The sequence below is a fragment of the Pseudorhizobium marinum genome (assembly GCF_000705355.1).
GTDB lineage: Bacteria > Pseudomonadota > Alphaproteobacteria > Rhizobiales > Rhizobiaceae > Neorhizobium > Neorhizobium pelagicum.
In genome coordinates this window covers 166,429-372,624 of the sequence record NZ_JMQK01000005.1, presented here as the reverse complement: position 1 = coordinate 372,624, position 206,196 = coordinate 166,429, and the positions used below count along the sequence as shown (strand labels likewise).

Below are 206,196 nucleotides of genomic sequence, written 5' to 3'. Positions count from 1 at the left end.
CCGGAGGGAGACCATTTTCCGCGGACCCCGATGATGAAGACTTACGTCGTTTCTCCACCACCAGCGCCGGCTCCACCTCGCCGGCACGCCTGCCGGTGTATCCGAGAGCGGAACGGGGGGATTATGCGGCGGGTTGGGAGGGCGGGGATGTGGAGGGGGGTAAGTGGTTGATTTTTGGTGGGGGAGGGTGCGGTTTTGGGGGGAGCGCATTCAGGCCTGTTGGCCAAAATATAGAAATCTTTTGGGCTACTGTGCAGCCTCAATACGTGTGGCCGTAAATCCCTTCTTGTTAGGGATCGCTGAAAACTTAACTCGAATTCCCTTTGCGGGAGCTAAATCGTTCGAAATTCCAAAAACGTCCCGGCGGAAATACACGTCTTGCCCTCCTTGATCCGGTCGGATGAAGCCAAATCCTTTGCGATCATCGTAGAACGTGATGGCACCGCTCTGATCTAGCTTGCTAAACGAGGCGACCCTTCCGTACTTGGCATTGAGAATGTCACATGAAGGCAGTTATTGAGCCAAGGTTGAACGCTATACCTTCTAGAGTAGCGGGAGCTATTTTTCCCTCTGCCACCCGGAGAGCGAACCCTAAGCGTTTCTCAATAACGACGTCTGCCGGAGGAGGCGAGATGCTAAACACCCTGTTTTGGTATCCAGACAAAGCACCCTTCAGTTTTGACTCATGGAAGGTGCTTGGGCGCAGTGCCACAAAAACCAAGGCGCCGACATCTTTAGCAATTTCTTGCGCTATCAAAAATGCCTGCTGCTGAACGGAGAAATCACGCTGGTCTGCATTGTCGAAGACGAGTATTATGTCGCGATTCCATGTCTTTATCAGATGGTTCAAGCAGCGCTTGAGATTCTCTCCTCTTTTCTCGACAAGAGAGCTGAGATGATCAGCCTGCTTTTTTGCGTATTCTCCGGGATTGTCTTCCTTTAGGAACCCATAGATTGAATCCTCAAAATCCAATAGCTCCTTGGTGTAGACACGGTTGAGATAGTCTCTCGAATTGACGTCAATTTGGTATTTGTTTTTAAGAACTGATGGAATCTCATCTATTACATGATCAATAATGGAGTTTGTTAGGCTCGCACTCTCGCCTAGGTTTATATGAATAAAAAGAAACTTAGACGATGCTTCCTCGATCATGGTGAGTTCAAGATTTTCGAAGAAGGATGTCTTTCCGACGCCTACGTCGCCGACCACTACGATGGGCCGTGAGCCAAAAGCTTCCGCGACTATCTTGTCGTCAATGTAAACGGTCCTATCGTTCTTTTTGAAAGAACGCTCGACTATAGATACAGGGCCCCTGTTATCCCCAGAAACGCGCCGGTAGCGAGCCGAAATGATGTTTTTACTCAGGAGTAGGTGGCGATTGTTCGCTTCAATCGGAACGTAGCACTCATTGTAGAACGTTTTCTTTACATCAGGATGGGTTTCAATGTCTTCCAAAAGTAGAGAAGACAAAGTCTTTAAGCTCTCTTGAAAGGAGCTACGGTACCTATATTTGCGAGGATCGGTAAACGAGATGGAAGCTTTACTGGGGATTCGTACGTTCTGATTGAGCTCTAAATCGTGGAAGGCGGCCTCTTCGTAGAGACCTTCGGGGCTAAGGTATTTCCAAAGTCGAGTGAATCCGTCCAGATACTCTGAAAAGCCATTGAATACGAAGCACAGTCCGTCGAGAGGGGATGCCCCAATTTGAATACCTTTGAATATAATTAACTGCGGCCCATTGCAGATGATCGCGGTCTGAATTCCTGTAATCCCACAGTAGGATATTACCTGATCGACTGTCAGCTTGAGTTGTTTGCAGTGATTGTATAAATCGCGAAGCTTGCGGGACTTTGAAGAGCTCCTGGGTGGCAGAATGTCGAACTGATGCGCTTCACGCTTCGCCTCTAGGACGGCTTTTGTAGGATTCCCGAGCAGGTAGTCCGTATAGCCACGCTCATTATGATCCTCGACGCTGATGAACAGCTTTTCCCAGCCGAGGCACTCCGTCAAAAGACGATCTATAAACTGGAAGCGGTTCTGAGCCTCATTCCAGTGTGGAGAGTCGCTTGGGAACTCTTCCAGAATTTTTTTTAGGCGAGCGTGGCCTTCAGTCAGGTCTAGCGTGGCTTGCATGTTTTCTGCCGAATGCTTTTAGATCCTCATGACATGAAGTTAGCGGGCACAACTAGCGTTTGCAAACGACCTTATCGAAATTCTTCCGTTTTGATGAATTAAGGGGAGTACGCCGATTGTCGCCTCTCGCCCCCGCCACGAACGGCCACTTCCGGTTTTCCCCTCCCCAACCCTCCCCACAAGGGGGAGGGAGTCCGGCTGCGGTTTGCCGCGCCGGCTCGTCCGGCATGGGGCTACCGAGCATCCAGCCGCGCCCGTCTGCCCCTGATCCGGCTGCCGCCATCGTCTCCCCGCGGGCGGGGAGACTGGACACGCGCTCACCGTCCCGGCCGGCCCGTCTTACCCTTGGTGCGGCTCTTGCGCTTCTGCTCGCCGGGGTCCTCGTAGGAGCCGATGCCGGTCTTGCCGCGGGCGAGGGGACGCGGGTCGTCTTTGCCCCCCTCTGCCCTGCCGGGCATCTCCCCCTCAAGGGGGGAGATCGACTCGCGGTTAGGGGAGCCGCGTTCCGGCTGGCCTTCCAGCAGCGGCGAGACGCGCTGGGCCGGGTCGGCGGGCTTGTCCGGCAGTCTGCCGGTAACCGGCTTTTCGGTGCGGCCGACGGTCATTTCGTCGAGCGTGTTCTTGCGGAACAGGGGGCGGACCATGTCGGTGCCGGGGCCCATGTCGTCGAGGGTGGGTTTGGCGAAGTAGGAGGTTTGTTCTGACGCGCCGTCTCCCGGCCCTTCGCTTTCGCTCCGGGCGTTCGTCGCTGCAATCGATTCACCGGATCGATTGCTCCGCTGCGCGGACCGCTCCTCACCCCCCTCTGTCCTGCCGGACATCTCCCCCTCAAGGGGGGAGATCGACTCGGAGGGGGCGCTCGATCCCTTTGCCTTCTTCCCGCCGCCCGAGGGCAGCGAATCGCGGGTCGCCTGGGCGTTGCGCTTGACGCCCTCCATGGCCCTGGATTCCTGGCGGGCGATGGGGTCGTCCATGGCGGCGAGTTCGACGGCCTTGAGGCGCTTGATCTCGTCGCGCAGGCGGGCGGCCTTCTCGAAGTCGAGGTCGGCGGCGGCGTTGCGCATGTCCTTTTCCAGCGCATTGAGATGCGCCTGGAGGTTGTTGCCGACGAGGTGGCCGCCATCGGCAAAACCCTTGCCGCCGGCACCGGAGATGTCGGCGCGGACGTGGTCGCGCTCGTAGACGCTGTCGAGGATGTCGGCGATGTTGCGCTTCACCGATTCCGGCGTGATGCCGTGGGCGGTGTTGTATTCCATCTGCTTCTCGCGGCGGCGCGCCGTCTCGTCCATGGCCCGCTGCATCGAGCCGGTGACCTTGTCGGCATAGAGGATGACCTTGCCGTCGACGTTGCGGGCGGCGCGGCCGATGGTCTGGATCAGTGAGGTTTCCGAGCGCAGGAAACCCTCCTTGTCGGCGTCGAGGATGGCGACGAAGCCGCATTCGGGGATGTCGAGGCCCTCGCGCAGGAGGTTGATGCCGACCAGCACGTCGAAGGCGCCGAGGCGCAGGTCGCGCAGGATCTCGATGCGCTCCAGCGTGTCGATGTCGGAGTGCATATAGCGGACGCGCACGCCCTGTTCGTGCAGGTATTCGGTGAGGTCTTCCGCCATGCGCTTGGTGAGCACGGTGCAGAGGGTGCGGTAGCCCTTCTGCGCGGTCTCGCGGATCTCGCCGAGCACGTCGTCCACCTGGCTCTTGGCGGGGCGCACCTCGACGGGCGGGTCGATGAGGCCGGTCGGGCGGATCACCTGTTCGGCGAAGACGCCGCCGGCGGCCTCCATCTCCCAGTTGGCGGGGGTGGCGGAGACGGCGACGGTGAGCGGTCGCATGGCGTCCCACTCCTCGAAGCGCAGCGGCCGGTTGTCCATGCACGACGGCAGGCGGAAGCCGTATTCGGCCAGCGTCGCCTTGCGGCGGAAGTCGCCGCGGTACATGCCGCCGATCTGCGGGATGGTGACATGGCTTTCGTCGATGAAGATCAGCGCATTGTCGGGGATGTATTCAAACAGCGTCGGCGGCGGCTCGCCGGGGCGGCGGCCGGTGAGATAGCGCGAATAGTTCTCGATGCCGTTGCAGGCGCCGGTCGCCTCCATCATCTCGATGTCGTAGCGGGTGCGCTGCTCCAGCCGCTGCGCCTCGAGCAGGCGGCCGGCGGCCTCGAGCTCGGCGAGGCGGTGCTTCAGCTCTTCCTTGATCGACTTGATGGCGGCGTTCAGCGTCGGGCGCGGCGTGACATAGTGGGAGTTGGCGTAGATCTTGACGCTTTTCAGGTCGCCGGTCTTCTGGCCGGTCAGCGGGTCGAATTCGGTGATCGAATCGATCTCGTCGCCGAACATCGAGATGCGCCAGGCGGCATCCTCCAGGTGGGCGGGGAAGATCTCGATGCTGTCGCCGCGCACCCGGAACGAGCCGCGCTGAAAGTCCATCTCGCGGCGCTTGTACTGCTGGGCGACGAGGTCGGCGAGCAGCTGGCGCTGGTCGAGGCGGTCGCCGACGGCCATCTGGAAGGTCATCGCCGTATAGGTCTCCACCGAGCCGATACCGTAGATGCAGGAGACCGAGGCGATGATGATGCAGTCGTCGCGCTCGAGGATGGCGCGGGTGGCGGCATGGCGCATGCGGTCGATCTGCTCGTTGATCGACGATTCCTTCTCGATGAAGGTATCGGAGCGCGGCACATAGGCTTCCGGCTGGTAGTAGTCGTAGTAGGAGACGAAATATTCCACCGCATTGTCGGGGAAGAAGCTCTTGAACTCGGAATAGAGCTGCGCCGCGAGGGTCTTGTTGGGGGCGAGGATCACGGCCGGGCGCTGCGTCGCCTCGATCACCTTGGCCATGGTGAAGGTCTTGCCCGAGCCGGTGACGCCGAGCAGCACCTGGCTGCGCTCGCCGGAATCGATGCCCTCGACGAGGTCGCGGATGGCGGTCGGCTGGTCGCCGGCGGGCTCGTAGTCGGAGACCATGCGGATGGCGATGCCGCCCTCGGACTTCTCCGGGCGATGCGGCCGGTGCGGCGTCCACATCTTGCCGTCCTTGAACAGCGGATTGCCGGATTCGATCAGCTTCGACAGCGCATCGACCGTGGCGGTGACGGCGCCGGGGGCGAGGCTGCCGGCATCCTCCAGCGAGATGTCCATGCCGGCGACCGGATTGAGGCCGGCGGCGGCGCGGGTGGCCGGATCCGACGAGGCGCCGATCGACACGCCGCGGGAGGTTTTCTGCGAGGTGGTGTGCTTGGCCGTCGCCGGCCCGCCCTTGCGGGCCGGCTTCGGCGCGGATTTGGCGGCTTCCGCGGCGGCCTCGCGGATGGCCTCCTCGCGGGCGGCGATCTCGATCTTCTTGCGGTGCTTGCCCGCCTTGGAGGCGATCTCGCGCTGCGTCTCGACGCCCGACGCCTCCGCCTCGGCCTCCAGCTGCCGCACCCAGTCGGACACGGAGCCCTCCAGCGGCGCGCCCTCGAGGGGCGTCTGCGGCGCTTCGTCGAAGCCGCGCGGGGAGCCAGAGGGGGAGCCTGGGCGGGAGGAGGAGGGGGCGGAGGTGCGGGGGGATCTGGCCATGCCGGGAATATGGAGGCGAACAGCGCGAAAGTGAAGAGGCAGCCGGTACAAAAGGGCAACAGCCGGCCTGCGGCGGCCCCCTCCATTACATCTTGTCCATGTCGCCAAATCGCCATGGTTTGAGGCGCTTTCGACCACATTCCTCCGGGATTCTCAGGCCTTGCGAATCTGGAGACGATGATGAGCATATCCGTTCCGACTTTGGCGGCGATCCGCTACGGCTTCGGCCTGCGCCCCGGCGAACCGCCGCCGCAGGATGCGCAGGCGCTGCTGGCGCAGCTGCCGCCCGCCGCCAGGGCCGAGCTGCGGTTTCCGCGCGAGGGAATCACCGGTCGCCGCGAGACGGCGGAGAAGATCATCGCGCTGCGCCGCGCCGAGGCGAAGGCGACCCAGAACGGCAAGCCCAACGCGCGATTGCGCCAGACCACCCAGCAGCAGGCGAACCGGCTCTACCGCGGCGATGCGGTGGCCCGTATCGCCCAGGCGGTGACCTCGCCCTATGGCTTCCACGAGCGGCTGGCGAGCTTCTGGACCGATCATTTCGCCGTCAATGCTGACAAGAACCTGCAGATGTTCATGCTGGCGGCGCTGCACGAGGCGGAGGCGATCCGGCCGAACCTCGCCGGCCCCTTCCGCGACCTCCTGAAGGCCGCCGTGCTGCATCCGGCCATGTTCTTCTACCTCGACCAGAACCGCTCCGTCGGCCCCGGCTCGGTGGCCGGGCTGCGCAACGGCCGCGGCCTCAACGAAAACCTCGGCCGCGAGCTGATCGAGCTGCACACGCTGGGCGCCGGCAGCGGCTATGGCCAGGCGGACGTGCGCGCCGCCGCGCTGATCCTGACCGGCGTCGGCATCGACGCGCCTCGTCTCGACATCGGCTACCGGCCGCAGCGGGCCGAACCCGGCGCCTTCACGCTGCTCGGGAAGAGCTACGGCGGCGAGGGCCGCAGCGAGGCCGATCATCGGGCGATGATCGACGATCTCGCCGACCATCCCGCCACCGCCCGCCACATCTGCGCGAAACTGGCCGGCCATTTCCTGGCCGACGTGCCGCCGCCCGAGGTGGTGGCGCCCATGGTGGCCGCCTGGACGGCAAGCGACGGCAATCTGACGGAAGTCTACCGCGCCATGCTGGAACACCCGCGCGCCTGGCAGGAGGGCGGCGCCAAGATCAAGCGGCCCTTCGAATTCGTGGTCTCGGGCCTGCGCGCCCTCGACATGCCGGAGAAGCAGTTCGAGGCGATGGTGGCGGCGGCCATGCCGCAGCCGGACGACGAGGACGATGCGCCGCGGCGGCCGAAGAAGAACGCGCCGCGCCACCGCAACCCGGGCTTTGCCCGCGCCATGACGATCTGGGCGCTGCAGCGCATGGGCCAGCCGGTCTGGCGGCCGACGAGCCCGGCGGGCTTTGCCGATGACGCCGCCAACTGGCTGACGCCGAGCCAGCTTGCCGAACGGATCGCCTGGGCGCGCATGGCGGCGCAGTGGCTGGCCGCCGACCGCGAGCCGGCCGATCTGCTCGCCGACGCGCTGGGCGACGCCGCCCGTGAAGACACCATCCGAATCGTCGGCCAGGCGCCGAACCGCGTCCATGGGCTGGCGATGGTGCTGGCCGCGCCGGAGTTCAACAGGAGATGAGCATGGCCTTCCCGAACGCTTCGATGTCGCGCCGCGGCTTCCTGGTCTCCGCCTGCTGCGCCGCAGCCTCCCCGATACTGACGCCGGCAAGCTTTGCCGCCGTGCCGGGCGACAACCGCTTCGTGACCATCATCCTGCGCGGCGCCATGGACGGGCTCGACCTGGTGCAGCCCTATGCCGACCCGCTGTTTGCAAAGCTTCGGCCGCGCCTGGCGCTGACGACCGACCAGGGCCTGATCGACCTCGACGGCCGCTTCGGCCTGCATCCGGCGGCAAGTTCCCTGATGCCGCTCTGGACGGCGGGCGAGCTCTCCTTCGTGCATGCGGTCTCGACGCCCTACCGCGACGAGCGCAGCCATTTCAGCGGCCAGGACGCGCTGGAGACCGGCACGCTGCAGCGCAACGAGCGCAGCGGCTGGCTGAACCGCGCATTGGCGCATATGCCGCGCCAGACCGACCGCAAGGCGATCGACATCAACACCTCCATGGACCTGATCCTCGCCGGGCCCAACCGGGCGGAAGCCTGGGCGCCGCAATCGGACCTCTCCATGGCCGAGGACGAGATCCGCTTCCTGGAACGCCTCTATGCCGGCGACGAAGGCTTTGCCAGGGTGATGGCGGAGGCGCGCAACACCGACCTGCTGGCCGACGCCGTGCAGGGCCCGGAAAAGCGCGGCGAGGGCATCGCCGACATGGCGCGGCTGGCCGCCGGCCTGCTCACGCAGGAATACCGGATCGCCAGTTTTTCCATCAACGGCTGGGACACCCATGTGGACCAGCGGCCGCAGTTTGCCCGCGCCGTCACCGACCTGTCGCTGGCGATCAACACCCTGAAGGAGGGTCTGGGGCCGCAGGCCTGGGGCAAGACCGTGGTGCTGGTGATTACCGAATTCGGCCGCACGGCGCGCGAGAACGGCTCCGGCGGCACCGACCACGGCACCGGCGGCGCGGCACTGCTCGCCGGCGGCGGCATCCCCGGCGGCCGCATTCTCGGCCGCTGGCCGGGGCTTTCCGACGACCAGCTGCTGGACGGCCGCGACCTCATGCCCACCGGCGACGTCCGCGAACTTGCCGCCGCCATGCTCTACCGCCAGTTCGACATTCCGCCGGACCGGCTGACGACGGATGTCTTTCCGGGGCTCAGTTTTGATAAGGGCTCTGGGTATCTGCGGGGGTAGGGGTGTTTAGGTCTAGCGAGGAATAGAAAGCCAATTTTCTCTCACGAGGCGGTCGTCGCTTAGCCGTGAGACTGCGGCTGCTTTGAGACTTCGTGCCGGTAGTCCAAATCACCTGATTAGGTTTTGAAAGCCGCAGCTTTGTTTTCAAGGTTGGTACCCTCGGGCGCGTGGAGGACTCGACCCGCCGCGCGTTGAGGGGTAGTTCACATATTCTTGCTGCATGTGCGATGAACGTGTAGCCTGCTGGATTAACGTGTCCCATGCGAGGCTTGATGGACTCCTACCTGGATATAGCTCAACGGGTCCTTAGAGCGTCCCGGCGCCCTATGACCGCCGCCGGCATCCTAGAGGCGGCGTACGCGGCCGCAATTGTTCCAAAGCACCTCTACGGGAAGACGCAAGTGAAGACCCTCCGAGCTCGTCTGAGCGAAGACGTGCTCCGGAGTCAGCATTCCGCGTTCTTCCGTACCGAACCCGGCTACTTCTTCCTCAACGAACTGGTGAGTGATCCAACCGTCCCGGTAAAGTACAAGGAAAAATTCGAAGCCCGGCGTCGGACGCGCGACTTGCATGTCGCACCATTTCTGGCCGTCGACGGGAATTATGTCGCTGGACACGGAAATCTGCTGCTGTCCGATTGGCGTAGTTTTGTTAAGGCCGCCGAGTCCTGTAATGCCCTTCATTACATTCAATCGCGGAAAGAGACCGACAGAGCGCTCATTGTTTGGACCTTCTCCGTGGTTCGGCGCGGCACGGAAGTTCTTTCTTATCGAACGGGGCGCTATCGCAGCGACGCAGACACATTTGCGAATAAGCGTACCATCGGCTTTCCCGGCGTAGTAAGCTTCTTTGACTGCACGCTTTTTTCGGACGGGGACTATGGAGCAACTGAGAACGCGCTAGGCGCTATCTTGTCCGACCTAGACATTTCCGCCGTAGCTGTCCATGGCGAGAAGCTTCCGGACCCGGAGCCACGTTTCGCGATGCGCGCGCGCGGTGATGACGGGCAGGAGGTGCTCTTAGTCGTCATGGAATGGACGTGCCCGGCTTGGTTCGAGCCGACGACGCGGCGCCTGTCCCTCAACGATCCCCGCTGGCTCGACGTAACGGTTCCTCAGAACGACATTAATGACTTCGAGCCGTGGACGAAAGCGACGCTAGAAGCACTGGAAGAGGTCCGAGCACCCTAGTGGCGATCATTTCTCCGGGCCAGACTGCCTTTCTCAAGTTCGAGATCGAAAACGGCGACGCGAGGCGAAGGAAGGTTGCCCTGCAGGACCTTTCGCGCAGATATCGCAACGGCGACAAGCTGAACGCTGAGGGCAGGAACTCGTTTGAAAAAACTATTAACGGAATCGTTCTCAGCGACAGTGATCGCAAGGTTGTGCGGTGGTGCCTGAATGCGCTCGCAAGACTCGGGACCCGTCAGGGTAGCAGCAAGTATGTCGTCGCTGCCATGAGGCAGTACGAAGAGGAGCCCGAAATTGTCGCGGCAGCAATCGCGGCTCTTTCTCACATGTACCATGGCACCCTCGACGCTGTGCCGGAACTGGCGGTCCTTGATCCATCCATTCGGATCCTCGCTGCGATGCAAACTACAAACGTCAATAAATTGAACATCTCGAATCTTACGATCGATATCGAGAAGGCTGACAAGGAAGTACTGAAGCTTGCTCTGCTGGTTGTTGGGCTGAATAGGGATATACAGAATCTGCTCCATCCGCGTCATTCAAACGGGGCCATCGTCAGGCAGCTCGGGCAGCACGACGACCCTATTGTGCGACAATATAGCGTTTGGTCGGTAATGGAGAACCGACGCCTAACTTTGGCCGACTTGGGTATTCCATTCGACACGATTGGAACCCAGCCGGCCAACGTCCAGGCAAAACTTCTGCAACTCGCAGCAGAGCGCGAAACCGATCCAAGGGTACGTCACCAGATCATACATGAAGGTACGTTCAACGACTTTCCCGAGGCGAGGCTCGGTTTGGCGAAAGGCCTCGTCCACAGCTACTACGAAGGCCTCGAGGACCTGACGATCAGATGGTACGACGTAGAGGAAAATCTTGACGTCCTTGGTCTGGTCGCAGAGCATTTCGCCCGCTTCTCTGATGACTGCGGCCCTTACTTCGAAAAGGCCTTAGAGATTATCGAGGCAAGTCCCAAGCTCACCGACCGAATCCTTCTGGGTGCAGAGGGAAAGGAGCTTTATGGAAAGATAAAGGGTTTAGATCGCTCAAACGGGACGGGCGATCTGTTTGGTACTCCGTCCGACCTCGCCGCCATGTTCCAGAAATCGACCGAAATATTGAGAAAGGCGCCGCTTATGAAAGTCTTGTTCCTTGCAGCCAACCCTTTGGACGAGGGGCGCTTGAAGATCGACCAAGAAGCGAGCGATCTCAAGGAACAGCTTGCATTAGTGCGGGACACTAAGATTGCAGTAGATGTAGAGCATGCATGGGCGATCCGTACCGACCAACTGCAGCGTGAGGTACTAAACGCCAAGCCGGATGTATTACACTTTAGTGGACACGGCGACACTGGGATGCTGATTTTTGAGGATGCAACGGGGAACGGCGTGGAAGTGTCGGGTGAAGCACTTGCAGGTCTCATCGAATTGATGCCAACAATCAAATGCGTGGTACTCAACGCCTGCTTTTCGGACTCTGTGTCTAAGCTGGTCGCGCCATATGTGGAGGCGGTGATTGGCTGCGACGTCTCAATCGGGGACACCGCCGCGATCCTCTTTACTCGTGCGTTCTACCGGGCGCTCGCACACGGCAATTCCTTCCAACGATCCTTTGATCTGGCCAAGAACGACCTCAACCTGAATGGTCAGGGAAAGGAAGCCGGCAAATACACAATCTCCTGTCGAAGTTGATGCGCCGGGCGGGCCAAATCAAACTGTGGTGTTTGATTGTAGTTTGTCCGCTTTGATGGTGTTTAGTCCCGAAGACGACAGTCGTTTGCGCCCCGAATCCACCGTCTGCCGAGCGAGGGAGAAGTCCGCTGTTGGTGTAACGCAATCGGATCCGGTTCACCCCACCCACGCCTTGCACTCCCTCCCGCACCCCGCCGCAACGAGAGCCCCACCCATGTCCCATCCCGTCGAAACCCTGGTCCTCCGGCAGAAGCAGAGTGCCGTCGGGCGGCGGGGGGCGTTCGGGTTGGAGGAGCGGCGCAGTGCCCTGGCGCATCTGCGGCAGACCATCGAGCGGCGCGAGCGCGATATCGTCGCCGCCCTGATGCGCGATTTCGGCAAGCCGGAGCCGGAGGCGATCCTGACCGAGATCCTGCCGGTTCTGCAGGAGATCCGCCACACCATGCGCCATCTGAAGGGCTGGATGCGCGAGCGGCGGGTGGCGCCGACGCTTTCGACGCTCGGCACATCGGCGCGTATCCGTCCCGAGCCGCGCGGCGTCTGCCTGATCATCGCGCCCTGGAACTATCCCTTCAACCTGGCGCTTTCGCCGCTCGTTTCGGCGCTGGCGGCCGGCAATAGCGCGGTGGTGAAGCCGTCCGAGATGACGCCGGCGACCTCGCGGGTGATCGCCGAGATCATCGAGCAGACCTTTCCGGCCGATCTCGTGGCGGTCGTCGAGGGCGGGCGCGAGGTTTCGCAGCGGCTGCTTGAGCAGCCCTTCGACCATATCTTCTTCACCGGCAGCCCGGAGGTCGGCAAGATTGTCATGGCGGCGGCGGCGAAACATCTCGCGTCGGTGACGCTGGAGCTCGGCGGCAAGTCGCCGACCATCGTCGGGCCGGGCGCGGACGTCGAGAAGGCGGCGCGCTGGATCGCCTTCGGCAAGTTCGTCAACGCCGGGCAGACCTGCATCGCCCCCGACCACGTCTTCGTCCACAGAAGCGTCGAGGCCGCCTTCACCGCCGCCTTGCGCAAGACGATCCTGCGCGCCTATGGCGACAACCCGCGCGACAGCCGCGATTACGCCCGCATCGTCAACGCCCATCACGCCGGGCGGCTGGGTTCGCTGCTGGCCGACGCGGTGGAGAAGGGGGCGCGGGTGAGTTTCGGCGGGGAGGCGGAGGGCACTTTTCTGGCGCCGACGCTGATCGAGGCGATCACGCCGCAGATGCGCATCGACGAGGAGGAGATTTTTGGGCCGATCCTGCCGCTGATCCCCTACGACGGGGTGGACACGGTGATCGCCCGCATCAACGAGAGGCCGAAGCCGCTGGCGCTCTATGTCTTCGACCGGGAGCCGGGGTTTGCGCAGGATGTGATCGCGCGCACCTCCTCGGGCGGCGTCGGCGTCAACCTCACCACGCTGCACTACAGCCACCCGGCGCTGCCCTTCGGCGGCGTCAACCATTCGGGCATGGGGGCGGCGCACGGGCACTACGGCTTTCGCGCCTTCAGCCACGAGAAGCCGATTTTGACAGAGCGCTGGTCGCCGGTGCCTTGGGTGTTTGCGCCGTATACGCCACGGGTCATGCGGCTGATCCGCATGGCGCGGCGTTTTTTAGGGTAGGGTTAGCGCGAAAACCGCTTGGCGCCGGCCACGCAGGCGATCACCGCGAGCGTCACGGCGAGCATGGCGGGGCTCACCGTCTCGCCGAGCAGGCTGGCGGCCAGCGTCAGGCCGAGGAAGGGCTGCAACAGCTGCAGCTGTCCGACGCCGGCGATGCCGCCCTGGGCAAGCCCCTTGTACCAGAAGACGAAGCCGATCAGCATGCTGAAGACGGAGACATAGGCAAGGCCGAGCCAGGCCGGCTGGCCGGCGGCGGCGAGCGTCTGCGGAAAGGTCACGAGCATCACGAGGGCCATGGCCGGCAGCGACAGCACCAGCGCCCAGGAGATCACCTGCCAGCCGCCGAGCCGGCGCGACAGCCGCGCGCCTTCCGCGTAGCCCAGCCCGCAGACGAGGATGGCGGCGAGCATCAGCATGTCACCGGTAGGGGATGCGGTCAGCCCGTCCTTCAGCGCAAAGCCCGCCACCAGCGCGCTGCCGAGACCGGAGAACAGCCAGAAGGCGGGCTTCGGGCGCTCGGCCCCGCGCAGCACGCCGAAGAGGGCGGTCGAGAGCGGCAGCAGGCCGATGAAGACGATCGAATGGGCCGCCGTGACATGTTTGAGCGCCAGCGCCGTCAGGAGCGGAAAGCCGACGACGACGCCGAGCGCGACGACGGCAAGCGGCAGGAGATCGGCGCGCTGCGGCCGCCTTTCGCGGAAGGCGAGGAGCAGCAGGCCGGCCAGCAGGGCGGCGATCACGGCCCGCGACCCCGTCAAAAACAGGGGGTTAAAATCGATGACCGCCGCCCGCGTCGCCGGCAGCGAGCCGCTGAAGATCAGCACGCCGAGAAACCCGTTGATCCATCCGCGCGTCACCTGGTCCATGTGGTCATCATCCTTTTCCTGTCGGCGCGGACCCTAGGCGAGGGAGGCTGGATTTCAAAGCGACAGTACAGTACGGTTTTGCCGAACTGTCATGGTGCGGGGAGCAGTACGGATGGATATCTCGACGACCTCTGCCGGCGGCCAGCCGGGCCAGCTGGAGCGGGTGATGGCCGCCATGCGCCGGCGCATATCCGCCCGCGCCCTGCCGCCGGGTGCCAAACTGCCCTCCATCCGGGGCTGCGCGAAAACCATGGGCGTCTCGACCTCGACGGTGGCGGAGGCCTACGGGCGGCTGGTGGCCGAGGGCGCCGTCCAGGCGCGGCCGGGCTCCGGCTTCTACGTGACGCGCGCGCCGCAGCCGCTGGCGCTGGCCGAGATCGGCCCGCGGCTGGAGCGCGCCGTCGATCCCTTCTGGGTGTCGCGGCAATCGCTGGAGGCGGGGCGCGAGGCGCTGAAGCCCGGCTGCGGCTGGCTGCCGGCCGACTGGATGCCGGAGGCGGACCTGCGGCGGGCGCTGCGCGAGGTCGCCCGCGCCGAGACAGCGGTGCTCACCGACTACGGCACGCCGCTCGGCCATGCGCCGCTGCGCCAGCTCCTGTCGCGGCGCATGGAGGCGCAGGGGGTGGTGGCGCCGCCGGCGCAGATCCTGCTGACGGAGAGCGGCACCCAGGCGATCGACATGCTGCTGCGCCTGCTGGTGGAGCCCGGCGACACGGTGATGGTGGACGACCCCTGCTACTTCAACTTCCTGGCGCTCTTGCGCGCCCATCGGGTCGAGATCGTCGGCGTGCCGATGACGCCCGCTGGGCCGGATGTCGAGGCCTTTGCCGCGGCCGTCGCCAGCCACCGGCCGCGGCTCTACATCACCAATGCGGCGATCCACAATCCGACCGGCGCGGTGCTGTCGCCGGCGATCGCCCACCGGCTGCTGGCGCTCTGCGAGGCGGCCGGGGTCACGGTGATCGAGGACGACATCTTCGGCGACTTCGAGGAGGAGGCGGCGCCAAGGCTTGCCGCCCTCGACGGGCTCTCGCGGGTGATCCGCATCGGCAGCTTTTCCAAGACGCTGACGGCGGCGGCGCGCTGCGGCTATGTCGTCGCGCGGCCCGAGTGGATCGCGGCGCTCGTCGACCTGAAGATCGCCACCAGCTTCGGCGGCAGCCCGGTGGCGGCCGAACTGACCCATGCGCTGCTGCGCGACGGCAGCTACCGTCGGCACCTGAACGGCCTGCGCGAACGGCTGGCGCGGACGACGGCCGACGTCCGGGCGCGGCTTGGGGCCCTCGGCATCCACCCGTGGATCGAGCCGCGCGGCGGCCTCTTCCTCTGGTGCGCGCTGCCGGACGGGATCGACGCGGCGGCGGTGGCGCGCCGCGCGATGGCGCAGGATGTGGTGCTGGCGCCGGGCAATGTCTTCAGCGTCTCGCAATCGGCCGGAGGCATGATGCGCTTCAACGTCGCCCAATGCGGCGATCCGCGGGTGTTGTCGGTGCTGGCGCGGGCGATGGAGGGGGCGGCGGCGGAAGGGTGAGCGGCCGGCTCAGGCCGACAGGAGGGGAGAGGCCGCGAACGAGGGGCCCGGACGGTAGAGCGAGATCCAGCTTTCCAGCGTCTCCACCGGCATCGGCTGGCCGTAGAGATAGCCCTGCGCGAAACGGCAGCCGAGCATGCGCAGCACCTCGGCGTCGGCGGCGGTCTCGACGCCCTCGACGACAATGTCCATGGACAGCGCCCGTCCCATGCCGATCAGGGCGGCGACCAGCGCCTGGTTCTGGCGACTGCCGGCAATGCCGTTGACGAAGCTGCGGTCGATCTTCAGGCGGTCCACCTTCAGGCCGATGAGATAGGCGAGCGACGAATGTCCGACGCCGAAATCGTCCACCGCAAGCCCGAAGCCGGCTTCTTCCAGGCGCGCCAGCTCGACGCCGGCGGTGGCCTGGTCGAGGGTTGCCTCCTCGGTGATCTCGACTTCCAGCTGCGCCGGCCTGATCCCGGCAGCCTCGACCACCTCTTCCAGCATGCGCGACACGGAATAGGCCGAAAACTCGTTCGGCGAGACATTGATGGCGACGCGCAGGTCCGGGAGGCCGAGCGCCGGCAGGCGCCGGACGAGGGCGGCGGCTGCGGTCGCCACATGGCGGGTCAGCTTCTCCGAGGCATGGATGGTCTTGGCCGCGACGACGATCTCCGGCGGCCGCACGGCTCCGAGCTCGGGATGCGTCCAGCGGATCAGCGCCTCGCAGCCGATCACGGAGCCGTCGTTCAGATCGACCTGCGGCTGGAAGTAGACCCGGATGTCGCCGGCCTCGATGGCCGCCTCGAGCGCGATCTCGATCTGCTTCTGGCGGTCGAGCTTCTGCTTGATCTGCGGATTGAAAACGCAGATGCGGCGGCGGCCTTCCTCCTTGGCGGCATAGAGGGCGATGTCGGCGAAGGCGAACAGGTCTTCGGCAGAGGTCGCATGTTCGGGCAGCAGGGCCAGGCCGATGCTGGCCCCTGTCACGACAGGCCTGTCGCCGACCATCACCGGCCGGGCGCTGAAGACGAGGATCTCCGCGGCGATCCGCTCGGCTCGCGTCCGGGCATCGGTGCCGTGGACGAGGATGGCGAATTCGTCGCCGCCCAGCCGCACGGCGAGATCGCCCGGGGCAATCACCGTCGAAAGGCGGGAGGCAAATGCGGACAGGACGACGTCGCCCACCGCATGGCCCATGGTATCGTTGACCGACTTGAAGCGGTCGAGGTCGATGATCAGCAGGGCCGCCGGTTGCCCCTTCGCGGAGCACTCGTCCAGATGCTGTGAAAGACCGAGGTTGAAGGCGGAGCGGTTGCCGAGGCCGGTCAGCGGATCGCGGTTTGCCAGAAGCTCCAGCTGCCGGTTCGACGTCTGGATCGCGGCATTGGCTTTCGAGAGCGAATCGGCGAGCGAAACGGCTCTCAACCGGTCGCTGTGGCTGCTGATGAAATTGGCCTCGCTGGTGCGGCAGCTGCGAAACATCATCACCATCAGCAGGGCGAGGTCGAAGGCGACGATGACCTCGATGAGCGACCCCGCCATCAGCAGCGAGACGATGCCGGTCGCCATCTGCGGCGCGCCGAAGGCGGTGGCGACCTTTGAAAACGCGGGGCTCTGGATCACGGAGCCGGCGCAGATGCCGGCGATGATGAAGATCACGTAGGCCTTTGCGGCATAGCTGTCGCGTGATGCATCGAGGAAGGGGATCACGGCCCAGAGGCAGCCGCTGATGAAAGCAAATCCCGTCAGGATGCGCAGTGTCAGCCGGGTATGGCGCCTGGCAGCGTCGTAGTGCTGGAGCCCGGCAAGAACGCCGAGGCGGACCGCGTTCAACGCAAACACGGCGGCAAGCCAGTAAAGGGCGTCCGCGTAAGGCGTGTGGATCCAGAGAATGGCAACCGTCGTCAGCGCGATGAAGCAATTGGCCACGAGGGATATGGTGAGGGCCGAGACAACCGAAACCGCCTGCGCCGTCCTGACCTCAGCGGCGATCGTGTCTGTATCTTCGAGGCGAATGTCCGCCATTGATCCCACCTGAAGACGCTTCCTGCTGCGCGTCTCCCGGCAGTATATAGCCGCCCGCTCATAAGATAGGTTTAACGCGGTTCCTTCGATTCAAAGGAATCAATCTTCCTCGGGCGGTACCGGCATGGAGTGGCCGTCGTCATCGAGCGCCACCATGATGAAGGTCGCTGCGGTCACCATTTCGAGGGTGCGGTAGCGGGCGCGCTGCGCCCAGGCCTCCACCTGGAGTGCGATGGAGCTGCGGCCGACACGGGTGATCTCGGTGTAGACGTTCAGCGTGTCGCCGATCTTCACCGGCAGCCGGAAGGCCATTTCCTTGACGGCGGCCGTGACCACCCGGCCACGCGCCCGCTCGGCGGCACGGATGCCGCTGGCAAGGTCCATCTGCGACATCACCCAGCCGCCGAAGATGTCGCCCGCCGGATTGGCGTCGGAGGGCATGGCGAGGGTGCGAAGGGTAAGTTCGCCGGTCGGACACGGATGTTCGGTCATGGCCAAACCTTTCTAGCGAGCGAAGACCTTCAGATCGGACAGGTGGAGCGCCGTCGAGAGGGGCGAGATGATCGTCACGTAGCGGGCCTTCGTCGGCGGCAGTTCCACCTCGCTCTGCAGAAGCTCGCCTGTGGCAAAGGCGTCTCCGGTGGCAAGCTGGAAGATGTCGCCCTTCGTGTGATCCTCTCCGGTGGACAGGATGCAGTACAGCAGCCCGGCGCGATCCTGGTAGCCGTCGAGGCGGTTGCCGATCCCGATGCGGCTGACGGTCAGCGCTTCCCCGAGATCCACCTTGATGAACTGGTTGAAGCCGAAGGCGGTGTGGAAGAAGAACGGATTGCCGGGTGCGACCTGTCCCTTGCGGCTCATGCCCGGGTAGGCGCTGCTGAGCACGTAGGTCTTGCCGGCGGCCACTTCCCTCTCGTCGGCTGCACCTGCGCCATCCGCCTGAAGCATGGCCGCAAGCAGGCGCTGCATGGTGGCGACGCTGCGGGTGAGAAACTCCTGCCGGTTGAGGATCGCCGGCTCGTTGGGAAATTCGCCGACCATTTCGAGGGTATCCTCGATGATCTTCACCTTCGATTCCAGGGAGCGCGGTCCGTCGAGCCATTCCTCGCCTAGGAACATCGGCGGCTTGCCGGAGACATTGCGGCTGACGTCCTGCGGATGCGGCAACTGCGGCGGGAAGGGCGCCTCCACAGCACGGTCCTTGCGAAGGTAGGTCAGTTCCAGCACGTTCGGAATGCTGATCTCGGTTCCCGGGATCACGAACTCGCCGCAACAGTTGTTCGGATGCGCATGAACGGGGATGAAGATCTCCGACAGCTTGCGGAAGAACGGCGCCAGAACTTCCCTGCAGATGGCCGAATCCTGGATGGCCCAGAGCGAATGCACTTCAATGACGATGATCCGGAAGCGCGACAGGGTTTCGGCCGAAGCCGAGAGCAGGTTGCGGTATTCGGCGCCTTCGATGTCGATCTGCAGAAGCAGGTCGCCTTCGGGGGCCTCCCTGCCGATCCAGTCCGCCAGCTCGATGTTGTCTTCGCCCGGATCCGGGGAAAGCCATTTCTTCGCGAAGGTCTGGCGACCCTCGATCAGCGGCGTCTTCAGCTTTTCGACATCACTCGAATAGTCGCACATATGGCAGTCGATGCCATAGGTCTCGACAACCTTGTCTTCGAAATACTTGAAGTTGTCGACACCCGGCGAAAAGCAGGCGGCCATGTTCTCGAGATCATCGGGAAGCAGGTAGGACCCGTCCCGGTTGCTGCCGATCCGGATCAGCGGCTTCGGCGACGCTTTGGGCTTCAGATACTCAAAGACTTCAAGCATCTCCGCCAGCGACGAGGCGTCGTTTCCGTCTTCGAACTGATACCCGAAAAAACTCTTCATGCGCCGACCCCGATTCAAGCAGCCAGTTGCGCCGACGACTCAGCGCACATGCTGGAAAGCCAACATACACAGCTTCGAATGCGCCGCAATCTGAGGCGCGGCGCGATGCGGCGAGGGGGCTTTTGGGTCGAAAACCGTGGCAGCGAGCGGTGTCGCTGCAACTTTAGTCTGGTCTAACTCGCGTCATTGGCGCGTTCGGCCTCTTTCACCACCCAGTAACTTTCATGGGTTAGAAGTAGTTACAAACTGTCACAATGTCGGGGGGATATCGATGCAACGTCTAACTATATCTGCGAGAATGTATTGCCTGATCGGGTTTGCCCTGATCATCCTGGCCGGCGCCATGACGTTCAGCCTGTTTCAGAGCTATGCGTCGTCCGAGCAGGAGCGCAAGGCGGGGCTCGACTTCATGGACGATATCGCCATGAGCGTGCTCAAGCAGTACCACGACATGGAAGTGGCGGGGACCATGACGCGCGAGCAGGCGCAGGCCGAGGCAATGAAGGCGATCGGCGCCATGCGCTACGCCGGCGGCAGCGGCTATTTCTGGATCAACGACATGCGTCCCTTCATGGTGATGCATCCGATCAAGCCGGAACTGAATGGGACGGACCTGTCGCAGAACAAGGACCCGAACGGCAAGTTCCTGTTCGTGGAGTTCGTCAACACGGTCAAGGCGTCGGGGGAAGGCTTTGTCGACTACTACTGGCCGAAGCCCGGTGCCGAGCAGCCGGTCGAGAAATATTCGCACGTCATCGGCTTCGAGCCCTGGGGCTGGGTCGTCGGCACCGGCGTCTATACGGACGATCTGCATGCCATGTTCAGCGACAACCTCAAGACCTATGCCGCCATGTTCGGTGCCGGTGCCATCGTGCTTCTCGGGGGCGCCTTCTTCGTAATCCGCAGCGTCACCGTGCCGCTCGGCAACGTCAAGGATGTCTTGCAGAAGATCGCCGACGGTGAGGCGAACGTCACCGTGCCGCATACGCAGCAGAAGAACGAGATGGGCGAGATGGCCCGCGGGCTTCTGGTGCTGCGCGACGCGGTGGAAGAGCGGCTGACACTGCAGGCGCGCGAAAGCGAACAGCAGCGGGCACTTTCGGAGGAGCGGTCGACCAACGAGCGCGCACTTGCCGCTGCCACGGACCGCCAGGGGCGCGCCATGGCGGAACTGGGCCGGGCGCTGGCGGCGCTGGCGCAGGGCGATCTTTCGATCAACGTCGGCGATCTCGGCGGCGACTACGCGACCATCCGCGACGACTTCAACAACGCCGTGAACTCGCTGCGCCAGACGATCGTCGCGATCAGCGAGACGAGCCATGTGGTTCGCGACAGCGCCGCCGACATCAGCGGCGCAACCTCCAACCTGTCGCGCCGGACGGAGCAGCAGGCGGCCTCCCTGGAGGAGACGGCTGCGGCGCTCGACGAGATCACCGCAACGGTGAAGACGGCATCCGAGCGGGCCAACGAGGCGCGCACCATGGTGGCCGAGACCAAGGACAGTGCCGGTCGCTCCGGCGACATCGTCCGCAATGCCGTCGACGCCATGGGCCGGATCGAGGATTCGTCCAGCAAGATCAGCCAGATCATCTCGGTGATCGACGAGATCGCCTTCCAGACCAACCTGCTGGCGCTGAATGCCGGCGTCGAGGCGGCGCGTGCCGGCGAGGCGGGCCGCGGCTTTGCGGTCGTTGCCCAGGAAGTCCGCGAGCTGGCGCAGCGTTCGGCCAATGCGGCCAAGGAGATCAAGACGCTGATCAGCAATTCCGGCCGGGAAGTGGAGAGCGGCGTGGCGCTCGTTCGCTCCACGGGCGAGGCGCTGGTGGAGATCGCCCAGCTCGTCGAGCGGGTCAACGCCCACGTCGAGACCATCGCCACCGCGTCCAGGGAACAGGCGACGGCGCTGCAGGAAATCAATTCGTCGGTCAACCAGATGGACCAGATGACCCAGCAGAATGCGGCCATGGTGGAGGAGACCACGGCGGCCAGCCAGACGCTGGCCGAGCAGAGCCTGCAGCTGCAGCATCTGCTCTCCGCCTTCCGGATGGACGGCCATGCGACATCGGGATCCTACGGATCCGCGGGTGCCCGCGCGGCCTGAGCCACATCGTCAAGAGAGACAGGCCCGTCGGCAGCGATGCCGGCGGGCCTTTTGATTCCGGTCAACGAGAAGGGTGATCGCCGCTGCTATCGTGCCGCCAGGGCACAGGGGAGCGGGCAATGCGGAAGATCGTGATCATCCAGGGGCATCCGGACAGCAGCGAGCGGCATCTCTGTCATGCCCTGGCCGACGCCTATGCCGCCGGCGCAGGGCGGGCTGGCCACGCGGTCGAGCGGATCGATCTCGCGACGATGACCATTCCGTTCCTGCACTCGCAGCAGGAGCAGGAGGAGGGCGTCGTCGGCCCGGCGATCGCGCAGGCGCAGACGGCGATCGCGGCAGCCGATCATCTCGTCTTCGTCTATCCGCTTTGGCTGGGCGAGATGCCGGCGCTCATGAAGGCCTTCCTGGAGCAGGTGGCGCGTCCGGGCTTTGCCTACGACATCGACGGGCCGCCGTTGCGCAACGGGCTGCTGGCCGGTAAGTCGGCCCGCGTGATCATCACCATGGGCATGCCCGCCTGGTTCTATCGCTTTTACTACGGCAGCCACAGCCTGAAGGCGTTCAAGATCGGCATCCTGCGCTTCGTCGGCATCAAGCCGGTGAGGGCGACCCTGATCGGCGGCGTCGGCGGCGCCAGGTTCCGAGGCGAGCCTTGGCTGGAGCGGATGAAAAGGCTCGGTGCGGCCGGCACCTGAGCCGGGGCTGACAGGCCGGTCGACCGGCCCGTGCCACGAACATACCTTGATGTCGTCACCTTTGCGAAAGCCTTCATTTACCTCGTTCGCATACCCTTGCCGAATGTGCCATTTCGGCACCGAGAGCGGCAACTGGTATGGCGTATGCTTCCCTTTCGCGGCAGGCCCTGGCCTCGCTGATGATCACGACGATGCTGGTGAGCTGCACCGCCGAAGGGCTGGTGCCGCAAGCCGGCATCGACGGTGAGACGCGGGTCAGCGCCATCGGCCCGATGTCGCAGCCGATCGCCTCGCAGCAGAGCTACCTGGCACCGGCGGCCCCCGTGTCGCAGGCCGGCGCTGCCGACTACAGCCAGCCTTACCCCGGGATGAATGCGCCGATGCAGCCGGCTCCGGTGCAGTCGGGCGCGCTGCCGATGATCGACAGCGACGAGGCGCTCGCGCAGCCCGCATCCGGCGGCAATTTCCTGCGCGTCCCCGACGAGGGCGTCAACATGGACGCGCAGTTCGGTTTCGCCGATGCCTCCGCCGGCAGCGAAGTGGTCGGGCTGGCGCAGGAGCAGGACCTGATGATCGCCGAGGGTGCGACCAGCCAGCCGGTGGTCGACGGCATCGGCACCGACAGCCCCATGGCGCTTGGCTCTTCCACGGCCGCCGCGCCCGCCCAGGACGACCAGATGATCATGATCCCGCCGAAGCGTCAGGGCGAGGGCGTGCAGCCCGCCGGCGTCGGCAATCCGACGATGGTCTGGGGCGACCAGACGCCGGTGGTGGCGCCGACGCGCCTGCCGCCGGAGGAGCCGCAGCAGGTGGCCATGCTGGCACCAAGCAATCCCATGACCGAGCGTGCGCCGATTCAGCCGCGCGCGGTGATGCCGCAGTCGGAGGTCAGCTGCCGCGCCGAACTGCGCCGTCTCGGCGTCGAGTTCCGCGACATCCAGCGGATCGCCGACGGCCCGAGCTGCGGCATCGACTATCCGGTGCTGCTCAGCGGCTTTTCCGGCAACATCGACCTGAAGCCGGCAACCAAGCTCAACTGCCAGACGACGCTGGCGCTGGCGAAATGGGTCAAGTTCGAACTCGCGCCATCCTCGCGCTACCGCTACCTCTCCGGCGTCAAGACGATCGAATCCATGGGCGGCTATTCCTGCCGGCGCATGAACAACAGCCGCCAGAAGCGCAACCCGATGTCGGAGCATGCCCGCGGCAATGCCATCGACCTGGGCAAGTTCGTGCTGAAGAACGGCAAGCGCATCGATGTGCGCAAGAAGAGCATCTTCGCCTTCCGCGAGCGCGGCCTGCTCAACACGGTGCGCGACGACAGCTGCAAGTACTTCCACACGGTGCTCGGCCCCGGCAGCAACAAGGAGCACTGGAACCACTTCCACTTCGACCTGCGCTCGCGCAAGTCCGGCTCCCGGTTCTGCGACTAGCGCGACGGCTGCAGGCCGTCGTACCGGGATGCGGCAGGGCCGACTTGTCTGACAAGTGACTTGGTGCCACAAGTCGTGCTTCCGCAGTCCATGCGCGGCCGTTCGGCCGCTTCGAGCGAGCCGCCATGCCCCCGATTTCCGAAATCCTTCCCTTCGTCCTCGCACTTGCTGCCGCGGGTGTCGTCGCCGGCCTGCTGGCCGGCATGTTCGGCATCGGCGGCGGGGCGATCCTCGTGCCGATCTTCTTCCACGTCTTCGGCCTGCTCGGCGTGCCGGAGGAGGTGCGCATGCATCTGGCGCTCGGCACCTCGCTGGCGATCATCGTGCCGACCTCGATCCGCTCCTTCATGGCGCACCGGCAGCGCGGCGCCGTCGACATGCAGCTGCTGAAGGGCTGGGCGATCGCCGTACCGCTCGGCACGCTGCTCGCGGCGGCCGTCGCGGCCAAGGCCTCGAGCACGGAACTGCGGCTGATCTTTGCGGTGATCGCGCTGGTGCTTGCCTTCCGGATGATCTTCAACCGCGCCAGCTGGCAGCTCGGAAAGGACCTGCCGCGCAATCCGTTCAAGTTCCTCGTCGGCGTTGCGATCGGCATCCTGTCGGGCCTGATGGGAATCGGCGGCGGCGTGCTCAACAACACCTTCATGACCCTCTACGGGCGGCCGATCCACCAGGCGGTGGCGACCTCGTCCGGCGTCGGCGTGCTGATCTCGCTGCCCGGGCTGTTCGGCTATCTCTGGGCCGGCTGGGGCGAGGTGGGCCTGCCACCCTTTTCCACCGGCTACATCAACTGGCTGGCGGTCGCGCTGCTGATCCCGATCACGCTGCTGATGGCGCCCTATGGCGCGCGGCTGGCGCATGCCATGAGCAAGCGGCAGTTGGAGATGGGTTTCGGGATCTTCCTGATCGTCGTCTCGGCGCAGTTCTTCCTCAGCGTCTACAGCTGACCGGCAGAGGCATTGGCGAACCCGAGGGCGAAACAACCCGGGACGAAACACAGTGTTTTGATTACGGGGATGGTTTCGCCGCCCGCCGCGCCTATATTGGCGACCTCACCCCCTAAGTCCTTGAAGGTCCCCCCTTGGCGCCCATCGTTTCCATTCGCAATCTCACCAAAGTCTACGGCAACGGCTTCCAGGCGCTCAAAGGCGTCCACCTCGAGATCGAGGAGGGCGAGATCCTCGCGTTGCTCGGCCCGAACGGCGCCGGCAAGACGACGCTGATCTCGATCGTCTGCGGCCTCGTCAATCCGAGCGGTGGCCAGGTGCTGGTCGGCGGCAATGACGTGGTCAAGGATTTCCGCAAGACGCGGGCCATGATCGGCCTCGTGCCGCAGGAGCTGACGACCGACCAGTTCGAAACGGTCTGGAACACGGTCACCTTCTCGCGCGGCGTGCACGGCAAGAAGGCCGACCCGGCCCGCATCGAGGCGGTTCTGAAGGATCTGTCGCTGTGGGAGAAGCGCAACAACACGCTGCGCGAACTCTCCGGCGGCATGAAACGGCGGGTGCTGATCGCCAAGGCTCTGGCGCACGACCCGCGCATCCTCTTCCTCGACGAGCCGACGGCCGGCGTCGACGTGACGCTCAGGCGTGAGATGTGGCAGGTGGTCGAGAAGCTGCGCCAGGACGGCGTGACGATCATCCTCACCACCCACTATATCGAGGAGGCCGAGGAGATCGCCGACCGCGTCGGCGTCATCAGCGGCGGTGAGCTGCTGCTCGTCGAGGCGAAGGCGGCGCTGATGAAGAAGCTCGGCCGCAAGGAACTGCGCCTCGAACTCACCGAACCCATGACCGCCCTGCCGGAGGCGCTGGGCGCCTACAACGTCTCGCTTGCCGAGAACGGCGGGGCGCTGATCTACGAATACCAGGGCGAGGGGGAGCAGGGGCGCATTGCCATGCTGCTCGGCGCGCTCACCGCACAGGGCATCGAATTCCGTGATCTGTCGACGCGGCAGAGCTCGCTCGAGGACATCTTCGTCGAACTGGTGGAGAAAAAGGCATGAACTTCGAAGCCGTAAAAGCAATCTACCTTTTCGAAATGGCGCGCATGCGCCGCACGCTCCTGCAGAGCGTCGTTTCGCCGGTGCTCACCACCTCGCTGTACTTCATCGTTTTCGGCACCGCGATCGGGTCGCGGATCGAGCAGATCGACGGAATTTCCTACGGCGCCTTCATCACGCCGGGACTGATCATGCTGACGCTGCTGACGCAGTGCATCGCCAACGGCTCGATCGGGATCTATTTCCCGAAGTTCACCGGGACGATCTACGAGATTCTCTCGGCGCCGGTCGCGATGACGGAAATCCTGCTCGGCTACGTCGGCGCGGCGGCGAGCAAGGGGCTGATCATCGGCCTGATCATCCTGGGCACCGCGTCCTTCTTCGTCGACATATCGATTGCCCATCCGGTGATGATGGTGGTCTTCCTGGTGCTGACGGCCATCACCTTCAGTCTGGCCGGCTTCATCATCGGAATCTGGGCGAAGAACTTCGAGCAGCTCAACATCATGCCGATGCTGGTGGTGCCGCCGCTCACCTTCCTCGGCGGCAGCTTCTACTCGATCGACATGCTGCCGCCCTTCTGGCAGACGGTCAGCCACTTCAACCCGGTGCTCTACCTGGTGAGCGGCTTCCGCTGGAGCTTCTACGAGATCGCCGATGTGAACCCGGTGATCAGCCTCGCCATGATCGGGCTTTTCCTGGTGATCTGCCTGTCGCTGGTTGCCTGGATCTTCCGCACCGGCTACCGGCTGCGCAACTAGCCCAGAAGTCGCCCGGTGGATTTGTCGGCTAACGTACAGTCGGCCTCTTTCCCGTTACATGCTGCTAAATTATAGTTTCGTTAAACATTCCGGTTGCCGGTTCGCCGCGACGATGGATGAAGGAAAAGCACGTGCAGCCAAACTTCCAGGCGTTCCGGACCTCGATCTTCACGCCCCAGGACGTGAGCGCCATGCGCGACGCATTTCTGCTGGTGGTCACGGAGCGCGCACCGCAGGAAGTCTCCTCGGACGACGCGCCTTTGGGGCGGGCCATCATCCGTCTGTACCGCATGGGGTTGGTCGACCCTATGAAGCTTGCTGCCGCGGCGGCTCTGCTGAGCACGTCCAAGACCTTTTCCAACCCGGATCTGTTCCAGCTATCGTGATTGAGGGAGCAGTGGCATGACGGTCGAGACCAGACGGCGGATTGTGGAGCGGGTGCTTGCACGGCTGGAATCGCATGGCGCCGAATTCGAGACGGAACCGCAGTTCCTGTCCCATGTGGAAGACTGGATCGAGGGCAGGATCGACATGCCGGAGCTGAGGGCGCGGTATGTCGATTTCCTCCATTCCCGCCGCAACGGCGACGGCCGCGGAGCATCGCAATCCCTAGTCGCTGAGCCGCAGTTCGTCGGTCTGGATCTGCAGGGAGCTGAGCGTCGAGAGGAAGCTCATGCCGAGCAGGCTCTGGTCGAGCCTTCCCTCCTCGGTGACCATGGCCCGGATGTCGCGGCGGACGATCGGACCGATTGAGATGTCCGACAGGCGCACCGGCGCGGCACTGGCGCGGCCGTTCGCCGTCTGCACGACCACCGTATAGGACAGCTGCCGCGGGTTGAGCCCGATGCGCTCCGCGTCGGCGTAGGAGAGAACGACGGCGCTGGCGCCGGTATCGACGAGCATGTCGACCGACTGGCCGTTGACGTCCACCGGCGCCTGGAAATGCCCGCTCATTCCTCGATGGATGATGACTTCGCGGGCGCCGCCGCTGGTGCTGATCTCGACGGCGCTGCCGGGCATCAGCCCGGCCGACAGACGCGCGCCCACCTGCTGCAGGTCGAAGCGATAGAGATAGGCCGCCACGAGCGCCATGATGATCACCAGCCAGATGGCGATGTAGCGCAGGATCTGGGAGAGGTTTCCGCGCTGGCCGGCGAGGATGCCGACCGAGAGCAGGCCGGCGATCGGCAGCAGGTAGAGCAACTGGCCGAAATCCTCGTTGGCCATGCCGAAGGTCTGGCCGCTGTCGTGGTTGAAGACCAGCAGCACGAGCCCGGCGCCGAGGACCAGCAGGACGAAGGTGAGGCCGTTCATTGCAAAGCCCGTTCTCGCGCCAGCCGCTGGCGCTTCGTTTCGCGCCGCGGCTTGTGCTCGATCGTTTCAAGGCGCGCGGGCAGGGTGTCCATCAGGGACTGGCGTTCCGCGTCGCTGAAGGCCATCCAGCCGGCAATCTCATCGCGCGTGCGTCCGCAGCCGAAGCAGAAACCGGTCGTGTCGTCGATGGCGCAGAGAAGGACGCAGGGCGAAAGCATAGGGGTCATATCGGCGGTTCAGGCGGCGAGCGCAAGGGCGATGAGAAACACGATTTCGCCAGCCTGCTGGGCCGCTCCGATGGTGTCGCCGGTATGGCCGCCGATCCTGCCGCGGGCGTAGCGGGTGAAGCCGTAGACGGCAAGTGCGGCGAGCGCCAGGGCGGAGAGAATGGGAAGGAGACCGATGGCGGGAAGCAGCAGGATCAGGCAGACGAGTGCCGCGCTGGCGAGCGCGACATTGCGGGCCTCGGTTTGCGGGCTGCCGGCGCCGGCCGCCACGCCCCCCGGACGCGCCGGCGGCAGGGCATGCCAGTGGAAGACCATCAGGGCGCGACTGAGCGTCGCGGCCGAGAGAACCGCCAGGGCCGGCAGGGCAAGCGAACCATGGGCGAGGGCGGCGAGCGCCGTCGCCCGCAGGCCGAAGGACAGGATGAGGGCGATCACGCCGTAGCTGCCGATGCGGCTGTCCTTCATGATCGACAGGACGTTCTCCGTGTCGCGTCCACCGCCAAAGCCGTCGGCGGTGTCCGCCAGGCCGTCCTCGTGAAGCGCGCCGGAGAGCAGCGTCATCACCGAAAGCGCAATCAATGCGGCAAGGAGAGGCTCCGCCTCCCATTCGAGAAGCAGCCAGAGCAGCAGCCCCGCGGGCAGGGCCAGCACCAGACCGGCGAGCGGAAAGGCACGCACGGCACGGCTGACGGTGCCGTCGTGGCCCTCGAAAAACCGGGACGGGATCGGCAGGCGGCTCAAGAAACCGAGCGAGCGGGCCAGGTCGCCCACGAAGTCCATCACGTTTGGCAGTTGTCCCTCCCGGAATGCGCGACTAAGAGAGCATCAGCAAATCTTGATTTGCCGGTAAACACAAGCGCCGGCAGCAGACGAGAGAGAAGATGTCCATGAGCGTGAGCGGCCTGCCCTTTGACGATTTCCGAGCCCTGCTGCAGAATCTGCCGGGCCCCGACCCGCGGTCGCTGGTGGCGGCGCGCGAGCGCGACGCGCAGCTGACCAAGCCGCCGGGCTCGCTCGGGCGGCTGGAGGAAATCGCCATGTGGCTGGCGGCCTGGACCGGGCGTCCCCCGGCGGTGACACGGCCGCTGGTGGCGATCTTTGCCGGCAACCACGGCGTGACGAAGCATGGCATCACGCCGTTCCCGTCCTCCGTGACCCAGCAGATGGTGGAGAATTTTGCGGCCGGTGGTGCGGCGATCAACCAGATCTGCGTCACCCATGACCTCGGCCTGAAGATCTTCGACCTGGCGCTCGACTATCCGACGGGCGACATCACCTGCGAACCGGCGCTCTCGGAGCGCGACTGCGCCGCGACCATGGCGTTCGGCATGGAGGCAATTGCCGGCGGCACGGATCTTCTCTGCATCGGCGAAATGGGCATCGGCAACACGACGATTGCTGCCGCCATCAACCTGGCGCTCTATGGCGGCGAGGCGGAGGACTGGGTCGGCCCGGGCACCGGTTCGCACGGCGAGCTGCTGGAGCGGAAGATTGCCGCGGTGAAGACGGCGGTGGAATTCCACAAGGACCACCTGAAGGATCCGTTCGAGGTGCTGCGCCGGCTCGGCGGCCGCGAGATCGCGGCGATCGCCGGCGCGATTCTGGCGGCGCGCGTGGAGAAGATCCCGGTGCTGCTCGATGGCTACGTGGTGACGGCCGCCGCATCCATTCTGAAGGCCGCCAATCCCGCCGCGCTCGATCACTGCCTGCTCGGCCATGTCTCGGGCGAGCCCGGCCACCTGAAGGCGATCGAGATGCTCGGCAAGACGCCGCTCCTGGCGCTCGGCATGCGGCTGGGCGAGGGGACTGGCGCGGCCCTTGCTGCCGGCATCGTCAAGGCCGCCGCCGCCTGCCATTCGGGCATGGCGACCTTCGAGCAGGCGGGTGTCAGCGCAGGGACGTGAGCGTGGAACGAGCGCCCCGGGACCGGGAGAGTGACATCAGGAAGGCGAGCGGCCCGCGACGGCTGCTGGCCGCAACGCGCTATTCGATGCAGGGCCTGCGCCGCTGCTGGCAGGAGGAGGCCTTCCGCACGGAGGTGGTGGCCTTCCTGCTGGGGCTCGTGCTGTTTGCCGTGATCGGCGCCGAGCCCGCGGATTATCTCGTCTTCGTCGTGCTGATGCTGGTGCTGTTTGCCGTGGAGGCGCTCAACACGGCGATCGAGGAACTGGTCGACCGGATCTCCCCGGAGATCTCCACCGTCGGCCGGCACGCCAAGGACCTCGGCTCGTTTGCGGTCTTCTGCCTGTTGTGCGCCAACGGGCTGTTTGTGCTGTGGTGTGTGTGGAAGGCCCTGCTCGCCTCAGGTCCGTCTGCGTTCTAAAACGAGCGGGTTGACTTTTTGACCCCTTATGGTTGTATTGCTTAATGAGCGCAACCGGAGGGGTCGGCATGTTGCAGTCATTGGCGGGGCTGAGGGCGGTCAGTCCGGAATCGCGCGAGCGAGATCAGCGTGCGGCCTTTCTGGGGCTTGTGGGACTGATCGGCGCGGCAACGACGGCCATCTGCTTGGTCCTCTCCCAATTCGGCGGCGTCGCCAGTGCTATCGGTTTGGGCGGGCTCATTCTCTTTGCGTCCGCAGCGGCCGGCGCCGCGTTGGGCTTCCTGTTTTCGGTCCCGCGCGTGTTGTCGACCGGCGAAGATCCCACCGTCACAGCCGGTGGCAAGCGGGGCAGCGCAAACAACCGGTTGATGAGCACCAATACGAATATGGAGCGGATTTCGGAATGGCTGACCACGATGATCGTCGGGGTGGGGCTGAGCCAGATCACCTCAGTCGGCGGCTATATCCAGTCGTTCACGGGCTTTCTCCAAGTGCGCAGCGGCGCCACGCTCGCGGCAGCCGGCCCCTTCATCCTGGTGGTGGGACTGGTGTCCGGTTTCGTGTTTCTCTACCTCTACACGCGGTTGTATCTGTCCTCGCTGTTCCTGCATGTCGAACAGCTGATGAGCCGGGTTGGACTTCAGGACCTGCCGAAGGCGATCGACCAGATCCGCGTGATCGCGAAGGAGCTTGCCGAGCGCGACAACGCGTCGATGATGAAATACATCGCCAACGTCGACCAGCCTTCTTTCGATCACACCATGTATGTCCTGAACGCGCTCCTCTATGAGGATCGAGGCTACGAGAAGGTCCTGGAGATCGGTGACGAACTGGAGGATACGGCGGCCACCGAGATGGCCCGCTACTGGCTGATCATGGCAGCGGCCAATGGCCAGCGGCACCATAATCTGGCAAGCCTGGGGGCGAGCGACGAAGAACGGGCGGAGGCGCGCAAGGCGGCGCTGCGGGCAAGTCGCAAGGCCGTACTGCTGGACAATACCTACAAGCGGCGCTTGAAGGAGCTTTCAAACCCGAAGGCCGGCGACAATGACCTGCAGGACTTCGTCAAGGACCCGGAGTTCATGAAGATCGTCGGCCAATAGCCCGGCGACGGTTCAGGCAAACGTCTTGCGACGCCGCTGCACCGGCGCGGCGTCGTCGAAGGCCGGCAGGCTCTGGAGGACGCGGGTGGCGGGCAGGATGGCGATCGCCTCTGTGCCCTCGCGCAGCTTGGAGCGCAGGATGAACTGGCCGTCGTGCTTGGCAAGGATCGCCTGGACGATCGGCAGGCCGAGGCCGGTGCCCTGTTCGGCGCTCTTGATGGCGATCGAGCCCTGGCCGAAGGCCGACAGCACGATCGGGATTTCCTCCTCCGGAATGCCCGGGCCATTGTCCTTGATGGCCACATATTGCCCGCCGCCGGCCGTCCAGCCGACCTTGACGGTGACCTCGCCGCCCTGCGGCGTGAACTTCACGGCATTCGACAGCAGATTGAGCACCACCTGGCGGATCGCCTTCTCGTCGGCCCATATCTGCGGCAGGGTGGGCTCGAACTGCTGGTGGAAGCTGATGCTCTTGCCGGCGGCGCGCAGCTGCACCATGCCGATGCAGTCCTCGGCGATCTCCAGCAGCGACAGGGCATCCTCGTTCAACTCGTAGCGGCCGGCCTCGATGCGCGACAGGTCGAGGATCTCGTTGATCAGGTCGAGCAGGTGCTGGCCGGAGCGATGGATGTCGCCGGCATATTCGCGGTAGGTGGGGTTGGACAGCGGACCGAGCACCTCCGAGTGCATCACCTCCGAAAAGCCGAGGATGGCGTTGAGCGGCGTGCGCAGCTCGTGCGACATCGAGGCGAGGAAGCGGGATTTCGCAAGGTTTGCCTCCTCGGCGCGCCGGCGGGCCTCGTCGGACATGGATTTCGCCACTTCGAGCTCGGCGATCAGCTCGTCCTTCTCCGACTGGTAGGACATCAGGGTGAGGTTCGACCGGTACTGGCGATCGGCGATATAGTGGAAGAAGACCACCGCGATCGAGCACATCGCCGTCATGCCGATGTCGAGCATGTGGCGCGACAGGACCGCCGAGACGAGCAGCGTCAGGATCAGCGGCACGAAGCCGAACAGCACGCCCTGGCGCAGCATGACGCCGTTCATGGCGCTGATGGAGATGGCGACCAGCAGCACCGCGCCTTTGTAGAAGTAGAAGCTGTCGCCGGAACAGGTCTCGCAGCCCTGCAGCGAGAACAAGGCCCAGCTGCAGCCGACCAGGATCTGGCCGCAGAGCAGGCGCATGCGCCAGGACGCGGTGTTGAGCGTGGTGATCTCGATGCGGCTGGCGCGGCGCGCCGCCAGCACGTTGATGGCATGGGTGCTCAGCGCGAGCAGGGCCCAGGCGATCAGGTTGGAGGCAGGGTTGATGTAGAGGCCGATCGCCGTGACGACGGCAACGAAGATCGGCGTCACCAGCGCGCTCTGGAGCATGGCGTTGACATGCAGCGCCAGCGCGTCGCGATCGAAGAACTTCGTGCTGTTGCCGGTGGTCTGGAGACGCTCACGGGTCGCGCGAACCGTCTTCGAGACCGCTCTGTTGCGGTTGCTCCGTGACAGGTCGACGATGTTCTTATCGGTCGAGGTGCTGACGCCGTTACTCATAACCACTGGATCGATATCCCCAATGGTTGTGAGACTAGGCGGGAAATCTTAAGAAGATGCTGCCAGGCAAGGATTTGTTTGCCATTTCCCTGAAGCTTCTGTTCTTGATTAAGGCGGGATCGTGACATCACTCATCCGGAAACTGCGCGGTTCGGGCCTGCTGCTGGCCCTGGTCTTCCTCGGCGCGCTGCTCGCCGCCAAGCTCGACGATGTCGCCTCCCTGCGTCTGAACGGCCCCTTTGTCGCCATCGACGGCGACACGCTGGCGGCGGGCGCCGAGCGGCTGCGGCTCTTGGGGCTCGACGCACCGGAGGCAAGCCAGGTCTGCCAGGATGCGGCCGGCGACGACTGGTCCTGCGGCGAAGAGGCGCGGGCGGCCCTCGAAGGCCTTAGTTCTGCCGCCTCGGTGGTGTGCAGCGGATCGGACCGGGACCGCTACGAGAGGCTGCTGGTGACCTGCCGCGACGGCGCGCTCGACATCAATGCCGAACTGGTGCGCCTCGGCCTGGCCGTCGCCTCCGGCGATTATTCGTCGCAGGAGCGGGAGGCGCGCACGGCCGGGCATGGGCTTTGGGCCGGCACCTTCGAGAGACCGAGAGACTGGCGGATACGGCACGGGATGATGGACGACCCGGCCGCTGCGGAAGGGTTGATGGCTTGGCTGAAAGGACTGTTTGGCGGGTGACCGAGATAGAGGCCGCAGCGAGATCGGATGACGGGCTCGACGCCCTGCGCGCGGCGATCTCCGACTGTCGGCTTTGCGTCGACGGCCCCGCGCGCGGGCCGCAGGATCGCCTGCCGCATCTGCCGCGGCCCGTCGCCATCCTGTCGCGCAAGGCAAGAATCCTGATTGCCGGGCAGGCGCCGGGGCTTCGGGTCCACGAGAGCGGACTTCCCTTCGATGATGCCTCCGGAGACCGGCTGCGCGGCTGGCTCGGCGTGACGCGCGAGGCCTTCTACGACCGCGACCGCTTTGCGATCGTGCCGATGGGCTTCTGCTTTCCGGGCTATGATGCCAAGGGCAGCGACCTGCCGCCGCGCCGCGAATGCGCGCCGCTCTGGCGCCGGCCGGTGATCGACGCCATGCCGCAGGTTGAACTGGTGCTGGCGATCGGCCAGTATGCGCAGGCTTGGCACCTCGGCGCCCGACGGCGCAGACGCATGACGGAGACCGTTGCGAACTGGCGGGAGTATGCCTTCGCCAACGAGGGGCCGCGGATTTTGCCGCTGCCGCATCCGAGCTGGCGCAACAGCGGCTGGCTGAAGCGCCACCCCTGGTTCGAGCAGGAGGTTCTTCCATTCCTCAAACAGCATGTGGATAGACTGTCGCGTTAAAACAAAATGCGCCTATCTGTGCTAAACAGGGCTATGCAGGAGAAAATCATTTCGAAAGACCGTGTGATGGATCGTCTCGACCGCAAAATCCTCCGTATCCTCCAGGAAGACTCGACGCTTGCCGTGGCCGACCTCGCCAAGAAGGTGGGACTGTCGACCACGCCGTGCTGGCGCCGTATCCAGCGCATGGAGGAGGACGGCGTCATCCGCCGCCGGGTGGCGCTGCTCGATCCGGTCAAGGTCAACACCAAGGTCACCGTGTTCGTCTCGATCCGCACCGCCAGCCATTCGGTCGAATGGCTGAAGCGCTTCTCGGAAGTGGTGGTGGATTTCCCGGAGGTCGTCGAATTCTACCGGATGAGCGGCGACGTCGACTACCTGCTGCGCGTCGTGGTGCCGGATATCGCCGCCTATGACGCCTTCTACAAGCGGCTGATCGCCAAGATCGAGATCCGCGACGTCTCCTCCGTCTTCGCCATGGAGCAGATCAAATACACCACCGAACTGCCGCTCGACTACATGACGCTCGACAACCAGAAGGCCGGCGAGGACTGAGTGCGGGTGGATGGGCGGCCCAGAAGATGATATGATTGCCTATCTGTTCGAGCCGGAATTCGGAGAAGATCATGTCGATTTTAGACACCTTGAACGACCGGAAATCTGCCATTGCCAAGGCCGCCGCGGCTGCAATCGTGGAGGCGAAGTCGGCGGGTGTCTCCGTCTATTACGATGATCCTTCGATAGGGGAGGGGATTGTCGAAGAGCGGCCGGATGGCACGAAGAAATTGATCACGAACAGGTCCGAACGCGCGGCGTAGGCAGCACCGGATGGACAAGCCGCAATGTGTCGTCTTGGCGGGTCCCAATGGTGGCGGAAAATCGACGCTCTATACGGCGCTTCCGCCGACGGGGCCGTTCATCAATGCCGATCTGATTGCCAGGAGGATTGATCGCGACAATCCCGAAAATGCCTCGCTGCGCGCAGGTCGTGCGGCTATTGTTGCCATCGATCGCCAGATCGCGGAGCGTTCCGACTTCACATTCGAGACCACGTTGAGCAGCAGTCAGTCGCTGTCGGTCCTTCGGAAAGCCGGTGCGGCGGGTTTTGATGTCTCATTGCTGTTTGTAGCACTTAGCAGCGCCGATCTGCATGTCATGCGTGTGCGGCAGCGCGTTTCGCAGGGCGGCCACCGCATCGCAGACCATGTGATCCGCCGGCGATATGCGCGGTCCATCGATAACCTGTCCCGCGCCATTCCACTTGCCGCCGTCACGGTATTTTTTGACAACAGTCGATCCCTTGGCCTGCAGCAGAAGCTGGTGATCGAGGGCGTGGACATTGTCTTCAATGCGCTTGACCGGACATCGGCGTTTCATCGCCAGATTGCGGTGAGTGTCGCAGCCGGGTTGCAGATGGCCACGGACATGGTGATGTCCGCCGGCCGGCACTGACCTCAGCCCTTCAGCCGTGCCAAAAGCTTGTCGCTCGTCAGTTCGCGCACCGCGTCCTTGCCGATCCAGCGGGCCGTCCTGTCGGACGAGGCGGCGAGGTTTTCGGCGAGCGCCAGGGCCGGGGCATGGCAGAAGCGGTTGCGCTTGCCGATATTGCGCAGCGCCCAGTTCACGGCCTTCCTGACGAAGTTTCGCGGGTCGCCGGCGTGCGTTTCGATCAGCGGCAGGTAGGCGATGAAGGTCTCGTCCGGTTCCTGCTTGTTGTGCACGGTTGCTCCAGCGATCATGGCGAACGCAGTGCGGCGAACAAATTCCCGATCGTCCGCGGCAAACTCCGCCACCAGATCCTGCCAGAAAGGCGTTTGGGTAAAGAGGTCGGCGGCGGTATCGACGACCTCCCACGAGTTGAACTCGCCGGACCAGGTGCGGACCTGTTGCTTCGTCAGTTGCCGAGGGTCGGCGGTGAGGATCGCCGCCATGCGCGCGTCCCGCAGTCCCGTCGACCAGAGATCGAGCGCGCGCTCGTGGCTGCGTCCGACCTGTCGGGCGATCGCCTGCATCTGCGGCGTCGTGATGCCGAGCGCCGTGGACGTGTCGATGCCGAAGCGTGCCATTCCGGCAATATTGCCTTCGTTGCGCAGCGTGTTCAGATGCGCAACGATGTCGTCTGCAGAGGCTGCAGGCGTGAGGGTCATTTCTGCAGGCGCGCCAGCAGCGAGGACGTGTCCCAGCGGTTGCCGCCCATCGACTGGACGTCGCCGTAGAACTGGTCGACGAGGGCGGTGACCGGCAGCTTGGCTCCGTTGCGGCGGGCCTCGGCGAGGACGATGCCGAGATCCTTGCGCATCCAGTCGACCGCGAAGCCGAAGTCGTATTTCTCCTGGTTCATGGTCTTGTGGCGGTTTTCCATCTGCCAGGAGCCGGCCGCCCCCTTGGAGATGACTTCGACCACCTTCTCGATGTCGAGGCCGGCCTGCTTGCCGAAATGGATGCCCTCGGCCAGTCCCTGGACGAGGCCGGCGATGCAGATCTGGTTGATCATCTTCGTCAGCTGTCCGGCGCCGACGGGGCCCATAAGGCCGACCATGCGGGCATAGGCGTCGATGACCGGCTTTGCCCGGTCGAACACCTGCTGGTCGCCGCCGCACATGACGGTGAGAACACCGTTTTCCGCGCCCGCCTGTCCGCCGGAGACGGGCGCATCGATGAAGTCGACGCCCTTCGCGCGGGCCGCCTCGTAGAGTTCGCGGGCGACTTCGGCGCTGGCGGTGGTGTTGTCGATCAGGACGGCGCCCGCCTTCATGCCGGCAAGCGCGCCGGTCTCGCCGATCGTGACGGAGCGCAGGTCGTCGTCATTGCCGACGCAGGTGAAGACGAAATCGGCGTCCCTTGCCGCTTCGGCGGGGGTGGGGGCGGACGTGCCGCCGTACGTCTTCACCCATTCCTCGGCCTTGGCCGCAGTGCGGTTGTAGACGGTCACGTCGTGGCCGCCCTTTTTCCGCAGATGCCCGGCCATCGGAAACCCCATCACGCCCAGACCGATGAATGCCACTTTCGCCATGTTCTTTCCTCCTCGATTGATAAGACAGACCTACCGGAAAGGCCGCAGGGCCTCAATGGCCGAAGCCTAGAACGGCTTGACGACGGCCAGCAGCACGACGACGACGACCGAGACGAGTACGATCGGCATTGCGACGCGCACGAAGGCTGGCGGGTCGAGGTGCGGGTCGGCTTCCATGCGGCGCAGCCATGCGCTCTGCATGCCGTGCAGCGCCGACAGCATGACGACGATCAGAAGCTTCAGGTGCAGCCAGCCGCCGGAGAAGCCGACATAGCCGAACGCAAGGATCAGGCCGAAGATCCAGGCGCCGGCAAGGCCCGCTGTGGTGACGCGGCGGTCATAGGGACGAAGCGCGGTGATGACGCCGGTGCGGATCGTCGGAGGCACCATGGCGATGACGAAGGCATTGATCAGCATGCCGCCGACCCAGACGATGTCGGATATGATGTGCAGGGACTTCAGGACGTTATAAAGCATTGTCAGCTCCAGATGAGGGCTTCGGAGAAGCCGAGTTCGGCGAAATCAGCGCGGCGCAGCGCCTGTTCGGAGGGATCGGCGGGAAAGAATTCGTCCAGCTGCGGCGGCGCCACCGAGGTGCCGGCGAGCATGGCATGCACCTGGCCCCGGTGATGGATCTGATGCTGGAAGAGATGCAGCAGGATGCGATCCGCGCTCTCGACCTGGACATGGGTGTCGCGCGGGATCTCGACCCGGGCTTCCAGCATCTCGCGGTCGAGCAGTCGACAGTGATCGATGAGGCGCCGGTCGGCGGCGCGCTGCTCCCGCTCGAGATCGACGATCAGCGTGAAGGGAATCTCGGGCTCGAAGGCCTGGGCGCCGAGACAGTGTCCTTCAAGCGCGCTGATGTAGAGCCAGTCCACCGTCAGGATGTGGTTGAGCGTATGGATGATGGAGGGAAAGAAGCTCGTGCGTGGCGCTGAAAGCTCCTCGCGGTGCAGCCGCTTGCAGGCCTTCAGCAGCCGGTGGTTGGCCCAGGCATTGTTATAGGCCTGGGCAAGAAAATAGCGCTGTGGCGTCATGGGATACCTCCTGGCGGGAGACCCTAGCCTTTGAACTTCGCAATGACCAGATGCCCGGGCGTCGGATGGCCGTCCTGCATGCGCACGTTGATCTCGCCGATCTCCAGCACCTCGAAACCGGTCGCGGCAAGGCGCTCGCGCACATAGGTTTCGGAATGGGCGAAGCGCTGGTGCGGGCCGACGATATAGGCACGGCCGGCCATGGCGTCCTCGGGCAAGGTCTCAGACGAGAAGACGAAGATGCCGTCCTTCAGCATGTTCTCCGAAGCGCCGAAGAACAGCGGCTCGAGCGCGCCGAGATAGGGCAGCACGTCGGTTGCGGTGATCAGGTCGAAGGGCTCGTCGTCGTTGTCCTCGAGGAAATCCTCGACTTCCGCCACGTAGAGCGTCTCGTAGAGGTCCTTCTCGTGGGCGATCTCGATCATGTTTTCCGAGATGTCGAGACCGGTGATGTCGTCGACCATGTCGCGCAGGGTGCCGCCGGTGAGGCCGGTGCCGCAGCCGAGATCGAGCATGCGCTTGAACGGCCCGAGGCCAAGCTCCTGCAGGCGCTGGCGCACCATCACGGGGACCGCATAGCCGAGCTGCTCGACGAGAATGTCCTCGAAGCTTTCGGCATGCTGGTCGAACAGCGTCTCGACATAGGCGTCCGGTGCCCTGGGTGGCGCTTCGCCGCGGCCAAGCGAGGCAATCCGCACGGCGGCACCGCCGTGGTCTTCCGGATCGATCTCCAGAACCTCGCGGTAGGCGGCGACGGCGGCATCGATGTCGCCGGCCTTCTCGAGCCCGAGCGCGCGGTTGTAAGCCTCGGCCAGCGCTTCCTCGTCGATCTTCTTCATGGTGCATCTCCGTGTATGCCAGCCGTTTAGGCGTCTTGCCCCGGTTTGGCAACGTCGGAGGCGGAACACGAGGATGTGCCATCTCGTTTGACCTGCGCGATCAGCCGGCGATCCGGCACGTGGGAGAAGAGATCATGTCCGCAAGCCAAGCCCCGACGGCCCTGGAGGAGAACATCGAACGGCGGGCGCCGTCGCTGCCGATCACCTCGGCCGAAAAATCCAACATGATCATCCACTACTACCGCGGCGAGATCGGCCGGATGACGAGTTGGCGCGACCGCATCGACCGCACCACCAACTGGGCGATCACGGTCGTGGCGGCGCTGCTCTCGGTCTCGCTGTCGACGTCGTCGTCGCACCACGGGGTGGTGCTGTTTGCCATGCTGCTGGTCTCGCTGCTGCTGCTGATCGAGGCGCGGCGCTATCGCTTCTTCGACGTCTACCGCGCCAGGGTGCGCAAGCTGGAGCGCTACTACTTTGCGCAGGCGCTCTATCCGGAGAGCGATCTGGAGCCGAACTGGGCGGAAGCGATCGCCAAGAGCCTGCGTCATCCGAGCTTCCTCATGAGCTATCGGGAGGCTCTGTATAGGCGGGTGCGTCGCAATTATTCCTGGATGTATCTGATCCTGCTGCTGGCCTGGGGCCTGAAGATCTCGACGCCGAAACTCCTGCCCGACGGCGAGCAGGCGGACGTGGTCTTCTCCTGGCGCGAGGCGGTGGCAAATGCGGCCTTCGGTCCGCTGCCGGGATGGACTGTCCTTGCAGGGGTGGGGGTCTTCTACGGCTTCGTCTTCTTCGCCTCGCTGCACCAGGCCTCTGACGAGGGCGAGCTTGCCCACGGCGAGGTGCATGTGTGACGCTACCACGTTTCAGTGGAGGATGAATTCGCCCTTCAGTGCGCGCCATTCGCTGGCGGAGATCATCTTGTGGTGAACGTAGCGGACGGAATGCAGCGGCCCGTCCAGCTTCTCCTGCCAGAACTTCAGAAAGCCCTTCATCTGGGGGAAGTCCGGGGCGAGGTCATACTCCTGCCAGAGGTAGCTCTGCAGCAGGATGGGGTGGTCGGGCAGGCGGTAGAGGATCTGGGCGGTGGTCAGCCCGTAGCCCTTCAGCATCATTTCCATCTCAGTGTTCATGGTCGTTCCCGCTCTTCTTGTCGTGACGACGCAAGTTGCGTCATCCACAGGAGAACACCGGAGGATTAACGATTTCTTTAAGGGCTGGCCGCTAGAAGCTTTGCCCCCGCCGTTTTCAGGGCAGCGTCAGCGCTTCAGGTGGCGGGTCAGCCGGGCCTCCAAGAGCGCCCAGACCTGGCGCAGCGTCTCGACGATGGCGAGGTAGAAGATCGCCGCCCAGAGATAGGTCTGGTAGTCGAAGGTGCGCGAGAAGGCATAGCGGGTCTCGCCCATCAGGTCGTAGACGGTGACGACGGCAACGACGGCGGAGCCCTTGATCAGCAGCACGATCTCGTTGCCATAGGGGCGCAGCGCCACGATCAACGCCTGCGGCAGGACGATCTTGCGGAAGGCGACCGACTTCGAGATGCCGAGTGCCGCGGCACCCTCGTGCTGGCCGCGCGGCACGCTCTCGATGGCGCCGCGCAGGATTTCCGCCTGATAGGCGGCGGTGTTGAGGGTCAGCGACAGCAGCCCGCAATACCAGGCTTCCCGGAAGAACCACCAGAGCCCGACCGATTCCAGCTGCGGCCGGAAACCGCCGAGACCGTAGTAGATCAGGAAGAGCTGGGCGAGCAGCGGCGTGCCACGGAAGACGTAGACGTAGGAATAGGCGATGGCGCCGATCACCCGGTTCTGCGACATGCGCGCAAACGACAGCGGCAGCGACAGGATGGCGCCGAGGATGACGGCGATCCCGACGAGAGAGACCGTCGTCCAGAGACCCGAAAGGTAGCGCGGACCGTAGCGCAGGAACTTGGCGTCATCCCAGCCGGTGATCACCAGCCAGACCATGGCGACCGCGAGCGCCGCCCAGATCGCCAGGATGGCGAGCGCGGTGACGCGGGAGGCGTTCAACGGTTTGGACGGGACGGGCGGCGCGGGACGCGGTTCAATCAGCTCGCGGGAATAACTCATCGGCGCACCTCGCCGCGCCGCGCCCAGCGCTCGATGAAGCCGAGGCCAAAGGAGGAGATGATCGCCAGCACCAGATAGAGGAGACAGGCGAGGAAGTAGAAGAAGAAGGCTTCCTTGCTGACGCGCGCGGAGATGCCGGTCTGCCGCACGATGTCGGAAAGTCCGACGATCGAGACATAGGCGGTGTCCTTCAGCAGGATCATCCAGAGATTGCCGAGGCCGGGCAGGGCGATGCGGATCAGCTGCGGCAGGACGACGAGCATCATGGTCTGCCCGCGGCCGAGCCCGAGCGCGTCGCCGGCCTCGTACTGGCCCTTGGGAATGGCCCGGAAGGCGGAGAGCAGCACTTCCGAGGAATAGGAGGAGAAGACGACGGCAAGCGCGATCATGCCCGCCACGAAGGCGTTGATCTCGACGCGCTGCTCGAAGCCGGCCCAGGCAAATACCGACTGGATGAGGATCTGCAGGCCATAGTAGACGATGAACAGCGTCAGCAGTTCGGGCAGCCCGCGAAAGATCGTCGTGTAGATGCCGACGGCCACGCGCAGCAGCCTGTCCTGCGACTGCGCCGCAAGCGCGATCAGGAAGCCGAGAGCCAGGCCGATCGGCAGGGTGGCGACGGCAAGCGTGACGGTGACCTTGACGCCGAAGGCGATTTCATCGCCCCAGCCCGCATCGCCGCAGGCAACCACGGTCCCCTGTCCCAACAGCGAGAAGATGCCGACAGGTCCGCAAAGCGGATCGAGCGCCGTGGCGAGGGCGGAGAACCATCCGCTCATCAAACTGCTTTCCCCTTGCGGCTATGCCGCTTGTTATCGTTGACCTGTTGTAGAAAGAAAATTGGCGGAAGGGCAAGCCTTCCGCCAACAAAGGCGTTTGCAGTCCCGGGCCTTATTCGCCGTAGACGTCGAAGTCGAAGTACTTGTCGTTGATTTCCTTGTACTTGCCGTTCTCGCGGATGGCGAGGATGGCAGCGGAGAAGCGGTCAGCGAGTTCCGTTTCGCCCTTGCGCACGGCAATGCCGGCGCCTTCGCCGTTGATCTCGACGTCGACCGGCAGCGCGCCGAGGACCTTGCAGCAGGCGCCGGCGTCGGACTTCACCCACTCGGAGAGAACGACGATGTCGTCGATGACGGCGTCGACGCGGCCGTTTTCGATGTCGAGCTTGTACTCGTCAGCGGTCGGATAGAGCTTCAGGTCCGATTCCGCCATGTGCTTTTCGGCATAGTTGGCGTGGGTCGTGGAGCCCTGGGCGCCGAGCGCCTTGCCGGCCAGCGCTTCCGGGGTGGCTTCGGTGATGTCGCTGTCCTTCGGCACGGCGATCGCCGGCGGCGTGTTGTAGTACTTCTTGGAGAAGTCGACCTGCTCGAGGCGTTCCGGCGTGATCGACATGGAGGCGATGATGGCGTCGAACTTCTTGGACTGCAGCGCGGGGATGATGCCGTCCCAGTCGTTGGTGACGAAGTCGCAGGTGACCTTCATCTCGTCGCAAAGGGCCCGGGCGATCTCGACGTCGAAGCCGGTGAGCGTGCCGTCGGATTCCAGGCTGTTGAAGGGCGGGTAGGCGCCTTCCGTGCCGATGACGATCTTTTCCTGTGCCGATGCGGAGCCGGCGAACAGGGCAACTGCGGCAATCGATGCGGCGGCGAAAAAGTGAGTGGCGATACGCATGATGATCCTCTCTGTTGGTGGCCGGCGTGCTGTTGATCTTGTCTTCTCACGCCTGGCGGGCTCGGAGCGGGCTCCGTCCGTGGGTTTTTTAGATACCGGCGCGGTGGAAAATGCAACGGCATTTTACGTCCACTGCGCGGCCGATCCGCAGTCTGGATGAGGAGCCGGTGTCGGAGTCTCGCGGGACCTGGCCCCGCTCATGGCCATTCAGACGCGGTTCAGACGCGGGGGTCCATCTTACGGGAACAAAAGCAGGGGCCTCCCGTTGTGGCTCCGCGCTAGATGCGCCGACGTCCGGTCAACAAGGACGCGGGAAGAAGGGATGACATCCCAAGTCGAGGAGATATCGATGTCAATGAAATCCAGACTGTTCGCCAGTGTTGCAGCGCCGCTCGTGTCGCTGCCGCTGATGATGCAGCCGGCATTCGCCGTACCACCGAAGATCGCGATCCCGGCCGCAAGCGCAGGCGACGTCATTCGCGTCCAGGGCACCGTGATCCTGCCGCCGGGTGCTGTGCCGGAAGAGGAACAGGCGCCGGAAGAAGCACCAGCCGAAGAAGCGCCTGCGGAAGAGGCGCCGGCAGAAGAGGCGCCCGCCGAGGCCACCCCTGAACCCGCTCCGGAAGTGATCCAGGAAGCACCGGCGGAAGTGCAGCCCGAGGCACCGGCGCCCGAACCCGAGCCCGAGCCCGAGGCAGCCCCGGCACCCGAGCCAGAGCCAGAGGCCGCTCCCGAGGTAGCCCCCGAGCCCGCACCGGAGCCGGAAGTGACGCCAGAGGAAGCGCCCGCCGAGGCCGCTCCGGAAGCCGCGCCCGCCGAGGAGGCTCCTGCAGCCGAGACCGCCCCTGAGGCCGAGCAGGCTCCAGCGGAAGAACAGGCACCGGCTGCGGCCGCTGAGCAGCCTGCCGAAGAGACGGCACCGGCCAGCGAGGAAACCGCCCCGGCGGCTGAAACCACGGAACAGCCATCTGAGCAGCCTGCCGAGGCTCCCGCCGATGGCGAACAGGATGCGGCCGACGCTCCAGTCGTTCTGCCTGAAGGCGAAGCTCCGGCCGCCGCAACGGAGGGCGCTGCCGAGACGGCTCCGGCCGAAGGTGCGACCGACGCTCCGGCAGCGGAGACGACGACAGAGGGTGCTGCCGCAACAGGCGAAGCCGCCCCGGCCGGCGAGCCGCCGGTCGCGACGACCACCGAAGATGTTCAGCGTGCCCAGGAGATTGCGGACGATCCGTCTGCGGCCCAGGACGGCGAGACCGCGGTCCTGCCGATCGAGAATGGCGCTGCCGTCCTCGACAGCCAGAAGGAAGCCGCACCGGTTGAAACCGCGCCGGCCGGCACGACAGCCGCACCGGCTGACGGTACCGCAGCCCCGGCGCCCGCTCAGGCACCCGCACAGGCGACTGCACCCGTCGCCGCACCGACCTCCGATGCCGAGGCGCAAGCCCCGATGCAGGCACGGCAGCGGTCCGAGTTCCGTGCCGCCACCGCCGAGGAAGGCGAGCGTATCGAAGGTCGTCCGGAGTACCGCCGCACCGAAGGCTGGGGTTATCGTGACGGCGACCGCGACTGGCGTGACGGCGACCGGCGTGACGGACGCCGCGACCGGGACGGTCGCAATGATCGCGACGGCGAAGCCCGCATCATCATCTCGATCGGCGAACGGCCGGTGGTCTACCACGACGATACATCGCGCTTCTACGGTGACGATGGCGGCGTCTACTACGAGCGTCTGCCGGGTGACCGCTATCGCGAGGTCGTGGAACGTCCGGGCGGCGTGCAGGTGGTGACCATCCGCAACAGCTCCGGCTCGGTGGTCCAGCGTTCGCGCATCGTGGACGGCGAGGAATACGTCCTCTACTACGCACCGGAACTTTACGAAGATGCCGACTATGTCTGGCGCGATCCGGCTCTCGACCTGCCGCCGATGCGGCTGAGCGTGCCGCTCGACCAGTACATCATCGACACGTCCAGCGATCCGGACCGGGACTACTACGAGTTCCTGGATCAGCCGCCAGTCGAACAGGTCGAACGCGTCTATTCCCTGGATGAGGTCCGCTACTCGGCCCGTATCCGCGACAAGGCGCGCCGCATCGATCTCGACACGGTGAAATTCGCCACCGGCAGTGCCGAAATCCCGATGAACGAGGCAAGCTCGCTGCGCAAGGTCGCCGAAGCGATGAACCAGATTCTGAAGGAAAACCCGGCGGAAACCTTCCTGATCGAAGGCCATACCGACGCGGTCGGCTCTGACGAAAGCAACCTGATCCTCTCGGACGAGCGGGCGGAATCGGTTGCCGTGGTCCTCACGGATGCCTTCGGCATTCCGCCGGAGAACCTCGCGACCCAGGGCTATGGCGAGCGCTTCCTGAAGATCCGGACCCAAGGTGCGGAACAGGACAACCGCCGCGTCACCATCCGGCGCATCACGCCGCTGGTGAAGCCGGTCGCTTCCAACCAGTAAGCAATGCCACATGACGAAGAGAGGCCGCCGGAGCGATCCGGCGGCTTCTTCTATTTCGGGGGAAGCGCTGTCGCCACGGCGATGAAGTCGGCGATGGCTACGGTGTCGTCGAGGTCGAAGACCGGCAGAGTGGCGTCCGCGACCGGATGATCGGCGGCAACGGCGACGATATGCGGATCCGAAGGCGCCAGCGGCTCCCGGTTCTTCGCCTCAAGCCGGCGCGCCTCGATTTTCGGCACCGGCTCGCGCTTGTAGCCCTCGATCAGCACGAGATCGCAGGGCGCCAGCCGGGCGAGGATCTCCTCGAAAGCCGGCTCCGGTTCACCCCGCAGTTCGTGCATGATCGCAAACCGCGTCCCGGAAACGAGCGCCACCTCATGGGCACCCGCCTGACGATGGCGGTAGCTGTCGGCGCCGACCTTGTCGATGTCGAAGTCGTGGTGGGCGTGCTTGATCGTCGAAATGCGGTAACCGCGGCGGGTGAACTCCTCGACCAGCCGGACCGCCAGGCCCGTCTTGCCGGAATTCTTCCAGCCGGCGATGCCAAAGACGCGGGGGCCTGTCACGGTTCAACCTCCAGGAAGCGGCGCGCCTCATCGATATCGGCCGGCGTGTTGACGTTCATGAAGGGATCAAGCATGCCGACCGGCGTCTCCACAAGATCCCAGGGGACCGCGACGGTCGGGTGGCGTGCGAGGAAGGCCGACATCCGCCGGTTCTGCGGCTCCCGGATCCAGTCCTCCAGATCGTCGGCCAGCGCTACCGGCCAGAGGCCGAAGACGGGATGCGTGCGGCCATCGGAGGCGGCGATGGTGATGCCTTTGGGATCCAGGGCCGGTTCCTGCAGGCGCGCCACCAGATCGGATGGGAAGAACGGGACGTCGGAGGGAACCGTCAGCAGATGGGTTTCTCCCGTGGCGCGCTCGGCCAGGTCGCGCAATCCGGCCAGCACACCGGCCAACGGCCCGGGCTGTCCGGGAACCGTGTCGGGTACGAGGCGGATGTCCTGAGCCGGCGTAAGATCGGGGCTCGGGTTCAACGCGATGTCCGAGACCTGCGGCGTGAGGCGGGCAAGGATATGCGCGAGCAACGTGCCCTTGCCAAAAGGCAGCAGGAGCTTGTCGGAGCCCATCCGGCTCGACCGGCCGCCGGCAAGGATCAGGGCTGGCGGGCGAGGGGCGGTCACGGCCTGCCCCCATCGTCGACCGCGCCTTCGCGGCGGTCGATCCAGCGGACGTATTCGGTCGAGAGGAGCGCGAAGATGACCGTCACCAGCATGACCAGGAGGAGAGGCAGGGTGCCGGTCTGCGGCGTCAGCACCGAGCCTGCAAGTACCGAAAGCGCCGCACCCCCGCCCAGCGTGATGGCGCCGCCGAGGCCGGAGGCGGAGCCGGCGAGATGCGGCCTTACGCTGACCATGCCGGCATTGGCGCTCGGCAGCGTCAGGCCGTTGCCGACACCGATCAGCGACAGGGGACCGAAGAAGGCGAAGGGGTGGCCGGTATCGACGGTGAGGAAGAGGAAGGTTGCGGCGATCCCGATCAGGCTGACCACATTGCCCGACAGCATCATCGGACCGATCCCGACGCGGCGCGCGTATCGGCCGGACAGGAAGTTTCCCAGCATGTAGCCGGCAGCCATGGTGAAGAAATAAAGGCCGAGCGTCGAGGGCGACAGCTTGAAGATGACGCTGCCGACAAAGGGCGCGCCACCGAGGAAGCTGAAGAAGATGCCGGAGGAGAACATCGCGGTCAGCGTGTAGCCCCAGAAGCGGCGGGAGCGCAGAAGCTGCGGCCAGCTGCGGAACTGCGCGCCGAAGCTCGCCGATTGCGCGGTGTTGGTTTCGCCAAGATCGCGCCAGACGAGAAGCAGCACGAAAATGCCGGCGAGGAAGAGGACGAAGAAGCTGGCCTGCCAGCCGAACAGGTCGTTCAAGACGCCGCCGAGCGTCGGCGCGATCATCGGCACGACCGACATGCCCATCGTCACATAGCCGATCATCGAGGCGGCCTCGTCCATCGGCACCATGTCGCGGACGACGGCGCGCGACAGGACGATGCCGGCGATCACGCCGGTCTGCAGGATCCGCCCGATCATGAAGACGGTGACGTTGGGAGCCAGAAGGCAGATGACGGTGCCCAGAAGAAGCAGCACGACGCCGCCGAGCATCACCGGCCGGCGGCCGAAAAGATCCGACAGCGGGCCGATGGCGATCTGGATGACGGCGGTTCCGGCCAGATAGCCCGAGACGGCAAGCTGCATGACGGCGTAGCTGGTGCCGAAATGTTCGGCCATCGTCGCCAGCGACGGCAGGAAGATGTTCATCGACATCGCCGCAAGGCCGGCCACCAGGACCAGCGTGGCGATATGCGGCGGGGTGGCCCGGTCCAGAAAGCGGGTTTCATTCATGGGCGTCGCTCCTGTGCGGACACGTGCAGCATGATCATGGTGCTGCCGGCGGCACGGGGCCCGCCTCCGCGGCGATCCGGTGCCGGCGCTTGCCTTCGCGGTAGAAGCTGTAGAGGCCGGAACCGATGATGATCGCGGCACCGCCGTAGACGAAGGCGTCCGGGCGCTCGCCGAAGAAGAGGACGCTGAGCACCAGTCCCCAGATCAGGCCGGTATAACGGAAGGGCGCGACGAAGGAGATCTCTCCCGTCCGCATCGACATGATCACGGCCTGATAGCCGGCGAAGACCAGCAGGGCCGCAATCACCAGCGGCAGGAAGTTCTCCGCGTTCATCGGCTGCCAGCCGCCCATCGGCACGATCAGCAGGGCGCCGACCACCGTATTGGCCAGTGCGGTGAACAGGGTGATCGTCAGGGACGGCACGTCGGCGACGATGCGTCGGGTGACGAGATCGCGGCCCGAGGTGAAGAAGACGGCGGCGAGAACCAGCAGCGATTCTGGAGCAAAGCCACCGGTGGTGGGCCTCAGGATGATCAGCACGCCGATAAAGCCGACGATGATCGCCGTCCAGCGGCGCCAGCCGACGGGCTCTGCGAGAAAGAGTGCCGCCCCCAGCGTCACGGCAAGCGGCAGCGACTGCATGATCGACGAGATGTTGGCGAAATCGATTCGTCCCAGCGCACTGATGAAGGTCAGCGTCGCGCCGATCTCGAAGAAGGTCCTGAGCAGGATCAGAGGCTGCAGGACGACGGAAAGCGGACGCAGTGCGCCGAGGCGTCGGGCGACGAAGTAGACGAGCACGGTGGTCATTACGCCTCGGACGGTGATGATCTGCGCGACGCTGAGCGAGGCGGTCACGGACTTCACCAGGGCGTCGTTGCAGGTGAAGGAGGCCATGGCGAGCGACATGTAGATCGCGCCCCTGGAATTGTCGGAGGATGCCATGCGTGATTCCTTGCCGCTGCAGCAGCAGAAGTCACTAATGCATTCCGCCCGAGGCGGCCAGACCAGTTGTGGCGCAGGCGGTACTCACAGAGCGTCTTGAACGGGCTGTCTGACCAATTTGCAGGCACCTTATTCTGTTGCCGCCGGATTAACCGTTGTTAAATCGAATTCCCTGATGGTGCAGCGACTCCCGCATGATGCAGGATGATGCACGCAGCCACCTGCAGATGCTTTGGCATGGTCGGCGAGGTTTCCCAGCGGAGCACGCATGTCCTTCATCGACCGTCTTCTTCAGAGCCGCAGGATCGTCACCAAGGTCCTGCTTTTCGTCATTCCCCTCGTGCTCCTGATCGCCGGTGTCGGCCTGGCCGGCTACTATACCTCCAACATGCTGAACGGCCACATGACCGTGACGCGCGCGACGATCGAGAACATCGGCGATTTCGAGCGCCTGCAGACCGTGCTCCAGGACTTCAGTGAGCAGCCGGACGAGGCGACGCTCACGGCCCTGAACGACGGGATCGACCGGCAGGAGAAGGGTGTCCAGGTGCTCGAGGGCCTGCTGGTCAGCGAGGCGGACCGGCAGCGCATCGACGCGGTCGCGACGCTGGCGCCGGCGATGCGACGGCACTCCGAGACGCTCTGGGCGATCAAGCAGCAGCGGGACGCCAACCGCGCCGAGATCACTGCGCAGCTCGCTGCCGTCCAGGAGACGACTGCCGGCATCGACCAGCGGCTCGGCAACCTGCGCAAGAAATTCGACGGCCAGGAGCGGTTCGCCAAGAGCGCGCTGTTTGAATCCTTTGCCTACAAGTCGATTGCCGACAGGCTCGATACCATGCGCAACGCAGTCCGCAATGCGGGCTCCGACGAGGGCACGGCCAAGGCCGCCGAGGTGCAGGCCCAGGCGGTACTGGACGAGTTCGAGGCCATCAAATCGGTCGCGACCGACAAGGTCCTGGAGGCCATGGCGCCCATCCGCGAGGGTGCCGAGCGCCTGCTTGCCGTCGCGACCGCCGGTCCATCGGGCCCTGAAAAGGCCCAGGCCCTGCGCATCGGCGCCAGCGGCTTCACCCGTTTCCAGAGCGAGTTGCAGCAGAACGTGCTGACGAAATCCGGCGACGCGGCGGAGCGGTTTGCCAATCTCGAAGGCGAAGTGACGACGCTGAAGAACCTGCTTGCGGAGGTGGAGACATCGCTGACGGTGGGCGACGCGCTGCAACTGCACATGGAGCGCCTGCGCAGCGAACTGACGGACGAGGCCCGCCAGGTGGTGCTGGCCGATATTGCAGCCATGCGGTCGTCGGCCGCCCGGGTCTCCGAACTGGGTAATGCCAATGCGGCGATGAGCGCCTTCGCGAGTGGCCTCGAGACGCCGCTTGCCGCGCTGGACGCGGCTTCGGCGGCCATGCTGGCGATCGAGACCCAGTGGCGCGAGGCGCGTGCTGCGGCATCGCAGACGCTGTCGGACGCCATGGCCGGCCTGAAGGCCTTCGTGGCCGAAGCGCAGGAAGTCGGCAAGGAAGACAGCGAACGCTCCGCCAACCTTTCGATGATCGCCATGATCGTCGGCACGCTGCTGGCGATCGCCGGCGGACTGATGCTGGTCGAGACGCTGCGCGGGCCGCTCCGGCGCGTCACCGACGTGATGAAGCGGCTGGCCGACGGCGACCTGGAGGTCAGCATCGAAGGTCGCGAGCGGGGCGACGAGATCGGCGACATGGTGCGCTCCGTCACCGTGTTCCGCGATGCGGCGGTCGAGAACGTCCGGCTGGAGCAGGAGGCGGCGGCAGCCCGCGAACAGTCCGGCGCCGAATCGGCGCGGCGGGCCGAAGAGCGTGCGCGCATCGCCGCCGAGCAGCATGCAGCACTCGAGGCTCTCTCCCACGCGCTTACACAGCTTGCCGAGGGGGACCTGCAGCAGACCATGAACGAGAACCTCGCCCAGGATTTCGTGCCGATGGCAAAGACCTACAATACCGCCGTGGAGGCCCTGCGAACGACGCTCGCCGACGTGCGGGCGACCACTGGCGAGATCAATGGCGGCACCGGCAACCTGGCCGCCTCCGCCGACGACCTGGCGCGACGCACCGAACAGCAGGCGGCAGCGCTGGAGCAGAGCTCGCGGGCGCTTCGCCAGCTGAGCGAGATCGTCGGATCGACCGCCGAAAGCGCCCGCAGGACGGCTTCCTCCATCAACGAGACGGAGGAATTCGCCGTGCGTTCGGGTGAAATCGTTTCCCGCGCGGTCGGCGCCATGGGCGAGATCAGCCGCTCCTCCGACAAGATTGCCACGATCATCTCGGTGATCGACGAGATCGCCTTCCAGACCAATCTGCTGGCGCTGAATGCGGGCGTCGAGGCGGCCCGCGCCGGCGAGGCAGGGCGGGGCTTTGCGGTCGTCGCCCAGGAGGTTCGCGAACTGGCGCAGCGTTGTGCCGGTGCGGCCCGCGAGATCAAGGGCCTGATCTCCGCAAGCTCGACGCAGGTCAACGACGGCGTGCAGCTGGTCGAGCAGACGGGTGAGGCGCTGAGCCAGATCATCACCCACGTCAGTGACGTGCGCAAACTGGTCGCCGCGATCTCGGCGGCCACGGCCGAGCAGTCGACCGGCATCAACGAGGTGACGCACGCGGTGCACGAGGTGGAGCTGATCACGCAGCAGAACGCCGCGATGGTCGAGGAGAACAACGCCGAGATCCACGGGTTGCGCCAGCGCGTCGAGATCCTGACCGACAAGATCGACCGGTTCAAGACCGACGACGATGTCCAGTATCGTGCCCCGAGGGCGGGCCGGGCCGCTTAGAGCCAGCCAAATCGACCTATCAGATCAGGCCGTCGCGATGCCTTGCTCGCGGCGGCCTTCGTCGTTCTGCACCGTATTCGGTTCGACCTTGAACACCGCGTCGCCGACGAAGACGATGACATAGCCACCGGAGGCTTCGGCCTGCGCGGCGAGATGGCGAAGCTGGGACGCATGGGGCTCGTTCTTCCAGGCATCCGGGTAGGCGGGGTCGACGAGCACCGTCGTCTGCGGGCCCTGGGCGTAGACCATCATGTGGGCCGTCGACGGCGTCCATTCGGGACCCAGCGATCTGGAGGTCATCCAAAGACAGAGGAAATCCCGGCAAAGCGCCGGACGGGTTGCGTAAATGGCGCAGCCCCGTCCGGGCAGGCAATGGCTGCACCAGGCGTTGGCGGGCTTTGCGAGCGCCTCGATGTCGGGAAGCCGGCAGCACAGCGTGCAGGTGCCGCAGGCGCGGCCGGGCAGGGCGGATGACAAGGCTATCTTCTTCCGTTCAGCCGCCGGTGACGCTCATGTGGCGGGCAACGGCCGGGCGCTGGCGATCGCGGTCGATGATGAAATCATGGCCCTTGGGCTTGCGCGAGATCGCCTCGTCGATGGCAGCCGCCAGATAGGCGTCGTCTTCGGAGGCCCGCAACGCGGTGCGCAGGTCGGCGGCATCGTTCTGGCCGAGACACATGTAGAGGGTGCCGGTGCAGGTGAGGCGGACGCGGTTGCAGCTCTCGCAGAAGTTATGCGTCATCGGCGTGATGAAGCCGAGCCGACCGCCGGTCTCCGCAACCTCGACATAGCGCGCGGGACCCCCCGTTTTATAGGGGATATCGGTGAGGGTGAACTGCTGTTCGAGATCCGCCTTGAGCTTGGAGAGCGGCAGGTAGCGGTCGGTGCGGTCTTCCTCGATCTCGCCCATCGGCATGGTCTCGATCACCGTCATGTCCATGCCGCGGCCATGGGCGAAGCGCAGCATGTTGGCGATCTCGTGCTCGTTGAAGTCCTTCAGCGCCACCGCGTTGAGCTTGATCTTCAGGCCTGCCTTCTGGGCGGCGTCGATCCCCTCCATGACCTTGGAGAAGTCGCCCCAGCGGGTGATTTCCTTGAACTTGATCGGGTCAAGCGTGTCGAGCGAGACATTGATGCGGCGCACGCCGCTGTCGTAAAGTTCGTCAGCATAGCGCGCCAACTGCGAACCGTTGGTCGTCAGCGTCAGTTCGTCGAGATGACCGGCCTCGATCTGGCGGCCCAGCGCGCGCACGAGATGCATGATGTTCTTGCGCACCAGCGGTTCGCCGCCCGTCAGGCGCAGCTTGCGCACGCCCTTGGCGATGAAGGCGGAACAGAGCCGTTCGAGCTCCTCGAGCGTCAGCAGGTCCTTCTTCGGCAGGAATGTCATGTTCTCCGCCATGCAGTAGGTGCAGCGGAAATCGCAGCGATCGGTCACCGACACGCGCAGATAGGTGACCGCCCGTTGAAACGGATCGATCATCGGCGTCTTCTGGGTCGTGAAAGGGCGTGCGTTGCCCAGTGGTCCTGCCAGAGTGTTCAAAGCGCATTCTCCTGAATGCTGAAAGTGGGCGGGATCGGTCGCTTCGTCAAGGGTGGAAGCGGGTTGCGACGCGGACAGCAAGCTTCTAATCGTGGGGCGCAATCAATACGGAGCGGAAGCGACATGACCGATATATGGCCGACGGAGTTGCGGGTCTCCAAGGACCGGCGGGTGCTCAACGTCACCTTCAACGACGGGCGCGCCTTCCCGCTGCCGGCGGAGATGATGCGTGTCCTGTCGCCGTCCGCAGAGGTTCAGGGGCATGGGCCGGGCCAGAAGGTGACGGTGCCGGGCAAGAGGAACGTCGGGATCGGCAGTGTGACACCGGCCGGAAACTACGCCGTGCGGATCGGCTTCGACGACGGTCACAACAGCGGCATCTTCACCTGGCGCTACCTTCGCGAGCTCGGCGAGGACGGCGAACGCCTCTTTGCCGACTACGAGCGGGAGCTGGCGGAAAAAGGCCTCAGCCGCGATCCGCGGCGCTGAGTTCGGTTTCGAGGTTCATGCCTCGTCGTTCTCAGCCTGCAGCGCCAGGATGATGCGTTCCATGGCCTCAGCGATCCCCAGGCACTGCTCGAGCGAGGTTGCCGACAGCGAGCGCTCGATCACGGCGGTCTGGATCTGCATCGCGCGTTCGGCAAGCTGCCGTCCGTCGGCTGTCAGGTGGAGCCGTAGCACGCGCTTGTCACGGCTGTCGCCGCGCCGTTCGATCAGCCCGCGCCGCTCCATCTGCGGCAGCGTCATGCTGATGTTGGAGCGGCCGACGAGGAGCTTGCGCGCCAGCTCCTGCTGCGACAGGCCTTCGTAGCGGTAGAGGTTGGCGAGAATGTCGAGATGCGGCGGCTTGATGTCGAGCGGCGCCAGTTCCCGCGTCAGCGTGGCCTGCATCAGCTGGCAGGCGCGGGCGACGCTGACCCAGCTCTTGAAGCGCGGATGATCCCACGGCAGGGATTGATTTTTGTTCATCGCTGTACTTTATTGTTCAATATTGAACATTATCGGGATGTCCCACCATGCCATCATTTGCGTTGAAGGTCATCCGTCCCATTCTGGCGTTGGGCGGAAAACTTGCCCCGCGCGCCACCAGCCGGCTGGCGTTCGCGCTCTTTTGCGCAACGCCCTCACGACGCCCGGCGGGCGACAAGGCGCGCCAGGTGCACGCCGAGGGCCGCAAGCGCCTGTCGCTCGCGCAAGCCACGCCCTTTCCCGTCGGCAAGTCGAACGTGATGGCCTACCGCTTCCACGGGAGGGGTGCAGAGCCGCGCCGCCGCTTCCTGATCGTGCATGGCTGGGGGTCTGCGGCCGCCTATATCTCGGCCCTGGCGCAGGGGCTTGCGGCCGACGGCGCGGAGGTGATCGTCCTCGACTTTCCCGGACATGGGCAATCGAGCGGCCGGGGACTGCACATGCGCATGGCGGTCGATGCGATGGTGGAGGCGGAGCGTCGGTTCGGACCCTTCGACGGAGCCGTCGGCCATTCCTTCGGCGGCGCCAGCCTGATGCTGGCGGCCGGCGGGGTGATGCGGCAAGCCGGCATGATTTCGCCCCGGCGCCTGGTGGTGATCGGTGCGCCGACCCGCATCGAATGGCTCTTCGACGCATTCGCGCGGCAGCTCGGGCTGAGCGCCGCCATCAAGCACGGACTGATACGGCACGCCGAGGAGGTCGCCGGCGCCAGCCTTGCGGACTTCGACACGGTGAGGGTGGCAGACCGGCTCGGCACGCCGCTTCTCGTGGTGCATGCCGAAGACGACAAGGAGGTCGATGCCGACCATGCCCGGCGCTATGCCGCGGTGTCCTCGGCCCGGATTCACTGGGCCAACGGCTTCGGCCATCGCCGCATCATCAGCGCGCCGGAGGTCATCGCGACGATCCGCGGCTTTCTGACGGACGAGCCGGCGGAAGGGAGCCGCAGCTCGGCCGCGTGAGGCGTTGTTCCGCACTTCTTGTCATTCTAGTGTCGCACGGCGCGAGCAAAGAGACCGCGACGAGGGCACAATGACAATCATCCAGACCATCGAACAGTTGCAGCAGATCTACACGGACGTGTCGGAGGCATCGGTGGCCAAGGTCACCAGGGCGCTGACGCCGGAATACAGGCGCATGATCGAAGCCTCGCCCTTCATGGCGTTGGCGACGGTCGGTCCGGAGGGGCTCGATTGCTCGCCGCGCGGCGACGCCGGCAGCTGCGTCCGGGTCCAGGACACGACGACGCTGCTGTTGCCGGACTGGCGGGGCAACAACCGGATCGATTCGCTCCTCAACATCGTCCGCGACCCCCGCGTGGCGCTGATGTTCCTCATTCCCGGCTCCGCAACGGCCATGCGCGTCAACGGCCGCGCCGTGATCTCGGTGGAGCCCGGCCTGCTGGAAAGCTTCGAGATGGACGGGCGCCATCCGCGCAGCGTCGCCGTGATCACCATCGGGGAGGTCTACTTCCAGTGCGCCCGCGCCATCATGCGCGCCGGGCTGTGGGACCCGGAGCGATTCGTGGAGGTCTCAAGCCTGCCCACGCCCGGACAGCTTCTGAAGGCGGCGAAGGCCGGCTTCGATCAGGAAAGCTACGACCGGGAATGGGCGGGGCGCGCCGCCGCCACGATGTGGTAGGGGTCAGCCCCGGTAGATCAGCCAGTTCTTGCCGGCATAATCGTTGCGCATCGCTTCATCGAAGAAGACGCTCCGGTTCCGGCCCGCATGCTTGGCATGGTAAAGGGCGATATCGGCGTTGGCATAGAGCCCGCTGGGATCATCCGCCTGCGACCCCATCGAATAGCCGAGCGAAATGGTGATCGGGCCATATTGCACGCCTGAGCGTGAATTGCGGAAGCTGCGGGTCTCGAGCGCGCAGCGAATGCGTTCGCAGATCACCATGACCTCGTCGGGGGTGTTGCCCTCGACGATGATGGCGAACTCCTCGCCTCCGGTGCGGGCCACGAAGAGATCCTTGCGGACGTTTGCGCGGATGACCGATGCGACGGTGGCGAGGATCTTGTCGCCCACCGGATGACCAAAGCTGTCGTTGATCTTCTTGAAATTGTCGATGTCGGCGAGGATCAGTGCGGCCACCGGAAGATTGCCGGCGGCGTCGTAGAGACCTGCGAGCTTCTCGTCGAAGGCACGGCGGTTCGAAAGCCTGGTCAGAGAATCGGTGTTGGCGATCCGCTTGTACTCGTCGAGTTCGCGGCGCACCTCGTCCATCTCCTGCGAATGCTCGGTCATCGTCTCCACCGTCCGCTCCCCATGGGCCATCTGGCCGCCTGTTGCGTCCGTGAGAAGATTGATGGCGCTGCGAACGATGTCGGACGAAATGCTGGCCTTGGAGTTGATGCGGGTGGCGGTCTCACCCAGCAGCTTCGTATAGCTTTCCATCGAACGCTGCTCCTGTCGAAGCAGGGTCAGAAGGGCTTCGAGCTCCCCGATCAGCTTGCCATGCACCCGTTCGATGACCTCGACCTGATGCGTCCCCAGAAACTCCGACGCCAGGGCGTCCAGTTCCTCCTGGCTGGCATAGCTTCCGAGAGCAGCCAACTTCTGGGTCAGCGCGCCATTGGCTCCGATGTAGGCTTCGTAGAACAGCTGGTAGTTCCGGGGGATCGGGGCGACACCCATCGCCCTTAGAGCATAGACGATCTGACTGACGACATCTGTCGCTTGCGCCTTCGGCGCGCTAGCCGCGGTCATCGACTCCTCCATAGATTCTCATGATCTGCTTTAGCGCAAAATTATATGAGAAATATTGGAAAAGAATTAAGGGCGGAGGGTGCCTCCGAAGCAGGGAAATCCCGATCCCACGGGCGCCCTGCCGCGTATTGTGTCGAAAAATACAGTGAAATCAACGAGATGAAGACAAGGGCACGCCACGCGCGCAAGGCTTGAGGCGTGAGCGGCGGCAACCACAGGATGAAAAATTCTCTGCGCCGGCCGCCGCGGTGAGTCGACTGTGAAAATCCGGTTAACGAGGGCCGATCATGTTTTCCGGGCGTACGTAGTGGTCGAACTCCTCGTTCGTGAGGTAGCCCCCGCCAACGGCCTCTTCACGAAGCGTGGTGCCGTTCTTGTGTGCCGTCTTGGCGATCTTGGCGCAGGTGTCGTAGCCGAGCTTGCTGTTGAGGGCCGTCACCAGCATCAGCGAGTTCTCGACGCCCTTGCGGATGTTGTCTTCGCGGGCCTCGATGCCGACGACGCAGTTGTCGGTGAAGGAGACGGCGGCGTCGCCGAGCAGCTGCACCGACTGCAGGAAGTTGTAGGCCATCATCGGATTGTAGACGTTGAGCTCGAAGTGGCCCTGGCTGCCGGCGAAGGTAATGGCGGCATTGTTGCCGAAGATGTGGGCGCAGACCTGCGTCAGGGCTTCCGACTGGGTCGGATTGACCTTGCCCGGCATGATCGACGAGCCCGGCTCGTTTTCCGGCAAGGCCAGTTCGCCGAGGCCGGCGCGCGGGCCTGAGCCGAGGAAGCGGATGTCGTTGGCGATCTTGAAGAGGGCCGCCGCCGCGGCATTGATAGCGCCATGGGCAAAGACCATGGCGTCATGGGCGGCCAGCGCCTCGAACTTGTTCGGCGCCGTGATGAAGGGCAGGCCGGTGATCTTGGCGATCTCCTCGGCGACCTTCTTGTCGAAGCCGACCGGCGCATTCAGGCCGGTGCCGACGGCGGTGCCGCCCTGGGCGAGCTCGTAGAGGCCGGGAAGCGTGAGTTCGATGCGCTTGATCGCCGAGGCGACCTGGGCGGCATAGCCGGAGAACTCCTGGCCGAGCGTCAGGGGCGTGGCGTCCTGCGTGTGCGTGCGGCCGATCTTGATGATATGGGCGAAGGCCTTCGCCTTGGCGTCGAGGGCCGCGTGCAGATGCGTCAGCGACGGGACGAGATGGCGGACGATCTCCTCGGCGCAGGCAATATGCATCGCCGTCGGATAGGTGTCGTTCGACGACTGGCTCATGTTGACGTGGTCGTTCGGATGCACGGGCTTCTTGGAGCCCATGGTGCCGCCGAGCGCCTCGATGGCGCGGTTCGAGATCACCTCGTTGGCATTCATGTTCGACTGCGTGCCCGAGCCCGTCTGCCACACGACCAGTGGAAAATGTTCGTTGAGCTTGCCGTCGATGACGTCCTGCGCGGCTTCCACGATCGCCTGGCCGAGGTCCTTGTCCAGACCGCCCAGATCCATGTTGGCGCGGGCAGCTGCCTGCTTGACGATCCCGAGCGCGCGGATCACGGCAACCGGCTGCTTCTCCCACCCGATCTTGAAGTTGCCGAGCGAGCGCTGGGCTTGGGCTCCCCAGTAACGGTCGCTGGCGACCTCGATGGGGCCGAAGGTGTCGGATTCGGAGCGGGTCGATGCCATGTCTTTGCCTCTGTTGCGCGCAATGATCGTGCCGGAGTTATTCAACAAATCGCCGGGGCGCAAGGCCGCAGGCGGGATTTCTATACCTTTGTCTGATGGCGGCAAAGGTCGATTCGAAGACCCCTCGGAAGGGGCAGCAGAGGCGACGTGGCTTTTATGGCACGCGGGCTGCTTTCCGGACCTGACCGGAGGCAGGTCATGGGCCGAAATTGCAGATGATGAGCAAAAATTTAACGAATAGTTTCTTAACCTTGTGCATGCGCGGGTCGGGCCTTGCCTGAGGCGACGGGCGCCGTCGCCTTGAGAAGGGCCTCTTCCTTTTCATCCACCAGGCGATCCGCTAAAGCGTGGAGCCAGACCGGTGAATGGCCAATTCAGTCGACGGGGATTATATTCAACATGACATTCAAACGAACTTCGATTGCACTGGCTCTCGTGTCCGCGGTTTCCACGATCGCAGCCGGCACGGCGCCGGCCCATGCCATTACCCTGATGGACATCATTCGCGGCGGTCCCGGCCGGGAACCGGCCCGCGACGGCTTGTCGGGCGTGCGCACCTACCAGCAGGCGGCCGAGCCGCGCGACATCGATCCGCAGCCGCTGCCGAAGGTCGCCGGTCCGAAGTACAACGTCTACAAGCCGGATGCGGCGCGGGCGGTGAAGACGGCCGGCTTTGCTGCCGCCGGCGCCACCGGGCCTGAGCGGTTCCTCGTCGACGCGGAGGTTTCCGCGCCCGCCGATATCGCGACCGCCCTCGAAGCCTTCTATGGCAAGAATTCGACGCTCCTCTGGGTTGCCGCCGGCGACATGAGCGACAAGGCGCGCGACGTGCTGGCGCTCTTCGAGCGGGCCGGCGACTATGGCCTCGATCCCGCCGACTACCGTGTCGCGGCGCCGGAGCTGATGACGGCCAGTGTCCAGCCCGTCTCGGCGACGGCAAGCGACGCCACGCCCACGGGTGCTGACGCACAGGAACGGGCGCTGATGCAGTTCGAGCTGGCGCTGTCGGCAAAGGCGCTAACCTTTGCGCAGGACATGGTGCGCGGCCGGATCGACCCGAACCGGATCTCCGGCTACCACGATTTCAAGCGCAAGGACGTCAAGCTCTCCTTCGTCCTGCCCTTCGTCAGGTCGGACGACAATGCCTCCGCATATCTTGAAGGCCTTGCGCCGCAGGGTGCGCATTTCACTGCCCTGAAGGCGGAGCTTGCCAAGCTCAGGGCAGAGCAGGGCGAGGAGCGTCAGCGCATCTCGCTTCCGGAGAACCTGCTGCTGAAGCCGGGCAAGAGCAGCCCGGAGGTGGCAAACCTCGTGGCGGCGATCCGCAAGAACGGATCGGAAGCCTTGAGGGAGACCCATTCCGTCACCTTCGCCACCTACCAGCAGGGCACCGACTACACGCCCGAGCTCGTTGAGCTGGTGAGGGCGTTCCAGGAAGAGGCCGGGCTGAAATCGGATGGCGTCGTCGGCCCTGCCACCGTGCGCGCCATCGTCGGCGACAGCCTCGAGGGCAAGATCGACAAGCTCGTCGTTGCCATGGAGCAGGCGCGCTGGCTGCCGGCGGACCTGGGCGACCGCTATGTCTTCATCAATCAGCCGGCCTACCGGGCCTCCTACCACGACAAGGGCGCCGAGCAGTTCTCGATGCGCGTCGTCGTCGGTTCGAAGGCCAACCAGACCTATTTCTTCCAGGACCAGATCGAGACGGTCGAGTTCAATCCCTACTGGGGCGTGCCGCAGTCGATCATCATCAACGAGATGCTGCCGCATCTGCGCCAGGATCCGTCCTATCTCGACCGGATGGGCTATCAGGTCGAGGTGAACGGCCGACCGGTGTCGTCGTCGAGCGTCAACTGGTACGGTTCGACCCAGTCGATCGCCGTCCGGCAGCCGCCGTCGAGCGACAATGCACTGGGCGAGCTGAAGATCCTGTTCCCCAATGAGCATGCAATCTACATGCACGACACGCCCTCGAAGAGCTTCTTCCAGCGCGACAATCGCGCCCTCAGCCATGGCTGCGTCCGCCTGGCCGAGCCGCGCAAGATGGCGGCGGCCGTGCTCGGCATCACCGAGCAGGAGGTTGGCTCCCGGATCGCGCAGGGCAAGAATGCCGGCGAGAAGGTTTCGGCGAAGATCCCCGTCTATGTGGCCTATTTCACGGCCTGGCCGAACAAGGACGGCGTGGTCGAGTATTTCGGCGACGTCTACGACCGCGATGCCGCGACGCTGAAGGCGCTGGCGGCGACCAGCCAGGCCCGCGCCTCCTGATCATTGCACCTTGAACGGCGAAAAAGGCGGCTTACGGGCCGCCTTTTTCTATTGCCGTTTGCTATCGCTGCGACGGCACGGCGCTGGCAACCGGGTTGCGTCCGATCAGGCTCTGCACCAGGTCCACCGTCAGGTCGGAGAAGCGATCGATGACATGGCCAGGGTCGAGGGTGGCGACCGGCACGTCGGAATAGCCGAAGGTCACCGCGATCGAGGGGACGCCGGCGTTGCGGGCCGCCAGAATGTCGTTGATGCTGTCGCCGATCATGACGCTGTTGGACGGGTCGCCGCCGGCGCGTTCGATCGTGCCGAGAATGTGCCGGGCATCGGGCTTGCGGACCGGGAAGGTGTCGCCGCAGGTCATCACGCGGAAGCGTTCGGCAAGGCCCAGCGTGTCCATCAGGGGCACAGCCAGCTCCTCCAGCTTGTTGGTGCAGACGGCGATCGTCATCCCGGCGGCGGAAAGGCGGTCGAGAGCCTCGATGACGCCCGGATAGGGCCTGCTGGCGCCGGGCATTTCCCGCTTGTAGTGGGCGAGGAAGCGCGCCAGCAGCGGCTCGACCTCGGCTTCCTCGATCGTCGCGCCCCGCAGCTGGTACGCACGGCGGATCATCACGCGCGCGCCCTGGCCCACCAGATGCGTCAGATCCTCATAGGTCACCGGCGCCAGGTCGGCGGCGGCGATCGTGTAGTTCAGGCTGGCAACGAGGTCGGGCGCCGTATCGATGAGCGTGCCGTCCAGATCGAAGATTACCAGGGGAGCCGTCATGAATGCCTCTTGGTATGAATTGCTGGTAGCGGCGGCTTAGGACGGCGGACCGGTAAATGCAAATCGTAGGGACTTTCCCTCCTCCGGACAGGCGTGTAAACAGCTTCGGCGAAACAGCGGGGAGCTTCTGGCGCATGGACGCCCGGGAAATGAAGATAAAGGCTGCGGAAGCAGCCCTGGCCTATGTCGAGAATGGCATGCGGCTCGGTATCGGTACCGGGTCCACGGCGGAGGAATTCGTTCGGCTGCTGGCGGAAAAGGTGGCTGACGGCCTGCAGGTGCAGGGCGTGCCGACCTCCGAGCGGACGGCGCGGCTGTGCCTCGAGCTCGGCGTGCCGTTGAAGTCTCTGGACGAGCTGCCGGAACTCGACCTGACGGTCGACGGCGCCGACGAGCTGGACCTGCAGCTGCGGCTGATCAAGGGCGGCGGCGGCGCATTGCTGCGCGAGAAGATCGTCGCGGCGGCATCGCAGCGCATGATCGTGATTGCGGACGAGACGAAGCTGGTCGACACGCTTGGCGCCTTTCCGCTGCCGATCGAGGTGAATGCCTTCGGGTTGACGGCGACGCGCATTGCGGTGGAACGGGCGGCAGATCGGCTGGGTCTGAGCGGCGATCTGAAGCTCCGCAGGTCTGGCGAGGCCGTCTTCACGACCGATGGCGGCCACCATATTCTGGACGCATCTTTTGGCCGTATTCCTGATGCAGAGGCACTCGCGAACCGACTGAATTCCATACCGGGTGTCGTCGAGCACGGGCTGTTTATCAATCTGGCGTCCTTTGCCATCATCGCCGGTGAGGCCGGTGCGCGGACGCTGAAGGCACAATGAAAGACAGGAGCACTATTTCCATGATCAATTTCGCGGTTCTCGGGCGCGCTACCGCTCTTGCCGTCCTCGTCGCAGGCAGCCTTTCGATGCCGGCCCGCGCACAGGAGATCTCCGAAGATCATCTGAACGCCGCCCGCCAGGCGATCGCCGCCATCAACGCGACCAATCGCTACGACAACATCCTGCCGGGCCTCGCCGAGCGCCTCAAGGCCCAGTACATCCAGGGTTCTCCGAACTTCCAGGAAGACATCGCACGGGTCGTCGACGAGGAAGCGCTGGCGCTTGCCGTCCGCCGCGCCGATCTGGAACGGGAAGCCGCGACGATCTACGCCAAGGCCTTCACCCAGGAAGAACTGCAGGCGATCTCCGCCTTCTACGCCACCGAACCCGGCAAGAAGCTTCTCTCGACCGGCCCGCTGGTCGCGCGCGAGCTGACGAAGGCCGCGGAAATCTGGGCAAACGGCATATCGCGCGATCTGACCAACCAGACCGCGGAAAAGCTGCGCACGATCATCGATGCCAATCCGATCGAAGCGCCGACCGCCGAGATCGAGGCGCCGGCAGAAGTCGCACCGGCACAGCAATAACAGCGCGGCAATTTGCCTTTCAGCAAGCCCGGAGCAATCCGGGCTTTTGCTTTTTCAGCAGTCTCCTTATATGGCGGAGACCCATCGTCCCGATAAGGAGCCTCCCATGACCGCATTCGACTACGACCTTTTCGTGATCGGTGGAGGCTCCGGCGGCGTGCGCGCGGCGCGGCTGGCCGGTTCGCTTGGAAAGCGCGTCGCCATCGCCGAGGAGTATCGCTTCGGCGGCACCTGCGTCATCCGCGGCTGCGTGCCGAAGAAGCTCTTCGTCTACGCCTCGCAGTTTCCCGAGCACTTCGAGGATGCCGCCGGCTTCGGCTGGCAGGTGGGGGAAGCAAGCTTCGACTGGAAGAAACTGGTCGCGGCCAAGGACCGGGAGATCTCCCGCCTGGAAGGGCTCTATCGCCGCGGGCTGGAGAACGCCGGCACCGAAATCCTGGAGAGCCGCGCCGAACTCGTCGATGCCCATACGATCCGGCTGGTGAAGACGGGCCAGACGGTGACGGCCGAGCGGATCCTGATCGCAACGGGCGGTTCCGCCAATCCGCATGCGGCTCTGCCCGGACACGAACTCTGCATCACCTCCAACGAGGCCTTCGACCTGCCGGAACTGCCGCGGTCGATCCTGATCGCGGGCGGCGGCTATATCGCGGTCGAGTTCGCCAACATCTTCCATGGCCTCGGCGTCGACACGACGCTGATCTATCGCGGCAAGGAGATCCTATCGCGCTTCGACAGCGACATGCGCCAGGGCCTGCACAAGGCCATGGAGGAGAAGGGCATCCGCATCATCTTAACCGATGTGATCCAGGAGGTGCAGAAGGCGCCGGCCGGCGGGCTGATCGCGCGGACGCTGGAAGGACAGAGGCTGGCAGTCGACGCCGTGATGTTGGCCCTTGGCCGTGATCCGAACACGCAAGGTCTGGGGCTGGAAGCCGCCGGCGTCGCGGTGGACGAAAAGGGCGCCATCGTCGTCGACGATTATTCGCGCACCAGCGTCGCCCACATCCATGCGCTTGGCGACGTCACCGACCGGGTACAGCTGACGCCGGTCGCCATCCACGAGGCGATGTGCTTCATCGAGACCGAGTTTCGCAACAACCCCACCAAGCCCGACCACGATCTGATCGCCACCGCAGTCTTCTCGCAGCCGGAGATCGGCACCGTCGGACTGTCGGAGGAGGCGGCCTGCAGGAAATATCCGGAAATCGAGGTCTACCGCGCCGAATTCCGGCCGATGAAGGCGACCCTGTCCGGCCGCAGCGAGAAGATGATCATGAAGCTGATCGTCGATGCGGCAAGCCGCAAGGTGGTCGGCGCCCATATCCTCGGCCACGACGCCGGCGAGATGGCGCAGCTGCTGGGCATCACGCTGAAGGCCGGCTGCACCAAGGACGATTTCGACCGCACCATGGCGGTGCATCCGACCGCCGCCGAAGAGCTGGTGACCATGTACCAGCCCTCCTACCGGGTGCGCGACGGCGAGCGGATCTAGTCGCCAGAGGGAATGTCAGGTCGGCGCAAGCCAGGGCCGCTTGCGTCGCCAGATACTAGGCAAGCCCGGCCAGAAGGTTTATAAGCCGCCGCAAAATGAAGAACGGAAGCCCGGGAAGTGACGCCGGGACGAGAACAGGTGAGCGAAATGGTACAGAACTGGACCCCGAGCACGTGGCGGCAGAAACCGATTCAGCAGGTTCCGGATTATCCGGATGCGGCTGCACTGGCTGCAACCGAGGCCCAGCTGGCAACCTTTCCGCCGCTGGTGTTTGCCGGTGAGGCCCGCCGCCTGAAGAAGCACCTCGCCAATGTGGCCGAGGGCAACGGCTTCCTGATGCAGGGCGGCGACTGCGCCGAGAGCTTCATGGAGCATGGCGCCGACAACATCCGCGACTTCTTCCGCGCCTTCCTGCAGATGGCCGTGGTCCTGACTTTCGGGGCGCAGCAACCGGTGGTGAAGGTCGGCCGCATTGCCGGCCAGTTCGCCAAGCCGCGCTCCTCCAACATTGAGAAGATCGGCGACGTCGAGCTTCCGAGCTACCGCGGCGACATCATCAACGGCATCGAGTTCAATGCGGAGTCCCGCATCCCGAACCCCGAGCGGCAGATGATGGCCTACCGCCAGTCGGCCGCGACGCTGAACCTCCTGCGCGCCTTTGCGATGGGCGGCTATGCCAACCTCGAGAACGTCCACCAGTGGATGCTCGGTTTCGTCAAGGATAGCCCCCAGGGCGAGCGCTACAAGAAGCTCGCCGACCGCATCAGCGAGACGATGGACTTCATGAAGGCCGTCGGCATCAACGCCGAGAACAACCCAAGCCTGCGTGAGACCGATTTCTTCACCAGCCATGAAGCCCTGCTTCTTGGCTACGAGGAGGCGCTGACGCGCGTCGATTCCACCTCCGGCGACTGGTACGCCACCTCCGGCCACATGATCTGGATCGGTGACCGCACCCGCCAGCTCGACCACGCCCATGTAGAATACTGCCGCGGCATCAAGAACCCGATCGGCCTGAAGTGCGGTCCCTCGCTGCAGCCGGACGACCTGCTGCAACTGATCGATACGCTGAACCCGGCAAACGAAGCCGGCCGCCTGACGCTGATCTGCCGTTTCGGCCACGAGAAGGTCGCAGACCATCTGCCGAAGCTGATCCGCGCCGTCGAGCGGGAAGGCCGCAAGGTCGTCTGGTCCTGCGATCCGATGCATGGCAATACGATCACGCTCAACAACTACAAGACCCGGCCCTTCGACCGGATCCTGTCGGAGGTCGAAAGCTTCTTCCAGATCCACCGCGCCGAGGGTACGCATCCGGGCGGCATCCACATCGAGATGACCGGCAAGGACGTGACGGAATGCACCGGCGGCGCCCGCGCCGTCTCTGCCGGCGATCTGCAGGACCGCTACCACACCCATTGCGACCCGCGCCTCAACGCCGACCAGGCGCTGGAGCTGGCCTTCCTTTTGGCCGAGCGGATGAAGAGCGGACGCGACGAGAAGCGGATGGTCGCTGTCGGCTGATTGCCGCAGCTTGGAGCAAACGAAAATGGGTCGGCCTTGCCGGCCCATTTTCGTTTGGATGGACCAAATTTCGTTCAAGCTTAGCGTCAGCCGAATGCGTTTGACGGGAGACGCATCGGCTCTAGGTTCGGGCGCAGACCAGGTCAGGAGACGGACGATGGATCGGCACAATTTCGGGGGCTGCCTGTGCGGCGCCGTGCGCTTCGAGACGCACGGGGAACTGCGCGAGGTGATCGGCTGCCACTGCTCGCAGTGCCGCCGCCAGACCGGGCTCTACTATGCCGCGACCGATGTCCCGCTGGAGAGGTTCCAGCTTCTGGAGGAGGCAACACTCGCCTGGTACCGCGCCAGCGCCAGCGCGCGCCGCGGCTTCTGCTCCACATGCGGATCGGCGCTCTTCTGGCAGGCGGAGGGCAGCGACAAGATCTCGATCCTTGCCGGTGCCTTCGACCAGCCGAGCGGACTGAAGATGGGCTACCACATCTATTGCAACGACAAGCCGGACTTCTACGATCTGCCGAACGACGGTTTGCCACGCCACCCGCAAGGGCGGCCCTAACTGAGGGAAGCAGATACCCCATGCCACGCAGCTCCATTGAGATCTTTGACCTCCGCACGCGCGAAAGCCAGGTGGTCTGGCAGACGGAGGCCCTGTTCGAGGCGCCGAACTGGTCGCCCTGTGGCAGCTATCTGTTGCTCAACAGCGACGGCCGGATGTATCGGCTGGCACTCGAGGGGCAGCCTCTGCCGGAGCCGCTGGAGACCGGCTTTGCCACCCGCTGCAACAACGACCACGGCATCTCGCCGGACGGGGAATGGATGGCGGTGTCCGACAAGGTGGAATTCGGCAAGTCCGCCATCTACATCCTGCCGGCTGCCGGTGGCGACCCGCGGCTCGTCACCCGGAACCTGCCATCCTACTGGCACGGCTGGTCGCCCGACGGCCAACACTTCGCCTACTGCGGCATCCGCGACGACCTCTTCGACATCTACACCATCGGTGTCGGGGGCGGTGAGGAACTGCGGCTGACCTTCGGCGAGGGCCGCAACGACGGCCCGGACTATTCCGCCGACGGTCGCTGGATCTATTTCAACTCCAGCCGCAGCGGCCGCATGCAGATCTGGCGGGTCCCGGCGGAGGGTGGGGAGGCCGAGCGGATCACCGACAGCCCCTACGGTGACTGGTTTCCGCATCCGTCACCCCTTGGTGACAAGGTCGTCTTCCTCTCCTACGACGGCGACGTCTTCGACCATCCGCGCGACCAGTCGGTACGGATCCAGCTGATGGACATGGACGGCGGCAATGCCGAGACGCTGTTCGAGCTCTTCGGCGGGCAGGGGACGATGAACTCGCCGAACTGGGCGCCCGACGGCCACCGGTTTGCCTATGTCCGCTATTTGCCGATCGCCTGATCGGGCTTGCCCCGCCGGCGATGCTGAGGCATGGGTGGGGCACGAGGTGCCGACCGGTCGCGCCTGCCATTGTTGGGGATTGACGATGCGACCTGATCCTGTTGCTGAACCGCAAGGCCCGGTGGCGGCCTCGCCGTTTTCCGCAAACGAGCGCGACGCCGTCTACAAGGCGATCGAGACGCGCCGCGACGTGCGCGACCAGTTCCTGCCCGATCCTCTTCCGGACGATCTGGTCGGGCGCCTGCTGGGGGCTGCCCATGCGGCGCCCTCGGTCGGCTTCATGCAGCCCTGGAACTTCCTGCTGATCCGCGACCGCGATGTCCTGCAGGAGGCGTGGGAGGCGTTTGCACGGGCCAATGAGGAGGCCGCCGCCCTGTTTGCGGACGAGCGGCAGGCACTCTACCGCAGTCTCAAGCTGGAGGGCATCCGCAAGGCGCCGCTCAGCATCTGTGTCACCTGCGATCCGGACCGCGCCGGCCCCGTCGTGCTGGGGCGCACGCACAACCCGCGGATGGACGTCTACTCCACCGTCTGCGCCGTTCAGAACCTCTGGCTGGCAGCACGGGCGGAAGGCGTCGGGGTCGGCTGGGTCAGCATCTTCCACGACCGCGACGTGCGCGCACTGCTGGGGATACCCGAGCGGGTCGAGATCGTCGCATGGCTCTGCCTCGGCTATGTCAGCGAGCTCTATGACCAGCCGGAACTGGCGGCCAAGGGCTGGCGGCAACGCCTGCCGCTCGAGGACCTCGTCTTCCGCGACCGCTGGGGCAATCGCTGAGCGTTACTGTCGGGTCTGGGCACCGCCGGCCGCCGGATTGGCAAGATCGATCGAACTGTCGTCGGGTAGGAAGGTGGGGCCGACGCTGCGGACGTTTGTCGAGGGATCATAGGGCCGTTCGGGTGGCGGTGGCGGCGCGGCCGCGGTCTTCGCAGGTGGCGGATCCTTCGGCGAAATGCTCGTGATGCTCGACCCGGACTGCGGCAGGACATCCGGCACGGTGACGGCCGGAATGTCTGCCTGCGGTTCGACGGCAGACGAAAGCGGCATGGTGGCGATGTCGCGACACTGGTTGGCCTCGATGGCGGCGATGATGGCATTGCGCTCGCCATCCGGCCGCACGAGCGAGCGGGACCCCTGTCGGGACCGGATCGTTTCGCGCGCCGCCTGTGCCCGGCGCAGCTCATCCGTGATCTGGAAGCAGACGTCGTCCGATTGGCCATAGCTGACGATGCTGCCGGAACCGCAGCCGGCGCGGCGCATCTCGGTGCGGAGATAGCGGATGTCGTCGTCAATCTGGCGCAAGGCATCGGCCTGGCGGCGAACCTCCGCGGTGCTGCCGATGATCGTCGGAATGGCCGCGAGCCGCCGATAGAGCGACTGGCAGATTGCCGTCTGATCGGCTGCAGCGGCACCGGGAAGCACCACGAGCAGGGCGGCAGCGACAAGGCGCGTGTTCATGAACGTCTCCGGGTGGATCGACCTGCAGGCCCGACATCATCGGACCCACCCGTTGAGAATATCATAATTTCCAAGCCCTCAGGGGTTGGAAGCCTCCACGACGGCAAGGGCCGCCATGTTGACCACGCCGCGGGAGGTGACGGACGGCGACAGGATGTGGGCGGGCAGGGCGGTGCCGAGCAGGATCGGGCCAACATGCAGCGCATCCAGCATGTTGCGCACGACGCCGAGCGAGATGTTTGCCGCATCCAGGTTGGGGAACACCAGCAGGTTCGCCTCGCCAGTCAGCGTGCTGTCGGGCATTGCCCGCTTGCGCAGCGGTTCGGACAGCGCCGAACCGCCCTGCATCTCGCCGTCGACCTCCAGATCCGGCGCCCGCTGGCGCACCAGGGCGAGGGCCTCGCGCATCTTGCGGGCGCTTTCGGAATCGCGCGAACCGAAGTTCGAGTGACTGACGAGCGCGGCCTTGGGGACGATGCCGAAGCGCTGGATGGCCTCCGCCGCGAGGATCGTCATCTCGGCGATCTCGGCGGCCGTCGGATTGTAGCTGACGAAGGTATCGGTGAAGAAGATCGCGCCGCGCTGCGAGATCAAGAGGCTCATGCCGGAGAAGGCGCAGACGCCTTCGCGCTTGCCGATGATCTGGTTGACGTCGCGCAGATGGCGGTCGTAGCGTCCTTCGACGCCGCAGACCAGCGCATCGGCCTCGCCACGCCTGACGGCGAGCGCGCCGATCACGGTGGTATTGGTGCGCACGATCGTGCGGGCCGCCTCCGGGTTGACGCCGGCGCGGCCGACGAGCGCGAAATAGTCGTCGACGTAATCGCGGTAGCGCGGATCGTCCTCCGGATTGATCACCTCGAAATCGACGTTCGGGCGGATGCGGATGCCGAAGCGCTTCAGCCGCGCCTCGATGACGCTGGGGCGACCGATCAGGATCGGCCGCGCCGTCTGGTCTTCGAGCAGGACCTGGGCGGCGCGCAGCACGCGCTCGTCCTCGCCCTCGGCAAAGATGACGCGGTTCTTCTCGGCATTCTTCGCAGCGTTGAAGATCGGCTTCATGATGAAGCCGGACCGCCAGACGAATCGGTTCAGCTGGTCCATGTAGGCGTCGTAGTCCTGGATCGGACGTCCGGCGACGCCACTTTCGGCGGCAGCCCGGGCAACGGCCGGCGCGATGCGCAGGATCAGCCGCGGGTCGAAGGGCGAGGGGATCAGGTAGTCGGGGCCGAAGATCGGCGTTTCGCCGGAATAGGCGCGGGCGGCGACATCGGAGACCTCCTCGCGGGCGAGCGCCGCGATGGCCTTGACCGCCGCCATCTTCATTTCTTCGTTGATGGTGCGGGCGCCGCAGTCCAGGGCACCCCTGAAAATATAGGGGAAGCAGAGAACGTTGTTGACCTGGTTCGGGAAGTCGGAGCGGCCGGTGCAGATCATGGCGTCAGGGCGTGCAGCGCGCGCCAGCTCCGGCATGATCTCCGGCGTCGGATTGGCGAGCGCCATGATCAGGGGCTTGTCGGCCATCTTGGCCAGCAGTTCCGGCTTCAGGACGCCGGCGGCCGAAAGGCCGAGGAAGACGTCCGCACCGTCGATGCTCTCGGCCAGGGTGCGCTTCTCGCTGTCCTGGCAGTAGATCGACTTCCACTGGTCCATCAGCGTCTCGCGGCCGAGGTAGACGAGGCCCTCGATGTCGTGGACCCAGATGTTTTCCTTGCGCGCGCCGAGCAGGACCAGGAGGTTGAGGCAGGCGAGTGCCGCGGCGCCGGCACCGGACGCGACGATCTTGACGTCCGAAAGCGTCTTGCCGGCAAGCTCCAGGCCGTTGAGGATTGCCGCCGCGACGATGATCGCCGTGCCGTGCTGGTCGTCGTGGAAGACCGGGATGTTCATTTTCTCGCGCAGCTGGCGCTCGACCTCGAAGCATTCCGGGGCCTTGATGTCTTCGAGGTTGATGCCGCCGAACGTCGGCTCCAGCGCCGAAATGGTCGAGACCATCGAATCGATGTCGTTGGCGTCGATCTCGATGTCGAAGACATCAATGGCGGCGAACTTCTTGAAGAGCACCGCCTTGCCCTCCATCACCGGCTTGGAGGCGAGCGGTCCGATGTTGCCGAGGCCGAGCACGGCCGTGCCGTTGGAGATCACCGCAACGAGGTTAGCGCGCCCGGTATAGTCGGCAGCGGTGTTGGGATCGTCGCGAATCGCAAGGCAGGGCGCGGCGACGCCCGGCGAATAGGCGAGCGCCAGGTCGCGCTGGTTGCCGAGCGGCTTGGTCGGCTGGATCTCCAGCTTGCCGGGGCGCGGATAGCGGTGGAAGAACAGGGCCTGCTCGTCGAGATCGCCGGACTTGTTGTTGCCGTCTTCGTTCGCCTTGTCCTGCATGCCCTGAGCGCCTCCGATTATTCGTCTTTAGTCGAGTGTCTGTGTGAGTGTCTTCCTTACAACAATCGGCGCCCGGGAACAGCAGAATTTCCGAGCGGAGACATGGCGGCGCCAGGTCACGATCTGTCCGAAGCCCCCGGTTGTCATGCTCCTGAAACACGAGTCTGATTTTGGAAGGGCTGCGGCAGCGTTAGGCAACAGGGGACCAGTGACCGTGATGGCGAACAGCAGGCATTTCCGGACGATCTTCATCTCCGACGTGCATCTCGGCTCCAAGGCCGCGCAGACAGATCTTCTGCTTGATTTCCTGCGCCACCATGAGGCTGACACCATCATCCTCGTCGGCGACATCGTCGACGGTTGGCGGCTGAAGCGGAGCTGGCACTGGCCGCAAGGCTGCAATGATGTCGTGCAGAAGCTGCTGCGCAAGGCGCGCAAGGGCTGCCGCATCGTCTATATTCCCGGCAACCACGACGAATTCCTGCGCGATTTCCCGGGCATGCATTTCGGCGGCATCGAAGTGGCCGACCGCATCATTCACGAGGCCGCCGACGGCAAGAAGTACCTCGTCCTGCATGGCGACGAATTCGATGTGGTGGTGCGCAACGCGCGCCTGCTCGCCTACCTGGGCGACTGGGCCTATGACGCTGCCATCGCGCTCAACGTGGTGCTCGCCGCCATCCGCCGCCGGCTCGGCATGCCCTACTGGTCGTTTTCGGCCTGGGCCAAGCTGCAGGTGAAGCAGGCGGTGAACTTCATCGGCGAATTTCAGCATGTGGTGGCCGAAGAAGCCCGCAAGAGCGGCGTCGACGGCGTCATCTGCGGCCATATCCACCACGCGGTCATCGAAGACATCGACGGCATCCGCTACATCAACACCGGCGACTGGGTCGAGAGCTGCACGGCAGTTGTCGAACGCCAGGACGGCACGATGGAGATGATCACCTGGCAGAAGCCTGCCGCCGTACCGGCGCTGCAGCAGCTCGAGGACGAGGTTCTCGAGGATATGCAGGCCGCCTGAGTGCGGCGATTGTGCCGCCCCATGGCAAATGTGCCATAGGCTGCGGGCAGGGCGCGTGCTAGATCCGGAGGACCCCTTCGGATCCAGTTGCTCCCGTGACACCAGCCAATCCCCATGAACTGCCGCCGCCTCGACACTTTCAACTGCGGTGCGCCTTGGCCTATGCCGCCCCGATCGGGGTGAATGGCATCATCCTTCCGTATTTTCCGGTCTGGCTGGATTCGCTGCGGTTCAGCGACGTGGAGATCGGCGTCATTCTCGCCCTGCCGATGATCGTCAGGATCATTGCGGCCCCCGTGGTCGGCGCCATTGCCGACCGGCTGCAGGAGCGCGCCAATGTTCTCTACTGGTCCGGCGGACTGTCGCTGCTGACCGCCATCGCGCTCTTCGTCGCGACCGGCTTCTGGCCGGTGCTGATCATCTACAGCCTGCAGGCGGCCGTCTTCGCCGCCTATGTGCCGGTTGTCGATTCCATGGCGGTCAGCGGGGTCCGGCGCTGGGGCTTCCAGTACGGTGCGCTGCGGGTCTGGGGCTCCGTCGGCTTCGTCGTCATGAGCCTGCTGATGGGGCAGCTGATCGGGCTCTGGGGCGGCGGGATCCTGCCGCTCGTGGCAGCCATCGCCTTTGCCTTCACGCTGGTGGCAGCCTATGTCGCGCCGCGGCTGGGGCGAAAGCGGCCGCGGCCGGAAACAGCAGCGCAGGGAAGGCGGCTCGCCTGGGGTGCATGGGGGCGGCTCGACCTGCACCTGCTGATGATCGGTGCCTCGATCGCCCAAGCCGGCCACGCCATGTTCTACGCCTTCGGTGCCATCCACTGGCAGGAGCAGGGCTTTTCGGGAACCGAAATCGGCATCCTGTGGAGCACGGCGGTGATCGCCGAAATCATGGTCTTCTTCGCCTCCGGCATCATTGCCCGGCGGTTGACGCCCTGGACGATGATGCGGCTCGGCTGCGCGGTCGGCGTACTCCGCTGGATGCTCTTTCCCATGCCGCTCGGTTTTGCCGGCTATCTGGCGCTACAGTCGATGCACGCCTTCACCTTCACCTTCCTGCACATAGGAGTGCAGCACAAGCTGGTGGAGATGGTGCAGGAGGAGCAGGAGTCGTCGATGCAGGGTATCTACTTCTTCTACAACGGCGCCTTTCTGGCGCTGGCGACGCTCCTGTCCGGCGTCCTCTACAAGTACTATGGCGCCGCGAGCTTCCCCGCCATGGCGATCGCTGCGGTCGCGGGCCTTGCCACGATCGCCCTGGCTGCGAGGCTTCAGCCCCAGAGGTCGGCAGCCGGCGGAAAGACCGTGGAGCCTTCGTAGCGCAGCCCCGGCTGGCGGTCGCGGGCCAGGAGCAGCGGTCCGTCGAGATCGGCATATTCCACATCCTGGGCCAGCAGCACGGCCGGTGCCATCGCCAGAGAGGTGCCGACCATGCAGCCGACCATCACCTGGAAGCCGAGCCGCTTCGCCTCCGCCTTCATGCGCAGGCCCTCGGTCAGTCCGCCGGTCTTGTCGAGCTTGATGTTGACGGCGTCGTAGCGGTCCCGCAGCGCCTCCAGATCTTCCGTCGCGTGAACGCTTTCGTCGGCGCAGACGGGAACGACCCGATGCACCCGCGCAAGAGCCTCGTCGCTGCCTGCCGGAAGCGGCTGCTCGATCAGGGCAATCCGGAGCTCTTCCGCAATCTGCAGGTGGCGCTCGAGGTTGTCCTCGGTCCACCCCTCGTTGGCGTCGATGATGATGGCAGACTGCGGCGCCGCCAGCCGGACGGCACGCATGCGGGCCTCGTCGTCGGCCGTCCCGAGCTTCACCTTGAGCAGCGGCCTGTGCGCGTTTTTGCCCGCCTCGGCAGCCATCGCTTCCGGTTCGCCCAGCGACAGCGTGAAGGCGGTGGTGAGCGGGCGGGGCGTGATGCCGAGCAGCGCCGACACGGACTGGCCGGCCTGCTTTGCCTCGAGATCCCAGAGCGCGCAATCGACAGCATTGCGGGCGGCGCCGGGCTTCAGGATCCGTTGCAGCCCGGCCCGGTCGGCACCCTCGAAGATCGCTTCGGAAACCGAACGGACGTCCTCCAGCACGCCTTCGATCGTCTCGCCGTAGCGCCTGTAGGGCACGCATTCGCCGCGGCCGATCAGGCCGCCTGCTCGGATCGTGCAGGTCACGACCTCTGCCTCCGTCTTCGATCCGCGGGAGATGGTGAAAACCCCGGCAATCGGAAATCTCTCGATTGTGGCTTCAAGGTTACGGCGCATGCTTTTGAGCGTCCTGTCGTGGTATTTCCTGAGGAGCCGACTATATTGCCGGTTGATAGCCGCGATCAATCGAGCGGCGTCGCCAATTCGCCCAGTTCACGAAAGATACCAGTGCCATCATTGACCGCCGACACCCGGGCCGCCGAAATGGCTGCCGAGCAGACCTCCGGGGGCGATGGCGAGCGATTCGTCGCGCGTGGCGATTGGCGCAACCACAGCATCACAAGCGTCCTGCCGACGCTGGAGGGGCTGGAGACGAGCACCGGGCGCGGCCGGATTGAGATCGATCTCTCCGGCGTCGATGCCATGGACACCGCCGGTGCCTGGTTGATCCGGCGCCTGATCACCGCAAAACAGACGCAGGGACGCGATGTGGCGCTGGTCGGGGCAACCAGCAATATCGACGAGCTGATCGCCGTTCTTCCGGAACGGGCGCCCGCACCCGCTGCTCCAACCGGCCCACGGCCCTCGCTGTTCGAGCGGACATTCACGCCGGTCGGGCGGATCGTCACCGATGTCGCCGGCGATCTGGTCGCTGCCATGCACATCCTGGGCTCGGCCGTCCGGGGCGCGCAGATGAAGTTCGGCAAGGGCGGCGGCATCTCGCCGGCCTCCGTGGTCAACCAGATCGACCACATGGGCGTCCGGGCCGTCCCGATCATCGCGTTGATGTCCTTCCTGATCGGGGCGATCATCGCCCAGCAGGGCGCCTTCCAGCTTCGCTATTTCGGCGCCGAGATCTTCGTCGTCGACCTCGTCGGCATCCTGCAGCTGCGCGAGGTCGGCGTGCTTCTGACGGCGATCATGATCGCCGGCCGCTCCGGCAGCGCGATCACCGCCGAGATCGGCTCGATGAAGATGCGCGAGGAGATCGACGCGCTGACGGTGATCGGGCTGAACCCGGTGGGCGTGCTGATCTTTCCGAGGCTGGTGGCATTGACCATCATTCTGCCACTCCTGACGATTATCGCAAACTTTGCAGCGCTTTACGGTGCCGCCGTCGTCACCTGGACCTATTCCGGCATTACCTTCGAAACCTTCCTGGCGCGCCTTCATCAAGCGGTCGACCATACCTCGGTGGCATCCGGCATGATCAAGGCGCCGTTCATGGCGCTCGCCATCGGCATCGTTGCTGCGGTCGAGGGTATGAAGGTCGGCGGCAGTGCGGAATCGCTCGGCAAGCACGTGACGGCCTCGGTGGTGAAGTCGATCTTCGCCGTGATCGTCATGGATTCCTTCTTCGCCATCTTCTACTCAGCGATCGATTTCTAGGAGCGACCGCGTGGCGGGAACACAAAAAGATGCGGCCCAGAAAGAAAGGCAGGTTGTCCTGTCGGTGCACGACCTGACGGTGGGCTTCGGCTCCACCATCGTGCTCGACAACCTCAACCTCGATATCTATCGCGGCGAGATCCTGGGTTTTGTCGGCGCTTCGGGCACGGGCAAATCGGTTCTGATGCGCACGGTGCTGCGTCTCCTGCCGCGGCGCGGTGGAAGCATCAAGATCCTTGGGACGGACTACGACGAGGCGACCGACGAGCAAAGAGTTGCTCTCGACACGCGGCTCGGGGTGCTCTTCCAGCATGGTGCGCTGTTTTCCTCGCTGACGGTCAAGGAGAACATCCAGCTGCCCATGCGGGAATACCTGGACCTGCCGCAGTCGCTGATGGACGAGCTTGCGTTTCTGAAGATCGAGATGGTCGGGCTCGCACCGGAAGCGGCCGACAAATATCCGTCGGAACTGTCCGGGGGCATGATCAAGCGTGCGGCGCTCGCAAGGGCGCTGGCGCTCGATCCGGACCTCGTCTTCCTCGACGAGCCGACCTCGGGTCTCGACCCGATCGGCGCGGCCGAATTCGACATGCTGATCGCCCGGCTGCGAGACACCCTCGGGCTGACGGTCTACATGGTAACCCACGACCTCGACAGCCTTTTTTCAGTTTGCGACCGTATTGCCGTGCTCGGACAGAAGCGGGTATTGGTGGAAGGCACGCTGGAGGATATGTTCGCGTTCGACGACCCTTGGGTTCAATCCTACTTCCGCGGCAAGCGGGCCCGTTCCGTGGTGACCACGGAACAGGCCGCGACGCCAACTGCACAGAGTGACTGAGGCCATGGAAACCAAAGCAAATTACGCAATCGTCGGGTTCTTCACCTTGCTGGTGATCGCCGCCGCATTCGGTTTCGTCTACTGGATGGCCCAGTCGGGGCGGGGTGGTCCGGTGGCCGAGCTGGCGATCCGCATCCCCGGGTCCGCAAACGGTCTGTCGGTGGGCTCGCCGGTGCGCTTCAACGGCATTCCGGTGGGCTCCGTGCGCAACCTCTCCATTGACCCGGACGATCCGCAATATTCGATCGCCTTCACCGAAGTGCGCGCCGACGCGCCCGTCTTTCCCTCGACCAAGGCGGTGCTGGAAGTGCAGGGCCTGACGGGGGCTGCCTATATCGAGCTCTCCGGCGGCAACAAGGGCGAAGAGAGCATCCTTCGGCAGGCAATAGATACCGGCCGTCCGGCGGTGCTGATCGCCGATCAGTCGAGCGTGACCAACCTTTTGGCAACCGCCGACAAGATCCTGGAGCGCGCCAATGACGCGATCGGCGATCTGCAGGGCTTTGTCGCGGATGCACGCGGTCCTCTGACGCAGACGATCCGTAACGCCGAGGTCTTCTCGGCATCGCTCAGCAGCAATGCGGGTGCGATCGACGATTTCCTGGAAAGCATGTCGGCGCTGTCGGTGACCTTCAACGGCGTTTCGCAGCGCGTTGACTCCACGCTTGCCGCAGCCGAGGAACTGGTGCGTGCGGTCGATGCAGAAAAGATCAACGCGGTGGTCACCAATGCCGAACGCGTCAGCCTCAATGTCGCCAATGCCTCCGACAATCTCGACGAGATCGCCCAGAACATCCGGTCGGCTTCTTCCAGCTTCCAGCAGGTAACGACGGATGCGCGGTCTGTGGTCCAACGGGCCGACACCTTGATGGCGGCGATTAACCCGCAGAACGTCGGAACCGCGGTCAACAACCTGACGGCAGCCAGCGAAGACGCACGCAGTGCGCTATCATCGGCACGTGAGGTCGTCGACGGGGTGGCCAACCAGCGCGACGACATCAATCGGGCGATCAACGACTTCACGGAGCTGGCGCAGAAGCTCAACAACGCGTCGAACCGCGTCGACGGCATCCTCGCCAAGGTCGACACCATGCTGTCGGGCGACGATTCCGAGTCGCTGTTTGCGGAAGCCAGCAGAACGCTGCAGTCCTTCCGCACGGTTGCCGACAACATCAATGGCCGCGTGGGGCCGATTGCAGACAGCCTGCAGCGCTTCTCGGCCTCCGGCCTGCGCGACATCCAGACGCTGGTGGAAGACACCCGGCGCACGGTTCGCAGCCTCGACAGCACGATCACCAATTTCGACGAGAACCCGCAGCGCCTGATCTTTGGTGGCGAGACGGTAAAACAGTATGACGGCAGAACGCGGCGATAGGGACTGAGTACTCATGACAGGTTTGACGTTCTTCAACACGGGTCCGCTTCGCCCCGGCGCGCTGATGGTGCTGCCGATGATCGCCGCCCTGGCGGCGGGCTGCGGCACGAAGGCCAACAATGACACCTTCGACCTTTCCATCACCCCCTCCAGCACGGGGCCTTCCGCGCGCGGGCGGCAGATCCTGGTACCGGAGCCGACGGCACTGAAGTCGATTGCGAGCGACCAGGTCGTGATCCGGGTCTCGCCGTCGGAAATCCAGTATCTGGCGGAATCGCAGTGGGGCGATACTCTGCCGCGCATGGTTCAGGCCAAGCTCGTGGCGGCTTTCGAAAACAGCGGTCGTCTCGGCGGCGTCGGCCAGCCGGGGCAGGGCTTGGCGATCGACTATCAGGTGGTGGCCGAAATTCGTGCGTTCGAAGTCGACACCAGCGGTGCCGATGTCGCCAATGTCGAGATCTTCGTGAAGATCCTCAACGACCGCAACGGCACCGTCCGCGCCCAGCGCGCCTTCCGGGCGACCGTGCCGGTCTCCGGGACGGAGAACCGGGACTTCGTCGCGGCGCTCAACAACGCCTTCGCCGCCGTCGGCGCCGAGATCGTCGACTGGTCGCTGCAGTCCATGTAGCCGCCTCGGGTCTGACGGCACGACGCACCTACATCCCGAACGAAAATGGCCGCCCTCGGGGCGGCCATTTTCGTTTGCTCTATCAGCAGTCGGGATCGCTTCAGTTGAAGCGCCCGGCCGCATGCGCCAGCATGGTATAGACCTTGCCGGTATCGGAGGTCAGGTAGCTCTGGGTGACCGACTTGTCGCGGTCGGTGCGGGCCACGTCGCTGAGCAGCTTCTCGAAATCGGCGATGTAGCGATCCACCGCGGTGCGGAACTCCGGCTCGCGTTCGTACTTGCGCTTGATCTCGTCGAAGGTCTGCTGGCCCTTCAGCGTGTAGAGGCGGCGGGTGAAGACATCCCGCTCGCCGCGCTGATAGCGGCGCCAGAGGTCCACCGAGGCGTCATGATCGATGGCGCGCGCGATATCCACCGACAGCGAGTTCAGCGATTCCACCATGTGCCGCGGATTGCGGTTGTCGCCATTGCCGCGCGGAGCCGGCTGTTCGGGCTGGCGCGGTGCCTGACGGGCCGGTGCCTCTGCCCCTTCCGACGCACCGCGCAGGAGGTCGCTGATCCAGCCACCCTCATCCCGTCGCCCAGTCGAGGGCTCGGAAGGACGCGGCTGCAACGGTTGTGCCGGACGATCGACATTGATCGAACCGCGCAGGCCCGATGACAGCAGGTCGCTGCGCGGAGCCGCTACCGGCTGCTGCGGCAGGGCTGCGACCGGCTGCGGCCGTGGTGCCGGCGCGGGCGCCGGTGCCGGTGCACGCGCCGGAGCAGGCTGCGAGACCTCAAGCTGCTGCGTCGAGCGACCGACGAGCTGCGAGAGGTCCTGGAGCGCCTTGATCTGCTCGGAGACCGCGCGCCGCATCGCAGCCGCGCTTTCCTTGGCTTCTTCCGGAAGGTCGAACGCGCCGCGCTTCAGCTCGGAGCGGGTGCTGTCGAGCTCTTCGCGGATCTCGTTGGCCGAGCGACGGATTTCGTCCGTTGCGCCCGCGAAGCGTCCGACGGCCTCTTCCACCGACTGGCGCAATGTCTCGCGCAGGTGGGAGGCAGCGGTGTCGGACCGGTTGGCGGCTGCGCCGAGCATCCGCTCGACATCGCCGAACGAGCTTTCGACACTGCCGCGGATGCGCTCGGACAGACCCTTGGCGCGGTTCTCGGCATTCGACAAGGTCTGGTCGATGGCACGATTGGCTTCTTCGCCGGCGCCCGTCAGTGCCTCGCGCATCGCCTGTGCCGTGATGTCGACCCGCTGCTGCGTTTCGCCGAGCGTGCGGCCGATGTCTGCAAAGGCGCCGTGCAGGCTTTCGCGCAGATGGGAGGCAACCTGCGAAGACCGCTCGCCGGCGCGCTCGAACGAGCCCTCCACCAGCGTCGTCAGGTTGCGCATCGTCGCTTCGATCTCTTCCGACTGCTTGACCAGTCCGATCGACAGGCTGCGGAGCGCGTTCTGGCGCTCGCCCAGCGTGTTGGCGAGGTTCGACTGGGCTGCACCCAGCAGTTCCGACGCCTGGGCAAGCACCTTGGAGTGCTCATCAAAGCGCCCGACGATACCGCCGACCTGATTGAGCGTCTGTCCGGAGATGCTGGCCAGCCGATCGATGTTGTTTTCCAGGAGCCGGCTCGAGCCGGACACCATGTCTGCTGCATGGCTTGCCGATTCCTGGAAGCGGTTGGCCGTGGCATCGAGCTTTTCATCGACGCCGGCAAGACGGGCCGATGCCTGGTCGGCAGCAGAGGTAATGTTGCGGGTCGCCCGCTCGACGATGTCGGTGATCCCGGAATTGCTTTCCGCGAGCCGGTCGATCAGGGCGTTGACGTTGCCGGTGAGGCCGCGCTCTACGGCCAGGATCGCACCGGCGGTATTCTCCGCCCGCTGCGTGAGGGCCGACAGCGCCTCGTTGGTCCGCGATGCGATCGCATCGACGAGCGCATTGTTCTCGTTGCGGATCCGGCCGGCGCTCTCGTTGACGGCGGCAGCGAGGCGATCGGTGCCTTCCTGGGTGGCAACGGCAATCTGGTCGGCGGCGGACTGGCTGGCGACCGCATATTCCTCGACGACCGGCTTGGCCTGTTCCTCGATGATGCGCGACAGTTCCGTGGTGCGGCTGGCCAGCATCGAATTGAGGTCGCGAGCGCGGCTGTCGAGTGCCGAGCGGATCGCATCGCCACGGGCGGCAAGCGCCTTGTCGACATTGTCCATGGCCGCCTGCAGTTCGGCGGCGGTGTTGGACAGCGTGCCGCGCAATGCGCCGCCGCGGGCTTCCAGAGCCTGCTCTGCTTCGCCCAGCGCCTGCGAGATCGCGTTCACCTGTCGTTTGACGAGAGAATCGGCCTCGGCCACCTTGTTGACGATGGAATTGCCGGCCTCGGAGAAGGCTTGCGCCACCGTGGCGGCCTGGCCTGCAAGGCGGCTCTGGGTTTCGGAAATCCGTGTGACGATCTCGTTCGAGCGCTCCTCGATCGATTTGGTGAACTCCGCATTGCGGTTCGAGAGCTCGTCCGTGAACTCGGCGCCGGCGCGTGTCAGCATCTCTGCGGAGCGCATTGCTTCGCTGTCCATGCCCTCTGCGGCAGCGGTCACGGCTTCCCGCAGCGTCGCGGCAAGGCCTGCAGCCTTGCCCTCGATGGTCCGCGAGACATTGTCGAGGCCGATCGTCAGGGCGCGATCCATGGTCGAAAGGCGTTCGTCGAGACGTGCTGTGCCGCTGTCCATCGTGCCGGCGATCCGGTCGTGTGCATCGGTGCTGACGCGCTCGAGATCGGCGGTGCGCTGGGCGAGGGTGTCGCCGAGATTGCGGCCGGCACCGTCGACCAGCTCCGTGACGCCCGCCAGTTCGTCGCGGATCCGGCCTTCGAGACCGCCGAACGTGGTTTCGATCTTGCTGCCGCTGTCGTTGAGGGCGGCGGCAACGCTGCCGACCGTATGTTCGATGCGGCCGGAAAACTCGTCGGCAGAGCGGGTAATTTCCTGTGCGGCGTCGTTCAGCTTGGCGGCGATGGTGCCGGCGGTGGAGCTGAGACGCTGCTCCAGGTCGGTGCCGGCGCCGTCGATGGCGGCCCGGAACTCTTCCTGCTGCAGCTCCAGCGACATTTCCAGCAGGCCGGCGCTGGTGGCGATCGTCGTGCCGATGGTCGTCACCTGATCGGACATCAGGTCGACGATCTGGTCGTGGGCCTGGGTGAGGGCGACCGAGATCATGTCGCCACGCTTCTCGAGCGTGGAGCGCAGGCGATCGTAGTTGGAGCCGAGGGTCTCTTCCAACTGCTGGTTCGCAGCGGTGACCGTGCCGGCAAATTGATCATGCATCGTCGACAGCGTCTCGGCGACACGCTCGTGTCCGCTGCCGAGCGTCGTCCCGAGCCGGTCCGTTCCGGCCGCAAGATTGCTCTCCAGCCGGCTGGCGCCTTCGCCGAGCACCGTTTCGATCCGTTCCGACACCTGGCCGACCGATGCCTCGATCCGGCTGCCTGCGTCGGAAGCGCTGGCGACGAGCTTGTCGGTCCGCTCGTCGAGCATGCCGGCCAGCCGGTCTTCGCCAAGGGCAAAGGCGGTGCTGAGTTCGAGGGCCTTGTCGTCAAGCAGCTCGCCAATCCGCTCGCCGTTCGACGACACGGTCTGCGCGAAGCCGGCAACGCGCTGATCGAGGCTTTCGCCGAGGCGCTGCTCGCCATCCTCGATGTGCCGAAGGATTGCCGCTGCTCTTTCGTCGAGAACCGCAGACAGGCGCTCCGGCGTATCGGCGACGCTGCTCAGGATTCCGGAGATGCGGTGTTCGCCCAGCGCAAAGGCAGTGCTGAGTTCCATCGTCTTGTCGTCGAGCATTTCGCCGATCTTGTCGCCATTGGCGGCGACGATCTCGGCAAATCCGGCAACCCGCTGGTCCAGCGTCTTGCCGAGGCGGGCTTCGCCCTGCTCGATATGCTGCGCGATGGCGCTGGCGCGCTCGTCGAGCACGCTGGAGAGGCGCTCTGGCGTATCGGCAAGATTGCTGAGAATGCCGGCGATCCGGTCTTCCCCGAGCGCAAAGGCGGTGCTGATCTCCATCGTCTTGTCGTCGAGGAGCTCGCCGAGACGGTCACCATTGGCAGAGAGTGCCTCGGTGAGACCCGCAACCCGCCGATCGACGCTGTCACCGAGGCGCTGCTCGCCTTCCTCGATGTGACGCGCGATGACTGCGGCGCGTTCGTCGAGGACGCTCGAAACACGCTCCGGCGTGTCGGCAAGATTGCCGAGGATACCGGCGATGCGGTCTTCGCCAAGGGCAAATGCGGTGCTGATCTCCATCGTCTTGTCGTCGAGAAGCTCGCCGAGGCGTTCACCGTTCGTCGAGAGCGTCTCGGCAATCACGGCGGCCCGTTCGTCGAGCACGGTCGCAACACGTTCCGGCGTCTCGGCAAGCGTGCCGAGGATGCTCGAGATCCGGTCTTCGCCGAGCGCGAAGGTGGTGCTGATGTCCATCGTCTTGTCGTCGAAGAGTTCGCCGAGACGGTCGCCGTTGGACGACAGGGTCTGGGCAATGGCGGCGACGCGACGGTCGAGGTCTTCGCCGATCCGCTGTTCGCCATCCTCGATGTGACGGGCAAAGACGGCCGCGCGTTCGTCGAGCACGGTGGTGATGCGCTCCGGTGTCTCGGCAAGGCCGGTCAGGATGCCGGCGATGCGATCTTCGCCGAGCGCAAGGGCCGTGCTGATGTCCATGGTCTTGTCGTCGAGGAGTTCGCCGATCCTGTCGCCGTTCGACGACAGCGTCTGGCCCAGGGTGGCGACGCGTTGGTCGAAGCTGTCGGCAATGCGCTGCTCGCCATCCTCAAGGTGGCGGGCAATGGTGGATGCCCGCTCGTCGAGCAGCTGGGCAAGCCGTTCCGGCGCGTCGGAGACGGCGCCCTCGATGGCGGCGGTCCGCTGGTCGAGAGCCTCGACGAAGCGCTGCTGCCCGCCTTCCAGCGCGCTGATGACGGCGCCCGAGCGCTCGCCCAGCGTCTGGTCGAACTGCTTCTGGCTCTCCGTCAGCGCGCCGATCAGCACGCTGCTGCGGCCGGCCAGGACCGCATCGATGTTCTCGTGGGTGTTGCCGAAGGCGCTGGTGATTTCGCTGGTGCGGGCGGCAAGCGCATCGCCGAGCTCGCGCGTGCGGCTCTCCAGCATCGAATCCAGCACTTCCTGACCCGTGCCGAGCGTGGTGGCCAGCGACAGCGACTGGTCGGTCAGCGCCGCGCCGATCCGCGCGATGCTGGTGCTGAGAATGCCTTCGATGGACTCCGAGCCGCCGGCGACCGTTTCGTTGATGCGCGCAAGGCTGTCCATGAGCTTGCTGTCGAGATTGCCCGCGCGCTGGTCGAAGGCGGTGGCAAACTGCGTCAGCCCCTCGTCGAACGTGGCGCTGAGCTGGCCGACTGTCGCCTGCAGCCGCTCTTCGAAGAGGCCGGTGCGCAGGTCGAGGTCCATGACCGCATCGTCTGCGGCGGACTGGAGATTGCGGCGGAACGAGGTGCCCTTGTCGTCCAGCGACTGGTTCAGCGACGCCAGCACGGCATCGAGCGAACCGGTGATGCTGCGTTCGCCTTCGGCCAGACCTTCGGTAATTTCCCGCGTGCGGGCCACCAGGGTCTCGTTCAGCTGCCGGGTGCGGTCCGCAAGCGCTGCATTCAACCGTTCGGTACTGGCGTCGAGCGTCGAGGCACGCGTCTCGAATTCTCCGAGAAGGGCTTCGCCGCGTTCGGCAAGCGTGGACGTCAGCGTCTGGAGGCGCTCGTCGAACTCGCTCGCCAGCGCAAAGCCGGACGAGCTGAGAGTGTCGACGAGGTCCTGGGCCTTGGCCGACAGCAGTGAGCCGAGGGCCTCGCCGGCGGCATTGGTCTTGTCGGTGAGGGCGGCCGCGCGCGTGTCGATCATCGACGCGAAGGCTTCTCCGGACGTCGCCAGGCGAATCGAGATCTCTTCGGTGGCCAGCGAAAGCTCTTCCTTGAGCTGTTCGTGGGCGCCGACGATCGACGACCGGATGCGTTCGGCATGGTTGACGATCGCGTCGCGCTCCGAGCCGAGTTCGTGGACGAGACCGCGAACCCGCAGTTCGTTATCCGTATAGCTGCGCTCCAGCGCGTTGACTTCGGAATGAACCAGCGTCTCAAGCTCGGTCGCCCGCGCGATCGTCCGTTCGATGCCTTCGTTCATGGCCGAGACTTCGCGGCGAACGGCCTGGCCGACGGTCATGATGCGCTCGGCGGCAACCGTCTCCGGTTCGGAGAGGCGAAGCGCCACTTCTGCCATGGAGCGCGCGGCATTGCGCAGGTCCTGCGCACGGGCCATCATGATCGCGAAGGCGAAGAACAGCAGGATCGGGACGATGATGCCCACGACGATCGCAACGATCCCGGGAGCTGAAATCAGACCGGCGACGGATCCCATCTGCCACAGCGCGCTGCCGTAGAGCAACTGGGCAAGGCCGAGGCCGCCGATTGCCCAGAACGCGGAAACGATGGCGGCGTTGCGCAGCGATGCGCGCATCGAGCCGCCTTCCAGCGATTTCAGCATGTTCAGCGTATTGCGTCGGCTGCCGTCGTTTGCCGGCTCGAAGGCGGGTGCCCGCGCCACGGGCTCGCCCGATGTCTGGGAGCGGGGCGGCTGGGCAGGATTGTCTTGCCGTGCGGTTGAGGAACGCTGCTTGGGTGTGTCAGACACTCTGGTCTCCGAGGCGTGGGGCGCGGACCTGCGACGGGCGTCTTGCTCGTCATTGAAATCGATCTTCAGAGCGTCTTCCAAAGCCTGGAAGGCCGTTTCGTCGACCGTTTCACTCGTGGTGTTCTTTGCCATGCGGTTACGCCTCGTTACGGACTCGCCCGGCTATTTCCCTGCTGATCAACCGCCCATTGATCTACCCGGAAATCATGCCTGCCGGATTCCTTGTGTCGTCATGACATTTGGAATCCAATTACAATCAGTTGGATGGCGTTCTTGCAAACGGATGATAAGGAAAGCTTACCAGCGCGCCATCGGGGATGACAGGAGCGGACTCCTGCCCATCCAATCGTATTGTAGTGGCACATCTGTCGTGCCTTAACAATTCGCGGGCCCTTTCAGCGCGCGCAGAGCAAACCCTTGTTAACAGAATTTAAACCATAAAACCGTCCGAAACGCCTGTAAATCGGGAGGCTTAGGTGAAATTAACCATAGCCGAAGATTCCAGCCGCGTTTGTGCCGGAATTTAACGGGATAGAGCGGGCCTTCCGTCACCATCGTGACAGTTCAAGTTCAAAGGAATGGCACCTCTCATGGCTGCTCTCAGCATCGCGTTCGAAGCCCCCGTCACCCTCCGCGGCCTGTCTCCCTCGCAGTCTCGGCCCATCGACCTCGTCCACCTGGCGGCGCAGACCCTGGGCGACAAGGGCCGCGAGATCGATGCCCTGCAGGCCTTCGTCCGGCAGGCGCGCCAGGCGCTGCGGGACGTCGCGAACGGCGACGCAGCCGGCATCACTGCCGCCGCCCACCGGTTGCAGGGTGCCGCAGCCGGGGTCGGCGCCTTCAAGGTTGCCGATGCTGCCGCACGCCTGGAAGAGAATGGCGCCGACGCGGCCGCGATGGCCAAGCTCGGCGCGGCGGTCCTGGAAACCGAGAACTTCGTCCTGAAGCTCTGCCGCTGACAAACGCACCGCGGACAATCCCGTGGCGGCATTGCCGCCCGGGCAGGTGCACCCTATGTTTGGCGGGCTCCGGGATTTGTCGGCTGACAAATCCTCCCTCGCATCAGACTGACCGGATCTCCACACCATGACGAAAATCACCATCGTCGCCTTCGACGGAACGCGCTTTGACCTGGATGCTGCCAACGGATCGACCGTGATGGAGAATGCCGTGCGCAACTCCGTGCCGGGCATCGAAGCCGAATGCGGCGGCGCCTGCGCCTGTGCGACCTGTCACGTCTATGTCGATGACGCCTGGTCCGAGCGGGTCGGACCGCCGTCGCCCATGGAAGAGGACATGCTCGACTTTGCCTATGAAGTGAAGCCGACCTCGCGACTGTCCTGTCAGATCAAGATGACCGATGCGCTCGATGGGCTCGTCGTGAACGTTCCCGAGCGGCAGGCCTAGCCGGCGGGCGACCGTTTCCGGGCCGCCCTCAGCCGCCGTTCTGCTGCTGACGGTATTTCAGGAGGCGCATCATCCGGCTGTCGAAATTCGTCGATTCCACCCGATCGAAGCGGACCTGTTCCCGGTCGTGCGATTCCAGCACGCGCCGGGTCGTGGCGCCGACCTGCCTTTCCAGTTGCTCGCAGTTGGATGCAGGGCGGAGGTTCTGAAGCTCCTGTTCCAAAGTGCGTGCATAATTGCGTGCGATCTCGGCATGGCGCTCCTCGTGCCGCTTGATGTCGGCGGACAAGGTATCCCAGATGAAGCGTAGGTCCTGTTCCGCGCGGCGGCGGTTGCTCCAGCGCGGCAGGATGATATGCGTCTTGAGAGTGACCTTGGCAGCCCCGACCGAGCAGCGGCCGCTGCGTTCCACATAGGTGACTTCGCCGCCGAAGCTGATCTCCGTCGCGCCGGGGTGGCGATGGCCGGTCGCCTGGGTGAGGGGACCGCGTCGTTCCAGTTCGCTGTCCAGGTCTTCGGCCGTGCGGCCGCCGATGCTGAAGTAACCGTATGTCTTGCTGATCAGGGGATCGGCGTTGGCCGCAGTCACCGTCAGGCACAAAGCGACTGTTCCGCCGAGCAGGCAGCGGAATCTTGTAATCAGGGGCATTCTTCAGCCTGCAGACGTTGAACTTTGGAGGAGCTTGCGGCATAGGCGTCGGCAGCGCAACAAGAAGGCACAAAAATTTGCGTTACTCCTGGACAAAGGCCGCCTCGGCCGCGCCGGACCACACCATCCTGTGGCAGGTCCGCACGCGCAACCTTGAACTGGGCAACCACGGCCATATCATGGCCATCGTCAATGTTACGCCTGATTCCTTCTCCGATGGGGGCCGCTTCGTCGACAGCGCCCAGGCGATCGACTTTGCTCTGTCCTGCGTGAAGAAGGGGGCGTCGATCCTGGATATCGGCGGCGAATCAACCCGCCCGGGCGCCGACGAGGTGAGTGCGGCACAGGAGCAGGACCGGGTCCTTCCGGTGATCGAAAGGCTCTCGCGCGAAACCGAAGCCTTGATTTCCATCGACACCTACCGGGCGGAGACGGCGCGGCTGGCGGTGGCGGCGGGCGCCCATATCATCAACGACGTTCATGGACTGCAGCGGGAGCCGGAGATCGCCCAGGTGGCGGCGCAGACGGGCGCCGGGCTCTGCATCATGCACACGGGGCGCGGCCGTGATGGACACAGAAACGCCGACCTGATCGCCGACCAGCTGGAATTCTTCGGACAATCTCTCGCCATCGCCCGTGACGCCGGGGTCGGGCACGACAGTCTCGTCCTCGATCCGGGATTCGGCTTTGCCAAGAATGCCGAGGACAATCTTGAACTCATGGCCCGCTTCGAAGAGCTGGACGTGCTGGGCCTACCCTGGCTGGTGGGCACGTCGCGAAAACGGTTCCTCGGGTCGGTAACCGGCCATGACGTGGCCGCCGATCGCGATATCGCCACGGCAGCCACCACGGCCATGCTGCGGCTTGCCGGTGCCTCGATCTTTCGTGTCCACGATGTGGCGGCCAGCCGGGATGCGCTGGCCATGGCCGATGCCGTCATCGCGGCAGCCTCCAGAAACGGCGGGAACGCAACATGACGACCTATACGATCACCCTCAAGAACTGCGCCTTCTTCGCGCGCCACGGCGTCCTGGACCAGGAGAACACGCTCGGCCAGCGCTTCTTCGTGGATGCCGCCATGGAGGTGGAAGCCGGCGATGCACTGGAAACGGACCTTGTGGAGCAGACCGTCGACTACGGGCTGGCGTTCGCCCTGATCGAGCGGGTCGTGACGGGGCAGCAGCGCAAGCTGATCGAGACGCTGGCCTTCGACATCGCCAAGGCGCTGTGCGCCCGGTTCGCGCAGATCCGCCACGTCGAGATCACCGTGCGCAAGCCAAGCGCGCCGGTACAGGGTGTTCTCGATCATGCCGAGGTGCGGGTTGAATACCGTCCAGCCTGAAATGCGCTTCACCGCAGCCCTCGGCCTTGGCGGCAATATCGGTGATCCGCCGGCGGCGATGGGATTTGCATTGCGGCAACTCGACCAGCATCCGGACTGCCGGGTGCTGGCGGTATCGCGCCTCTACAAGACGCCGCCCTGGGGCAAGACCGACCAGGCCGACTTCTTCAACTGCTGTGCTTTGATCCGCACCGCGCTGGCGCCCGAAGCACTGCTCGACCTCTGCCTCGACATCGAGCGCGACATGAAGCGCGAGCGCGTCGAGCGCTGGGGGCCGCGCACCATCGATATCGATATCCTGACCTATGGGAAGTTGGCGCAGGAGACGGAGCGCCTGCAACTGCCCCATCCGCGCATGACGGAGCGGGCCTTCGTGCTGATGCCGCTCAGCGAGATCGCGCCGGACCTGGTGGTCGACGATCATACGGTAGCGGAATGGCTGGACAAGGCCGACCAGGCCGGGATCCGCCTGGCGCGGGAAAATCGTGACTGGTGGCGAGAGACCTAGCTCCCGCCACGCTTTGATCAGTCGATCGAACCGACGGCCAGCGAATCGAGGTCGCGGTCCAGGGTCAGGCCAATGACGGGGACCATCTGTTCTTCCACCTTCACGGAGATCGTGATGTTCATGGTGTTGGCACCGCGCAGGCTGGCAACCATGGCGCCGTTCAACTGGGCGCGATTGATGCCGACGACGACCTTGTCGCCGTTGACCGCACCGGAAATGATGTCGAGGCCCTTGCCCTCGGCACCGTCGAGGAACTGGCCCTGATAGCCGCGGCCGTTCTGCGTGATCACGGCCGACATCGGCTGCTTGAAGACGCCGACGCGGCAGGTGCCGTCGAGCTTGATGCCCGTCTCGCCGCTCGGCGTCGGTTCGCCGATCAGGTTGCAGTTGAACTTGGTGCCCTTGTATTTCCCGGCGACGATCTCGCCCGGACCCTTCCAGGTGCCGGCGACCTGCTGGAAGAAGGCCTTGTCTCGAGGAGCAGCGGTTGCTTCGGGAGCAGTGGCGGAGGTGGCGCCAAGGGCGACGGCGATCACGCCGAACAGGGAGAATATGCGCAGGTTCATCGATGATTCCTTGGCCAATCAAGAGCCGTTTCGAGCCGCAAGGGTACGGTGAAACTGGTTAATGACTGGTAACCATGGTCCCGGAACTATCGGTCCGGGCGCGAGAAATCATTCGCTCCTGCCGCCGCCGACGGCGGCGATATCCGACAGGAAATCGCCGATCCCGGGCCGCCTGACGGCGCGGAAGGGCAGCGGCCGGCAGAGATCCATGGCCGCAATTCCGATGCGGGCGGTCAAAAGACCGTTGATGACGCCTTCGCCGAGACGCTTGGAGAGCTTGGCTGCCAGTCCATGCCCCAGAACCTGCTGCGCCAGCCCGTCTCCGACGGCGATCGAACCGGTGACGGCGAGATGACCGATGACGTCGCGCATCAGGCGCAGCAGGCCGAGACGGCCTGGCCTGCCGCCGTAGAGTTCGGCCATCGCGCGGATGAGGCGGGCGACTTCGAAGACGACATAGGCGAGATCGACGATCGCCCGCGGGCTGATGGCCGTCACCACGGAGACCCGCTTCGAGGCATTGAGGATCAGCGCCCGGGCCTGGCGGTCGAGCGGAGACAGGAGTTCCTTCTCCGCAAGGTCGAGCAGCTGCGGCCCGTCGATGATCTCGTCCTTGGTGGCGTCGAGGACGGCACGCCCCTTGGCCGTTTCGGCGCGGTGCGACAGCAGCGTCGTCAGGGTCGCCACCACGGCCCGGGCACTGCCCGGCAGCGGTGCCGCCGCGGCCGCCTCGGCTTCGGCCTTGAGGCTCTGCACGGCAGAGAGGCGCAGCAGACCGGCCACCTCCCGCGCGACGACGATCAGAACGGCAAGAAGTCCGACGGCCAGCGCGGTCAGCGCCGCATAGCCGAGCCAGTCGTTGCGGGAAAACAGGTCACGTACGACACCGTCGGCCCAGAGGCCGAAGGCGAGCGACAGGAAGGTGCCGAAGGCCGCAAGGGCCAGATTGGCGAAGGAGAACCCCTTGCGCCGCCGCGGCGCGGCCACCGGCAGGGCATCGGACGCGAGCTCCGTCGGCGAGAGGAAGGGATCCTGCTCCTGTGGGGTCAGCATCACGCCGTCGTCGAAGCTGCGCGGCGGGCGGGCAGCCGTCGGCGCGGTGTCCGGCCGGCGGTCGTCGCCGACGTCGAAGGCACCGGGCCGGCGCGGCCCGCGGCCGGGGGGGAAGTCGGAGGAGGTCATGCGAGGCGATCTCCAAAAAGAAACTGCATGGCGCGGTCGAGGCGAATATGGGGAACCGAGAGCCGGATGCCGCCGCCCGACTCCTCAACCGCTGGCGGCCGGAAGCGGACGAAATTGATCTCCGGCAATTCGCCCATCCCTTCGCCAAGCTGCTTGAAGAACAGCTCGGGGTCCTTGGGCAGGTCGCCGGGGAAAATGGCCGTCTTGCGGTTGCCGTCGAATGTCTCCGTACCGATCCGCTCGCCGGACATCGGCGTGCCGACGATGACGGGAAGGGCCTGGCCTCCCTCGTTCACCGTCGCCTCGCGGGTCGCCCTGACGGAGGCGATGGCCATGACGTCGATCCCGGCCCCGGACATGCCGATGCGGTGCATGGCGCGGTCGACGAGCCGGGCCGTCACCTTTTCCAGCGCCTCATGGCTTTCGTGGTGGATATGGTCGGCCTTGGTCGCGGCCACGAGCACCTTGTCGATGCGGCGTCCGAGGAGCGACGACAGCAGGCTATTGTTGCCCGGGCGGAAGCAGGCCAGCACATCCGCCAGTGCCCGCTCAAGATCCTGCACCGCCTCCCGGCCCCTGTTGATCGCCTGCAGGGCGTCGATCAGGACGATCTGCCGGTCGAGGCGGGCGAAATGATCCCGGAAGAAAGGCTTCACGACGACGGATTTATACGCCTCGTAGCGGCGCTCCATCATCGCCCGCAGAGAGCCTTTCGGAGCCCGCTCGGCCGACAGGTTCGGAAGAGGTGCGAAGGTGAGGGCGGGGGACCCGTCCAGATCGCCCGGCATCAGGAAACGGCCGGGCGGGAGCGTCGACAGCGATCGCTCGTCCGACTTGCAGGCCTTGAGGTAGGCCGCGAAGGCCTCCGAAAGCCGCCGCGCCGTCATCTCGTCGGCGGGGCCATCCGGATCGATGCTGGCGCAGAGGGCCATCCACTCCCGCGCCAGTTCCGCGCGGATGCCGGTTCGCGCCAGCGTCACGGTATTTTCGCTGAAGGTCCGGTAGTCTTGCCCGAGGAGAGGAAGATCCAGCAGCCATTCACCCGGATAATCGACGATGTCGATCGACAGCCGTCCCGCCGAAAACATGCGGCTCCAGCCGCTGGCGCTCTGGTAGTCCAGGGTGATGCGCAGTTCGGAGATGGCGCGTGTCGAATCGGGCCAGACCCGGTCGCGCACCAGCGCCTGGATATGGTCCTCGTACTGGAAGCGGGGGATGGCATCGTCCGGCTGGGGCTCGAGCCGGATCGCCGAGACCCGTCCCGACCGCACCGGCTCGAACAGCGGCAGGCGTCCGCCGTTCAGGAGATTGTGGACGAGGGAGGAAATGAACACCGTCTTGCCGGCGCGCGACAGGCCTGTAACGCCAAGCCGCACCGTCGGGTGAACCAGGCCCGCCGCGCGGTCGGCAAGGTTGTCGATGGCAATGCGGGCATCGTCCGTGAAGCTCGTGAGGGAGGGCGGCAAGGCTGGATCCTTCTTTTCGGCCTATATAGGTTCGCCGGGGGAGGCTGAAAAGAAGTGGTTTCTCAGAGGGCGCTCCGGCAGCCTCCGAAGGCGGCAACCCTCATGCCGTGAGGAAATCAATGAGACGCCAGTGAGGACCCGTGGGTTCGCCGGGCCGGTCGAGAACTGCAAGGCCGGCCGTCGGATACCCCATGGGAATGGCGCCGGCGGCCTCGTCGGCGCCGATCAGCCGCTCCATGGCCTCTTCGATGGTCGGATTGTGCCCGATCAGCATCAGCGATCCCGCGCTTCCATTGGACGACAGGAGCTCGAGATAGACGTCGACCGGGGCATTGTAGAGATCGTCGACGAAAGCCAGCTCCAGATCTTCGTCGATGGCGCGGCGGACGGCCTCGGCCGTCTGGCGGCAGCGCACGGCGGTGGAGCTGATCACCCGTTCGGGGCGATAGCCGCGGTCGGCTGCTTTCTCGGCGACGAGCTCTGCTTCCGCAAAGCCTTCGCCGTCGAGCGGGCGATCGAAATCGCGCTCCCCAGGCTGTGCCCAGCCGGATTTCGCATGACGGAGCAGATAGATTCGGGAAGGAAAGCTGGAGGTCATCGTTCTGCTGCCGAAGGAATGCGCTGGCCGGATGCGTAGCTCTTTGCCGGCCGGTCCGTCAACCATGACCATCGTCACAGGCGAACGGGTTCCCATGGGCTATCGCGCCAGTGCCGATATCGGCACAAGCCTAGAATAAAGATGAATTTATAGCCGTTTAGCCTAATATTGTGACAGGTTTAAAAATGGTTTTCTCGTGTCTAACAGGCTTGAACCGGCGTGGATGAATGGGATATAGAGCGCGCCTTGAGATGTTCTTCGGGAGAATCGCGTTGAGTGAGAAGATCGATCTTAGCAATTATGTTCTGTCGGAAACCGACGAGTTCATGAATGCGAACCAGAAGGCGTATTTCCGGGCCAAGCTTGTAGCGTGGCGGAACGACATCCTGCGGGAGGCGCGCGAGACGCTTGGTCATCTCGCCGAGGAAAGCGCAAACCATCCCGACCTCGCCGACAGGGCGTCCTCCGAAACGGACCGGGCCATCGAGCTGCGTGCTCGCGACCGGCAGCGGAAGCTGATCGGGAAAATCGATTCGGCCCTGCAGCGGATTGAGGACGGCACCTACGGTTATTGTGAAGAGACGGGAGAACCGATCGGGCTGAAGCGTCTTGACGCCCGCCCCATCGCGACCCTCTCGATCGAGGCGCAGGAGCGTCACGAGCGCCGGGAAAAAGTCTACCGCGACGAATAGGCGGGAAGCCGGGCCGTCGATGTTTGAGGCGCGGCACTGCCGCGCCATTTTTTTGATCCTTGGTGCGCCCGGACGCTGAGCCGCGCCGCTATTTGTCGCGCGTGACGGACATCTCCCCGAAGATACGAGCCATTTCGTCCTGCAGCGACGGCTCGGGCCTGGCGCCCGTGACGCGCGGCTTTTCCCCGGCGGGGGCGGCGAAAGCCTGAGGCGCGGTCTCCCCGGCCGCAAGATTGCTGGCCATTTCCTCCTCGAGAATACGTTCGAAATCGCTGCCAAATGACTTCGGCGGCGCCGCGTCCGACACGGTGGGATTGGCCGGCACGGCGCGCACCGGCTGCGTCGGTCCCTGGAACACGCGGCCTCGGGCTGCGTCCAGAATGTCGGCTGCCTCCGTCAGAGCGGGCTCGCGACGGATATCGATCGGCTCGACAGGTGGCGGGGTTTTTGTCGCTGCGGCAAGCGACGATTCGCTCGGAGGCGTCCGGGAGACGGGTGGAGCCGCTGATCTCGGTGCGGCAGGTATGGGCACGGTCGGCTGCGGGGATGGGGCCTGGGCCTCAAATGCCGGGTCCGCAGGCTTCGTCTTCTGCCGTCCCTGGTCTTCTGCAGGCGTCGCGGGTGGTGGGGCGTGGGCGGCATCCCGTTGCGCACGTGGTCGGGCCTTTGCCGCGATAGCCGCTTCGGCCGATATATCTGCGGGCACGGAGATGCCGCTTTCGATGACAATGTCGGTCGGCCCCCCGATCATGATCAGATGCTCGACGTCATCGCGGCGAACCAGCACCAGGCGCCGGCGCGCATCCACGGCCGCCGCATCGAGCACCTGAAGGCGTGGCTGGCGGTTGCGGCCGCCGCGGATGAAGGGGGAAGGACCTCGTCGCCCGCGCAGGAGCCAGAGGACGCCGATCAGGCAGACAAACCCGACGCCGACGCCGAGGACTGCGATCACCAGCCGAAGGCCATATTCGCTAATCACCTGATCGATCATCGTCCTGCGCTCCTGCGAGATTGTGCCGAGTAGAAGTGCGCTTTTTTTTTGCCGCGGCAAGATGCAGACCCGGCTCCCGGGAGCTTAGGCGTCGCTATCCCGGGTTTTCTGCACTTCTGCGCTTTTTGCATCAACCGCAACTTGCTAAGAAAGAATCGCGGCGGTTTGCCGAGAGTTTCCAGAGTTGCGCCTTCTTCGGGCGGCCGAATAGTGAGGACTTGATGACGAGGTTGCAGCAGGGCGGCAACTACGAGGAGCCCCTGGTCGACCGCGGAGCGCGGGGTGGAACCGTGATCCGGATCCTCCTGCTAGCCCTGGTGCTGATCGGCGTGGCGATCGCCTTCGTCTTTTTCCAGCAGGCTTTGGACAACGAGATCGTGCTCGGACTGCTCGGCGTTCTGGCCATGGTCGGCATCTTCTTCATGGTGTCGTCGATCATCGGCTTCGTCGAGGTCATGCCGCAGTCCCGTTCGGATGAACTGGCGCGCGGTTACCTCGGAACGCACCCGGACGGGATACTCGTCACCGATTCCCGCGGTCGGATCGTCTATGCCAATGCCGCCTACGGCCGCCTGACGGGCGCCAGCAAGGGCAGCAATGTCCAGGCACTGGAACCGCTTCTGTCGCGCAACCGGGAATCGAGCGAGGCGCTCTACCGCCTGACCAACGGGCTTCGCGAGGGGCGCGAGGGCCACGAGGAGTTCCGCCTCGCCCAGCCGCTCGGCCGCGGCACGACCAACGGTTCGGGGGCGCACTGGTACCGGCTGAAGGCCCGTCACCTGCGGCCCGGAAAGAGCTCGAGCAATCAGCTGGACATCTGGCAGCTGACCGACATCACCTCGGAGCGGGACGACCAGGAGCGCTTCTTCCGGGAACTTCAGAATGCCATCGACTACCTCGACCACGCGCCGGCCGGCTTCTTCTCGGCAGGCCGCAAGGGCGAGGTCTTCTATATCAATGCGACTCTGGCCGAATGGCTTGGTCTCGATCTCACGAAATTCGTGCCGCGGTCGATGACGATCGCCGATTTCGTCGCCGGCGAAGGCATGGCGCTGATCCAGTCGGTACAGGCGGCGCCGGGATTGAAGCGAACGGAAACGCTGGACCTCGATCTTCGCCGCACCAACGGCCAGAGCCTGCCGGTGCGGCTGGTCCACTCCGTGACCTCGATGCGCGACGGCGCGCCGGGCGAGAGCCGCACCATCGTGCTGAACCGGCCCAAGGGCGGCGAGGGCGACCAGTCGGCGTCCGCCATGCGCTTCACGCGCTTCTTCAACAACACGCCGATGGCGATTGCTTCGGTGGATGGCGAAGGCAAGATCCTGCGCATCAATGCGCCCTTCCTGCGCCTGTTTGCCGGTGTCGTGTCGCGCGACGAGGTTGATGCGGGCGCCCATCTCGAAGCGATCGTCCACGAGACGGCGCGGCCACAGCTGATGCAGGCGCTGGCGGCGGCGACCGATCGCCAGGGCGACATCGCCCCGATCGACTGCCGCCATCCGGGCGACGACAGCCGCTACGTCCGCTTCTACGTCAATGCCGTGATCGACGAGAGCGACGAGGCGCCGGAGGAAGCGGCGATCGTCTATGCAGTCGAGACGACCGAGCAGAAGGCGCTCGAGACGCAGATGGCGCAGACGCAGAAGATGAACGCGGTCGGCACGCTGGCGGGCGGTATCGCCCACGATTTCAACAACGTCCTGACGGCGATCCTGCTGTCGTCCGATCACCTGCTCCTTCAGGCGCGGCCCTCGGATGCGAGCTTCGCGGACCTGATGGAGATCAAGCGCAACGCCAACCGCGCCGCGGTGCTGGTGCGCCAGCTCCTGGCGTTCTCGCGCAAGCAGACGATGCGGCCGGTGGTGCTCAACCTGACCGACGTGGTCGGCGACCTGCGCATGCTGGTGGACCGGCTGATCTCCGGAACCAATGTGAAGCTGGAGGTGGATTACGGCCGCGACCTGTGGACCGTTCGCACCGACCTGTCGCAGTTCGAGCAGGTGCTGATCAACCTCTGCGTCAATGCGCGCGATGCCATGCCGCAGGGCGGCACGCTGGTGATCAAGACGCGCAACGTCGATGCGGGCGACACGGCCAATTTCCCGCAGGCCGATCTGCCGGCGGAGGATTTCGTCATGGTGGAAGTGTCCGACAGCGGCACCGGCATCCCGCCGGAGATCATGGACAAGATCTTCGAGCCCTTCTTCACCACCAAGGAAGTCGGCAAGGGAACCGGCCTCGGCCTCTCGATGGTCTATGGCATCGTCAAGCAGTCGGGCGGCCACATCTACCCCGAATCGGAAGTCGGCCGCGGAACCACCTTCCGCCTGTTCCTGCCGCGCCACATCCCGGAGGCCCAGGTGCTGCAGGAAATGCAGCCGACTCCGGACGCTGCACCGCCGGCCGAAGCGATCGCCTCCAAGGAGCCGGTCGACCTCACCGGCAATTCCGCCGTCGTGCTGCTCGTCGAGGACGAGGAAGCGGTGCGCCGGGGCGGCAAGCGGATGCTGGAAACCCGCGGCTACACCGTCCACGAGGCCGGCTCCGGGGTCGAGGCGCTGGAGATCATGGCAGAGCTCGAGGGCAAGGTCGACATCGTCGTCTCCGACGTCGTCATGCCGGAAATGGATGGCCCGACGCTGCTGGGCGAACTGCGCAAGACCTATCCGGACCTGAAGTTCATCTTCGTCTCCGGTTATGCGGAAGATGCCTTTGCCCGCAACCTGCCGGCGGATGCCAAGTTCGGCTTCCTGCCAAAACCCTTCTCGCTGAAGCAGCTGGCGGTCGCCGTGCGGGAAATGCTGGACAACTGAGACAATCCTGCCGCCTTCTTCGGCGGTGGGACTGGCACCGATCGCTAGCCGCGGCGGGCGACGAGAATGCCGGCAAGCACGATGGCACCGCCGATGGCCTGCAGCGGGCCGATCGCTTCGGCCAGAATGAGCCAGGCGAGGATTGCCGCCACCACCGGCTGAAGCAGAAGCGTCAGTGACGAGAAGGCCGCCGGCAGGAAGGCCAGCGCATAGGTGATCGCCACCTGCCCGCCGGCATGGCTGATGAAGGCGAGGCCGAAGAGGATCGCCCAGCCGTAGAGGCTGGGGGGTAAGATGTTCCCCTCGAAATAGAGCGCGAAGGGCAGGATCGCGGCGGCGGCGGTGGCCGTCGACCAGATCATGATCCGCACGGTGTCGAAGCGGCTGCGCAGCCGCCCGATCGCCAGGATGTAGCAGGCGTAGAAGACGGCCGCGAGCGTGGCGTTGGCATCGCCGGCAAGATTGCCGTCCCCCAGTGCGGCGGGTCCGCCCTTCAGCGTGATGACGCCGGCGATCGCAAGCCCGAGACCGAGGAGGAAGATGCGCGTCACCGCGGTCCGGAACAGCAGGAAGCCGATCAGCGTCACGAAGACCGGCGCCAGATTGGCCAGCAGAGTGGCATTGGCGACCGATGTCATGTGCAGCGACAGGTGCCAGGCGACGAGATCGATCGCGAGCGCCAGGCCCGGCAGAACCAGCAGCGGCCAGTCGCGACGGGTAATCGTCACCTTCGGTCCGGCCTGGGGCCGCAGCAGGCTCCACAGCGACAGCGGGATCAGGGCAAGTGCCAGGCGCCAGAAGCCGGTGGAGATCGGTCCGACCTCCGACAGCCGCACGAAGATCGGCGAGGCGCCGATGGCAATGCCGCCGAGCACAAGCGCGGCAAGAGCCGCACGATGCTCCGGAGCCCGGACGATGTGCTGAATTGCAGGCAAGATCTTACTCCGGAAATGGTGGCGGCGTGGCTGCGCGCGCGTCAGCGCGCGAGCGCGACGGCGATGCCGGCTGCCAGCCGGGCATTGTTTTCGACGAGCGCGATATTGGTCTTCAGGCTGCGCCCGCCGGTCTGGTGGAAGATGTGGTCGAGCAGGAAGGGCGTGACGGCCTTGGCCGCCACATGCTGCTCGGCCGCCGCCTGGAGCGCGATCTGGATATAGCCTTCCATCTCCTCGCGGGAAATCTCGTCTTCCGCCGGCACGGGGTTGGCCACGAGGATGCCGCCGCGCACGCCGAGCGCCTGGCGGGCCGCCTCGAACCTGGCGATGTCGTCGGCAGTCTCGACGGAGAGGGGGCTCGGCAGGCCGGACACGCGCGACCAGAAGGCTGGGAAATCCGTCGAGCCACAGGTCACCACCGGCACGCCGCGGGTTTCCAGGACCTCCAGCGTCTTGGGGATGTCGAGGATCGCCTTGGCGCCGGCGCAGACGACGATGACATCCGTCTTGGCCAGTTCCTCCAGGTCGGCGGAAATGTCGAAGCTTTCTTCGGCGCCCCGGTGAACGCCGCCGATGCCGCCCGTCGCGAAGACACGGATGCCTGCGAGGGCCGCGGCAATCATCGTGGCGGCAACCGTGGTGGCGCCGGTGCGGCCGGTGGCAAGGGCAAAGGCGAAGTCCGCCCGGGACAGCTTCATCACGTCCTTGGCCTGGGCAAGCTGCTCGAGCTGGTCCTCCTCCAGGCCGACATGCAGCACGCCGTTCAGCACCGCGATCGTTGCCGGCACGGCGCCGCCATCGCGAATGATCGTCTCGACGCTGCGGGCCATCTCGATGTTGCCGGGATAGGGCATGCCATGGGTGATGATGGTCGATTCGAGCGCCACGAGCGGCAGGCCTGCGGCGCGGGCCGCCGCGACCTCGCGCGAGAAAACGATGGGCAGGGCGGGGGTCGCGGTCTGGGTCATGTCTGTCTCCGGAATGGTTGCCTCTCAGAACACCTTTTGAGGCGCGCCGACAAGGGTCGTTTCGTAGTCCATGGCATCGGGCGTGAGGTCGGGCGCCACCGCATGCGGCGAGCGCAGCGTGATCCGCGACGCGGCAATGCCGCAGCGGATCGCCTCCGGCAGTCCCTTGTGGCGCAGCAGCGCGTCGAGGGTGCCGGCGGCAAGCGCATCGCCGGCACCGGTGACATCGGCGGTATAGGTGAGCGGTGGCGGCGCCATGGTCAGGCTCTCGGTGGCGTCAAAGGCTGCAAGCTTGTGGCCGCCATCCGTCACCACGCCCGCCCGCAGGCCCTTGCGCCGCAGATGCACCGGCCAGGTTGCGGCCGTGGCCGCCTGGGTGCCGCAAAGGGCGGCAGCCTCGGCCGCGTTCATGAACAGATAGGCGAGGGCCGGAAGGGCCGCGGAAAAGCGAACGACCTTGGCGGGCGAAATGGCGATTCCGGCAACCGGAACGCCGGCCAGGCTGGCTGCCGCGCAAAGGGCCGTCAGCGTCTCTGCCGGAAGGTTGGCGTCGCAGACGATCAGTTCCGCCTCCTCGATGGACTGCCGCAGCGCACGCACCTGCAGGCGCCGCGGGCCGAACAGGCGGTAGAGATCCATATCGGCGAGCGCCACGACGAGATTGCCGTCGTGTTCGAGGATGGCGGTGTAGCTCGGCGTTGCCCTGTCGAGAAAGACGAAGGGACGATCGATGACGCCGGCGGCCTCCGCGGCGGCGGCGATCTTGTCGGCCGTCATGTCGCCGCCGCGCGGCGAGACCATGGTGACCTGATGACCGAGGAGCGCGAGGTTGCGGGCGACATTGAAGGCGCCGCCGCCGATCTCCTCCATCCAGGCGCCCGGATTGCTGGCGCCCATGGCGGTGTCTCCGGAAATCCGGCCGCGGCGATCGAGATGGGCGCCACCGAGGACGAGAACGCGCCGGCTCATAGGGTTGCCTTTGCGGGCGTCATAGCGGGTCCGATTCGATGCTTCTCGCGGAATGCGAGGGGGACGTGTTCACTGCCTTGTCCACACCGGCTGATGCGTGAACGGAATGCGAACTTGTCAGGAAAAACGACGGTAATTCAAGCGCTGCGACGCTACTTGCATAATGAGAACAAAAAGAGTACATAATCTTTATCGGCCGCTTCGTTGCCTGCGGGGCGTCAATAACCTAAAGGTGGATCAGATGGCACAAAATTCGTTGCGGCTCGTAGAGGATAAGACAGTGGACAAGAGCAAGGCGCTGGACGCAGCACTTTCGCAGATCGAGAGATCCTTCGGCAAGGGCTCGATCATGAAGCTCGGCGCGAACGATAGCGTGGTTGAAGTCGAGACGGTCTCCACCGGCTCCCTCAGCCTCGACATCGCCCTGGGCATCGGCGGCCTGCCGAAGGGTCGCATCATCGAGATCTATGGTCCGGAAAGCTCGGGCAAGACGACGCTGGCCCTGCAGACCATTGCGGAAGCGCAGAAGAAGGGCGGCATCTGCGCCTTCGTCGACGCCGAACACGCGCTCGATCCGGTCTATGCCCGCAAGCTTGGCGTCGACCTCCAGAACCTTCTGATCTCGCAGCCCGACACCGGCGAGCAGGCGCTCGAGATTACCGATACGCTGGTGCGCTCCGGCGCCATCGACGTGCTGGTGATCGATTCGGTCGCCGCGCTGACGCCGCGCGCCGAAATCGAAGGTGAGATGGGTGACAGCCTGCCGGGCCTGCAGGCGCGCCTGATGAGCCAGGCGCTGCGCAAGCTGACCGCCTCGATCTCGCGCTCCAACACCATGGTCATCTTCATCAACCAGATCCGCATGAAGATCGGCGTCATGTTCGGTTCGCCGGAAACCACCACCGGCGGCAACGCGCTGAAGTTCTACGCTTCGGTCCGCCTCGACATCCGCCGCATCGGCGCGGTCAAGGAGCGCGAAGAGGTGGTCGGCAACCAGACGCGCGTCAAGGTCGTCAAGAACAAGATGGCGCCGCCCTTCAAGCAGGTCGAATTCGACATCATGTATGGCGAAGGCGTCTCGAAGACGGGCGAACTGGTCGATCTCGGCGTCAAGGCCGGCATCGTGGAGAAGGCGGGTGCCTGGTTCTCCTATAACAGCCAGCGGCTCGGGCAGGGGCGTGAAAATGCCAAGACCTTCCTGCGCGACAACCCGGAAATGGCCCGCGAGATCGAGCTGTCGCTGCGCCAGAACGCCGGCCTGATCGCCGACCGCTTCCTGCAGAACGGCGGCCCGGACGCCGGCGACGACGGTGATGAATCGGCCGAGATGTAGTCCTTCGCCTCATTGTGAGATTGTTCGAGCCGGCCGCCATCTGGAAAGATGCGCGGCCGGTTCCGCGTTTGGCTGGACAGTCAGGGACACGGGCGATAAAAGCCAGTGGTTTTCAGTGACGGACCCGCATTCGGCGGAACAAAGGGCGTAGCATGAGCGGCGTGAATGACATCCGGTCGACCTTCCTCGACTATTTCCGAAAGAATGGCCACGAGGTGGTGTCCTCGAGCCCGCTCGTGCCGCGTAACGACCCGACGCTGATGTTCACGAACGCCGGCATGGTGCAGTTCAAGAATGTCTTCACCGGTCTGGAGAGCCGCCCCTATTCCACGGCCACGACCTCGCAGAAATGCGTACGCGCCGGCGGCAAGCACAACGATCTGGACAATGTCGGCTACACCGCCCGCCACCTGACCTTCTTCGAGATGCTCGGCAACTTCTCCTTCGGCGACTACTTCAAGGAACAGGCGATCGAATACGCCTGGAACCTCGTCACCAAAGGCTTCGACCTGCCCAAGCACCGGCTGCTGGTCACGGTCTATTCCGAAGACGAGGAAGCGGCCGATCTGTGGAAGAAGATCGCCGGCTTCTCCGACGACAAGATCATTCGCATCCCGACCTCCGACAACTTCTGGCAGATGGGCGACACCGGCCCCTGCGGCCCCTGTTCGGAAATCTTCATCGACCAGGGCGAGCATGTCTGGGGCGGACCGCCCGGCACGCCGGAAGAGGATGGCGACCGCTTCCTGGAGTTCTGGAACCTCGTCTTCATGCAGTTCGACCAGACGGCCCCGGGCGAGCGCACGCCGCTGCCGCGCCCGTCGATCGATACCGGCATGGGCCTGGAGCGCATGGCCTGCATCCTGCAGGGCGTTTCGAGCGTCTTCGAAACCGACCTGTTCAAGACGCTGATCGCGGCGACCGAAGAGGTGGTTGGTGCGAAGGCGGAAGGTGAGCAGGCGGCAAGTTTCCGCGTCATCGCCGACCATCTGCGCTCCTCCGCCTTCCTGATCGCCGACGGCGTGCTGCCATCCAACGAAGGCCGCGGCTATGTGCTGCGCCGCATCATGCGCCGCGCAATGCGCCACATGCAGCTTCTGGGCGCCCGCGAGCCCCTGATGTACACGCTGCTGCCGACGCTGGTGCAGGAGATGGGCCGCGCCTATCCGGAGCTCGTGCGCGCCGAGGCGTTGACATCGGAGACACTGAAGCTCGAGGAAACCCGTTTCCGCAAGACGCTGGATCGCGGCCTGACGCTGCTCTCCGATGCCACCGCCGATCTCTCGGAAGGTGACAGCCTCGACGGCGAGACCGCCTTCAAGCTCTACGACACCTATGGCTTCCCGCTGGACCTGACGCAGGACGCATTGCGCGCCCGCAACATCGGCGTCGATCTCACCAGCTTCAACGATGCCATGCAGCGCCAGAAGGCCGAAGCCCGCTCCCATTGGGCCGGATCCGGCGACACGGCGACGGAGACGATCTGGTTCGAGCTGCGCGAGAAGCACGGCGCCACCGAATTCCTCGGCTATGATACCGAATCGGCCGAAGGCGTGGTGCAGGCGCTCGTCCGCGACGGCGCCGTGGTCGATTCGGTCAGTGCCGGCGACACGGTCCAGGTGGTCGTGAGCCAGACGCCGTTCTACGGCGAGTCGGGCGGCCAGATGGGCGACACCGGCGTGATCAGCACCGACCATGCCCGGCTGGAAGTAACCGATACCCAGAAGAAGGGCGAAGGCGTCTTCGTCCATATCGCCAAGGTGGTTTCCGGCACGTTGAAGACGAACGAACCGGTCGCGCTGACGGTGGATCATGCCCGCCGCTCGCGCCTGCGCTCCAACCACTCCGCCACACACCTGCTGCATGAGGCACTGCGCGAGGTTCTGGGCACCCACGTCGCCCAGAAAGGCTCGCTGGTGGCACCCGAGCGCCTGCGCTTCGACATCTCGCATCCGAAGCCGCTGACGGTGGAGGAAATGCAGAGGGTCGAGGAGATGGCAAATGCCATCGTGCTGCAGAACGCGCCGGTGACGACGCGGCTGATGAGCGTCGACGACGCGATCGCGGAAGGCGCCATGGCGCTGTTCGGCGAAAAATACGGTGACGAGGTTCGCGTCGTGTCGATGGGCGTGTCCACGGATGGTGACAAGGCCGGCAAGGCCTATTCAATCGAGCTCTGCGGCGGTACGCATGTGAATGCGACCGGTGACATCGGCCTCGTCCGGGTGCTCTCCGAAAGCGCCGTCGGCGCCGGCGTGCGTCGCGTCGAAGCGGTGACCGGAGCTGCCGCCCTTGCCTATCTGTCCGAACAGGACGAGCGGGTGAAGACGCTGGCCTCCACCCTCAAGGTGCAGCCGGCCGAGGTCGTGTCGCGCGTCGAGGCGCTGATGGACGAACGCCGCAAGCTGGAGCGCGAGCTTGGCGACGCCAAGCGGCGCCTTGCCATGGGCGGTGCCAGCCAGGACGGCGGGGCGAGCGACATCCGTGATGTCTCCGGCATAAAATATCTCGGCAAGGTTCTGGAAGGCATCGACGCCAAGGACCTGAAGGGACTGGCCGACGACAGCAAGGCAAGCCTCGGTTCCGGCGTCGTCAGCCTCATCGGCGTCTCTGCCGATGGCAAGGCCAGCGCCGTCGTGGCCGTGACGCAGGACCTGACGGACCGCTTCAGCGCTGTCGATCTCGTCCGCATCGCCTCGGTGGCGCTCGGCGGCAAGGGTGGCGGTGGCCGCCCGGACATGGCGCAGGCCGGCGGACCGGATGGCACAAAGGCGCAGGCGGCCGTCGATGCCGTTGCAGAAGCGCTCGGCGCCTGACCAAAGGCGCGGACCGCCAGGAACGCTAGGAGATGGCATGGGACTGGTTGGCCCGATAGACGATCAGCTGGATCTGGAAGGCGAGGGGCAGCGTCCCTCGCTGTTTGCCGATGCTCCCCAGTCGGTCGGCTTCAACAAGCTGAGGAAGCGTCTGCTGCGGCAGGTTCGCCAGGCGCTCGACGACTTCCAGATGCTGAAGGACCAGAAGCGCTGGCTGATCGGCGTGTCCGGCGGCAAGGATTCCTATTCGCTGTTGGCCATCCTGATGGACCTGCAATGGCGGGGCCTGCTGCCGGTCGAGCTGATCGCCTGCAACCTCGACCAGGGCCAGCCGAATTTTCCCAAGCACGTGCTGCCCGACTACCTGTCGTCACTCGGCATCAAGCACCGGATCGAATACCGCGACACCTATTCGATCGTGAAGGAGAAGGTGCCGGAGGGCGCCACCTATTGCGCGCTCTGTTCGCGGTTGCGGCGGGGAAATCTCTATCGTGTCGCCCGCGAGGAAGGCTGTGATGCCCTCATTCTCGGGCACCATCGCGAGGACATCCTCGAAACCTTCTTCATGAACTTCTTCCACGGCGGCCGGCTTGCCGCCATGCCGGCAAAGCTGCTCAACGACGAGGGGGACCTGTTCGTGATGCGGCCGCTCGCCTATTGCGCCGAGGACGATCTCGCGCGGTTTTCCGCGGCCATGGCCTTCCCGATCATTCCCTGCGACCTCTGCGGCTCGCAGGACGGTCTCCAGCGCAATGCGATGAAGACGATGCTCGCCGACATCGAGGCGCGCATGCCGGGCCGCAAGGAGGCGATGCTGCGCGCGCTCTCTCACGTCAACCCGTCGCATCTGCTCGATCCCGCCCTCTTCGATTTCTCCGGCCTCTCGGCCAACAACCGCTCCTGAGTGTTCTCCATGACCCTGCCGCTCGACGTCTCCAAGCTCGCCGATTGCCTGCGCCTGGCCGCAAGGGCCGAAGTGCTTCCCAGGTTTCGCCGGCTGGGGGAGGGCGATGTCCGCTCCAAGAGCGAGCCGACGGACCTGGTGACGGAAGCCGACGAAGCGGCCGAACGCTTCATCCGCAAGGCGATGGAAGCAATCGCGCCGGACGCCCTGTTCATCGGCGAGGAGTCGGTCGCGGCAGATCCCGATCTGCTCGGCAAGCTGGCGTCGGCGGAATTTGCCGTGATCGTCGACCCGATCGACGGCACCTTCAATTTCGCATCCGGAATACCCGCCTTTGGCGTTATGGCCTCCGTCGTCTGGAAGGGCGAGACGGTGGCCGGGATCATCTACGACCCCATGGGCGACGACTGGGTGATTGCCGAGAAGGGGGCGGGCGCCTATTTGCGCCGCCCGGACGGCGAGGCGATCCGCCTCTCGGTCGCTGCGCCGGCGCCGATCGACGCCATGGTGGGCATGGCATCGGCCGGATATTTCTACGGGGACGTGCGCGAGCGGGTTCTCGCCAATCTCGCCAAGGTGCGCTTCGTCGCGAGCTATCGCTGTGCGGCGCATGAATACCGAACCTTTGCCGGCGGCCACGTCCACTTCGCCATGTACAACAAGCTGATGCCCTGGGACCATCTGGCCGGCACCCTGATTGCACAGGAAGCCGGCGGCCATGTCGCCCGTTTCGACGGCTCCCTCTATCTTCCCCACCATGTGGAGGGCGGTCTTCTCGTTGCAACCGACGAGGAGAGCTGGCAGCTGCTGCGCCGGGAAATCCTCCAGCACTAGAACAAAAAAAGCGGCCCGTGGGCCGCTTCTTTGTATCTCGGTATCTCCTGTCCGTCGCGCCGTTCAGACCCGCGGGTTCTGGGGCCGGAACAGGCGTCCGCGTTCACCGATCAGCACGAAGATCAGACCGACGATGGAGACGGCAAAGAAGCCCGCCACCATCGGCAGCGCCGTGCCGTCGAAAGCCTGTCCGATCATGGCGCCGATCAAGGCGCCGCCGAGCGTTCCCATGAAGCCGAGCACCGAGGAGGCGGTTCCCGCCACATGGCCGAGCGGCTCCATGGCCAGCGAATTGAAGTTCGAACCGATCCAGCCGAACTGGAACATGGCCAGTCCGAAGAAGGCCAGAAACAGCGGGAACGGCATGGGCTGCGGGCCGAAATACTGCACGAGCAGCCACAGGAACGTGATGCCGATGAAGCCGAGCAGCGAGGCGTGCGACAGGCGGCGCATTCCGAAACGGCCGACAAAGGTGGCATTCACGAAGGACGATACGGCCATGAGAGCGCCGATCGCCGCGAACGCCAGGGCAAACCAGGCGCCGAGTTCGTAGATGCCGACATAGACCTGCTGGGCCGAATTGATGAAGCCGAACAGGGCGCCGAAGATGAACATGCTGGCGACCGCATAGCAGAGCGCCAGACGGTTCGTCAGCACGATCCGGAAGCCGTCCAGAACCGAACGCAGGGTAAACGGCCGGACATCCTCGGGCCTCAGCGTCTCGGGGATCCGGATGTACATCCAGATGCCGATGGCAATCGCGATGACGGCCATGAAGAGGAAGATCAGGTGCCAGTCGCCGAAGAACAGGATGACCTGCCCGGTGCCCGGCGCGATCACCGGAACGACCATGAAGACCATCATGATCAGCGACATGACCTCCGCCATCGCCCGCCCGCCATAGATGTCGCGGACGATCGAAATGGTGATGACGCGCATGGCGGCAGAGCCGATGCCCTGGATGAATCGAAGCGCAAGCAGGCCGGCAAAGGTTGGAACGGCGACGGCGGCCAGCGAGGCCAGGACATAGACGGTGAGACCAAAGAGCATCGGCTTCCTGCGGCCGAAGCGGTCCGAAATCGGCCCATAGGCGAGCTGCGCCAGGCCGAAGCCGAAGAGATACGCAGAGACGACGAACTGGCGCTGATTTTCGTCTTCGACGCCGAGAGCGGCGCCGATCTGCTGCAGTCCCGGCAGCATGATATCGATGGCGAGCGCGTTAAGCGCCATCAACGCCGCCATCAGTGCAATGAATTCAATCTTGCCCATTCCGCCCAGACGGGCGGCAGTGGCTTTGGAATGTTCGGTCACGGTAAAGTTTCCCACAGAAAGAGAAGGCGCCGGAACGCGGCGCCTTCGGAATAAAATATCAATTACTCAGTTTTTCCTCAGGCCGCCCCGCGAACGGTGATGCCCTTCTCCGTCAGGTGGCTCTGAAGTTCGCCGGACTGGAACATCTCGCGGATGATGTCACATCCGCCGACGAACTCGCCCTTGACATAGAGCTGCGGAATGGTCGGCCAGTTCGAGTAGTCCTTGATACCCTGACGGATCTCCTGGTCGGCGAGGACGTTGACGCCCTTGTAGTCGAGACCCAGGTAATCCAGGATCTGCACCACCTGTCCGGAGAAGCCACACTGCGGGAACTGCGGCGTACCCTTCATGAAGACCACGACATCGTTGGTTTTCACCTCGTTGTCGATGAATTCGTTGATTCCGCTCATATCCATATCCTTATTCATCCGGGTTCAAGGTCCAGACTGCCAACCGCTTAGATAGCATGTGATCGCCGAATATCCAGCGCGGCGAAGAGATCCGGGGATCAATTCTGCTGATGGTTGCGCGACACGCGGCGCAAGGATCCGGCTTGCAGCCTAGTCGGGCGCGGAGGTCTGCAGCGCCAGAGCGTGCAGGACGCCGCCCATGTTGCCCTTCAGCGCCTCGTAAACCATCTGGTGCTGCTGCACCCGGGTCTTGCCCCGGAATGCTTCTGCAACGACCTCTGCTGCGTAGTGGTCGCCGTCGCCGGCGAGGTCACGGATCGTCACCCTGGCGCCCGGTATGCCGGACTTGATCATGTCTTCTATGTCGCCGGGGCTCATGGGCATGGTGTCTTCCTTTTCTCTATCGCCTGTCTTTTATGCCGATTCGAGAGTGCCTCAAAGGCGTTGCTCGGTCAAAGGGGCCTGCCCGGTCATCCCACACGTCGGCGTGTCCGGAACGGTCTCTCCCGCGGTGGATGACCTGCGGACTTGACGGCACAAGAGCAAGCCAGGCGGCGCCGAGCATCAGTACCGCGTAGCCGTAGAGCTCGAGCGTCTCTTCCACCACGACCATGTGCAGCCCCTCGGCCATTTGGCTGAGCGCCAGCAGGACCGCTGCAAAGGCGAGTGGCCACGAGAAGCGCGGGTGGATTGCCTTCATGAACGTGCCACGGCCCCGAAACTCGATAACGAGGGTCGCAACCAGAAGAACCACCGCACTGGCGGTTATCAGGGAGCCCCGCGTATCGGCGGATGCACAGAAGACCATGACATCGCCACGGCAATTGGGCGTTTCGCGAACAAAGCCTATGGCGCTGACCCCAGCGGTGACGAGTGCCGCATAGCGGTTCAACGCGTTGGACCGGAAGATACCGCCAACGCCGACGATGAGGGCAATTCCAAGCAGCGCGGATTGCGCCAGTTCATGGGCGGCATTTTCCGCAAATACCTCGGATAAGGTGAGGCCGACTGCGGTGCCGAGTGCCCAAATCATGACAGTGAGACCGACCGCCGCCAGCAGGGCGTGCAGCCAGATGCGATTATAACGCCAACGCGGCCCATCAGCCATGAGCCAGGCCAGCAAAAGATTGAACATGCAATTTTATCCTAGAGCGCTTCGTAAAGCGGGGCTCTGTAGGATTCAAATGCTACGACATAAAGGCGGGGAACCAACTTTCACTGGCGTTGACGAGGTCGACGACGGCGATGCTGACGACGTCGTCCACCATCAGCCGATCACCGCCGACTGTTCCAAGCCGACGGAACGGCACGCCGGCGCTTTCGGCGCTGGCACGGAGGAAGTCGGCAAGATCGGCCGGCACAGCGATGATGTAACGGGCCTGGTCCTCGCCAAACAGCAGCGCATGCGTCGGCCCGCGCTGGTCGGAAAGGCTGACGGACAAGCCCCTGGTCGCCGCCATCGCCATTTCCGCCAGGGCCAGCACCAGCCCGCCGGACGAAAGATCATGGCAAGCCGTAACCTGACCGTTGCGGATGAGGCCACGAACGAAGTCGCCATGGCGACGTTCCGCAGCGAGATCGACGACAGGTGGCGGGCCTTCGCTGGAACCCAGCACGTCGCGCAGGTAGATCGATTGCCCGAGATGGCTTCCGTCAACGCCGATCATGATCAGCTCGTCGCCATCCTGCATGCCGCCGATTCGCGCCATCTTCGACCAGTCGGGCAGGAGCCCAACGCCGGCGATCGTGGGCGTCGGCAGGATCGCCGTGCCGTTGGTTTCGTTGTAGAGCGAGACATTGCCGGACACGATCGGGAAATCGAGCGCCTTGCAGGCCTCGCCGATGCCCTGGATCGCGCCGACCAGCTGGCCCATGATCTCCGGTCTTTCAGGATTTCCGAAGTTCAGGTTGTCGGTCGCCGCCAGCGGTTCTGCACCGGTGGCGGTAATGTTGCGCCAGCATTCGGCAACCGCCTGCTTGCCGCCTTCGAACGGGTCGGCTTCCACGTAGCGCGGCGTCACGTCGGACGAGAAGGCCAGCGCCTTGCTGCGGTGTCCGTCCACGCGCACAACGCCCGCATCGCCGCCGGGGCGCTGCAGGGAGTTGCCCTGGATGATGGTGTCATACTGCTCCCAGACCCAGCGACGGCTGGACTGGTTGGGCGATCCGACGAGTGTCAGCACCACGGCGTTGTAGTCGTCTGGCTCCGCCACGTCCGATGCGGCAAGCGGGGGGCGGGGGGTAGTGGCCACCCAGGGACGGTCGTATTCCGGAGCCTCGTCGCCCAGTTCCTTGATGGGCAGATTGGCGACCTCGTCGCCCTGATGCAGGACGCGGAAGCGCAGGTCGTCGGTGGTCTTGCCGACGATGGCAAAGTCGAGGCCCCATTTGACGAAGATGGCCTTGGCGACGTCTTCCTTGGACGGCTCCAGCACCATGAGCATGCGCTCCTGGCTTTCCGACAGCATCATTTCATAGGCTGTCATCCGCTCCTCTCGGACGGGCACCTTGTCGAGGTCGAGCTCGATGCCGAGGTCGCCCTTGGCGCCCATTTCGACGGCGGAGCAGGTGAGGCCGGCCGCACCCATGTCCTGGATCGCGATCACCGCACCGGTCTTCATGAGCTCCAGGCAGGCTTCGAGCAGGCATTTTTCCGTGAAGGGATCGCCGACCTGCACCGTCGGACGCTTTTCCTCGATCGATTCGTCGAATTCGGCAGAAGCCATGGTCGCCCCGCCGACGCCGTCGCGGCCGGTCTTCGCCCCGAGATAAACGACCGGCAGGCCGACGCCCTTGGCTTCCGACAGGAAGATCCCGTCGGACTTCGCGAGGCCCGCTGCAAATGCATTGACGAGGATGTTGCCGTTGTAGCGCTCGTCGAATTCCACTTCGCCGCCGACCGTCGGCACGCCGAAGGAATTGCCGTAGCCGCCGACGCCGGCGACCACACCGGAGACCAGGTGTTTTGTCTTCGGATGATCCGGCGCACCGAAGCGCAGCGCGTTCATCGCGGCAATCGGCCGGGCGCCCATGGTGAAGACGTCGCGCAGGATGCCGCCGACGCCGGTCGCCGCACCCTGATAGGGCTCGATGTAGGAGGGGTGGTTGTGGCTTTCCATCTTGAACACCACGACGTCGCCGTCATCGATGTCAACCACGCCGGCGTTTTCGCCTGGGCCCTGGATGACGCGCGGACCCGTGGTCGGCAGCGTGCGCAGCCAGCGTTTGGAGGACTTGTACGAGCAGTGCTCGTTCCACATTGCCGAGAAGATGCCAAGCTCTGTGAAGCTTGGTTCGCGTCCGATCAGGTCCAGGATACGCTGGTATTCGTCGGGCTTCAGGCCGTGCGAAGCAACGAGTTCGGGCGTGATCGCGATACGGTTCGGAATGTTCATGATCTACTCTGGCTGAGGGCGTCGTTTTTCGATGTCTTTAGCCTAAGCAGGCAAAAGGCGCGACAGGAAAATTCCCGCCGCGCCGGGTTCCGGCCGCTTCTTGCTCAAGCGTCAGAACTTGTAGCCAACCATGACGCCGGCGCGCGAGAGGCCGTTGTTCGGGCCGTCGCAGAGATTGGCATGGGAAGAATGCTCGATTTGGGCGATCACGCTCCACCTCTCGGTGACGTTCAGGCCAGCGGCGACATATTCGTGAAAGAGGGTGCGGCAGCCGAGCTTCGGACCGTCGCCACCATCGTTGGCGCCGAGATCACCGTCATGCACCGTGCCGCCAAAGCCGAGCTCCAGGAAGAACCGGTCATTGAGGTCTGCCGTCCAGGACAAGCCGGCGTAGACCTGATTGGCTTCATCCTCGGTTGCGACCGTTCCGCCGACGTGAATTCGGGGGCGAAGAAGCCGGTCGAAGCCTTGCGCCTCCCTGTGTCCCCATGGGTCGAAGAAGAACACGCCCGTGATGAACTGGCCGTCTTCCTCGTTGACTTCGGAATTGTCGGCGGACGTGAGAACGCCGAACCGGACCTCGTCGAAGATGGTGCCTGGCTGCAGTAGCGGCGCGGCGGAGTCCGCCGGCACCGCCGGTGAGTCAGGATCTGCAGCGAACGAGGGCGTGGAAAAGAACAAGAAGGAAATGAATGATGCAGAGATGAAATGTCTCATGACCGTATAGAAGTCCCCTGTCCGGGCAAGCGAACACGTAACCGCGAACCCGAGTCGCCACTATACTGAAACTAGACTGGCAGATCCGGGTCGTGCAATGGGCGCGGCGCAAGTAGAGAATTACTGCGCATCAGCGTGACAAATCCACAACGTTTCCGCGCAGGGACGTCAGCAGCCCGAGCCGCCGGACGACCATTTCAGAACGTCGCGGCGGATGCGCTCGCCGGATGCACCGGCCATCATCGGACCGAAGGCGTCGACCTTGGCGGGGCTGCCTTCCGCCTGAACGACGAGGGCCGGGCGCGATTCGGGGCTGTTGCGCGGGACCGCCAGAATGCGCGGGCGTCCGGAGAAGGAGTTGAGTTCCGGGGCAAGCCGGTAGGCCGCAAACATCAGGTCGCCGGATTTGAACCAGCAGGCGTTCGCGCTCAGCGCCACGCGCTCCATCGTCGCCAGGGCGGCTCGGTTGGGCGCAGGAGCCGAAACCGGGGCGGATTGGCAGGCGGACAACAGGGCCGCCGCTGCGGCGAGCCCCAAGGGGCCGCGGCTGGTGCGAGTAAACGCCATGGAATGGTTCCTGGGTGCTGTTCGCCGCACGTCCGGCGTCGCTTGCGGATTGAGATTAGGCGGCGATCACATCCAGCGCGGAGGCAAAGAGAGCACGCCCGTCGGTGCCGCCGTGGGCAGCTTCGATGAGATTTTCCGGATGCGGCATCATGCCGAGGACATTGCCTCTCGCATTGATAACCCCGGCAATGTCGCTGAGCGAGCCGTTCGGATTTGTGCCGCCGGCATAGCGGAAGACGATCTGACGCTTGTCTTCCATGGCCGAAAGGGTGGCGTCGTCGACGAAGTAGTTGCCGTCATGGTGCGCCACCGGGCAGCGGATGACCTGACCCTGACCATAGGCGCGGGTGAAATCCGTATCGGCATTGACCACTTCCAGCAGCACTTCCTTGCAGACGAAGCGCAGCGAGGTGTTACGCATAAGCGCGCCCGGCAGAAGTCCCGCTTCCACCAGGATCTGGAACCCGTTGCAGACACCCAGAACCTTGACGCCCTGTTCCGCCTTTTCGCGGATGGCCTGCATCACCGGCATCCGCGCAGCGATGGCGCCGCAGCGCAGATAGTCGCCGTAGGAAAACCCACCGGGAATGACGATCAGGTCGACATCGGGAATCTCGGTCTCCGTCTGCCACACGGTGACGGGGGCCTGGCCGGAGATCTTGGTCAGGGCATCGACCATGTCGCGGTCGCGATTGAGGCCGGGAAGCTGGACAACGGCAGATTTCATGGGTGTGGCTCAAACCTTGATTGGGCTTCCTGGAGCTCTCGCAGCTCCAGTCGATTTTCGATACGGTCCAGGCGTAGTTCGTGCCTCGAGAGCGACGTGTAGATGTTATGGATGTCTTGCTGGATAGCAATCATCGTGCCACGCAAGCTGTTGGTTTCGGCGCGCAATTCGGCGAGGGAAGCGTCGACCCTGTCGAACCGAGCATTCAGCTTCTTCAGCAGTTCATACATCAGCTCGTTCGTCACTTCGGCCATCACAGGCTCCGCAACCGTCAGTCGATGGCGACAGTATAGTTCTCGATCACCGTGTTCGCCAGCAGCTTCTCGCACATCGCCTTGATGTCCGATTCCGCTTTGGCCTTGTCGGCGCCGTCCAGTTCGATGTCGAAGACCTTGCCCTGGCGGACATGGCCGACGCCGTCGAAACCGAGGCTGGACAGCGCGCCTTCGATCGCCTTCCCCTGCGGATCGAGAACGCCGTTCTTCAACGTTACCGTTACCCGTGCCTTGATCACTTCAAACCCCTTGTCTTACTTCACCAGGACCGGGCCGGTGCCACGGAGCGGTTCGTTCTCATTGATGATGCCAAGCCTGCGGGCCACTTCCGAATAGGCTTCGACCAGCCCGCCCAGATCGCGACGGAAGCGATCCTTGTCCATCTTTTCCTTGGTCTCGATGTCCCAGAGACGGCAGCTGTCCGGCGAAATCTCGTCGGCGAGGATGATGCGCATCATGTCGCCCTCGTAAAGGCGGCCGCACTCGATCTTGAAGTCGACGAGCTGGATGCCGACGCCGAGGAAGAGGCCCGAGAGGAAGTCGTTGACGCGGATGGCGAGCGCCATGATGTCGTCGAGCTCGGCGGGGTTGGCCCAGCCGAAGGCGGTAATGTGCTCTTCGGAGACCATCGGATCGTTGAGCTGGTCCGACTTGTAGTAGAATTCGATGATGGACCGTGGGAGGACGGTGCCTTCCTCGATGCCGAGCCGCGTGGACAGGGAACCGGCGGCGACATTGCGCACGACGATCTCCAGCGGAATCATCTCGACTTCCTTGATCAGCTGCTCGCGCATGTTGAGGCGGCGGATGAAGTGCGTCGGAATGCCGATCTTGTTCAGATGCGTGAACACGTATTCGGAGATACGGTTGTTCAACACGCCCTTGCCGTCGATGACATCGTGCTTCTTCTTGTTGAAGGCGGTTGCATCGTCCTTGAAGAACTGGATCAGCGTACCGGGCTCGGGGCCTTCATAAAGGATCTTGGCCTTGCCTTCGTAGATACGGCGGCGACGGTTCATATTGAATGTCTCGTTGTTGGCGCCCGTTGGGCGCAGTGGAACATCGGTTGAGCGGTCCCATAAAGGAAAAGAACGGATTTCACAATGACAACGGTCCCCGGCCCGGCGCGGACCTGACAGGTTAGAATCGCACCTCTTGATCATACAGGATGCTGTGGTCCTTACGTCATGCCGATTTCGGGCGGCAGCATCCATAGTCAATAATCAGAGTGGATGGCCATTGGCTGCGGCTGCGTCGTGATTTCAGCTCTTCCTGACGGCAGGGAAGTTTGACAAATCGCATTGCACATCAACAGGCATTTTGCTCTATGATCCCGCCATAACCGATAGCGGGAGATTGAAGATGAACGGCATGAAAGATCGCGAACGCGCGTTTGAAAACAAGTACGCCCTTGACGAGGAGCAGAAGTTCAAGGCTCTGGTTCGACGCAACAAGTCGCTCGGCCGATGGGCCGCAGGCCTGCTCGACCGCGATGCGGAAGCCTATGCGACGGAAGTCGTCGAGGCGGACTTCGAAGAGGCCGGCGACGAGGACGTCTTCCGCAAGCTGCGAGGCGATTTCGATGCCGCAGGCGTTTCTGTCTCCGATGAAGAAATCCGCCAGAAGATGTTTGCGTTCCTGCAGGACGCCGTTGCCGAGCTTGCCCGGTAACGAGCCCGCAGCTTCAGGCGACCTGAGCCCGCGTCTTCTGGCGCGGGCTTTTTCGTTCTCGCCGGGTCGGTGCGACTAGGGCTGCAGCCGTGAAAGGAACTGGGCAAAGACCATGGTTCCCTCGGGCCAGGGGCCGAATCCCGCCTCGGCGTTGATGTGGCCCGATTCACCGGCATCGATCAGAAGCGATCCCCAGGCACTGGCGATCTCGTCAGCGTGCTCGTAGGAGCCGAAAGGATCGTTTCTGCTGGCGACTGTCAGCGTCGGGAACGGCAGGGGATCGCGAGGATAGGGGCCGAAGCTCATCAGGTGGCGCGGGCGGATGGCCGGATTGTCCACCTCCGGCGGGGCGACGAAGAAGGCGCCGGCCACCTGCTTCCGAAACAGCGGGACAGCATGCACCACCGAGGGAATGCCGAGCGAATGGGCGACGAGCACCACCGGGCGGCTGCAGGCGTTGACTTCGTCCGCGACCTTGGCAACCCAGTCCTCCCGCACGGGCTTAGACCATTCCGCCTGCTCGACGCGCCGTGCGGAGGACAGCTTCGCCTCCCACCGGCTCTGCCAGTGATCGGGTCCGGAGTTCGTGTAACCGGGAATGATGAGGATTTCGGCGTCTGCTACTTTCATGATGGCCGGATTTGAGAAACCGGGACGCGGATGTCAAGGAAAGACGCGACAGTTACGCCAAAAATCGGTAATATGCGCCGTGCCGCCGCCGTGAGCATTGCTCGTGAGCCAATGCCGTGGCCGTCGTCCGAACCTGCCGAACTTCGCTCTGCTTTTGCCCAGGCGGCCAAAGCCGCCGCTGCGTTGACCCGACGTCCGGACCTGCCGGATGAGGCGATGCAGTCAGCCGATGAGGAGAATGCTATGGCTGGATTTCATGTCATCGCCGGTGCCGAGAGCCAGCTCGTCCGCCCGATCGTCCGCAAGATAGACGTGAGCGACGTGATCGACGCGCTGAGGCTCGGGATCGCCGATTTCAACCGAAGACCGTCGCACTACGCCTTCCTGTGTCTCATCTATCCGGTCGCCGGCATCTTCCTGGCGGTCTGGAGCGCCGGGGCGAACCTGCTGCCGCTGCTCTTTCCGCTGATGTCGGGTTTTGCGTTGCTGGGGCCGCTGGCGGCCCTCGGCCTCTACGAGATCAGCCGCCGCGAGGAGCGGGGCGGGGAACCGTCGTGGCAAGACGCCCTGGAGGTCTTCCGATCTCCAGCGCTGCCGTCCATCCTTGCCGTCGGCCTCATGCTGCTGGCGCTTTTCACGGCCTGGCTGCTGGTTGCCCAGGCGATCTACACGTCGTCTTTCGGGGAAGCGGCGCCGGCGTCGCTCTCGGCTTTCGTGTCCGACGTCCTGACGACGCAGGAGGGGCGGCAGATGATGCTCTGGGGAAATCTCGCCGGGTTCGTGTTCGCGGTGTTCGTGCTGGCGACGACGGTCGTGGCGTTCCCCCTGCTGCTCGACCGTGACGTGGGAGCGGCCGCTGCCGTGGATGCGAGCATCCGGGCGACGCTGGCCAACCCGCTGCCGGTTGCCCTGTGGGGACTGATCGTGGCGGCAATGCTGGCAATCGGCACGATCCCGGTGTTCGCAGGCCTCGTGGTCGTTATGCCGATCCTCGGCCACTCGACCTGGCATCTCTACCGCAAGCTGGTTGCTCCAGAGATCCGGTAGCAGGCAGATGAGGCGCCGCCGCAGTCATGGCGGCGCCGGAGTTCTCGGAGGCTGCTCAGCCGAAGACGCGGTTGAAGATCGTGTCGACGTGCTTCGTGTGGTAGGCGAGGTCGAACTTCTCGCGGATTTCCTCTTCCGGCAGCGCTGCACGAACCTCTTCGTCGGCCAGCAGCTCTTCGAGGAAATCCTTGCCCTCTTCCCAGACCTTCATCGCGTTGCGCTGGACCAGACGGTAGCTGTCTTCCCGTGACAGTCCGGCCTGCGTCAGCGCCAGGAGGACGCGCTGGCTGTGAACAAGTCCGCGGAACTTGTTCATGTTCTTCATCATCGTCTCCGGATAGACCAGCAGCTTGTCGATGACAGTGGTCAGCCGCGCCAGCGCGAAGTCGAGCGTTACGGTGGCGTCCGGGCCGATCATCCGCTCGACCGACGAATGCGAAATATCCCGCTCGTGCCACAGCGCCACGTTCTCCATGGCCGGCAGCGCGTAGGAGCGCACCATGCGGGCGAGGCCCGTCAGGTTCTCGGTGAGCACCGGGTTGCGCTTGTGCGGCATGGCCGAAGAGCCCTTCTGGCCCGGCGAGAAATACTCCTCCGCCTCCAGCACTTCGGTGCGCTGCAGGTGGCGGATCTCGATGGAGAGGCGCTCGACCGAGGAGGCGATGACGGCCAGCGTGGAGAAGAACATCGCGTGGCGGTCGCGTGGAATGACCTGCGTCGAGACCGGTTCGGCCTTCAGCCCCATGGCCGCGGCGACATGCTCCTCGACCCGCGGATCGATGTTGGCAAAGGTGCCGACGGCACCGGAGATGGCGCAGGTGGCGACCTCTTCGCGGGCCGTCATCAGGCGGGTCTTGTTGCGGTCGAATTCCGCATAGGCGAGCGCAAGCTTGATGCCGAAGGTCGTCGGCTCGGCGTGGATGCCGTGGCTGCGGCCGATGGTGATGGTGTCCTTGTGCTCGTAGGCCCGCCGCTTCAGCGCCTCGAGCAGCTTGTCCATGCCGGCGAGCAGCAGGTCGGTGGCGCGCACCAGCTGGACGTTGAAACAGGTGTCGAGGACGTCCGACGAGGTCATGCCCTGATGGATGAAGCGGCTGTCCGGACCGACGAACTCGGCAAGATGGGTCAGGAAGGCGATCACGTCATGCTTGGTGACGGCCTCGATCTCGTCGATGCGGTCCACGTCGAAGGTCGCCGAGCCGCCCTTTTCCCAGATCGTCTCGGCGGCGGACTTCGGAATGACGCCGATGGCGGCAAGCGCGTCGCAGGCATGCGCCTCGATCTCGAACCAGATGCGATACTTGGTTTCCGGCGACCAGATTGAAACCATCTCGGGCCGCGAATAACGGGGGATCATGGGGTTAAGCCTTCCATCGATACAAGGAGTTGGGGCTGCTTTATCAACAAGCGGCGGAAAGCTCAATGTAATGTCGCGTTGGACCTATCCGGCCGCGGAGCGGAGCGCGTCGATGCGCTGCCGGTAGCTTTCCACGCCGTTGCCCTGGAAGACGGCGGAGCCGGCAACGAAGACATTGGCGCCGGCCGCGGTCGCCGCGCCGATCGTCTCTGCCGTGATGCCGCCGTCCACCTCGAGCTCGATCGGGCGGGCGCCGATCATGGCCTTCGCGGCCGCGATCTTGTCGACCATCGCCGGAATGAACTTCTGTCCGCCGAACCCGGGGTTGACGCTCATGATCAGGATCAGGTCGATGTCATCGAGCACGTTCTCGATCACCGAGAGCGGGGTCGCGGGATTGAGCGTGACGCCGACCTTCTTCCCGAGGTTGCGGATGGTCTGCAGAGAGCGATGCAGGTGCGGCCCCGACTCGGCATGGACGGTGATCCCGTCGCATCCGGCCTTGGCGAAGGCCTCCAGATAAGGATCGGCCGGCGTGATCATCAGGTGGCAGTCGAAGAAGGCTGCCGTGTGCGGGCGCAACGCCTTGATGACATCCGGGCCGTAGGAAATGTTTGGGACGAAGTGTCCGTCCATGACGTCGAGGTGGATCCAGTCGGCACCCGCTTCGGTCACGTCCCGGACTTCCTGTCCAAGCTTGGCAAAGTCCGCGGCGAGGATGGAAGGCGCGATACGGATAGGCAGCGTCATGATGTCGGATCTCCGGAGGTATTGGTGGCCCTGTAGCACCGCACCACCTTGGGAACAATCATTCGGTGGGCACTTCCACCGCAACGAAGCGATCCCCCCGCCATTCCTGCAGGCGGAGCGGATTGCGGGTCAACTCATGACGCTCGTCGAAGTCCACCGGCCCGATCGCGCTCTGGAACTGCGTTGCCAGCAGGACCTCTGTCAGTGGCTGCGAGCCCCCCGCCGAGACGGCCTGACCGACGATCTGGACTGCCGCATAGGCGGGCAGGGCGTATCCCTCCGGAACGACGCCGCGTCCTCTGAGCGTCGTCGCGGCATCCGCTGCGGAAGGCAGCGCGGAGTAGTCCGGCAGGGCCACCGCCATGGCGCCGTCGGGCAAGGGAACCGGGCGATCGGCGGCGCGCATCGTGTCGCCACCGAGGATCTGAAGCGGAACGTTCTCCTGGGCGGCGTCGCGGGCAATGACGGCGGCGTCGTTGCGGTCGCCGCCGACGATGATCCGTCTCGCGCCCGCCTGCGCCAGCCGCCGCACGAGGGCGAGTTGCTGCTCCTGGCCGGGACGATAGGTGTCGACGAAGACCGGCGTCAGTCCGCTGCTTTCGATCTGGCGGCGAATGCTGCTGGTCAATTCGCGGCCGTAGATCGTGCCGTCGTCGATCAGCGCGATCGGCTCGGCGCTCCATCGCTCGAGGATGATCTCGCTGATCCGTTCGGCCTCGTCGCCGTCGGCCGGCGACAGCCGAAAGAGCGGCCATTCTTCGCGAAGAGCGTCCTCCATGAGGATGTTGGAGCGGACGGAGAGGGTGATGACGGGAATCCCGGCCGTGGCCAGCTGCGGCAAGGCGCCGGTCAGCGTTTCACCGCAGAGAAAGCCGATGGCGGCGTCAGCGTCCGCCTCGACAAGCCGTTGGGCGACGCCTGCCGCCGGCGCATCGGCTTCGCAATCCTCGCCGATCTCGACCAGCGTGTCGCCGGTTGCGTCCGCGGCAGCCCGTGCTCCAGCAGTCACCTGGGCGCCGAGGAGGGCGTAGGGGCCGGACGTCGGCGCCACCACGCCGATGGTGGCCGCGGATGCGGCAAGCGGCGGGAAAAGCAGGGGAAGCGCGACAGTCGCCGCGAGGGACCAGGTGCGTGACATGTTTCCGGTGTTTCTCCTTTGCGGAACACATTTAGACTCCTGCTCGCAGGCGTCAAAGAGAATCGGCCAGGGAAGTGCACAATCCAAAATCACCAACGAGGCGTAGACAAGCCGAGCCGGTTTATCCATATCCGGTTGAACGCAACACCGGCGTCCCACGGAGAGGTTTTTGACGGAAAAACAGCATGTCGATCCCAAGGCCTATCGGGACGGGATGGCGCGGTACGCAGGTCACGTGCAGGTGGTGACGACGGAGCACGACGGGGTCAAGCGCGGCGTCACGGTGACCGCAGCCTGCTCCGTCTCCGACGATCCGCCAAGCCTGCTCGTCTGCCTCAACCGTAGCAACCCAAACAACGAGATCTTCCTCAAAAGCGGGGAGTTTGCCCTCAACGCGCTGGCGTCTCATCACCAGTCGCTGGCCGCAGGCTTTGCCGGAATGGGCGGTCTGACGGGAGACGACCGCTTTGCCGGCGCCGACTGGCAGACGCTGGTGACCGGCGCGCCGATACTTTCCGATGCGATGGTTGCCTTCGACTGCCGAGTCACCGAGGTGAAGCCGGTGGCAAGCCACCTGGTTCTGTTCGGCGAGGTGGTCGGCCTGCACCTCGGCCCGCCCAACCCGGCGCTCATCTATCTGGACCGCGGGTTCCGGACGCTCTAGATTGGCGCCAGGAGGCGGCATGACAGACGATATCGCAAGACCGATCCCGAGTTCCATCGACGAGACGGTGGAGCTTCTCGAGCAACAGGATTACCTGGCCGACCGGCGTCTGGCGACGGTGATCTTTCTTTCGCTGCGCATGCGGCGGCCGCTGTTTCTCGAGGGCGAAGCGGGGGTGGGCAAGACCGAGATCGCCAAGACCCTGTCCAGGGCGCTCGGCTGTCCGCTGATCCGGCTGCAGTGCTACGAGGGACTGGATGTGTCCTCGGCCGTCTACGAATGGAATTATGCAGCGCAGATGCTGGAGATCCGGCTGGCGGAGGCGACCGGCATCCAGGATCGGCAGCGGCTGGAAACCGACATATTTTCCGAACGCCACCTGATCCGCCGCCCGGTGCTGCAGGCGCTCGGGCAGGCGGGCATGCCGGCTCCGGTCTTTCTCATCGACGAACTGGACCGCACGGACGAGGCCTTCGAGGCGTTTCTGCTGGAAGTCCTGTCGGACTTTCAGGTGACCATTCCAGAACTCGGCACGATCAAGGCCGCCGAGCCGCCGATCGTCATCATCACCACCAATCGTACCCGCGAGATCCACGACGCGCTGAAGCGCCGCTGCCTCTACCACTGGGTGGATTATCCGAATGCTGCGCAGGAGCTGGAGATCATCCGTCGCAAGGTCCCCGGCTGCAATACGGCGCTGTCGCAGCAGGTGGTCGCCTATGTGCAGAAGCTGCGGACGCTCGACCTGTTCAAGAGTCCCGGCGTTGCGGAGACGATCGACTGGGCGACGGCGCTCACCGAACTCGACCGGATCGCGCTCGATCCTGAAACGATCGCCGACACGCTGGGGACGCTGCTCAAATACCAGGACGACATAGCCCGTCTGCAGGGCGGCGAGGGCGAGCGGGTCCTGTCCGAGGTGAAGGCTGATCTTCGGGTGGCAGGATAGGGCGATGCAGGAGACCGGCTCCGGCGATGGTTTCGTTTTCCCCGGGGAGGGACACGACGAAGGCCGGCTTGCCGACAACCTCGTCCATTTTTCCAGGGTGCTTCGCCGCGCCGGCATCAGGACCGGGACGGGAGCCAGTGTCGACGCCATCGCGGCGGTCAAAGCCATAGGTATCGGGTCGCGGGAAGAATTCCACGCCGCCCTGTCGGCCGTCTTTCTGCAGCGCCGCGAGGATCAGGCGGTGTTCGACGAAGCCTTCGACCTCTTCTGGCGCTCGCGCGACCTCGTCGGCAAGATGATCGCCCTGATGTCGCCGAAGGCCGCCGACAACCGCGAGCGGGAAAAGCCGCGCGCCGGGCACAGCCGCGTCGCCGATGCGCTGACCGCCGAGAAGGCGTCGCCGCCGACCTCGCAGGCCGCGCCGGAGGTCGAGGTCGATGCGAGGCTCACGGCATCGGCACGCGAGCTGTTGAAGCGCATGGATTTCGCCCAGATGAGTGCTTCCGAGCTCGCCATGGCCAGGCGCGAGATTGCCCGCCTCGTCATGCCGCTGGACGAGGCGTCGACGCGGCGCTGGCGGCCGTCGCAGAGGCCAGGTCGTATCGATCCGCGGGCCACCATGCGGTGCGCCATGCGCAGCGGCGGCGACCTGATGCTGCCGCGCTTCCGGCAGCGCCGCCACGCGCCGCCACCGCTCGTCGTGCTGGCCGACATCTCCGGCTCCATGCATCAGTACACCCGCATCTTTCTGCACTTTCTGCACGCCCTGACGGAGAAGCGGACGCGGGTGCAGACCTTTCTATTCGGAACCCGGCTAACGAACGTGACGCGGCAGATGCGCCGCCGCGATCCCGACGAAGCGCTGTCCGCCTGCTCCGACGCGGTGGCCGACTGGTCGGGTGGAACCCGGATCGGCGCGGCGCTGGCGGATTTCAACCGCCTGTGGGCAAGGCGCGTCCTGGGGCAGGGCGCGATCGTCCTGCTGATCACGGACGGGCTTGAACGGGAAGGTGTCGAGGAACTGGAAAGGGAGGTTGCGCGCCTGCACCGGTCTTGCAGGCGGCTGATCTGGCTCAACCCGCTCCTGAGGTTCGACGGCTTCGAGCCGCGGGCGCGCGGGGTCCAGGCCATGCTTCCGCATGTCCATGAACTGCGGCCGGTTCACAATCTTCAGTCTGTCGCCGACCTTGCATCCGCCCTGAATGAACATATCTCTTCCGAGGGTGACCCACGCCGTTTTCTCTCCAGGAGTTCCGTCCATGAGCGATCTCGATCCGCTTGACCCCTTGCAGATCGCCGAGGAATGGCGGACGCAGGGCCGGTCCGTGGCCATTGCCACCGTCATCGACACCTGGGGATCGGCGCCGAGGGCCGCCGGCAGCCATCTCGTCATCGACGAGAGCGGCAACTTCGAGGGTTCCGTCTCCGGTGGCTGCGTCGAGGGCGCGGTGATTGCCGAGGCGCAGGAGGTCATCGGCAGCGGCGAGCCGAAGATGCTGGAGTTCGGCGTCGCGGACGAAACCGCCTGGCGGGTCGGACTGTCCTGCGGCGGCACGATCCGCGTCTATGTCGAAAGGCTCGGCTGATGGATATCGAATCGCTGCGCACCCTGAACGCCGCTCGCAAGAGCCGGCAGGCCGCCGTGCTCGTGACCGATATGGACGCCGGAGGATCGCGGGTCATCCTCGAGGGTGAGGTCGTGGCGGGCAGCCTGGGCGATCATGTCGCCGCTGCCTTTCGGTCCGGCAAGGCCGGCACCGTCGATGTCGCCGGCCGCAATCTCTTCCTCAACGTCTATCTGCCGCCGCCGCGGATCGTGGTGATCGGCGCGGTCCACATCAGCCAGGCACTGGCGCGGCTGGCGCCGATCGCCGGATATGATCTGGCGATCATCGATCCGCGCACGGCCTTTGCTACGCCCGAGCGGTTTTCCGAGGTCGAGCTGACCGCCGACTGGCCCGAAGACGTCCTGGCTGCCCGGCCGCTCGACGCCTATAGCGCTCTCGTGGCGGTCACCCACGATCCGAAGATCGACGACTTTCCGATTGCCGACGCGCTGCGCAAGGGCTGCTTCTACGTCGGCGCTCTCGGCAGCCGCAAGACGCACGCGAAACGCGTCGCCCGCCTTCAGGAACAGGGCCTGAGCGACGCCGCCATCGCCCGGATCGCAGCGCCGATCGGTCTCGACATCGGGGCCGCGACACCGCCGGAGATCGCGGTGGCGATCCTGGCGCAGATCGTGCAGGCCTACCGCCGGCGCGACATCGTCACCACGGAGTGACAATGCAGTTTTGCAGCGTCGAGATCGAGGAAGCGATGGGATGCGTGCTCGTCCACAGCATCCGCCTGCCGAGCGGGCGCATCGCCAAGGGGACGGTGCTGAGCACCGCGCATGTCGAGGCGCTGGCCGCTGCCGGAACCGCTCAGGTCACGGTCGTTCGGCTTGAGGACGGCGATATGCTGGAGGACGAGGCGGCGGCCGCCATTGCCGCAGCCTTCTCCCTCGACGCCATCCGTCTTTCGGATGCGGCGACCGGACGGGTCAATCTCCATGCCACGGCGAGCGGTCTCTTCGTCGTCGACCGCGATATCGTCGATGCGCTGAACCGGGTCGATCCGGCCATCACCCTTGCCACACTCGCCGATCACGCGCCGGTTCAGGCCGGCGACATGGTGGCCACGGTCAAGATCATCCCGCTGGCTGTGTCCGGCGCGACGGTGGAAGCCGCGGTCGACCTGCTCAAAGGTCGGAAGGCCTTTTCCGTCAGACCCTTCAGGCCATGCAAGGTGCTGCTGATCGCGACCGAGCTTCCGGCACTGAAGACGTCGGTCATGGACCGGACGGCGAAACTGCTGCAGCGCCGGCTGGATCCGTCGGAAAGCCGGCTGATCGAGGAGCTGCGCATTCCCCACGACCAGAACCGGCTGACCGAGGCGCTGGTTGAAGGTCTGGCCCGGCCGGAGCAGCCTGATCTGATGATCGTCTTCGGGGCGTCGGCTGTTGCCGACCCGCAGGATGTCATCCCGGCAGCCATTCGCGCTGCCGGCGGCACGGTCGAGCATGTCGGCATGCCCGTCGATCCCGGCAACCTTCTGATTCTTGGGCAGATCGACGATGTCCCGGTCATCGGCGCGCCGGGCTGCGCCCGCTCGCCGAAGGAAAACGGCTTCGACTGGATCCTGAACCGCATCCTTGCCGGCGAACGGCCAACGAGTCACGATATCACCGGCATGGGCGTGGGAGGCCTGTTGATGGAGATCGCCAGCCGACCGCTGCCGCGCGAGGCCGCGGACCGGCCACCAAACGCGCTGCGCGTCGGCGGCCTGCTTCTTGCCGCCGGGCAGGCGCGCAGAATGGGCGAGGGCGGCCCGCACAAGCTGCTGGCCGAGTTTCAGGGCGTCCCGCTGGTGCGCAGGAGTGCTGAGATCCTGCAGGCGTCACAGGCCGAGCCGGTCGTCGTCGTTAGCGGCCACCGCCGCGACGAGATCGAGGCGGCTTTGAGCGATCTCGACCTGACGTTCCGGTTCAATCCCGACTATCCGACCGGGCTTGGAAGTTCGCTGGTCTGCGGCTTTTCCGCGCCCGAGCTTGGTGGCTGCGATGGCGTGCTGGTGATGCTGGCAGACATGCCGGGCGTCACGACCGCGCACATCGACCAGCTCATCGAGGCCTTCCGGGAAGCCGACGGGCATGCGATCGTGCGGGCGACCTACCAGGGCAAGCGCGGCAACCCGATCATTCTGCCCCGGGCGACCTTCGGTGCGGTGCGGAAGCTGGAGGGCGATGTCGGGGCGCGGGCCATCATCGAAAGCTCCGGGCTTCCGATCGTCGAGATCGACATCGGGCCGGCAGCGCATCTGGATGTCGACACGCCGGATGCCGTGACGGCCGCCGGTGGGATCCTGAAGGAGTAGACGATGGACAATGCCGCCATCGAGGAGATGTTCGAGCCGCTCGGACCGGTCTCGATCCGCCGCATGTTCGGCGGCAAGGGCATCTACCACAACGGCCTGATCCTGGCGCTGGAGGTTTCCGGAGAGATCCTGTTGAAGGCAGATGCCGCGACAGCGCCGGACTTCAGGTCCGCCGGCGCGCGTCAATGGTCCTACGAGAGCAAGAAGGGCAAGCCGTCAGCCATGCCCTACTGGAGCATACCGGACGAAGCGCTCGATGATCCCGAAGTAATGGTCAAATGGCTGCGGCTTGCCTATGAGGCCGCGGTCCGCGCGCAGAAGTGAGGGCCGCTAGGCGGTTTTCAATGCCGCGAAGGCGGTCCGCGTGAAGGTCGACAGCGGTGCTGGCGGAGCTTCCGGTGAAAACCAGCCGAAGTCGCTGAGCTTGTCCGGTTCCGTCAGCTGCGGCTCTCCGGAAAATTCGGTCGTCGTGTAGATCAGGGAAATCCAGTGCTGGCCGTCGGCCGCAATGATGCCTTCGGCCGAGCAGAGGAATTCGACGCGCCCGATGCGCAGCCCGGTTTCCTCTTCGGCCTCGCGCCTTGCCGCATCGGCGGCCGTTTCCATGAGGTCGACCTTGCCGCCAACGATATTCCAGTGGCCGGCTTCCGGCGCGTTCAAGCGCCGGTAAAGCAGCACCATGCCGTCCTCGCGCCGGATCAGAAGACCGGCGCCGACACCAGGAAAATCAATGCCTGGCTTGGCGGACACGGAAGATCAGACCTTGCCGGCGCTGGCAACGATCAGCATGAAGGCGGGAATGTCGTCGCCGAAGCCGACCGGGGTCGGGCCGCCATCGTCATGGTCGCGATGGCGGCTGCGCCGTTCGCGACGGTCGTCATTTGCAGGGCTTGGCTGGCTCGGCTGGCGAACGCTGCGAGCGGGAGCCGCTGGCCGACGATCGGACTTGCGCTCACGCTCGGGAGCCACGTTTTCCGCTGTTGCTTCCACGACGACTTCTTCCTGTGTCTCGATCTCGGCTTCAACCGCTGCCTTCGGGGCAGATTCACTGCGTCTGCCTCGGCTGCTGCCGCTGCTGCGATCCTTGTCGCGGCTGCCGCGACCTTTGCGGGCGCGCTCGCCGCTCTCCTGGCTTTCCATCGGAGCCGGCAACGCTGAAATGTCGCCGTCCAGCCACTCGATCTTCTTGTCGATCAGCTTCTCGATCGCGTCCAGATACTTAGTGTCCGAACGTGTCACCAGCGTGAAGGCCTTGCCGGAGCGACCGGCGCGGCCGGTGCGGCCGATGCGGTGGACATAGTCTTCCGCATGGATCGGCACGTCGAAATTGAACACGTGGCCGACGTCCGGCAGGTCGAGGCCGCGCGCGGCGACGTCGGAGGCCACCAGCAGCTGGATCTCGCCGTCACGGAAGCTCTGCAGCATGGTGGTGCGCGAACGTTGATCCATGTCGCCGTGCAGGGCGCCGACAGAAAAGCCGTGGCGTTCCAGCGAACGGAACAGATCCGCGACATCCTTCTTGCGGTTGCAGAAGATGATGGCGTTCTTCAGGTCGTCCTGGGCCTTGATGACATCGCGCAGGGTGGCGCGCTTCTCATAGTCCTTGTTGTGCGCGGCGACGAGGCGCTGCGTCACGGTGGTCGCCGTCGAGGACGGCAGCGACACTTCGATGCGTTCCGGGTTCTGCAGGAAGCGATCGGCCAGCTTCTGGATTTCTGGCGGCATGGTCGCCGAGAAAAACAGCGTCTGGCGCGTGAACGGGATCATCTTGGCGATCCGCTCGATATCCGGGATGAAGCCCATGTCGAGCATGCGGTCGGCTTCGTCGATGACGAGGATCTCGACGCCGGTCATCAGCAATTTGCCGCGTTCGCAATGGTCGAGCAGGCGGCCGGGGGTGCAGATCAGCACGTCGGCGCCGCGTTCCAGCTTGCGGTTCTGTTCGTCGAACGATACGCCGCCGATCAGCAGCGCGACGTTGAGCTTGTGGTTCTTGCCGTATTTTTCGAAATTCTCGGCGACCTGGGCGGCGAGCTCCCGCGTCGGCTCGAGGATCAGCGTGCGCGGCATGCGCGCCCGGGCTCGACCCTTTTCCAGAAGCGTCAGCATCGGCAGCACGAAGGACGCCGTCTTGCCTGTGCCGGTCTGCGCGATGCCGCAAATGTCGCGGCGCTGCAGCGCGAAGGGGATGGCGCCCGCCTGGATTGGCGTGGGTACCGTGTAACCCGCGTCGGTCACAGCAGAGAGGACTTTCTGGCTCAGGCCAAGATCAGCGAATGTTGTCAAAGGGAAATCTGTATCCGTTCCGGTTCTACATAGAACTCAAGCGTCGGCGCAAAGTGTCTGCCCGACAGTTGGGTGCCAAATAGGAGGAAACAGCTGCAAAGTCAAGGAAACCCAGCCTCCTTTGCCGCCACGTGGTGAACAATGGGGCAATGCGGTGACGTTTCCCAAGAAATAGTCATTCCGACGCTGTCAGTTCAGGTAGGTACCTAGTTTCATGCCGGCGTTCAGGAAGTGGACCGGGTCGATGGCGCGACCGTCGCGCCGGACCTCGTAGTGGATATGCGGGCCCGTCGACCGGCCTGTCGATCCGGCCCTGCCGATCACCGCGCCTGCAGCGACCTCATCGCCCGCGGAGACCAGAATGCGCGACAGGTGACCATAGCGCGTGGTGATGCCGTAGCCATGGTCGATCTCGACCAGATTTCCGTAACCGCCCGAGAATTCGGCGGCCACGACGGTACCAGCGCCGGCGCTGAAAACCTTCTCGCCCGTGCTGGCCCGAAAATCGATGCCGGCGTGCAGCGCAAGCCTGCCCAGGAAGGGATCCAAGCGATTGCCATAACGGCTCGTCATCGTCCGTCCGGGCGCCGGATTGCCGTAGGGCAGGGCCTTTGCCGTTTCGCGAACCGCTTCGAGGCGGCTGAGCGCCGCATCCAGGCCGTGCACCGAATCATCGAATGCTGCAACGGCGGTCTCCGGCTCCAGCAGGGGCCCGCCCACGCCTTCGTCGCTGGCCGTGGTGAGGGCGTCGATGTTGACGCCGGTCCTCTTCAGAATGCTGGCAATCGCGTCGGCCGTCTGAGACGCATCCACCGTAAGGCCGGCGATCTTCGCCAATTGCTCCTGCTCGATATCTCTCAGCGACGAATCGACTCTGGAGAACACGAGATCAGTCCGCTCCGCCTTGCTTTCGCGCAACGGAGCATAGGCGAGGCCCGGCGCGCTTGCTGCTGCCGTGTAGCCGAGCAGGGCGTCGATGGCCTGTATTCCACCGCCGATCGATGCCTGACGCTCGGGATCTTCACCGCCGGTACTGTCGCTGCCGGCGGGCATCAACCCTGATTCCTGCGCACGTTCCAGGAGCGGACCGAGCTTGCCGTGCCGGGAAAACAGCGCATCCTGCTGCTCCAGCAGCTTCTCGACCTTCTGCTGCAGAACCTGCTGATCCATGAGGTGCCGCGACGTCACGCTGTCCAACTGCGTGCGCAGCGCTGCTATCCGATCCTCATATTCCTGCTGGATGTGCGACTGCCGCGCGACCGCGACTCGAATCAGGTCGTCGCGAAAAAAGAGATAGGCGGTCGCCGCGAGATAGGCGACCGAGAGAACGGCGATCAAGCAGACGGTCACTGCAGCCATCCAGGGGCGGATGGTCATGTGGCGGATCTTGTCGCCTCTGGCGAGGATCACGACATGCTCGGGCCGCTTCTGAGCAAATCCTCTTCTGTCTCCCGGCTGCGTCAATATCGTCCCCTGATCGATCCGCTTGGCATTCGATCATGGGATTACACCCGGTTAAGGTTAATGGAGCCTTTCCTGCGACCCGGAAAAATGCCTGCTGATTACCCCTTGAGGGCAGCCAGGACGTCCTGCGCATGCCCGGCCACCTTCACCTTCGGCCAGACGGCCCGCAGATGGCCGTCAGGCCCGATGAGAAAGGTCGAGCGCTCAATCCCCATGTAGGTGCGCCCATACATGCTTTTCTCCTTCCAGACGCCGTAGGCGAGGGCCGCGGCATTGTCTTCATCGGAGGCGAGGATGATCTTCAAGCCGTGTTTGGCGGCGAACTTGTCATGCTTTGACACCGGATCCGGCGAGACGCCGATGACGGTTGCTCCGGCGTCTGTAAACTGCGGCAGCAGCTCCGTGAAGGCCAGCGCCTCGGTCGTGCAGCCGCTCGTGTCGTCCTTGGGGTAGAAATAGAGAACGACGTTCTGGCCCTTCAAGTCGCCCAGGGCGACCGATCCGTTTCCCGCTGTGGGCAGGTTGAATTCGGGGGCAGCGTCGCCGGCTTTCAATTCGGTCATCGTAGTCCTTTCTTTCGCCAGTATGTTGAGGGATGAGGCCGCAAATCATGTATACTGATTTGGTCGGTGACCAGATCATTGGCGCACCAGAGGCGAGTTTATTCAGGAATGGCGGAAATTCGCGGCGAAAAGGTCAGCTTCGGCAGAAATGAATTCACGCCGCTGCACACCTTGCCTTCGGCGCAGGCCGAAGACCCGATGATCGTTCATTGCCCGCCGTCGCGTTCCCGCATGCGCAGGCTCTGGCGCATGTGCACTGTCGTAACGTTTCTGGTTCTGGCAGCGGTCGCAAGCGCCTTCTTCGCCATCGAGGGCGGTGCGGTCGACGGCGCGCTGTCGGCACGGGCAAACGAAGCGCTGAACAGCGCGCTGGGACCCCGGTACACGGCCACGGTAGGCTCCGCCGCGATCCGCTTCGATTCCGATTTTCGCCTCGCCCTGGAGGCCCGCGACGTGCACATCGTCGAACAGGCGTCCGGGCAGCACCTGACACGGGCTGCCGCCCTGCGCATGGCGATCGATCCGCTTGCCCTTGCCGCGGGCCGGATTTCCATTCGGCATATGGAGGCCGATGGCATCCAGCTCGATACAGGTGCTCTGCCGCCCGGGGATCCGATGGCGCTTGCAAAGGTGCGTGTCGATGCCCTGCCGGCGGTTCTCGAGCAGGCGTTCCAGCGTCTCGACGAAGCGCGTGGACTGATGGAGCGCACCGGCACCAACACGATCAGCCTGTCGGGTATCGAGGTGCTCATGCCCGCCGCGCCGGGGCGCAAGCCGATTGCACTGGAAGTGGCTGGCCTCGACCTCACCCGCACAGCTCCGGGCGAGATCTCCGTCGTAGGTGACGTCGCGCTCGATGGGCAGCCCGCACGGCTGCAGGCCACCGCTGCCGTGATCGACGGCGTCTCGTCTTCGCTGAAGGCCACCCTGACCGGACTGGAAACGACGCCCTTTCTCCTGCGCCGGGCCGACGACGGGGCGCCCCGTGATGGCGTGCAGGGGACGATCGATCTCGATGTCGAGGCGGTGCGCGCACGCGAAACGACGACGCCGTCGATCAAGGCGACGCTGCGGCCCTCCACCGGCCTCTTCTATTTCGACGGGCTGGCCCAGGAGCTTTCCGGCGGCTTGATCAAGGCGACCTATGACTTCGGCAAGAATTCTCTCGAGATCCTGGATTCGGAGGTGCGCTTCGGAACCACCATCCTTCCGCTCAACGGAGCCGTGGTCGACCTCAATCGGCTCGATCCCGCAGACACCCGGCCAGGATTCGGCCTCAGCCTGCTCGTCAGCGGCGGGAAGGCGACGGCAGCAGGCTCCGGCGAAGCGCCGGCTGTCTTCGATCTGAGGGCTTCGGGACGCTACCTGTCGGCCGACCGTCAGTTGCAGGTGAACGACATGCTGCTGTCGAGCCCGCTGGGCTCGATGGCCGGTTCGCTGATGATCCAGCTGGGAGATGCATCCCCGGAGATCAGTTTCGGCGGTCAGCTCCCGACGATGGAAGTCGCAGGGATCAAGCAGTTCTGGCCGTTCTGGATGGCCAACAAGCCGCGGACATGGGTGCTGGAGAATGTCTACGGCGGCACGGCCACCAACGGCTCGATCGCCGTCTTCATTCCGGCCGGCCGGATGAAGGGACCCGGCCATCCGCTGGATCTCAATGCCAATGAATTGCGCATCGCCTTCAACATGCAGGACGCCCGCCTGAACCTGCCGGGTGATATTCCGCCGCTGCGCGATCTGGACGCGAGCTTCGACCTCAAGGGCGAGCGGCTGAACGTGGCGATCGAAAGCGGCGCCTCCTATTTCCCGTCCGGGCGATCGGTGAAGGTGGCCGAAGGCCAGTTTACCGTTGCGTCCACCTATACCAAGCCGCTGATGGCCGATCTTGCCATTCAGATCTCCGGGGGTGCCAATGCCGTGGCCGAACTGGCCAACTTCCGTCCCCTGAACGCGCTGAAGGAAACAGAATTCAAGCCGGATGATTTCGGCGGAACGGCAACGGCGAGGGTCAAGGCGCGTCTGGGGCTGATCTCCGACCAGAAGCCGCCGGAGCCGGAATGGAGCGCCGAGATCGAACTGGCCGACGTCGACATCGGGCCGGCGTTCTCCGGTCGCCAGATCAGCGATGTCAACGGCCTGTTGAACGTCGACATGAAGGCCGCCCGACTGACGGCCAAGGCAGCCATCGACGGCGTGCCTGCAGAGGTGACGCTGGTCGAGCCGATCGGCAAAGCGTCGACGGTCGCCAAGGAACGGATCATCAAGGCGACCCTGGACAACCAGCAGCGCGAGAAGCTCGTGCCCGGTCTGTCCGACATCGTCGACGGGACGATCCAGGCAGAGATTACCCGTGTCGACGACAGCCGCCAGAGCGTCTCTCTCGACCTGACCCGCTCGACGCTTTCGGTGCCGTGGATCGGGTGGACGAAGGGCAATGGCATTCCGACAACAGCCGATTTCGAGATCGCCAGCGACGGCACCAAGGAAAGCATCAGCAATTTTCGCCTGGATGGGGACGGATTTGGTGCCCAGGGCGAGATGGCGCTGTCGGGTGGACAGCTTCAGTCGGCGCAATTGTCGGGCGTTCAGCTGTCGCCGGGCGATGACTTTCAGGTGTCTCTGAAGCAGAGGAAAGGCGGCTTCGACGTCTCCATCTCGGGGGCCTCGGCAGACATGCGCCCGGTACTGACGCGTCTGCGCGCCGGTGGATCGTCGGGCAGCGGCGATGACGGCAGCGCCAAGATCAAGGCTGAACTGGGCCAGATGATCGGCTTCGGCGACGAGCGTCTGTCGAATGTGACGATGCTGTTTGAAACCAGCAACGGAACGATCTCCAAGGCCGACTTCTCTGCCGTCACGAAAAGCGGCGCGGCGGTCGTCAGCAGCATGAATCAATCCGAAACGATTTCTGTCACCAGTGGCGATGCCGGCGCGGTGGCACGCTTTGCCAACCTCTACGACCGGATCCAGGGCGGTCTGCTCAATGTCAGCCTGAGAGCCCAGCGCGACAACGTCTGGAGCGGTTCGCTGGACCTGCGCAATTTCGCGTTGATGAACGAGGAGCGGCTGCAGTCGCTCGTGTCGACGCCGGTGGGTGAACAGCAGCGAAGCCTGAACGCGGCGGTCAAGCGCGACATCGACGTCAGTTCGGCGAAGTTCCAGCGCGGGTTCGCACGCGTCGTCTATCAGGGCGGTGCATTGTCTGTCGAAAACGGCATCGTCCGGGGAGAGCAGATTGGCGCGAGCTTCCAGGGCGTCCTGCGCGATTCGCGCGGCAACATGGACATGACCGGCACCTTCATGCCGGCCTATGGTCTGAACCGGCTCTTTGCGGAACTGCCGATCATCGGGGTCATCCTCGGCAATGGGCGCGACCGCGGTCTGCTCGGGATCACCTTCAAGATGGAGGGCCCGTTCGATCAGCCTCGGTTGACGATCAACCCGCTGTCGATCATCGCACCGGGCATCTTCCGCCAGATCTTCGAGTTTCAATAGGCCCGGCGGTGACCGGGCCTATCAGTCCTGAGCAAGACCTGCGAATGTTCAGGACGGCCGTACGAGAATGTGCTTCTTCTTGCCGAGCGACAGCTTGATGACGCCATCGGCCATCAGCTGACCGTCGCCGACGGTCATGCGTTCGTCGGTCACCGGCTCATCGTTGATCCGCACGCCGCCGCCCTGGACGTGGCGACGCGCCTCGCCGTTGGAGGCGGCAAGCCCGGCCCGCACGATCAGCGACAGCAGCCCGAGGCCCGCTTCCAGCTCCGCCTGCGGCACGTCGATCGACGGCAGGTTGTCCGAGAGCGAGCCTTCCTCGAAGGTCCGCCGTGCCGTTTCGGCGGCCTCTTCGGCGGCTTGCCGTCCGTGCAGGATCGCCGTGACTTCCGTCGCCAGGATCTTCTTCGCCTCGTTGATCTCGGAGCCGCCCAGCTGCGAAAGCTTCTCGATCTCGTCCATCGGCAGAGTCGTGAACAGTTTGGCGAAGCGGACGACATCGCCATCCTCGGTGTTGCGCCAGTACTGCCAGAAGTCATAGACCGGCAGCAGATCCTTGTTCAGCCAGATGGCGCCGGACGCGGACTTGCCCATCTTGGCGCCCGACGAGGTGGTCAGTAGCGGCGAGGTCAGCGCGTAGAGCTGCGGCGTCCCCATCCGGTGACCGAGGTCGATGCCGTTGATGATATTGCCCCACTGGTCCGAACCGCCCATCTGCAGGCGGCAGCCGTAGCGCTGCGAGAGCTCGACGAAGTCGTAGGCCTGGAGGATCATGTAGTTGAATTCCAGGAACGACAGCGACTGCTCGCGATCGAGGCGCGTCTTCACGCTGTCGAAGGAGAGCATCCGGTTGACCGAGAAGTGCCGCCCGACGTCGCGCAGGAACTCGAGGTAGTTGAGCGGGCGCAGCCAGTCGGCATTGTTGATCATCAGCGCCGGATTGGGCTTGCGGTCGTAGTCCAGGTAGTTGGCGAAGACATGCTTCAGCGAGGTGATGTTGTCCTCGATCATGTCGACCGTCATCAGCTTGCGGGCTTCCTCCTTGAAGGAGGGATCGCCGACCATGCCGGTGCCGCCGCCCATCAGCGATATCGGCTGGTGACCGGTCTGTTGCATCCAGTGCAGCATCATGATCTGGGTGAGATGACCGACATGCAGGCTCGATGCCGTCGGATCATAGCCGATATAGGCGGTAACCGTTTCCTTGGCGAACAACGCGTCGAGACCTGCCTCGTCGGAGATCTGGTGGATGAAGCCGCGCTCGTCGAGCGTACGGAGGAAATCGGACTTGAACCTGGACATCTCTTATCTCTGTGGATGTGTTTTCATTTGCGAGGCGGCGTCTAGCACTGTTTCTGACCTTAATCACTTCAAAATTGATTCTGAGTGTCATCAATGGATGGAATGAAAACGGCAATCGGACTGATGAGCGGGACGTCGATGGATGGCATCGACGTGGCGCTGCTGCGCACCGACGGGCAAGGCCGGGTGGAGCGTGGCGCCTTTCTGGGCGTCGCCTACGAACCGGCTTTCCGCGAGAAACTGAAGCAGGCGCTGCAGGATGCCACGGCGATCCGCGAGCGGGCGGAGCGGCCAGGTACCCTTGCGGCGGTTGAACGGGAACTGACGGAACGGCACGCCGTCGCCATCCGGCAGTTCCTCCGCCAGAACGATCTGTCGGCATCCGACATCCACGTCATCGGCTTTCACGGGCAGACGGTGCTGCATCGTCCTGACGAGGCGCTGACCGTCCAGCTGGGCGACGGCCAGCGGCTGGCGGATCTGACCGGTATCGCCGTGGTCTCCGATATGCGGGCCAACGACATGGTCCATGGCGGGCAGGGCGCCCCCCTGGTCCCGGCCTATCATGCCGCGCTCGCAGAAGGGCTCGATGCGCCGGAGCGTCCGGTCTGTTTCGTCAATATCGGCGGTATCTCCAACCTCACCTTCATCGGCCGCGACGGCGCGCTGATGGCTTTCGACAGCGGCCCCGGGAATAACCTGATCGACCAGTGGGTCGAGGCGCAGGCGGGCATCCCCTTCGATCAGGGCGGTATGATCGCATCGGAGGGGCAGGTGATTGCCGCACTGGCAGAGAGCTATCTGGCCAGCCCCTTCTTCACGGCCAAGACCCGCCGGTCGCTGGACCGCAACGATTTCCTGCCACCGCGCGGCGATCAGGCCGAGCTCGCCGACGGGGCGCGGACGCTTGCCTATGTGGCGGCCGCCGCGATCATGACGTCGGCAGGCCATCTGCCGGAAGCGCCGGCGCTGTATGTGATCTGCGGAGGCGGACGGCTGAACGCGGTCCTGATGGCGGATCTCGCAAGGCTGGCGGGGGAGCGCGGCGCAAAGGTGGTCTCGGCCGAGGACGTAAGCCTGGACGGTGACGCCATGGAGGCCGAGGCCTGGGCGTATCTGGCGGTGCGGGCGATGCAGGGGCTGCCTTTGACCTTTCCGAACACGACAGGCACGTCCGCGCCTGTCTCGGGCGGCCGCATCACCACCCCGCAGAAGATCGGTTGAATCGAAGCCTCCGAATTAACCTTTGATTTGGCCGGCAGGTGTAGGCGCTGTGTGAGCGCCAACATGGACGTCTGCAGGGTGATGAGACTGGGTCTGGGAACATGAACGGCACGAACTTCCTGCTGGGGGTGAACTTCGTCATCGCCATGTCCTTCTGCCTCGCCTTCTTCGTGGTCTCCACCCGGAGCAGATCGAAGATCGCTGCGCGCTGGATTGCAGCGGGCTTTGCCGTAGCGTCGCTCTCGGCACTCTGCGAGCTTGCCGTGGCTCATACGGACTGGGTGAAGGCCTTTGCCATTGGTGCATTCTGTGCGGTCCTGGGCGGTCTGCAACTGCTGCAGGTCGGCGTCGCCCGGCTCTATTCCCACAGGATCAACCCGCACCGGCAGATACTGTTCTTTCTTGGCTGGACCATCGTCGACCTGATCATCTACGACCTTCCCCGCGGCAGCGTCGGGCACTCGGTTCTCTACCAGGCGCCCTTCGGGCTGATTGCCCTGATGGCAGCGCGTTCGGTATTCCAGCAGCGGAGCCGCGCCGGGATCGATCAGGCGCTGGCCCTGCTTCTGGCCTTCACCGGTCTGCATTTCTTCGCCAAGGCCCTTGTCGCCGTTACCGTTGGCGCGGGAGGCACGGCAAAAGATTACATTCAGACCAATTACGCCATCATCTCGCAGAGCTCGACGGCCATCATGATTGTCGCCGTCGGATTGATGCTTCTGTCTGTGCTGGTTCTGGACATCATGACGGACGAGCGGAGCAATTCCGAGACGGACATGCTGTCATCGCTCCTCAACCGCCGCGGGTTCGAGAAGCGGACGCTGCAGATCATCCGTCGATTTCCCAAGGAGCCGCACGCGGTGATCATGTGTGACCTGGACCACTTCAAGAGCATCAATGACACCTATGGCCATTACCATGGCGATCGGGTCATCGAAGCCTTCGGACAGCTGCTGACGGCCGCCGCTCCCGCCGATGCGGTGGTCGGCCGGATGGGCGGGGAAGAGTTCGCGCTTTTCCTGCCGCACGTAACGGTTGGAGCCGCGGTGGGCGTCGCAAACGAGCTGCGGCGCCGGATCAGCGCCCTGGTTGTCGCAGGTCTCCCGCAAGAGTTCCGGACCACGGCGAGTTTCGGAGTTGCCCCCTGGGATCCCGAGCTGTCTCTGGCGCAGAACCTGCAGCGGGCGGATATGGCTCTTTATCAGGCGAAGAAATCAGGACGGAACTGCGTCAGGACCGTCGGCCCCGAAGCCACCACTCTCTCTGTGGCCGCCCGGTAGCGGTCGGCAGGCGGCGGCGTTGCCACCGCCTGGATCGATGCCCGGTCTGCTAGCGGATCCGCTTGGCAGCCGGCTCCGGAACCAGTTCGCCTTCGAGGCGGCGGTCCAGGTAGTCTTCGCATTCGGCCATCAGCGTATCGACTTGGCCGTTGAAGAAGTGGTTGGCGCCTTCCATCGTGCGATGGGTGATCAGGATGCCCTTCTGGGTCTTCAGCTTCTCCACCAGTCCCACCACATCTTTTTCCGGCGCGACCCTGTCGGCATTGCCATGGATGATCAGCCCTGACGACGGGCAGGGTGCCAGGAAGGAGAAGTCATAGGTGTTCGGCTGCGGCGCGATCGACATGAAGCCTTCGATCTCCGGGCGGCGCATCAGAAGCTGCATGCCGATCCAGGCGCCGAAGGAATAGCCGGCAACCCAGCAGCTTTTGGAATCTGGGTGCAGGCTCTGCACCCAGTCGAGCGCGGAAGCCGCATCCGACAGCTCGCCGGCGCCGTGGTCGAATTCACCCTGGCTGCGGCCGATGCCGCGGAAGTTGAAGCGGAGCGTCGTGAAGCCGCGCTTCTGGAACATGTAGAAAAGCTGGTAGACGATCTGGTTGTTCATCGTGCCGCCGAACTGCGGGTGCGGATGCAGGATGATGGCGATCGGGGCGTTTTTTTCCTTGGAGGGCTGATATCGTCCCTCGAGGCGGCCAGCGGGGCCGTTGAAGATCACTTCGGGCATCGGTACTCCGGTCAGATGTTCAGGTCGCCCACTAAGCGCCAACTCGAGACTTGACGAAGCCGGTCAGCTTTTCTAGAACTCAGTTTAGAACCATTCGAAACTTTTGAGGGGCCGTCTCGTGGCCCGGCTGATGTCTCATAAGGCAAGGCCGTTCGAAAATTCAAGAAAAATGCTGTTCTCGTTCGCGGCTTTGGACTTGAAGGCTATCTAGGAAGGAATGCTGGTCGGACAATGGTGGTCTCACGCGTCTACATGGACTGGAATGCCACGGCGCCGCTTGGTGAGCCGGCGCGCCTTGCCATGATTGACGCCTTGACCGTCCCCGGCAATGCCTCGTCGGTACACGCCGAGGGACGCACTGCGCGTGCCGGCATCGACAAGGCTCGGCGACAGGTGGCTGCTCTGGTCGCTGCGGAGCCTGCCAACGTCATCTTCACGAGCGGTGCCACGGAAGCGGCAAACCATGTCCTGACGCCGGATTTCCGGATGGGGCGTTCGCCGCTTCTCGTCAGCCATCTCTATGTTTCGGCGATCGAGCATCCGGCGGTGCGCGAGGGCGGACGCTTCACGCCCGAGCAGGTGTCGGAGCTTGCCGTAACCCGCCAGGGCATCCTCGATCTCCAGGTGCTGGAAGCCGCATTGGCGGCGCACGATCGCGCCGAGGGCCTGCCGCTTGTGGCGCTGATGCTGGTCAACAATGAAACGGGGATCCTTCAGCCCGTTGCGGAGGCGGCGCGCCTCGTGCACCGCTACGGCGGCCTGATGATCGTCGACGCAGTGCAGGCAGTTGGCCGAATTCCTGTCGACATCGCAGAGCTCGACGCCGATTTCATGATTGTTTCGTCCCACAAGATCGGCGGCCCGAAGGGCGTCGGCGCGCTGATCTCGCGCGGCGCGGCCTTGATGCCCGCTGCCCTGATCCGCGGCGGCGGACAGGAAAAGGGTCATCGGTCGGGAACCGAAAATTTCCATGGCATCATCGGCTTCGGAGCCGCTGCTGATGCGGCACTTGAAGACAGCGGTGCAAATCGCCTCCGGCTTGAAGGAATGCGCGATGCGCTGGAAGCCGGAATGACTGCGGTGGCGCCGGATGTGATCATCCATGGGCGGGATGTGGAGCGGGTCGGCAACACCTGCTTCTTCACCCTTCCCGGACTGAAGTCGGAAACCGGCCAGATCGCCTTCGACATCGAGGGTGTGGCGCTGTCGGCCGGGTCGGCCTGCTCGTCCGGCAAGGTCGGCCAGAGCCACGTGCTGACGGCCATGGGCCTCGACGCCGATCTCGGCGCGCTTCGCATGTCCATCGGACCGACGACGACATCGGCAGACATCGACGCTGCGCTTGCGGCGTTCAAGAGAATTTCCGGTCGGCGTCGCTCGGCCGGGGAAGCCGCATAAGCGGCAAGAAACTGCGGAAAGACAATTTTCCGCTTGCCCGGAGGTGTGAAAACCGCCTTTTGGCCACTACATACCGGCGGAACTTCCCGCCCGGAAAAAAGAGGTGCCGGCCTGACTGCCGGCGAGAGTTGGAGAACGCGCATGGCTGCGGTGCAGGAGACAATCGATCAGGTTCGCCAGATCGACGTGGACCAGTACAAATACGGCTTCGAAACGATCATCGAAGTGGACAAGGCTCCAAAGGGCCTGTCCGAGGACATCATCCGTTTCATCTCGGCCAAGAAGCAGGAGCCGGAATGGATGCTGGAGTGGCGCCTCGACGCCTATCAGCGCTGGCTGACGATGGAAGAGCCCACCTGGGCGCGCGTCGACTACCCGAAGATCGATTTCAACGAACTCTACTACTATGCCGCTCCGAAGAACATGACGGGCCCGAGTTCCCTCGAGGAGGTCGATCCGGAGCTGCTGCGGGTTTACGAGAAGCTTGGCATTCCGCTGCAGGAGCAGGAAATGCTCGCTGGCGTCCAGAAGCCACGCGTCGCCGTCGATGCCGTTTTCGATTCGGTGTCCGTCGTCACGACCTTCAAGAAGGAACTGCAGAAGGCCGGCGTGATCTTCATGTCGATCTCCGAGGCAATCCGCGAGCATCCGGAGCTGATCAAGCAGTATCTCGGCAGCGTCGTTCCGACCACCGACAACTACTATGCGACGTTGAACGCCGCCGTCTTCACCGACGGTTCCTTCGTCTTCGTGCCGAAGGGCGTTCGCTGCCCGATGGAGCTGTCGACCTACTTCCGCATCAACGAGAAGAACACGGGCCAGTTCGAACGGACCCTGATCATCGCCGAGGAAGGCGCCTACGTCTCCTATCTCGAAGGCTGCACGGCACCGCAGCGCGACGAGAACCAGCTGCATGCCGCGGTCGTCGAACTCGTCGCTCTCGACGACGCCGAGATCAAATACTCCACGGTTCAGAACTGGTACCCGGGCGATGCCCAGGGCAAGGGCGGTATCTACAACTTCGTCACCAAGCGCGGCGATTGCCGCGGTCATCGGTCGAAGATCTCCTGGACCCAGGTCGAGACCGGTTCGGCGATCACCTGGAAATATCCGAGCTGCATCCTGCGCGGTGACGACAGCCGCGGCGAATTCTACTCGATCGCCGTGTCGAACGGTTACCAGCAGATCGACTCGGGCACCAAGATGATCCATCTCGGCAAGAACACCTCTAGCCGTATCATCTCCAAGGGGATCTCGGCCGGACGCTCGAACAACACCTATCGCGGCCAGGTCTCGATCCACCGCCGGGCGGAAAATGCCCGCAACTTCACCAACTGCGATTCGCTCCTCATCGGCGACAAGTGCGGTGCCCACACGGTGCCCTACATCGAGGTGAAGAACGCATCGGCTCAGGTGGAGCACGAGGCAACCACCTCGAAGATCTCCGACGACCAGAAGTTCTACGTCATGCAGCGCGGCATCCCCGAAGAGGAAGCCATCGCCCTCATCGTCAACGGTTTCGTCAAGGACGTCATCCAGGAACTGCCGATGGAATTTGCCGTGGAAGCCCAGAAGCTGATCGGTATTTCACTCGAAGGTTCCGTCGGTTAAGGCGATCCGTTCATAAATCACGTGCGCTGCACGAAACACTATTTCGTCCGAGAGGATACAAGATGCTTGAGATCAAGAACCTGCATGCCCGCATTGCCGAAGACGGCACCGAGATCATCCGCGGCCTGAACCTGACGGTAAAGGCGGGCGAAGTCGCCGCCATCATGGGACCGAATGGGTCGGGAAAGTCGACGCTGTCCTACATCCTTTCCGGCCGCGAGGACTACGAAGTCACCGAAGGTGACATCCTCTACAACGGCGAGAGCATTCTCGATCTCGATCCGGCCGAGCGTGCCTCAAAGGGCATCTTCCTCGCCTTCCAGTATCCGGTGGAAATCCCCGGCGTCGCGACCATGCAGTTTCTGAAAGTGGCGATGAACGAGCAGCGCAAGGCGCGCGGCGAAGAGGAACTGACGACACCGGACTTCATCCGTCGCGTCAAGGAAGCCGCCGCGGAACTGAAGATCGACCCGGCCATGCTGCGCCGTCCGCTCAACGTCGGCTTTTCCGGCGGCGAGAAGAAGCGCGCCGAAATCCTGCAGATGGCGCTGCTCGAGCCGAAGCTCTGCATCCTCGACGAGACCGATTCCGGCCTCGACATCGATGCGCTGAAGATTGTCGCCGATGGCGTCAACGCGCTGAAGTCGCCGGATCGCGCCGTGATCGTCATTACCCACTACCAGCGCCTGCTGGAATACATCGTTCCGGACACCGTCCACGTTCTCTACAAGGGACAGGTCATCCGGTCCGGCGACAAGGATCTGGCGCTTGAGCTGGAAGCCAACGGCTACGCCGACATCATCGGGAAAGCAGCCTGATTCCCGGAAAGGACGTAGACATGAACATTCACACGCCCATCCGCCTGACACCGGCCGAGACGGCTCTGGTGGAAACCTATACGGCGCAGGTCGGCGATCTGCCGGGCGATGGCGCCGTCACCGTCACGCGCGACCGCCTGCTCAACGACATCAAGACCTCCGGCCTGCCGACGCGCCGCGTCGAGGCCTGGCACTATACGGACCTGCGCACGCTGTTGCGCAACGTCCCGGCACCCCTGGCGGCGGCGCCGTCGCTCGCGACCATCGCTCCTCTCGTCGAGGGCGCGCAGGTGCTGCCGGTTCTACACGGCGCCGTAGATGCCGCGACCTCGATCGATGGCGTGGAGGTTGCCTCCTTCGCCGACAGCCTCGTCAACGGCACGGCGGCAGCAGGTCTGGCAGCACTCGACAAGGATGACGCGATCGGAAAGATCAACGGCAGCTTGGTTCGCGACGGCTACAGCATCGCCATTCCCGCCGGATCCACCGTCGAGGCACCGATCGAACTGCAGGCGCTGCATGGGGCAGGGCAGGTCCACACCCGCTTTCCCGTCACCTTCGGCGCCGGCTCCAGGGCCACCATCATCGAGCGTCACCGCTCGGTGACGGGCGAGGCGGCCCTGGTCTCCAGCATCAGCGACATCACGCTGGAAGAGGGCGCGGAGGCTGTCTGGATCATCCTGCAGGAGCAGGGTGCGGAGGACACGCATCTCGGCCAGATCCGGGTCAAATTCGGTACCGATTCCAAACTGAGGCTCTTCGTCATCAATGCCGGCGGCAAGCTGGTGCGCCAGGAACTGCGCATCGATGTCGACGGCGAGGGCAGCGAGCTGACGCTTCGCGGCGTCAATCTGCTCGGCGGCGAGACGCACACCGACGTGACGCTGGTGCTCGGCCACAATGTGCCGAACACGAATTCGACCGAAATCTTCCGCAACGTCGTCTTCGACCGCGCCAAGGGCGTCTTCCAGGGAATGATCCGGGTCGCACCGGATGCCCAGAAGACCGACGCCAAGATGGCTTGCAACACGCTGCTCCTGACTGACGACGGCGAGTTCTCGGTCAAGCCGGAGCTGGAGATTTTTGCCGACGACGTCATCTGCGGTCACGGCGCCACGGTCTCCGACATCGACAACAACCACCTCTATTATCTTCAATCCCGCGGGATCCCCGAGAACAAGGCGCGCGCCATGTTGGTCAACGCCTTCGTGGCCGAGGTGGTTGAAGAGCTCGAGGATGAAAAGCTGGTCGAGGCGCTGGAAGGCGTCATCTCGGCCTGGCTGGAAAAGCACGCCTGACATGGACCAGATCACACCAGCGACCGACTACGACGTCGAAGCCATCCGGCGGGATTTCCCGATCCTGTCGCGTGAAATCTATGGAAAGCCGCTGGTGTATCTGGACAATGGCGCCTCGGCGCAGAAGCCGCAGGTGGTGATCGACGCCATCTCGAACGCCTATTCCAGCGAATATGCCAACGTCCATCGCGGCCTGCACTTTCTCTCGAATGCCGCGACAGACGCCTATGAGGCCTCCCGCGAGACGGTGCGCCGCTTCCTGAACGCAGGCTCGGTCGACGAGATCGTCTTCACCAAATCCTCCACGGAAGCGATCAACACCGTCGCCTATGGCTGGGGAATGCCGAAGATCGGTGAGGACGACGAGATCGTCATCACCATCATGGAGCATCACTCCAATATCGTGCCATGGCACTTCATCCGCGAACGGCAGGGCGCCAAGCTCGTCTGGGTCCCGGTGGACGAGGACGGCGCGTTCCACATCGAGGCCTTCGAGAAGAGCCTGACGGAAAAGACCAAGCTCGTCGCGATCACGCACATGTCGAATGCGCTCGGCACCGTGGTGCCGGTGAAGGAGGTCTGCCGCATCGCCCACGAGCGCGGCATTCCGGTGCTGGTCGACGGCAGCCAGGGCGCCGTCCACCTGCCGGTCGACGTGCAGGACATCGACTGCGACTGGTATGTGATGACCGGGCACAAGCTTTACGGACCTTCCGGTATCGGCGTGCTCTACGGCAAGATGGACCGGCTGAAGGAGATGCGTCCCTTCCAGGGCGGCGGCGAGATGATCGGCGACGTCTCCGAGGACGAGGTCACCTACAACGATCCGCCGCATCGCTTCGAGGCCGGCACGCCGCCGATCGTGCAGGCGATCGGGCTGGGCTATGCCCTGGACTACATGGACAAGATCGGACGCGACGCGATCGCCAGGCACGAGGCCGATCTGGCCGCCTATGCCGAGGAACGGCTGCGGGCCATCAACTCGCTCCGGATCATCGGCAATGCGCCCGGCAAGGGTGCCATCTTCTCGTTCGAGCTCGCCGGCATCCATGCCCATGACGTTTCCATGGTGATCGACCGCCGCGGCGTTGCCGTGCGCGCGGGCACCCATTGCGCCATGCCGCTCTTGAAGCGCTTCGGCGTGATCTCCACATGCCGTGCATCGTTCGGCATGTACAATACGCGTGCCGAGGTCGATGCGCTTGCCGATGCGCTCGACTACGCCCGTACATTCTTTGCCTGAGGATATTGCCATGGCCGTGGAAGACAGCGAACTGAAATGGGACGCCCGCGAGGGGATCGTCCAGTCGTCGATCCCGCAGGAGGAATTGGCGCGCCTGAGCGACGATATCATCGCCGCCCTCAAGACGGTGTATGATCCCGAGATCCCGTCGGACATCTTCGAGCTCGGCCTGATCTACAAGATCGACATCGAGGACGACCGCATGGTCAAGATCGCCATGACGCTGACGGCCCCCGGCTGCCCCGTCGCCGGCGAGATGCCAGGCTGGGTGGAAAACGCCGTCGGTGCCGTGGAGGGTGTGTCCGGTGTCGAGGTCGAGATGACCTTCGATCCGCCATGGACGCCGGAGCGGATGTCGGAAGAGGCGCAGGTCGCCGTCGGCTGGTATTGATCCGTTCGCGGGCTGCCCTTACATTCAATCCAACAACACCGGGCCTTGAACCCGGCTGTAGAAGGAGCATGAGCCGATGGGCTTTGCAGTAATGACCATGACCGAAGCCGCCGCCGACCGCGTGAAAGCGATCGTCGGCAATTCCGGACCGGATGCGAAGGGCGTACGCGTCGGTATCAAGAAGGGCGGCTGCGCCGGCATGGAATATACCATCGACCTGGTGACCGAGCCGAACGGCAAGGACGACCTCATCGAGCATGCAGGCGCGAGAGTCTGGATCGAGCCGTCGGCCGTCCTCTATCTTCTCGGCACGCAGATGGATTTCGAGACGACCCAGATGCGCGCGGGCTTCACCTTCGTGAACCCCAACCAGACTTCCGCTTGCGGCTGCGGCGAGTCCGTCGAACTGAAACCGGCCGACCTGGCGGCACTCGCCAGGCAGCGTGACGCCCAGTCCCACGCCGGCTGATCCCAGCCCTTTTCAAAATTTGATCCGAGAATCCGGTTGGCGTGCTCCGCCTACTCGTGGCGAAGCGCGTCGATCGGGTTGAGCTGTGCTGCGCGGCGCGCCGGGAAATAGCCGAAGACGACGCCGATGATGGCCGAGAAGGCGAACGCCACGAAGATGATCATCGGGCTCGTCACGAAGGGCACGTTCAAGAGCGATACGACGCCATAGGCCAGCGATAGCCCGGTCAGGATGCCCGCGACGCCGCCGAAGATCGACAGCATCACGGCCTCGACGAGGAACTGCGTCAGCACCTGCCGTTCGAGAGCGCCGATCGCCAGCCGGATGCCGATCTCCCGCGTCCGCTCCGTCACCGAGACCAGCATGATGTTCATGATGCCGATGCCGCCGACAAGCAGGCTGACGGCAGCCACCGCGCCGAGCAGCCCCGTCAGGAGCGTCGTCGTGCCGGTCATGGCGGCGGCCATCTGCGACATGTCGGCGACCGAGAAATCGTCGTCGCGACCGACGCCGATGCGCCGACGCTCCCGTAGCAGGCTTTCCACGTCGGACTGCACCTTGGCCGTCGACACCCCGTCCTGAGCCGAGAGGATGACGCTGGAGATCGTGTTCGTGCCGCCGATGCGCCGCTGGTGCAGCTTCAGCGGCATGATCACGGTGTCGTCCTGGTCGTCCCCCATGCCGGACTGGCCCTTGGCAGAGAGAAGACCGACCACCGGGCAGGAGATATTGCTGACCCGGATCGTCTGGCCGACCGGATCGGCCGCGCCGAAGAGTTCGCGCCGTACCGTCTCGCCGACGATGCAGGCCGCCTGGCCGCGTTCCTCCGCCGGCAGGAAGGTGCGGCCGGAGGCAAGATCCCAGTCCTGGGCGACGAGATAGTCGTTGGTGGTGCCGATGACGCTCGACGAGCGGTTCTCGCCGCCGGCAATGACGGTCGCCGATCCCCGGTTCAGCGGTGCCACCGCACGAAGACCGGAGATCTGGTTGCGCATGGCCTCGATGTCGCGATCCTCGAAGCGCTTGGCTTCCGTGCTGGCGCGGCCGGGACCCCATTGCCCGGGACGCACGAAGAGGGTGTTGGTGCCGAGCCGCGCCAGCTCCGACTGGACCTGCGCCGTCGTGCCGTTGCCGATCGTCACCATGGCGATGACTGCCGCGACCCCGATCACCACGCCGAGCACCGTCAGGAACGAGCGCAGCAGATTGCGGCTGATGGCGCGCCAGGCAAGCTTGGCCGTTTCAAAGAACATGAGCCGCCTCCCTGGCCTGAACCTCATCGCCAGCCAGCCGCCCGTCGACGAACCGCAGCAGCCGTCGGCCATAGGCGGCAATGTCTTCCTCGTGGGTCACCATGATGACGGTGATGCCGTTCTCGCGGTTGAGGCGCGAGATCAGTTCCATGATTTCGCGGCTGGTCTTGGTGTCGAGGTTGCCGGTCGGTTCGTCGGCGAGAAGCACCGCAGGATCCGTGACGATGGCACGGGCGATCGCGACGCGCTGCTGCTGGCCGCCGGACAATTCCTGCGTCGTATGACCCTCGCGGCCCTTGAGACCCACCTGCTCCAGCGCCAGCCTGGCGCGCTCGCGACGTTCTCCGACAGCCATGCCGCGATAGACCAGCGGCAGTTCCACGTTCTCGACCGCCGAGGTGCGGGCAAGCAGGTTAAATCCCTGGAAGACGAAGCCGAGCATATGGCGGCGCAGCAGCGTCAGCTGCGTCCGGTTGAAGTTGGTGGTCGGGATGCCCTGGAACAGGTATTCGCCGGACGAGGGGACGTCGAGGCCGCCGATGACGTTCATCGAGGTCGACTTGCCCGAACCGGACGGGCCCATGATGGCGACGAACTCGCCGGCGTCGATCGACAGATCCACCCGATCGAGAGCCCGGATCGTCGCTTCCCCGCTTCCGTAGAACTTGGAAACCTGCCGGAATTCGATGAGCGGGGTATGAGCCATGCGAGCCTCAGCCATTGCGGGCCGTAGCGTCGGTAATCACCAGGTCGCCTTCCTGCAGTTCGCCGTCGCGAACGACCGTCGATTGGCCGTCGGAGGGACCCGTCTGGAGAGCAACGCGCTCGGGGCTGCCGTTGCGCAGGACCCAGACGCTGCGGTTCGTGCCGTCTCCGGCGGGCTGGCGGTTGCCGCCCATCCTCGGGGCCCGGAACAGGCGCGTGAGAACGCTGCCGCTGCTGCTGCCCGATGCGGCAGGCGGCGAATAGCGCAGGGCGGCGTTCGGGACGAGCAGGGCGTCCTCGACCGACTGCACCACGACATCGGCGGTCGCCGTCATGCCCGGACGCAGCAGCAGGTCGTCATTGTCGACGGTAAGGATGGCCTTGTAGGTCACGACGTTGGAAACGGTCTCGGAGGCAAAGCGCACCGTCTGGATCTTCGCCGGGAAGGACCGTTCGGGATAGGCATCGACGGAGAAGGTGGCCGACTGCCCCTCCTGGACCTGGCCGACATCCGCTTCGTCAACGGCGACCTGCAACTCCATGCGCCGCAGGTCGCCGGCAATGGTGAAGAGGACAGGAGCGTTGAGCGAGGATGCGACAGTCTGGCCGGGCTCGGCGCCGCGCGTCAGGATGACGCCGTCGATCGGCGAGATGATCTTGGCCTTGGCGAGATTGACTTCGGCAAGACGAAGGCTCGCCTCGGCGGACTGGACCGAGGCTTCGCTGACGGCCTGGGAGGCGATGGCGGAATCCTGGGCGTAGCGGGCCGCGTCGAGGTCCTGCTGGCTGGTGACGTTGCGATCCGCAAGTGCCGTCAGCCGGTCGAGGGTCGTCTTCGTCGAGGCCACATCGGTCTCGGCCTTCATCAGATTGGCGCGGGCGGAAGCGAGCTGGGCCCGGGCATTCTCCAGGTCGGCCTGCAGCTTGCTCGTATCCAGCTCCGCAAGAACCTCGCCGGAGGTGACTGTGGAATTATAGGTGACGTTGACGGCCCGGATCGTCCCGGACAGCTCGCTCGAGATATCCACCTGATCCGTCGGCTGGACCGAGCCGGTTGCGGTGACGATAACCTGGAGATTGCCGCGCTGCAGGGGCTGCGTCGTGTAGTTGTATGTCTGGCCGTCGCCCTGCAGGTAGAGATAGCCGCCGACTGCGGTGCCCAGCAGAAGAAGGGCCAGCGCCGTCCACTTGAGCTTGCGGCCTCGTGGCTTGCGGCCCTGTTCGGTGAGAATGGCGGCAAGATCGGGAACGCTGCTCGCCTGCTTTCCGGCAATATCGGTCTCGGCTTTCACTTGGTTTTTTTCCTCTTTCGACAATCCCATAGCGTCTCGGTCCGGATAGGCCTCTGCGCCAGATCAAATGGGCTGTCGTTACATGGGGTCTGCCATCGCATGAGGGGCGGGCAAATCCAACTTAAACTTCCGTAACCTGCGGCCATGCACGGGCTTCGTCCTTGGTCGGGGGGAGCTTGTCAGTGCCTTGCTTCCTGCTATGGAACAAATGCCCGATCATGGGCAGGAGACTCTCTCGTGAACAAGCTTACTGTTGCTGCCGTCACTACGCTGGCGGCCCTCTTGACATCTGCAGTTACATCGCAGGCGGAAGATCTGGTCTTCACGCTGACCAATTCCACCAACTCCACCCTTGAGCGCTTCTACACGTCTCCGACCGGTGTCGATGAGTGGGAAGAAGACGTCTTCGGCCAGGACGTCCTCAGCCCCGGCGACAGCATCGAAATCACCATCGCCGACGGACGCAGCGTGTGCGAATACGACATGCGGTTCGAGTTCTCGGAAGACTCCGATCTCGACACCACCGAAGACACGCAGAATCTCTGCGAGATGGGATCCTACGAAATTCACGAGTGATACAGATCAACCTGCATCCAATCATCTCCTCGTACGTTGAGTCCGTGCGAAAGGAGATCCACATGATTGATTCAGGACTCATCAAAGAACACGCGAAGGTCATCGGTGCTGACGGCGTCCCAATCGGGACGGTCGATCGCGTCGAGAATGGCCGCATCAAGTTGACCAAGGCGGACGCTGGCGAAGGTCACCATAAGGGCCATCACCACTTCATTCCGCTCGATCTGGTGGCGGACATAGAAGGCGACAATGTCAGGCTCAGTGCCAATGGCGACGTCGCCGTGATGCACGAGGAAGAAGAAAGCGGCAAAACCGTCTTCTGAAAAAATGCCCCGCAATGCGGGGCATTTTTTACTCTATCCGGGTTGCGTTCTGATCAGGCGACGGGACGCCAAACCGCTCCGACAGGAAGGCCGTCTCCGCCGGAGGGCCCGCAAGCCGCGCACTCTTGTCGAGAGTGTCGATGCTGGAAGGCCACAGGAACACGGTCACCACGTAGACGGCCATCGCCAACACGAATGTCAGTATGATCTCTCTTTGGTTCACGACTGTTCCTCCTGCATCGGTTCCGGCCGGGATCTCCAGCCCATCGACCCCTAGTTCTCGGCAGACATTTCCATGGGAGAAGCCATCAGGTCGGACTCCCCGATCGACCGGTCCACATATTTGAACGCAAGAATACTCAGGACCGAGGCAAGCATGACGACGAAGATGATCCGCATGTGAAACTCCTTAGGGCCCCATAACCCGCAGTCGCCGATGTGGTTCCTCGAATATCGCGGTGCTTTCATCACGAATTGGTGCTGCGGTCACAGCCGCAGGAGATCGGCAACTGCTTCTGGCGCCGTTGGAAGATTTCCGATCAGCGTCATCGGCCCTGGTAGATGCGGTCGATCACCTTGGCGGTCGTGATGTATTCCTCGCAAGCGGCGTCGTACCGAAGGCCGGATCTCAGCCGTTCCGCCCAGTCGGCCGCGGCACGGCCTCCCCAGTCGTCGGGCGGGTCGATCAGGAGCTCGCGGCTCGTGCCGTGGAACCGCTCGGCCCTGAAATCGTAGAAGGAACCGTCCGTATTGCCCATCTGGGCGCCGCCCTTGGTGCCGTAGAACGTCGCGCCGATGAGGGCATCGCAACCGGCCTGCAGGCGCCAGGAGCAGGTCAGGCGCAGGACGGTGCCGGTCGAAAGCTCGATGGTGGCCGTCGCGAAATCCTCGACCTGTTCGGCAGTCCCCCTGAAACGCTGCCCCTGATGAAAGAGTTGCGACGTAACCTTTTCGACTTCCGGGAAGTCCAGCGCCCAGAGAGCAAGGTCCGCCAGATGGATGCCGAGATCCATGACGCAGCCGCCGCCGGAAAGCGATTTGTCATAGAACCACGGCTTGTCGGGGCCATAGGCGTTGTGGAACACGAGATCTGCGGCGAACACGTCGCCAAGCTCTCCGGCCTTCAGCAGGCTGCGGATCTGGCGCATGCCTTCGGTGTGGCGGTAGGACAGATCGACGCCGAGGAGGCGATCGGCGGCGCGTGCGGCGGCCACCACCGCTTCGACTTCGTCAGCATTGCGGCCAAGCGGCTTCTGGCAGAAGACGGCGACGCCGGCCTGCAGTGCCTGAATCGACTGAGCCGCATGTTGAGCACTGGGGGTTGCGATCACCACGCCGTCCAGATCCAGCGTCAGGAGGTCCTCCAGGCTACCGACGATCTCGGCATTGGGAGCAAGCTTCCGGGCCTCTGCAGCCATCTCCGGGGAGGGATCCGCGATGGCGACGGCTTCGGCTGCACCGGAGGCGAGAATCGCCTCCATGCGGTGACGGCCGATCCAGCCGACGCCCAGGAAGCCCAGACGGGCCGGTCTGGTGGTGGCGGGGAGCGTAATAAGGTCTGCAATCATCTCGTTCATTTGTAGGTCACCAGTGCCTTGAGAAATCCATCCGGCCGATCACGGGTCGCATCCAGCGCCGCGTCGAGCTGCTTCAGAGGGAATCGGTGGGTATAGAGAGAGGAAGGGTCGAGCCGTCCGGCGACCACCGCATCGACTGCCTCACGGATGCCGCGGATGTACTCCCCCGGATCGCGCTCATGGGCATTGATGACGTCGATGCCGCGCCAGTTCCAGAGCTGCATGTTGACCTGCCGGGCACCGTCCTGGTGATAGCCGGCGACCACCAGCCGTCCGCGCTCCCGGGTCAGTTCGGCGGCGAGATCAAGCGGCCACTGCTTGCCGACCGCTTCGATGACGCAGTCGCACATCGTTCCGCCGGTGAGCGTCTTCACCTCCTCGATGATCTGCCAGTGGTCCTCCATGGGAATGCAGTGTGCGGCGCCCATCTGTCTTGCGACGTCCAGCGAATAGGGTCGGCGCGAGATCGCGATCACGCGGGCTCCCGCGGATGTCGCGAGCTGCGTCAGCAGCGCCCCGAGAAAGCCGATGCCGATGATGGCGACCGTCTGTCCGGCCTTGATCTCGCTGCGGCGGAAGATGTTCATGGCGCAGCCGAGTGGTTCGCCGGGAAATGGCTGGCCGTCCAGCGCGGCGGGAAGAGGCACGACCTTGTCGGCATCCGCCACGTCGTGAGTCGCATAGGCGTGGAAGGAGAGGGCGGCAACGCGGTCGCCGGTCTTCAGGCACTCAACGTCGTCACCCACGGCGTCGACAACACCCCAGCCTTCATGCCCGAGCCCGCCGGGCTCTGTCGGGAACTGCATCCACTCCGGCCCCGCCCAGGGCGTGAGGTTGGAGGCGCAGACGCCGCAGCCTTCGAGCCTGATCCTGACCTGTCCGGCACCGGGTTGGGGAAGGGGAAGGGCTTCGGTCACCATCTTGCCGGGTCCGGTGATGATGGCGGCATCCATCATGAGGCCAGCATCCGGCATCGTCATCACATTCATCCTGAAATATCTCCATCGTCTGGATCCGGCTGCCGTTCCCTGAGGGCGGGCAGCTCTGGACGCTAACTGTGGGGGCGCCGGGGAGTTCCTGAAGAAGATGAAGAAGAAGAAGCTCGATGGTCGTCGATGTGGTCGGCGGGGCGCCGGCCTCTACCGTCTGGGTAAACAGCGATCTCCATCAATGGGTTCCCGCCGCCCGCCCTTCGGTTGTTGATGAAGACATTGATGACAAAGATGTTGCTGCAGCAGGAACTTTTGCATGGGGCCACTGTTCGAAGGCCACCTCGCAGTCATGTTCCAGGGAAGAGTATATCAGAATGTCGACAATTCTTGTAACCGGCGGCTGTGGCTTCATTGGCCGCCATGTGGCCGAAGAGCTTCTTGCGGCGGGCTACCAGGTCCGCATTCTCGATGCAATGATCGACCAGGTTCACGCGGAAGCGGAAGCCGAGGTTCCCGATCAGGCTGAGGTCATTCGGGCGGATGTGCGCGACAAGGAGGCCGTCAGTCAGGCTCTCGTCGGCGTCGACGGTGTCATCCATCTGGCCGCGGAAGTCGGCGTCGGCCAGTCCATGTATGAAATCGCACGCTATGTCGGCGGCAACGATCTCGGCACCGCCGTGCTGCTGGAAGCAACGATCGGCCTGCCGATCCGGCGCATCGTCGTGGCATCCTCGATGAGCGTCTATGGCGAAGGGCTCTATGCCACCGACAGCGGCGCCACCACCGGCTTCATCCGCCGCAAGCCGGAACAGGTCAAGCAGGGCCGCTGGGAGCCGCAAGGCTCCAATGGCGAGACACTGACGCCGATTGCCACGGACGAGAGCAAGCCCGTCGATCTCGCCTCGATCTATGCGCTGACGAAATATGCGCAGGAAAAGCAGGTGCTGATCTTCGGCGAGGCCTACAATGTTGAAGCGGTGGCGCTTCGCCTGTTCAACGTCTTTGGCGCAGGACAGGCCCTTTCCAATCCCTATACCGGCGTGCTCGCCAATTTCGCGTCCAGGCTCGCGAACGGCCAGCCGCCGACGATCTTCGAGGACGGCCAGCAGCGGCGCGATTTCGTGCATGTCCGTGACGTCGCCCGCGCCTTCCGGCTGGCGCTAGAGCAGCCGAGCGCCAACGGCCATGTCATCAATATCGGCAGCGGACAGGCCTATACGGTGGAGGAAGTCGCCAACCTTCTCGCCGAGGCCATGGGCGTGCCGGAGATCAAGCCGGAGATCATGCAGAAGGCCCGTTCCGGCGACATCCGCAACTGCTTCGCCGATATCTCCAAGGCCCGAGACCTGCTCGGCTTTGAGCCCCAGTACAAGCTGGAAAACTCCCTCGGTCCCTTCGTCGAATGGGTGCGCACGACCGGTGCCGTCGATCGCGGCGCGGAAATGCGACGCCACCTGGAAGAACGGGGGCTTGTATCATGAAGGCATCCGGATCTGCAGCAACCGAACGGACGAAGAAGCAGTTCGGCTTCGTCGAATGGTTTCGCCCAGGGGAATACGAGCGTACGGAGGAGCTCTTTCCGTCGATCCTGGCGAGTGGCGCAAGCCATCTCCGGACCCATCTTTCCTGGGCCGAATATCTGGCACCGGGCGGCGAGGAATGGTTCGACTGGCTTATTCCGAAGCTTGGTTCGCAGATAGACCTGCTCCCTTGTGTGCATTACACGCCGCCGTCGATGTCGCGCACCGGACGATCCTCCGGTGCGCCGCAGGATCTGAAGTCCTACGCCGATTTCATCGACCATGTGCTGACGCGCTACGGCAAGCACTTCAGCCACATCGAACTGTGGAACGAGCCGAACAACCTGCTGGATTGGGACTGGCGCGAGGACGGCGATTTCCAGCTGTTCTGCGAGATGGTCGGTGGCGCCGCCTATTGGGCGCAGCAGCGCGGCTTCAAACCGGTTCTCGGCGGGCCATGCCCCTTCGATCCCTACTGGCTGAACCTGATGGGCGAGCGCGGCGTTCTGGGCGTTGTCGATGCCGTCGGCTTCCACGGATTTCCCGGCACCTGGGACAGCGAGGAGGGCAGCTGGGGCGGCTGGGACATGCATCTCGGCGAGATGCGTCGCATCTTGGACCGCTACAACCCGCAGACCGAGATCTGGGTCACCGAGACCGGATATTCCACCTGGCGCAAGGACGAGACCGAGCAGGTGCGCCGCTTCGCTAACGCGCTCGATGTGCCGGCCGATCGCATCTATTGGTATTCCTGGGCGGACGTTCCCCCGGATATTGCCGTCCAGGAAGGGCTGTGGTTCGATCCGAGACACTATCATCTCGGCGCGGTGACCCATGACCGGCAGCCCAAGCTGCTGGCACGGTTGCTGATGGAAGGCGGCGTCGATCGCGTCCGCGAGGTGACCGCTCTTCCCACCCCCAACATCGCCAATGGTGCAGCCCCGATCGTCATCACTGGCGGCAGCGGTTTCATCGGCTCCAATCTCGCCGACAGTTTCCTGAAGGATGGCGAGGATGTCGTCATCCTCGACAACCTCGGACGTCCCGGCGTCGACCAGAACCTCGCGTGGCTGCGAGATCGATACGGCGATCGGGTTCATCCCTATCTCGCCGACATTCGCGACATGCGCGGCATCGAAGATGCCTTCACGGATGCCAAGGCTGTCTTTCATCTGGCCGCCCAGACGGCCGTCACCACGAGCCTGGTGCATCCGATCGACGACTTCGAAGCCAATGCCCGCGGTACCGTGAATGTGCTCGAAGCCGTCCGCAAGGCGGGAAAAAAGGCACCGGTGATCTTCGCCAGCACCAACAAGGTCTATGGTGCACTGGAAGACATCGCCATGCTGGAACTCGACGACCGCTACATTCCCGCAGACGAGGCGGTGCGCGCCCATGGCATCGACGAACAGCGGCCGCTCTCCTTCTGCACGCCCTATGGATGCTCCAAGGGCGTCGCTGATCAGTATGTCATCGACTACGCCAAGTCCTATGGGATCCCGAGCGCCGTCCTCAGGATGAGCTGCATCTATGGCCCGCGACAGTTCGGCACCGAGGACCAGGGGTGGGTTGCCCATTTCCTGATCCGCGCACTCGCCGGGGAGGAGATCTCGATCTACGGCGATGGCAAGCAGGTCCGTGACATTCTTCACGTCGATGATGCCGTTGCCGCCTATCGCGCCGTTCTCACCTCGATTGACGGTCTTAAGGGCAGCGTCTTCAACCTGGGTGGCGGTCCGCATAATTCCGTCAGTCTCCTTAGTGTCCTGCGCGAGATCGAAAAGCTCACCGGGCGTCCGTTGCAGACCTCGTTCGGGCCCTGGCGGGCCGGAGACCAGGCCTTCTTCGTCGCCGATACCCGCAAACTCGAGAGCGAACTCGGCTGGCAGGCCAAGGTGCGTTGGCGCGATGGGATGCGCCATCTTGCCGAGTGGCTCGTGGAGAACCGCTTTGGAGGTCAGCCCAGCCTCAGCGACAAGAAGAGGATGCCGGCGTGATGCAGGTGCCATCGTTGAGAGGCCTGCGGCTGCTGATGACCGTGGACGCCATCGGTGGCGTCTGGCGCTATGCGATGGATCTTGCCGCCGAACTGAAAGTGCTCGGCGTCGAGACGGTGTTCGTCAGCCTGGGGCCTGCGCCCTCGGCGCAGAAGGCGCGGGAAGCCAATTCGATTGGCCGTCTCCTGGTTCTGGACGCGCCGCTCGATTGGCTTGTCGAGAGCGCAGAGGCCGTCTCCGGACTGCCCTCAATGATTGCGGATCTTGCCCGTCGGGAGCAGGCGGACCTGCTTCATCTGAACCTTCCATCGCAGGCGGCCGGACTGGAGACGGACATTCCGGTTCTCGCCGTTTCGCATTCCTGCGTCGTCACCTGGTTTGCAGGCGTGAGGGAAACAGACGTACCCGAAGCCTGGGAGTGGCAGCTTCATCTCAATCGTTCCGGCTTTCAACGCGCCGATGCGGTCATCGCGCCCAGCCGCAGCCACGCGGCGATGCTCGAACGGGCCTACGGCGCCATTCCGCAGCTGCAGGTGGTCCACAACGGCAGCCGTATCGCAAATGAGCTGGCCGAAAAGCGGGACATGGTCTTCGCGGCGGGACGCTGGTGGGACGACGGCAAGAACGGGGCGGTGCTCGACGCAGCGGCACGGTCCTTGAACTGGCCGCTGATCATGGCGGGTTCGAATACCGGGCCCAACGGACAGCATCTGCCGATCACCCACGCGTCGCACCAGGGGGAGCTTACCCACGACGAGACGGTCGCCCTGATGCGGGAAGCCAAGATCGTCGTGTCGCCATCGATCTATGAACCCTTCGGGCTTGCACCGCTGGAGGCGGCGCGCGCTGGCGCGGCTCTGGTCCTGTCGGACATCGCGACCTACCGGGAGCTCTGGGACGGCTGTGCGCTGTTTGCCGATCCGCGAGACCCCGGGGCCTTCCGGACTGCCATTTCGCGGCTGTCCTCGGACGCGGGCCTGAGGGCGGTGCTGGCAGTGCGGGCCTACGAACGCTCGCTGCATTTCACCGTCTCCGCGCAGGCGCGAGCAATGGCGGCGATCTACGAGCGACTGGCCACCCGAGGCAAAACCTTAAACGCTGCGGAGTAGATATGCGTTTCATCTTCTATACCCATTCCCTGATCTCCGACTGGAACCACGGCAACGCCCATTTCCTGCGCGGCGTGATGCGCGATCTCATCCGTCGTGGCCATGAGGCGCTGGCCCTGGAGCCGGAAGGTGCCTGGAGCCGCGACAACCTGTTGCGCGACCAGGGAGAAGGGGCAATCGACCGCTTCCACGCGACGTTCCCGGAGCTCCAGTCTGAGGTCTATGGCGAGGATTTCGATCACGGTGCAGCGCTTTCCGACGCCGACGTGGTGATCGTCCACGAGTGGACGGACCCAAATCTGGTCGAGCAGATCGGCCGCATCCGCCGCGACGGTGCAAGCTTCACGCTGCTCTTTCACGATACCCATCACCGGGCCGTGTCCGCACAGGACGATATCGCCGGGCTCGAGCTTGCCGACTACGACGGTGTGCTGGCCTTCGGCGAGACGCTGCGCGAGCGCTATCTGAAAGCCGGCTGGGGCCGCAATGTCTTCACCTGGCATGAAGCCGCCGACATGACGCTCTTCAAGCCGATGCCGGAAGTGGAGAAGACCGGAGACCTCATCTGGATCGGCAACTGGGGCGACGATGAGCGCACCGCGGAGATTGCGGAGTTCCTGGTACGGCCGACGAAGGAACTCGGTCTGAACGCGACCGTGCGCGGCGTCCGCTATCCCGATACGGCGCTGGCGGCGCTGGAGGATGCCGGAATCCGCTATGGCGGCTGGATCGCCAACGCCGATGCGCCACGGGCCTTTGCCGAGCACAGGGTGACGATGCATATCCCGCGCCGCCCCTATGTCGAGAACCTGCCGGGCATTCCGACCATCCGCGTCTTCGAGGCGCTGGCCTGCGGCATTCCGCTGATTTCCGCGCCGTGGGACGATGCCGAACAGCTCTTTCGTCCCGGCACCGACTTCCTGGTCGCCCGCAATGGCGACGAGATGAAGGACCGCCTGAAGCAGGTTCTTGCCGATCCGCAGATGGCAGGTGATCTCGCCATTTCGGGTCTCGAAACGGTGAGGTCACGCCATACCTGCCGGCACCGGGTCGACGAGCTGCTCGCCGTGCTTGGCGAATGCGGCACCCAGCGTGTCGTCCAGAAGCTTGCAACAGCGGAGGCCGCAGAATGAAGATCGCCTTTTATGGATCAAGTCTCGTATCCGCCTACTGGAACGGCGCGGCCACCTACTATCGGGGTCTCCTGCGGGCGCTTGCGCAGAAGGGCTACGACATCACTTTCTACGAGCCGGACGTCTATGATCGCCAGAAAAACCGCGACATGGACCCGCCGGAGTGGTGCAGGGTCGTCGTCTACGATGGCACGGTCGAAGCCATGAAGGCGGTCACCGCGCAAGCCGCCGCAGCCGACGTCGTGGTCAAGGCGAGCGGTGTCGGGTTCGAGGACGACCTGCTGCTGGCGGAAGTTCTGCGCAACGCGCGCAGCGACGCACTGAAGATCTTCTGGGACGTCGACGCCCCCGCGACGCTAGCGGAGGTTCGCGCCGCCCCCGATCACCCGCTGCGCGGTGCCCTGAGAGAGCTGGACCTGGTGCTGACCTACGGCGGCGGCGATCCGGTGATCGACGCCTACCGCGCCATCGGGGCAAGGGACTGCATCCCGATCTACAATGCGCTGGATCCGCAGACGCATCATCCGGTGGCGGCAGACCGGCGCTTCGGCGCCGACCTCGGCTTTCTCGGCAACCGCCTTCCGGATCGCGAGGCTCGCGTCGAGCACTTCTTCCTCGAGCCTGCGTCTCGCCTTCCGGGCCAGACGTTTCTGCTGGGAGGATCCGGCTGGCAGGACAAGCCGATGTCGGCCAACATCAACTACATTGGCCATGTCTCGACGCGGGATCACAACGCCTTCAACGTCACGCCCAAGGCGGTGCTCAATATTTCCCGGGCCAGCATGGCAGAGAACGGCTTCTCGCCTGCCACGCGTGTCTTCGAGGCTGCCGGCGCCGGCGGCTGCCTGATCACCGATCACTGGGAAGGCATCGAGCTCTTCCTGAAGCCCGGCAAGGAAGTTCTGGTGGCGCGTGACGGCCAGGACGTGGCCGACATCCTGGCCGGCTTGACCGACGAGAGGGCGGACGACATCGGACACGCCGCGCTGCAGCGTGTTCTCGGGGAGCACACCTATGCCCACCGGGCCGAGACCGTGGATGCACTCTTCAAGAGCCACGCGGAAAAGCGGGAGGCCGCGGAATGAGCAAGCCTCTCGACATCGTCATTCTCGGACTGTCGCTTTCCTCCTCCTGGGGCAACGGCCATGCGACCACCTTTCGTGCGCTGTTGCGCGGACTGCATGAGCAGGGACATCGTGTCCTGTTTCTCGAGCGGGATGTGCCCTGGTACGCCAGCCATCGCGATCTGCCGAACCCGGAGTTCTGCGATCTGCAGTATTACGCAAGCCTGGACGGCCTGATCGCGGGACACGCCGATCACATCCGGCAGGCGGATGCGGTCATCATCGGCTCCTATGTCCCGGAGGGTGTCGCGGTCATCGACGCGGTCGCAGCGCTTTCGCCGCAGCGTCTCTGCTTCTACGACATCGACACGCCGGTAACGCTGGCCAAGCTTGACGCGGACGACGAGGAGTATCTGGCACGGCGGCAGTTCCCGCTATTCGACGCTTACTTCTCCTTCTCGGGCGGCGCGGTGCTGGATCGACTCGAGAAGAGCTACGGCTCCCGCAACGCCGTTGCGCTCTATTGCTCCGTCGACGCCGATCGATACGGCAATACCGGCGAAGCGCACCTGTGGGACCTCGGCTACCTCGGCACCTACAGCCCAGACCGTCAGCCGACGGTGGAGCGGCTTCTGATCGACGTGGCCCGTCGGCTGACGGACAAGCGGTTCGTCGTCGCCGGTCCGCAGTACCCGGAGGACATCGACTGGCCGCAGAACGTCGAACGCATCGATCATCTGCCGCCGACCGAGCACGCCTCCTTCTACAGCCGGCAGCGCTTCACCCTCAATGTCACGCGCGCCGACATGATCGCGGCCGGTTGGTCGCCGAGCGTGCGCCTGTTTGAAGCGGCCGCCTGCGGAACGCCGATCATCAGCGACCACTGGCACGGCCTCGACGAGCTCTTGCCGCACGGCGAAGCGATCATCATCGCCCACGGCACGGACGACGTGGTGGCGGCGCTGTCGCAGACCAGCGACGCTCGGCGCCAGGAGCTGGCAGCCAGTGCCCGCAGCCGCGTGCTGGCGGGGCACACGGGGCTCGCCCGGGCACAGGAACTGGTGGCGGCGCTTCTGGCGCTGCAGCCGCAGGCGAGGGTGGAACATCCTGGCCAACACCGCATTTCGGCATAGAGGAAAGCACAGATGCTCCAACGGATGGGTTCGAAACAGCCAGGAACGGCGCTGGTGGCAGGCGGTGCCGGCTTCGTCGGCTCTCACCTCTGCGACGCACTGCTTGCACGCGGACATCGGGTGATCTGCGTCGACAGCTATCTGACGGGGTCGGAGACCAACGTCCGGCCGCTGATGAACCACCCCGGTTTCAGGGTGATCGAGCAGGACATCTGCGACAGGGTCGTCCCGGAGGAGCCGGTCGACTACATCTACAATCTGGCGTGCGCAGCCTCTCCGCCGCAGTACCAGGCCGATCCCATGCATACGATGATGACCTGCGTCGTGGGAACCGGCAACCTCCTGACGCTTGCCGACGAGCAGGGCGCCTCTTTCCTGCAAGCCTCGACCAGCGAGGTCTACGGCGACCCGGAGGAGCACCCGCAGCGCGAGGACTACCGCGGCAACGTCAATTGCACCGGCCCCCGGGCCTGCTACGACGAGGGCAAGCGGGCAGCCGAAGCGCTCTGCTTCGACCTCCTGCGGGCGGGCCGCGTCGATGCCCGTGTCGCCCGCATCTTCAACACCTACGGTCCCCGCATGCAGCCGAACGACGGCCGCATCGTCTCCAACCTGATCGTGCAGGCCCTGTCGGGCAAGCCCATGACCATCTATGGCACCGGCGAGCAGACCCGGTCCTTCTGCTATGTCAGCGACCTCGTCGAGGGGCTGATCAGGCTGATGATGGTTTCGCCCAATCCGGAAGTGCCCGTCAATCTGGGCAATTCCGGCGAGTTCACCATCAACGATCTGGCGCAGATGGTTCTGGTGATGGTGCCGAGCGCGGCGGGCCTGACCCGGCACCCCTTGCCGATGGACGATCCGCAGCGCCGCCGGCCCGACATTTCACGCGCCAAGGACCTGCTGGACTGGGAGCCCGCCGTGCCACTGGCGGAGGGCCTGCAGCAGACGGTCGACTGGTTTGCCGACAGCCTGCCCACGGGGGCGGGAGGTCCGTCCCCGGCGGTCTTTGCGGAGAACACAGCAACAGCACACACCAGCATGAGGGTTTAGGAATGGATGCGCAGAGCAGCCGCGGGAAAAACGTGAGGCAGCAGATCGAAAAGCTTGGCCCCTGGTTCCAGAACATGCGGATCGGCGGCATCCAGACGGCGCCCGAGCATTTCCTCGGGGACTATCCAAGCTTCAAGTGGCAGGGCTTCAAGCACATCGTTCCCGATGACCTCGAAGGACGAAGCGTCCTCGACATCGGCTGCAACGCCGGCTTCTACACGATGGAGATGAAGCGCCGGAACGCCGGACGTGTGCTAGGGATCGATTCCGATCCGCATTACCTCAACCAGGCGAAATTTGCCGCGGAGCACGAGGGGCTCAACATCGAATACCGGCAGATGTCGGTCTACGAGGTGCCGAAGCTCAAGGAGCGCTTCGATCTCGTGATCTTCATGGGTGTGCTCTACCACCTGCGCCACCCGCTGCTGGCGCTCGACCTTCTCTACGAGCATGTGGTCGATGACATGATGCTCTTCCAGTGCCTGCAGCGCGGCGCCCAAGAGATCCCGGACCTGCAGGAGAACTACGACTTCTCCGAATGGTCCATCTTTGACCAGCCGGACTATCCGAAGCTGTTCTTTGTCGAGGAGCGCTATGCGAGCGACCCGACCAACTGGTTCTTCCCCAACAAGCCGGCGATGGAAGCGATGCTGCGCAGCTCCGGTTTCGTGATCCGCGAAAACCCGGAGCCCGAGGTCTATCTCCTGGGGCGGGGCGAGCGTCATTACGCGGTGGAGCCGCCCACCTTCGTCGCCAGCTGACAAGGGCGCACGCCCCGATGCGCTGACCGCATTGGGGCGGCTTCTTCGGGACCGTCAGCGGCCGATCGCGCCTCCGGCTCAGGCCGAGGGCAGGGCGTTGGGCTGCGTGGCCGCCTTGCTGCGTGAGAAGATCACGCCGGCAAACAGCAGCACGCCAATGAAGGTGATGATCGACGAAATCGCGACAAGGGGCTCCATGCCGGGATTGCCGGTCAGCAGCAGATAGAGGCTCGGGACCATGACGGTGACGCCGCCGGTATAGACCCAGTACTGCAGCACGGCGAGGCGCGTTTCGGCCTTGGCCGGATTGAGCGCATAATAGCCGCCGAAGATTGCCATCGTCACCCAGCCCAGCAGGTTGGTATGGGCATGGGCACCCGTGGGTGCATGGTCTTGCGAGATCGACATCAGGAGCCCCATGGCGATGCCGATGATCAAGAAACAGATGGCGGTCTTGAAATATAGATTTGCGAGACGTGGCATGACATTCCCCTCCTGCCAGAGCCAATATTGACGACCGTCAATATACACCGGGAAATGCACCATGTAACTCGGAATCAGTTCTTGCCTCGCCAGTCACGCCGAGGGCGGTCGCGCGACGACCGCAACCGCAGCCTCCGGATGGCAGGTCACTGAGCCATTCGTGACGCGGCGGACAAAGGACGATTGCCGACCATCACCGCAAGATGGTGTTCCTGGCGGACGCCATGGGCAAACAGGTCGACGAGGAGAACGGCCATGCTCTCCGCCTCGAGGCTGCGCTTGCAGAGCTTGCGGGTCAGGCAGGCGCGATCGAAGACCCTTTGCAGCAGGGCCAGTTCGACCGGCTCGACCGGATGATGGAAGCGTATGCGGTTCAAAGACATGAGCTGATCTTGCCGGATGGGGCCTGAACCGGAAATGAACCGGAAGGGTGGAACGCGCGGCGGGGTTGCAAGCCACATCGAGAAAAAGATGATGCCGCGCGTTCCGGCGCTCGGGAAGGGTAAGCGCTGAAAGAGAACGGCTTTTTGGTCGTAATGTTCCACGCCGCCAGTGCCTCTCCGACCGAGCGAAACCCCTGCGGCGCCTCCCGAAGGAAGGGCATGGCCGGCCGGCTGGCATAGCGGGAGAGCCTATGCGTCAATGCAGGTCGAGCCGCATCTGCACCTGAATGCCTTTCGGCAGCGTCGGCCGTTTCAGCATGGCAATCTGGATGCGCTCGAACGCCTGCTTGCGCTCGCGCTCCTGCCGCTCGCGCCGTGCCCGCGACGCGGCAACGGCGGCCATGGCCCGTTCAATGACTTCCTCGGTGCGGTTCATCTGCGCCTCGCTCGCTTGTTCTCTTTTTGTTCTCATATTGACCAAGGAAAGTCAACAGCCAGTGACAGCATATCGATTCGCTGCGAGGCGATCAGAAAACGGATGAGGCTTGGGGGATGGTGGTGAGAGCGCAGGGGTTCGAACCCTGGACCTACTGATTAAAAGTCAGTTGCTCTACCGGCTGAGCTACGCTCTCCCAGGCAGAAGCGAGGCCCCTGCGGAAGTGCGCGGAACATAGGCAGACGTCTGGTCCGGGTCAACCGGAAAAAAGGCAAAAATCGCGGCCGAACGCCGCGCCGGCGCGATAGCGCGAAAAGGTGATTGGCATCAAAGGCGGCACGTGCTTTACGCAGGCCCCAGAGGGCAGCTGGCCCTGACGCTGGAGTGGATTGTTGTCGATTGCCGAAATCTCGCTGTTGAGCGCCCTGCTCGCCGGGGCGCTGTCCTTTCTGTCACCCTGCGTGCTGCCGCTGGTGCCGCCCTATCTCTGCTACATGGCCGGCATTTCCGTCGACGAGTTCCGCGGCGAGGGGCCCTCGGGTGCCGTCGTCAGCACGCGGCGCGCCGTTCTCACCGCGGCGGTCTTCTTCACATTGGGGTTTGCGACGGTCTTCGTGGCACTCGGGGCAGGCGCGTCGACGATCGGCGTCGTTCTGCGCCAGCACCTCGACCTCCTGTCGAAGATCGGCGGCCTCATCATCATCGTCATGGGCCTGAATTTCCTCGGCGTCTTCCGGCTCGGGATCCTGGCGCGCGAGGCGCGCTTCCAGGGCGGCGGCAAGCCGGCGACGCTCTCGGGTGCCTATGTCATGGGGCTCGCCTTTGCCTTCGGCTGGACGCCCTGCATCGGTCCGGTGCTGGGCGCAATCCTCGGTGTGGCGGCCTCCCGCGAAACGGTCGGGGACGGGGCGCTGCTGCTGGCCATCTATTCGCTTGGCCTGGCCGTGCCCTTCTGGATCGCGGCCGGCTTTTCCGGTGCGTTCATGCGCTTCCTCAGCCGCTTCCGGCGCCATCTCGGGGCCGTCGAGAAGATTATGGGCGTGCTGCTCATCCTGACCGGCCTCGCCTTCATCTTCGGCTTCGTCAGCAGCGTCGCAATCTGGTTCCAGCAGACCTTTCCAATCCTGATGCAAATCGGCTAAGGCGGACCTTCGCTCCGGCGAGACGTCTGATGGGGGAGAACCATGGCCGACATTGTCGCACTGCTGCTGCCCTTCTTCGGCCTCATCCTGATCGGCTATCTGGCGGCGCGGGTGACAAAGCAGCCGGCCGAAGCGCTCGGCTGGATGAATACCTTCATCATCTACGCGGCCCTGCCGGCGCTGTTCTTCAAGCTGGTGTCGCGCACGCCGATCGAGGACCTGGCGCGGATCGACTTCATCGTCGCCGACATCACAGCCACCTATCTTGTCTACGGCGCTCTCTTCGGCTTCACCTATCTCGTGCGGCGCGCGAGCTTTGCCGATGCCACGATCCAGTCCTTCGCCGGGGCCTACGGCAATATCGGCTACATGGGGCCGGGCCTGGCGCTGCTCGCCTTCGGCGAGGCTGCCGCCGTGCCGGTCGCCCTCATCGTCTGTTTTGAAAACGCCATGCACTTCATCGTCGCACCGGCCATGATGGCAGTCGCCGGTGGCGACCGGCGCCCTCCGCTTCAGCTGGCGGGCGAGGTGCTGCGCAAGGTGGCGCTCCACCCCTTCATTCTCTCGACCGCACTGGGTTTCATTGTGGCGGCCAGCGGGGCCGAAATCCCTCTCGCCGGTCAGCGGCTCGTGGACTACCTCGCCCAGGCGGCAGCGCCCTGCGCGCTGTTTGCCATGGGCGTGACGCTGGCGCTTCGGCCGCTGAACCGCGTTCCGGTCGAGATCGGATATCTGGTCGTCGCCAAGCTGATCCTGCTGCCGGCCACCGTCTATGTCGTCCTGTCGCTCACGGGCGATTTCGATGCGGTCTGGGTCTATTCGGCGGTGCTGCTCGCGGGTCTGCCGACCGCCACCAACGTCTTCGTCATCAGCCAGCAGTACGGCGTCTGGCAGGAAAGGGCGTCGGCAACCGTGCTGATCACGACGGTGCTGTCGGTGGTGACGCTGCCGCTGCTGCTCTACCTGATCACGACGGGAATGCTACCGCCGGACCTCTTTCCCTAGCGAGCCGACGAAGGCGCGAAGACCGCGACCCGGCTCGACCCCTTCGCGCATCATCAGATTGCGAAGCGGCGGCACGGCGCTCAGCAGATGCAGCCCGGCGGCCCGCAGCATCTGCACGGGCAGGAAATCCGACAGCAGCGACCGGTTGAGAAGATCGACGCCGAGCGTGCGGCTCATGATGTCGGCGCGGCGGCGACGGTTGAAGCGATCCCCGGCGTCGGATGGAATGGCACGATCGGGCACAGCCGTCAGGATCTCGACGAGCTCGATGACGTCGCGCAGCGACAGGTTCAGGCCCTGCGCCCCGATCGGCGGAAAGGCGTGCGCCGCTTCCCCGACGAGGGCGATGCGCTCCTTGCCGAAGCGATCGGCGATCAGGCTGGAGAGCGGCCAGGACTGCGGACCCGGTTCGACCGTCACTTTCCCCAACATCGATTGCATCCGGCTTTCAACTTCCGCCGACAGCGCGTCCGGCGACAGCGACAGAAGGCGTTCGGCCTCCTGCGGCTTCACCACCCAGACGAGGCTGGAACGCTGACCGGGCAGGGGGACCTGGGTAAACGGGCCGGATTCGGTGTGGAACTCCGTGGAGACATTGCCGTGCGGCAGGCTGTGCTCGAAGTTGAGAACGACGGCGGTCTGCGGATAGGCCCAGCGGCGGGTGCCGATGCCGGCACTCTCGCGCACCTTTGACCCGCGGCCGTCGGCGCCGATCACGAAGGAGGCGGAAACGGTCTGCCCGTCTTCCAGTTCGAGCAGAGCCTGATCTTTGGAAAGGACGATGGTGGCAAGCGGCGTGGCGCCCCGCGTCACATTCGCCTCGCTGGCCACCGCCGCCTGCAGCGTCTCATGAAGCGCCCGATTGGGAATATTGTAGCCGAAGGCATAGAGCCCGACGTCGGCGGCGCGAAACTGCGCGGTTGGCGCCCGGAGCAGCCGGTCGGTGCCGTCGATGATCTGCATGACAGAGAGGGGAGCCGCACTCGGAGCGATCGTGTCCCACAGACCGAGACGCTCCATGAAACGGATGGACTGATCCATCAGTGCCGTGGTGCGCTCATCGCCGTTTGCGGGGCCGGGGGCGACAAGCAGAACCTTTCGGCCACCGCGCGCCATGGCGAGCGCTGCGATGGATCCTGCGAGGCCACCGCCGATCACGGCAATTTCATAGTTCTGCATGTCCCAATCCTCGTCGGTAAACCGTTCTGCGCTATGTAGAGCCTTCCCGAACCGTAATCCATGGGACGTGGTGGCGCAGTCGATAAATCTTGCGTAAGCAAGCCGGACTGCGGAACGAGCCGGTTGCAATGGCCCCGGTTTCACCTCATAGGTCGGCGAGACAAAAGCACGGGAACGGCGCGTGATCAGACGAATTTTCAACTACCGGAAAGTGCCCTACGCAGAGATGCGCGCATTCTCCGTTCATCTGCTGACGGCGTCCGGATCCTTCCTCGCCTTTCTCGGCGTCGTGGCAGCCGGAGAGAACCGCTTCGTCGACATGTTCTGGTGGCTCGGCCTCGCGCTTTTCGTCGACGGCATCGACGGTCCGATCGCCCGCCGGCTGAGGGTCCGGGAAGTGCTGCCGAACTGGTCCGGCGACATGCTCGACAACATCATCGACTATGTCACCTACGTCCTGCTGCCCGCTTTTGCCCTCTACCAGAGCGGCATGATCGGCGAGCCCTGGTCCTTCGTCGCCGCCGGCCTGATCGTCGTCTCGAGTGCCATCTACTATGCCGACATGGGCATGAAGACCGACGAGTATTTCTTCTCCGGGTTCCCGGTGGTCTGGAACATGGTGATCTTCACGCTCTTCGTCATCCAGGCAAGCGAAGTGACCGCCTTCATCGTGGTCCTGATCTCCGTATTTCTGACCTTCCTGCCGATCAATTTCCTGCATCCGGTGCGGGTGAAGCGGCTGCGGCCCCTCAATCTGGCGATATTCACCCTCTGGTGCGTGCTGAGCGGCTATTCGCTTCTGCTGCATTTCAGGTCGCCGGACTGGCTCGTCTACGGCGTCGTGGCTTCGGGCATCTACCTCTACTGCATCGGGGCAATCCTGCAGTGGTTTCCGAACCTTGGTAGGCGTGACTAAGCGCTCCGCAGTGCATGTTTCCTGTTGTGCGAGGCAACAAATTCGCTATCAATGACGGAAGCGCGGACGCCGACCTGTGGCGCCCGCCCGCATGCAGAACGCGCCAATGCTCTCAGAAGCCTCGAAGAAGGTGGCACGGCGTGAACGAGGGGGTTCAGTGACTGTAACGCAGGGATCAGCGAGCAATCCGCTCTTGTCGGTCCGTGGGCTGACGAAGCATTTCGGCGCCTTCGCCGCCTGCTCGGGCATCGATCTGGATATCGCTCCCGGAGAGATCCATGCGCTTCTTGGAGAAAATGGCGCCGGAAAATCAACTCTGGTGAAAATGCTGTTCGGCATTCTCGATCCGAGCGGCGGCGAGATCCTGTGGGATGGCCGGCCGGTCACCATCACTTCGCCCGGCGGAGCGCGCGCACTCGGCATAGGAATGGTCTTCCAGCACTTCTCGTTGTTCGAGGCGCTGACGGTTGCCGAAAACATCGCGCTGTCCCTGGATCCGAAGATTTCACTGGCGAAGATTTCCGACGAGGCAGCAAGGCTCTCGACGGTCTATGGGCTTCCGCTGGATCCCAAGGCGCATGTGGCCGACCTCTCGGTCGGGGAGCGCCAGCGCATCGAGATCGTGCGGGCGCTGTTGCAGAACCCGAAGCTCATCATTCTCGACGAGCCGACCTCCGTCCTGACGCCGCAGGAAGCGGACAGGCTGTTCGAGACGCTGTTCACGCTGAAGTCGGAGGGACGGTCCGTCCTCTACATCAGCCACCGGCTGGAAGAAGTTCGCCGTATCTGCGACCGGGCGACGGTCTTGCGGCATGGCAAGGTCACGGGGACATGCGATCCGAGGCAGGAGACGCCGGCGTCGCTGGCCCGCATGATGGTCGGAACCGACGTCGCAGGCGTGTCGCGCGGCGAAATCGGCACGCCGGGGGAGGTGCAGATCGAAGTCTCGGCGCTGTCCGTTCCGGCCCGCACGCCCTTTGCCGTATCGCTCAAGGGGATCGATCTGAAGGTCTGCGCCGGGGAGGTGCTGGCCATCGCCGGCGTCGCCGGCAATGGCCAGGGCGAATTGTTCGACGCGCTGTCGGGCGAGTTTGCCGTCTCCGACAACGATTCCATCCGGATCCGCGGCAAATCGGTCGGCACATCGGGAATCAACGCACGGCGCTTGCTTGGTGCGGGCTTCGTTCCCGAGGAGCGCCACGGCCATGCGGCGGTATCCAACATGCGGCTTTCCGACAACCTGCTGCTGGCCCGCAGCCAGTCGGATCGCAGCGCTTTCCTGTCGGGCGGCACGCTTTCCGTCATTCGCCACGATGCCGTGGGAGCTGCGACGCAGCGGATCTGCCAGGAGATGGACGTGCGCAAGAGCGGCAGGGATCCTGCCGCCGCTTCGCTCTCCGGAGGCAACCTGCAGAAGTTCATCGTCGGGCGGGAACTCGACCGGCAGCCGGCCGTTCTGGTGGTGAACCAGCCCACATGGGGCGTCGATGCAGGCGCTGCGAGCCGTATTCGCCAGGCGCTGGTGGATCTGGCCAAGGCAGGCTCCGCGGTGGTGGTGATCAGCCAGGATCTCGACGAGATCTTCGAGGTGGCGACCAAGATCGCCGTCATTTCCGAAGGCGGTCTTTCCCGCGCCTATCCCGCCGGCGAACTCAGCCTGGAGCGGATCGGCCTGATGATGGGCGGCATCCACGACACCACGCATGCCGAGGCTTCCCATGCGCATTGAGCTTCAGAAGCGCCCGGAGGGCTCGCGCCTTTTCTCGTTCCTTTCCCCGTTGCTGGCGCTGGCCCTGACGCTGTTCTTTGGCGGCATCATGTTCTGGATGCTGGGCAAGAACCCGGTCGATGCGCTCTACAGCTTCTTCATCGAGCCGCTGCTGGAAGTCTGGTCGCTCCATGAGCTGGCGATCAAGGCTGCCCCTCTGATCCTGATCGCCGTTGGCCTGTCTGTCTGCTACCGCTCCAACAACTGGAATATCGGGGCCGAGGGGCAGTTCACCATCGGCGCCATCACCGGCTCCATCCTGCCCGTGCTCTATCCCGAGTGGCATTCGCCGATGATCCTGCCGCTGATGCTGGTCATGGGCATGGTCGGCGGAGCGCTCTATGCCGGGATCCCGGCATTGCTGAAGACCCGCTTCAACACCAATGAGATCCTGACCAGCCTGATGCTGGTCTACATCGCCCAGCTCTACCTCGACTGGCTGGCGCGCGGTCCCTGGCGCGATCCGCAGGGCTATAATTTTCCACAGTCCAGGTCCTTCGTGCCGGAGGCGGTGCTTCCGGAAATACTGGACTCCGGCCGTGCGCATCTGGCCATCGTCTTCGCCATTGTTGCCGCCGTCGCGCTCTGGTTCATGATGCGCTTCATGCTGAAGGGCTTCGAGGTGACCGTTCTCGGCCAGTCGGAAAGGGCAGGACGCTTCGCCGGCTTTTCCGCCCGCCGGATGGTGTGGTTCTCGATGCTGGTGTCGGGTGCGCTGGCGGGCCTCGCCGGGATCTCGGAAGTCTCCGGTTCGATCGGACACGTGCAGCCGACGATCTCGCCCGGCTACGGTTTTACGGCGATCATCGTCGCCTTCCTTGGGCGGCTCAATCCGCTCGGGATCGTGGCATCGGGCTTCGTGCTGGCGCTCACCTATCTCGGGGGAGAAGCCGCACAGCTCTCGATCGGCATTTCCGACAAGGTGAGCCGCGTCTTCCAGGGGCTCCTGCTGTTCTTCGTCCTCTCCTGCGACACGCTCATCCACTACCGGGTCAGGATCGTGACCCAGAAGCTGACGGGAGGGACGGCGCGCCATGCTTGAGGCCATTCTCCTCACTGTCATCACCGCCGCAACGCCGCTCGTCATCGCAGCGCTCGGCGAACTCGTCACGGAGCGCTCGGGCGTGCTCAACCTTGGCGTCGAAGGTATGATGATCATGGGCGCCGTCAGCGCCTTCGCGGCGACCCAGATCACCGGGTCGCCCTATATCGGGGTGCTTGCGGGCATTGCCGCCGGTAGCGCCTTCTCGCTTCTCTTCGGGTTCCTGACGCTGACGCTGGTGGCAAATCAGGTCGCGACCGGCCTTGCCCTGACGATCCTCGGGCTAGGCCTCTCCGGACAGCTCGGCGAGAGCTTTGTCGGTCAGCCCGGCATCAAGCTGCAGCCGATCGTCGTTCCGCTCTTGTCCGATATCCCGTTCCTGGGGCGCTTGCTCTTCCAACAGGACCTGATCTTCTATCTCTCCATCGCGCTGGTCGTCGGCATCCACTGGTTCCTGTTCAAGAGCCGGACGGGCCTCAAGATGCGGGCGATCGGCGACAACCATGCCTCCGCGCATGCGCTGGGGATCAACGTCATCCGGACCCGCTATCTGGCGGTCATGTTCGGCGGCGCCTGTGCCGGCCTTGCCGGTGCCCAGCTGTCGCTCGTCTACACGCCGCAGTGGGTGGAGAACATGACGGCCGGCCGGGGATGGATCGCGCTGGCGCTCGTGGTCTTCGCATCGTGGCGGCCCCTGCGCCTTCTCGCCGGGGGCTATCTCTTCGGCGCGGTCTCGATCGGCCAGTTGCACGCCCAGGCATTTGGAATCGGCATACCATCGCAGGTTCTTTCGGCGCTGCCCTATGTCGCGACTATTGTCGTGCTCATCATCATCTCGCATAATCGTCGCACGACCCTAGTCAACACGCCGGCCTCACTCGGAAAGCCGTTTGTTCCAGAGCGATGATGGCACCACACCTATCCACTCTTCGAGCCAACAGAGGTTAAAAGACATGAAGAAAATGATCATCGCACTGGCCGCTACAGCCGCCCTTCTGGGCGGATTTGCAAGCGGCGTGCAGGCCCAGGACAAGACCAAGGTCTGCTTTATCTATGTCGGCTCCAAGACCGATGGTGGCTGGTCCCAGGCACATGACATCGGCCGCCAGGCGCTCCAGGAGCACTTCGGCGACAAGATCGAAACCCCGATCCTGGAAAACGTTCCGGAAGGCCCGGACGCAGAGCGCGCCATCGAGCGCATGGCCCGTTCCGGTTGCGGCATGGTCTTCACCACCTCGTTCGGCTTCATGGATGCGACCGTCAAGGTCTCCGAGAAGTTTCCGGACATCAAGTTCGAGCATGCCACCGGCTTCAAGTCCGCCGAAAACCTCGCCACCTATAACGCCCGCTTCTACGAAGGCCGCTACATCCAGGGTCAGATCGCCGCGAAAATGTCGAAGAAGGGCGTCGCCGGCTACATCGCATCCTTCCCGATTCCCGAAGTGGTGATGGGCATCAACGCCTTCATCCTCGGCGCGCAGTCGGTCAATCCCGACTTCGAGCTGAAGGTCGTATGGGCCAACACCTGGTTCGACCCCGGCAAGGAAGCCGATGCGGCCAAGGCTCTGATCGACCAGGGCGTCGACATCCTGACCCAGCATACCGATACGACGGCTCCCATGCAGGTTGCGGCAGAGCGCGGCATCCTCGCCTTCGGCCAGGCCTCCGACATGATCGCTGCCGGTCCCAACACCCAGTTGACCGCCATCGTCGACACCTGGGCCGCCTATTACATCAAGCGGGTCCAGGCGCATCTCGACGGCAACTGGAAGTCGGAGCAGATCTGGGACGGCTTGAAGGACGGCATCCTGACGATGGCGCCCTATACCAACATGCCCGATGACGTGAAGGCGATGGCCGAAGAGACCGAAGCCAAGATCAAGTCCGGCGAACTGCACCCCTTCACGGGTCCGGTGAAGAAGCAGGACGGCACGGAATGGCTTGCGGAAGGCCAGAAGGCCGACGATGGCACCTTGCTCGGCATGAACTTCTACGTCGAAGGCGTGGACGATACGCTGCCGCAGTAAGCGGTCGGCATCGTCGGAAAAGGCGCCCTTCGAGGCGCCTTTTTTGTTGCATCGCGACACAAGCCGTTTATCGCCTGTCAATCGACTTGTTGCTAAGAAGCAGCAACCATGTTGAGGGAGCAATCATGAGCCGCACCTGCCTTGCCGTCATCCTCGCCGCCGGCGACAGCACACGCATGAAGTCGTCGATGTCGAAGGTCCTGCATCCGGTTGCCGGCCTGCCGATGATCGGGCACGTGATGCGGACGGTTGCCTCGGCCGGTATCGCCGATGTCGCCCTCGTGCTCGGACGGGATGCGGATGCGGTCGCCAAGGCCGCAGCGGTCGAAGGCGTCAATGCCCGGACCTTTCTGCAGACGGAGCGGCTTGGAACCGGCCATGCCGTGCTTTCGGCGCGAGCGGCGATTGCCGACGGTTTCGACGACGTCCTCGTCACCTATGGCGATGCTCCCCTGGTGACGGCCGGGCCGTTCGCCGCCGCTCGTGCGCAGCTCGCCGCCGGCGCCGACGTCGCGGTGATCGGATTTCACACGGACCGGCCGACCGGCTATGGGCGCCTGCTCGTTGAGAACGGCGAACTCGTCGCCATCCGCGAGGAGAAGGATGCGACGGATGAAGAGCGGAAGGTCACCTGGTGCAACAGCGGCATCATGGCGATCAACGGCCGCAAGGCCCTGCAGCTTCTGGAGAAGATCGACAACGGGAACGCCAAGGGTGAATATTACCTGACGGATCTGGTGGAGATCGTCCGCGCGGGCGGCGGCAGGGCAGTGGCTGTCGATGCCCCGGAAACCGAGATGGCCGGCTGCAACAACCGCGCCGAACTCGCTGTGCTGGAGCGCATCTGGCAGGAAAGGCGCCGGCATGAAGTGATGCTCTCCGGCGTGACCATGATCGCCCCGGAAACCGTGTTCCTCGCCTACGACACCGAGCTCGGTCAGGACACGATCCTCGAGCCGAACGTCGTCTTCGGCCCCGGCGTCACAGTCGAGAGCGGCGCCGTCATCCATGCCTTTTCGCATCTCGAGGGCGCACACGTGAGCTCCGGTGCAACGGTCGGACCCTTCGCCCGACTGCGTCCTGGCGCCAATTTGGCTGCTCAGTCGAAGGTCGGCAATTTCTGCGAGGTCAAGAAGGCGGAGATCGGCGAGGGCGCCAAGATCAACCATCTGACCTATATCGGCGACGCGATCGTCGGCGCCCATACCAACATCGGTGCCGGCACCATCACCTGCAACTACGACGGCATCAACAAGCATGTGACGCAGATCGGCGCCAACGCCTTCATCGGCTCCAACTCCTCGCTGATTGCTCCCGTCTCGATCGGTGACGGCGCCTATGTCGGCTCCGGCAGCGTCATCACCGAGGACGTGCCGGCCGACGCCCTGGCACTTGGCCGAGGTCGGCAGGAAAACAAGCCGGAGCGGGCGAAGGTCATCCGCGAACGGGCGCTCGCCTTCAAGGCGGCGAGGAAAACCAAGGGCTGATTTCCGTGCCGTTACCTTCCGATACGCAAAGTGACCGGAGAGGCAATTGCAGGAACGGCGTGATCGACTAGAAATCCCGCCAGATTGTCGGGAACGAAGGGGTTGTCCATGTGTGGGATTGTAGGGATCGTCGGCAAGGAGCCGGTTGCGGAGCGTCTGGTGGATGCGCTGCGGCGGCTGGAGTACCGCGGCTATGATTCCGCCGGCGTCGCCACCATCCATGACGGCGTGCTTGAGCGCCGGCGTGCCGAGGGCAAGCTCTTCAACCTCGAGAAGAAGCTCGCTTCCGAGCCGCTGGCCGGCAACATCGGCATCGCCCATACCCGCTGGGCGACCCACGGCATCCCGAACGAGACGAACGCACATCCGCATTTCGTCGATGGTGTCGCCGTCGTCCACAACGGCATCATCGAGAACTTCTCCGAACTGAAGGATGAACTCTCGGCGGACGGCGCCACGTTCGAGACGCAGACCGATACCGAGGTGGTGGCGCAGCTGCTCGCCCGCAGCCGGCGCGCCGGCATGGGGCGCCGCGAAGCGATGCTGGCCATGCTGAAGCAGGTCACCGGCGCCTATGCGCTGGCGGTGATCTTCGCCGACGATCCTTCGACCATCATGGCGGCCCGTTCCGGCCCCCCCTTGGCGATCGGCTACGGCCGCGGCGAAACCTATCTCGGTTCAGACGCGATCGCGCTCGCCCCGTTCACCAACGAGATCACCTATCTCGTCGACGGCGACTGGGCCGTCATCGGGCGTGACGGTGCCTTCATCTTCGACCATGACGGAAATGCGGTCGAGCGGCCCCGCCAGATCACCCAGGCGGCCGCCTATATGGTCGACAAGGGCAATCACCGGCACTTCATGGAGAAGGAGATCTACGAGCAGCCGGAAGTGATCTCCCATGCGCTGGCGCATTACGTCGATCTTGGCGCCCACACCGTCAGAACCGCGGTGAGCGACGCCATTGACTTTGCCTCGCTTCGCGGGCTGACCATCTCCGCATGCGGTACGGCGTACCTGGCCGGGCTGATCGGCAAATACTGGTTCGAGCGCTATGCGCGCCTGCCGGTCGAGATCGACGTCGCCTCCGAGTTCCGCTACCGCGAAATTCCGCTGTCGACGGATCAGGCGGCGCTGTTCATCTCGCAGTCCGGCGAGACAGCCGACACGCTGGCATCGCTGCGCTATTGCCATGATGCCGGGCTGAAGATCGGCGCGGTCGTCAATGTCCGGGAATCGACGATCGCACGCGAGTCCGATGCGGTCTTCCCGATCCTGGCCGGCCCCGAAATCGGCGTGGCGTCGACGAAGGCCTTCACCTGTCAGCTGACGGTGCTGGCATCGCTGGCGATCGCCGCCGGCAAGGCCCGCGGCCTCATTCAGGCGGACGAGGAAAGGCAGCTGGTCAGGCAGCTGACGGAGATGCCGCGCCTGATGAGCGGCGTGCTGAATTCCATCGAACCGCAGATCGAGGCCCTGTCTCGCGAGCTGTCGAAATACAAGGACGTGCTCTATCTCGGGCGTGGCACAAGCTATCCGCTCGCCCTCGAAGGCGCGCTGAAGCTGAAGGAGATCTCCTATATCCACGCCGAGGGCTATGCCGCCGGCGAACTGAAGCATGGGCCGATCGCACTGATCGACGAGAACATGCCGGTGATCGTCATTGCGCCGCACGACCGCTTCTTCGAGAAGACCGTGTCGAACATGCAGGAGGTCGCGGCCCGCGGCGGCAAGATCATCTTCATCACCGACGAGCGCGGCGCGGCCGCCTCCAAGCTTCCGACGATGGCAACGGTCACGCTGCCCAACGTTGCGGAAATCATTGCGCCCATGGTTTTCTCGCTGCCGATCCAGCTGCTGGCCTATCACACGGCGGTATTCATGGGCACCGACGTCGACCAGCCGCGCAACCTCGCCAAATCGGTCACCGTGGAGTAGTCCGTTTGGTTCGGCCGGGGCGCCGACGGTGCCGGCATCGTGGAAGCGGCACTCTTTGCGTTCATGCCTAAGCGCGTGTTGACGTCAGACCCGGTATTTCCAGAGCCTGCTCTTGCACGGTCCGGACTCGTCCGGCATTGTCGCCTTCAATCTCGAATTATGGCACTGCACAATAGTGACGGGCAATGGCGGACAAATTCGATCGCATTCCGGTGATGACGCGGCTCAGGAACAACTTCCTCACCGGGCTCATCATCTGCGCGCCTCTGGCGATCACCATCTGGCTGACTTTCGGTTTCATCCGCTGGGCCGACAGCTGGGTGAAACCCTACATCCCGACACGCTACAACCCCGAGAACTACCTCAATATCGCCATGCCCGGCCTTGGCATGCTGATCGCGATCCTCATGATCACCATGATCGGCTTCCTCGGCAAGAACCTGATCGGCCGGTCCATCGTCAGCTTCGGAGAATCGGTGCTGCACCGCATGCCGCTGGTGCGTACCATCTACAAGAGCCTGAAACAGATCTTCGAAACGGTGCTGAAGGAGCAATCGACCTCGTTCAAGAAATGCGGTCTGATCGAGTTTCCAAGCCCCGGCACATGGGCGCTCGTCTTCATCTCCGGTGACGCGCAGGGTGAGATTGCCGCACGGCTCAACGAAAATGGCGAGGAGATGATCAGCGTCTTCCTCGCCCCGACGCCTGTCCCGACCGCCGGCTTCCTGATGTTCGTGCCGCGCAGCAAGATCATCATGCTGGACATGACGCCGGAAGAAGGGGCCAGGCTGCTGATTTCCGGCGGGCTGATTGCGCCGGATTTCAAGCCGAAGGTGGTGCAGTCGACGATCGTGCCGACGGCGGTCAGCCCGCGCCCAGGAACCTGACGGCCTCGTCGCGACGGTGCAGGTACAGAAGCGTTCGTACGCTTTCTCCCCGCTCGCTGGTGAGGTCCGGATCCCGGTCGAGCAGATATGCAGCATCCTTGCGGGCGATTTCCAGAAGATCGGCGTGCGCCTCCAGGCTGGCAATCCGGAAACCCGGTGTTCCGGACTGTCGGGTGCCCAGAAGCTCGCCTTCGCCACGCAGTTTCAGGTCCTCCTCGGCGATCAGAAAGCCGTCCTCGCTGTCGCGCAGGATAGAGAGCCGCGCCCGGCCGGTCTCGCTGAGCGGGCCCTTGTAGAGCAGGATGCAGGTCGAAGCTTCCGCGCCACGGCCGACACGGCCGCGCAGCTGATGCAGCTGCGCCAGCCCGAACCGCTCGGCATGTTCGATGACCATGATGGTGGCATCCGGCACGTCAACACCGACCTCGACGACGGTGGTCGCGACCAGCAGCCGGATCTTGCCGGCCTTGAAGTCCCCCATGACCGCATCCTTCTCGGGACCGGCCATGCGGCCGTGCACGAGACCGACGTCGGCTCCCATCTCCTTGGCCAACACGGCGAACCGTTCCTCCGCCGACATCAGATCGGAGACGTCCGACTCCTCGACCAGCGGGCAGATCCAATAGGCCTTCTTGCCCTCGGCGAGCGCGCTCCTGAGCCGGGAGACGATCTCCCCGGTGCGCTCGGCAGGCAGCGTCACCGTCTGGATCGGCTTGCGGCCGGCCGGCTTCTCGGTAAGCTTTGAGACATCCATGTCACCGAAGGCGGCGAGCACCAGCGTGCGGGGGATCGGCGTTGCGGTCATCACCAGCATGTGCGGCGAGATGCCCTTGGCTGTCAGGCGCAGGCGCTGGTGGACACCGAAGCGATGCTGCTCGTCGACGACGGCAAGCACCAGGTTGCGGTAGCTGACGGCGTCCTGGAACAGCGCATGGGTGCCGATGATGATCTGGACGTCGCCCGAGGCGATCCTCTCGACGATCGCATCCCGCTCGCGGCCTTTGGTGCGTCCGGTCAGTACCTCGACGGAGATGCCGACCATGGCGGCGATCTTCGAGATCGTCGCGTGGTGCTGGCGCGCCAGGATCTCCGTCGGCGCCATCAGCACCGCCTGGCCGCCGCTTTCGACGGCTGCCGCCATGGCCATCAGGGCGACAAGCGTCTTACCGGCGCCGACGTCGCCCTGCAGCAGACGCAGCATGCGGTCTTCGCCGGCCATGTCCTTGAGGATTTCCTCGACCGCCTTCTGCTGGCTGGCGGTGAGGGAAAAGGGGAGGGTGGCCCGGATCCGCTCGGCCAGCTCCCCGGTCGCCTGGATCGGCCGGCCGGGCACCTTGCGCAGCCGTTGCCGCACCAGCGCCAGCGATACCTGCCCGGCCATGAATTCGTCATAGGCGAGCCTTCGGCGCGCCGGCGAGCGGGGATCGATATCGCCTTCGTCGCGCGGGTCGTGCAACTGCTGGAAGCTTTCCAGCACGGACGGAAAGCCCTGCCGCTCGGCCAGAGCCGGATCGGCCCATTCGCGTAGCGCGGGGAGACGCGCCACAGCACCTTCCACCGCTTTCCGCAGGACCTTGGGAGAGAGCCCTGCCGTCAACGGATAGACCGGCTCGACGAGCGGCAGATTGCCGGCCTCCGAGACCTTCACCATGAAGTCGGGATGGACCATCGACGGCCGGCCGTTGAACCAGTCGACCTTGCCGCTCACCATCACGATCTCGTCGATCGGCAGTGCCTTCTCCAGCCAGTTTCCCTTGGCGCGAAAGAAGGTCAGCGCCAGTTCGCCGGTGTCGTCGTGGAGGAAGACACGGTAGGGCATGTTCGGCTTGCCCGGCGGTGGCGGCTGGTGGCGGTCCACCCGTCCCTCGATGGTGACAATGGCGCCCTGCGGCGCGAGCGCGATCCCCGGCCGGTTGCGGCGGTCGATGATCGAGGACGGCGCATGAAAGAGGAGGTCGATGACCCGGCAGTCGTCGGCATCCTCGCGCCCCGTCACGCGCGCGATCAGATCGGCAAGCTTGGGGCCGACACCGGGGAGGGCTGCAACGGGCGAAAACAGGGGATCAAGGATGGCAGGACGCATGAGCGGCAAAATGCGCCGGATGTTGACTTGATTGCAAGGTGACGCAGGGGAAATTCCGACCTATATGAGCATCGCAAACCAGGGATCACTTCCATGACAGGACTTGTGCGCAGCAGCGCGGACCTCACGCCTCGCCGTCGCCGTATTCTCTACCGCTGCTGGCACCGCGGGATTCGCGAAATGGACCTCGTGTTCGGACAGTTTGCCGAACAGGAGATCGGCACGCTTTCAGATGCGGATCTCGACGAATTCGAGGCGATCATGGATGAGGATGACCATGATCTGCATTCCTGGGTGACCGGCGCCAAGCCGACGCCTGCGCATCGTCAGACGCCGCTCTTTGACCGCATTGCCTCCTACCGCCCGGATTTCGATCCCGTTACGACCGACAGCCTGCAGGCGAAGGCAGAGCATCAAGAATGATTGCAGGTTTCGATGCGAAGAAGGTTGCGGCGGCCACCAGCCCGCTGACCATCGGCAATGTGCCGCCCGGCATGGAACCGCTGCTGCTCGCCGAGCTCGCGCGCGCCGGCCAGGCGGTCGCCTATGTGATCTCCGACGGCCAGAGGATGGCCGATCTCGAACAGATGCTGGGCTTCGTCGCCCCCGACATTCCGGTCCTGACGCTGCCGGCCTGGGACTGCCTTCCCTATGACCGGGTCTCGCCGAGCCCGGATGTCTCCGCGCGGCGACTTGCTGCACTCTCGGGCCTGATCGCGCACGCCAGGAAGCCGCATGCGGCGATCGTACTGGTGACCGTCAACGCCATGCTGCAGAAGATCGCGCCGGCGGACGTTATCGAGAGCCTCGCCTTTTCCGCCCGCCCCGGCGGCGTCATCCGCATGGACGATATCGCAGCGCGGCTGGAGCGGAATGGCTTCGACCGCGTGGCGACCGTCCGCGAGGTCGGCGAATTCGCCGTGCGCGGCGGCATCCTCGACGTCTTTGTGCCGGGAACGGAAGAACCGGTGCGGCTCGACTTCTTCGGCGATACGCTGGAGACGATCCGGACCTTCGATCCGGCAAGCCAGCGGACGACGGGACAGGCGCGCTCGCTGGATCTCAACCCCATGAGCGAGGTGTCGCTGACACCGGAGACGATCAGCCGCTTCCGCAAGAACTATCTGTCGCTCTTCGGAGCGACGACGAAGGAGGACTCCCTCTATCAGGCCGTGTCGGAAGGCCGCCGCTATGCCGGCATGGAGCACTGGCTGCCGCTCTTCTACGATCACCTGGAAACCGCTTTCGACTACCTCAAGGGCTTCCGGATCGTCACCGATCACACCGCCCGGGAGGCGGCGACCGAGCGTTCGAAGCTCGTCACCGACTATTATGAGGCCCGCCGCGACAACAGCGGACTGGGGAAGGGCGCAGCCGCCCAGGGGGCGCCTTACAAACCGGTGCCGCCCGGTGAGCTCTACCTCGACGCCAAGGCGTTCTCCGCAGAACTCGACAGCGCCAGCGCCATCCGGCTGACCCCATTCAACGAGATGGATGCCGACAGCCGCCGCGTCGTGGCGCTTGACGCCCATGTCGGACCGCGCTGGGCAAAGACACAGACCGAGAAGGACGACCGCGACGAGAAGGTCAACGTCTTCGACCTGGCGGTCAAGCACATCGCCGGCAAGCGTGCCGAAGGCCGCAAGGTTCTGATCACCGGCTGGTCGACCGGCTCGCTGGATCGTCTGCTACAGGTCCTGGACGAGCACGGCCTGAAGCGCGTGAAGCCGATCGAAACGCTGGGCGAACTCCAGAAGCTTGCCAAGGGGGAGGCGGCCGCAGCCGTTCTGAGCCTCGAAGGCGGCTTCGAGACCGGCGATATCGCCGTGATCGGCGAACAGGACATTCTGGGCGACCGCATGGTTCGCCGCGGCAAGCGCCGCAAGCGCGGTGCAGATTACATTTCGGAAGTCGCGGGATTGGATGAGGGCTCGCTGGTGGTCCATGCCGAACACGGCATCGGACGGTTCGTCGGCCTCACGAATATCCAGGCCGCCGGCGCGCTGCGCGCCTGCCTGGAACTCCATTATGCGGACGACGCCAAGCTCTTCCTGCCGGTCGAGAACATCGATCTTCTCTCCCGCTACGGTTCGGACGCCGCCGAGGCAACGCTCGACAAGCTGGGCGGTGGAGCATGGCAGGCCCGCAAGGCCAAGCTGAAGAAGCGCCTGCTCGACATGGCCGACGGTCTGATTCGCATCGCCGCCAGTCGCATGACCCGCCGCGCCCCTGTCCTGGCAGCCCCGGATGGGCTCTACGACGAGTTTGCGGCGCGCTTCCCCTATGACGAGACGGAAGACCAGGCCACTGCCATCGAGGCGGTTCGTGACGATCTTTCCGCAGGCCGACCTATGGACCGCCTCGTCTGCGGCGATGTCGGCTTCGGCAAGACCGAGGTTGCGCTGCGTGCCGCCTTCGTCGCCGCCATGAACGGGGGGCAGGTCGCCGTGGTTGTGCCGACGACACTTCTGGCGCGCCAGCACTTCAAGACCTTCCGCGACCGCTTCCGTGGCCTGCCGATCCGCGTGGCGCAGGCCTCTCGGCTGGTGCCGGGCAAGGAACTGAACCAGGTCAAGAAGGATCTGACCGACGGCAAGGTCGACATCGTCGTCGGCACACATGCGCTGCTGGGAAGTGGCGTCAACTTCGCCAACCTCAGCCTTCTCATCATCGACGAGGAGCAGCACTTCGGGGTCAAGCACAAGGAGCGGCTGAAGGAGCTGAAAAGCGACGTCCACGTATTGACGCTGTCGGCCACGCCGATTCCCCGCACGCTGCAGCTGGCCATGACCGGCGTGCGCGAGCTGTCGCTGATCACGACCCCGCCGGTGGACCGCATGGCGGTTCGCACCTTCATCTCGCCCTTCGATTCGCTCGTCATCCGCGAGACGCTGATGCGAGAGCATTACCGGGGCGGACAGAGCTTCTACGTCTGCCCAAGGCTTGCCGATCTCGCCGACATCCAGGCCTTCCTGCAATCCGACGTGCCGGAACTCAAGGTCGCGGTGGCGCACGGACAGATGGCAGCCGGCGAGCTCGAAGACATCATGAATGCCTTCTACGATGGCACCTACGACGTGCTGCTGTCGACCACGATCGTCGAGTCGGGCCTCGACGTGCCGACGGCCAACACGCTGATCGTGCACCGTGCCGACATGTTCGGCCTTGCCCAGCTCTACCAGCTGCGCGGCCGTGTCGGGCGGTCGAAAGTGCGGGCCTTCGCCCTCTTCACACTGCCGGTCAACCGGACGCTGACGGCAATGGCCGAGCGGCGCCTGAAGGTGCTTCAGTCGCTCGATACGCTGGGAGCGGGCTTCCAGCTGGCCAGCCACGATCTGGACATCCGCGGCGCCGGCAATCTCCTCGGCGAGGAACAGTCCGGACACATCAAGGAAGTCGGCTTCGAACTCTACCAGCAGATGCTCGAGGAGGCCGTGGCCGAGGTGCGCGGCGACGACGAGATCGTCGACACCGGTTGGTCGCCGCAGATCTCGGTCGGCATCACCGTGATGATCCCGGAGACCTATGTTCCCGACCTGCATCTGCGCATGGGCCTTTACCGCCGTCTCGGCGAGCTGAAGGAGCTCGCGGAGATCGACGGGATCGGGGCCGAGATGATCGACCGCTTCGGACCGCTGCCGGTCGAGGTCCAGAACCTGATGAAGGTGGTCTACGTCAAGTCGCTCTGCCGCACCGCCAATGTCGAGAAGCTCGACGCCGGTCCGAAGGGTCTGGTGATCACCTTCCGCGACAAGCAGTTCCCGAACCCGGCAGGCCTCGTCGGCTATATCGCCAAGCAGGGCACAATGGCGAAGATCCGTCCCGACCAGAGCGTGTTCCTGACGCGCGACCTGCCGACGCCGGAAAAGCGGCTGACGACGGCCGCGCAGGTGATGAAGCAGATTGCGGAAATGGCACGCCAGCCGGCGTGATCAGTTGTCCAGTGCCTCGTCGACGGCTGCCATCGCATTGCCCTGCGGATCGGCTGCCACGGCGGGGGGCAGGGGAACGCCGCGCGCGCGTTCCCGGGCCAGTGTCAGCATACCGGATCCGATGATCAGGAGGATGCCGAGAACCATCGGCAGGTCGACGGCGTCTCCGAAGATCAGGTATCCGAAGAGGACGGCCCAGAGCATCTGGCTGTACTGCGTCGGGCCGACCAGCGCCGCCGGGGCATAGCTGGTGGCATACATCAGCAGGATCGTCGCCAGCGCCGCCAGCAGGCCGTAGCCGGCCAGCATCAGCCACTGCGAAGCGGTGGGCCAGGCGAAACTCGGCAGCATCAGAAGTCCGCAGACGACGAGCGATCCGATGACGCCGGCACCATAGAGCGACACGCTTTTCTCCGTGGGCCCGATGGCACGGTAGACGACGATGGAGATCGCGCCGCTGAGGCCGGCGAAGACCGCTCCGACATGGCCGATCGAGAGCTCCCGGAAGCCGGGGCGCAGGACGATCAGCACCCCCAGGAAGCCGATGGCGACGGCGCTCCAGCGCTTGATCCCGACCGTTTCCTTGAGGAAAAGCACCGACATGATCGTGACGAAGGAGGGCAGCAGGAAGATCAGCGCAAAGGCTTCCGCCATGGGCAGATGCGTGAAGGCGGTGACGCTGCTGATCGTGCCGAAGGCCGCCGAAAATGCGCGCAACAGCCAGAGCGGGCGGTTCGTTGTCCGCAGCATGTCGAGAGCGCTGTCGCCGCGCTTCATCAGGAAGGGCAGGCCGGTCAGGCCGAAGACGGCGCCGAGGAAGGCCATCTCGAAGGAACTGAGTGCGCCTTCGATCATCTTGACGGCGGCGTCGCTGAAGGAGAAGGCGGCGAAGGCCGCAAAGGCGAAGAGGATGCCCTTCAGGGTTTGGTCGGTCGACATCTGTCGCCTCCGTCAGATCATGCCCTTGCGAGCTTCCGCCTTCATGTTGGCGATATCGCGCAGGGCGCTGGCGAGAACATCCGGCTTCTGAGCGCCGCTGACGGCATACTGTCCGTCGAAGATCAGGAAGGGTACGCCGTTGACGCCCATCTTCTGGGCTGACTCGATCTCCTCCAGAACGGTGTCCTTGTCCGCATCCGAGGCAAGCAAGGCACCAATGACCGCCGGATCCAGACCGGAGGCTTCGGCAATCTGTACCAGCACGCCGTGGTCGGCAATGTTCAGGCCGTCTTCGAAGTGCCCCTTGAACAGGGCTGTTGCAACACGGTCCTGCAGCTCATTGCCCTCGATCCGCGCCCAGTGCAGCAGACGGTGAGCGTCCAGCGTGCTGGCGCGGACCTTGATGTTCTCGAACTGGAAATTGACGCCGATCTCCCGACCGTGTTCACGCAAGGTGTCCTGCATCTGGTCGAGACGTTCGGCACCGCCGAACTTCGCGATCAGGTGGCTGCGGTAATCTGTGCCGTCGCTTGTCGCATCCGGGTCCAGCCGATAGGGCCGCCAGTTGACGGTGACGCCGACCTCGTCCTGCACCTCGGCGATCGCCAGCTCCAGCCGCGCCTTGCCGAGATAGCACCAAGGGCAGACAACGTCGGACACGACATCGATGGTGATGCGCTCCATGGCCGCATCCTTTCCTGATGATGGCTTTCGCCGGTTCGGGCTGGCTCAGTCCTGCGCCCGCTTGTCAAACCAGACGGGGAGTTGGTAGCCGTAGAGGGGTGTGGCGTCTGGATAGCCGATGTAGCTGCGCCGCGCCACCCATTGTTCCGCGACATGATACAGCGGAACGAGATAGTGGCCGGAAATCAGCAGTCGATCGTAAGCCCGCACGGCCGCCTCGAAGTCCTCCCGATCGCGGGCTCCCAGCATGGCCTCGATCGCCCGGTCGATACTGGCGTCGGCGACGCCGGCAAAATTGTTGCTCCCCTCGCGGTCACGGGAAACCGACCCCCAGCGCCCCACCTGCTCGATGCCGGGCGAGAGCGACGATGGATACGACTTGACGATGACGTCGTAGTCGAAGGTTCCGGAACGGGACTGGTACTGCGCATCGTCGACGGTCCGGATGTCCACTTCGACCCCGATCATTCGAAGCGTCCTCTGGTAGGCGATCGCCAGCTTTTCCTGATCCTGGTTCTGGGTCATGATCTCGAACCGCAGCGGATTGCCGGACTGGCTCGCCATCTTGCCGTTCTGGATCGTGTAGCCGCCCTCCTTGAGGAGGTCGACAACCCGGCGCAGCACATTTCGGTCGCCGCCGGAGGCATCCGTCTGGGGCAGCCGATAGGAGCCATCCAGGACCGATGGATCGAGGTCGGCCTTCGTGTCGCCGAGAATGGCAAGCTCCCGGGCGTTGGCAACTGTGCCCAGCGCGGAGAGGGCCGAGTTCTGCCAGAAGCTCTCCGTGCGCGTATAGGCGCCCTCGAAGAGGTTCCTGTTTGCCCATTCGAAGTCGAACGCCAGCGCCAGCCCCTCACGGACATCGCGGTTCTCGAACATCGGCCGGCGCGTGTTGAAGACGAATCCCAGCATCCCGGTCGGCAGCTCGGGCTGGAACGCATCCTTGATCACAGCGCCATTCTGGACATCCGGAAAGTCGTAGGCCCTGGCCCAATGGACCGGGCTGCCCTCGGGATAGATGTCGACGACGCCCTTCTTGAACGCCTCGAACAGGGTGTTCTCCTGGAGGAAATACTCCACCGAGATCTGGTCGTAGTTGTCGAAGCCGACCTTGGCCGGAACGTCCTTGCCCCAGTAATCCGGGTTTCGCTCGAAGGTGATCCTTTCGCCCGGCCGAAGCGATTTGACCGTGTACGGTCCGGAGCCGACCGGGATCTGCAGGGACGACTGGTCGAAGGTGTCCGGATCGACGGCGTGCTTGGGCAGGATCGGTGTCGCGGTGGCCAGGATCAGCGGAAATTCGCGGTCCGACTTTTCGTTGAAGGTGAACTTCACGCTCCTTTCGCCGACTTTGTCCATCCTGGCCACCGGCGTCAGCCGGTTGCTGAAGGGCGTGCGTCCCTTGTCGCGCAGAAGCTCGAAGGTGAAGATCACGTCCTCGGGCGTCACCGGCATGCCGTCCGACCACTTTGCCGCGGGGTTGAGATTGAACTGGATGAATGTCCGCTCCTCATCCATCTCCACCGTCTGTGCGAGAAGCCCGTAGAGCGAGAAGGGTTCATCCGCCGAGCGCTGCATCAGCGGCTCGTAGAGGAGGTGGCCGAACTGCGGATCCCAGACCCCGCGCGCCGTTGTGCGCATGCTCTTGAGGATGAAGGGGTTCAGGCTGTCGAAGGTGCCGACGACGCCGTAGCGGACGCTGCCGCCTTTCTTGACGTCCGGCTTCACATACGGGAAGTGCTGGTAGTTGGCCGGCAGCGCCGGGTGCCCGTGCATGGCGATACCGTGGCGGGGCTCCGCAAGTGCCGGTGCTGCAAGCGCGAGGAGGAAAAGGAAGGGCAGGAGACGGCGCATGAACAGTCCTTTTCAGGGGTGGTCCCGATTCGGTGCAAAATACTGCAATGGCGCCATCCTACCAACCGCCCGGGAGCGTCTCCCTGCGACGGTCGCGCGGCTGGCGATCAAAAAAACGTCAGGGAGGACTGGATATCACTCCGGCGCCGATGTAACAAATTCGGCAAATGCGCGGAGTCATTCAATTGCCTCATTTCGCCGACAGGTGGAACGCAGTAGGACACCCGAGGGAGGACGGTTGAAACCGTACCCGAACGGATTTCAGGAGACCGATTCGTGATGAAAATCAAGGTAAACAAGGTTCTGCGGGCCACCATGTCCGTGCTGGCACTTTCGCTCGCAGCCGCGTCGGCACCGACCGTTGCGTCGGCGCAGGAAGCCGCTCCCGCCGCTGGCGGACCCGGCGGACCGCCGCTTGGCTGGTTCAAGACCTGCACCAAGCAGGACGACAGCGACCTTTGCGTCGTGCAGAACGTCAACCTGGCGCAGAACGGCCAGCTGATCACGGCAGTCGGCCTGATTACCCTCGAGGGCAAGGTCAACCGCAAGATCCTGCAGGTTTCGGTTCCGACCGCGCGCCTGATCCCGCCGGGCATCGTCATGCAGATCGATGGCGGCAATGGCCAGAAGCTCGACTACGCCGTCTGCCTGCCCGACAAGTGCACGGCCGAAGTGCCGCTGACGGATGCCATGATCGCAAGCCTCAAGAAGGGCGGCGAGGTCGTGTTCACGTCGATCAACTTCCGCCGTGCGCCCAACCCCATCAAGATCTCGCTGAACGGCTTCACAGGCGCCTTCGACGGGGAGCCGATCACGCAGTCGCAGTTGGCCGAAAGCCAGCGCAGCCTTCAGGAAGGCATGCAGAAGAAGGCCGAAGAAGCGCGCAAGAAGCTTGAAGACGCACAGAACGCGGCCAAGCAGGGCCAGTAAGCCAAGGCAGGCAAGAAACTTGCCCTAATCTGAAAACAGCGCCGGCGGTTTCCGCGGCGCTGTTTTTGTTTTCAAGCTGTTCGTTGAGCCGGCCTAGTGGGCCAGGATCATCTTCGGCTTCAACTGGCCCGACGGACCTTCATCGAAGATCTGGTAGACCTGGGGATTGCGAAGCGGCATTTCGCTTCCGTCATGCTCGAGGTTTTGTTCGGAGACATAGGCCACATATTCCGATTCATCATTCTCCGCGAGGAGATGGTAGAACGGTTGGTCCTTGCTCGGGCGGATCTCGGCTGGGATGGCATTCCACCAATCCTCGGAATTGGCAAATTCCGGATCCACATCGAACACGACGCCACGGAACGGAAATACCTTGTGGCGAACCACTTCCCCGATGGTGAACTTAGCGTTTCGTTGTTTCATGGTGCGACTTCCTTTCGCATCCTGATGTGGGAATAATTTCTCGACACATCAAGGGCATGGCGAAGGGGGAACGCGCCGGCGCGCGATTGGCTCCCCAGCGCGACGCCCGACGTCCGGCAAGGGCTGGGCCACCACGTCCACCTGAAGCCGATGAGACCGCCGGAAACAAAAACGGCGGGCCAAGGCCCGCCGCAGATGCGCTCTGTAAGTGGCCGGTTCAGGCCGAGTAGTACATGTCGAACTCGACCGGATGCGGCGTCATCTCGAAGCGCATGACCTCCTGCATCTTCAGTTCGATATAGGCATCGATCTGGTCGTCGTCGAAGACGCCGCCAGCCGTCAGGAACTTGCGATCCTTGTCGAGGCTTTCCAGGGCTTCGCGCAGCGAGCTGCAGACGGTCGGGATCTTCTTCAGCTCCTTCGGCGGCAGATCGTAGAGATCCTTGTCCATGGCCTTGCCCGGATGGATCTTGTTCTTGATGCCGTCGAGGCCGGCCATCAGCATTGCAGCGAACCCGAGGTAGGGGTTTGCCGTCGGATCCGGGAAGCGGACTTCGACGCGCTTCGACTTCGGTCCGGTGCCGAACGGGATGCGGCAGGACGCGGAGCGGTTGCGGGCCGAATAGGCCAGCAGCACCGGTGCCTCGTAGCCGGGGACCAGGCGCTTGTAGGAGTTCGTGGAGGGGTTGGTGAAGGCGTTGATGGCCTTGGCATGCTTGATGATGCCGCCGATGTAGAAGAGGCAGCTTTCCGAGAGGCCAGCGTATTCGTCGCCGGCGAAGGTCGGCTTGCCGTCCTTCCAGATCGACTGGTGCACGTGCATGCCCGAGCCGTTGTCGCCGTAGATCGGCTTCGGCATGAAGGTTGCTGTCTTGCCGTAGGCGTTGGCAACCTGATGCACTACATACTTGTAGATCTGCATCTTGTCGGCGTTGCGCACCAGCGTGTCGAACTTCACGCCGAGCTCATGCTGTGCGGCAGCCACCTCGTGGTGGTGCTTCTCGACAACGACGCCCATCTCGGTGAGCACCGTCAGCATTTCGGAGCGCATGTCCTGCAGGCTGTCGATCGGAGGAACCGGGAAGTAGCCACCCTTGACGCGCGGACGGTGTCCGAGGTTGCCGGTCTCGTAATCCGTGTCGTCGTTCGACGGCAGCTCGGAGGAGTCGAGCTTGAAGCCGGTGTTGTAGGGATCGGCCTTGTACTTCACGTCGTCGAAGACAAAGAATTCAGGCTCCGGTCCAACGTAGACCGTGTCGCCGATGCCGGATGCCTTGAGATAGGCTTCTGCCTTCTTGGCCGTCCCGCGCGGGTCACGGTTGTAGGACTCACCGGAAATCGGATCCAGAATGTCGCAGAAGACGACCATGGTCGACTGGGCGAAGAAGGGATCCATGTGCACGGTCGCCGGATCCGGCATCAGCACCATGTCGGACTCGTTGATCGCCTTCCAGCCGGCGATCGAGGAGCCGTCGAACATGACGCCATCGGCAAACATGTCCTCGTCGACGGCTGCAATGTCCATCGTCACATGCTGCAGCTTGCCCTTGGGGTCGGTGAATCGCAGGTCCACGAACTTGACGTCGTTTTCCTTGATCTGTTTCATGATTTCGCTTGCGGTCGTCATTTAGCGCTTCCTTGAATTTGATATGACGATTGATCTGCGGCCGACCGGCCAGTGAATCAGATCGCGTCCACGCCGGTCTCGCCCGTACGGATGCGAACGACCTCTTCGACGTTGGACACGAAGATTTTCCCGTCGCCGATGCGACCGGTCTGGGCGGCATTGCGGATCGCTTCGATGACAGCGTCCACATTCTCGTCGGCGAGAACGACTTCGACCTTCACCTTGGGCAGGAAGTCGACGACATATTCGGCTCCGCGATAAAGTTCGGTATGGCCCTTCTGCCGTCCAAAGCCCTTCGCCTCCGTCACAGTAATGCCCTGCAAGCCGACCTCCTGGAGGGCTTCCTTCACCTCATCCAGCTTGAATGGCTTGATAATGGCTTCGATTTTTTTCATGAGAAACAATCTCTCCCCTGACGCTGCCGTTACCGGCTCGACCTACTAATGCAGGTATCATGCCAATCTGGAAAGCCGCTTTCGCGGTAACGCCCAGAAAATTCCAGTTTTGTCATACACATATAGCGCATTGTTGCCGGAGATAAACGCCTGAAGTTTGAGCGTTTGACGGAATCAAAAGCCACTCTCGCCGAGGAGATGCGCCTGCAGAAGCTCTTCTCCGCCCAAATAATGCGCTTATGCCTGTTTGTTGAGCGAAAACGGGCGGTTGCGTCGGCTCTTGTGTTCCGTTGGACTTTCCGTTCAAGTGCAGCATGACCGGACACGCAGAGGCATTGCTGCTCACCCCTGAGGAAATGGCCGAGGCTGACGCAGCCGCGGCCGCATCCGGTATCGACTCCTACGGCCTGATGGAAAAGGCCGGACAGGCTGTGGTGGCCTCGGTCCTTCGGCACTACCCGCAGGCGCTGCGCTTCCTGGTTCTCTGCGGTCCCGGCAACAATGGCGGCGACGGCTATATCGCGGCGGCCAGCCTGATCCGCGCCGGTGCCGACACCCGGGTCTTTGCGATCGGAGATCCAGGCCGCCTGACAGGCGATGCGCGCCGCGCCATGGAAGCTTGCCCTGTTAAGCCCGTGGCGTCATCACAGCTGCAGCTCGGCCCCGGAGATGTGGTGATCGATGCCATCTTCGGTGCCGGACTGGCTCGGCCGGTTTCCGCCGAGGTCGAGGACCTGATCGACAAGGTTAGAGATGCCGGCATACCGGTCGTGGCGGTCGATCTGCCATCCGGTCTCTGCGGCCGCCGAGGGACGCCGCTCGGCGCCGCCTTCCGGGCCGCCCGCACCGTCACATTCATGGCTCGCAAGCCCGGACACCTGCTGATGCCCGGCCGGTCGCTCTGCGGTGACATCGAAGTCTGCGACATCGGCATTCCGTTGCGTATCCTGCGCAGGGCGGCAGGCACCGTCGCCGCCAATCACCCGGATGCCTGGCGTCATCTGCTGCCGACGCCCGATCCCGCATCCCACAAGTACCGTCGCGGCCACCTTGGGGTCTTCTCCGGTGGCGCATCGCACACGGGGGCGGCGCGGCTCTCGGCCGGCGCCGGGCTTGCTGCCGGCGCCGGGCTGGTGACGCTGGCCTCTCCCGCCGATGCAATGCCGGTCAATGCCGCCCAGCTCACGGCTGTCATGCTGCGCGAGGTCGAGACGGCTGCGGCACTGAAGGACTGGCTTGCGGCGTCGAAGCTTTCGGCCTTCGTTCTCGGGCCGGGGTTCGGAGTTGGCGACAAGGCCCGCGACTTCGTTCTGGCGCTGGAGGGACGCCCGCTGGTGCTGGACGCCGACGGAATCACCTCGTTCCGGGAGCAGCGGAACCGGCTGTTCGACATCTATCGCGCCCGCGAAACGCAACTGGTGCTGACGCCGCATGAGGGGGAGTTCGCGCGGCTTTTTCCTGACCTTGTGGAGGCGGAGGGGCAGAGCAAGTTCGAGAAGGCCGTGGCGGCGGCCAGGCTTGCCAACGCGATCATCGTCTACAAGGGCGCCGATACCGTGATTGCGGCACCGGATGGCCGGACCCTGATCAACGACAATGCGCCGCCCTGGCTGGCAACCGCCGGTTCGGGTGATGTCCTGGCCGGAATCATCGGCGCTTTGCTCGCCAACGGCATGCCGGCGTTCGAAGCGGCCGCAGCTGCGGTATATCTGCACGGTGAGGCTGCCACGAGGGCAGGCGAGGGGATGACGGCCGAATCCCTTGTTCAGCACATCGGACCGCTCTCCGGGCGATGATCAGCCGCCGTTGACCATCGCCTGCAACGCCATCGCGCCCTGCGGCGCATTGACCTTGCCCTCGTGGATGAAGAAGGCGAAGACGTCGCGCGGTTTCCGTTCGGGCCGGCGATCCGGATCGATGAGCGGCAGGTCGTCCGGCACCTCGCCTTCGGCCCAGGTCTTCAATCGTCCTGCCCAGGTTTTCAGATCGGCCTCGGCATAGCAGGTGGGAATATCGTCGGACCCTGTCTGTAGTCGCGCATAGGCGAAATCCGCGGTCACATCGGCGATCAGCGGGTACTCATGATGTTCGGCGCAGACCGGTGCCACCTTGTGGCGGGCGATCATCTGCACGAACTCCGGGACCTTGAAGCTGTCGTGGCGCACTTCCACCACGTGGCGCAGCGGCAGCCCCCCGACAGTCTCCGGGAGGAGCTTCAGGAAGGCCTCGAAATCGTCAGGCTCGAACTTCTTCGTCGGAGCGAACTGCCAGAGGATCGGCCCGAGATGCGGCCCCAGTTCCACCAGCCCCTGTCCGAGGAACTTGGCGATCGACTCCCCGGCCTCCGCCAGAATCTTCCGGTTGGTGGCATAGCGGCTCGCCTTCAGCGAGAACACGAAACCATCCGGCACATCCGCCGCCCATTTGGCGAAGGTCTCCGGCTTCTGGGAACCGTAGTAGGTGCCGTTGACCTCGATCACAGCAAGCTTGCTGCTGGCGTATTCGAGCTGCTTCTTCTTCGCCAGTTTCTCCGGGTAGAAGCTGCCTTCCCACGGATCGAAGGTCCAGCCGCCGATGCCGGTGCGAATGGTGCCGGATGCGCTCACGTCGTCCTCCCCAGGCGGTCTACTCCGCCGCTTCCGCAGTCTTCGTCGGCCGGCGTTCCAGGAGTTCCTTGAGGAAATGCCCCGTGTAGGAGCGCTTCTCCTTGGCCACCTGCTCCGGCGTTCCCGTCGCAACGATCTCGCCACCGCCGGTGCCACCTTCCGGCCCGACATCAATGATCCAGTCGGCCGTCTTGATGACCTCCAGATTGTGCTCGATGACCACCACTGAATTGCCCTGGTTCACCAGTTCGTGCAGCATTTCCAGCAGTTTGTTGACGTCGTGGAAGTGCAGGCCGGTGGTCGGCTCGTCGAGGATGTAGAGCGTCCGGCCGGTGGAGCGCTTCGACAGCTCCTTCGCCAGCTTGACGCGCTGCGCCTCGCCGCCCGAAAGCGTATTGGCCTGCTGTCCCACCTTGATGTATCCGAGGCCGACACTGAAGAGGCCCTGCAGCTTGTCGCGCACCGCCGGTACCGCGGAGAAGAACTCCACGCCCTCCTCGACCGTCATGTCGAGAACGTCGGCGATCGACTTGCCCTTGAACTCGACACTCAGGGTTTCGCGGTTGTAGCGCTTGCCGTGGCAGACGTCGCAGGTGACGTAGACGTCGGGCAGGAAGTGCATTTCGATCTTGATGACGCCGTCGCCCTGGCAGGCTTCACAGCGCCCGCCCTTGACGTTGAAGGAGAAGCGGCCGGGCGCATAGCCCCGTGCCTTTGCTTCCGGCAGGCCGGCAAACCAGTCTCGGATCGGCGTGAAGGCACCGGTATAGGTGGCCGGGTTGGAGCGCGGCGTACGCCCGATCGGCGACTGGTCGATGTCGATCACCTTATCGATATGCTCGAAGCCATCGATACGGTCGTGTTCGGCCGGGATTTCCCGCGCGCCCATCACCCGCCGCGCCGCCGCCTTGTAGAGCGTCTCGATCAGGAAGGTGGACTTGCCGCCACCCGATACGCCGGTCACCGCCGTGAAGACGCCGAGCGGCACCGAGGCGGTGACGTTCTTGAGGTTGTTGCCCCGGGCGCCGACGACCTTGATCTCCTTGCCCTTCTTCGGCTTGCGCCGCGTGGTCGGGATTGCAACGCCCAATTCGCCGGACAGATACTTGCCGGTCAGCGACTTCGGGTTGGCCATGATGTCGGCCGGCGTACCCTCCGCCACCACTTCGCCGCCGTGGATGCCGGCTGCCGGGCCGATATCCACGACATAGTCGGCCGTCATGATGGCATCCTCGTCATGCTCGACGACGATCACCGTATTGCCGATGTCGCGCAGGTGCTTCAGCGTCTCGAGCAGCCTTGCATTGTCGCGCTGATGCAGGCCGATGGAAGGCTCGTCGAGCACATAGAGAACGCCGGTCAATCCGGAGCCGATCTGAGAGGCGAGGCGAATGCGCTGGCTTTCGCCGCCGGACAGCGTGCCCGAATTGCGCGACAGGCTGAGGTATTCCAGCCCCACATCGTTGAGGAAGCGCAGACGCTCGCGGATCTCCTTGAGGATGCGGACCGCGATCTCATTCTGCTTCGTGTTCAGGCTGGCGGGCAGTTCCTCGAACCAGTCGCGCGCCAGCTTGATCGACATCTCGGTGACCTGACCGATGTGCAGCTTGTTGATCTTGACTGCGAGCGCCTCGGGTTTCAGGCGGAAACCGTTGCAGGCCGGGCAGGGGGCTGCCGACATGTAGCGTTCGATCTCTTCGCGCGCCCATGCACTGTCGGTCTCCTTCCAGCGGCGCTCCAGGTTGGGCACGATGCCTTCGAAGGTCTTCGTCGTCTTGTAGGAACGGGCGCCGTCTATGTAGTGGAACTCGAGCTTCTCGTCAGTGCCCTTGAGAATGGCATCCTGCGCCTCGGTCGACAGCTCCGACCAGCGGCTGGAAAGCTTGAAGCCATAGACCTTGCCGAGGCCGTCGAGCGTCTGGTTGTAGTACGGCGAGGTCGACTTTGCCCAGGGCGCGATCGCCCCGTCGCGCAGCGTCCGCTCCGGCTCCGGCACGATCAGCGCCGTGTCGATCTTCTGCTGGAAGCCGAGGCCGTCGCAGGTGGGGCAGGCGCCGAAGGGGTTGTTGAAGGAGAAGAGCCGCGGCTCAATTTCCGAAATCGTGAAGCCGGATACGGGGCAGGCGAATTTCTCCGAAAACAGCGTCCGCTCATGGGTCTCGTTGAGCGACTTGTTGGCAGACCCGCCTGCTGCGGTTTCCTCCACCGGCAGTGGCTTGTCGGCGAACTCCGCGATTGCCAGCCCGTCGGCAAGCTTCAGCGAGGTCTCGAGACTGTCCGCAAGGCGCGCGCCGATATCGGAACGCACGACCAGGCGGTCGACCACGACGTCGATGTCGTGCTTGTACTTCTTGTCGAGCGCCGGCACATCCGCGATCTCGTAGAACTGGCCGTCCACCTTGACGCGCTGGAAGCCCTTCTTCATCAGCTCGGCGAGTTCCTTCTTGTACTCGCCTTTGCGGCCGCGGATCATCGGCGCCAGGATGTAGAGGCGTGTGCCTTCCTCGAAGGCCAGGATGCGGTCGACCATCTGACTGACGGTCTGGCTCTCGATCGGCAGGCCGGTGGCCGGCGAATAGGGAACGCCGACGCGGGCGAACAGGAGGCGCATGTAGTCGTAGATTTCGGTGACCGTGCCGACCGTCGAGCGGGGATTGCGCGACGTCGTCTTCTGTTCGATCGAGATCGCCGGCGACAGGCCGTCGATCTGGTCGACATCCGGCTTCTGCATCATTTCCAGGAACTGCCGCGCGTAGGCCGAAAGGCTTTCGACATAACGGCGCTGGCCCTCCGCATAGATCGTATCGAAGGCGAGGGAGGACTTGCCGGAGCCCGAAAGCCCGGTCATGACGATCAACGAGTTGCGCGGCAAGTCGAGATCGATGCCCTTCAAGTTGTGCTCACGCGCACCACGGATGGAGATCGTCTTAAGTTCGCTCATAAGTCTGTCCGGTGGGAGGATCAATGCCCATATGTAGTGAGGGAAGTTGCGCTGTCGAGGCAGAAACTTGGTCTCGACACCACAGATTTCGAGTCGCTTGACTTGACCATATCGAATTTATAGAACAAATAAAGAACAAAAATGACTGTGGATTGTGAACCCGTGAGGCCCAACGCGGGCATCGGATGGGCTAAGCTAGCATCTTACAGATAAGGAAGGCCGCGTCACAGGCGGCGGACGAGGTGATTGATCATGGCGGGAAGCGTCAACAAGGTAATTCTGGTCGGCAACGTTGGTGCTGACCCCGAAATTCGGCGCACACAGGACGGTCGCCCGATCGCCAACCTGCGCATCGCGACGTCGGAAAGCTGGCGCGACCGCAACAGCGGCGAGCGCAAGGAGAAGACCGAATGGCACACCGTGGTGGTCTTCAACGAAGGCCTCTGCAAGGTTGTCGAACAATACGTCAAGAAGGGCGCAAAGCTCTACATCGAAGGCGCGCTGCAGACCCGCAAGTGGCAGGACCAGACGGGCAATGACCGCTATTCGACCGAAATCGTGCTGCAGGGCTTCAACTCGACGCTGACCATGCTGGACGGCCGAGGCGGCGGCGAAGGCGGCGGTCAGGGCAACTACGGCGGCGGTGGCGGTCGTGTTGCAGGCGGCGGCAATGATTTCGGCGGCGGCGGCGATGACTACGACCGTCCTGCATCCGGTGGCGGTCGTGGCGGCGCGTCGGGCGGCCAGGCCGGCGGCGGCTTTTCGCGCGATCTCGACGACGACATCCCGTTCTGATCCACTGAACGGCCAGACGCCGGCCGACGAGCTGGCGTCTGGCATACGGTTTGCGTGATCCCCTTCATCGTATCATCAAGGGGTCACGTCATGAAATTCGCCTGCCTGTTGCTTTCCACCATGGCCCTGTCCGCAGCTTTTTCAGCGCCGGCAGCTGCCGCGGAGCAGCTCGACGACAAGCCGCGTATCGCGGTCATGTCGGCCTTCGAGCCCGAGTGGAAAACGCTTCTTACCCAGCTCTCGGACGCGCAGGAGCACGTCCTGAACGGCCGACGCTTTGTCACCGGCAGCATGGCCGGCAAGGACGTAGTCCTCTTCCTCAGCGGCGTCAGCATGGTCAATGCGGCGATGACCACGCAGCAGGCACTTGATCATTTCGACATCACCAGCATCGTGTTTTCGGGCATAGCGGGCGGCGTCGATCCGTCCCTGTCGGTCGGCGACGTCGTCGTCAGTGACCAGTGGGGCCAGTACCTGGAGGCAATCTTCGCCCGCGAGAGCGAAGGCACCTTCGCCATCCCGCCCTTCCTCGACACGCAGTTCCCGAACTTCGGCATGATCTACCCCAACGAAAGCGAGGTCGTGCGCGACGGCTCGGCCGAGCCCGAAGACCGTTTCTGGTTTCCCGTCGATGGCAAGCTGCTGGAGACGGCACGCCAGGTGGCCTCCGAGGTGATCCTGGCGAAATGCGCCGGCGAGGGGAGATGCCTGTCGACGCAGCCGAAGGTGCTGGTGGGCGGCAACGGTGTTTCCGGACCGGCCTTTGTCGACAATGCCGCCTTCCGCGAATTCACCTTCGACACCTTCCAGGCGAAGGTGCTCGACATGGAGAGCGCGGCGACGGCGCATGTCGCCTACAGCAACGGGGTGCCCTTCATCGCCTTCCGCAGTCTCTCTGACCTTGCTGGCGGTGGCGAGGGCGAAAACGAGATGGGGACGTTCTTCGCGCTTGCCTCGGAGAATTCCGCCAAGGTGGTGCAGGCCTTCCTTGCCGCACTTCCCTGAGCGGCTCGCCGCTACAGGATGAAGGCCGACCGTATTCCGTCCACCACGAACTGCACGGACAGCGCGGCCAGAATGACGCCGAGCAGGCGGGTCAGAATGGCCCGCCCCGTGACGCCGAGGAAGCGGTCGAGACGCTCGGCGATCAGAAGCGCGGCGAGCACGAGCACCATGCTGAGCGCCAGCACGGCGATCAGCAGGAAACGGTCCCAGGGGCCGGGGAGGGCTCCGGCCAGCAGCACGGTCGCCGATATGGCGCCGGGACCGGCGATCAGCGGCAGCGCCAGGGGAAAGACGGCGATGTTATGGATGTGGTCGATGGTAATGGCCGTCTGAGACGTCTTCTCCTTGCGCTCCTGCCGTCGCTCGAAGACCATTTCGAAGGCGATCCAGAACAGCAGCAGGCCGCCGGCGATCCGGAACGCCCCCATTGAGATGCCGAGCGAGCCGAGCAGGCTGGCGCCGAAGAGCGCAAAGACGGCGAGGATGGCGAAGGCGATGAGCGAGCCGCGCACCGCCACCTGTCGGCGCTGCAGCCTCGTCATGCCCACCGTCAGCCCGAGAAACACAGGTGCCAGCCCAGGCGGATCCAGTGTCACCAGCAGCGTCGTGAAGGCGTTGATCAGGATATCTGCAGTTGCCATGTGGCCCCCCGGTGATGCTCACGATCCTTGCGGATGCCAGCCAAGATTGTTAGGACAGCGGGGCGGTCAAGGGAAGAGTGAGCTTCCTCACTGATTTTCCGCCATGTGCACCGTACGGACGGGCCGCACAAGGTTCAAAAGCTGTTCAAAACCGCTGCGGAAATTGGCGTCCGGAGCCGCTTTCCGCTATAGAAATGCAACTGATTCCGAACAAAGATCGTGATCCGATTTGACTGAGCAAAGCACACCCGGCGGCGGAAAGCTGCCCCCAGGCATCGAGCCCATCTCCATCGTGGAAGAAATGCAGCGGTCCTATCTCGATTACGCGATGAGCGTCATCGTCAGCCGCGCGCTTCCCGACGTCCGTGACGGATTGAAGCCGGTTCACCGGCGCATCCTGTTCTCGATGAGCGAAATGGGCATCGACTGGAACAAGAAGTACGTCAAGTCCGCCCGCGTCACCGGTGACGTGATGGGTAAGTACCACCCGCATGGCGACTCGGCGATCTACGACGCGCTGGCGCGCATGGCGCAGCACTGGTCCCTGCGGTTGCCGTTGATCGATGGTCAAGGCAACTTCGGCTCCATCGACGGCGATCCGCCTGCAGCCCAGCGTTACACCGAATGCCGCCTGCAGAAGTCTGCCCACGCACTGCTCGACGATCTCGACAAGGAGACCGTCAACTTCCGCGACAACTACGACGGCACGATGTCGGAACCCGTGGTGGTGCCTGCGCGCTTCCCGAACCTTCTCGTCAACGGCGCCGGCGGTATCGCCGTCGGCATGGCGACGAACATTCCGCCCCACAACCTGACCGAAGTGATCGACGGCTGCATTGCGCTCATCGACAATCCGGCGATCGAACTGCAGGAACTGATGCAGTTCATTCCCGGGCCCGACTTCCCCACCGGCGCCCTCATTCTCGGCCGGTCCGGCATCCGCTCGGCCTATGAGACCGGCCGCGGCTCCGTGATCATGCGCGGCAAGGCCCACATCGAGCCGATGCGCGGCGACCGCGAGCAGATCATCATCACCGAAGTGCCCTACCAGGTGAACAAGGCGACGATGATCGAGAAGATGGCCGAACTGGTGCGCGACAAGCGCATCGAAGGCATCTCCGATCTGCGCGACGAGTCCGACCGCCAGGGATATCGGGTCGTGATCGAGTTGAAGCGCGACGCTAATGCCGAGGTGATCCTCAACCAGCTGTACCGTTACACACCGCTGCAGACCTCCTTCGGCTGCAACATGGTGGCGCTGAACGGTGGCAAGCCGGAACAGCTCACGCTGATCGACATGCTGAAGGCCTTTATTGCCTTCCGCGAGGAAGTCGTTAGCCGCCGAACAAAATACCTGCTGCGCAAGGCGCGTGACCGCGCCCACGTCCTGGTCGGTCTCGCGATTGCCGTCGCCAATATCGACGAAATCATCAGCCTGATCCGTCGTGCGCCCGATCCGGCGACCGCCCGCGAACAGTTGATGACCCGCCGCTGGCCGGCGCATGACGTGGATTCGCTGATCCGCCTGATCGACGATCCCCGGCACAGGATCAACGAGGACGGCACCTACAATCTCTCGGAAGAGCAGGCCCGCGCCATCCTCGAACTGCGCCTGGCCCGCCTGACAGCGCTCGGTCGCGATGAAATCAGCGACGAACTCAACAAGATCGGCGCCGAGATCACCGATTATCTCGATATCCTGTCGTCGCGCGTACGCATCTACACGATCGTCAAGGATGAGCTGATCGCCGTTCGCGACGAGTTTGGCACGCCCAGACGGACGGAGATCCTCGAAGGCGGTCCGGACATGGACGACGAGGACCTGATCGCCCGCGAGGACATGGTGGTTACCGTCTCGCATCTCGGCTACATCAAGCGCGTGCCGCTGACGACCTATCGGGCGCAGCGCCGCGGTGGCAAGGGCCGGTCCGGCATGGCAACCCGGGACGAGGATTTCGTTACCCGGCTATTCGTCGCCAACACACATACGCCGGTCTTGTTCTTCTCGTCGCGCGGCATCGTCTACAAGGAGAAGGTCTGGCGTCTGCCGGTCGGCACGCCGACGTCGCGCGGCAAGGCCCTCATCAACATGCTGCCGCTGGAACCCGGCGAACGCATCACCACGATCATGCCGCTGCCCGAGGACGAGACGAGCTGGGAAAATCTCGACGTCATGTTCTCCACGACGCGCGGGACCGTCCGCCGCAACAAGCTGTCCGACTTCGTTCAGGTGAACCGGAACGGCAAGATCGCCATGAAGCTCGAGGACGAGGGGGATGAAATCCTCTCCGTCGAAACCTGTACCGATCGCGATGACGTGCTGCTGACCACCGCGCTTGGACAGTGCATTCGTTTCCCGGTCGACAGCGTCCGCGTCTTTGCCGGCCGCAACTCGATCGGTGTCCGCGGCATCACGCTGCAACCGGCCGACCGAATCATCTCGATGACCATCGTCGGGCATGTCGCGGCCGAACCCTGGGAACGTGCGGCCTACCTCAAGCGCTCCGCCATGGAACGCCGCTCTGCCGGCGTCGACGAGGAGGACATCGCGCTGGTGGGTGAAGAGGTCGGCGAGGTTGGAGAGCTTTCCGAAGAGCGGTACCAGGAGCTGAAGACCCGCGAACAATTCGTTCTGACGGTCTCGGAGAAGGGCTACGGCAAGCGGTCGTCCTCCTACGATTTCCGCACCTCGGGCCGCGGCGGCAAGGGCATCCGCGCCACCGATACCTCCCGAACCAGCGAAATCGGCGAGCTCGTGGCGGCCTTCCCGATCGAGGATACGGACCAGATCATGCTCGTCTCGAACGGCGGCGTGCTCATCCGGGTTCCGGTCAACGGCATCCGCATCGCCAGCCGCGCCACCAAGGGCGTCACGATCTTCTCCACCGCCAAGGATGAGAAGGTCGTCTCCGTGGAGCGGATCAGCGAGCCGGAGGGCGAGGACGAGAACGGCAATGTTCTGCCAGAGGAGATCATGGCGGAGACGGGTGACCTCGGCAGCGCGCCGGCACCCGACAGTGCGCCCGATGAGCCAGAGGGCGAATAAGGGCAGGGGTTAAACGAAAAAAGCCGGGCTGATGCCCGGCTTTTTTTTGGCTGCGCGGAGGGACAGACAATCGGCGCAGCCCGCTACCGAAAATGTCTTGAAGAGGTGCGACCGGCATTCAGAAGGGAGCGTGGCGTTTGGCGAAAACCTTCATCTCTTCGCTTTCGCGGCGCAATTCCGCAATCGTCGAGGTCACCGACGCCACGAACATGATGCTGATCAAACTTGCCAAAACCGTCAACGTCACAAACATGCCCTGCCTCTTTTTGCAATCCCGTCAGTAGTACGAGGCGTCGTGATATCGGCCCGTCATCTGCGGATAGTTCAATTCGGTCCACTCGGACCTATCCTGATAAAGGGTCACTGTTGCCGTGAGCATCGCGGCGATCATTGCTGTCCAGACCATGTTGATCATGAAGATCTTGTCCAGCATGATCGGCTTCTTTCTCTCGATCATCTCAGTAGTCCTTCTTGTTTGCCAAAACGCCGACTTCGCGATCTGGTTCCACCATCTGTTGAAAAGCGGGATTTGGAGGTCTTGGGATGCCGACCGCCGGTGCTCTGCGCACGCGATGCCGACCCTCGCTCCTGCTTTCCGCAACGGGTCTTCGCCCATTGATCGCAGAAAACCACATCCGCAATGAAACGGGCTTGAACGGGCTGTTCATCTGCCGTTCATCTTGCCAAGACTTGCGGCGGCATCTCGACCATGACAAAAGGCAGGAAACCGGCGGGAACCTCCATGACCATCGCTTTCTACCCGGGATCCTTCGATCCCCTGACCAATGGACACCTCGACGTGCTTCTTCAGGCGCTCGAGGTTGCCGAACGCGTGGTCGTCGCCATCGGCGTTCATCCGGGCAAGGTCCCGATGTTCAGCTTTGAGGAGCGGGCGGAGCTTATTCGCGCTTCCCTGGCCGACGTCCTGCCTGAGAAGGGTGCGGACATCGACGTCGTCTCGTTCGACAATCTCGTCGTCGACGCGGCCCGCGCCCATGGCGCAAGGCTCCTGATCCGCGGCCTGCGGGATGGGACCGATCTTGACTACGAGATGCAGATGGCCGGCATGAACAGGCAGCTTGCTCCAGACATTCAGACCGTATTTCTGCCCGCGGGGGTGGCATCGCGGCCCATTACGGCCACATTGGTCCGGCAGATCGCCGCAATGGGCGGTGATGTCGGAGCATTTGTCCCGACACCTGTCTCTATGGCCATGAAGCTCAAGCTGAAACGCTGACGTCCCATCTTGGAGAAACTATGAAATCGCTTCGTTCCGCCCTTGCAGGCGCTTTTGCATTCGCAACTCTCGCCGTTCCGGCATTTGCCGCAGAGGACGACTTTCTCACGATCGAATTGAAGGACGGTCCGGTTGTGATCGAGCTTCTTCCGGAGATCGCTCCGAAGCACGTCGAACAGATCAAGAAGCTGGCGGCCGAAGGTGAATATGACAATGTCGCGTTCCACCGCGTCATTGAAGGCTTCATGGCCCAGACCGGCGACGTCGAGTTCGGCGACACCGAGGATGGCTTCGCTCCGGAGCGTGCCGGCACCGGCGGCTCCAAGCTCCCGGATCTGCCAGCCGAGTTTTCCGAGGTGCCCTTCGAACGCGGCACCGTGGGCATGGCCCGCTCTCAGGATCCCGACTCCGCCAACTCCCAGTTCTTCATCATGTTCGACGAAGGTTCTTTCCTGAACGGCCAGTACACGGTTGTCGGCAAGGTGGCTTCCGGTATGGAAGCCGTCGACAAGATCAAGCGCGGCGAAGGTGGCAACGGTGAAGTCTCCGATCCCGACCGCATGATCAAGGTCACCGTCGGAAAGCAGACACAATAAAAAGCGGCCCCGGTCGCGACAACACAACAAGGAGATGGCTATGGCCGAGATCAAGGACCCGGAAAACACCCTCATCATGGAAACCACCAAGGGCAGGGTCGTCATCGCCCTGATGCCCGATCTGGCCCCCGGCCACGTCGCGCGCATCAAGGAACTGGCGCGCGAACAGGCCTATGACGGCGTTGTCTTCCATCGCGTGATACCGGATTTCATGGCCCAGACCGGCGACGTGCAGTTCGGCAAGAAGGGTGGCGAGAACTTCAACCCGTCGCGCGCCGGCATGGGCGGGTCCGACAAGCCGGACCTGCAGGCCGAATTTTCGGCCGTTCCGCATGTTCGCGGCACCTGCTCGATGGCGCGCTCGCAGAGCCCGAACTCGGCCAACTCGCAGTTCTTCATCTGCTTTACCGATTCCCCTTGGCTCAACAAGCAGTACACGGTCTGGGGCCAGGTCATCGAAGGCATGGACAACATCGACCAGATCAAGAAGGGCGAACCCGTGCAGGATCCGGATTCGATCGTTTCCGTGAAGGTTGCAGCCGATATCGCTGCCTGATCTTCCGTACTGACGTCCTGAAAGCGCTCCGGTTCGGCCGGGGCGCTTTTCTTTTGCGGCATATCCGACTATCTGCGGGGACCGCCGTCACCAGCCAACACCAGCCGCCGAGATGAAATGCGCGTAGACCTCTTCGACTTCGACCTGCCGGACGACAACATCGCGCTGCGGCCCGCCAGCCCGCGCGACAGCGCCCGTCTGCTTGTCGTCCAGCCGGAGCCGTCCGCTGCATTGGAGGATCATCACGTTCGGGATCTTCCCGGAATGCTGAGAGCCGGCGACGCGCTCGTCTTCAACGATACCCGGGTCATTCCGGCGCAGATGGAAGGCCAGCGTGTCAGGGAAGGGGGGGCGGAACTGCCGGTGTCGGCGACGCTCCACATGCGGGCGGGGCCTGAGCGTTGGAAGGCTTTCGCCAGACCCGGCAAGCGCATCAAGGTCGGCGACCGGATACTGTTCGGCCATGGTGGCGACGCCTGCCTGCTCGGCACGTTGAATGCGACGGTGGAATCCAAGGGCGAGGGCGGCGAGATCACGCTGCTCTTCGATCTTTCCGGCCCGGCGCTGGACGAGGCGATCATGGCGGTCGGCCACATCCCGCTGCCACCCTATATCGCCGACAAGCGTCCCGAGGACGAACGGGACCAGATCGACTACCAGACCATCTATGCCCGCGAGAGGGGTGCCGTCGCGGCGCCCACGGCCGGGCTGCACTTTACGCCTGAGCTCTTTGATGCCCTCGATGCCGCCGGCTTAGAACGTCATTTCGTGACGCTGCATGTGGGCGCGGGGACGTTTCTTCCGGTCAAGGCGGACGATACCGACGAGCACAAGATGCATGCCGAGATCGGCCACGTCAGCGCCGAAACGGCCGAGCGGTTGAACGCGGTGCGGGCAAGGGGCGGGCGCATCGTCTCCGTCGGCACCACGTCGCTGCGCCTTCTCGAAAGCGCCGCCGCAGACGACGGCCGTATCGAGCCCTGGAGCGGCCAGACAGACATCTTCATCACGCCCGGCTACCGTTTCAAGGCGGTGGATGTGCTGATGACCAATTTCCACCTGCCGAAGTCGACGCTCTTCATGCTGGTCTCCGCCTTCAGTGGCTTCGAGACCATGAAGAACGCCTATGATTACGCCATTCGCAGCGGCTATCGCTTCTATTCCTACGGCGATTCAAGCCTGCTTTTCCGGAAGATGACATGACAGAGACGTTCCAGTTCAACCTCAGGGCAACCGACGGCGGCGCGCGTCTCGGCGAAGTCACCATGCCGCGCGGGACGATCCGCACGCCGGCCTTCATGCCGGTCGGCACGGTCGGCACCGTCAAGGCCATGTATCTCGACCAGGTCCGGGAAACCGGCGCCGACATCATCCTCGGCAATACCTATCACCTGATGCTGCGGCCGGGCGCCGAACGGGTGGCGCGCCTCGGCGGCCTGCATGAGCTGATCCGCTGGAAGCACCCGATCCTCACCGATAGCGGCGGCTTCCAGGTGATGTCGCTCTCCGGTCTGCGCAAGCTCGACGAGCAGGGCGTCACCTTCAAGAGCCATGTGGACGGCAGCCTGCATCACATGTCGCCCGAGCGGTCGATCGAGATCCAGGGGCTGCTCGGCTCCGACATCCAGATGCAGCTCGACGAATGCGTCGCACTGCCGGCCGAGCCGAAGGAGATCGAGCGCGCCATGGAGCTCTCGCTGCGCTGGGCCGAGCGCTGCCGGGTGGCCTTCGGCGACCAGCCCGGCAAGGCGATGTTCGGCATCGTCCAGGGCGGCGACCAGCCGGACCTGCGTGTCCGCTCGGCTGAAGGATTGAAACAGCTTGACCTGAAGGGCTATGCGGTCGGCGGGCTTGCCGTCGGCGAGCCTCAGGATGTGATGCTGCGGATGCTGGAGACGACGCTTCCGGTGCTGCCGTCCGAAAAGCCGCGCTACCTGATGGGCGTCGGGACGCCGGATGACATCCTTAAATCCGTCGCGCGGGGTATCGACATGTTCGACTGCGTGATGCCGACCCGCTCCGGACGCCACGGCCTGGCCTTCACCCGGCGCGGCAAGGTCAATATCCGCAACGCCCGCCACGCCGAGGACATGCGGCCGCTGGACGAGGAATCGAACTGCCCGGCAGCGCGCGACTATTCGCGGGCCTATCTGCATCACCTGGTACGGTCCGACGAGGCGCTGGGCGGCATGCTGCTGTCCTGGAACAACCTCTCGTACTATCAGGACCTGATGAAAGGCATCCGGCTGGCCATCGCGGAAGGCCGCTTCGCCGATTTCTATGCCGAGACGCAGGAAACCTGGGCGAGGGGCGATCTGGCACCCCTCTAGGAGATCAGATGCCGGTGCTGGACGTATTGCGCCGAAGCCGAACGCCATTCACCTTGTAGGCGCCGTCGTCCATCAGTCTGAGTTCATAGATCGCCGTCCAGTCCTTGCCCTCGCTGCCGCTGATCAGGACCTCCTGGAACACGAGTTCACCGCCTCCGACAAGCTTGGCACGGCCAAATGCATAGCTGTCGGCACGGTAGACGGGAGGATAGGTCTTGCGAACCATCTCCAGGAACTGGAACTCGGTTCGAAACGTGCTGCGGATGCCCGGCGAGGCGAAGGCATAGGCGGCTTCGGCGTCGTCGCTGCGAAAGGCGTTGATCTGGCCGGAGATCACGGCGCGGGCATTGCTGACCGGATCTTCGGCCCAAGACGCTGCAGGAAGCAGGAGCATGGACAGAATGAGGCAGGCGAATCGACGAAGCATCGGCTACTCCTCTCGGCTGAAGCAGCAGGCTACCGCGTTTTCCAGGGAGGAGAACATCACCTTTTCGAGATTTCGGCCCGGCCGATCGTGCGAATGCGCTCCACCGACCCGATGAACAGGGACCTCGCAACAGGCGGTCCAGGCGACCAGGAGCATCACGCCGGCCTCGATGACAGCGCCGAGCCGACCGTCAGGATGCTGGCATGGGCCAAGAACTCCGCATCCTATCGGTTGTCGCGCCGGATGATGACCGAGCACGAACTGGCGACCGCCATCCGCCGCAAGGCCAGGCAGAAATTCGAAGGCATCTCGGAAGCGCAACTGGCGGCCGTGGCCAACGCCGCGATCGCGTTCGGCCGGCGTGTCGGCGCACTGGACGACAAGTCCTATGCGGAGGTGAAGGTCAGGTCCCTGGTTCGGGCCGGACGATCCAAGCGCGTCATTGCGCGAAAGCTGCAGGAAAAGGGCGTGGACCCGCCGACGGCAGCGGAGGCCCTGGAGGATGCCGACGATCCCACCGCCGCCATCGCATTTGCCCGCAAGCGTGGCTTCGGTCCGTACCGGCGTGCGCCGCTCGACGAGAAGCGGCTTGCCCGGGAGATGTCCGCCTTCGCCCGCAACGGCTTCAGCTTCGACCTGGCGAGAAGGGTGCTGGATATGGACGTGGACGAAGCCGAGGCGGTGACTGCAGCTCAGCCGTTTGGATGATGGCGGGAAGCTTGATTGTACGCTGCCGCTGCACATCCCATGCGACACACAATGTGGCGGCGGGGTTGAAATGTCCGCCGTGGCGCAAAGTAGAAATGTCCGCAGGAGCGCTGCAAGGGATGACAATCAGCCCCGATCTGAGCGGCTGATCCCGCGTGCAAGATCAGAT

Annotated in this window: 193 protein-coding genes and 1 tRNA gene; 105 read left to right on the top strand and 89 right to left on the bottom strand. The window is 64.2% G+C overall.

All coding sequences use genetic code 11. The features are described 5' to 3' along the window. Nucleotides 1–246 precede the first annotated feature (246 nt). The 3 genes from EO99_RS28640 to uvrB all read right to left on the bottom strand — a co-directional run bounded on the left by EO99_RS28640 (nucleotide 247) and on the right by uvrB (nucleotide 5,691). Nucleotides 247–438, bottom strand: coding sequence for a cold shock domain-containing protein (locus EO99_RS28640; RefSeq protein ID WP_408002866.1), 192 nt, complete (start codon nucleotides 436–438; stop codon nucleotides 247–249). Nucleotides 439–499: 61 nt separating this feature from the next. Then, nucleotides 500–2,134 (bottom strand): hypothetical protein, encoded by a 1,635-nt coding sequence (locus tag EO99_RS0109300; protein WP_029618376.1) that lies wholly within the window; start codon nucleotides 2,132–2,134, stop codon nucleotides 500–502. Between the two features lie 317 nt (nucleotides 2,135–2,451). Beyond that, a complete protein-coding gene (uvrB, locus tag EO99_RS0109295) occupies nucleotides 2,452–5,691 on the bottom strand; it encodes an excinuclease ABC subunit UvrB (RefSeq protein WP_029618375.1) in 3,240 nt (1,079 codons plus the stop codon). Nucleotides 5,692–5,871: 180 nt separating this feature from the next. Here uvrB and EO99_RS0109290 point away from each other — a divergent pair, with 180 nt between their 5' ends. The 5 genes from EO99_RS0109290 (at nucleotide 5,872) to EO99_RS0109270 (ending at nucleotide 12,997) form a co-directional block, all read left to right on the top strand. Continuing rightward, nucleotides 5,872–7,329 (top strand): DUF1800 domain-containing protein, encoded by a 1,458-nt coding sequence (locus EO99_RS0109290; RefSeq protein WP_029618374.1) that lies wholly within the window; start codon nucleotides 5,872–5,874, stop codon nucleotides 7,327–7,329. Beyond that, complete coding sequence (locus EO99_RS0109285; RefSeq protein WP_029618373.1) at nucleotides 7,326–8,507, top strand: DUF1501 domain-containing protein; 1,182 nt, start codon at nucleotides 7,326–7,328, stop codon at nucleotides 8,505–8,507. Before EO99_RS0109290 ends, EO99_RS0109285 begins: the two co-directional genes overlap by 4 nt. Nucleotides 8,508–8,833: 326 nt before the next feature. After that, entirely contained in the window at nucleotides 8,834–9,697 is an 864-nt protein-coding gene (locus EO99_RS0109280) for a hypothetical protein (protein ID WP_235776791.1), read from the top strand. Next, a complete protein-coding gene (locus EO99_RS26260) occupies nucleotides 9,697–11,388 on the top strand; it encodes a CHAT domain-containing protein (protein ID WP_051679779.1) in 1,692 nt (563 codons plus the stop codon). The genes EO99_RS0109280 and EO99_RS26260 overlap by 1 nt, the downstream gene beginning before the upstream one ends. A 214-nt stretch (nucleotides 11,389–11,602) precedes the next feature. Beyond that, nucleotides 11,603–12,997, top strand: coding sequence for an aldehyde dehydrogenase family protein (locus tag EO99_RS0109270; RefSeq protein ID WP_051679778.1), 1,395 nt, complete (start codon nucleotides 11,603–11,605; stop codon nucleotides 12,995–12,997). A gap of 2 nt (nucleotides 12,998–12,999) precedes the next feature. On the opposite strand, the gene EO99_RS0109265 is transcribed toward EO99_RS0109270, so the two are convergent. After that, entirely contained in the window at nucleotides 13,000–13,863 is an 864-nt protein-coding gene (locus EO99_RS0109265; RefSeq protein ID WP_029618369.1) for a DMT family transporter, read from the bottom strand. A 112-nt stretch (nucleotides 13,864–13,975) separates the two neighbouring features. On the opposite strand from EO99_RS0109265, the gene EO99_RS0109260 reads away from it, so the two are divergent. After that, the gene (locus EO99_RS0109260) at nucleotides 13,976–15,394 is read left to right on the top strand and encodes an aminotransferase-like domain-containing protein (protein ID WP_029618368.1); all 1,419 of its coding nucleotides are present in this window, start codon (nucleotides 13,976–13,978) and stop codon (nucleotides 15,392–15,394) included. A 9-nt stretch (nucleotides 15,395–15,403) separates the two neighbouring features. On the opposite strand, the gene EO99_RS0109255 is transcribed toward EO99_RS0109260, so the two are convergent. The 3 genes from EO99_RS0109255 to EO99_RS26255 all read right to left on the bottom strand — a co-directional run bounded on the left by EO99_RS0109255 (nucleotide 15,404) and on the right by EO99_RS26255 (nucleotide 19,288). Continuing rightward, on the bottom strand, nucleotides 15,404–17,404 hold the full coding sequence (locus EO99_RS0109255) for a putative bifunctional diguanylate cyclase/phosphodiesterase (protein ID WP_051679776.1): 2,001 nt from the start codon (nucleotides 17,402–17,404) through the stop codon (nucleotides 15,404–15,406). 99 nt (nucleotides 17,405–17,503) lie between these two features. Continuing rightward, nucleotides 17,504–17,896: an acyl-CoA thioesterase gene (locus EO99_RS0109250; protein ID WP_029618366.1), complete on the bottom strand. Its 393-nt coding sequence runs from the start codon at nucleotides 17,894–17,896 to the stop codon at nucleotides 17,504–17,506. Between the two features lie 12 nt (nucleotides 17,897–17,908). Then, a complete protein-coding gene (locus EO99_RS26255; protein WP_051679775.1) occupies nucleotides 17,909–19,288 on the bottom strand; it encodes an FkbM family methyltransferase in 1,380 nt (459 codons plus the stop codon). 271 nt (nucleotides 19,289–19,559) lie between these two features. On the opposite strand from EO99_RS26255, the gene EO99_RS0109240 reads away from it, so the two are divergent. The 7 genes from EO99_RS0109240 to EO99_RS0109210 all read left to right on the top strand — a co-directional run bounded on the left by EO99_RS0109240 (nucleotide 19,560) and on the right by EO99_RS0109210 (nucleotide 26,672). Then, nucleotides 19,560–21,389 carry a methyl-accepting chemotaxis protein gene (locus tag EO99_RS0109240; protein ID WP_029618364.1) on the top strand — a complete coding sequence of 610 codons (1,830 nt, stop codon included), beginning with the start codon at nucleotides 19,560–19,562 and terminating at the stop codon, nucleotides 21,387–21,389. A gap of 119 nt (nucleotides 21,390–21,508) precedes the next feature. Next, the gene (locus EO99_RS0109235; RefSeq protein WP_029618363.1) at nucleotides 21,509–22,087 is read left to right on the top strand and encodes an NAD(P)H-dependent oxidoreductase; all 579 of its coding nucleotides are present in this window, start codon (nucleotides 21,509–21,511) and stop codon (nucleotides 22,085–22,087) included. Between the two features lie 137 nt (nucleotides 22,088–22,224). After that, nucleotides 22,225–23,520: an extensin-like domain-containing protein gene (locus EO99_RS0109230; protein WP_029618362.1), complete on the top strand. Its 1,296-nt coding sequence runs from the start codon at nucleotides 22,225–22,227 to the stop codon at nucleotides 23,518–23,520. Nucleotides 23,521–23,645: 125 nt separating this feature from the next. Further along, nucleotides 23,646–24,467, top strand: a complete 822-nt coding sequence (locus EO99_RS0109225) for a sulfite exporter TauE/SafE family protein (RefSeq protein WP_029618361.1) — start codon at nucleotides 23,646–23,648, stop codon at nucleotides 24,465–24,467. Nucleotides 24,468–24,601: 134 nt separating this feature from the next. Then, on the top strand, nucleotides 24,602–25,528 hold the full coding sequence (locus tag EO99_RS0109220) for an ABC transporter ATP-binding protein (protein ID WP_029618360.1): 927 nt from the start codon (nucleotides 24,602–24,604) through the stop codon (nucleotides 25,526–25,528). Further along, nucleotides 25,525–26,286, top strand: a complete 762-nt coding sequence (locus EO99_RS0109215) for an ABC transporter permease (protein ID WP_029618359.1) — start codon at nucleotides 25,525–25,527, stop codon at nucleotides 26,284–26,286. The genes EO99_RS0109220 and EO99_RS0109215 overlap by 4 nt, the downstream gene beginning before the upstream one ends. Nucleotides 26,287–26,417: 131 nt before the next feature. Further along, nucleotides 26,418–26,672: a hypothetical protein gene (locus tag EO99_RS0109210; RefSeq protein WP_029618358.1), complete on the top strand. Its 255-nt coding sequence runs from the start codon at nucleotides 26,418–26,420 to the stop codon at nucleotides 26,670–26,672. A 223-nt stretch (nucleotides 26,673–26,895) separates the two neighbouring features. Here EO99_RS0109210 and EO99_RS0109205 read toward each other — a convergent pair whose 3' ends face one another. The 3 genes from EO99_RS0109205 to EO99_RS0109195 are packed head-to-tail and all read right to left on the bottom strand — an operon-like array spanning nucleotide 26,896 to nucleotide 28,607. Further along, a complete protein-coding gene (locus tag EO99_RS0109205; protein ID WP_029618357.1) occupies nucleotides 26,896–27,600 on the bottom strand; it encodes a retropepsin-like aspartic protease family protein in 705 nt (234 codons plus the stop codon). Next, nucleotides 27,597–27,818 (bottom strand): DUF1289 domain-containing protein, encoded by a 222-nt coding sequence (locus EO99_RS0109200; RefSeq protein ID WP_029618356.1) that lies wholly within the window; start codon nucleotides 27,816–27,818, stop codon nucleotides 27,597–27,599. The genes EO99_RS0109205 and EO99_RS0109200 overlap by 4 nt, the downstream gene beginning before the upstream one ends. A gap of 18 nt (nucleotides 27,819–27,836) precedes the next feature. Beyond that, on the bottom strand, nucleotides 27,837–28,607 hold the full coding sequence (locus tag EO99_RS0109195; protein ID WP_037111418.1) for an adenosylcobinamide-GDP ribazoletransferase: 771 nt from the start codon (nucleotides 28,605–28,607) through the stop codon (nucleotides 27,837–27,839). Nucleotides 28,608–28,714: 107 nt separating this feature from the next. Between EO99_RS0109195 and cobT the strand changes: the two genes are divergently transcribed. The 3 genes from cobT to EO99_RS0109180 all read left to right on the top strand — a co-directional run bounded on the left by cobT (nucleotide 28,715) and on the right by EO99_RS0109180 (nucleotide 31,253). Further along, nucleotides 28,715–29,731, top strand: a complete 1,017-nt coding sequence (gene cobT, locus EO99_RS0109190) for a nicotinate-nucleotide--dimethylbenzimidazole phosphoribosyltransferase (protein ID WP_029618354.1) — start codon at nucleotides 28,715–28,717, stop codon at nucleotides 29,729–29,731. 86 nt (nucleotides 29,732–29,817) lie between these two features. After that, nucleotides 29,818–30,150, top strand: a complete 333-nt coding sequence (locus tag EO99_RS0109185) for a diacylglycerol kinase (RefSeq protein ID WP_081852018.1) — start codon at nucleotides 29,818–29,820, stop codon at nucleotides 30,148–30,150. Nucleotides 30,151–30,218: 68 nt separating this feature from the next. Continuing rightward, nucleotides 30,219–31,253, top strand: a complete 1,035-nt coding sequence (locus EO99_RS0109180; RefSeq protein ID WP_029618352.1) for a hypothetical protein — start codon at nucleotides 30,219–30,221, stop codon at nucleotides 31,251–31,253. 12 nt (nucleotides 31,254–31,265) lie between these two features. On the opposite strand, the gene EO99_RS0109175 is transcribed toward EO99_RS0109180, so the two are convergent. Further along, a complete protein-coding gene (locus tag EO99_RS0109175; protein WP_029618351.1) occupies nucleotides 31,266–32,801 on the bottom strand; it encodes a sensor histidine kinase in 1,536 nt (511 codons plus the stop codon). Nucleotides 32,802–32,922: 121 nt separating this feature from the next. Between EO99_RS0109175 and EO99_RS0109170 the strand changes: the two genes are divergently transcribed. The 5 genes from EO99_RS0109170 to EO99_RS0109150 all read left to right on the top strand — a co-directional run bounded on the left by EO99_RS0109170 (nucleotide 32,923) and on the right by EO99_RS0109150 (nucleotide 35,588). Further along, complete coding sequence (locus EO99_RS0109170; RefSeq protein WP_029618350.1) at nucleotides 32,923–33,486, top strand: thermonuclease family protein; 564 nt, start codon at nucleotides 32,923–32,925, stop codon at nucleotides 33,484–33,486. Next, entirely contained in the window at nucleotides 33,483–34,136 is a 654-nt protein-coding gene (locus EO99_RS0109165; protein WP_077067055.1) for a uracil-DNA glycosylase family protein, read from the top strand. The genes EO99_RS0109170 and EO99_RS0109165 overlap by 4 nt, the downstream gene beginning before the upstream one ends. A gap of 66 nt (nucleotides 34,137–34,202) precedes the next feature. After that, nucleotides 34,203–34,691, top strand: a complete 489-nt coding sequence (locus EO99_RS0109160; RefSeq protein ID WP_029618348.1) for an Lrp/AsnC family transcriptional regulator — start codon at nucleotides 34,203–34,205, stop codon at nucleotides 34,689–34,691. A gap of 71 nt (nucleotides 34,692–34,762) precedes the next feature. Beyond that, nucleotides 34,763–34,954, top strand: a complete 192-nt coding sequence (locus EO99_RS0109155; RefSeq protein ID WP_029618347.1) for a hypothetical protein — start codon at nucleotides 34,763–34,765, stop codon at nucleotides 34,952–34,954. 10 nt (nucleotides 34,955–34,964) lie between these two features. Next, nucleotides 34,965–35,588, top strand: a complete 624-nt coding sequence (locus EO99_RS0109150; RefSeq protein ID WP_051679774.1) for a zeta toxin family protein — start codon at nucleotides 34,965–34,967, stop codon at nucleotides 35,586–35,588. A gap of 2 nt (nucleotides 35,589–35,590) precedes the next feature. Here EO99_RS0109150 and EO99_RS0109145 read toward each other — a convergent pair whose 3' ends face one another. The 5 genes from EO99_RS0109145 to EO99_RS0109125 form a co-directional block, all read right to left on the bottom strand. After that, nucleotides 35,591–36,283 carry a DNA alkylation repair protein gene (locus EO99_RS0109145; protein WP_029618345.1) on the bottom strand — a complete coding sequence of 231 codons (693 nt, stop codon included), beginning with the start codon at nucleotides 36,281–36,283 and terminating at the stop codon, nucleotides 35,591–35,593. Next, complete coding sequence (locus EO99_RS0109140) at nucleotides 36,280–37,149, bottom strand: NAD(P)-dependent oxidoreductase (RefSeq protein ID WP_029618344.1); 870 nt, start codon at nucleotides 37,147–37,149, stop codon at nucleotides 36,280–36,282. The genes EO99_RS0109145 and EO99_RS0109140 overlap by 4 nt, the downstream gene beginning before the upstream one ends. Nucleotides 37,150–37,215: 66 nt before the next feature. Next, nucleotides 37,216–37,626, bottom strand: a complete 411-nt coding sequence (locus EO99_RS0109135; RefSeq protein WP_029618343.1) for a CopD family protein — start codon at nucleotides 37,624–37,626, stop codon at nucleotides 37,216–37,218. A gap of 2 nt (nucleotides 37,627–37,628) precedes the next feature. Continuing rightward, nucleotides 37,629–38,189, bottom strand: a complete 561-nt coding sequence (locus EO99_RS0109130) for a DinB family protein (protein ID WP_029618342.1) — start codon at nucleotides 38,187–38,189, stop codon at nucleotides 37,629–37,631. Between the two features lie 23 nt (nucleotides 38,190–38,212). Continuing rightward, the gene (locus tag EO99_RS0109125; protein WP_029618341.1) at nucleotides 38,213–39,028 is read right to left on the bottom strand and encodes a methyltransferase domain-containing protein; all 816 of its coding nucleotides are present in this window, start codon (nucleotides 39,026–39,028) and stop codon (nucleotides 38,213–38,215) included. Nucleotides 39,029–39,162: 134 nt separating this feature from the next. Between EO99_RS0109125 and EO99_RS0109120 the strand changes: the two genes are divergently transcribed. Further along, nucleotides 39,163–39,885 (top strand): DUF2270 domain-containing protein, encoded by a 723-nt coding sequence (locus tag EO99_RS0109120; RefSeq protein WP_029618340.1) that lies wholly within the window; start codon nucleotides 39,163–39,165, stop codon nucleotides 39,883–39,885. A 12-nt stretch (nucleotides 39,886–39,897) separates the two neighbouring features. Here EO99_RS0109120 and EO99_RS0109115 read toward each other — a convergent pair whose 3' ends face one another. The 4 genes from EO99_RS0109115 to EO99_RS0109100 form a co-directional block, all read right to left on the bottom strand. Next, on the bottom strand, nucleotides 39,898–40,164 hold the full coding sequence (locus EO99_RS0109115; RefSeq protein WP_029618339.1) for an usg protein: 267 nt from the start codon (nucleotides 40,162–40,164) through the stop codon (nucleotides 39,898–39,900). Between the two features lie 126 nt (nucleotides 40,165–40,290). Further along, the gene (locus tag EO99_RS0109110; protein ID WP_029618338.1) at nucleotides 40,291–41,121 is read right to left on the bottom strand and encodes an ABC transporter permease; all 831 of its coding nucleotides are present in this window, start codon (nucleotides 41,119–41,121) and stop codon (nucleotides 40,291–40,293) included. Then, complete coding sequence (locus EO99_RS0109105; protein ID WP_029618337.1) at nucleotides 41,118–41,900, bottom strand: ABC transporter permease; 783 nt, start codon at nucleotides 41,898–41,900, stop codon at nucleotides 41,118–41,120. The genes EO99_RS0109110 and EO99_RS0109105 overlap by 4 nt, the downstream gene beginning before the upstream one ends. 112 nt (nucleotides 41,901–42,012) lie before the next feature. Beyond that, entirely contained in the window at nucleotides 42,013–42,792 is a 780-nt protein-coding gene (locus EO99_RS0109100; RefSeq protein ID WP_029618336.1) for an ABC transporter substrate-binding protein, read from the bottom strand. A 349-nt stretch (nucleotides 42,793–43,141) separates the two neighbouring features. On the opposite strand from EO99_RS0109100, the gene EO99_RS0109095 reads away from it, so the two are divergent. Next, on the top strand, nucleotides 43,142–45,253 hold the full coding sequence (locus EO99_RS0109095; protein ID WP_029618335.1) for an OmpA family protein: 2,112 nt from the start codon (nucleotides 43,142–43,144) through the stop codon (nucleotides 45,251–45,253). A gap of 50 nt (nucleotides 45,254–45,303) precedes the next feature. On the opposite strand, the gene mobB is transcribed toward EO99_RS0109095, so the two are convergent. The 4 genes from mobB to EO99_RS0109075 are packed head-to-tail and all read right to left on the bottom strand — an operon-like array spanning nucleotide 45,304 to nucleotide 48,608. Beyond that, nucleotides 45,304–45,819, bottom strand: coding sequence for a molybdopterin-guanine dinucleotide biosynthesis protein B (gene mobB / locus EO99_RS0109090; RefSeq protein WP_029618334.1), 516 nt, complete (start codon nucleotides 45,817–45,819; stop codon nucleotides 45,304–45,306). Then, nucleotides 45,816–46,439 carry a molybdenum cofactor guanylyltransferase MobA gene (gene mobA, locus EO99_RS0109085; RefSeq protein ID WP_029618333.1) on the bottom strand — a complete coding sequence of 208 codons (624 nt, stop codon included), beginning with the start codon at nucleotides 46,437–46,439 and terminating at the stop codon, nucleotides 45,816–45,818. Before mobA ends, mobB begins: the two co-directional genes overlap by 4 nt. Beyond that, nucleotides 46,436–47,662 (bottom strand): multidrug effflux MFS transporter, encoded by a 1,227-nt coding sequence (locus EO99_RS0109080; protein ID WP_029618332.1) that lies wholly within the window; start codon nucleotides 47,660–47,662, stop codon nucleotides 46,436–46,438. The genes mobA and EO99_RS0109080 overlap by 4 nt, the downstream gene beginning before the upstream one ends. A 34-nt stretch (nucleotides 47,663–47,696) precedes the next feature. Continuing rightward, on the bottom strand, nucleotides 47,697–48,608 hold the full coding sequence (locus EO99_RS0109075) for a DMT family transporter (protein WP_029618331.1): 912 nt from the start codon (nucleotides 48,606–48,608) through the stop codon (nucleotides 47,697–47,699). A gap of 268 nt (nucleotides 48,609–48,876) precedes the next feature. Here EO99_RS0109075 and EO99_RS0109070 point away from each other — a divergent pair, with 268 nt between their 5' ends. Then, on the top strand, nucleotides 48,877–51,414 hold the full coding sequence (locus tag EO99_RS0109070; protein WP_029618330.1) for a methyl-accepting chemotaxis protein: 2,538 nt from the start codon (nucleotides 48,877–48,879) through the stop codon (nucleotides 51,412–51,414). A 24-nt stretch (nucleotides 51,415–51,438) separates the two neighbouring features. Here the strand turns inward: EO99_RS0109070 and EO99_RS0109065 are convergent, their stop codons facing one another. Both EO99_RS0109065 and moaA read right to left on the bottom strand, forming a co-directional pair. Beyond that, nucleotides 51,439–51,891, bottom strand: a complete 453-nt coding sequence (locus EO99_RS0109065) for a YkgJ family cysteine cluster protein (RefSeq protein WP_235776789.1) — start codon at nucleotides 51,889–51,891, stop codon at nucleotides 51,439–51,441. A 16-nt stretch (nucleotides 51,892–51,907) separates the two neighbouring features. Beyond that, nucleotides 51,908–52,957, bottom strand: coding sequence for a GTP 3',8-cyclase MoaA (gene moaA / locus EO99_RS0109060; protein WP_029618328.1), 1,050 nt, complete (start codon nucleotides 52,955–52,957; stop codon nucleotides 51,908–51,910). A 123-nt stretch (nucleotides 52,958–53,080) separates the two neighbouring features. Between moaA and EO99_RS0109055 the strand changes: the two genes are divergently transcribed. Continuing rightward, the gene (locus tag EO99_RS0109055) at nucleotides 53,081–53,446 is read left to right on the top strand and encodes a gamma-butyrobetaine hydroxylase-like domain-containing protein (protein ID WP_029618327.1); all 366 of its coding nucleotides are present in this window, start codon (nucleotides 53,081–53,083) and stop codon (nucleotides 53,444–53,446) included. A gap of 15 nt (nucleotides 53,447–53,461) precedes the next feature. Here EO99_RS0109055 and EO99_RS0109050 read toward each other — a convergent pair whose 3' ends face one another. Then, nucleotides 53,462–53,926: a MarR family winged helix-turn-helix transcriptional regulator gene (locus EO99_RS0109050; protein ID WP_029618326.1), complete on the bottom strand. Its 465-nt coding sequence runs from the start codon at nucleotides 53,924–53,926 to the stop codon at nucleotides 53,462–53,464. Nucleotides 53,927–53,973: 47 nt separating this feature from the next. Here EO99_RS0109050 and EO99_RS0109045 point away from each other — a divergent pair, with 47 nt between their 5' ends. Beyond that, a complete protein-coding gene (locus tag EO99_RS0109045; RefSeq protein WP_037111414.1) occupies nucleotides 53,974–54,888 on the top strand; it encodes an alpha/beta fold hydrolase in 915 nt (304 codons plus the stop codon). A 70-nt stretch (nucleotides 54,889–54,958) separates the two neighbouring features. Beyond that, nucleotides 54,959–55,567, top strand: a complete 609-nt coding sequence (locus EO99_RS0109040) for a pyridoxamine 5'-phosphate oxidase family protein (protein WP_029618324.1) — start codon at nucleotides 54,959–54,961, stop codon at nucleotides 55,565–55,567. A gap of 3 nt (nucleotides 55,568–55,570) precedes the next feature. Here EO99_RS0109040 and EO99_RS0109035 read toward each other — a convergent pair whose 3' ends face one another. Beyond that, nucleotides 55,571–56,641, bottom strand: a complete 1,071-nt coding sequence (locus tag EO99_RS0109035; protein ID WP_029618323.1) for a GGDEF domain-containing protein — start codon at nucleotides 56,639–56,641, stop codon at nucleotides 55,571–55,573. A 271-nt stretch (nucleotides 56,642–56,912) separates the two neighbouring features. Continuing rightward, entirely contained in the window at nucleotides 56,913–58,304 is a 1,392-nt protein-coding gene (gene fumC, locus EO99_RS0109030; protein ID WP_029618322.1) for a class II fumarate hydratase, read from the bottom strand. Here fumC and EO99_RS27355 point away from each other — a divergent pair. Both EO99_RS27355 and EO99_RS0109025 read left to right on the top strand, forming a co-directional pair. Next, nucleotides 58,303–58,545, top strand: a complete 243-nt coding sequence (locus EO99_RS27355; protein WP_156034691.1) for a hypothetical protein — start codon at nucleotides 58,303–58,305, stop codon at nucleotides 58,543–58,545. The genes fumC and EO99_RS27355 overlap by 2 nt on opposite strands. Before the next feature lie 158 nt (nucleotides 58,546–58,703). After that, nucleotides 58,704–60,572 carry a L,D-transpeptidase family protein gene (locus tag EO99_RS0109025; protein ID WP_029618321.1) on the top strand — a complete coding sequence of 623 codons (1,869 nt, stop codon included), beginning with the start codon at nucleotides 58,704–58,706 and terminating at the stop codon, nucleotides 60,570–60,572. A gap of 61 nt (nucleotides 60,573–60,633) precedes the next feature. Here EO99_RS0109025 and gph read toward each other — a convergent pair whose 3' ends face one another. Beyond that, entirely contained in the window at nucleotides 60,634–61,341 is a 708-nt protein-coding gene (gph, locus tag EO99_RS0109020; protein WP_029618320.1) for a phosphoglycolate phosphatase, read from the bottom strand. Between the two features lie 134 nt (nucleotides 61,342–61,475). On the opposite strand from gph, the gene rpiA reads away from it, so the two are divergent. The 7 genes from rpiA (at nucleotide 61,476) to bluB (ending at nucleotide 67,965) form a co-directional block, all read left to right on the top strand. Next, the gene (gene rpiA, locus EO99_RS0109015; protein ID WP_029618319.1) at nucleotides 61,476–62,171 is read left to right on the top strand and encodes a ribose-5-phosphate isomerase RpiA; all 696 of its coding nucleotides are present in this window, start codon (nucleotides 61,476–61,478) and stop codon (nucleotides 62,169–62,171) included. Between the two features lie 20 nt (nucleotides 62,172–62,191). After that, entirely contained in the window at nucleotides 62,192–62,758 is a 567-nt protein-coding gene (locus tag EO99_RS0109010; protein ID WP_029618318.1) for a DUF2059 domain-containing protein, read from the top strand. Between the two features lie 106 nt (nucleotides 62,759–62,864). Further along, a complete protein-coding gene (gene gor, locus EO99_RS0109005) occupies nucleotides 62,865–64,253 on the top strand; it encodes a glutathione-disulfide reductase (RefSeq protein WP_029618317.1) in 1,389 nt (462 codons plus the stop codon). Nucleotides 64,254–64,400: 147 nt separating this feature from the next. Continuing rightward, a complete protein-coding gene (locus tag EO99_RS0109000) occupies nucleotides 64,401–65,774 on the top strand; it encodes a class II 3-deoxy-7-phosphoheptulonate synthase (RefSeq protein ID WP_029618316.1) in 1,374 nt (457 codons plus the stop codon). Between the two features lie 157 nt (nucleotides 65,775–65,931). Beyond that, nucleotides 65,932–66,333 (top strand): GFA family protein, encoded by a 402-nt coding sequence (locus EO99_RS0108995; RefSeq protein WP_029618315.1) that lies wholly within the window; start codon nucleotides 65,932–65,934, stop codon nucleotides 66,331–66,333. A gap of 20 nt (nucleotides 66,334–66,353) precedes the next feature. Next, the gene (locus EO99_RS0108990) at nucleotides 66,354–67,187 is read left to right on the top strand and encodes a TolB family protein (protein WP_029618314.1); all 834 of its coding nucleotides are present in this window, start codon (nucleotides 66,354–66,356) and stop codon (nucleotides 67,185–67,187) included. Between the two features lie 85 nt (nucleotides 67,188–67,272). Further along, complete coding sequence (gene bluB / locus EO99_RS0108985) at nucleotides 67,273–67,965, top strand: 5,6-dimethylbenzimidazole synthase (RefSeq protein ID WP_029618313.1); 693 nt, start codon at nucleotides 67,273–67,275, stop codon at nucleotides 67,963–67,965. A 3-nt stretch (nucleotides 67,966–67,968) separates the two neighbouring features. Here the strand turns inward: bluB and EO99_RS0108980 are convergent, their stop codons facing one another. Together EO99_RS0108980 and EO99_RS0108975 are read right to left on the bottom strand one after the other, a co-directional pair. Beyond that, complete coding sequence (locus EO99_RS0108980) at nucleotides 67,969–68,646, bottom strand: hypothetical protein (RefSeq protein WP_029618312.1); 678 nt, start codon at nucleotides 68,644–68,646, stop codon at nucleotides 67,969–67,971. Nucleotides 68,647–68,724: 78 nt separating this feature from the next. Further along, nucleotides 68,725–71,028, bottom strand: a complete 2,304-nt coding sequence (locus tag EO99_RS0108975) for an NADP-dependent malic enzyme (protein WP_029618311.1) — start codon at nucleotides 71,026–71,028, stop codon at nucleotides 68,725–68,727. Between the two features lie 217 nt (nucleotides 71,029–71,245). Here EO99_RS0108975 and EO99_RS0108970 point away from each other — a divergent pair, with 217 nt between their 5' ends. Then, nucleotides 71,246–72,049 carry a UDP-2,3-diacylglucosamine diphosphatase gene (locus tag EO99_RS0108970; protein ID WP_029618310.1) on the top strand — a complete coding sequence of 268 codons (804 nt, stop codon included), beginning with the start codon at nucleotides 71,246–71,248 and terminating at the stop codon, nucleotides 72,047–72,049. 95 nt (nucleotides 72,050–72,144) lie between these two features. After that, nucleotides 72,145–73,362 (top strand): MFS transporter, encoded by a 1,218-nt coding sequence (locus EO99_RS0108965; RefSeq protein WP_029618309.1) that lies wholly within the window; start codon nucleotides 72,145–72,147, stop codon nucleotides 73,360–73,362. Here the strand turns inward: EO99_RS0108965 and dgcA are convergent. Beyond that, on the bottom strand, nucleotides 73,314–74,294 hold the full coding sequence (gene dgcA / locus EO99_RS0108960; protein ID WP_029618308.1) for an N-acetyl-D-Glu racemase DgcA: 981 nt from the start codon (nucleotides 74,292–74,294) through the stop codon (nucleotides 73,314–73,316). The genes EO99_RS0108965 and dgcA overlap by 49 nt on opposite strands. 147 nt (nucleotides 74,295–74,441) lie before the next feature. Here dgcA and EO99_RS0108955 point away from each other — a divergent pair, with 147 nt between their 5' ends. Genes EO99_RS0108955 through EO99_RS0108940 form a run of 4 tightly spaced genes read left to right on the top strand, consistent with a single transcriptional unit; the run spans nucleotide 74,442 to nucleotide 78,407 of the window. Continuing rightward, nucleotides 74,442–75,566, top strand: a complete 1,125-nt coding sequence (locus EO99_RS0108955; RefSeq protein ID WP_077067057.1) for an ABC transporter permease — start codon at nucleotides 74,442–74,444, stop codon at nucleotides 75,564–75,566. 10 nt (nucleotides 75,567–75,576) lie between these two features. Beyond that, nucleotides 75,577–76,404: an ABC transporter ATP-binding protein gene (locus EO99_RS0108950; protein WP_029618306.1), complete on the top strand. Its 828-nt coding sequence runs from the start codon at nucleotides 75,577–75,579 to the stop codon at nucleotides 76,402–76,404. A gap of 4 nt (nucleotides 76,405–76,408) precedes the next feature. After that, complete coding sequence (locus EO99_RS0108945) at nucleotides 76,409–77,779, top strand: MlaD family protein (protein ID WP_029618305.1); 1,371 nt, start codon at nucleotides 76,409–76,411, stop codon at nucleotides 77,777–77,779. A gap of 13 nt (nucleotides 77,780–77,792) precedes the next feature. After that, the gene (locus tag EO99_RS0108940) at nucleotides 77,793–78,407 is read left to right on the top strand and encodes an ABC-type transport auxiliary lipoprotein family protein (RefSeq protein ID WP_051679770.1); all 615 of its coding nucleotides are present in this window, start codon (nucleotides 77,793–77,795) and stop codon (nucleotides 78,405–78,407) included. A 100-nt stretch (nucleotides 78,408–78,507) separates the two neighbouring features. On the opposite strand, the gene EO99_RS0108935 is transcribed toward EO99_RS0108940, so the two are convergent. Next, nucleotides 78,508–85,212 (bottom strand): apolipoprotein A-IV repeat region-like domain-containing protein, encoded by a 6,705-nt coding sequence (locus tag EO99_RS0108935; protein ID WP_029618303.1) that lies wholly within the window; start codon nucleotides 85,210–85,212, stop codon nucleotides 78,508–78,510. A gap of 446 nt (nucleotides 85,213–85,658) precedes the next feature. Between EO99_RS0108935 and EO99_RS0108930 the strand changes: the two genes are divergently transcribed. Together EO99_RS0108930 and EO99_RS0108925 are read left to right on the top strand one after the other, a co-directional pair. Further along, a complete protein-coding gene (locus EO99_RS0108930; protein ID WP_404820869.1) occupies nucleotides 85,659–86,039 on the top strand; it encodes an Hpt domain-containing protein in 381 nt (126 codons plus the stop codon). 127 nt (nucleotides 86,040–86,166) lie between these two features. Continuing rightward, a complete protein-coding gene (locus EO99_RS0108925; protein WP_029618301.1) occupies nucleotides 86,167–86,487 on the top strand; it encodes a 2Fe-2S iron-sulfur cluster-binding protein in 321 nt (106 codons plus the stop codon). Between the two features lie 28 nt (nucleotides 86,488–86,515). Here EO99_RS0108925 and EO99_RS0108920 read toward each other — a convergent pair whose 3' ends face one another. Then, nucleotides 86,516–87,136, bottom strand: coding sequence for a DUF922 domain-containing Zn-dependent protease (locus tag EO99_RS0108920; protein ID WP_029618300.1), 621 nt, complete (start codon nucleotides 87,134–87,136; stop codon nucleotides 86,516–86,518). 77 nt (nucleotides 87,137–87,213) lie between these two features. Between EO99_RS0108920 and folP the strand changes: the two genes are divergently transcribed. The 3 genes from folP to folK are packed head-to-tail and all read left to right on the top strand — an operon-like array spanning nucleotide 87,214 to nucleotide 88,986. Next, the gene (folP, locus tag EO99_RS0108915; RefSeq protein ID WP_235776788.1) at nucleotides 87,214–88,113 is read left to right on the top strand and encodes a dihydropteroate synthase; all 900 of its coding nucleotides are present in this window, start codon (nucleotides 87,214–87,216) and stop codon (nucleotides 88,111–88,113) included. Then, entirely contained in the window at nucleotides 88,110–88,478 is a 369-nt protein-coding gene (gene folB, locus EO99_RS0108910) for a dihydroneopterin aldolase (RefSeq protein ID WP_029618298.1), read from the top strand. The genes folP and folB overlap by 4 nt, the downstream gene beginning before the upstream one ends. After that, a complete protein-coding gene (folK, locus tag EO99_RS0108905; protein WP_037111411.1) occupies nucleotides 88,459–88,986 on the top strand; it encodes a 2-amino-4-hydroxy-6-hydroxymethyldihydropteridine diphosphokinase in 528 nt (175 codons plus the stop codon). The genes folB and folK overlap by 20 nt, the downstream gene beginning before the upstream one ends. Before the next feature lie 17 nt (nucleotides 88,987–89,003). Here folK and EO99_RS0108900 read toward each other — a convergent pair whose 3' ends face one another. From EO99_RS0108900 to EO99_RS0108885, 4 genes are all read right to left on the bottom strand, one after another. Beyond that, complete coding sequence (locus EO99_RS0108900) at nucleotides 89,004–89,552, bottom strand: hypothetical protein (RefSeq protein WP_029618296.1); 549 nt, start codon at nucleotides 89,550–89,552, stop codon at nucleotides 89,004–89,006. A 108-nt stretch (nucleotides 89,553–89,660) separates the two neighbouring features. Then, complete coding sequence (locus EO99_RS0108895; protein ID WP_029618295.1) at nucleotides 89,661–90,734, bottom strand: YcjF family protein; 1,074 nt, start codon at nucleotides 90,732–90,734, stop codon at nucleotides 89,661–89,663. Next, nucleotides 90,731–92,200 (bottom strand): YcjX family GTP-binding protein, encoded by a 1,470-nt coding sequence (locus EO99_RS0108890; protein ID WP_029618294.1) that lies wholly within the window; start codon nucleotides 92,198–92,200, stop codon nucleotides 90,731–90,733. The genes EO99_RS0108895 and EO99_RS0108890 overlap by 4 nt, the downstream gene beginning before the upstream one ends. Nucleotides 92,201–92,300: 100 nt before the next feature. Further along, on the bottom strand, nucleotides 92,301–92,798 hold the full coding sequence (locus tag EO99_RS0108885; protein ID WP_029618293.1) for a SixA phosphatase family protein: 498 nt from the start codon (nucleotides 92,796–92,798) through the stop codon (nucleotides 92,301–92,303). Between the two features lie 272 nt (nucleotides 92,799–93,070). On the opposite strand from EO99_RS0108885, the gene dksA reads away from it, so the two are divergent. Next, complete coding sequence (gene dksA, locus EO99_RS0108880) at nucleotides 93,071–93,490, top strand: RNA polymerase-binding protein DksA (protein ID WP_029618292.1); 420 nt, start codon at nucleotides 93,071–93,073, stop codon at nucleotides 93,488–93,490. An 88-nt stretch (nucleotides 93,491–93,578) separates the two neighbouring features. Here the strand turns inward: dksA and EO99_RS0108875 are convergent, their stop codons facing one another. Next, on the bottom strand, nucleotides 93,579–94,481 hold the full coding sequence (locus EO99_RS0108875) for a flagellar biosynthetic protein FliO (protein WP_029618291.1): 903 nt from the start codon (nucleotides 94,479–94,481) through the stop codon (nucleotides 93,579–93,581). 221 nt (nucleotides 94,482–94,702) lie between these two features. Here EO99_RS0108875 and cckA point away from each other — a divergent pair, with 221 nt between their 5' ends. Further along, nucleotides 94,703–97,294, top strand: coding sequence for a cell cycle histidine kinase CckA (cckA, locus tag EO99_RS0108870; RefSeq protein WP_029618290.1), 2,592 nt, complete (start codon nucleotides 94,703–94,705; stop codon nucleotides 97,292–97,294). 44 nt (nucleotides 97,295–97,338) lie between these two features. Here cckA and EO99_RS0108865 read toward each other — a convergent pair whose 3' ends face one another. Genes EO99_RS0108865 through EO99_RS0108855 form a run of 3 tightly spaced genes read right to left on the bottom strand, consistent with a single transcriptional unit; the run spans nucleotide 97,339 to nucleotide 100,166 of the window. Further along, the gene (locus tag EO99_RS0108865) at nucleotides 97,339–98,232 is read right to left on the bottom strand and encodes a DMT family transporter (RefSeq protein WP_051679769.1); all 894 of its coding nucleotides are present in this window, start codon (nucleotides 98,230–98,232) and stop codon (nucleotides 97,339–97,341) included. A 38-nt stretch (nucleotides 98,233–98,270) separates the two neighbouring features. After that, a complete protein-coding gene (locus EO99_RS0108860; protein WP_029618288.1) occupies nucleotides 98,271–99,197 on the bottom strand; it encodes a pseudouridine-5'-phosphate glycosidase in 927 nt (308 codons plus the stop codon). Nucleotides 99,198–99,221: 24 nt separating this feature from the next. Next, nucleotides 99,222–100,166 carry a carbohydrate kinase family protein gene (locus tag EO99_RS0108855; protein WP_029618287.1) on the bottom strand — a complete coding sequence of 315 codons (945 nt, stop codon included), beginning with the start codon at nucleotides 100,164–100,166 and terminating at the stop codon, nucleotides 99,222–99,224. Nucleotides 100,167–100,407: 241 nt separating this feature from the next. Here EO99_RS0108855 and recA point away from each other — a divergent pair, with 241 nt between their 5' ends. The 4 genes from recA (at nucleotide 100,408) to EO99_RS0108835 (ending at nucleotide 106,053) form a co-directional block, all read left to right on the top strand. Further along, entirely contained in the window at nucleotides 100,408–101,499 is a 1,092-nt protein-coding gene (gene recA / locus EO99_RS0108850; RefSeq protein WP_029618286.1) for a recombinase RecA, read from the top strand. A gap of 152 nt (nucleotides 101,500–101,651) precedes the next feature. Then, on the top strand, nucleotides 101,652–104,315 hold the full coding sequence (gene alaS / locus EO99_RS0108845) for an alanine--tRNA ligase (RefSeq protein WP_029618285.1): 2,664 nt from the start codon (nucleotides 101,652–101,654) through the stop codon (nucleotides 104,313–104,315). Nucleotides 104,316–104,352: 37 nt separating this feature from the next. Next, nucleotides 104,353–105,219, top strand: a complete 867-nt coding sequence (gene ttcA / locus EO99_RS0108840) for a tRNA 2-thiocytidine(32) synthetase TtcA (protein WP_029618284.1) — start codon at nucleotides 104,353–104,355, stop codon at nucleotides 105,217–105,219. A gap of 9 nt (nucleotides 105,220–105,228) precedes the next feature. Beyond that, a complete protein-coding gene (locus tag EO99_RS0108835; RefSeq protein WP_029618283.1) occupies nucleotides 105,229–106,053 on the top strand; it encodes an inositol monophosphatase family protein in 825 nt (274 codons plus the stop codon). Between the two features lie 63 nt (nucleotides 106,054–106,116). On the opposite strand, the gene EO99_RS0108830 is transcribed toward EO99_RS0108835, so the two are convergent. From EO99_RS0108830 to purC, 11 genes are all read right to left on the bottom strand, one after another. Beyond that, the gene (locus EO99_RS0108830; RefSeq protein WP_081852015.1) at nucleotides 106,117–107,322 is read right to left on the bottom strand and encodes a multidrug effflux MFS transporter; all 1,206 of its coding nucleotides are present in this window, start codon (nucleotides 107,320–107,322) and stop codon (nucleotides 106,117–106,119) included. Nucleotides 107,323–107,441: 119 nt separating this feature from the next. Next, nucleotides 107,442–107,777, bottom strand: a complete 336-nt coding sequence (grxD, locus tag EO99_RS0108825; RefSeq protein ID WP_029618281.1) for a Grx4 family monothiol glutaredoxin — start codon at nucleotides 107,775–107,777, stop codon at nucleotides 107,442–107,444. Nucleotides 107,778–107,927: 150 nt separating this feature from the next. Beyond that, entirely contained in the window at nucleotides 107,928–108,161 is a 234-nt protein-coding gene (locus EO99_RS0108820) for a BolA/IbaG family iron-sulfur metabolism protein (RefSeq protein ID WP_029618280.1), read from the bottom strand. A 16-nt stretch (nucleotides 108,162–108,177) separates the two neighbouring features. Then, on the bottom strand, nucleotides 108,178–108,912 hold the full coding sequence (locus tag EO99_RS0108815; RefSeq protein ID WP_029618279.1) for a hypothetical protein: 735 nt from the start codon (nucleotides 108,910–108,912) through the stop codon (nucleotides 108,178–108,180). Between the two features lie 52 nt (nucleotides 108,913–108,964). Continuing rightward, nucleotides 108,965–111,172: a phosphoribosylformylglycinamidine synthase subunit PurL gene (purL, locus tag EO99_RS0108810; RefSeq protein ID WP_029618278.1), complete on the bottom strand. Its 2,208-nt coding sequence runs from the start codon at nucleotides 111,170–111,172 to the stop codon at nucleotides 108,965–108,967. Nucleotides 111,173–111,283: 111 nt separating this feature from the next. After that, nucleotides 111,284–111,805 (bottom strand): acyloxyacyl hydrolase, encoded by a 522-nt coding sequence (locus tag EO99_RS0108805; RefSeq protein ID WP_162179300.1) that lies wholly within the window; start codon nucleotides 111,803–111,805, stop codon nucleotides 111,284–111,286. Nucleotides 111,806–112,057: 252 nt separating this feature from the next. Then, nucleotides 112,058–112,456 (bottom strand): hypothetical protein, encoded by a 399-nt coding sequence (locus EO99_RS0108800; protein WP_029618276.1) that lies wholly within the window; start codon nucleotides 112,454–112,456, stop codon nucleotides 112,058–112,060. 55 nt (nucleotides 112,457–112,511) lie between these two features. Then, complete coding sequence (gene purQ, locus EO99_RS0108795; protein ID WP_029618275.1) at nucleotides 112,512–113,183, bottom strand: phosphoribosylformylglycinamidine synthase subunit PurQ; 672 nt, start codon at nucleotides 113,181–113,183, stop codon at nucleotides 112,512–112,514. Then, nucleotides 113,180–113,437 carry a hypothetical protein gene (locus tag EO99_RS0108790; protein WP_029618274.1) on the bottom strand — a complete coding sequence of 86 codons (258 nt, stop codon included), beginning with the start codon at nucleotides 113,435–113,437 and terminating at the stop codon, nucleotides 113,180–113,182. Before EO99_RS0108790 ends, purQ begins: the two co-directional genes overlap by 4 nt. A 17-nt stretch (nucleotides 113,438–113,454) precedes the next feature. Then, a complete protein-coding gene (gene purS, locus EO99_RS0108785; RefSeq protein WP_029618273.1) occupies nucleotides 113,455–113,697 on the bottom strand; it encodes a phosphoribosylformylglycinamidine synthase subunit PurS in 243 nt (80 codons plus the stop codon). Between the two features lie 15 nt (nucleotides 113,698–113,712). Further along, nucleotides 113,713–114,477 carry a phosphoribosylaminoimidazolesuccinocarboxamide synthase gene (purC, locus tag EO99_RS0108780; RefSeq protein WP_029618272.1) on the bottom strand — a complete coding sequence of 255 codons (765 nt, stop codon included), beginning with the start codon at nucleotides 114,475–114,477 and terminating at the stop codon, nucleotides 113,713–113,715. A gap of 343 nt (nucleotides 114,478–114,820) precedes the next feature. Here purC and EO99_RS0108775 point away from each other — a divergent pair, with 343 nt between their 5' ends. Then, the gene (locus EO99_RS0108775) at nucleotides 114,821–115,129 is read left to right on the top strand and encodes a DUF1476 domain-containing protein (protein ID WP_029618271.1); all 309 of its coding nucleotides are present in this window, start codon (nucleotides 114,821–114,823) and stop codon (nucleotides 115,127–115,129) included. A gap of 75 nt (nucleotides 115,130–115,204) precedes the next feature. Here the strand turns inward: EO99_RS0108775 and EO99_RS0108770 are convergent, their stop codons facing one another. Next, entirely contained in the window at nucleotides 115,205–115,759 is a 555-nt protein-coding gene (locus EO99_RS0108770; protein ID WP_029618270.1) for an RBBP9/YdeN family alpha/beta hydrolase, read from the bottom strand. Nucleotides 115,760–116,002: 243 nt separating this feature from the next. Between EO99_RS0108770 and EO99_RS0108765 the strand changes: the two genes are divergently transcribed. Next, nucleotides 116,003–116,806, top strand: coding sequence for a DUF2189 domain-containing protein (locus tag EO99_RS0108765; protein WP_029618269.1), 804 nt, complete (start codon nucleotides 116,003–116,005; stop codon nucleotides 116,804–116,806). Nucleotides 116,807–116,861: 55 nt separating this feature from the next. Here EO99_RS0108765 and purB read toward each other — a convergent pair whose 3' ends face one another. The 3 genes from purB to EO99_RS0108750 form a co-directional block, all read right to left on the bottom strand. Then, entirely contained in the window at nucleotides 116,862–118,163 is a 1,302-nt protein-coding gene (purB, locus tag EO99_RS0108760) for an adenylosuccinate lyase (RefSeq protein WP_029618268.1), read from the bottom strand. Between the two features lie 84 nt (nucleotides 118,164–118,247). After that, on the bottom strand, nucleotides 118,248–118,913 hold the full coding sequence (rpe, locus tag EO99_RS0108755) for a ribulose-phosphate 3-epimerase (RefSeq protein ID WP_029618267.1): 666 nt from the start codon (nucleotides 118,911–118,913) through the stop codon (nucleotides 118,248–118,250). A gap of 58 nt (nucleotides 118,914–118,971) precedes the next feature. Further along, nucleotides 118,972–120,051 carry a branched-chain amino acid ABC transporter substrate-binding protein gene (locus tag EO99_RS0108750; RefSeq protein WP_029618266.1) on the bottom strand — a complete coding sequence of 360 codons (1,080 nt, stop codon included), beginning with the start codon at nucleotides 120,049–120,051 and terminating at the stop codon, nucleotides 118,972–118,974. A 169-nt stretch (nucleotides 120,052–120,220) separates the two neighbouring features. Here EO99_RS0108750 and EO99_RS0108745 point away from each other — a divergent pair, with 169 nt between their 5' ends. Genes EO99_RS0108745 through EO99_RS0108715 form a run of 7 tightly spaced genes read left to right on the top strand, consistent with a single transcriptional unit; the run spans nucleotide 120,221 to nucleotide 125,903 of the window. Next, nucleotides 120,221–120,715 carry a flavin reductase gene (locus tag EO99_RS0108745; protein WP_029618265.1) on the top strand — a complete coding sequence of 165 codons (495 nt, stop codon included), beginning with the start codon at nucleotides 120,221–120,223 and terminating at the stop codon, nucleotides 120,713–120,715. 19 nt (nucleotides 120,716–120,734) lie between these two features. Further along, the gene (locus EO99_RS0108740; RefSeq protein ID WP_029618264.1) at nucleotides 120,735–121,664 is read left to right on the top strand and encodes an AAA family ATPase; all 930 of its coding nucleotides are present in this window, start codon (nucleotides 120,735–120,737) and stop codon (nucleotides 121,662–121,664) included. 4 nt (nucleotides 121,665–121,668) lie between these two features. Next, nucleotides 121,669–122,946, top strand: a complete 1,278-nt coding sequence (locus EO99_RS0108735) for a vWA domain-containing protein (RefSeq protein WP_029618263.1) — start codon at nucleotides 121,669–121,671, stop codon at nucleotides 122,944–122,946. Continuing rightward, nucleotides 122,924–123,250, top strand: a complete 327-nt coding sequence (locus tag EO99_RS0108730) for an XdhC family protein (RefSeq protein WP_029618262.1) — start codon at nucleotides 122,924–122,926, stop codon at nucleotides 123,248–123,250. Before EO99_RS0108735 ends, EO99_RS0108730 begins: the two co-directional genes overlap by 23 nt. Then, nucleotides 123,250–123,945: an XdhC family protein gene (locus EO99_RS0108725; RefSeq protein ID WP_029618261.1), complete on the top strand. Its 696-nt coding sequence runs from the start codon at nucleotides 123,250–123,252 to the stop codon at nucleotides 123,943–123,945. Before EO99_RS0108730 ends, EO99_RS0108725 begins: the two co-directional genes overlap by 1 nt. A 2-nt stretch (nucleotides 123,946–123,947) precedes the next feature. Further along, on the top strand, nucleotides 123,948–125,579 hold the full coding sequence (locus EO99_RS0108720) for an NTP transferase domain-containing protein (RefSeq protein WP_029618260.1): 1,632 nt from the start codon (nucleotides 123,948–123,950) through the stop codon (nucleotides 125,577–125,579). A 3-nt stretch (nucleotides 125,580–125,582) separates the two neighbouring features. Then, the gene (locus tag EO99_RS0108715; protein WP_029618259.1) at nucleotides 125,583–125,903 is read left to right on the top strand and encodes a TfoX/Sxy family protein; all 321 of its coding nucleotides are present in this window, start codon (nucleotides 125,583–125,585) and stop codon (nucleotides 125,901–125,903) included. Nucleotides 125,904–125,909: 6 nt separating this feature from the next. On the opposite strand, the gene EO99_RS0108710 is transcribed toward EO99_RS0108715, so the two are convergent. The 4 genes from EO99_RS0108710 to EO99_RS0108695 form a co-directional block, all read right to left on the bottom strand. Next, complete coding sequence (locus EO99_RS0108710; protein ID WP_029618258.1) at nucleotides 125,910–126,329, bottom strand: NUDIX domain-containing protein; 420 nt, start codon at nucleotides 126,327–126,329, stop codon at nucleotides 125,910–125,912. Between the two features lie 6 nt (nucleotides 126,330–126,335). Then, nucleotides 126,336–127,865 (bottom strand): DEAD/DEAH box helicase, encoded by a 1,530-nt coding sequence (locus EO99_RS0108705; RefSeq protein WP_029618257.1) that lies wholly within the window; start codon nucleotides 127,863–127,865, stop codon nucleotides 126,336–126,338. A 189-nt stretch (nucleotides 127,866–128,054) separates the two neighbouring features. Continuing rightward, nucleotides 128,055–129,329: a M23 family metallopeptidase gene (locus EO99_RS0108700; protein ID WP_029618256.1), complete on the bottom strand. Its 1,275-nt coding sequence runs from the start codon at nucleotides 129,327–129,329 to the stop codon at nucleotides 128,055–128,057. A gap of 98 nt (nucleotides 129,330–129,427) precedes the next feature. Then, nucleotides 129,428–129,892 carry a peroxiredoxin gene (locus EO99_RS0108695; protein WP_029618255.1) on the bottom strand — a complete coding sequence of 155 codons (465 nt, stop codon included), beginning with the start codon at nucleotides 129,890–129,892 and terminating at the stop codon, nucleotides 129,428–129,430. A 108-nt stretch (nucleotides 129,893–130,000) separates the two neighbouring features. Between EO99_RS0108695 and EO99_RS0108690 the strand changes: the two genes are divergently transcribed. Beyond that, nucleotides 130,001–133,390: a YhdP family protein gene (locus tag EO99_RS0108690; RefSeq protein WP_029618254.1), complete on the top strand. Its 3,390-nt coding sequence runs from the start codon at nucleotides 130,001–130,003 to the stop codon at nucleotides 133,388–133,390. A gap of 48 nt (nucleotides 133,391–133,438) precedes the next feature. Here EO99_RS0108690 and tyrS read toward each other — a convergent pair whose 3' ends face one another. Continuing rightward, nucleotides 133,439–134,692, bottom strand: a complete 1,254-nt coding sequence (gene tyrS / locus EO99_RS0108685; protein WP_029618253.1) for a tyrosine--tRNA ligase — start codon at nucleotides 134,690–134,692, stop codon at nucleotides 133,439–133,441. A gap of 93 nt (nucleotides 134,693–134,785) precedes the next feature. On the opposite strand from tyrS, the gene EO99_RS0108680 reads away from it, so the two are divergent. Beyond that, entirely contained in the window at nucleotides 134,786–135,916 is a 1,131-nt protein-coding gene (locus tag EO99_RS0108680) for an anhydro-N-acetylmuramic acid kinase (RefSeq protein WP_029618252.1), read from the top strand. 101 nt (nucleotides 135,917–136,017) lie between these two features. Beyond that, entirely contained in the window at nucleotides 136,018–137,196 is a 1,179-nt protein-coding gene (locus EO99_RS0108675; protein ID WP_029618251.1) for a GGDEF domain-containing protein, read from the top strand. 49 nt (nucleotides 137,197–137,245) lie between these two features. Here the strand turns inward: EO99_RS0108675 and EO99_RS0108670 are convergent, their stop codons facing one another. Continuing rightward, the gene (locus EO99_RS0108670; RefSeq protein ID WP_029618250.1) at nucleotides 137,246–137,923 is read right to left on the bottom strand and encodes an alpha/beta hydrolase; all 678 of its coding nucleotides are present in this window, start codon (nucleotides 137,921–137,923) and stop codon (nucleotides 137,246–137,248) included. A gap of 231 nt (nucleotides 137,924–138,154) precedes the next feature. On the opposite strand from EO99_RS0108670, the gene EO99_RS0108665 reads away from it, so the two are divergent. The 7 genes from EO99_RS0108665 to sufA all read left to right on the top strand — a co-directional run bounded on the left by EO99_RS0108665 (nucleotide 138,155) and on the right by sufA (nucleotide 145,151). Beyond that, a complete protein-coding gene (locus tag EO99_RS0108665; protein ID WP_029618249.1) occupies nucleotides 138,155–139,321 on the top strand; it encodes a cysteine desulfurase family protein in 1,167 nt (388 codons plus the stop codon). A 141-nt stretch (nucleotides 139,322–139,462) separates the two neighbouring features. Further along, nucleotides 139,463–140,932, top strand: a complete 1,470-nt coding sequence (gene sufB, locus EO99_RS0108660; protein WP_029618248.1) for a Fe-S cluster assembly protein SufB — start codon at nucleotides 139,463–139,465, stop codon at nucleotides 140,930–140,932. 62 nt (nucleotides 140,933–140,994) lie between these two features. Then, nucleotides 140,995–141,750 (top strand): Fe-S cluster assembly ATPase SufC, encoded by a 756-nt coding sequence (gene sufC / locus EO99_RS0108655; RefSeq protein ID WP_029618247.1) that lies wholly within the window; start codon nucleotides 140,995–140,997, stop codon nucleotides 141,748–141,750. A 20-nt stretch (nucleotides 141,751–141,770) separates the two neighbouring features. Beyond that, nucleotides 141,771–143,048: a Fe-S cluster assembly protein SufD gene (gene sufD / locus EO99_RS0108650; RefSeq protein ID WP_029618246.1), complete on the top strand. Its 1,278-nt coding sequence runs from the start codon at nucleotides 141,771–141,773 to the stop codon at nucleotides 143,046–143,048. A 1-nt stretch (nucleotide 143,049) separates the two neighbouring features. Next, nucleotides 143,050–144,291, top strand: a complete 1,242-nt coding sequence (locus tag EO99_RS0108645) for a cysteine desulfurase (protein WP_029618245.1) — start codon at nucleotides 143,050–143,052, stop codon at nucleotides 144,289–144,291. Nucleotides 144,292–144,301: 10 nt separating this feature from the next. Beyond that, on the top strand, nucleotides 144,302–144,682 hold the full coding sequence (locus EO99_RS0108640; RefSeq protein ID WP_029618244.1) for an SUF system Fe-S cluster assembly protein: 381 nt from the start codon (nucleotides 144,302–144,304) through the stop codon (nucleotides 144,680–144,682). Nucleotides 144,683–144,758: 76 nt separating this feature from the next. After that, nucleotides 144,759–145,151 carry a Fe-S cluster assembly scaffold SufA gene (gene sufA, locus EO99_RS0108635; RefSeq protein ID WP_029618243.1) on the top strand — a complete coding sequence of 131 codons (393 nt, stop codon included), beginning with the start codon at nucleotides 144,759–144,761 and terminating at the stop codon, nucleotides 145,149–145,151. A 50-nt stretch (nucleotides 145,152–145,201) separates the two neighbouring features. Here the strand turns inward: sufA and EO99_RS0108630 are convergent, their stop codons facing one another. Genes EO99_RS0108630 through EO99_RS0108620 form a run of 3 tightly spaced genes read right to left on the bottom strand, consistent with a single transcriptional unit; the run spans nucleotide 145,202 to nucleotide 148,431 of the window. Then, the gene (locus EO99_RS0108630; protein WP_029618242.1) at nucleotides 145,202–146,404 is read right to left on the bottom strand and encodes an ABC transporter permease; all 1,203 of its coding nucleotides are present in this window, start codon (nucleotides 146,402–146,404) and stop codon (nucleotides 145,202–145,204) included. After that, nucleotides 146,394–147,110: an ABC transporter ATP-binding protein gene (locus EO99_RS0108625; RefSeq protein WP_029618241.1), complete on the bottom strand. Its 717-nt coding sequence runs from the start codon at nucleotides 147,108–147,110 to the stop codon at nucleotides 146,394–146,396. The genes EO99_RS0108630 and EO99_RS0108625 overlap by 11 nt, the downstream gene beginning before the upstream one ends. 7 nt (nucleotides 147,111–147,117) lie before the next feature. Next, a complete protein-coding gene (locus EO99_RS0108620; RefSeq protein ID WP_081852008.1) occupies nucleotides 147,118–148,431 on the bottom strand; it encodes an efflux RND transporter periplasmic adaptor subunit in 1,314 nt (437 codons plus the stop codon). A 207-nt stretch (nucleotides 148,432–148,638) separates the two neighbouring features. Between EO99_RS0108620 and EO99_RS0108615 the strand changes: the two genes are divergently transcribed. Next, nucleotides 148,639–148,977, top strand: a complete 339-nt coding sequence (locus EO99_RS0108615) for a hypothetical protein (RefSeq protein ID WP_029618239.1) — start codon at nucleotides 148,639–148,641, stop codon at nucleotides 148,975–148,977. A 62-nt stretch (nucleotides 148,978–149,039) separates the two neighbouring features. Beyond that, the gene (locus EO99_RS0108610) at nucleotides 149,040–149,300 is read left to right on the top strand and encodes a DUF2171 domain-containing protein (protein ID WP_029618238.1); all 261 of its coding nucleotides are present in this window, start codon (nucleotides 149,040–149,042) and stop codon (nucleotides 149,298–149,300) included. Between the two features lie 28 nt (nucleotides 149,301–149,328). Here the strand turns inward: EO99_RS0108610 and EO99_RS0108605 are convergent, their stop codons facing one another. The 4 genes from EO99_RS0108605 to EO99_RS0108590 form a co-directional block, all read right to left on the bottom strand. Further along, nucleotides 149,329–149,523, bottom strand: coding sequence for a hypothetical protein (locus tag EO99_RS0108605; protein WP_029618237.1), 195 nt, complete (start codon nucleotides 149,521–149,523; stop codon nucleotides 149,329–149,331). 50 nt (nucleotides 149,524–149,573) lie between these two features. Further along, a complete protein-coding gene (locus tag EO99_RS28430) occupies nucleotides 149,574–149,699 on the bottom strand; it encodes a hypothetical protein (RefSeq protein ID WP_268871296.1) in 126 nt (41 codons plus the stop codon). A 146-nt stretch (nucleotides 149,700–149,845) separates the two neighbouring features. Continuing rightward, the gene (locus EO99_RS0108595; protein ID WP_029618236.1) at nucleotides 149,846–150,877 is read right to left on the bottom strand and encodes a Gfo/Idh/MocA family protein; all 1,032 of its coding nucleotides are present in this window, start codon (nucleotides 150,875–150,877) and stop codon (nucleotides 149,846–149,848) included. Further along, a complete protein-coding gene (locus tag EO99_RS0108590) occupies nucleotides 150,874–151,857 on the bottom strand; it encodes an MDR/zinc-dependent alcohol dehydrogenase-like family protein (RefSeq protein ID WP_408002865.1) in 984 nt (327 codons plus the stop codon). Before EO99_RS0108590 ends, EO99_RS0108595 begins: the two co-directional genes overlap by 4 nt. 326 nt (nucleotides 151,858–152,183) lie before the next feature. On the opposite strand from EO99_RS0108590, the gene EO99_RS0108585 reads away from it, so the two are divergent. From EO99_RS0108585 to EO99_RS0108550, 8 genes are read left to right on the top strand one after another with little or no spacing between them, the layout of a single operon-like run. Beyond that, on the top strand, nucleotides 152,184–153,290 hold the full coding sequence (locus EO99_RS0108585; RefSeq protein ID WP_029618234.1) for an NAD-dependent epimerase/dehydratase family protein: 1,107 nt from the start codon (nucleotides 152,184–152,186) through the stop codon (nucleotides 153,288–153,290). Continuing rightward, nucleotides 153,287–155,326, top strand: a complete 2,040-nt coding sequence (locus EO99_RS0108580; RefSeq protein WP_029618233.1) for an NAD-dependent epimerase/dehydratase family protein — start codon at nucleotides 153,287–153,289, stop codon at nucleotides 155,324–155,326. The genes EO99_RS0108585 and EO99_RS0108580 overlap by 4 nt, the downstream gene beginning before the upstream one ends. After that, a complete protein-coding gene (locus EO99_RS0108575) occupies nucleotides 155,326–156,435 on the top strand; it encodes a glycosyltransferase family 4 protein (protein ID WP_235776795.1) in 1,110 nt (369 codons plus the stop codon). The genes EO99_RS0108580 and EO99_RS0108575 overlap by 1 nt, the downstream gene beginning before the upstream one ends. A gap of 2 nt (nucleotides 156,436–156,437) precedes the next feature. Beyond that, nucleotides 156,438–157,568 carry a CgeB family protein gene (locus EO99_RS0108570; protein WP_029618231.1) on the top strand — a complete coding sequence of 377 codons (1,131 nt, stop codon included), beginning with the start codon at nucleotides 156,438–156,440 and terminating at the stop codon, nucleotides 157,566–157,568. Beyond that, on the top strand, nucleotides 157,565–158,653 hold the full coding sequence (locus EO99_RS0108565) for a CgeB family protein (protein ID WP_029618230.1): 1,089 nt from the start codon (nucleotides 157,565–157,567) through the stop codon (nucleotides 158,651–158,653). The genes EO99_RS0108570 and EO99_RS0108565 overlap by 4 nt, the downstream gene beginning before the upstream one ends. Beyond that, nucleotides 158,650–159,765 carry a CgeB family protein gene (locus EO99_RS0108560; protein ID WP_051679766.1) on the top strand — a complete coding sequence of 372 codons (1,116 nt, stop codon included), beginning with the start codon at nucleotides 158,650–158,652 and terminating at the stop codon, nucleotides 159,763–159,765. Before EO99_RS0108565 ends, EO99_RS0108560 begins: the two co-directional genes overlap by 4 nt. Before the next feature lie 12 nt (nucleotides 159,766–159,777). Further along, the gene (locus EO99_RS0108555) at nucleotides 159,778–160,818 is read left to right on the top strand and encodes a UDP-glucuronic acid decarboxylase family protein (protein ID WP_081852007.1); all 1,041 of its coding nucleotides are present in this window, start codon (nucleotides 159,778–159,780) and stop codon (nucleotides 160,816–160,818) included. 2 nt (nucleotides 160,819–160,820) lie between these two features. After that, entirely contained in the window at nucleotides 160,821–161,579 is a 759-nt protein-coding gene (locus EO99_RS0108550; protein ID WP_029618227.1) for a TIGR04290 family methyltransferase, read from the top strand. A 78-nt stretch (nucleotides 161,580–161,657) separates the two neighbouring features. Here the strand turns inward: EO99_RS0108550 and EO99_RS0108545 are convergent, their stop codons facing one another. The 4 genes from EO99_RS0108545 to EO99_RS0108530 form a co-directional block, all read right to left on the bottom strand. Continuing rightward, entirely contained in the window at nucleotides 161,658–162,062 is a 405-nt protein-coding gene (locus EO99_RS0108545) for a hypothetical protein (RefSeq protein WP_029618226.1), read from the bottom strand. Nucleotides 162,063–162,208: 146 nt separating this feature from the next. After that, nucleotides 162,209–162,445, bottom strand: a complete 237-nt coding sequence (locus EO99_RS27350; RefSeq protein WP_139014991.1) for a hypothetical protein — start codon at nucleotides 162,443–162,445, stop codon at nucleotides 162,209–162,211. 256 nt (nucleotides 162,446–162,701) lie between these two features. Next, nucleotides 162,702–162,881, bottom strand: a complete 180-nt coding sequence (locus tag EO99_RS0108535) for a hypothetical protein (RefSeq protein WP_029618224.1) — start codon at nucleotides 162,879–162,881, stop codon at nucleotides 162,702–162,704. A gap of 120 nt (nucleotides 162,882–163,001) precedes the next feature. Next, nucleotides 163,002–163,077: transfer RNA gene (locus EO99_RS0108530), tRNA-Lys, on the bottom strand. A 196-nt stretch (nucleotides 163,078–163,273) separates the two neighbouring features. On the opposite strand from EO99_RS0108530, the gene EO99_RS0108525 reads away from it, so the two are divergent. Next, the gene (locus EO99_RS0108525; protein ID WP_029618223.1) at nucleotides 163,274–164,023 is read left to right on the top strand and encodes a cytochrome c biogenesis CcdA family protein; all 750 of its coding nucleotides are present in this window, start codon (nucleotides 163,274–163,276) and stop codon (nucleotides 164,021–164,023) included. Nucleotides 164,024–164,065: 42 nt separating this feature from the next. Further along, nucleotides 164,066–165,028 carry an AEC family transporter gene (locus tag EO99_RS0108520; protein WP_029618222.1) on the top strand — a complete coding sequence of 321 codons (963 nt, stop codon included), beginning with the start codon at nucleotides 164,066–164,068 and terminating at the stop codon, nucleotides 165,026–165,028. Here the strand turns inward: EO99_RS0108520 and EO99_RS0108515 are convergent. Beyond that, entirely contained in the window at nucleotides 165,005–166,207 is a 1,203-nt protein-coding gene (locus EO99_RS0108515; RefSeq protein ID WP_029618221.1) for a UbiH/UbiF family hydroxylase, read from the bottom strand. The genes EO99_RS0108520 and EO99_RS0108515 overlap by 24 nt on opposite strands. A gap of 181 nt (nucleotides 166,208–166,388) precedes the next feature. Here EO99_RS0108515 and pcsA point away from each other — a divergent pair, with 181 nt between their 5' ends. The 8 genes from pcsA to EO99_RS0108475 all read left to right on the top strand — a co-directional run bounded on the left by pcsA (nucleotide 166,389) and on the right by EO99_RS0108475 (nucleotide 176,272). After that, nucleotides 166,389–167,123 carry a phosphatidylcholine synthase gene (gene pcsA, locus EO99_RS0108510; protein ID WP_029618220.1) on the top strand — a complete coding sequence of 245 codons (735 nt, stop codon included), beginning with the start codon at nucleotides 166,389–166,391 and terminating at the stop codon, nucleotides 167,121–167,123. Between the two features lie 106 nt (nucleotides 167,124–167,229). Further along, the gene (locus EO99_RS0108505) at nucleotides 167,230–168,852 is read left to right on the top strand and encodes an ABC transporter ATP-binding protein (protein ID WP_156034689.1); all 1,623 of its coding nucleotides are present in this window, start codon (nucleotides 167,230–167,232) and stop codon (nucleotides 168,850–168,852) included. After that, nucleotides 168,842–169,933, top strand: a complete 1,092-nt coding sequence (locus tag EO99_RS0108500) for an ABC transporter permease (protein WP_029618218.1) — start codon at nucleotides 168,842–168,844, stop codon at nucleotides 169,931–169,933. Before EO99_RS0108505 ends, EO99_RS0108500 begins: the two co-directional genes overlap by 11 nt. Then, nucleotides 169,926–170,840 (top strand): ABC transporter permease, encoded by a 915-nt coding sequence (locus EO99_RS0108495; protein WP_029618217.1) that lies wholly within the window; start codon nucleotides 169,926–169,928, stop codon nucleotides 170,838–170,840. The genes EO99_RS0108500 and EO99_RS0108495 overlap by 8 nt, the downstream gene beginning before the upstream one ends. Nucleotides 170,841–170,886: 46 nt before the next feature. Beyond that, nucleotides 170,887–171,960, top strand: a complete 1,074-nt coding sequence (locus EO99_RS0108490) for a BMP family ABC transporter substrate-binding protein (RefSeq protein WP_029618216.1) — start codon at nucleotides 170,887–170,889, stop codon at nucleotides 171,958–171,960. Nucleotides 171,961–172,085: 125 nt separating this feature from the next. Further along, nucleotides 172,086–173,447: a bifunctional UDP-N-acetylglucosamine diphosphorylase/glucosamine-1-phosphate N-acetyltransferase GlmU gene (gene glmU, locus EO99_RS0108485; RefSeq protein ID WP_029618215.1), complete on the top strand. Its 1,362-nt coding sequence runs from the start codon at nucleotides 172,086–172,088 to the stop codon at nucleotides 173,445–173,447. A 108-nt stretch (nucleotides 173,448–173,555) separates the two neighbouring features. After that, nucleotides 173,556–175,385, top strand: a complete 1,830-nt coding sequence (glmS, locus tag EO99_RS0108480) for a glutamine--fructose-6-phosphate transaminase (isomerizing) (RefSeq protein ID WP_029618214.1) — start codon at nucleotides 173,556–173,558, stop codon at nucleotides 175,383–175,385. Nucleotides 175,386–175,570: 185 nt separating this feature from the next. Then, a complete protein-coding gene (locus EO99_RS0108475; RefSeq protein ID WP_051679764.1) occupies nucleotides 175,571–176,272 on the top strand; it encodes a DUF502 domain-containing protein in 702 nt (233 codons plus the stop codon). Here the strand turns inward: EO99_RS0108475 and recG are convergent. Further along, nucleotides 176,250–178,355, bottom strand: coding sequence for an ATP-dependent DNA helicase RecG (gene recG / locus EO99_RS0108470; protein WP_029618212.1), 2,106 nt, complete (start codon nucleotides 178,353–178,355; stop codon nucleotides 176,250–176,252). The genes EO99_RS0108475 and recG overlap by 23 nt on opposite strands. A 93-nt stretch (nucleotides 178,356–178,448) precedes the next feature. Between recG and EO99_RS0108465 the strand changes: the two genes are divergently transcribed. Together EO99_RS0108465 and mfd are read left to right on the top strand one after the other, a co-directional pair. Next, nucleotides 178,449–178,778, top strand: coding sequence for an FAD assembly factor SdhE (locus EO99_RS0108465; protein WP_029618211.1), 330 nt, complete (start codon nucleotides 178,449–178,451; stop codon nucleotides 178,776–178,778). Next, nucleotides 178,775–182,287 carry a transcription-repair coupling factor gene (gene mfd, locus EO99_RS0108460; RefSeq protein WP_029618210.1) on the top strand — a complete coding sequence of 1,171 codons (3,513 nt, stop codon included), beginning with the start codon at nucleotides 178,775–178,777 and terminating at the stop codon, nucleotides 182,285–182,287. The genes EO99_RS0108465 and mfd overlap by 4 nt, the downstream gene beginning before the upstream one ends. Here the strand turns inward: mfd and EO99_RS0108455 are convergent, their stop codons facing one another. The 3 genes from EO99_RS0108455 to EO99_RS0108445 are packed head-to-tail and all read right to left on the bottom strand — an operon-like array spanning nucleotide 182,288 to nucleotide 185,764. Next, complete coding sequence (locus EO99_RS0108455; RefSeq protein ID WP_029618209.1) at nucleotides 182,288–183,226, bottom strand: DMT family transporter; 939 nt, start codon at nucleotides 183,224–183,226, stop codon at nucleotides 182,288–182,290. 12 nt (nucleotides 183,227–183,238) lie between these two features. After that, a complete protein-coding gene (locus tag EO99_RS0108450) occupies nucleotides 183,239–183,910 on the bottom strand; it encodes a DsbA family oxidoreductase (protein ID WP_029618208.1) in 672 nt (223 codons plus the stop codon). A 45-nt stretch (nucleotides 183,911–183,955) separates the two neighbouring features. Beyond that, nucleotides 183,956–185,764, bottom strand: a complete 1,809-nt coding sequence (locus tag EO99_RS0108445) for an extracellular solute-binding protein (protein ID WP_029618207.1) — start codon at nucleotides 185,762–185,764, stop codon at nucleotides 183,956–183,958. Nucleotides 185,765–186,043: 279 nt separating this feature from the next. Between EO99_RS0108445 and EO99_RS0108440 the strand changes: the two genes are divergently transcribed. Beyond that, the gene (locus tag EO99_RS0108440) at nucleotides 186,044–186,694 is read left to right on the top strand and encodes an invasion associated locus B family protein (RefSeq protein WP_029618206.1); all 651 of its coding nucleotides are present in this window, start codon (nucleotides 186,044–186,046) and stop codon (nucleotides 186,692–186,694) included. 93 nt (nucleotides 186,695–186,787) lie between these two features. On the opposite strand, the gene hspQ is transcribed toward EO99_RS0108440, so the two are convergent. The 3 genes from hspQ to EO99_RS0108425 all read right to left on the bottom strand — a co-directional run bounded on the left by hspQ (nucleotide 186,788) and on the right by EO99_RS0108425 (nucleotide 189,139). Continuing rightward, nucleotides 186,788–187,117 carry a heat shock protein HspQ gene (gene hspQ / locus EO99_RS0108435; RefSeq protein WP_029618205.1) on the bottom strand — a complete coding sequence of 110 codons (330 nt, stop codon included), beginning with the start codon at nucleotides 187,115–187,117 and terminating at the stop codon, nucleotides 186,788–186,790. Nucleotides 187,118–187,334: 217 nt separating this feature from the next. Next, a complete protein-coding gene (glnA, locus tag EO99_RS0108430) occupies nucleotides 187,335–188,744 on the bottom strand; it encodes a type I glutamate--ammonia ligase (RefSeq protein WP_029618204.1) in 1,410 nt (469 codons plus the stop codon). Between the two features lie 56 nt (nucleotides 188,745–188,800). Continuing rightward, nucleotides 188,801–189,139 carry a P-II family nitrogen regulator gene (locus EO99_RS0108425; RefSeq protein ID WP_029618203.1) on the bottom strand — a complete coding sequence of 113 codons (339 nt, stop codon included), beginning with the start codon at nucleotides 189,137–189,139 and terminating at the stop codon, nucleotides 188,801–188,803. Between the two features lie 314 nt (nucleotides 189,140–189,453). Here EO99_RS0108425 and EO99_RS0108420 point away from each other — a divergent pair, with 314 nt between their 5' ends. After that, entirely contained in the window at nucleotides 189,454–190,935 is a 1,482-nt protein-coding gene (locus tag EO99_RS0108420) for a bifunctional ADP-dependent NAD(P)H-hydrate dehydratase/NAD(P)H-hydrate epimerase (RefSeq protein ID WP_029618202.1), read from the top strand. Here EO99_RS0108420 and EO99_RS0108415 read toward each other — a convergent pair whose 3' ends face one another. Both EO99_RS0108415 and uvrA read right to left on the bottom strand, forming a co-directional pair. Next, a complete protein-coding gene (locus EO99_RS0108415; protein ID WP_029618201.1) occupies nucleotides 190,936–191,745 on the bottom strand; it encodes a DUF72 domain-containing protein in 810 nt (269 codons plus the stop codon). A gap of 19 nt (nucleotides 191,746–191,764) precedes the next feature. Then, nucleotides 191,765–194,686: an excinuclease ABC subunit UvrA gene (gene uvrA / locus EO99_RS0108410; RefSeq protein ID WP_029618200.1), complete on the bottom strand. Its 2,922-nt coding sequence runs from the start codon at nucleotides 194,684–194,686 to the stop codon at nucleotides 191,765–191,767. 252 nt (nucleotides 194,687–194,938) lie between these two features. Here uvrA and EO99_RS0108405 point away from each other — a divergent pair, with 252 nt between their 5' ends. Both EO99_RS0108405 and EO99_RS0108400 read left to right on the top strand, forming a co-directional pair. Next, nucleotides 194,939–195,481, top strand: a complete 543-nt coding sequence (locus EO99_RS0108405) for a single-stranded DNA-binding protein (RefSeq protein WP_029618199.1) — start codon at nucleotides 194,939–194,941, stop codon at nucleotides 195,479–195,481. A gap of 90 nt (nucleotides 195,482–195,571) precedes the next feature. Beyond that, nucleotides 195,572–196,486, top strand: a complete 915-nt coding sequence (locus tag EO99_RS0108400) for a 5'-methylthioadenosine/S-adenosylhomocysteine nucleosidase (protein ID WP_029618198.1) — start codon at nucleotides 195,572–195,574, stop codon at nucleotides 196,484–196,486. A gap of 11 nt (nucleotides 196,487–196,497) precedes the next feature. Here EO99_RS0108400 and EO99_RS0108395 read toward each other — a convergent pair whose 3' ends face one another. Next, on the bottom strand, nucleotides 196,498–197,127 hold the full coding sequence (locus EO99_RS0108395; RefSeq protein ID WP_029618197.1) for a MarC family protein: 630 nt from the start codon (nucleotides 197,125–197,127) through the stop codon (nucleotides 196,498–196,500). Between the two features lie 229 nt (nucleotides 197,128–197,356). On the opposite strand from EO99_RS0108395, the gene gyrA reads away from it, so the two are divergent. Then, nucleotides 197,357–200,173, top strand: a complete 2,817-nt coding sequence (gyrA, locus tag EO99_RS0108390; RefSeq protein WP_077067054.1) for a DNA gyrase subunit A — start codon at nucleotides 197,357–197,359, stop codon at nucleotides 200,171–200,173. A 118-nt stretch (nucleotides 200,174–200,291) separates the two neighbouring features. On the opposite strand, the gene EO99_RS28425 is transcribed toward gyrA, so the two are convergent. Both EO99_RS28425 and EO99_RS27345 read right to left on the bottom strand, forming a co-directional pair. Then, on the bottom strand, nucleotides 200,292–200,426 hold the full coding sequence (locus EO99_RS28425; protein WP_268871295.1) for a hypothetical protein: 135 nt from the start codon (nucleotides 200,424–200,426) through the stop codon (nucleotides 200,292–200,294). Nucleotides 200,427–200,450: 24 nt separating this feature from the next. Then, a complete protein-coding gene (locus tag EO99_RS27345; protein ID WP_139014990.1) occupies nucleotides 200,451–200,630 on the bottom strand; it encodes a hypothetical protein in 180 nt (59 codons plus the stop codon). A gap of 285 nt (nucleotides 200,631–200,915) precedes the next feature. Here EO99_RS27345 and coaD point away from each other — a divergent pair, with 285 nt between their 5' ends. The 5 genes from coaD (at nucleotide 200,916) to tgt (ending at nucleotide 204,892) form a co-directional block, all read left to right on the top strand. Next, nucleotides 200,916–201,410: a pantetheine-phosphate adenylyltransferase gene (gene coaD, locus EO99_RS0108375; RefSeq protein ID WP_029618194.1), complete on the top strand. Its 495-nt coding sequence runs from the start codon at nucleotides 200,916–200,918 to the stop codon at nucleotides 201,408–201,410. Between the two features lie 20 nt (nucleotides 201,411–201,430). Beyond that, complete coding sequence (locus EO99_RS0108370; protein WP_029618193.1) at nucleotides 201,431–202,006, top strand: peptidylprolyl isomerase; 576 nt, start codon at nucleotides 201,431–201,433, stop codon at nucleotides 202,004–202,006. A 40-nt stretch (nucleotides 202,007–202,046) separates the two neighbouring features. Beyond that, nucleotides 202,047–202,562: a peptidylprolyl isomerase gene (locus EO99_RS0108365; RefSeq protein ID WP_029618192.1), complete on the top strand. Its 516-nt coding sequence runs from the start codon at nucleotides 202,047–202,049 to the stop codon at nucleotides 202,560–202,562. Between the two features lie 117 nt (nucleotides 202,563–202,679). After that, nucleotides 202,680–203,765, top strand: coding sequence for a tRNA preQ1(34) S-adenosylmethionine ribosyltransferase-isomerase QueA (gene queA, locus EO99_RS0108360; RefSeq protein ID WP_029618191.1), 1,086 nt, complete (start codon nucleotides 202,680–202,682; stop codon nucleotides 203,763–203,765). Continuing rightward, the gene (gene tgt, locus EO99_RS0108355) at nucleotides 203,762–204,892 is read left to right on the top strand and encodes a tRNA guanosine(34) transglycosylase Tgt (RefSeq protein WP_029618190.1); all 1,131 of its coding nucleotides are present in this window, start codon (nucleotides 203,762–203,764) and stop codon (nucleotides 204,890–204,892) included. Before queA ends, tgt begins: the two co-directional genes overlap by 4 nt. A gap of 4 nt (nucleotides 204,893–204,896) precedes the next feature. On the opposite strand, the gene EO99_RS0108350 is transcribed toward tgt, so the two are convergent. Continuing rightward, entirely contained in the window at nucleotides 204,897–205,319 is a 423-nt protein-coding gene (locus EO99_RS0108350) for a DUF4864 domain-containing protein (RefSeq protein ID WP_029618189.1), read from the bottom strand. A 195-nt stretch (nucleotides 205,320–205,514) separates the two neighbouring features. Between EO99_RS0108350 and EO99_RS0108345 the strand changes: the two genes are divergently transcribed. Then, entirely contained in the window at nucleotides 205,515–206,027 is a 513-nt protein-coding gene (locus EO99_RS0108345) for a regulatory protein RecX (protein ID WP_037111453.1), read from the top strand. Nucleotides 206,028–206,196: the final 169 nt, after the last annotated feature.

Excerpts from the sequence above, each read along its gene's own strand:
- EO99_RS0108555 (WP_081852007.1), top strand. The coding sequence starts at position 159,778 with ATGCTCCAACGGATGGGTTCGAAACAGCCAGGAACGGCGCTGGTGGCA.
- EO99_RS0108970 (WP_029618310.1), top strand. The coding sequence starts at position 71,246 with ATGGCGAACAGCAGGCATTTCCGGACGATCTTCATCTCCGACGTGCAT.
- EO99_RS0109100 (WP_029618336.1), bottom strand. The coding sequence starts at position 42,792 with ATGCGTATCGCCACTCACTTTTTCGCCGCCGCATCGATTGCCGCAGTT.
- EO99_RS0108400 (WP_029618198.1), top strand. The coding sequence starts at position 195,572 with ATGAAATTCGCCTGCCTGTTGCTTTCCACCATGGCCCTGTCCGCAGCT.
- EO99_RS0108565 (WP_029618230.1), top strand. The coding sequence starts at position 157,565 with ATGAAGATCGCCTTTTATGGATCAAGTCTCGTATCCGCCTACTGGAAC.
- EO99_RS28425 (WP_268871295.1), bottom strand. The coding sequence starts at position 200,426 with ATGTTTGTGACGTTGACGGTTTTGGCAAGTTTGATCAGCATCATGTTC.
- EO99_RS27350 (WP_139014991.1), bottom strand. The coding sequence starts at position 162,445 with ATGTCTTTGAACCGCATACGCTTCCATCATCCGGTCGAGCCGGTCGAA.
- EO99_RS0108585 (WP_029618234.1), top strand. The coding sequence starts at position 152,184 with ATGTCGACAATTCTTGTAACCGGCGGCTGTGGCTTCATTGGCCGCCAT.
- EO99_RS0109200 (WP_029618356.1), bottom strand. The coding sequence starts at position 27,818 with ATGCTTTCGCCCTGCGTCCTTCTCTGCGCCATCGACGACACGACCGGT.
- EO99_RS0108550 (WP_029618227.1), top strand. The coding sequence starts at position 160,821 with ATGGATGCGCAGAGCAGCCGCGGGAAAAACGTGAGGCAGCAGATCGAA.
- EO99_RS0109115 (WP_029618339.1), bottom strand. The coding sequence starts at position 40,164 with ATGAACACTGAGATGGAAATGATGCTGAAGGGCTACGGGCTGACCACC.
- uvrA (WP_029618200.1), bottom strand. The coding sequence starts at position 194,686 with ATGAGCGAACTTAAGACGATCTCCATCCGTGGTGCGCGTGAGCACAAC.
- EO99_RS0108875 (WP_029618291.1), bottom strand. The coding sequence starts at position 94,481 with ATGATCGATCAGGTGATTAGCGAATATGGCCTTCGGCTGGTGATCGCA.
- EO99_RS0109010 (WP_029618318.1), top strand. The coding sequence starts at position 62,192 with ATGATCAATTTCGCGGTTCTCGGGCGCGCTACCGCTCTTGCCGTCCTC.
- EO99_RS0109265 (WP_029618369.1), bottom strand. The coding sequence starts at position 13,863 with ATGGACCAGGTGACGCGCGGATGGATCAACGGGTTTCTCGGCGTGCTG.
- EO99_RS0108425 (WP_029618203.1), bottom strand. The coding sequence starts at position 189,139 with ATGAAAAAAATCGAAGCCATTATCAAGCCATTCAAGCTGGATGAGGTG.
- EO99_RS0109270 (WP_051679778.1), top strand. The coding sequence starts at position 11,603 with ATGTCCCATCCCGTCGAAACCCTGGTCCTCCGGCAGAAGCAGAGTGCC.
- EO99_RS0109300 (WP_029618376.1), bottom strand. The coding sequence starts at position 2,134 with ATGCAAGCCACGCTAGACCTGACTGAAGGCCACGCTCGCCTAAAAAAA.
- EO99_RS0109055 (WP_029618327.1), top strand. The coding sequence starts at position 53,081 with ATGACCGATATATGGCCGACGGAGTTGCGGGTCTCCAAGGACCGGCGG.
- EO99_RS0108625 (WP_029618241.1), bottom strand. The coding sequence starts at position 147,110 with ATGGCTCATACCCCGCTCATCGAATTCCGGCAGGTTTCCAAGTTCTAC.
- EO99_RS0108815 (WP_029618279.1), bottom strand. The coding sequence starts at position 108,912 with ATGTTCAATCTTTTGCTGGCCTGGCTCATGGCTGATGGGCCGCGTTGG.
- coaD (WP_029618194.1), top strand. The coding sequence starts at position 200,916 with ATGACCATCGCTTTCTACCCGGGATCCTTCGATCCCCTGACCAATGGA.
- EO99_RS0108885 (WP_029618293.1), bottom strand. The coding sequence starts at position 92,798 with ATGACCTCCAGCTTTCCTTCCCGAATCTATCTGCTCCGTCATGCGAAA.
- EO99_RS0109080 (WP_029618332.1), bottom strand. The coding sequence starts at position 47,662 with ATGAATGAAACCCGCTTTCTGGACCGGGCCACCCCGCCGCATATCGCC.
- EO99_RS0108690 (WP_029618254.1), top strand. The coding sequence starts at position 130,001 with ATGGCGGAAATTCGCGGCGAAAAGGTCAGCTTCGGCAGAAATGAATTC.
- bluB (WP_029618313.1), top strand. The coding sequence starts at position 67,273 with ATGCGACCTGATCCTGTTGCTGAACCGCAAGGCCCGGTGGCGGCCTCG.
- EO99_RS0108715 (WP_029618259.1), top strand. The coding sequence starts at position 125,583 with ATGGACAATGCCGCCATCGAGGAGATGTTCGAGCCGCTCGGACCGGTC.
- EO99_RS0108610 (WP_029618238.1), top strand. The coding sequence starts at position 149,040 with ATGATTGATTCAGGACTCATCAAAGAACACGCGAAGGTCATCGGTGCT.
- EO99_RS0108790 (WP_029618274.1), bottom strand. The coding sequence starts at position 113,437 with ATGGCCGAAGTGACGAACGAGCTGATGTATGAACTGCTGAAGAAGCTG.
- EO99_RS0108665 (WP_029618249.1), top strand. The coding sequence starts at position 138,155 with ATGGTGGTCTCACGCGTCTACATGGACTGGAATGCCACGGCGCCGCTT.
- queA (WP_029618191.1), top strand. The coding sequence starts at position 202,680 with ATGCGCGTAGACCTCTTCGACTTCGACCTGCCGGACGACAACATCGCG.
- EO99_RS0108560 (WP_051679766.1), top strand. The coding sequence starts at position 158,650 with ATGAGCAAGCCTCTCGACATCGTCATTCTCGGACTGTCGCTTTCCTCC.
- purL (WP_029618278.1), bottom strand. The coding sequence starts at position 111,172 with ATGAACATTCCGAACCGTATCGCGATCACGCCCGAACTCGTTGCTTCG.
- EO99_RS0108345 (WP_037111453.1), top strand. The coding sequence starts at position 205,515 with ATGCTGGCATGGGCCAAGAACTCCGCATCCTATCGGTTGTCGCGCCGG.
- EO99_RS0109160 (WP_029618348.1), top strand. The coding sequence starts at position 34,203 with ATGGATCGTCTCGACCGCAAAATCCTCCGTATCCTCCAGGAAGACTCG.
- EO99_RS0108775 (WP_029618271.1), top strand. The coding sequence starts at position 114,821 with ATGAACGGCATGAAAGATCGCGAACGCGCGTTTGAAAACAAGTACGCC.
- mfd (WP_029618210.1), top strand. The coding sequence starts at position 178,775 with ATGATTGCAGGTTTCGATGCGAAGAAGGTTGCGGCGGCCACCAGCCCG.
- dgcA (WP_029618308.1), bottom strand. The coding sequence starts at position 74,294 with ATGCGCCGTAACCTTGAAGCCACAATCGAGAGATTTCCGATTGCCGGG.
- sufC (WP_029618247.1), top strand. The coding sequence starts at position 140,995 with ATGCTTGAGATCAAGAACCTGCATGCCCGCATTGCCGAAGACGGCACC.
- glmU (WP_029618215.1), top strand. The coding sequence starts at position 172,086 with ATGAGCCGCACCTGCCTTGCCGTCATCCTCGCCGCCGGCGACAGCACA.
- EO99_RS0109125 (WP_029618341.1), bottom strand. The coding sequence starts at position 39,028 with ATGAAGAAGATCGACGAGGAAGCGCTGGCCGAGGCTTACAACCGCGCG.
- EO99_RS0108465 (WP_029618211.1), top strand. The coding sequence starts at position 178,449 with ATGACAGGACTTGTGCGCAGCAGCGCGGACCTCACGCCTCGCCGTCGC.
- EO99_RS0108730 (WP_029618262.1), top strand. The coding sequence starts at position 122,924 with ATGAGCGATCTCGATCCGCTTGACCCCTTGCAGATCGCCGAGGAATGG.
- EO99_RS0108370 (WP_029618193.1), top strand. The coding sequence starts at position 201,431 with ATGAAATCGCTTCGTTCCGCCCTTGCAGGCGCTTTTGCATTCGCAACT.
- EO99_RS0108930 (WP_404820869.1), top strand. The coding sequence starts at position 85,659 with ATGGCACCTCTCATGGCTGCTCTCAGCATCGCGTTCGAAGCCCCCGTC.
- EO99_RS0109235 (WP_029618363.1), top strand. The coding sequence starts at position 21,509 with ATGCGGAAGATCGTGATCATCCAGGGGCATCCGGACAGCAGCGAGCGG.
- EO99_RS0109045 (WP_037111414.1), top strand. The coding sequence starts at position 53,974 with ATGCCATCATTTGCGTTGAAGGTCATCCGTCCCATTCTGGCGTTGGGC.
- EO99_RS0108455 (WP_029618209.1), bottom strand. The coding sequence starts at position 183,226 with ATGTCGACCGACCAAACCCTGAAGGGCATCCTCTTCGCCTTTGCGGCC.
- EO99_RS0108830 (WP_081852015.1), bottom strand. The coding sequence starts at position 107,322 with ATGGGCAAGATTGAATTCATTGCACTGATGGCGGCGTTGATGGCGCTT.
- EO99_RS0108800 (WP_029618276.1), bottom strand. The coding sequence starts at position 112,456 with ATGGCGTTTACTCGCACCAGCCGCGGCCCCTTGGGGCTCGCCGCAGCG.
- EO99_RS0109240 (WP_029618364.1), top strand. The coding sequence starts at position 19,560 with ATGCAACGTCTAACTATATCTGCGAGAATGTATTGCCTGATCGGGTTT.
- EO99_RS0108955 (WP_077067057.1), top strand. The coding sequence starts at position 74,442 with ATGGCTGCCGAGCAGACCTCCGGGGGCGATGGCGAGCGATTCGTCGCG.
- EO99_RS26255 (WP_051679775.1), bottom strand. The coding sequence starts at position 19,288 with ATGAAGAGTTTTTTCGGGTATCAGTTCGAAGACGGAAACGACGCCTCG.
- gph (WP_029618320.1), bottom strand. The coding sequence starts at position 61,341 with ATGACGGCTCCCCTGGTAATCTTCGATCTGGACGGCACGCTCATCGAT.
- EO99_RS0109135 (WP_029618343.1), bottom strand. The coding sequence starts at position 37,626 with ATGCTTTATAACGTCCTGAAGTCCCTGCACATCATATCCGACATCGTC.
- EO99_RS0108900 (WP_029618296.1), bottom strand. The coding sequence starts at position 89,552 with ATGAACCTGCGCATATTCTCCCTGTTCGGCGTGATCGCCGTCGCCCTT.
- EO99_RS0109140 (WP_029618344.1), bottom strand. The coding sequence starts at position 37,149 with ATGGCGAAAGTGGCATTCATCGGTCTGGGCGTGATGGGGTTTCCGATG.
- purC (WP_029618272.1), bottom strand. The coding sequence starts at position 114,477 with ATGAACCGTCGCCGCCGTATCTACGAAGGCAAGGCCAAGATCCTTTAT.
- EO99_RS0108895 (WP_029618295.1), bottom strand. The coding sequence starts at position 90,734 with ATGACCTCCTCCGACTTCCCCCCCGGCCGCGGGCCGCGCCGGCCCGGT.
- grxD (WP_029618281.1), bottom strand. The coding sequence starts at position 107,777 with ATGAGCGGAATCAACGAATTCATCGACAACGAGGTGAAAACCAACGAT.
- EO99_RS0109205 (WP_029618357.1), bottom strand. The coding sequence starts at position 27,600 with ATGAACGGCCTCACCTTCGTCCTGCTGGTCCTCGGCGCCGGGCTCGTG.
- EO99_RS0108975 (WP_029618311.1), bottom strand. The coding sequence starts at position 71,028 with ATGCAGGACAAGGCGAACGAAGACGGCAACAACAAGTCCGGCGATCTC.
- EO99_RS0108770 (WP_029618270.1), bottom strand. The coding sequence starts at position 115,759 with ATGAAAGTAGCAGACGCCGAAATCCTCATCATTCCCGGTTACACGAAC.
- folB (WP_029618298.1), top strand. The coding sequence starts at position 88,110 with ATGACGACCTATACGATCACCCTCAAGAACTGCGCCTTCTTCGCGCGC.
- EO99_RS0109025 (WP_029618321.1), top strand. The coding sequence starts at position 58,704 with ATGACATTCAAACGAACTTCGATTGCACTGGCTCTCGTGTCCGCGGTT.
- EO99_RS0108520 (WP_029618222.1), top strand. The coding sequence starts at position 164,066 with ATGGCCGACATTGTCGCACTGCTGCTGCCCTTCTTCGGCCTCATCCTG.
- EO99_RS0108440 (WP_029618206.1), top strand. The coding sequence starts at position 186,044 with ATGAAAATCAAGGTAAACAAGGTTCTGCGGGCCACCATGTCCGTGCTG.
- EO99_RS0108945 (WP_029618305.1), top strand. The coding sequence starts at position 76,409 with ATGGAAACCAAAGCAAATTACGCAATCGTCGGGTTCTTCACCTTGCTG.
- EO99_RS0108740 (WP_029618264.1), top strand. The coding sequence starts at position 120,735 with ATGACAGACGATATCGCAAGACCGATCCCGAGTTCCATCGACGAGACG.
- EO99_RS0109285 (WP_029618373.1), top strand. The coding sequence starts at position 7,326 with ATGAGCATGGCCTTCCCGAACGCTTCGATGTCGCGCCGCGGCTTCCTG.
- EO99_RS0109110 (WP_029618338.1), bottom strand. The coding sequence starts at position 41,121 with ATGAGTTATTCCCGCGAGCTGATTGAACCGCGTCCCGCGCCGCCCGTC.
- EO99_RS0108620 (WP_081852008.1), bottom strand. The coding sequence starts at position 148,431 with ATGGGATTGTCGAAAGAGGAAAAAAACCAAGTGAAAGCCGAGACCGAT.
- EO99_RS0109070 (WP_029618330.1), top strand. The coding sequence starts at position 48,877 with ATGTCCTTCATCGACCGTCTTCTTCAGAGCCGCAGGATCGTCACCAAG.
- tyrS (WP_029618253.1), bottom strand. The coding sequence starts at position 134,692 with ATGTCCAGGTTCAAGTCCGATTTCCTCCGTACGCTCGACGAGCGCGGC.
- cckA (WP_029618290.1), top strand. The coding sequence starts at position 94,703 with ATGACGAGGTTGCAGCAGGGCGGCAACTACGAGGAGCCCCTGGTCGAC.
- EO99_RS0108575 (WP_235776795.1), top strand. The coding sequence starts at position 155,326 with ATGCAGGTGCCATCGTTGAGAGGCCTGCGGCTGCTGATGACCGTGGAC.
- hspQ (WP_029618205.1), bottom strand. The coding sequence starts at position 187,117 with ATGAAACAACGAAACGCTAAGTTCACCATCGGGGAAGTGGTTCGCCAC.
- EO99_RS0108765 (WP_029618269.1), top strand. The coding sequence starts at position 116,003 with ATGGCTGGATTTCATGTCATCGCCGGTGCCGAGAGCCAGCTCGTCCGC.
- recA (WP_029618286.1), top strand. The coding sequence starts at position 100,408 with ATGGCACAAAATTCGTTGCGGCTCGTAGAGGATAAGACAGTGGACAAG.
- EO99_RS0108445 (WP_029618207.1), bottom strand. The coding sequence starts at position 185,764 with ATGCGCCGTCTCCTGCCCTTCCTTTTCCTCCTCGCGCTTGCAGCACCG.
- EO99_RS0108735 (WP_029618263.1), top strand. The coding sequence starts at position 121,669 with ATGCAGGAGACCGGCTCCGGCGATGGTTTCGTTTTCCCCGGGGAGGGA.
- EO99_RS0109035 (WP_029618323.1), bottom strand. The coding sequence starts at position 56,641 with ATGACCGCGGCTAGCGCGCCGAAGGCGCAAGCGACAGATGTCGTCAGT.
- EO99_RS0108725 (WP_029618261.1), top strand. The coding sequence starts at position 123,250 with ATGGATATCGAATCGCTGCGCACCCTGAACGCCGCTCGCAAGAGCCGG.
- EO99_RS0108935 (WP_029618303.1), bottom strand. The coding sequence starts at position 85,212 with ATGGCAAAGAACACCACGAGTGAAACGGTCGACGAAACGGCCTTCCAG.
- EO99_RS27355 (WP_156034691.1), top strand. The coding sequence starts at position 58,303 with ATGTCTTTGCCTCTGTTGCGCGCAATGATCGTGCCGGAGTTATTCAAC.
- EO99_RS0108920 (WP_029618300.1), bottom strand. The coding sequence starts at position 87,136 with ATGCCCCTGATTACAAGATTCCGCTGCCTGCTCGGCGGAACAGTCGCT.
- EO99_RS0108395 (WP_029618197.1), bottom strand. The coding sequence starts at position 197,127 with ATGGCAACTGCAGATATCCTGATCAACGCCTTCACGACGCTGCTGGTG.
- EO99_RS0109250 (WP_029618366.1), bottom strand. The coding sequence starts at position 17,896 with ATGACCGAACATCCGTGTCCGACCGGCGAACTTACCCTTCGCACCCTC.
- EO99_RS0109195 (WP_037111418.1), bottom strand. The coding sequence starts at position 28,607 with ATGGACTTCGTGGGCGACCTGGCCCGCTCGCTCGGTTTCTTGAGCCGC.
- EO99_RS0109130 (WP_029618342.1), bottom strand. The coding sequence starts at position 38,189 with ATGACGCCACAGCGCTATTTTCTTGCCCAGGCCTATAACAATGCCTGG.
- EO99_RS0109095 (WP_029618335.1), top strand. The coding sequence starts at position 43,142 with ATGTCAATGAAATCCAGACTGTTCGCCAGTGTTGCAGCGCCGCTCGTG.
- alaS (WP_029618285.1), top strand. The coding sequence starts at position 101,652 with ATGAGCGGCGTGAATGACATCCGGTCGACCTTCCTCGACTATTTCCGA.
- EO99_RS0108720 (WP_029618260.1), top strand. The coding sequence starts at position 123,948 with ATGCAGTTTTGCAGCGTCGAGATCGAGGAAGCGATGGGATGCGTGCTC.
- sufA (WP_029618243.1), top strand. The coding sequence starts at position 144,759 with ATGGGCTTTGCAGTAATGACCATGACCGAAGCCGCCGCCGACCGCGTG.
- EO99_RS0108545 (WP_029618226.1), bottom strand. The coding sequence starts at position 162,062 with ATGCCACGTCTCGCAAATCTATATTTCAAGACCGCCATCTGTTTCTTG.
- EO99_RS0108995 (WP_029618315.1), top strand. The coding sequence starts at position 65,932 with ATGGATCGGCACAATTTCGGGGGCTGCCTGTGCGGCGCCGTGCGCTTC.
- EO99_RS0108835 (WP_029618283.1), top strand. The coding sequence starts at position 105,229 with ATGACCCTGCCGCTCGACGTCTCCAAGCTCGCCGATTGCCTGCGCCTG.
- EO99_RS0108515 (WP_029618221.1), bottom strand. The coding sequence starts at position 166,207 with ATGCAGAACTATGAAATTGCCGTGATCGGCGGTGGCCTCGCAGGATCC.
- EO99_RS0108365 (WP_029618192.1), top strand. The coding sequence starts at position 202,047 with ATGGCCGAGATCAAGGACCCGGAAAACACCCTCATCATGGAAACCACC.
- uvrB (WP_029618375.1), bottom strand. The coding sequence starts at position 5,691 with ATGGCCAGATCCCCCCGCACCTCCGCCCCCTCCTCCTCCCGCCCAGGC.
- EO99_RS0108630 (WP_029618242.1), bottom strand. The coding sequence starts at position 146,404 with ATGTTCTTTGAAACGGCCAAGCTTGCCTGGCGCGCCATCAGCCGCAAT.
- EO99_RS0109050 (WP_029618326.1), bottom strand. The coding sequence starts at position 53,926 with ATGAACAAAAATCAATCCCTGCCGTGGGATCATCCGCGCTTCAAGAGC.
- EO99_RS0108940 (WP_051679770.1), top strand. The coding sequence starts at position 77,793 with ATGACAGGTTTGACGTTCTTCAACACGGGTCCGCTTCGCCCCGGCGCG.
- EO99_RS0109150 (WP_051679774.1), top strand. The coding sequence starts at position 34,965 with ATGGACAAGCCGCAATGTGTCGTCTTGGCGGGTCCCAATGGTGGCGGA.
- purB (WP_029618268.1), bottom strand. The coding sequence starts at position 118,163 with ATGATCCCCCGTTATTCGCGGCCCGAGATGGTTTCAATCTGGTCGCCG.
- EO99_RS0109215 (WP_029618359.1), top strand. The coding sequence starts at position 25,525 with ATGAACTTCGAAGCCGTAAAAGCAATCTACCTTTTCGAAATGGCGCGC.
- fumC (WP_029618322.1), bottom strand. The coding sequence starts at position 58,304 with ATGGCATCGACCCGCTCCGAATCCGACACCTTCGGCCCCATCGAGGTC.
- EO99_RS0108695 (WP_029618255.1), bottom strand. The coding sequence starts at position 129,892 with ATGACCGAATTGAAAGCCGGCGACGCTGCCCCCGAATTCAACCTGCCC.
- EO99_RS0109255 (WP_051679776.1), bottom strand. The coding sequence starts at position 17,404 with ATGGCGGACATTCGCCTCGAAGATACAGACACGATCGCCGCTGAGGTC.
- EO99_RS0109075 (WP_029618331.1), bottom strand. The coding sequence starts at position 48,608 with ATGGCATCCTCCGACAATTCCAGGGGCGCGATCTACATGTCGCTCGCC.
- ttcA (WP_029618284.1), top strand. The coding sequence starts at position 104,353 with ATGGGACTGGTTGGCCCGATAGACGATCAGCTGGATCTGGAAGGCGAG.
- EO99_RS27345 (WP_139014990.1), bottom strand. The coding sequence starts at position 200,630 with ATGATCGAGAGAAAGAAGCCGATCATGCTGGACAAGATCTTCATGATC.
- EO99_RS0109105 (WP_029618337.1), bottom strand. The coding sequence starts at position 41,900 with ATGAGCGGATGGTTCTCCGCCCTCGCCACGGCGCTCGATCCGCTTTGC.
- gor (WP_029618317.1), top strand. The coding sequence starts at position 62,865 with ATGACCGCATTCGACTACGACCTTTTCGTGATCGGTGGAGGCTCCGGC.
- EO99_RS0108420 (WP_029618202.1), top strand. The coding sequence starts at position 189,454 with ATGACCGGACACGCAGAGGCATTGCTGCTCACCCCTGAGGAAATGGCC.
- EO99_RS0108535 (WP_029618224.1), bottom strand. The coding sequence starts at position 162,881 with ATGAACCGCACCGAGGAAGTCATTGAACGGGCCATGGCCGCCGTTGCC.
- EO99_RS0109185 (WP_081852018.1), top strand. The coding sequence starts at position 29,818 with ATGCAGGGCCTGCGCCGCTGCTGGCAGGAGGAGGCCTTCCGCACGGAG.
- cobT (WP_029618354.1), top strand. The coding sequence starts at position 28,715 with ATGAGCGTGAGCGGCCTGCCCTTTGACGATTTCCGAGCCCTGCTGCAG.
- EO99_RS0109260 (WP_029618368.1), top strand. The coding sequence starts at position 13,976 with ATGGATATCTCGACGACCTCTGCCGGCGGCCAGCCGGGCCAGCTGGAG.
- EO99_RS0109000 (WP_029618316.1), top strand. The coding sequence starts at position 64,401 with ATGGTACAGAACTGGACCCCGAGCACGTGGCGGCAGAAACCGATTCAG.
- rpe (WP_029618267.1), bottom strand. The coding sequence starts at position 118,913 with ATGACGCTGCCTATCCGTATCGCGCCTTCCATCCTCGCCGCGGACTTT.
- EO99_RS0109040 (WP_029618324.1), top strand. The coding sequence starts at position 54,959 with ATGACAATCATCCAGACCATCGAACAGTTGCAGCAGATCTACACGGAC.
- EO99_RS0108980 (WP_029618312.1), bottom strand. The coding sequence starts at position 68,646 with ATGAACACGCGCCTTGTCGCTGCCGCCCTGCTCGTGGTGCTTCCCGGT.
- EO99_RS0109290 (WP_029618374.1), top strand. The coding sequence starts at position 5,872 with ATGAGCATATCCGTTCCGACTTTGGCGGCGATCCGCTACGGCTTCGGC.
- EO99_RS0109155 (WP_029618347.1), top strand. The coding sequence starts at position 34,763 with ATGTCGATTTTAGACACCTTGAACGACCGGAAATCTGCCATTGCCAAG.
- EO99_RS0108675 (WP_029618251.1), top strand. The coding sequence starts at position 136,018 with ATGAACGGCACGAACTTCCTGCTGGGGGTGAACTTCGTCATCGCCATG.
- EO99_RS0108820 (WP_029618280.1), bottom strand. The coding sequence starts at position 108,161 with ATGCCCATGAGCCCCGGCGACATAGAAGACATGATCAAGTCCGGCATA.
- EO99_RS0108500 (WP_029618218.1), top strand. The coding sequence starts at position 168,842 with ATGCGCATTGAGCTTCAGAAGCGCCCGGAGGGCTCGCGCCTTTTCTCG.
- EO99_RS0109175 (WP_029618351.1), bottom strand. The coding sequence starts at position 32,801 with ATGAGTAACGGCGTCAGCACCTCGACCGATAAGAACATCGTCGACCTG.
- EO99_RS0108645 (WP_029618245.1), top strand. The coding sequence starts at position 143,050 with ATGGACCAGATCACACCAGCGACCGACTACGACGTCGAAGCCATCCGG.
- EO99_RS0109230 (WP_029618362.1), top strand. The coding sequence starts at position 22,225 with ATGGCGTATGCTTCCCTTTCGCGGCAGGCCCTGGCCTCGCTGATGATC.
- EO99_RS0109120 (WP_029618340.1), top strand. The coding sequence starts at position 39,163 with ATGTCCGCAAGCCAAGCCCCGACGGCCCTGGAGGAGAACATCGAACGG.
- EO99_RS0108590 (WP_408002865.1), bottom strand. The coding sequence starts at position 151,857 with ATGACGATGCCGGATGCTGGCCTCATGATGGATGCCGCCATCATCACC.
- EO99_RS0108350 (WP_029618189.1), bottom strand. The coding sequence starts at position 205,319 with ATGCTTCGTCGATTCGCCTGCCTCATTCTGTCCATGCTCCTGCTTCCT.
- EO99_RS0108680 (WP_029618252.1), top strand. The coding sequence starts at position 134,786 with ATGGATGGAATGAAAACGGCAATCGGACTGATGAGCGGGACGTCGATG.
- EO99_RS0108640 (WP_029618244.1), top strand. The coding sequence starts at position 144,302 with ATGGCCGTGGAAGACAGCGAACTGAAATGGGACGCCCGCGAGGGGATC.
- EO99_RS0109145 (WP_029618345.1), bottom strand. The coding sequence starts at position 36,283 with ATGACCCTCACGCCTGCAGCCTCTGCAGACGACATCGTTGCGCATCTG.
- EO99_RS0108405 (WP_029618199.1), top strand. The coding sequence starts at position 194,939 with ATGGCGGGAAGCGTCAACAAGGTAATTCTGGTCGGCAACGTTGGTGCT.
- rpiA (WP_029618319.1), top strand. The coding sequence starts at position 61,476 with ATGGACGCCCGGGAAATGAAGATAAAGGCTGCGGAAGCAGCCCTGGCC.
- EO99_RS0109280 (WP_235776791.1), top strand. The coding sequence starts at position 8,834 with ATGACCGCCGCCGGCATCCTAGAGGCGGCGTACGCGGCCGCAATTGTT.
- EO99_RS0108860 (WP_029618288.1), bottom strand. The coding sequence starts at position 99,197 with ATGACCCAGACCGCGACCCCCGCCCTGCCCATCGTTTTCTCGCGCGAG.
- EO99_RS0108595 (WP_029618236.1), bottom strand. The coding sequence starts at position 150,877 with ATGAACGAGATGATTGCAGACCTTATTACGCTCCCCGCCACCACCAGA.
- EO99_RS0108570 (WP_029618231.1), top strand. The coding sequence starts at position 156,438 with ATGCGTTTCATCTTCTATACCCATTCCCTGATCTCCGACTGGAACCAC.
- EO99_RS0109180 (WP_029618352.1), top strand. The coding sequence starts at position 30,219 with ATGTTGCAGTCATTGGCGGGGCTGAGGGCGGTCAGTCCGGAATCGCGC.
- EO99_RS0108495 (WP_029618217.1), top strand. The coding sequence starts at position 169,926 with ATGCTTGAGGCCATTCTCCTCACTGTCATCACCGCCGCAACGCCGCTC.
- EO99_RS0108475 (WP_051679764.1), top strand. The coding sequence starts at position 175,571 with ATGGCGGACAAATTCGATCGCATTCCGGTGATGACGCGGCTCAGGAAC.
- EO99_RS0108670 (WP_029618250.1), bottom strand. The coding sequence starts at position 137,923 with ATGCCCGAAGTGATCTTCAACGGCCCCGCTGGCCGCCTCGAGGGACGA.
- EO99_RS28430 (WP_268871296.1), bottom strand. The coding sequence starts at position 149,699 with ATGCGGATCATCTTCGTCGTCATGCTTGCCTCGGTCCTGAGTATTCTT.
- sufD (WP_029618246.1), top strand. The coding sequence starts at position 141,771 with ATGAACATTCACACGCCCATCCGCCTGACACCGGCCGAGACGGCTCTG.
- glnA (WP_029618204.1), bottom strand. The coding sequence starts at position 188,744 with ATGACGACCGCAAGCGAAATCATGAAACAGATCAAGGAAAACGACGTC.
- EO99_RS0108580 (WP_029618233.1), top strand. The coding sequence starts at position 153,287 with ATGAAGGCATCCGGATCTGCAGCAACCGAACGGACGAAGAAGCAGTTC.
- EO99_RS0108505 (WP_156034689.1), top strand. The coding sequence starts at position 167,230 with ATGCTCTCAGAAGCCTCGAAGAAGGTGGCACGGCGTGAACGAGGGGGT.
- EO99_RS0108855 (WP_029618287.1), bottom strand. The coding sequence starts at position 100,166 with ATGAGCCGGCGCGTTCTCGTCCTCGGTGGCGCCCATCTCGATCGCCGC.
- EO99_RS0109225 (WP_029618361.1), top strand. The coding sequence starts at position 23,646 with ATGCCCCCGATTTCCGAAATCCTTCCCTTCGTCCTCGCACTTGCTGCC.
- EO99_RS0108450 (WP_029618208.1), bottom strand. The coding sequence starts at position 183,910 with ATGGAGCGCATCACCATCGATGTCGTGTCCGACGTTGTCTGCCCTTGG.
- EO99_RS0108925 (WP_029618301.1), top strand. The coding sequence starts at position 86,167 with ATGACGAAAATCACCATCGTCGCCTTCGACGGAACGCGCTTTGACCTG.
- purQ (WP_029618275.1), bottom strand. The coding sequence starts at position 113,183 with ATGAAATCTGCCGTTGTCCAGCTTCCCGGCCTCAATCGCGACCGCGAC.
- EO99_RS0108990 (WP_029618314.1), top strand. The coding sequence starts at position 66,354 with ATGCCACGCAGCTCCATTGAGATCTTTGACCTCCGCACGCGCGAAAGC.
- EO99_RS0108750 (WP_029618266.1), bottom strand. The coding sequence starts at position 120,051 with ATGTCACGCACCTGGTCCCTCGCGGCGACTGTCGCGCTTCCCCTGCTT.
- tgt (WP_029618190.1), top strand. The coding sequence starts at position 203,762 with ATGACAGAGACGTTCCAGTTCAACCTCAGGGCAACCGACGGCGGCGCG.
- sufB (WP_029618248.1), top strand. The coding sequence starts at position 139,463 with ATGGCTGCGGTGCAGGAGACAATCGATCAGGTTCGCCAGATCGACGTG.
- recG (WP_029618212.1), bottom strand. The coding sequence starts at position 178,355 with ATGCGTCCTGCCATCCTTGATCCCCTGTTTTCGCCCGTTGCAGCCCTC.
- glmS (WP_029618214.1), top strand. The coding sequence starts at position 173,556 with ATGTGTGGGATTGTAGGGATCGTCGGCAAGGAGCCGGTTGCGGAGCGT.
- EO99_RS0108490 (WP_029618216.1), top strand. The coding sequence starts at position 170,887 with ATGAAGAAAATGATCATCGCACTGGCCGCTACAGCCGCCCTTCTGGGC.